This window comes from Paenarthrobacter sp. Y-19 (assembly GCF_029223985.1).
Lineage (GTDB): Bacteria > Actinomycetota > Actinomycetes > Actinomycetales > Micrococcaceae > Arthrobacter > Arthrobacter nicotinovorans.
Map to the genome: position 1 here is coordinate 2,966,733 of NZ_CP119414.1, position 230,686 is coordinate 3,197,418.

At 63.0% G+C, this 230,686-nt stretch carries 200 protein-coding genes and 1 tRNA gene (2 of these 201 only partly in view); 93 read left to right on the forward strand and 108 right to left on the reverse strand.

Annotated features, from left to right (window positions below):
* The 3 genes in view from PYR64_RS13910 to PYR64_RS13920 are tightly spaced (at most 2 nt apart) and all read left to right on the forward strand, a layout consistent with a single transcriptional unit that may run on beyond the window.
* On the forward strand, window positions 1-331 hold the final stretch of the coding sequence (locus tag PYR64_RS13910; RefSeq protein WP_275775758.1) for a Tat pathway signal protein. Its footprint begins 392 nt before the window's first position; only the last 331 of its 723 coding nucleotides appear in the window; its start codon lies off the left edge, out of view; its stop codon occupies window positions 329-331.
* A 2-nt stretch (window positions 332-333) separates the two neighbouring features.
* Entirely contained in the window at window positions 334-1,539 is a 1,206-nt protein-coding gene (locus tag PYR64_RS13915; RefSeq protein ID WP_018776755.1) for a glutathionylspermidine synthase family protein, read from the forward strand.
* Window positions 1,536-3,062, forward strand: coding sequence for an APC family permease (locus PYR64_RS13920; protein ID WP_275775760.1), 1,527 nt, complete (start codon window positions 1,536-1,538; stop codon window positions 3,060-3,062). The genes PYR64_RS13915 and PYR64_RS13920 overlap by 4 nt, the downstream gene beginning before the upstream one ends.
* A gap of 74 nt (window positions 3,063-3,136) precedes the next feature.
* On the opposite strand, the gene PYR64_RS13925 is transcribed toward PYR64_RS13920, so the two are convergent.
* Window positions 3,137-4,495, reverse strand: coding sequence for a glycosyltransferase 87 family protein (locus PYR64_RS13925; protein WP_275775762.1), 1,359 nt, complete (start codon window positions 4,493-4,495; stop codon window positions 3,137-3,139).
* Between the two features lie 132 nt (window positions 4,496-4,627).
* Here PYR64_RS13925 and PYR64_RS13930 point away from each other — a divergent pair, with 132 nt between their 5' ends.
* A complete protein-coding gene (locus PYR64_RS13930) occupies window positions 4,628-5,803 on the forward strand; it encodes an acyl-CoA dehydrogenase family protein (RefSeq protein WP_275775764.1) in 1,176 nt (391 codons plus the stop codon).
* A gap of 37 nt (window positions 5,804-5,840) precedes the next feature.
* On the opposite strand, the gene PYR64_RS13935 is transcribed toward PYR64_RS13930, so the two are convergent.
* Window positions 5,841-6,455, reverse strand: coding sequence for a TetR/AcrR family transcriptional regulator (locus PYR64_RS13935; RefSeq protein ID WP_018776759.1), 615 nt, complete (start codon window positions 6,453-6,455; stop codon window positions 5,841-5,843).
* Window positions 6,456-6,599: 144 nt separating this feature from the next.
* Here PYR64_RS13935 and PYR64_RS13940 point away from each other — a divergent pair, with 144 nt between their 5' ends.
* From PYR64_RS13940 to PYR64_RS13955, 4 genes are read left to right on the forward strand one after another with little or no spacing between them, the layout of a single operon-like run.
* Window positions 6,600-7,934, forward strand: coding sequence for an extracellular solute-binding protein (locus PYR64_RS13940; protein ID WP_275775766.1), 1,335 nt, complete (start codon window positions 6,600-6,602; stop codon window positions 7,932-7,934).
* Window positions 7,931-8,878, forward strand: a complete 948-nt coding sequence (locus PYR64_RS13945) for a sugar ABC transporter permease (RefSeq protein ID WP_275775768.1) — start codon at window positions 7,931-7,933, stop codon at window positions 8,876-8,878. The genes PYR64_RS13940 and PYR64_RS13945 overlap by 4 nt, the downstream gene beginning before the upstream one ends.
* Entirely contained in the window at window positions 8,875-9,789 is a 915-nt protein-coding gene (locus PYR64_RS13950; protein ID WP_039242474.1) for a carbohydrate ABC transporter permease, read from the forward strand. The genes PYR64_RS13945 and PYR64_RS13950 overlap by 4 nt, the downstream gene beginning before the upstream one ends.
* Window positions 9,790-12,876, forward strand: coding sequence for a glycoside hydrolase family 2 TIM barrel-domain containing protein (locus PYR64_RS13955; protein ID WP_275775771.1), 3,087 nt, complete (start codon window positions 9,790-9,792; stop codon window positions 12,874-12,876). It abuts the gene before it with no gap.
* A 75-nt stretch (window positions 12,877-12,951) separates the two neighbouring features.
* On the opposite strand, the gene PYR64_RS13960 is transcribed toward PYR64_RS13955, so the two are convergent.
* Window positions 12,952-14,322 (reverse strand): MFS transporter, encoded by a 1,371-nt coding sequence (locus tag PYR64_RS13960; protein WP_275775773.1) that lies wholly within the window; start codon window positions 14,320-14,322, stop codon window positions 12,952-12,954.
* Window positions 14,319-14,852: a helix-turn-helix domain-containing protein gene (locus PYR64_RS13965; protein WP_055971564.1), complete on the reverse strand. Its 534-nt coding sequence runs from the start codon at window positions 14,850-14,852 to the stop codon at window positions 14,319-14,321. Before PYR64_RS13965 ends, PYR64_RS13960 begins: the two co-directional genes overlap by 4 nt.
* A gap of 161 nt (window positions 14,853-15,013) precedes the next feature.
* Between PYR64_RS13965 and PYR64_RS13970 the strand changes: the two genes are divergently transcribed.
* Both PYR64_RS13970 and PYR64_RS13975 read left to right on the forward strand, forming a co-directional pair.
* The gene (locus PYR64_RS13970; RefSeq protein ID WP_275779964.1) at window positions 15,014-15,214 is read left to right on the forward strand and encodes a twin-arginine translocation signal domain-containing protein; all 201 of its coding nucleotides are present in this window, start codon (window positions 15,014-15,016) and stop codon (window positions 15,212-15,214) included.
* On the forward strand, window positions 15,135-17,132 hold the full coding sequence (locus tag PYR64_RS13975; protein WP_275775775.1) for a phospholipase C, phosphocholine-specific: 1,998 nt from the start codon (window positions 15,135-15,137) through the stop codon (window positions 17,130-17,132). Before PYR64_RS13970 ends, PYR64_RS13975 begins: the two co-directional genes overlap by 80 nt.
* 91 nt (window positions 17,133-17,223) lie before the next feature.
* On the opposite strand, the gene PYR64_RS13980 is transcribed toward PYR64_RS13975, so the two are convergent.
* Genes PYR64_RS13980 through PYR64_RS13995 form a run of 4 tightly spaced genes read right to left on the reverse strand, consistent with a single transcriptional unit; the run spans window position 17,224 to window position 21,552 of the window.
* Complete coding sequence (locus PYR64_RS13980; protein ID WP_275775777.1) at window positions 17,224-18,510, reverse strand: glycosyltransferase 87 family protein; 1,287 nt, start codon at window positions 18,508-18,510, stop codon at window positions 17,224-17,226.
* A gap of 1 nt (window position 18,511) precedes the next feature.
* Window positions 18,512-19,681 (reverse strand): cystathionine gamma-synthase, encoded by a 1,170-nt coding sequence (locus tag PYR64_RS13985; RefSeq protein ID WP_018776768.1) that lies wholly within the window; start codon window positions 19,679-19,681, stop codon window positions 18,512-18,514.
* Between the two features lie 47 nt (window positions 19,682-19,728).
* Entirely contained in the window at window positions 19,729-21,114 is a 1,386-nt protein-coding gene (locus PYR64_RS13990; protein ID WP_039242485.1) for a cystathionine beta-synthase, read from the reverse strand.
* A 45-nt stretch (window positions 21,115-21,159) separates the two neighbouring features.
* Entirely contained in the window at window positions 21,160-21,552 is a 393-nt protein-coding gene (locus tag PYR64_RS13995; RefSeq protein WP_018776770.1) for a VOC family protein, read from the reverse strand.
* A gap of 143 nt (window positions 21,553-21,695) precedes the next feature.
* On the opposite strand from PYR64_RS13995, the gene PYR64_RS14000 reads away from it, so the two are divergent.
* Entirely contained in the window at window positions 21,696-22,667 is a 972-nt protein-coding gene (locus tag PYR64_RS14000) for a hypothetical protein (RefSeq protein ID WP_055971556.1), read from the forward strand.
* Window positions 22,668-22,734: 67 nt separating this feature from the next.
* Here PYR64_RS14000 and PYR64_RS14005 read toward each other — a convergent pair whose 3' ends face one another.
* Both PYR64_RS14005 and PYR64_RS14010 read right to left on the reverse strand, forming a co-directional pair.
* Window positions 22,735-23,655, reverse strand: a complete 921-nt coding sequence (locus tag PYR64_RS14005; protein ID WP_189075283.1) for a hypothetical protein — start codon at window positions 23,653-23,655, stop codon at window positions 22,735-22,737.
* A 132-nt stretch (window positions 23,656-23,787) separates the two neighbouring features.
* Window positions 23,788-25,464: an AMP-binding protein gene (locus tag PYR64_RS14010; protein ID WP_110503800.1), complete on the reverse strand. Its 1,677-nt coding sequence runs from the start codon at window positions 25,462-25,464 to the stop codon at window positions 23,788-23,790.
* Between the two features lie 83 nt (window positions 25,465-25,547).
* Here PYR64_RS14010 and PYR64_RS14015 point away from each other — a divergent pair, with 83 nt between their 5' ends.
* Window positions 25,548-25,826 carry an antibiotic biosynthesis monooxygenase gene (locus PYR64_RS14015; protein WP_018776774.1) on the forward strand — a complete coding sequence of 93 codons (279 nt, stop codon included), beginning with the start codon at window positions 25,548-25,550 and terminating at the stop codon, window positions 25,824-25,826.
* A gap of 96 nt (window positions 25,827-25,922) precedes the next feature.
* Here the strand turns inward: PYR64_RS14015 and trxA are convergent, their stop codons facing one another.
* The gene (trxA, locus tag PYR64_RS14020; RefSeq protein WP_275775782.1) at window positions 25,923-26,300 is read right to left on the reverse strand and encodes a thioredoxin; all 378 of its coding nucleotides are present in this window, start codon (window positions 26,298-26,300) and stop codon (window positions 25,923-25,925) included.
* 141 nt (window positions 26,301-26,441) lie between these two features.
* Between trxA and PYR64_RS14025 the strand changes: the two genes are divergently transcribed.
* Genes PYR64_RS14025 through PYR64_RS14035 form a run of 3 tightly spaced genes read left to right on the forward strand, consistent with a single transcriptional unit; the run spans window position 26,442 to window position 28,901 of the window.
* Entirely contained in the window at window positions 26,442-27,119 is a 678-nt protein-coding gene (locus PYR64_RS14025; RefSeq protein ID WP_275775784.1) for a TetR/AcrR family transcriptional regulator, read from the forward strand.
* On the forward strand, window positions 27,116-28,108 hold the full coding sequence (locus tag PYR64_RS14030) for an ABC transporter ATP-binding protein (protein WP_275775786.1): 993 nt from the start codon (window positions 27,116-27,118) through the stop codon (window positions 28,106-28,108). The genes PYR64_RS14025 and PYR64_RS14030 overlap by 4 nt, the downstream gene beginning before the upstream one ends.
* Entirely contained in the window at window positions 28,101-28,901 is an 801-nt protein-coding gene (locus tag PYR64_RS14035; protein ID WP_055971544.1) for an ABC transporter permease subunit, read from the forward strand. The genes PYR64_RS14030 and PYR64_RS14035 overlap by 8 nt, the downstream gene beginning before the upstream one ends.
* Here PYR64_RS14035 and PYR64_RS14040 read toward each other — a convergent pair.
* On the reverse strand, window positions 28,898-29,443 hold the full coding sequence (locus PYR64_RS14040) for an acyl-CoA thioesterase (protein WP_275779966.1): 546 nt from the start codon (window positions 29,441-29,443) through the stop codon (window positions 28,898-28,900). The two genes, PYR64_RS14035 and PYR64_RS14040, sit on opposite strands and share 4 nt — an antisense overlap.
* 209 nt (window positions 29,444-29,652) lie before the next feature.
* Between PYR64_RS14040 and PYR64_RS14045 the strand changes: the two genes are divergently transcribed.
* Entirely contained in the window at window positions 29,653-29,871 is a 219-nt protein-coding gene (locus tag PYR64_RS14045; RefSeq protein WP_026267021.1) for a hypothetical protein, read from the forward strand.
* A 49-nt stretch (window positions 29,872-29,920) separates the two neighbouring features.
* Complete coding sequence (locus tag PYR64_RS14050) at window positions 29,921-30,679, forward strand: potassium channel family protein (RefSeq protein ID WP_026267022.1); 759 nt, start codon at window positions 29,921-29,923, stop codon at window positions 30,677-30,679.
* A 223-nt stretch (window positions 30,680-30,902) separates the two neighbouring features.
* On the opposite strand, the gene PYR64_RS14055 is transcribed toward PYR64_RS14050, so the two are convergent.
* Window positions 30,903-30,984, reverse strand: a tRNA-Tyr gene (locus tag PYR64_RS14055).
* Window positions 30,985-31,111: 127 nt separating this feature from the next.
* Entirely contained in the window at window positions 31,112-31,378 is a 267-nt protein-coding gene (locus PYR64_RS14060; RefSeq protein WP_018776782.1) for a hypothetical protein, read from the reverse strand.
* A gap of 183 nt (window positions 31,379-31,561) precedes the next feature.
* Here PYR64_RS14060 and PYR64_RS14065 point away from each other — a divergent pair, with 183 nt between their 5' ends.
* The 4 genes from PYR64_RS14065 (at window position 31,562) to efeB (ending at window position 35,769) form a co-directional block, all read left to right on the forward strand.
* On the forward strand, window positions 31,562-32,053 hold the full coding sequence (locus PYR64_RS14065) for a YajQ family cyclic di-GMP-binding protein (RefSeq protein ID WP_018776783.1): 492 nt from the start codon (window positions 31,562-31,564) through the stop codon (window positions 32,051-32,053).
* A gap of 217 nt (window positions 32,054-32,270) precedes the next feature.
* On the forward strand, window positions 32,271-33,125 hold the full coding sequence (efeU, locus tag PYR64_RS14070) for an iron uptake transporter permease EfeU (RefSeq protein WP_039242499.1): 855 nt from the start codon (window positions 32,271-32,273) through the stop codon (window positions 33,123-33,125).
* A gap of 65 nt (window positions 33,126-33,190) precedes the next feature.
* Entirely contained in the window at window positions 33,191-34,363 is a 1,173-nt protein-coding gene (efeO, locus tag PYR64_RS14075; protein ID WP_189075287.1) for an iron uptake system protein EfeO, read from the forward strand.
* Complete coding sequence (gene efeB, locus PYR64_RS14080) at window positions 34,360-35,769, forward strand: iron uptake transporter deferrochelatase/peroxidase subunit (RefSeq protein ID WP_275775794.1); 1,410 nt, start codon at window positions 34,360-34,362, stop codon at window positions 35,767-35,769. The genes efeO and efeB overlap by 4 nt, the downstream gene beginning before the upstream one ends.
* A 17-nt stretch (window positions 35,770-35,786) precedes the next feature.
* Here the strand turns inward: efeB and htpX are convergent, their stop codons facing one another.
* The gene (htpX, locus tag PYR64_RS14085) at window positions 35,787-36,656 is read right to left on the reverse strand and encodes a zinc metalloprotease HtpX (protein WP_039242510.1); all 870 of its coding nucleotides are present in this window, start codon (window positions 36,654-36,656) and stop codon (window positions 35,787-35,789) included.
* A 113-nt stretch (window positions 36,657-36,769) separates the two neighbouring features.
* Complete coding sequence (locus PYR64_RS14090) at window positions 36,770-38,041, reverse strand: MFS transporter (protein WP_275775797.1); 1,272 nt, start codon at window positions 38,039-38,041, stop codon at window positions 36,770-36,772.
* A 63-nt stretch (window positions 38,042-38,104) separates the two neighbouring features.
* Here PYR64_RS14090 and PYR64_RS14095 point away from each other — a divergent pair, with 63 nt between their 5' ends.
* The 4 genes from PYR64_RS14095 (at window position 38,105) to PYR64_RS14110 (ending at window position 41,665) form a co-directional block, all read left to right on the forward strand.
* Entirely contained in the window at window positions 38,105-38,875 is a 771-nt protein-coding gene (locus PYR64_RS14095) for a hypothetical protein (RefSeq protein ID WP_231949039.1), read from the forward strand.
* Between the two features lie 30 nt (window positions 38,876-38,905).
* Window positions 38,906-39,385 carry a Fur family transcriptional regulator gene (locus PYR64_RS14100; RefSeq protein WP_018776790.1) on the forward strand — a complete coding sequence of 160 codons (480 nt, stop codon included), beginning with the start codon at window positions 38,906-38,908 and terminating at the stop codon, window positions 39,383-39,385.
* A 14-nt stretch (window positions 39,386-39,399) separates the two neighbouring features.
* Window positions 39,400-40,881, forward strand: coding sequence for a catalase (locus tag PYR64_RS14105; RefSeq protein ID WP_018776791.1), 1,482 nt, complete (start codon window positions 39,400-39,402; stop codon window positions 40,879-40,881).
* A 148-nt stretch (window positions 40,882-41,029) separates the two neighbouring features.
* Entirely contained in the window at window positions 41,030-41,665 is a 636-nt protein-coding gene (locus PYR64_RS14110) for a DUF2461 domain-containing protein (RefSeq protein ID WP_275775801.1), read from the forward strand.
* A gap of 177 nt (window positions 41,666-41,842) precedes the next feature.
* Here the strand turns inward: PYR64_RS14110 and PYR64_RS14115 are convergent, their stop codons facing one another.
* The 6 genes from PYR64_RS14115 to PYR64_RS14140 all read right to left on the reverse strand — a co-directional run bounded on the left by PYR64_RS14115 (window position 41,843) and on the right by PYR64_RS14140 (window position 49,651).
* A complete protein-coding gene (locus PYR64_RS14115) occupies window positions 41,843-43,390 on the reverse strand; it encodes an amino acid permease (RefSeq protein WP_064721541.1) in 1,548 nt (515 codons plus the stop codon).
* A 166-nt stretch (window positions 43,391-43,556) separates the two neighbouring features.
* Window positions 43,557-43,973 carry a DUF779 domain-containing protein gene (locus tag PYR64_RS14120; RefSeq protein ID WP_026267023.1) on the reverse strand — a complete coding sequence of 139 codons (417 nt, stop codon included), beginning with the start codon at window positions 43,971-43,973 and terminating at the stop codon, window positions 43,557-43,559.
* An 11-nt stretch (window positions 43,974-43,984) separates the two neighbouring features.
* Window positions 43,985-45,007, reverse strand: coding sequence for an alcohol dehydrogenase AdhP (gene adhP / locus PYR64_RS14125; protein ID WP_179128300.1), 1,023 nt, complete (start codon window positions 45,005-45,007; stop codon window positions 43,985-43,987).
* Window positions 45,008-45,102: 95 nt separating this feature from the next.
* Window positions 45,103-46,626, reverse strand: a complete 1,524-nt coding sequence (locus PYR64_RS14130; protein WP_018776796.1) for an aldehyde dehydrogenase family protein — start codon at window positions 46,624-46,626, stop codon at window positions 45,103-45,105.
* A 96-nt stretch (window positions 46,627-46,722) separates the two neighbouring features.
* A complete protein-coding gene (locus PYR64_RS14135; RefSeq protein ID WP_275775805.1) occupies window positions 46,723-48,066 on the reverse strand; it encodes a helix-turn-helix domain-containing protein in 1,344 nt (447 codons plus the stop codon).
* A 145-nt stretch (window positions 48,067-48,211) separates the two neighbouring features.
* Window positions 48,212-49,651: an FAD-dependent oxidoreductase gene (locus tag PYR64_RS14140; RefSeq protein ID WP_275775807.1), complete on the reverse strand. Its 1,440-nt coding sequence runs from the start codon at window positions 49,649-49,651 to the stop codon at window positions 48,212-48,214.
* Between the two features lie 118 nt (window positions 49,652-49,769).
* Here PYR64_RS14140 and rarD point away from each other — a divergent pair, with 118 nt between their 5' ends.
* Window positions 49,770-50,840, forward strand: coding sequence for an EamA family transporter RarD (gene rarD, locus PYR64_RS14145; RefSeq protein ID WP_275775809.1), 1,071 nt, complete (start codon window positions 49,770-49,772; stop codon window positions 50,838-50,840).
* On the opposite strand, the gene PYR64_RS14150 is transcribed toward rarD, so the two are convergent.
* The 5 genes from PYR64_RS14150 to PYR64_RS14170 all read right to left on the reverse strand — a co-directional run bounded on the left by PYR64_RS14150 (window position 50,841) and on the right by PYR64_RS14170 (window position 57,882).
* Window positions 50,841-52,202, reverse strand: a complete 1,362-nt coding sequence (locus tag PYR64_RS14150) for an alpha-L-fucosidase (protein ID WP_275779969.1) — start codon at window positions 52,200-52,202, stop codon at window positions 50,841-50,843. It abuts the gene before it with no gap.
* Window positions 52,203-52,385: 183 nt separating this feature from the next.
* Window positions 52,386-54,149 carry a DUF2264 domain-containing protein gene (locus PYR64_RS14155; protein WP_275775811.1) on the reverse strand — a complete coding sequence of 588 codons (1,764 nt, stop codon included), beginning with the start codon at window positions 54,147-54,149 and terminating at the stop codon, window positions 52,386-52,388.
* Window positions 54,150-54,244: 95 nt separating this feature from the next.
* Window positions 54,245-55,894, reverse strand: a complete 1,650-nt coding sequence (locus tag PYR64_RS14160; RefSeq protein WP_275775813.1) for an extracellular solute-binding protein — start codon at window positions 55,892-55,894, stop codon at window positions 54,245-54,247.
* Between the two features lie 31 nt (window positions 55,895-55,925).
* Entirely contained in the window at window positions 55,926-56,855 is a 930-nt protein-coding gene (locus PYR64_RS14165; RefSeq protein WP_018776803.1) for a carbohydrate ABC transporter permease, read from the reverse strand.
* On the reverse strand, window positions 56,839-57,882 hold the full coding sequence (locus PYR64_RS14170; protein WP_018776804.1) for an ABC transporter permease subunit: 1,044 nt from the start codon (window positions 57,880-57,882) through the stop codon (window positions 56,839-56,841). Before PYR64_RS14170 ends, PYR64_RS14165 begins: the two co-directional genes overlap by 17 nt.
* A gap of 256 nt (window positions 57,883-58,138) precedes the next feature.
* On the opposite strand from PYR64_RS14170, the gene PYR64_RS14175 reads away from it, so the two are divergent.
* From PYR64_RS14175 to PYR64_RS14185, 3 genes are all read left to right on the forward strand, one after another.
* A complete protein-coding gene (locus PYR64_RS14175; protein ID WP_275775816.1) occupies window positions 58,139-59,164 on the forward strand; it encodes a hydroxyacid dehydrogenase in 1,026 nt (341 codons plus the stop codon).
* Window positions 59,164-60,258, forward strand: a complete 1,095-nt coding sequence (locus PYR64_RS14180; protein ID WP_275775818.1) for a LacI family DNA-binding transcriptional regulator — start codon at window positions 59,164-59,166, stop codon at window positions 60,256-60,258. The genes PYR64_RS14175 and PYR64_RS14180 overlap by 1 nt, the downstream gene beginning before the upstream one ends.
* 131 nt (window positions 60,259-60,389) lie before the next feature.
* Window positions 60,390-62,810, forward strand: coding sequence for a polysaccharide lyase 8 family protein (locus PYR64_RS14185; RefSeq protein WP_275775820.1), 2,421 nt, complete (start codon window positions 60,390-60,392; stop codon window positions 62,808-62,810).
* Between the two features lie 791 nt (window positions 62,811-63,601).
* Here PYR64_RS14185 and gabT read toward each other — a convergent pair.
* Window positions 63,602-64,957, reverse strand: a complete 1,356-nt coding sequence (gene gabT / locus PYR64_RS14190; protein WP_039242533.1) for a 4-aminobutyrate--2-oxoglutarate transaminase — start codon at window positions 64,955-64,957, stop codon at window positions 63,602-63,604.
* A gap of 72 nt (window positions 64,958-65,029) precedes the next feature.
* Window positions 65,030-66,460: a gamma-aminobutyraldehyde dehydrogenase gene (locus PYR64_RS14195; RefSeq protein ID WP_275775823.1), complete on the reverse strand. Its 1,431-nt coding sequence runs from the start codon at window positions 66,458-66,460 to the stop codon at window positions 65,030-65,032.
* A 143-nt stretch (window positions 66,461-66,603) separates the two neighbouring features.
* Here PYR64_RS14195 and PYR64_RS14200 point away from each other — a divergent pair, with 143 nt between their 5' ends.
* The 3 genes from PYR64_RS14200 to PYR64_RS14210 all read left to right on the forward strand — a co-directional run bounded on the left by PYR64_RS14200 (window position 66,604) and on the right by PYR64_RS14210 (window position 70,068).
* Window positions 66,604-68,046: a PucR family transcriptional regulator gene (locus PYR64_RS14200; RefSeq protein ID WP_210077102.1), complete on the forward strand. Its 1,443-nt coding sequence runs from the start codon at window positions 66,604-66,606 to the stop codon at window positions 68,044-68,046.
* Window positions 68,047-68,110: 64 nt separating this feature from the next.
* Complete coding sequence (locus PYR64_RS14205; protein WP_018776811.1) at window positions 68,111-69,391, forward strand: MFS transporter; 1,281 nt, start codon at window positions 68,111-68,113, stop codon at window positions 69,389-69,391.
* Entirely contained in the window at window positions 69,388-70,068 is a 681-nt protein-coding gene (locus PYR64_RS14210) for a FadR/GntR family transcriptional regulator (RefSeq protein ID WP_079580847.1), read from the forward strand. Before PYR64_RS14205 ends, PYR64_RS14210 begins: the two co-directional genes overlap by 4 nt.
* 8 nt (window positions 70,069-70,076) lie before the next feature.
* On the opposite strand, the gene PYR64_RS14215 is transcribed toward PYR64_RS14210, so the two are convergent.
* The 6 genes from PYR64_RS14215 to PYR64_RS14240 form a co-directional block, all read right to left on the reverse strand.
* A complete protein-coding gene (locus tag PYR64_RS14215) occupies window positions 70,077-71,456 on the reverse strand; it encodes an MBL fold metallo-hydrolase (RefSeq protein ID WP_275775827.1) in 1,380 nt (459 codons plus the stop codon).
* Between the two features lie 81 nt (window positions 71,457-71,537).
* Window positions 71,538-73,004: an FAD-dependent oxidoreductase gene (locus PYR64_RS14220; protein ID WP_018776814.1), complete on the reverse strand. Its 1,467-nt coding sequence runs from the start codon at window positions 73,002-73,004 to the stop codon at window positions 71,538-71,540.
* A 20-nt stretch (window positions 73,005-73,024) separates the two neighbouring features.
* Window positions 73,025-74,287 carry a uroporphyrinogen-III C-methyltransferase gene (gene cobA / locus PYR64_RS14225; protein WP_039242585.1) on the reverse strand — a complete coding sequence of 421 codons (1,263 nt, stop codon included), beginning with the start codon at window positions 74,285-74,287 and terminating at the stop codon, window positions 73,025-73,027.
* Window positions 74,288-74,399: 112 nt separating this feature from the next.
* Entirely contained in the window at window positions 74,400-75,311 is a 912-nt protein-coding gene (locus PYR64_RS14230) for a glutaminase (protein ID WP_275775830.1), read from the reverse strand.
* A 119-nt stretch (window positions 75,312-75,430) separates the two neighbouring features.
* A complete protein-coding gene (locus PYR64_RS14235) occupies window positions 75,431-76,474 on the reverse strand; it encodes an LLM class flavin-dependent oxidoreductase (RefSeq protein ID WP_275775832.1) in 1,044 nt (347 codons plus the stop codon).
* A 35-nt stretch (window positions 76,475-76,509) separates the two neighbouring features.
* Complete coding sequence (locus tag PYR64_RS14240; protein ID WP_275775834.1) at window positions 76,510-77,067, reverse strand: dihydrofolate reductase family protein; 558 nt, start codon at window positions 77,065-77,067, stop codon at window positions 76,510-76,512.
* Between the two features lie 187 nt (window positions 77,068-77,254).
* On the opposite strand from PYR64_RS14240, the gene PYR64_RS14245 reads away from it, so the two are divergent.
* Window positions 77,255-77,689 (forward strand): hypothetical protein, encoded by a 435-nt coding sequence (locus tag PYR64_RS14245; protein WP_275775836.1) that lies wholly within the window; start codon window positions 77,255-77,257, stop codon window positions 77,687-77,689.
* Between the two features lie 126 nt (window positions 77,690-77,815).
* Complete coding sequence (locus PYR64_RS14250; RefSeq protein WP_110503785.1) at window positions 77,816-78,448, forward strand: DUF305 domain-containing protein; 633 nt, start codon at window positions 77,816-77,818, stop codon at window positions 78,446-78,448.
* 70 nt (window positions 78,449-78,518) lie between these two features.
* Here the strand turns inward: PYR64_RS14250 and PYR64_RS14255 are convergent, their stop codons facing one another.
* The 9 genes from PYR64_RS14255 to PYR64_RS14295 form a co-directional block, all read right to left on the reverse strand.
* The gene (locus PYR64_RS14255) at window positions 78,519-79,463 is read right to left on the reverse strand and encodes an ABC transporter permease (protein WP_275775838.1); all 945 of its coding nucleotides are present in this window, start codon (window positions 79,461-79,463) and stop codon (window positions 78,519-78,521) included.
* Complete coding sequence (locus PYR64_RS14260; RefSeq protein ID WP_018776825.1) at window positions 79,453-80,184, reverse strand: ABC transporter ATP-binding protein; 732 nt, start codon at window positions 80,182-80,184, stop codon at window positions 79,453-79,455. Before PYR64_RS14260 ends, PYR64_RS14255 begins: the two co-directional genes overlap by 11 nt.
* Window positions 80,185-80,283: 99 nt before the next feature.
* Window positions 80,284-81,435, reverse strand: a complete 1,152-nt coding sequence (locus PYR64_RS14265) for an ABC transporter substrate-binding protein (RefSeq protein WP_018776826.1) — start codon at window positions 81,433-81,435, stop codon at window positions 80,284-80,286.
* A 152-nt stretch (window positions 81,436-81,587) separates the two neighbouring features.
* Window positions 81,588-82,541, reverse strand: coding sequence for a homocysteine S-methyltransferase (gene mmuM / locus PYR64_RS14270; RefSeq protein WP_275775842.1), 954 nt, complete (start codon window positions 82,539-82,541; stop codon window positions 81,588-81,590).
* Window positions 82,542-82,641: 100 nt separating this feature from the next.
* Entirely contained in the window at window positions 82,642-84,060 is a 1,419-nt protein-coding gene (locus tag PYR64_RS14275) for a GTP-binding protein (RefSeq protein WP_064721527.1), read from the reverse strand.
* A complete protein-coding gene (gene cysD, locus PYR64_RS14280; protein WP_018776829.1) occupies window positions 84,061-85,068 on the reverse strand; it encodes a sulfate adenylyltransferase subunit CysD in 1,008 nt (335 codons plus the stop codon).
* Window positions 85,065-85,799: a phosphoadenylyl-sulfate reductase gene (locus PYR64_RS14285; RefSeq protein ID WP_052247260.1), complete on the reverse strand. Its 735-nt coding sequence runs from the start codon at window positions 85,797-85,799 to the stop codon at window positions 85,065-85,067. Before PYR64_RS14285 ends, cysD begins: the two co-directional genes overlap by 4 nt.
* Complete coding sequence (locus tag PYR64_RS14290; RefSeq protein WP_039242596.1) at window positions 85,796-87,538, reverse strand: nitrite/sulfite reductase; 1,743 nt, start codon at window positions 87,536-87,538, stop codon at window positions 85,796-85,798. Before PYR64_RS14290 ends, PYR64_RS14285 begins: the two co-directional genes overlap by 4 nt.
* 153 nt (window positions 87,539-87,691) lie before the next feature.
* Complete coding sequence (locus tag PYR64_RS14295) at window positions 87,692-88,402, reverse strand: CbiX/SirB N-terminal domain-containing protein (protein WP_026267030.1); 711 nt, start codon at window positions 88,400-88,402, stop codon at window positions 87,692-87,694.
* Between the two features lie 63 nt (window positions 88,403-88,465).
* On the opposite strand from PYR64_RS14295, the gene PYR64_RS14300 reads away from it, so the two are divergent.
* From PYR64_RS14300 to PYR64_RS14310, 3 genes are all read left to right on the forward strand, one after another.
* Window positions 88,466-89,137: a TRIC cation channel family protein gene (locus tag PYR64_RS14300; RefSeq protein WP_275775845.1), complete on the forward strand. Its 672-nt coding sequence runs from the start codon at window positions 88,466-88,468 to the stop codon at window positions 89,135-89,137.
* Between the two features lie 13 nt (window positions 89,138-89,150).
* Entirely contained in the window at window positions 89,151-89,576 is a 426-nt protein-coding gene (locus PYR64_RS14305; RefSeq protein ID WP_018776834.1) for a hypothetical protein, read from the forward strand.
* Between the two features lie 391 nt (window positions 89,577-89,967).
* Window positions 89,968-90,837: a type IV toxin-antitoxin system AbiEi family antitoxin domain-containing protein gene (locus PYR64_RS14310; RefSeq protein WP_275775848.1), complete on the forward strand. Its 870-nt coding sequence runs from the start codon at window positions 89,968-89,970 to the stop codon at window positions 90,835-90,837.
* 124 nt (window positions 90,838-90,961) lie between these two features.
* Here the strand turns inward: PYR64_RS14310 and PYR64_RS14315 are convergent, their stop codons facing one another.
* The 3 genes from PYR64_RS14315 to PYR64_RS14325 are packed head-to-tail and all read right to left on the reverse strand — an operon-like array spanning window position 90,962 to window position 94,209.
* Entirely contained in the window at window positions 90,962-92,065 is a 1,104-nt protein-coding gene (locus PYR64_RS14315; protein WP_018776836.1) for a polyprenyl synthetase family protein, read from the reverse strand.
* A 9-nt stretch (window positions 92,066-92,074) separates the two neighbouring features.
* A complete protein-coding gene (locus PYR64_RS14320; protein ID WP_275775850.1) occupies window positions 92,075-93,418 on the reverse strand; it encodes a geranylgeranyl reductase family protein in 1,344 nt (447 codons plus the stop codon).
* Between the two features lie 29 nt (window positions 93,419-93,447).
* Window positions 93,448-94,209 (reverse strand): demethylmenaquinone methyltransferase, encoded by a 762-nt coding sequence (locus tag PYR64_RS14325; RefSeq protein WP_026267031.1) that lies wholly within the window; start codon window positions 94,207-94,209, stop codon window positions 93,448-93,450.
* A 91-nt stretch (window positions 94,210-94,300) separates the two neighbouring features.
* Here PYR64_RS14325 and PYR64_RS14330 point away from each other — a divergent pair, with 91 nt between their 5' ends.
* The 4 genes from PYR64_RS14330 (at window position 94,301) to PYR64_RS14345 (ending at window position 98,298) form a co-directional block, all read left to right on the forward strand.
* Complete coding sequence (locus PYR64_RS14330) at window positions 94,301-95,650, forward strand: isochorismate synthase (RefSeq protein ID WP_026267032.1); 1,350 nt, start codon at window positions 94,301-94,303, stop codon at window positions 95,648-95,650.
* Window positions 95,651-95,808: 158 nt separating this feature from the next.
* Window positions 95,809-96,606: an ABC transporter substrate-binding protein gene (locus tag PYR64_RS14335; RefSeq protein WP_018776840.1), complete on the forward strand. Its 798-nt coding sequence runs from the start codon at window positions 95,809-95,811 to the stop codon at window positions 96,604-96,606.
* A gap of 94 nt (window positions 96,607-96,700) precedes the next feature.
* Complete coding sequence (locus tag PYR64_RS14340) at window positions 96,701-97,492, forward strand: amino acid ABC transporter permease (protein ID WP_275775854.1); 792 nt, start codon at window positions 96,701-96,703, stop codon at window positions 97,490-97,492.
* A gap of 11 nt (window positions 97,493-97,503) precedes the next feature.
* A complete protein-coding gene (locus tag PYR64_RS14345; protein WP_275775856.1) occupies window positions 97,504-98,298 on the forward strand; it encodes an amino acid ABC transporter ATP-binding protein in 795 nt (264 codons plus the stop codon).
* A 100-nt stretch (window positions 98,299-98,398) separates the two neighbouring features.
* On the opposite strand, the gene PYR64_RS14350 is transcribed toward PYR64_RS14345, so the two are convergent.
* The 6 genes from PYR64_RS14350 to PYR64_RS14375 all read right to left on the reverse strand — a co-directional run bounded on the left by PYR64_RS14350 (window position 98,399) and on the right by PYR64_RS14375 (window position 105,657).
* On the reverse strand, window positions 98,399-98,602 hold the full coding sequence (locus PYR64_RS14350; RefSeq protein ID WP_275775858.1) for a hypothetical protein: 204 nt from the start codon (window positions 98,600-98,602) through the stop codon (window positions 98,399-98,401).
* Window positions 98,603-99,352, reverse strand: a complete 750-nt coding sequence (locus tag PYR64_RS14355; protein ID WP_275775860.1) for a hypothetical protein — start codon at window positions 99,350-99,352, stop codon at window positions 98,603-98,605.
* A 152-nt stretch (window positions 99,353-99,504) separates the two neighbouring features.
* Window positions 99,505-101,205: a 2-succinyl-5-enolpyruvyl-6-hydroxy-3-cyclohexene-1-carboxylic-acid synthase gene (gene menD / locus PYR64_RS14360; RefSeq protein WP_275775862.1), complete on the reverse strand. Its 1,701-nt coding sequence runs from the start codon at window positions 101,203-101,205 to the stop codon at window positions 99,505-99,507.
* A gap of 613 nt (window positions 101,206-101,818) precedes the next feature.
* Complete coding sequence (locus PYR64_RS14365) at window positions 101,819-103,909, reverse strand: PhoX family phosphatase (protein WP_275775864.1); 2,091 nt, start codon at window positions 103,907-103,909, stop codon at window positions 101,819-101,821.
* Between the two features lie 75 nt (window positions 103,910-103,984).
* The gene (locus PYR64_RS14370) at window positions 103,985-105,004 is read right to left on the reverse strand and encodes an o-succinylbenzoate synthase (protein WP_275775866.1); all 1,020 of its coding nucleotides are present in this window, start codon (window positions 105,002-105,004) and stop codon (window positions 103,985-103,987) included.
* A gap of 59 nt (window positions 105,005-105,063) precedes the next feature.
* Window positions 105,064-105,657 (reverse strand): hypothetical protein, encoded by a 594-nt coding sequence (locus PYR64_RS14375; RefSeq protein ID WP_275775868.1) that lies wholly within the window; start codon window positions 105,655-105,657, stop codon window positions 105,064-105,066.
* A 103-nt stretch (window positions 105,658-105,760) separates the two neighbouring features.
* Here PYR64_RS14375 and PYR64_RS14380 point away from each other — a divergent pair, with 103 nt between their 5' ends.
* The 3 genes from PYR64_RS14380 to PYR64_RS14390 are packed head-to-tail and all read left to right on the forward strand — an operon-like array spanning window position 105,761 to window position 107,834.
* Window positions 105,761-106,390 carry a DUF2510 domain-containing protein gene (locus tag PYR64_RS14380; RefSeq protein WP_275775870.1) on the forward strand — a complete coding sequence of 210 codons (630 nt, stop codon included), beginning with the start codon at window positions 105,761-105,763 and terminating at the stop codon, window positions 106,388-106,390.
* Window positions 106,387-106,749, forward strand: coding sequence for a DUF2510 domain-containing protein (locus PYR64_RS14385; protein WP_275775872.1), 363 nt, complete (start codon window positions 106,387-106,389; stop codon window positions 106,747-106,749). Before PYR64_RS14380 ends, PYR64_RS14385 begins: the two co-directional genes overlap by 4 nt.
* A 35-nt stretch (window positions 106,750-106,784) precedes the next feature.
* Window positions 106,785-107,834 (forward strand): LacI family DNA-binding transcriptional regulator, encoded by a 1,050-nt coding sequence (locus PYR64_RS14390; protein WP_275775874.1) that lies wholly within the window; start codon window positions 106,785-106,787, stop codon window positions 107,832-107,834.
* Between the two features lie 105 nt (window positions 107,835-107,939).
* On the opposite strand, the gene PYR64_RS14395 is transcribed toward PYR64_RS14390, so the two are convergent.
* The 4 genes from PYR64_RS14395 to PYR64_RS14410 are packed head-to-tail and all read right to left on the reverse strand — an operon-like array spanning window position 107,940 to window position 112,663.
* Window positions 107,940-109,373 carry a glycoside hydrolase family 32 protein gene (locus PYR64_RS14395; RefSeq protein ID WP_275775876.1) on the reverse strand — a complete coding sequence of 478 codons (1,434 nt, stop codon included), beginning with the start codon at window positions 109,371-109,373 and terminating at the stop codon, window positions 107,940-107,942.
* A 28-nt stretch (window positions 109,374-109,401) separates the two neighbouring features.
* The gene (locus tag PYR64_RS14400; protein WP_018776851.1) at window positions 109,402-110,274 is read right to left on the reverse strand and encodes a carbohydrate ABC transporter permease; all 873 of its coding nucleotides are present in this window, start codon (window positions 110,272-110,274) and stop codon (window positions 109,402-109,404) included.
* Window positions 110,275-110,282: 8 nt separating this feature from the next.
* Complete coding sequence (locus PYR64_RS14405; RefSeq protein ID WP_018776852.1) at window positions 110,283-111,248, reverse strand: sugar ABC transporter permease; 966 nt, start codon at window positions 111,246-111,248, stop codon at window positions 110,283-110,285.
* On the reverse strand, window positions 111,245-112,663 hold the full coding sequence (locus tag PYR64_RS14410; RefSeq protein ID WP_018776853.1) for a sugar ABC transporter substrate-binding protein: 1,419 nt from the start codon (window positions 112,661-112,663) through the stop codon (window positions 111,245-111,247). The genes PYR64_RS14405 and PYR64_RS14410 overlap by 4 nt, the downstream gene beginning before the upstream one ends.
* A 154-nt stretch (window positions 112,664-112,817) precedes the next feature.
* Between PYR64_RS14410 and PYR64_RS14415 the strand changes: the two genes are divergently transcribed.
* Window positions 112,818-113,729, forward strand: a complete 912-nt coding sequence (locus PYR64_RS14415) for a phosphatase PAP2 family protein (protein ID WP_275775879.1) — start codon at window positions 112,818-112,820, stop codon at window positions 113,727-113,729.
* 67 nt (window positions 113,730-113,796) lie between these two features.
* On the opposite strand, the gene PYR64_RS14420 is transcribed toward PYR64_RS14415, so the two are convergent.
* A complete protein-coding gene (locus PYR64_RS14420; RefSeq protein WP_018776855.1) occupies window positions 113,797-114,042 on the reverse strand; it encodes a hypothetical protein in 246 nt (81 codons plus the stop codon).
* Between the two features lie 208 nt (window positions 114,043-114,250).
* On the opposite strand from PYR64_RS14420, the gene PYR64_RS14425 reads away from it, so the two are divergent.
* On the forward strand, window positions 114,251-115,588 hold the full coding sequence (locus tag PYR64_RS14425) for an acyltransferase (RefSeq protein ID WP_275775882.1): 1,338 nt from the start codon (window positions 114,251-114,253) through the stop codon (window positions 115,586-115,588).
* Window positions 115,589-115,679: 91 nt separating this feature from the next.
* On the opposite strand, the gene PYR64_RS14430 is transcribed toward PYR64_RS14425, so the two are convergent.
* The 7 genes from PYR64_RS14430 to PYR64_RS14460 form a co-directional block, all read right to left on the reverse strand.
* Complete coding sequence (locus tag PYR64_RS14430; RefSeq protein WP_018776857.1) at window positions 115,680-116,897, reverse strand: MFS transporter; 1,218 nt, start codon at window positions 116,895-116,897, stop codon at window positions 115,680-115,682.
* 130 nt (window positions 116,898-117,027) lie between these two features.
* On the reverse strand, window positions 117,028-118,596 hold the full coding sequence (locus tag PYR64_RS14435; protein ID WP_275775884.1) for a cell wall anchor protein: 1,569 nt from the start codon (window positions 118,594-118,596) through the stop codon (window positions 117,028-117,030).
* Window positions 118,597-118,694: 98 nt separating this feature from the next.
* Window positions 118,695-119,759 (reverse strand): hypothetical protein, encoded by a 1,065-nt coding sequence (locus PYR64_RS14440; protein ID WP_275775886.1) that lies wholly within the window; start codon window positions 119,757-119,759, stop codon window positions 118,695-118,697.
* Between the two features lie 112 nt (window positions 119,760-119,871).
* Window positions 119,872-120,744 (reverse strand): MBL fold metallo-hydrolase, encoded by an 873-nt coding sequence (locus PYR64_RS14445; protein WP_227453550.1) that lies wholly within the window; start codon window positions 120,742-120,744, stop codon window positions 119,872-119,874.
* Window positions 120,745-120,845: 101 nt separating this feature from the next.
* On the reverse strand, window positions 120,846-123,017 hold the full coding sequence (locus tag PYR64_RS14450) for a S8 family serine peptidase (protein WP_275775888.1): 2,172 nt from the start codon (window positions 123,015-123,017) through the stop codon (window positions 120,846-120,848).
* 257 nt (window positions 123,018-123,274) lie between these two features.
* The gene (locus PYR64_RS14455) at window positions 123,275-124,807 is read right to left on the reverse strand and encodes a hypothetical protein (protein WP_275775890.1); all 1,533 of its coding nucleotides are present in this window, start codon (window positions 124,805-124,807) and stop codon (window positions 123,275-123,277) included.
* A gap of 339 nt (window positions 124,808-125,146) precedes the next feature.
* Entirely contained in the window at window positions 125,147-125,515 is a 369-nt protein-coding gene (locus PYR64_RS14460; protein ID WP_018776863.1) for a VOC family protein, read from the reverse strand.
* A gap of 63 nt (window positions 125,516-125,578) precedes the next feature.
* Between PYR64_RS14460 and PYR64_RS14465 the strand changes: the two genes are divergently transcribed.
* The 3 genes from PYR64_RS14465 to PYR64_RS14475 all read left to right on the forward strand — a co-directional run bounded on the left by PYR64_RS14465 (window position 125,579) and on the right by PYR64_RS14475 (window position 127,295).
* Window positions 125,579-126,046 carry a MarR family transcriptional regulator gene (locus PYR64_RS14465; RefSeq protein WP_064721510.1) on the forward strand — a complete coding sequence of 156 codons (468 nt, stop codon included), beginning with the start codon at window positions 125,579-125,581 and terminating at the stop codon, window positions 126,044-126,046.
* Window positions 126,033-126,518: a hypothetical protein gene (locus tag PYR64_RS14470; RefSeq protein WP_275775893.1), complete on the forward strand. Its 486-nt coding sequence runs from the start codon at window positions 126,033-126,035 to the stop codon at window positions 126,516-126,518. Before PYR64_RS14465 ends, PYR64_RS14470 begins: the two co-directional genes overlap by 14 nt.
* Window positions 126,519-126,611: 93 nt before the next feature.
* Window positions 126,612-127,295, forward strand: coding sequence for a hypothetical protein (locus PYR64_RS14475; RefSeq protein WP_275775895.1), 684 nt, complete (start codon window positions 126,612-126,614; stop codon window positions 127,293-127,295).
* A gap of 384 nt (window positions 127,296-127,679) precedes the next feature.
* Here the strand turns inward: PYR64_RS14475 and PYR64_RS14480 are convergent, their stop codons facing one another.
* Genes PYR64_RS14480 through pdhA form a run of 3 tightly spaced genes read right to left on the reverse strand, consistent with a single transcriptional unit; the run spans window position 127,680 to window position 131,421 of the window.
* Window positions 127,680-129,143, reverse strand: a complete 1,464-nt coding sequence (locus tag PYR64_RS14480; protein WP_275775897.1) for a dihydrolipoamide acetyltransferase family protein — start codon at window positions 129,141-129,143, stop codon at window positions 127,680-127,682.
* Between the two features lie 2 nt (window positions 129,144-129,145).
* Window positions 129,146-130,231 (reverse strand): alpha-ketoacid dehydrogenase subunit beta, encoded by a 1,086-nt coding sequence (locus tag PYR64_RS14485; protein WP_039242626.1) that lies wholly within the window; start codon window positions 130,229-130,231, stop codon window positions 129,146-129,148.
* Window positions 130,228-131,421 (reverse strand): pyruvate dehydrogenase (acetyl-transferring) E1 component subunit alpha, encoded by a 1,194-nt coding sequence (gene pdhA, locus PYR64_RS14490; RefSeq protein ID WP_275775899.1) that lies wholly within the window; start codon window positions 131,419-131,421, stop codon window positions 130,228-130,230. The genes PYR64_RS14485 and pdhA overlap by 4 nt, the downstream gene beginning before the upstream one ends.
* A 171-nt stretch (window positions 131,422-131,592) precedes the next feature.
* On the opposite strand from pdhA, the gene PYR64_RS14495 reads away from it, so the two are divergent.
* The 3 genes from PYR64_RS14495 to wecB all read left to right on the forward strand — a co-directional run bounded on the left by PYR64_RS14495 (window position 131,593) and on the right by wecB (window position 133,842).
* Window positions 131,593-132,057 carry an Lrp/AsnC family transcriptional regulator gene (locus PYR64_RS14495; RefSeq protein ID WP_018776870.1) on the forward strand — a complete coding sequence of 155 codons (465 nt, stop codon included), beginning with the start codon at window positions 131,593-131,595 and terminating at the stop codon, window positions 132,055-132,057.
* Window positions 132,054-132,602 carry a YdcF family protein gene (locus PYR64_RS14500; RefSeq protein WP_275775901.1) on the forward strand — a complete coding sequence of 183 codons (549 nt, stop codon included), beginning with the start codon at window positions 132,054-132,056 and terminating at the stop codon, window positions 132,600-132,602. The genes PYR64_RS14495 and PYR64_RS14500 overlap by 4 nt, the downstream gene beginning before the upstream one ends.
* Window positions 132,603-132,699: 97 nt before the next feature.
* The gene (gene wecB / locus PYR64_RS14505) at window positions 132,700-133,842 is read left to right on the forward strand and encodes a UDP-N-acetylglucosamine 2-epimerase (non-hydrolyzing) (protein ID WP_275775903.1); all 1,143 of its coding nucleotides are present in this window, start codon (window positions 132,700-132,702) and stop codon (window positions 133,840-133,842) included.
* Window positions 133,843-134,083: 241 nt separating this feature from the next.
* On the opposite strand, the gene PYR64_RS14510 is transcribed toward wecB, so the two are convergent.
* The 6 genes from PYR64_RS14510 to PYR64_RS14535 all read right to left on the reverse strand — a co-directional run bounded on the left by PYR64_RS14510 (window position 134,084) and on the right by PYR64_RS14535 (window position 142,689).
* The gene (locus tag PYR64_RS14510; protein WP_275775905.1) at window positions 134,084-135,499 is read right to left on the reverse strand and encodes a hypothetical protein; all 1,416 of its coding nucleotides are present in this window, start codon (window positions 135,497-135,499) and stop codon (window positions 134,084-134,086) included.
* Window positions 135,500-135,643: 144 nt separating this feature from the next.
* A complete protein-coding gene (locus PYR64_RS14515; protein WP_275775906.1) occupies window positions 135,644-137,107 on the reverse strand; it encodes a polysaccharide biosynthesis tyrosine autokinase in 1,464 nt (487 codons plus the stop codon).
* A gap of 1,370 nt (window positions 137,108-138,477) precedes the next feature.
* On the reverse strand, window positions 138,478-139,713 hold the full coding sequence (locus PYR64_RS14520; protein WP_345799334.1) for a glycosyltransferase: 1,236 nt from the start codon (window positions 139,711-139,713) through the stop codon (window positions 138,478-138,480).
* Window positions 139,641-140,309, reverse strand: coding sequence for an acetyltransferase (locus tag PYR64_RS21770; protein WP_345799335.1), 669 nt, complete (start codon window positions 140,307-140,309; stop codon window positions 139,641-139,643). The genes PYR64_RS14520 and PYR64_RS21770 overlap by 73 nt, the downstream gene beginning before the upstream one ends.
* Entirely contained in the window at window positions 140,306-141,445 is a 1,140-nt protein-coding gene (locus PYR64_RS14530; protein WP_275775910.1) for a hypothetical protein, read from the reverse strand. Before PYR64_RS14530 ends, PYR64_RS21770 begins: the two co-directional genes overlap by 4 nt.
* 152 nt (window positions 141,446-141,597) lie before the next feature.
* Entirely contained in the window at window positions 141,598-142,689 is a 1,092-nt protein-coding gene (locus PYR64_RS14535; RefSeq protein WP_275775912.1) for a polysaccharide pyruvyl transferase family protein, read from the reverse strand.
* A gap of 37 nt (window positions 142,690-142,726) precedes the next feature.
* Here PYR64_RS14535 and PYR64_RS14540 point away from each other — a divergent pair, with 37 nt between their 5' ends.
* The 9 genes from PYR64_RS14540 to PYR64_RS14580 all read left to right on the forward strand — a co-directional run bounded on the left by PYR64_RS14540 (window position 142,727) and on the right by PYR64_RS14580 (window position 154,607).
* Window positions 142,727-143,971 carry a glycosyltransferase family 4 protein gene (locus PYR64_RS14540; protein WP_275775914.1) on the forward strand — a complete coding sequence of 415 codons (1,245 nt, stop codon included), beginning with the start codon at window positions 142,727-142,729 and terminating at the stop codon, window positions 143,969-143,971.
* Window positions 143,972-144,011: 40 nt separating this feature from the next.
* Window positions 144,012-145,040, forward strand: a complete 1,029-nt coding sequence (gene gmd, locus PYR64_RS14545) for a GDP-mannose 4,6-dehydratase (RefSeq protein WP_275775916.1) — start codon at window positions 144,012-144,014, stop codon at window positions 145,038-145,040.
* Window positions 145,040-146,014, forward strand: a complete 975-nt coding sequence (locus PYR64_RS14550; RefSeq protein WP_275775918.1) for a GDP-L-fucose synthase — start codon at window positions 145,040-145,042, stop codon at window positions 146,012-146,014. Before gmd ends, PYR64_RS14550 begins: the two co-directional genes overlap by 1 nt.
* A 113-nt stretch (window positions 146,015-146,127) precedes the next feature.
* Window positions 146,128-147,516: a sugar transferase gene (locus PYR64_RS14555; protein ID WP_275775920.1), complete on the forward strand. Its 1,389-nt coding sequence runs from the start codon at window positions 146,128-146,130 to the stop codon at window positions 147,514-147,516.
* Window positions 147,517-147,929: 413 nt separating this feature from the next.
* Window positions 147,930-149,600, forward strand: a complete 1,671-nt coding sequence (locus tag PYR64_RS14560) for a DUF4012 domain-containing protein (protein WP_275775922.1) — start codon at window positions 147,930-147,932, stop codon at window positions 149,598-149,600.
* A 172-nt stretch (window positions 149,601-149,772) separates the two neighbouring features.
* The gene (locus PYR64_RS14565) at window positions 149,773-150,393 is read left to right on the forward strand and encodes an LPXTG cell wall anchor domain-containing protein (RefSeq protein ID WP_275775925.1); all 621 of its coding nucleotides are present in this window, start codon (window positions 149,773-149,775) and stop codon (window positions 150,391-150,393) included.
* 271 nt (window positions 150,394-150,664) lie between these two features.
* Complete coding sequence (locus PYR64_RS14570) at window positions 150,665-151,150, forward strand: VanZ family protein (RefSeq protein WP_275779973.1); 486 nt, start codon at window positions 150,665-150,667, stop codon at window positions 151,148-151,150.
* Window positions 151,151-152,270: 1,120 nt separating this feature from the next.
* Window positions 152,271-153,323, forward strand: coding sequence for a hypothetical protein (locus tag PYR64_RS14575; protein ID WP_275775927.1), 1,053 nt, complete (start codon window positions 152,271-152,273; stop codon window positions 153,321-153,323).
* Between the two features lie 567 nt (window positions 153,324-153,890).
* A complete protein-coding gene (locus PYR64_RS14580) occupies window positions 153,891-154,607 on the forward strand; it encodes a hypothetical protein (protein WP_275775929.1) in 717 nt (238 codons plus the stop codon).
* Between the two features lie 103 nt (window positions 154,608-154,710).
* On the opposite strand, the gene PYR64_RS14585 is transcribed toward PYR64_RS14580, so the two are convergent.
* From PYR64_RS14585 to PYR64_RS14595, 3 genes are all read right to left on the reverse strand, one after another.
* Window positions 154,711-155,532 (reverse strand): alpha/beta hydrolase, encoded by an 822-nt coding sequence (locus tag PYR64_RS14585; protein ID WP_275775931.1) that lies wholly within the window; start codon window positions 155,530-155,532, stop codon window positions 154,711-154,713.
* A 44-nt stretch (window positions 155,533-155,576) separates the two neighbouring features.
* Window positions 155,577-156,485 carry an alpha/beta hydrolase gene (locus PYR64_RS14590; protein WP_275775933.1) on the reverse strand — a complete coding sequence of 303 codons (909 nt, stop codon included), beginning with the start codon at window positions 156,483-156,485 and terminating at the stop codon, window positions 155,577-155,579.
* A 214-nt stretch (window positions 156,486-156,699) separates the two neighbouring features.
* Window positions 156,700-158,097 carry a potassium transporter TrkG gene (locus PYR64_RS14595; protein WP_275775935.1) on the reverse strand — a complete coding sequence of 466 codons (1,398 nt, stop codon included), beginning with the start codon at window positions 158,095-158,097 and terminating at the stop codon, window positions 156,700-156,702.
* Between the two features lie 338 nt (window positions 158,098-158,435).
* Between PYR64_RS14595 and kdpF the strand changes: the two genes are divergently transcribed.
* The 6 genes from kdpF to PYR64_RS14625 are packed head-to-tail and all read left to right on the forward strand — an operon-like array spanning window position 158,436 to window position 166,278.
* A complete protein-coding gene (kdpF, locus tag PYR64_RS14600) occupies window positions 158,436-158,534 on the forward strand; it encodes a K(+)-transporting ATPase subunit F (protein WP_110503754.1) in 99 nt (32 codons plus the stop codon).
* Window positions 158,535-158,540: 6 nt separating this feature from the next.
* Entirely contained in the window at window positions 158,541-160,208 is a 1,668-nt protein-coding gene (gene kdpA / locus PYR64_RS14605; RefSeq protein WP_275775938.1) for a potassium-transporting ATPase subunit KdpA, read from the forward strand.
* The gene (gene kdpB, locus PYR64_RS14610; protein WP_275775940.1) at window positions 160,205-162,340 is read left to right on the forward strand and encodes a potassium-transporting ATPase subunit KdpB; all 2,136 of its coding nucleotides are present in this window, start codon (window positions 160,205-160,207) and stop codon (window positions 162,338-162,340) included. The genes kdpA and kdpB overlap by 4 nt, the downstream gene beginning before the upstream one ends.
* A 9-nt stretch (window positions 162,341-162,349) precedes the next feature.
* Window positions 162,350-162,961: a K(+)-transporting ATPase subunit C gene (gene kdpC / locus PYR64_RS14615; RefSeq protein ID WP_275775942.1), complete on the forward strand. Its 612-nt coding sequence runs from the start codon at window positions 162,350-162,352 to the stop codon at window positions 162,959-162,961.
* Between the two features lie 33 nt (window positions 162,962-162,994).
* The gene (locus PYR64_RS14620; protein ID WP_110503750.1) at window positions 162,995-165,604 is read left to right on the forward strand and encodes an ATP-binding protein; all 2,610 of its coding nucleotides are present in this window, start codon (window positions 162,995-162,997) and stop codon (window positions 165,602-165,604) included.
* Window positions 165,604-166,278, forward strand: coding sequence for a response regulator (locus tag PYR64_RS14625; protein ID WP_018776899.1), 675 nt, complete (start codon window positions 165,604-165,606; stop codon window positions 166,276-166,278). Before PYR64_RS14620 ends, PYR64_RS14625 begins: the two co-directional genes overlap by 1 nt.
* Before the next feature lie 33 nt (window positions 166,279-166,311).
* Here PYR64_RS14625 and PYR64_RS14630 read toward each other — a convergent pair whose 3' ends face one another.
* Window positions 166,312-166,764: an SRPBCC domain-containing protein gene (locus PYR64_RS14630; RefSeq protein ID WP_210077132.1), complete on the reverse strand. Its 453-nt coding sequence runs from the start codon at window positions 166,762-166,764 to the stop codon at window positions 166,312-166,314.
* 72 nt (window positions 166,765-166,836) lie between these two features.
* Between PYR64_RS14630 and PYR64_RS14635 the strand changes: the two genes are divergently transcribed.
* Window positions 166,837-168,036, forward strand: coding sequence for a glycosyl hydrolase (locus PYR64_RS14635; RefSeq protein WP_275775946.1), 1,200 nt, complete (start codon window positions 166,837-166,839; stop codon window positions 168,034-168,036).
* Window positions 168,037-168,132: 96 nt separating this feature from the next.
* Window positions 168,133-168,870, forward strand: coding sequence for a GAF and ANTAR domain-containing protein (locus PYR64_RS14640; protein WP_018776902.1), 738 nt, complete (start codon window positions 168,133-168,135; stop codon window positions 168,868-168,870).
* A 64-nt stretch (window positions 168,871-168,934) separates the two neighbouring features.
* Here the strand turns inward: PYR64_RS14640 and PYR64_RS14645 are convergent, their stop codons facing one another.
* Window positions 168,935-169,333 carry an STAS/SEC14 domain-containing protein gene (locus PYR64_RS14645; RefSeq protein ID WP_275775949.1) on the reverse strand — a complete coding sequence of 133 codons (399 nt, stop codon included), beginning with the start codon at window positions 169,331-169,333 and terminating at the stop codon, window positions 168,935-168,937.
* Between the two features lie 204 nt (window positions 169,334-169,537).
* Here PYR64_RS14645 and PYR64_RS14650 point away from each other — a divergent pair, with 204 nt between their 5' ends.
* The 4 genes from PYR64_RS14650 (at window position 169,538) to PYR64_RS14665 (ending at window position 171,667) form a co-directional block, all read left to right on the forward strand.
* A complete protein-coding gene (locus PYR64_RS14650; RefSeq protein WP_275775952.1) occupies window positions 169,538-170,119 on the forward strand; it encodes a DUF1349 domain-containing protein in 582 nt (193 codons plus the stop codon).
* A 165-nt stretch (window positions 170,120-170,284) separates the two neighbouring features.
* The gene (locus PYR64_RS14655; RefSeq protein ID WP_275775954.1) at window positions 170,285-170,746 is read left to right on the forward strand and encodes a hypothetical protein; all 462 of its coding nucleotides are present in this window, start codon (window positions 170,285-170,287) and stop codon (window positions 170,744-170,746) included.
* A 20-nt stretch (window positions 170,747-170,766) separates the two neighbouring features.
* Window positions 170,767-171,174 (forward strand): ASCH domain-containing protein, encoded by a 408-nt coding sequence (locus PYR64_RS14660; RefSeq protein ID WP_079580906.1) that lies wholly within the window; start codon window positions 170,767-170,769, stop codon window positions 171,172-171,174.
* A gap of 85 nt (window positions 171,175-171,259) precedes the next feature.
* Window positions 171,260-171,667 (forward strand): MarR family transcriptional regulator, encoded by a 408-nt coding sequence (locus tag PYR64_RS14665; protein ID WP_018776907.1) that lies wholly within the window; start codon window positions 171,260-171,262, stop codon window positions 171,665-171,667.
* Window positions 171,668-172,053: 386 nt separating this feature from the next.
* On the opposite strand, the gene PYR64_RS14670 is transcribed toward PYR64_RS14665, so the two are convergent.
* Window positions 172,054-173,517 (reverse strand): protein adenylyltransferase SelO, encoded by a 1,464-nt coding sequence (locus PYR64_RS14670; RefSeq protein ID WP_275775957.1) that lies wholly within the window; start codon window positions 173,515-173,517, stop codon window positions 172,054-172,056.
* A gap of 95 nt (window positions 173,518-173,612) precedes the next feature.
* Between PYR64_RS14670 and PYR64_RS14675 the strand changes: the two genes are divergently transcribed.
* Complete coding sequence (locus PYR64_RS14675) at window positions 173,613-173,864, forward strand: hypothetical protein (protein ID WP_055971322.1); 252 nt, start codon at window positions 173,613-173,615, stop codon at window positions 173,862-173,864.
* A gap of 79 nt (window positions 173,865-173,943) precedes the next feature.
* Here PYR64_RS14675 and PYR64_RS14680 read toward each other — a convergent pair whose 3' ends face one another.
* Window positions 173,944-174,366, reverse strand: a complete 423-nt coding sequence (locus PYR64_RS14680) for a hypothetical protein (RefSeq protein ID WP_275775960.1) — start codon at window positions 174,364-174,366, stop codon at window positions 173,944-173,946.
* A 298-nt stretch (window positions 174,367-174,664) separates the two neighbouring features.
* On the opposite strand from PYR64_RS14680, the gene PYR64_RS14685 reads away from it, so the two are divergent.
* Window positions 174,665-176,455 (forward strand): NAD(P)/FAD-dependent oxidoreductase, encoded by a 1,791-nt coding sequence (locus PYR64_RS14685; RefSeq protein WP_275775962.1) that lies wholly within the window; start codon window positions 174,665-174,667, stop codon window positions 176,453-176,455.
* A gap of 11 nt (window positions 176,456-176,466) precedes the next feature.
* Window positions 176,467-177,522: a 2,3-butanediol dehydrogenase gene (locus tag PYR64_RS14690; RefSeq protein ID WP_018776911.1), complete on the forward strand. Its 1,056-nt coding sequence runs from the start codon at window positions 176,467-176,469 to the stop codon at window positions 177,520-177,522.
* Window positions 177,523-177,570: 48 nt separating this feature from the next.
* Here PYR64_RS14690 and PYR64_RS14695 read toward each other — a convergent pair whose 3' ends face one another.
* On the reverse strand, window positions 177,571-178,452 hold the full coding sequence (locus PYR64_RS14695; protein ID WP_275775964.1) for a helix-turn-helix transcriptional regulator: 882 nt from the start codon (window positions 178,450-178,452) through the stop codon (window positions 177,571-177,573).
* Between the two features lie 101 nt (window positions 178,453-178,553).
* Between PYR64_RS14695 and PYR64_RS14700 the strand changes: the two genes are divergently transcribed.
* Together PYR64_RS14700 and PYR64_RS14705 are read left to right on the forward strand one after the other, a co-directional pair.
* Complete coding sequence (locus PYR64_RS14700; protein WP_227453557.1) at window positions 178,554-179,441, forward strand: aldo/keto reductase; 888 nt, start codon at window positions 178,554-178,556, stop codon at window positions 179,439-179,441.
* Between the two features lie 20 nt (window positions 179,442-179,461).
* Complete coding sequence (locus tag PYR64_RS14705; RefSeq protein ID WP_275775967.1) at window positions 179,462-180,484, forward strand: aldo/keto reductase; 1,023 nt, start codon at window positions 179,462-179,464, stop codon at window positions 180,482-180,484.
* A 72-nt stretch (window positions 180,485-180,556) separates the two neighbouring features.
* On the opposite strand, the gene PYR64_RS14710 is transcribed toward PYR64_RS14705, so the two are convergent.
* Entirely contained in the window at window positions 180,557-181,861 is a 1,305-nt protein-coding gene (locus PYR64_RS14710) for a helix-turn-helix domain-containing protein (protein ID WP_275775969.1), read from the reverse strand.
* Between the two features lie 443 nt (window positions 181,862-182,304).
* Between PYR64_RS14710 and PYR64_RS14715 the strand changes: the two genes are divergently transcribed.
* The 4 genes from PYR64_RS14715 (at window position 182,305) to PYR64_RS14730 (ending at window position 190,079) form a co-directional block, all read left to right on the forward strand.
* Window positions 182,305-183,816 (forward strand): sigma-70 family RNA polymerase sigma factor, encoded by a 1,512-nt coding sequence (locus tag PYR64_RS14715; RefSeq protein ID WP_275775971.1) that lies wholly within the window; start codon window positions 182,305-182,307, stop codon window positions 183,814-183,816.
* 566 nt (window positions 183,817-184,382) lie between these two features.
* The gene (locus tag PYR64_RS14720) at window positions 184,383-187,802 is read left to right on the forward strand and encodes a hypothetical protein (protein WP_275775973.1); all 3,420 of its coding nucleotides are present in this window, start codon (window positions 184,383-184,385) and stop codon (window positions 187,800-187,802) included.
* A gap of 136 nt (window positions 187,803-187,938) precedes the next feature.
* A complete protein-coding gene (locus PYR64_RS14725) occupies window positions 187,939-188,250 on the forward strand; it encodes a hypothetical protein (RefSeq protein WP_275775975.1) in 312 nt (103 codons plus the stop codon).
* Window positions 188,251-188,519: 269 nt separating this feature from the next.
* Window positions 188,520-190,079, forward strand: coding sequence for a hypothetical protein (locus PYR64_RS14730; RefSeq protein ID WP_275775976.1), 1,560 nt, complete (start codon window positions 188,520-188,522; stop codon window positions 190,077-190,079).
* On the opposite strand, the gene PYR64_RS14735 is transcribed toward PYR64_RS14730, so the two are convergent.
* Genes PYR64_RS14735 through paaA form a run of 6 tightly spaced genes read right to left on the reverse strand, consistent with a single transcriptional unit; the run spans window position 190,076 to window position 194,998 of the window.
* The gene (locus PYR64_RS14735; RefSeq protein WP_189075365.1) at window positions 190,076-190,855 is read right to left on the reverse strand and encodes an enoyl-CoA hydratase-related protein; all 780 of its coding nucleotides are present in this window, start codon (window positions 190,853-190,855) and stop codon (window positions 190,076-190,078) included. The genes PYR64_RS14730 and PYR64_RS14735 overlap by 4 nt on opposite strands.
* 8 nt (window positions 190,856-190,863) lie before the next feature.
* Entirely contained in the window at window positions 190,864-192,069 is a 1,206-nt protein-coding gene (gene paaE / locus PYR64_RS14740) for a 1,2-phenylacetyl-CoA epoxidase subunit PaaE (RefSeq protein WP_275775980.1), read from the reverse strand.
* A 10-nt stretch (window positions 192,070-192,079) separates the two neighbouring features.
* Window positions 192,080-192,664, reverse strand: a complete 585-nt coding sequence (gene paaD / locus PYR64_RS14745; protein ID WP_275775982.1) for a 1,2-phenylacetyl-CoA epoxidase subunit PaaD — start codon at window positions 192,662-192,664, stop codon at window positions 192,080-192,082.
* Window positions 192,661-193,578 (reverse strand): 1,2-phenylacetyl-CoA epoxidase subunit PaaC, encoded by a 918-nt coding sequence (paaC, locus tag PYR64_RS14750; protein ID WP_018776923.1) that lies wholly within the window; start codon window positions 193,576-193,578, stop codon window positions 192,661-192,663. Before paaC ends, paaD begins: the two co-directional genes overlap by 4 nt.
* Window positions 193,575-194,003: a 1,2-phenylacetyl-CoA epoxidase subunit PaaB gene (paaB, locus tag PYR64_RS14755; protein ID WP_039242708.1), complete on the reverse strand. Its 429-nt coding sequence runs from the start codon at window positions 194,001-194,003 to the stop codon at window positions 193,575-193,577. The genes paaC and paaB overlap by 4 nt, the downstream gene beginning before the upstream one ends.
* Window positions 194,003-194,998 (reverse strand): 1,2-phenylacetyl-CoA epoxidase subunit PaaA, encoded by a 996-nt coding sequence (paaA, locus tag PYR64_RS14760; RefSeq protein ID WP_189075366.1) that lies wholly within the window; start codon window positions 194,996-194,998, stop codon window positions 194,003-194,005. Before paaA ends, paaB begins: the two co-directional genes overlap by 1 nt.
* A gap of 201 nt (window positions 194,999-195,199) precedes the next feature.
* Here paaA and PYR64_RS14765 point away from each other — a divergent pair, with 201 nt between their 5' ends.
* On the forward strand, window positions 195,200-195,796 hold the full coding sequence (locus tag PYR64_RS14765) for a low molecular weight phosphatase family protein (RefSeq protein WP_018776926.1): 597 nt from the start codon (window positions 195,200-195,202) through the stop codon (window positions 195,794-195,796).
* A gap of 10 nt (window positions 195,797-195,806) precedes the next feature.
* Here the strand turns inward: PYR64_RS14765 and PYR64_RS14770 are convergent, their stop codons facing one another.
* Complete coding sequence (locus PYR64_RS14770) at window positions 195,807-196,823, reverse strand: LysM domain-containing protein (RefSeq protein ID WP_275775986.1); 1,017 nt, start codon at window positions 196,821-196,823, stop codon at window positions 195,807-195,809.
* Window positions 196,824-197,184: 361 nt separating this feature from the next.
* Here PYR64_RS14770 and PYR64_RS14775 point away from each other — a divergent pair, with 361 nt between their 5' ends.
* Window positions 197,185-200,697, forward strand: a complete 3,513-nt coding sequence (locus tag PYR64_RS14775; RefSeq protein WP_275775988.1) for a response regulator — start codon at window positions 197,185-197,187, stop codon at window positions 200,695-200,697.
* Window positions 200,694-201,605 carry a diguanylate cyclase gene (locus PYR64_RS14780; protein ID WP_275775991.1) on the forward strand — a complete coding sequence of 304 codons (912 nt, stop codon included), beginning with the start codon at window positions 200,694-200,696 and terminating at the stop codon, window positions 201,603-201,605. The genes PYR64_RS14775 and PYR64_RS14780 overlap by 4 nt, the downstream gene beginning before the upstream one ends.
* A 61-nt stretch (window positions 201,606-201,666) precedes the next feature.
* Here the strand turns inward: PYR64_RS14780 and PYR64_RS14785 are convergent, their stop codons facing one another.
* The 6 genes from PYR64_RS14785 to PYR64_RS14810 form a co-directional block, all read right to left on the reverse strand.
* Window positions 201,667-202,935, reverse strand: a complete 1,269-nt coding sequence (locus tag PYR64_RS14785; protein ID WP_275775993.1) for a glycosyl hydrolase family 28-related protein — start codon at window positions 202,933-202,935, stop codon at window positions 201,667-201,669.
* 114 nt (window positions 202,936-203,049) lie between these two features.
* Window positions 203,050-203,856 (reverse strand): PIG-L family deacetylase, encoded by an 807-nt coding sequence (locus PYR64_RS14790; protein WP_193589936.1) that lies wholly within the window; start codon window positions 203,854-203,856, stop codon window positions 203,050-203,052.
* 1 nt (window position 203,857) lies between these two features.
* Window positions 203,858-204,982 (reverse strand): glycosyltransferase family 4 protein, encoded by a 1,125-nt coding sequence (locus PYR64_RS14795; RefSeq protein WP_275775998.1) that lies wholly within the window; start codon window positions 204,980-204,982, stop codon window positions 203,858-203,860.
* On the reverse strand, window positions 204,983-208,060 hold the full coding sequence (locus tag PYR64_RS14800; protein WP_275776000.1) for a glycosyltransferase family 39 protein: 3,078 nt from the start codon (window positions 208,058-208,060) through the stop codon (window positions 204,983-204,985). It abuts the gene before it with no gap.
* Window positions 208,050-209,492, reverse strand: coding sequence for a glycosyltransferase family 4 protein (locus tag PYR64_RS14805; RefSeq protein ID WP_275776002.1), 1,443 nt, complete (start codon window positions 209,490-209,492; stop codon window positions 208,050-208,052). The genes PYR64_RS14800 and PYR64_RS14805 overlap by 11 nt, the downstream gene beginning before the upstream one ends.
* Entirely contained in the window at window positions 209,489-210,211 is a 723-nt protein-coding gene (locus PYR64_RS14810) for a glycosyltransferase (RefSeq protein ID WP_064721453.1), read from the reverse strand. The genes PYR64_RS14805 and PYR64_RS14810 overlap by 4 nt, the downstream gene beginning before the upstream one ends.
* 268 nt (window positions 210,212-210,479) lie before the next feature.
* Here PYR64_RS14810 and PYR64_RS14815 point away from each other — a divergent pair, with 268 nt between their 5' ends.
* On the forward strand, window positions 210,480-212,699 hold the full coding sequence (locus tag PYR64_RS14815; RefSeq protein ID WP_275776005.1) for a S9 family peptidase: 2,220 nt from the start codon (window positions 210,480-210,482) through the stop codon (window positions 212,697-212,699).
* Here PYR64_RS14815 and PYR64_RS14820 read toward each other — a convergent pair.
* Together PYR64_RS14820 and PYR64_RS14825 are read right to left on the reverse strand one after the other, a co-directional pair.
* The gene (locus tag PYR64_RS14820; RefSeq protein WP_275776007.1) at window positions 212,692-213,501 is read right to left on the reverse strand and encodes a class I SAM-dependent methyltransferase; all 810 of its coding nucleotides are present in this window, start codon (window positions 213,499-213,501) and stop codon (window positions 212,692-212,694) included. The two genes, PYR64_RS14815 and PYR64_RS14820, sit on opposite strands and share 8 nt — an antisense overlap.
* A 19-nt stretch (window positions 213,502-213,520) precedes the next feature.
* Window positions 213,521-213,904 (reverse strand): STAS/SEC14 domain-containing protein, encoded by a 384-nt coding sequence (locus tag PYR64_RS14825; protein WP_275776009.1) that lies wholly within the window; start codon window positions 213,902-213,904, stop codon window positions 213,521-213,523.
* Between the two features lie 202 nt (window positions 213,905-214,106).
* On the opposite strand from PYR64_RS14825, the gene PYR64_RS14830 reads away from it, so the two are divergent.
* Window positions 214,107-215,747, forward strand: coding sequence for an ATP-binding protein (locus PYR64_RS14830; protein WP_275776011.1), 1,641 nt, complete (start codon window positions 214,107-214,109; stop codon window positions 215,745-215,747).
* Between the two features lie 157 nt (window positions 215,748-215,904).
* On the opposite strand, the gene PYR64_RS14835 is transcribed toward PYR64_RS14830, so the two are convergent.
* On the reverse strand, window positions 215,905-216,075 hold the full coding sequence (locus PYR64_RS14835) for a hypothetical protein (protein WP_162239598.1): 171 nt from the start codon (window positions 216,073-216,075) through the stop codon (window positions 215,905-215,907).
* Between the two features lie 106 nt (window positions 216,076-216,181).
* Here PYR64_RS14835 and PYR64_RS14840 point away from each other — a divergent pair, with 106 nt between their 5' ends.
* Window positions 216,182-217,234, forward strand: a complete 1,053-nt coding sequence (locus PYR64_RS14840; protein ID WP_275776014.1) for a hypothetical protein — start codon at window positions 216,182-216,184, stop codon at window positions 217,232-217,234.
* Between the two features lie 2 nt (window positions 217,235-217,236).
* Window positions 217,237-218,790, forward strand: coding sequence for an EAL domain-containing protein (locus tag PYR64_RS14845; RefSeq protein WP_275776016.1), 1,554 nt, complete (start codon window positions 217,237-217,239; stop codon window positions 218,788-218,790).
* Here the strand turns inward: PYR64_RS14845 and PYR64_RS14850 are convergent.
* Complete coding sequence (locus PYR64_RS14850; RefSeq protein WP_018776943.1) at window positions 218,783-219,361, reverse strand: GNAT family protein; 579 nt, start codon at window positions 219,359-219,361, stop codon at window positions 218,783-218,785. The genes PYR64_RS14845 and PYR64_RS14850 overlap by 8 nt on opposite strands.
* A gap of 108 nt (window positions 219,362-219,469) precedes the next feature.
* On the opposite strand from PYR64_RS14850, the gene PYR64_RS14855 reads away from it, so the two are divergent.
* The 3 genes from PYR64_RS14855 to PYR64_RS14865 are packed head-to-tail and all read left to right on the forward strand — an operon-like array spanning window position 219,470 to window position 221,939.
* Complete coding sequence (locus PYR64_RS14855; protein WP_018776944.1) at window positions 219,470-219,940, forward strand: hotdog fold thioesterase; 471 nt, start codon at window positions 219,470-219,472, stop codon at window positions 219,938-219,940.
* Window positions 219,941-219,949: 9 nt separating this feature from the next.
* Window positions 219,950-221,299 carry a phenylacetate--CoA ligase PaaK gene (paaK, locus tag PYR64_RS14860; RefSeq protein WP_039242731.1) on the forward strand — a complete coding sequence of 450 codons (1,350 nt, stop codon included), beginning with the start codon at window positions 219,950-219,952 and terminating at the stop codon, window positions 221,297-221,299.
* A 37-nt stretch (window positions 221,300-221,336) separates the two neighbouring features.
* Window positions 221,337-221,939: a TetR/AcrR family transcriptional regulator gene (locus PYR64_RS14865; protein ID WP_018776946.1), complete on the forward strand. Its 603-nt coding sequence runs from the start codon at window positions 221,337-221,339 to the stop codon at window positions 221,937-221,939.
* 511 nt (window positions 221,940-222,450) lie between these two features.
* Here the strand turns inward: PYR64_RS14865 and paaZ are convergent.
* The 8 genes from paaZ to PYR64_RS14905 form a co-directional block, all read right to left on the reverse strand.
* On the reverse strand, window positions 222,451-224,550 hold the full coding sequence (gene paaZ / locus PYR64_RS14870) for a phenylacetic acid degradation bifunctional protein PaaZ (RefSeq protein WP_275776020.1): 2,100 nt from the start codon (window positions 224,548-224,550) through the stop codon (window positions 222,451-222,453).
* 127 nt (window positions 224,551-224,677) lie between these two features.
* Window positions 224,678-225,406: a tyrosine-protein phosphatase gene (locus tag PYR64_RS14875; RefSeq protein ID WP_110503717.1), complete on the reverse strand. Its 729-nt coding sequence runs from the start codon at window positions 225,404-225,406 to the stop codon at window positions 224,678-224,680.
* Window positions 225,407-225,534: 128 nt separating this feature from the next.
* Window positions 225,535-226,137: a GNAT family protein gene (locus PYR64_RS14880; RefSeq protein ID WP_055971248.1), complete on the reverse strand. Its 603-nt coding sequence runs from the start codon at window positions 226,135-226,137 to the stop codon at window positions 225,535-225,537.
* A gap of 26 nt (window positions 226,138-226,163) precedes the next feature.
* Window positions 226,164-227,027, reverse strand: a complete 864-nt coding sequence (locus tag PYR64_RS14885; RefSeq protein ID WP_275776023.1) for a 3-hydroxyacyl-CoA dehydrogenase family protein — start codon at window positions 227,025-227,027, stop codon at window positions 226,164-226,166.
* Window positions 227,024-227,827 (reverse strand): enoyl-CoA hydratase/isomerase family protein, encoded by an 804-nt coding sequence (locus PYR64_RS14890; RefSeq protein WP_039242761.1) that lies wholly within the window; start codon window positions 227,825-227,827, stop codon window positions 227,024-227,026. The genes PYR64_RS14885 and PYR64_RS14890 overlap by 4 nt, the downstream gene beginning before the upstream one ends.
* A complete protein-coding gene (locus tag PYR64_RS14895; protein WP_275776026.1) occupies window positions 227,827-229,053 on the reverse strand; it encodes an acetyl-CoA C-acyltransferase in 1,227 nt (408 codons plus the stop codon). The genes PYR64_RS14890 and PYR64_RS14895 overlap by 1 nt, the downstream gene beginning before the upstream one ends.
* A 131-nt stretch (window positions 229,054-229,184) precedes the next feature.
* A complete protein-coding gene (locus PYR64_RS14900) occupies window positions 229,185-229,841 on the reverse strand; it encodes a pentapeptide repeat-containing protein (RefSeq protein ID WP_189075378.1) in 657 nt (218 codons plus the stop codon).
* A complete protein-coding gene (locus PYR64_RS14905) occupies window positions 229,841-229,975 on the reverse strand; it encodes a hypothetical protein (RefSeq protein ID WP_267912540.1) in 135 nt (44 codons plus the stop codon). Before PYR64_RS14905 ends, PYR64_RS14900 begins: the two co-directional genes overlap by 1 nt.
* A 100-nt stretch (window positions 229,976-230,075) precedes the next feature.
* Here PYR64_RS14905 and PYR64_RS14910 point away from each other — a divergent pair, with 100 nt between their 5' ends.
* Window positions 230,076-230,686, forward strand: partial view of a dienelactone hydrolase family protein gene (locus PYR64_RS14910; protein ID WP_275776030.1) — the 5' portion only. The gene runs 115 nt beyond the window's last position; 611 of the gene's 726 nt are visible here — the first part of the coding sequence; its start codon is at window positions 230,076-230,078; its stop codon lies beyond the right edge, outside the window.

Consider the following 230,686-nt stretch of genomic DNA (forward strand, 5'->3'; position numbering starts at 1 on the left):
TGGAACCATCACCGCCATCGTCGCCTCCAACGAGCAGGAAGCTGACTACGCCCAGGTCTGTTTCAACGAAGAAACCGGCGAGCGCGTCGACGATGACCAGTGCAACAACAGCAGCTCCGCAGGCCGGAGCTCCGGGGTTTATGCCTGGTACTTCTACTCGCGCGGTGCCAGTGTGCCCGCCGTCGGCCAGAACCGCAGCTCCTACCCGACCGCCACCAAGACCGTGCCCCAGGGAGCCAAGTCCTCCACGGGATACAGCACCAAGGGCGGCACGGTCAGTCGTGGTGGCTTCGGCAGCAGTTCCAAAAGCGGCGGAAGCTCGGGAGGCTAGGCGTGCGTCGACTGCACTCCGCGCCCAGGCCGGACTGGAAGCAAAAGATCGAAGAACAGGGCCTGGTTTTCTCCACCACCACCATGCCCGATGGCCGCAAGATCGAGTACTGGAACGAATCGGCCTACTACGAGTTCACCATGGACGAGGTGGAAACCCTCGAGAAGACCGCCGAGGACATGCACCTCATGTGCCTGGAGGCAGCGAAGTACCTTGCCAGCGGCGCCATGGGCGACATCGGCATCGGCCGCCAGGCGCTGGAGCTTGCCGCCGAATCGCTCCAAGCCGGGGACATGGACATCTACGGCCGCTTCGACTTCATTTATGACGGCAAAGGCGGCCCGGCGAAAATGCTGGAGTACAACGCCGACACCCCCACCGGACTGATCGAAGCGTCGGTTGCCCAGTGGTTCTGGTTGCAGGATGTCTTCCCGGAGAAGGACCAATGGAACGGCATCCACGAGGCCCTGATCCGGCAGTGGAAGAAATTGCAGTTCCGCACCGGCATGAGCACCCTGCATGTTGCCCATTCCGAAGCCGAGGAGTCCGGCGAGGACTGGATGACGGCTGCCTACATGCGCGATGTGGCCAGCCAGGGCGGCTGGACCACCATCGGCATCAACATGTCCGACATCGGCTGGGATCCCAACCTGAACCGGTTCGTGGACCTGGACAATTTCATGATCAGCACCATGTTCAAGCTGTACCCGTGGGAACTGATGATGAAGGAGCCTTTCGGGCACCGCCTTTTGCAGCGCGCCCACAACCCGCGCTGGGTGGAACCGGCATGGAAAATGCTGCTGTCCAACAAAGCCCTGCTGGCCGCCCTGTGGCACCTCTACCCGAACCATGAAAACCTCTTGCCCGCCTACCTGGGAGACCCCGGACCGCTGAAGGAATGGGTGGCCAAGCCACTTCACGGACGCGAGGGAGACAACATCCGGATCCATGCACCCGGCATCGACATCTCCCAGCCCGGCGGATATGGCAGGGAAGGCTGGTGCTACCAGCAGTACCATCCGCTCCCCGACTACGACGGAAACCACCCGGTCCTGGGCCTGTGGGTGGTGGACGGCGAGTCTGTAGGGTGCGGAATCCGCGAGTCGGACGGGCCCATCACGGACTACTTCTGCCGCTTTGTTCCCAACACCATCGACTCCCCCGCGCCTGTCGCGCCCCCTGCTACTTCCTATGGAGCTGCACTATGAGCACTGAAACCTCGACGCCGGGTGGCGGCACGGCGGGCGGCGACCGTACCGCCGTCGTACCTTCCAAAGGCCTCCACGCAGGGATCCTGGACCTGGGTGACTCCGTCATGCTGGGCCTGGCGTCCACCGCGCCTGTGTACTCGCTGGCGGCCACGCTGGGCCTCATTGTTGCTGTCAACGGGAACTACACACCGTTGATCCTGGTCCTCGGATTCATCCCCGTCCTGTTTATTGCCTATGCCTTCCGTGAACTCAACAGCGCCATGCCGGACTGTGGAACAACGTTCTTCTGGGCCCGCAAAGCGTTTGGTCCGTGGGCCGGCTGGCTGGGAGGTTGGGGCGTGGCCCTTGCCGGGATCGTGGTGCTGGCAAATCTTGCCCAGATCGCCGGGAAGTACCTCTGGCTGCTGGTGGGGGATGGTTCATTGGCGGAGAACAAGTGGCTGGTGACCGCGACCGGCGTGCTGTTCATCGTGTTCATGACCTACGTGAACCACCGCGGCATCAGGCTGGGCGAACACGTCCAGAGGACACTGACTTACATCCAGTACATCTCGCTGGGCATCTTCGCGGTCGCGATCATTTTCCGGATCGCCGGCGGCGCGCCCGAAGGGCAGGCGTTCGACTTTGAATGGTTCAACCCCGCTGGGGCGTTCGCCGATCCCGGTGCCGTGGTCCACGGCGCCTTGCTGGCGTTGTTCATTTACTGGGGTTGGGACACCTGCCTCGCCCTGAACGAAGAAACCGAGAACCCGGCCAAGACTCCCGGGCGCGGTGCCGTGATCTCTGCTTCCGTGCTGGTGGCGATCTACGTTTCCGTCGCCCTGCTGGTGATGATGTACGCGACCATTGGAACCGAGGGCATCGGACTGGGCAACGAAGCAAACCAGGACGACGTCTTCCTGGCCATGAAGGATGTCGTTCTCGGCCCCTGGGGCTGGCTGATAGTCGTCGCCGTCCTGGCGTCCGTCCTGTCCTCCACGCAGACCACCATCCTGCCGACGGCGCGCGGCACACTGTCCATGGGTGTGCACGGTGCTCTCCCTGCACGCTTCGGCAAGGTCCACGAGCGCTTCATGACGCCGGGCTTCTCCACCCAGGTGATGGGCGCGGTGGCCGTGGTCTACTACGTGGCCATGAGCTTCCTGAGCGAGAACCTGCTCTCCGACTCCATCAGCGCCATCAGCCTGTTCATCGCTTTCTACTACGCACTGTCCGGGTTCTCCTGCGTCTGGTACTTCCGCTCGACACTCCGGGACTCCGCCCGCAATCTCTGGTTCCGGGGCATCCTTCCACTCCTGGGCGCGCTGTCACTCACAGCGGCGTTCTTCATCTCCGCGGTCCAGATGTGGGACCCGGCGTACGGCGATACGCAGATCTTCGGGATCGGCGGAGCTTTCGTGAGCGGCGTGCTGCTCCTGGCACTCGGCGTGGTCCTGGCAATTGTGTGCCGTTTCGCTCCCTCCACCCGGGCTTACTTCACGGGTGAGCGGGCCGACGCCGGAGTGGTACGCGGCGAGTAGCGGGCAGCTCAACTGCGGAGTCGGGGCAGCTCAGCTGCGGAGTCGGGGCAGCTCAGCTGCGGACTTGGGGCTGCTCAGTTGCGGACTTGGGCTGCGGCCCACTCCCGCAGTCGTGTGGGAACGTCCGGCACCTCGTCAGTGCGGATAGCGTTCCGGCGCAGCGCCCCGAGCCAGCACGCAAGGATGGCGACGGCGCAGAAAACGCCGGCGCTGGAGGCCATGATCCACATACCGGGCGTCTGGACGTTCAGGTCAGCGGCGCCGAGCATTGTGCCGATGGTCTTGGGCGAGAAGAAGAACACCAGGGTGGCGAGAACGAGAACAGCTGACATCACCGTCCGCTGGGCCTTCAGGCGCACCGGGGTGTCCTTGATGGTCCAGGCAAACGCGGGCAGGACCACGGCCATCCAGACCCAGTGGTGAGACCAGGAAACCGGGCTGATGAGGAGCATGGCCAGGGCTGTCGTGGAGACGGCTACGACCCGGGCACCCTGTTGGCTCGCTGCCCTGATCAGGAAGGCCGCCAGCACCAACGTGCCCAGGCTCAGGGCGAGCCAGGGCAAGGTCACGGCATCCTGGGGTACTCCGAAGTGCAGCAGCGCACCCTTGATGGAAAGGTTGTCCACGTAGCCGGCCCCGCCGATCCGGGAGGTGTCGGGCAGGATCTCCAACCAGAACTTCAAGGACTCCGCCGGGCGCACAACCCAGCCAAGCAGGACGGTAAAGGCGAATCCCAGGGACATGTTCGCCAGGCCACGCCAGTCTTTGCGCATCAGGAAATACAGTCCGAACACCAGGGGTGTCAGCTTGATGCCTGCGGCGACACCCACCAGGAACCCGCTTGCCCGGGAACCCCTGCGCCTGGAGAGCACCAGCAAGTCCAGCACCATGAGGCCCATCAGCAGGATGTTGATCTGGCCAAAGGCCAACGTCTCGCGCCACGGTCCCAGGAAGAGGATCGCAAGGAAGAGGGCTGCAGCAATCCAACAGCCCTTCGTGGAGGAGAGCGCGCCCCGGAGGTCTGTCTTGGATGACCAGTAACGGACAATCGTGACCGCCACCCATCCGGCCACGGCCACACCGGCAACGTTGAAAAGGTTGAGGGCCACGGATTGCGGCAACCGGGCCAACAACCCAAACACCAGCGCGGCAAAGGGCGGGTAGGTGAAAGGAAGCTGCGGACCACCGGCCGTCGCCACGGTTGGCCCATAAAGGTCCGAGGGTGAGGCACCGGCCTGGTTCAGGATGCTCCCGCCGAACCAGTACACGCTGAAGTCCAGGCCCTGTTTGGCCCATTCGGCGAGCATGATCCACACCGGAAACACCACCGCCGCCACGGGCAGCAGTCGCAGCAGCACCGAAGACGTCGGCGCAGTTCTTTGTGGTCGCGAGGCGGCCGCTGTGGCCCTTGGATCGACGTCGGGCAGTGCCATACAAAATCCCCCAAAATAGCAAAGTCTCAATGGGGGAAGTGCGTCGCCCCCGCACCCATCCTACTGAAGGGCCTCCAGGCATCCGCTGAAGCGGGTGGAGCTCCGGCAGGTGCGGGCGCCTACGATGCTGGAATGAGAGATTCAACGACGAACACCTCCGACGTCCTAGCCCTGGACTCCTTGCTTTCGGATGAAGAGCTGGCCCTACGCGATAAAGTCCGCGATTACACCAGCCAGCGGATCCGCCCGAACATCTCACGCTGGTACGAAGACGCGGTCTTTCCCCGGGAGATCGCTCCTGAACTGGGCGAGCTCGGCGTCCTGGGCATGCACCTGGACGGTTACGGCTGTCCCGGCCGGACCGCCGTCGAATATGGCTTGGCAGCCATGGAGCTGGAAGCCGGCGATTCCGGCATCCGGACCTTCGTCTCGGTGCAGGGTTCACTCGCCATGACCGCCATCCACAAGTGGGGCTCGGAGGAGCAGAAGGAGCAATGGCTCCCCCGGATGGCTGCGGGCGAACTGATCGGCTGCTTCGCGCTGACCGAACCGACGGCAGGATCCGATCCGTCGTCCATGACCACCGAGGCCCGTGAGACATCCGAGGGCTGGATTCTCCACGGCGCCAAGCGCTGGATCGGCCTCGCCTCCATTGCCGATGTGATGGTGGTGTGGGCAAAGACTGATGACGGCATCCGCGGCTTCCTTGTTCCAGCCGGGACGGACGGCGTCACCGCCACGCCGATCGAGCCGAAGCTCTCCATGCGCGCGTCCGTTCAGTGCGATGTAACGTTCGACGCCGTCCGGCTGGGGCCGGCGGCAATCCTCCCGGGTGCCCTGGGACTGAGGGGCCCGTTCTCCTGCTTGAACGAGGCACGCTACGGAATCGCGTGGGGCGCCATGGGGGCGGCGCGTGATTCCTACGAGGCCGCACTTTCCTATGCCGCTGACCGTTTGCAGTTCGGGCGACCGTTGTCCGGCTATCAGCTCACCCAGGAGAAGCTGGTGAACATGCTGCTGGAGATCCAGAAGGGCACCATGCTGGCCCTTCACCTCGGCCGGTTGAAGGATGCCGGGCAGCTCCAGCCGCAGCAGATTTCCATGGGCAAGCTCAACAATGTCCGGGAAGCCATCAAGATCGCCCGCGAAGCCCGCACCATCCTGGGCGGCAACGGCGTCACACTGGACTACTCGCCCCTTCGGCACGCCAGCAACCTGGAATCGGTAAGAACGTACGAGGGCACGGACGAGGTCCACACCCTGATCCTGGGCCAACACATCACGGGCATCGGGGCGTTCCGCGGCTGACCCGCCCACGCGGCTGCCCCAACTGGCCTGCTGACCCCTAGTTGGGTTCCGGGAGGATCACCAGTTCCAGGTAGCCGCGAAGGCCCTTGGCCACGTCCACCTGGTCCGGGGCAAGGAGCCATTGGGTTTGGAGTCCGTCCCAGAGAGCCACCAAGGAGGTCGCAGCTTGGTCCGGATCCACGCCCGGGCGGAGCCTGCCAACAGCTGCGAGTTCCTCGAACCGCCGGCCGTAGCTTGCGCGCAACCGCTCGTAGCGCTCGGTGAAGTAGTCCCGGCCAGGGTGCTCATCCGTGACCGATTCGGCGCAGAGGACCGTATAAAGCTCGATCACTCCGGGAATGTCCTCGTTGTAGAGGGCCGTCCGGATGACGGAATCGGCCAAGCCCTCTTCCATGTCGTCGGGGAAAGCGCCACTGGTGATCTCGTCCCGACGTTCCAGGACGGACATCAGGAGGTCGCGCTTGGACGGGAAATAGTGCAGCAAGCTTGTCTGGCTCATCCCTGCACGGTCCGCGACGTCCTGCAGCGATCCCCCGCGGTAGCCACGGGCAGCGAACACCGCATGCGCAGCGTCCAGAATCGTCTGGCGCCGTTCCTCGGATTTCGCGTAAGGGCCGCGCTTCGCTGCGCGGGCCACGTCCTTTGTGGTCATGGCTAGCCAGTGTACGCGGATCCCGGCCCCTCTTGAAATTCGAGTGACCACTCGAATTATCTGTTACCGTGGTCACAATCGACGTGCCGGGGCCCGCCCTCCGGGTGCCGGCAGCGTCAACCTGACACAAAGAGGTGAAGGCTCATGACCCGTTTCACTCGAAGACAACTTCTGGGCGCTGGCCTGGGCACGGCAGCCATGGGGCTGCTGTCCGGCTGCGCAACTCCGGGAACCCAGTCCGTGAACAGTGCACCAACCATCCCCACCGCCAGTGGTCCTGTGCGGCTTACGTATTGGGCTTGGTTGAAGGACTTCCAGAACGTTGCCGACATCTGGAATGCAGCGAATCCAAACATCCAAGTGGACGTCGTCTGGATCCCCGGCGGCAACGCAGGCGGCTACCAGAAGCTCTACTCGGCACTGGCGGCCGGGGGCGGCCCGGATCTGGCGCAGGTTGAGCTGCGGTCGATTCCGGAGTTCATGCTGGTCAACGGGCTGGTGGACATCTCCCGCTACGGCGCCAACGACCACGCGCACCTCTACGACCCCACCTTGTGGAAACAGGTCAGCTACACCGGCGGCGTCTACGGAATACCCCAGGACTCAGGTCCGATGGCCATGTTCTACCAGCCGGCCATTCTGGACAAGGTGGGCGGCACTCCCCCTAAAACCTGGGACGAATGGGCCGGACTGGCCCGCGAGCTTCGTTCCGTGGACACGTACCTGGACTGCTTCCCGATCAGCGACGCCTCACCCTTCGCTTCTTTCGCCGGACAGGCAGGAGCCGCATGGCTGCGTCCGGAGGAGGATGGCTGGGTCATCAACATGACCGACGACGCCACGCTCAACACCGCGCGCTTCTTCGACAAAGCGATCGACGACGACCTCGTCACCACTGCGTACGGCGCCTTCTCACCGGGCTGGTTCGCTGCCGCAGGCAAGGGCGGCATTGCCTCCACCGTCACCGGCAGCTGGGGCGATGCCCTGGTCGAGGGCGTCAGCGGTTCGGAGGGAAAGTGGCGCGTCGCCCCCATGCCCACGTGGGGCGGCACCGGATTCGGCTCCAGCTACCTTGGCGGTTCCACCGCAGCCGTCCTGGCCAACAGCAAGCACCCCAAGGAAGCGGTGGAGTTCGCCGTCTGGCTGACAACCTCGAAAGAAGGCATCGACGCCGAGATCAAAAACAGCGGCATCGGGTGGTCGCCGAATCCCGATTTCATTGGCACGGACCGGCAACAACCTTCGGCTTTCTTCGGCGGCCAGAACTACAACCAGGACATCTTCGTCCCGGCAGCCCAGCAGCAAAACCCTGAATGGTCCTGGTGGCCCGTGACCCAGCAGTCCTTCAACATCCTCAGTGACGGTTTCCGGACGAAGGCCTTCGGGACCTCCCTGGTGGACTCGATTGCCGCTTCCGAGCAACAAATCATCACCGTTTTCAAGAACAAGGGCCTCACCATCCGGAAGGAAGCGGCATGACGACCACCCGTATGGCACCTACCGCAGAGCGTCACGAAGAAGCACCCCGCCGGAGCAAGCGCACCGGCGCAGCGGCGCGCGCGCCCTGGCTTCTCCTGGCCCCGTTCCTGGCGCTTTTCGCCCTCACGTTCCTGCTGCCCATTGTGGTGGCGATCCTCTCCAGCTTCACCAAGGTGACCAGGAGCGGGCTCTTCGGCGAGGCCGGCGTGACCAGTGAGTTCGCCGGGTTCGGCAACTATGCCCAGGCTTTGGCAGACGGCAGTTTCGTGGCATCGATCGGCCGCATGCTGCTGTTCGGCATCGTCCAGGTCCCCGTCATGATCGTCCTCTGCACTGTCCTGGCTTTGATGTTGGAATCGGCATCGGCCAAATGGCCCGGCTTCTTCCGCGCCGCCTACTTCATGCCCTACGGCGTTCCCGGCGTCATTGCCACCATCCTGTGGTCCTTCCTCTATGTGCCCGGCCTCAGCCCCCTGTTCGACGCGGCCAAGCTCGTCGGCCTTACCCCGGACTTCCTGGGCGCCAACAGCGTGTTGTGGTCCATCGCCAACATCGTCACCTGGAGTTACACCGGCTACAACATGCTGATCATCGTGGCGCAGCTCAAGGCCATTCCGGTGGAACTCTACGAGGCGGCAAAGGTGGACGGAGCGTCCACCTGGCGGGTTGCCCGCAGCATCCAGCTTCCCCTGATCCGTCCGGCCCTCATGCTCACCACGGTGTTTTCGATCATCGGCACCCTGCAGTTGTTCGCTGAAGCGCAGGTCCTCAAAACCGTGGCCCCTGCCATTGACAGCCAGTACACGCCCAACCTGAGCGCCTACACCACGGCCTTCGCCTACAACGACTACAACGTCGCGGCCGCCCAGTCGGTCATCATCGCCGTCGCCGCCTTCACCCTTTCGTTCGCCTTCCTCGCACTGACCAACAGGAAGTCATCATGACCGCTACAGCTACCAAGTCACCCGCGACAGCCGCTGCCAAGGCCCGGTCCGCGGGTCCGGACCGATCAGCCGGACGACGCCGGTCGTCCACCATCATTGTCACCGCCCTTTTGGTGGTGGTTGCCCTCTACTTCCTGATTCCCGTGTACTGGGTCTTCGTCGCCTCCACGAAGTCCACGTCCGACCTTTTCTCCACCAATGGCTTCTGGTTCGCTCCCACGTTCTCCCTGTGGGAAAACATCGGCCGCGTAGTCAGCTACGACAACGGAATCTTTGGCCGCTGGTTCCTGAACTCGGCCATCTACGCCGGCGTCGGCGCGCTCCTGGCCACGTACTTCGCGGCAGCAGGCGGCTACGCCCTGGCCAAGTACGAGTTCAAGGGACGCAACCTGGTGTTCGGCACCATCCTCGGCGGCGTGCTGGTTCCCGGTACAGCGACGGCGCTTCCGTTGTTCCTGCTGTTCAGCCAGATGGGCCTGGCCAACACGTACTGGAGTGTGTTGTTGCCTTCGCTGGTCTCGCCGTTCGGTCTGTTCCTGTGCAGGATCTACGCGCAGGCAACGGTGGACACTTCGCTGATCGAGGCCGCCAGGATCGATGGCGCCGGCGAACTCCGCATCTTCCATACCATCGGGCTCAAGGTGCTGACCCCTGCGCTGGTCACGGTGTTCCTGTTCCAGCTGGTCGGTATCTGGAACAACTACTTCCTGCCGCTGGTCATGCTCTCCGACTCCGAGCTCTACCCCATCACTTTGGGCCTGAACAACTGGCTCAGCCAGGTGGACCGCTTGCCCGAATTCTACGAACTGACTACCGGCGGGGTGCTGCTTTCCATCATTCCGCTCAGCATCGCCATGATTGTCCTGCAGCGCTTCTGGCGCGGTGGACTGACAGAAGGAGCCGTCAAGTAAATGACCACCTACCAAACAGCCGGCTACATCACGGATCCAGGGCCGGGCACGGGCAACCGCCTCTCGGCGCGGAGCTGGCTGCACAGCGATGCGCCCGCTCTTTCATTGAACGGCCAGTGGCGGTTCCGCCTGTTGCCCGGGGCGCCGGGTACCCCGGGCGGACGCGGCGTCCTCCCTGCGGGCGAAGCAGTGGAGGGTGTTGCCGCAGAGGACCTGGACGATTCCGGCTGGGACCGGATCCCCGTTCCCGCGCACTGGGTGTTGGAGGGAGACGGCGCCTACGGGCGGCCCATCTACACCAACGTCCAGTTTCCGTTCCCCACGGATGCACCCCATGTCCCGGACGAAAACCCCACCGGCGATTATCGCCGGACGTTCGAGCTCCCCTCGGATTGGAACACGGCAGACAGGACAGTACTGCGTTTCGACGGCGTCGAGTCCCGCTACAAGGTGTGGCTCAACGGTACCGAGATCGGAGTGGGGACAGGCAGCCGCCTGGCCCAGGAATTCGACATCACCGACACCGTCCGTGCGGGCCTGAACGTCATAGCTGTCCGCGTTCATCAGTGGTCCGCATCGAGCTACATCGAGGACCAGGACCAGTGGTGGATGCCCGGCATCTTCCGCGATGTGACACTACAAGCCCGGCCACGGAAGGGTCTCGACGACGTATGGTTGCGGACGTCCTTCACCGCCGGCGCCGGGATCATTGACCCGGAGATCACGGCAAGTGAGGCCGCCTACCCGGTTCGCCTGTCCGTCCCCGAACTGGAGATCGACGTCGTCTGGAACTCCGCCGCCGACGTCGCCCCGGTGGCGGTTCCCGCCGTCGAGCCTTGGTCCGCGGAGGTTCCGCGCCTCTACAACGCGACGGTGGCCAGCGAAGGCGAGACCGTTTCGCTGCGGTTGGGCTTCCGGACCGTGGAAATCCGGGGCGACCGGTTCCTGGTGAACGGCCGGCGCGTGGTGTTCCACGGCGTGAACAGGCATGAGACGCATCCGGACCGCGGCCGCGTGTTCGACGAGGACTTTGCCCGCGCGGACCTGGCCATGATGAAGCAGTTCAACGTCAACGCGATCCGCACCAGCCACTACCCGCCGCACCCCCGCTTGCTGGACATCGCGGACGAACTGGGTTTCTGGGTGATTCTGGAATGCGACCTGGAGACCCACGGTTTCGAACGGCACGGCTGGGTGGGCAACCCCAGCGACGACCCCGCCTGGCGTGAGGCGTACAGGGACCGCATGGAACGCACGGTGGAGCGGGACAAGAACCATCCCTCCATCGTCATGTGGTCGCTGGGCAACGAGTCCGGTACCGGCGCCAACCTCGCTGCGATGTCCGCGTGGACCCACGCCCGCGATGCCGGCCGCCCCGTCCACTACGAGGGTGACTACACGGGCGCCTATACGGACGTGTACTCGCGGATGTACTCGTCCGTACCGGAAACAGAGGCGATCGGGCGCGATGATTCAGGCTCCCTTCTGCTCGGCTGCTCCGCTGCGGAGTCGGCCCGGCAACGCACCAAGCCCTTCATCCTGTGCGAGTACGTGCACGCCATGGGCAACGGCCCGGGCGCGATCGACCAATACGAGGACCTGGTGGACCGTTACCCCCGGCTGCACGGCGGCTTCGTCTGGGAGTGGCGGGACCACGGCATCAGGACCACCACCGCCGACGGCACGGAATTCTTCGCCTACGGCGGGGACTTCGGCGAGGTAGTGCACGACGGCAACTTCGTGATGGACGGCATGGTGCTGTCCGACTCCACGCCGAGCCCGGGCCTCTTTGAGTACAAGCAGATCGTCGCACCGATCCGCTTGGGCTTCTCCACCGAAACGAACGACGGCGGCACTCGCCGCTTCGTCTCCGTCGCCAACCTGAGGCACACCGCTGATGCGTCGGATGTCGTGCTGCGCTGGCGAACCGAGGTGGACGGCGTGCTTGGCGTGTCCGGGGAGCTCGACGTTGTTGATTCCACGGGCGCGTCACTCGGCGCCGGTAGCACGGCGCGCATTGAACTTCCACCGTTGGACAGTAATGGAAGCGGCGAACACTGGCTCACGGTTGAGGCGGTGCTCCGCAAGGACACTGCCTGGGCCGAGGCCGGGCACGTGATCTCCGCGGCACAGCTGGAACTGGCGGTGACACGTCCCCGCTTGTCAGCCCCGCGACCCCTCGGATCGGCCGGACGGGCCATGGCGGCGGTGGATTCAACGCTCAACCTTGGACCTGCCCGGTTCGAAGAAGGACGCCTGGTTTCGCTGGCCGGGCTGCCGGTTGGCGGTCCCCGTCTGGAGTTGTGGCGCGCCCCTACGGATAACGACGCCGGCGCCGGACGCGGCAGCTACGACCTCGCTGATCCGTGGCTCAACAACGGCGACGGCGTTCCGGCCCCGTCCATGGAAACCGTCTGGCGCGCCGCTGGCCTGGACCGGCTCACGGGCCGGGTTGAAAAGGTCTCCGCCGACGATTCGGGGGTGGTGATCCAGACCCGCTACTCCGCAGCCGACACCGCCCGTTGGGTCTCCGTGGAGGAAAACTGGCAAGTGTCCGGGGGCGAACTGTGGCTTCGCGTGGACATCGTACCGAGCACCGGTTGGGACATCATCTGGCCACGGGTGGGCGTCCGCTTGGATCTTCCAGGTTCCGTGGATGGCGCGTCGTGGTTCGGCACGGGCCCCCGCGAGTCCTACCCCGACAGCATGCACGCGACACTGGTGGGACGGTATTCGGCAGGAATCGACGAGCTCGCAGTTCCGTACGCCAAACCCCAGGAGTCGGGTCATCGCAGTGCCGTACGGTCACTGGAACTGCAGGACTCCGGTAGTCCTTGGTTGCAGTTCAATGCGTTCCCGGACTCCCGTGGCCGCCTGCCGGGCTTCACGCTTTCCCGGTACACAGCCCAGGAGATCTCCGCAGCCGCACACCCGCATGAGCTGCCGGCGAGCCAAGGCAGCTACCTGTACCTGGACGCGGCACAGCACGGCCTAGGTTCCAGGGCATGCGGACCGGACGTCTGGCCGGATTACGCCTTGCGGCCCGAAGCCCGGTCGCTGACCTTCCGGATCACCGCAGCGGGCTAGTACCCCTTCCGTTGTGGGACCCGCTCTGCGCGACTCCAGAGGAGAATGGAGCGCAGAGCGGGCCCCGCAACATCGTCAGGCAACTGCGATGGGTTCCTTCTTCGCCGCGTCCTTGCGGATGGTGGCACTGATGACCGCAGCCACCGTGCACATGGCTGCCGCCCCCAGCCAGGCGTAGTTGTAGTGACCGGTGGCGTCGCGGATGAACCCGGCAGCCAGGGCGGCCGCAGCGGCCCCGAGCTGGTGGGCGGCAAACACCCAGCCGAACACCACAGAACCGTCTGCGCCGAACACCGAGCGGCAGATGGCTGCGGTGGGCGGCACGGTGGCTACCCAATCGAGCCCGTACACCACCACGAAGATGATCATGCTCGGTTCCACGGATGAGCCCAGCAGCAACGGCAGAACCAGCAGCCCGATCCCCCGGAACTGGTAGTACACGGCCAACAGGACTTTCGGGTTGAACCTGTCGGTCAGCCAGCCGGAAGCGATGGTCCCCACGATGTCGAAAATCCCGACGACGGCCAACAAGCCTGCCGCCGTGGTTTCGGGCATGCCGTGATCGTGTGCCGACGGAATGAAGTGCGTGCCGATCAGCCCATTGGTGGTGGCTCCACAAATCGCGAAGCCCGCGGCCAAGGCCCAGAACGTCCGCACTTTGGCGGCCCGCTTGAGCACCTGCAGGGCTCGGACGGCAGCGTTCGCGGAGTCTTTGGGAAGCGCAGGCTCAGGCTTGCCTGACGCCGCAGGGGTGGCTCCGGCGTCGGCGGCGTGAACCACCGGTTCCTCAGCCCCATAAGGCAACACCCCGACGTCGGCCGGCGAGTTCCGCAACCACCGCAGCACCAGCGGTACCACTGCGAGCGCACCCGCAGCGATAAGGAGGGAGGCTCCACGCCACCCGGGGTTCTGCGCAAGGGCGGCAATGAAGGGCAGGAACACCAGCTGGCCGGCGGCACTTCCTGCCGTGAGGATGCCGATGACCAGGCCGCGGCTCTTGGCGAACCAGGTGTTGGCGATGGTCGCCGCGAAGACGAGTGCCATGGATCCCGTTCCCAGCCCGATGAGCACTCCCCACGTAAGCAGGATCTGCCACGACTGGTTCACCAGGACCGTCAAAGCTGAACCCAGACCGATCAGGCACAGCGCCAACGCGGTTACCTTGCGGATGCCGAAGCGTTCCATGAGGGCCGCAGCGAAAGGTGCCGTCAGCCCGAAGAGAACCAGGTTGATGCTGACAGCCAAGGACAACACCGTGGTGGACCAGCCGAACTCCTGCTGCAACGGGACCATCAGCACGCCGGGTGCTGCACGGAAACCGGCAGCTCCCACCAGCGCAAGGAAGGCCACTGCCGCCACGATCCAGGCGGGGTGGAGACGGCGACGCTTGCCGGAAGGAAGCCGCGGCGGTTCGGTGGGGACCCCTGTGACGTCGGGAGCGGTCATGCGGGGATCTCCGTTTCAGAGGGAGCTGCTGTGCTTGCTTCAGATGGCGCCACGGCGAGCGGAACCGGGTGGTCCGTCCGCTTGAAGCTGTGCCAGCTCGTGTTGGCGGCGGTCAGGCGGGTGCCGCAGTGGGTGCAGGTATCGGCCGACGACGTCGCCTGTCCGCAGTCCGTGTGGATGACCCGCATGTGGGATACCTCGTTGGGTGCGTCCAAGTGTTTCTCTGCCCAGATGATGATGGCGTTCAGGACGGGCAGGGAGTCCTCGCCCTTGGCGGTGAGGACATACTCCTGCCGTGTGCGGCTCCCGTCCTGGTAGGGGCGCTGTGCCAGCAAACCGGCCTCGAGCAACCATCCCAAGCGCTTGCTGAGGACTGTATCGGCTACTTCGAGCCGTTGCTTGATGGCGTCGAAACGGCCGTTGCCGAAGAAAATTTCCCGCAGCACCAGGCTTCCCCAGGGATCTCCGAGGACATCAAGGCCACGGGCGAGGCTGCACGTGCGGGCAGACCAGTCAGAGCGAAGAGGCATGCGAACCAAGCTAGTTGACTTTCCTAAAGAAAGCTAGAGGATGACGGCGACACACCCTGCAGGTTCTGCCAGGTTCACTCACGGTTCATCTGGGGTGCCTACGCTTGCCGGGTCTACTCTGACCACGAAAGGCACCCTGAATGTCCTTGAACAACCCTGACATGGTGAAACGTTCAACCGAATCTCCCGGAATCTCCCGGCGTGGATTCCTCGGCACGGCCGCGGCAGCGACGGCGCTGGCGGCAGCCGGATCGCTGCTTCCCCCCCTCCGTGCAGGCGGCGATGGCCAGGCCAACCCCGCCGGGGAGCCTGCAATCCATCAAGCACGTGATCGTGCTGATGCAGGAGAACCGCTCCTTTGACCACTACTTCGGTTCGCTCCGCGGAGTCCGGGGTTACGGCGACCATTCCGTCACCCGGCTGCCCAACGGAAAATCCATGTTCGAACAGCCACGCGCCACCGGGGAAACCGTCCTGCCGTTCTCCCTGCGCAAGGCAGCCGAACTCGCGGGACGTCCCGGAACCGACATCCAATACCTGGGTGACCTCGACCATTCCTTCAAAGGGACCACCCGGGCGTGGAACAACGGCTGGTGCGATCAGTGGATTCCTGCCAAGAGCGCATCCACCATGACCTTCTACGAGCGCCAGGACATCCCGCTGCAATACGAGCTCGCAGACACCTTCACCATTTGCGACGCCTACCATTGCTCCGTCAACGGCTCCACCAATCCCAACCGCAACTACCTCTGGAGCGGTACCACCGGCAAGGAGCCCGGCACGAACAACCGGGCTGTGACCAATGCGGCCTACGGCTATGACCACGGCGGCTACGACTGGACCACCTACCCTGAACGGCTGGAACAGGCCGGGGTCTCATGGAGGATCTACCAGGACTGGGACAAATTCACGGACAACGCCGTGGAGTACTTCCAGACCTTCAAAGTGATCGGGCGGAAGATGCTGGCCTCGGTTGACGGCAAGCTGCGCACCACCGAGGAGTTCTACGACCAACTGGCAGGCAAGACGGCCGACGAGCAGGAGCATCTCCTGGCCCAGCTGGAGAAGGGCCGCGCCACCCTCACGGAGGCCGAAAGGTCGCTCTTCGACAAAGCCATGTGGCGTGGCCGCCCGGACACCCTCCTGGAACGGCTCAGCGCCGACATCACCTCAGGCACCCTCCCCCAGGTCAGCTGGTTGGTACCGTCGGCCGCCGACTCCGAACATCCCGGAGCCTCGACACCGGTGGGCAGCGCAAACTTCGTCTACCGCCTCCTGGACACGGTAGCGAGCAACCCCGAGACCTGGGACAGCACCGCGATCTTCCTCAACTTCGACGAAAACGATGGCTACTTCGACCACGTCCCGCCACCCGTCCAGCCGCGGCCGTCAACAGGCGAATCCGCCGACTGGACCACGGCGCTGCCCATCGGGCTGGGTCCACGGGTACCGATGTCGGTGGTCTCCCCCTGGACGGTGGGTGGCTATGTCAGCTCCGAAATCTTCGACCACACCTCAGTCCTTCGCTTCCTCGAACGCTGGACCGGGGTGCAGGAACCCAATATCTCTCCCTGGCGCCGGGAAGTCTGCGGCGACCTGACCGGCGTCTTCAATTTCAGCTCGCCAGGTAAGCCGCCGGTTCTGGACCACCCAGCATCCGTGCCCGCCAAGATCAGCCGTTGGCGGCCCACCCCACCCGCCGTCCAAGTGGCGCCGATCCAGGAAAGTGGCACGCGCCCGGCCAGGCCCCTCCCCTACCGCCCGCAGGTTTCGGCCGCTGTGCTGCCCGGCAAAATCACCCTGGCACTGGGGAACTCAGGCTCCCGGTCGACCCATTTCGCCATCTACGGTTACGCCGGCGAAGTCACGGAGCCACGGCATGTGGACGTCCTCGGGAATGCCACGGTGGAGCTCGCGCCTGCCTCAGGCGGGTTCGACGTCGTCGTCACCGGCCCCAACCGTTTCCAGTACGAACTGAAGGGAACGACGGCGGGCGCGGCGTCCGGCGTCGACGTTTCAGTCAACGGACGCCGCGGCAACAAGGCCGTGGAACTGGAAGTGCGCAACAACGGCAAGGCCACAGTGACCCTGATTCTGAAGTCGCTGCAGTACGCACAGGGCCACGAAAGTGTGAAGCTCAAAGCCGGGCACTCGAAGAAGATCGGCTGGGAAACCTTGAACGGTTGGTATGACCTGGAGGTCACCGCTGCCGAGGACGCTACGTTCCGACGCCGGCTGACCGGTCGCCAGGAAGACGGACAGGAAGGCATCTCCGGCTAGCGGACGATTGGCGCATCCTGCCCTTGTCCTGCCTCCTCACCGCAAAAGGGTGTGGCAGGCGGGCAAGGGCGGGGTGCCCTGCGTGGAGGGGTCAGCGCTGTTTCAGGCTGGTTCCACCGGGAACCAGTCCGGCCCGGGACGGGTGGTACGCCAATGCCCAATAGACCATCATCGCGATCCCGCACACCACGCCCAGGCTCGACACCATGAGTTGCCACTGGGTCTGGGGGTCTTTGCCCCATTCGGCAGCGCCCGCCCACACGGCCAGGTTCTTGGGCGTCATGTAAAAGGCAACGGTGGAGCACGCCACAATGACCCACCCCGCGAGTCGCATCCGTCCGTTGCGGGACGGCACCCGGTGCATCGCAAAGGCCATGCTGGGCAGGGCAACGGCAACCCAAACCCAGTGATGCGACCACGACACCGGACTGATCAGGAGCATCAGAACGGCTGTGGCGGATACTGCCACGAAATTCTCATCTACAGCCACCGACCACTTGATGACGAGGCCGGCGACGACCACCAGTGCCAAGGACAGCACCATCCACACCAGGTTGGTGACCGAAGAGTCCGGCATGCCGAAGTGGAGGAGCAGGCCCTTGACGGACAGATTGTCGACGTAGGCCGGCCCGCCGATCCGGCCGGTATCAGGAAGGATCTTGGTCCAGAAATCCAGCGAAGCCTGGGGCAGTACAGCCCAGGCCACCGCAATCGAACCAAAGAACCCGGCGGCCATCCACCCCAGGGCTTTGAAGTCGCGACGGACCAGGAAGTACAAACCAAAGGCCAGAGGAGTGAGCTTCACCCCGGCAGCCAGGCCGATCAGCAAACCCGCAGGCCACCGGATGGCACCCGCACGGGCTTTCCCGTACAGGGCGAAGTCAGCCAGGATCACGCCCATCAGGATGATGTTGATCTGCCCGAAGACGAACGTGTCACGCCACGGACCCAGGAACAGAATGGCACCGGTTCCCAGCAGCGCCGTGGTCCTGAAACGGTAATCGGAAAAAGCCTCCCGCCAGGTCTTCAGGCCGAAGAAGTGCCTGGCCAGCCAGGCGGCCACAATGGCGGCACCGGCAAGGGCCACCAGAATGAAAACCATACTGGCCGCGAAGAACCCCAGCGCCGCCAGCCCGGCAAAGAGCAGGGCGGCGAACGGCGGATAGGTAAACGGCAATCCATCACGGATGGCGTAGAGGTCACCGCCCTCCATGACTTTGCCACCGCCGTAGAAGTAGACCTCGAAGTCGTTCAGGGCGGGCTCGTAGTACGCGTACAGGAAGCACACTGCCACCACGAGGGCCAAGGCTGCTGCCACCGTGAGGATCCAGCCCCGTTTGGTGGAGGAAGCCACCAGCTGTGAAGGAGAAGCCGCCATGTCAGCCGTTGCTGATCTTGGCGAAAGCTTGTTCAAGATCCGCGATCAGGTCCTCGGCTTCCTCGATGCCGCAGGACAGGCGCAGGAGGTTGACGGGGACAGCCAGTTCCGTACCCTTCACGGAAGCATGCGTCATTTCCGACGGGTAGTTCATGAGGGACTCGATGCCGCCCAGCGATTCGGCAAGCGTGAACACGGACGTGTTCTCGGCAACGGTCCGCGCTGCAGCCTCTCCACCCTTGAACTGCACGGACACCATGCCGCCGAACTTCTTCATCTGCTTCGCGGCAAGCTCGTGGCCGGGGTGGTCCGGCAGGCCCGGGTACAGCACAGCTTCCACCTCCGGACGCTGCAGCAGCCACTCGGCCACGGCCTGGCCGTTGTCACTGTGGCGGTCCATGCGGACACCCAGGGTCTTCAAGCCACGGGTGGTCAGGAAGGCGTCCATGGGACCGGAAACGGCGCCCACGGCAAACTGGATGAAGCCGATCTTTTCGGCCAGTTCGGCGTCCTTGACCACAATGGCGCCGCCCACGACGTCGGAGTGCCCGCCAATGTACTTGGTGGTCGAGTGGACCACGACGTCGGCGCCCAGGGCGAGCGGGGTCTGCAGGTAGGGAGACGCAAAGGTGTTGTCGACCACCAGGAGGGCCCCGGCGTCGTGCGCCACGGCGGCGAGCGCCGCGATGTCGGTGATCTTCATCATCGGGTTGGAGGGCGTCTCAACCCACACCATGCGGGTCTTGTTCGCGGCAACCGCGGCAGCAACGGCGTCGAGGTCTGACATGTCCACCGGGGTGTTTCCGATGCCCCAGTCGCCGAGCACGCGGTTGATGAGCCGGTAGGTGCCACCGTAGGCGTCGTTGCCAAGAACGATGTGGTCACCGGGACGGGCCACAGCACGGATCAGGGAGTCTTCCGCGGCGAGTCCGGAACCGAAGGAGAATGCGGCTGAGCCACCTTCCAGGGCTGCCAGTTGTTCCTGGAGGGCATCGCGGGTGGGGTTGCCGCCGCGGCCGTACTCATAGCCCGAACGCAGGTTGCCAATCCCGTCCTGGGCGTAGGTTGAGCTGAAGTGCAGGGGCGGGACAACCGCGCCGGTGCGGGGTTCGAAGGCCTGTCCGGCGTGGACAGCGCGCGTGTTGAACCCGGCGTTGGTGTTGGCAGACATGGAAGCTCCTCTTTGTTCGTTCAACGGTATGGATGAAGCGGGGCGCTTCAGTTGCTCAGGTAGGCGAGAAGGTCGTGGCGGGTCAGGATGCCCACCGGAGCGCCGGCGAAAGTCACCATGACGGTATCGACGTCGGACAGCAGCTCGCGCGCGGCAGAAATGGTCTCCAATGAGCCGATCACCGGGAGACGCTCCCCCATGTGCTCTGCGATCTTGTCCGTGAGCTTCGCTTCACCCCGGAACAGCTTGCTGGTGAGGCTTCGCTCGTCCACCGCGCCCAGGACTTCGCCCATCACCACCGGGGGCTCCTGCGAGAGGACCGGGATGTGCGAGACGCCGAATTCGTTCATGATGTTGATGACGTCGCGGACGGACTCGTTGGGGTGGATATGGACCAGGTCCGGCATTTCTCCCGTCTTGGATTTGAGCACCTCGCCCACGGAAGCTTCTTCGCCCCCGGAAAGGAAGCCGTAGGAGCGCATCCACTGGTCGTTGAAGATCTTGGCAAGGTAGCCACGGCCAGAGTCAGGAAGGATGACCACCACCACGGCGGACTCGTCCAGGTCCTTGGCAGCCTGCAGCGCAGCCACCACCGCCATGCCCGAGGAACCGCCCACCAGGAGGCCCTCTTCCCTTGCCAGGCGGCGGGTCATGGCGAAGGAATCGGCATCCGAAACAGCAATGACGTCATCCGGGACGGCACGATCGTAATTGGCGGGCCACATGTCCTCGCCCACGCCTTCGACGAAGTAAGGACGGCCGGTACCGCCGGAGTAGACCGAACCTTCCGGGTCCGCGCCGATAATCTTGACCGGGCCGCCGTCGGACTCCGGCCGGTCAGCCGAAACCTGCTTGAGGTACCGGCCGGTGCCGGTGATGGTGCCGCCGGTGCCGGCTCCGATCACCACGTGCGTGACGCGGCCATCGGTGTCGTTCCAGATTTCAGGGCCGGTGGACTCGAAGTGGCTGCCGGGGGCGGCCGGATTGGAGAACTGGTCCGGCTTGAAGGCACCCGGGATTTCTTTGACCAGGCGGTCAGAGACACCGTAGTAACTTTGCGGGCTGTCAGGAGCCACGGCGGTGGGGGTCACCACCACGTCGGCGCCATACGCCTTCAGGACAGCACGCTTGTCCTCGCCCACCTTGTCCGGGACCACGAAAACGCACTTGTAGCCCTTCTGCTGGGCGACGAGGGCCAGCCCTACGCCCGTGTTGCCCGACGTCGGCTCCACGATGGTTCCGCCCGGCTTGAGGCGTCCGTCTTTCTCGGCCTCTTCAATCATCTTCACGGCGATCCGGTCCTTGATGGATCCGCCGGGATTGATGTATTCGAGCTTGACCAGGACCGTGGCCCTGATCCCGTCCGTAACGTGGTTGAGCTTGATGAGCGGCGTATTGCCGATGAGGTCCAACACGGACTGGGCGTACTTCATAGATACAAAGTTACCGCCTGCCCGCTTTGGGGCAGGACCGGCCGGCTAACTCCCTGCCGACGGATCGGTCTGCCACACACCCATCACGTTGCCCTCGGTGTCCTTGAAGTAGCCGTACCACCCCATGCCGGGTATCGGGTTCTTGGCCTGGACTACCGACCCTCCGGCGGACTCGACCTGCCCCAAAGCTGCGTCAATGTCGTCGACGTCGATGGTCAGGACGGGTGTCTTCAGCGCATCAGTCCTCGGGAACAGCGCACCGTTGATGGCGCCCGGTTCCTTCGGCGCGCCTGTCTGTTCATCGGAGGGAGCCGTGAGCGCGATGGTGTAATCCATCCCTTGCATGGGGCTCAGGTTCCACCCGAAAGTAGTCCGGTAGAAGTTGTTGGCCCGTTCGGTGTCTTCTGTGGGAATCTCAAAATGCACTATGGCGGCCATGGCTGGCACTCCTCGTTTTTGGGGTTCTGTTCCCTGGTTCCGGCGCGGCCCACCCACGCCACAGCACGGAGTCTAGCCCCGGGCGGCCATCGCTGAAAGAGGCTTTTGATGGGATTGTCAGCCCGGCGTGCGACCATGAAAACATGACCATCGCAGACGCCCCGCCCCTTGTGGCGGCCGCGGCAGATGCGGCCGTCAGATGGCATCCTGGAGCCCCCTTCCGTCTGGACCAAACCATGTTTCCGCTCATGCGCGGCAACGCGGATCCGTCCTTCGCCGCACACTCCAGCGGATTCTGGATGGCCTTCACGGCTGCCTCCGGCCCGGTGACGCTTCGACTGTCCGGCGGTGGTTCCGGTTCCGATTCGTTCGTCGATGCCCAGGCATGGGGTCCGGGCGCATCGGACGCAGTGGCCGGAGTGCCAAGATTGCTGGGCGCCGATGACGACTGGTCCGCTTTCGATGAACCCGCTTTCCACGCCACCCTCCCGCGCCGGGTCACAGAAGCACGACGCCGGAACCTGGCCGTTCGCCTGCCCTCCACTGGCCGGGTGGTTGACTCCCTGGTGCCCACCATTTTGGAGCAAAAGGTCACCACTTTGGAGGCAAGGCGTGGCTACCGGTACTTGATGTACCGCTATGGAACGCCTGCTCCAGGCAAAGCGCCGGCCGGTCTCCTCGTTCCTCCCACGGCCCGGCAGTGGCTGGCCATTCCGTCATGGGAGTGGCACAAAGCCGGAGTTGGCCCGCAGCGTTCGGCGACGGTCATGCGGGCGCTGCAATCCGCCGTCGCGCTTGAACGTTTGGCGGCGCTGGATTCAGTGCAGGCCGGCGCCCGGATGCAGACGATTCCGGGGATCGGAGTGTGGACCGCGGCCGAGGTTGTCCAGCGGACCCACGGTTGCCCGGATTCAATCTCCGTCGGCGACTACCATCTGGCGTCCTATGTGGGCTACGCCCTGACCGGGCAGAAGACGGACGACGCCGGCATGATCGAATTGCTGGAACCGTGGCGCGGGCAGAGGCAACGCCTGGTGCGGATGTTGTATTTGAGCGGCTTCCGCAAGCCCACTTTCGGGCCCCGGATGACCGTCCAGGATCACCGCCACCACTAAAGCAACGCGGGGTCACTTATGGCCCATATTTCCCCCTTTTATGGGCCATAAGTGACCCCGCGTTGGCTTACAGGGCGCGGAGTTTCACCGATCTGATGCGTGAGATCACTCCGGCGAACCCCTCCGCCAAGTCATCGGCGTTCACTTTGAAATACGACCACCCCGCGCTGAGGAACGCTTCATCACGCCGGTTGTCCCTTGACTGCTGTTCCCTGGAAAGGTGATGTCTGCCGTCGTACTGGATCGCGATCCGGAAGCGTCGATAGCCGAGGTCGGCCGTCGGCGACCACGGGTCCTCGAGATTCAGCGGCAATTGCAGTTCCGGTTCCGGAAGACCGGCGTCCCGCATAGCCAGGCGCAGGAACGTCTCAGGAAACGAGTCCGCGCCCACCCGCATTTCATCCAACGCCAAACGCGCCTTCTCCACCCCTTGGAGGTTGGGATGTTGCCGGATGAGCAACCTCAATCCGGAACTATGGGCGTACGGCTCAGTACGCATCTCCAGGGCCGGCCTTGGCCGACGGATAAGTTGGTCGCCCATCGCGATCACATACGGAAGCGGCAACGACTTCGCCAAATCAAGCCAAGTTCTGGGGCGGACCGATACCGGAATGCCTTGGTGATCCATGACCTCGCCCGGAAAAACACGAACTCTGTGACCAGTTACACCGGCCCGCCGAACCCGGGGTAGTTCATGCGGCTTGCTCAAGTGCACTGTTTCGCCGTTCCCCATCCACGGCGGAAGCCCCAACCCGGTCAGTTCGGCCGCGGTTTCATGCGAGACCCAGGCACCGGGGGTAGCTGCCGTAAGCACCCGAGCGCGCTCGAAGAGATCCGGATCTGTTTCCCTTGGCAGATAGATAAGCCGGCCGCCATCCTTGATGTCCTTTGCCCTAAGGCGCTTCCTGGGCACGCCCAAGGCGCGTGACTCATAGACGGTGAAAGGACGGGCGCCGAGGACCTCGGGCAAGGGACTGATGCGAACCATGCAATCCAGTGTCTCGGCAATGCGGCCATCGAATGGAGTTATCCACAGGTTGCCTCCCGACAACTGCAACGCGAGGTCACTTATGGCCCATAAATGGCGGAAACATGGGCCATAAGTGACCCCGCGTTGGCTTTAGAGGTGGAGGCGCGATACGGCTTCCTGGCGCATATCCACCTTGCGGACCTTGCCCGACACCGTCATGGGGAAGCTCTCACGGACATCGATGTAACGCGGAATCTTGTAGTGGGCCAGCTTGCCCCGGCAGTAGTCGGCCAGGTCCGCGGCCGTCAGCGGTTCCGCACCGGGTTTGAGGATGATGCAGGCCATGAGTTCCTCGCCGTACTTCTGGTCCGGCACGCCAATCACCTGCACATCCTGGATGGACGGGTGCAGGTACAGGAACTCCTCGATCTCGCGGGGGTAGATGTTCTCCCCGCCCCGGATCACCATGTCCTTGATGCGGCCCTCAATCACCAGGTACCCGTCCTCGTCCATGCGGGCCAGGTCCCCCGTGTGCATCCAGCCGTCACCGTCGATGGCTTCGGCCGTCTTGTCGGGCTGGCCCCAGTACCCCTGCATCACCGCATAGCCGCGTGTGCAGAGTTCACCGATCACACCCCGCTCCACCACTTCCCCGGAACCCGGATCCACGATCCTGCTCTCCAGGTGCGGCATGGTCCGTCCCACGGTGGAGGTCCGCTGTTCCAGGGTGTCCCCGGCGCGGGTCATGGTGGACACGGGCGAGGTCTCGGTCATGCCATAGCAAATGGCCACATCCACCATGTGCATCTCATCGATGACGCGGCGCATCACTTCGATGGGACACAGCGACCCCGCCATCACTCCGGTTCGCAGGGTTGAGAGATCGTAGGAGCCGAAGTCCTCCAGCGCGAGCTCCGCGATGAACATGGTGGGCACACCGTACAACGAGGTCCCGCCAAAATCCTGCACAGCCTCCAGCGCGGCCGAAGGGTTGAAGCCCCGGCCCGGAATGATGGTGGCCGCCCCGAAACTGAGCGCGTTGAGGTTGCCGATCACCATCCCGAAGCAGTGGTAGAACGGCACCGGAATCACCACGCGGTCATGCTCGGTGTAGCCCAGCAGCCGCCCGATCGAGTTCCCGTTGTTGAGGATGTTGTGGTGCGTCAGCGTTGCACCTTTCGGGAATCCCGTGGTGCCCGAGGTGTACTGCAGATTGATGGGATCGTGCGGGTCCAGTTGGGCCATGCGGTCGCGCACCGCTGAAGGCCCGACGCCGTCCGCCCGGGTCAGGAGCTCGCCGTACGTGAGTTCATGGCCGGCTTCCGGAACGCCCGCGCGGAGTCCCACCGCAGGATCTCCCGGCAGGAACACAATCTCCTTGAGTTCAGGGCAGGCAGCCGCTGCCTGCCTGGCCATGGCAACGTAGTCGCTGTTCCTGTCCGACGGGGCGGTCACCAGCATCCGCATCCCGTTTTGCTTCACCACGAATTCCAGTTCATGGCTCCGGTAGGCGGGATTCACGTTCACCAGCACGGCCCCGATTTTGGCGGTGGCGTACTGGAGGATGGTCCATTCGGCGCAGTTGGGACTCCAGATGCCGATCCGCTCCCCCTTGGCCACGCCGGTGGCGAGCAGCGCGCGGGCGAGGCGGTCGACGTCGTCGTTCAGTTTCTGGTAGCTCCAGCGGCGGGCGTCTTCGCCGGGCGAGGCGGCGGCCTCGATGAGGGCGTCCCGCAAAGGGAATTGGGCGGCGATGCGCTCAAAGTTGGCGCCAATGGTCTCTTCTAGCAGCGGGACGTCAGTGTCTCCGGCGGTGTAGGACAACATGACGGAACGCTACCAAGCCCGGCCGCGCAACAGAACCGTAACCACCTCCAGCGGCGCCGTGTCCTGCCGGTAGGGTTGGAGCCATGAGTGCACCCATTGACCTGCAGGCCACGTTCATCCCCAACGAGGGCGAGTTCTTCCGCGTGAAGCTCGCTTTGGAAATCGCGATCGATGAGGTCGTCAACGAGCCTGGCTGCATCCGCTACGAACTGACCGAAGCCACCGAGGAAAAGCTTGTCCTGACCGAGCGTTGGGAATCCGAGGAGCTGCTGGACAAGCACTCCAAGGGCATCGCTGTCCAGGACCTGAACGAGTCACTCAGCGCGCTGCTTGCCGAACCCGTAAAGCTGGAACGTCTCTAGAGAACGCCTAAACGCTGCAGTTACGCCTTAAAGCCCCGAGGTCGCCGTTAATTTACGGCGACCTCGGGCTTTAACGGCGATTTCGCCGGATGAAGTCTAGTTTTCCTGAGCCTCGGCACGGGACTTTGCAACGTGGGCGTGGACTTCTTCCATGTTCAGGCCCTTCACTGCATCAATGACCTGCTCAAGCTGCTGGGCGTTCAGGGCGCCGGGCTGCGAGAAGACGAGCACCTTTTCGCGGAAAGCCATCAAGGTGGGGATGGAGGTGATCCCGGCCTCGGCGGCGAGCTGCTGCTCGGCTTCCGTGTCCACTTTGGCGAAGACTACGTCGGAGTGCTTTTCCGATGCCGCTCCGTACGTGGGCGCGAACTGCCGGCAGGGGCCGCACCATGCAGCCCAGAAATCCACCAGGACAATGTCGTTGTCTTCGATGGTCGATGCGAACTGTTCACCAGTGATGTCAACTGTAGCCATGGTTCCACGGTACGCGTCCCGGTCTGTGAAGTCCCGCCGGGCGGGCCCCTGTTCGCTTCCCGCGTCACTGGGAATAAAGCGGCAACCCGCCGTTTCAGGAATCTCTTGATTCGCATTGAACAAGTGTTTAGCGTATGAAACATGCGTTCAACCGCAGACGATTTAACCACCAGGGCGCGCATCCGGGACGCCGCGATCGGACTCTTCGGCCGAGATGGCTTCTCCCGGGCCACAGTCCGGGCAGTGGCTTCCATTGCCGGCGTCAGCCCGGGGTTGGTCATCCATCATTTCGGCAGCAAAGCCGGTCTCCGAGAGGCCTGTGACCAACACGTCCTGGCCCTCACAGCCACTCAGGGCAGGGAAAAAGCAGACCCCGGTTCCACCGGCAGGCTCATCCAGGACTACTTGAACAACCCTGACCAGTACGCGGAAGAGATCGCCTACATCCGGCGCAGCCTGGGTGATGAATCCGACGCCGGAGACGCCTTCTTCGACGCTGTGGTGAACCAGTGCCAGGACATCATCCACACCGGCATCGAAGCAGGCACCATCCGGAAATTCGACGACATCCGGTCCATCGCGGTGATCATCGCCTCCAACAGCCTTTCGATCCTCATGCTGGGCCGGCACCTCTCACGGACGCTGGGCACTCCGGCCCCGGAACCCAACGGCATCGGCCCCGACCTTCTGCGCCAGCTCACCCTGCCTCTTCTTGAGATCTATACGCATGGCTTCTATTCGGACGCGCGGTTCCTGCACGCAGCCCGCGAAGCCCTGGAAGGAAACAACACCAACAACGGAAGGGAGCATGCCCCGTGACCCAGGCAATCGTCGTCAAGGGGTTACGCAAGAAGTTCGGTCAACGCGAGGTTCTGCATGGGCTGGATTTCGCGGTGGAACCCGGGACAGTCTTCGGGGTGATCGGGCCGAACGGCGCCGGAAAGACCACCACGATGCGCTGCCTGCTGGACATCATCCGGCCCAGCGGCGGTTCCATCTCCGTGCTGGGACAGGATCCGAGGCGGGGCGGCACGGCACTGCGAAGGCGGATCGGCTATCTGCCCGGGGAGCTGCATTTGGAGAACCGCACCACGGGCCGCCGCATGCTGGAGCATTTTGCTGCCATCAGCGGCCCGGTGGATGAACGGCACGTCAACGATCTCGCAGACCGCCTTCAGTTGGACTTGGACCGGCAGACCCGCAAGCTATCCAAGGGAAACAAGCAGAAGCTGGGCCTCCTGCAGGCGTTCATGCACAAGCCTGAGCTCCTGGTCCTGGACGAACCCACCAGCGGACTTGACCCCTTGGTCCAGCAGGTCTTCCATGCCATGGTCCGCGAGGCCGTGGACGGCGGCGCCACAGTGTTCCTCAGCTCGCATGTCCTGAGCGAAGTCCAGCAGGCCGCGGACGCCGTCGCCATCCTCCGCGACGGCGACATCGTCACCGTTTCCACTGTGGAGGCTTTAAGGACGGCGGCGGTCAGGCAGCTGCGGTTCAACAGCATCGGAACGGAAGCGCACGACGTCGGCGCGCTGCTGGCCCGGGTGCCGGGCGTCGCCAATATCGCGGTGCGGGAACTGCCCGCAGACGGCCATGCGAGCGGAACCGTGGAAGCCACGGCCACCTTGTCCGGCCATATCCAGCCCTTGGTCCAGGAACTGGCACGGCTGCACCTGACAGACCTGGTCCTGGAAGAGCCGGACCTGGAAGAAGCCGTCCTGACCCTCTATACGGGCGGCAAAGCGCCCTCCAGTACGGGAAATCCCCAGAGAGCCGGCCATCAACCGGAAGGAGCCCACCGTGCCTAGGCCATTGCCGCTCTTCACCAAAGCACTGACTGATTCGTGGCGCTCCACCTTGGCATGGGCGCTGGGACTCACGGGCGCGATCATGCTGTACCTGCCGTTGTATCCGTCCATCGGAGGCAGCGCCCAGATGCAGCAAATGATTGATGCCCTCCCTCAAGGCATGACCAAGGCCCTGAACTACGACCAAATAGCCACGGGACCCGGCTACACCCAGGCCACCCTTTTCGGACTCATCGGCTTCCTGCTGATGTCCATGGCCTCCATTGGTTGGGGCGCGGCGGCGGTGGGAGGTGACGAGGAGTCCGGGCTTTTGGAACTCACCCTCGCCCACAGCGTCACCCGCGTGCAGGTGGTCCTGGAGCGGGCGTTGGCCATTTTGGTCCGCATTGCGCTGCTCACCGCATTGGTCTTCGTGCTGGTGCTGGTACTGAACGGACCCGCAAAACTTGAGATCGACGTCGGGCATCTTTTCGGCGCCGTGCTGCTGTTCGCCGCCTTGGCCCTTCTGAGTGGTACAGCCGCACTGTGTGCCGGCGCCCTCACGGGACGGAAGGTGTACGGAGTCGCTGCCGGTGCTGCTGTTGCGGTCCTCGGCTACGTATTTAATGCGGTGGGGCGGCAAAGCCCCGATGTGGAGTGGCTGCTGAACCTTTCGCCGTATCACTGGGCGTACGGCAATTCACCCGTGACCAACGGGGCTGACTGGGGCGCAGTGACAGGGCTGCTGTGCATATCGGCGGCACTGATTGCGCTGGGAACTTTGGCCTTGCAGCGGCGGGACGTTGGGGTCTAGTTCCAGACGTGCGGTGCGGGACGGCGCGCTCCGGGCAGCGCGTTGTTTTCGCGCCACTCGTGGATCCATTCGGGCAGTTCAAGGTCCGCCGGTGGCGCACCGAACTCGGCCATGATCTCCTCCTGTGTCACGGGCTTGCCCTTGGCCACCAGGCGGGTGGCGATGTGGGCGCGGGCGTAGATCTCACCGCCCACCACCATGCGCTGTTCGAAGTAGATCGCTTTGGTATCGAGCCCGATGATGCGGGTTTCAATGGTGTAGCGCTGCCATAACTGCAAGGATTTGCGGAACGCAATGGTCTCCCCGGCAGCCACCGGGCTCCAACCCCGTTTGCGCATCTTGTTCCAGATCCCACTGCGCACCATGAGGTCGAACCGGCCCAGGTCCATCAGGGAAAAGTACATGCCGTTGTTGACGTGCATGGCGATGTCGATGTCCGTGGGAAGCACCCGCAGGGGCAGCGACGATTCGTCCCAAACGTTCAACGGCGTGCGCTTGGAGGACGTGAACAGCAACACGAGGGTGCGTAGAAGCAGATGCATGGCAACAATGTTACCCATGAGTAACTTCCAGCGAAAGATGCCGACCGCATTGTGGGACGCTCTGCTGGATTCAGCCAAAGGAACGAGCACGGGCTTCGCTGTTTGTTCAACTTTATGTCCAACGATTGCACTAACGTTTACCGCTGGTTCATCAAAGACGTGCACAATATCTGGAACTCGTATTGGAAGAAAACATCAGGGAGATCCCTTTGAGTACGCTGCAAACCAGCAGGCCCAGCGGCGACGTCTGGCCCGAACTCCAGCGCCACCAGACAGTGGTGCTCCAGGACGCGCGCGGGAACCGCATCGAAGGAACCCTGGACGGAATGACCGACGACCGCAGCACCCTCTGGATCCAGCTCAAGGGCGGCCTGGGCCGTCAACTGATACACCACCTGGACGGCTACTGGCTGGAAACCACCGCCTGAGCAACTCCGCAAGCCCCCGGCCGGCCCGGCCTGTGGCTAGTATTCCCGTATGACTCAAGCGCGATACCGGGACCTCGTCGAATGGCCGCTCATGGCCACGGCACTGATATTCCTCGCCGCCTACGCGTGGCAGGTCATTGGCCGGGTCGACGGGCCCTCGGCAGTCCCATTCGAGGTGATTCTGTGGATCACCTGGGGAATTTTCGCGCTGGACTATTTCATCAACCTCTGGCTTGCCGAGGACCGCATGCGCTGGTTTGTGTGGAACCTCCACGAACTCCTGATCGTGGTGCTCCCCTTCTTCCGGCCTTTGCGGTTGTTGCGCCTGGTCACCCTCCTCTCCGTGCTGCAACGCACCGTGGGCGAAACCCTCCGTGGCCGGGTGGCAACCTACGTCGCCGGGGCCGCCGCCATGCTCATCCTCATCGGTGCCCTGGCGGTGTTGGATGTTGAACAGAACGCACCCGACGCCAAGATCCTGACCTTCGGCGACGCAGCATGGTGGGCCGTCACCACCATCACCACAGTGGGCTACGGCGATCTGTACCCGGTGACGCCCATTGGCAGGGTGGTAGCCGCCGCCCTGATGATGAGCGGCATCGCTGTTCTCGGTATCGTGACGGCCTCCATCGCTTCCTGGCTTGTCCAGCGGATCGAGGAGAACGCCGAGGGGGTCGCCGCCGCAGCGGGAGAAAAGGCAGCAGCGGCCGAAGAACCAGTCCGGGCTGAAATGGCGGACCTGGTGAGCGAAATCGCGGCCTTGCGGCTGGAGATTGCGGAGCTCCGGAAAATCTCGGAGAGTCGCTGAAGGGCCACTTCTGCCCCCGGCTCAGACGCCCCACCCCGGGCCCGCCTCGCGCCGGCTGGGGACACCCACATTCACGGCGGACATCGCCCCGGACCAATGACACGTAAATTTGGGTGTCCTCCGTCCATTGCCGCAGCCCGGACGAAAGGGCAGCTCAAATCGCGAGATTCCACCAGGGCACAAAAAATCCCCGGAACCAGTGGTTCCGGGGATTTTCCTTGGGTGGCAGATGAGGGATTCGAACCCCCGTAGGCGTTGCCAGCTGATTTACAGTCAGCCCCCTTTGGCCGCTCGGGTAATCTGCCGAACTTCAAAAGAAGATCACTTCCGGAGACCATTTCTTTCGATCCGGTAACCGAAGGCAGAGACAACCTTACAGAAGTTTCAGCGAAGAATCTAATCGGACGCAGACACCCTGATTTTCCGCGTGTTTCAGGCCTGTCCGAGGATCCTGCCCGCGAGTTTGGCTTCGAACCTCTCGGCCTGTTCGGCAGTGATCTGGTTGAGCTGCACGGCCCGCAGAAGATCTGCGTGGACGCCGTCCATCCGGGCAGTGGCATCGGGAACCGGGCTCAGTACGATCGACGCAGCCACGGCCGCCGCAGCGACGGCGCTTGCAGCTGCCACGGCTGCCGTGCCAATCGAACCGGCTGCTGCCGAGGCGGACTTGCTGATGGACTGGACGGCCTTGCTGCTCATGCTGATCCTCCGACGATACGTTCTTTCAACTGGTACAACTCTCGGCCAGCTACCTCGGTTCCCACCTTGCGTGTGCTGTGAGCGAACTGTGAAAGCCCTCCACCGTCCCAAGTGCCGGCTTCCGTACTAGGCTGGATGCCAGACCCAACCCGCCCTCACAGGGCCCCCAACCTAAGGAGAGTCATGGCAGGCGAATCCACATTCGACGTCGTCAGCAAGGTAGACAAGCAAGAGGTCGCCAACGCACTGAACCAGTCCCAGAAGGAAATCGCGCAGCGATACGACTTCAAGGGCGTCGGCGCGGAGATCGACTTCAGCGGCGAAAAGATCCTCATGAAGGCCAACTCGGAGGACCGCGTCCTTGCAGTCCTGGACGTCTTCCAGTCCAAGCTCATCAAGCGCGGCATCTCCCTGAAGTCCCTCGACCAGGGCGAGCCCTACCCCTCGGGCAAGGAATTCCGCCTGGAGTGCACCATCAAAGAAGGCATCGCCCAGGACATCGCCAAGAAGATCAACAAGATCATCCGCGATGAAGCCCCCAAGTCCGTCAAGTCCCAGATCCAGGGCGACGAACTCCGCGTTACCTCCAAGTCCCGCGACGACCTTCAGGAAACCATGAACATCCTCAAGAAGTTCGAAGAGGCCGACCTCCAGTTCGTGAACTTCCGCAGCTAACCAAGCGGTCGCCCGGCATTGGCCAGGGCGCGCCAAAGCCGGGATGCACGCCCCACGGGGCAGCGCGTCCCGGCTTTTTCGTTGCCTGTAACTACAGCGACTGTCGTAATGGACGGGAAAATTAGAGCACGATTAGTTTGCGTAATAGCCGCGGCACAGTATTCTTCTTCCTTAGGCGAGCCTAAGTACGGCTCCCCTTAGCGAAAGAACACTCACCATGACCGCCAACTTCCTGATCGGACTGCGCGAAGGCCTGGAGGCCTCCCTCATCGTGGTCCTACTGATGGCTTACCTCATCAAGACCGGACGGCGGCACCTGATTCCCCGCCTCTGGATCGGCGTGGGAATCGCGATGGGCATCTCCCTCGGCTTCGGCGCACTGCTGACCTTCGGCCCCCGCGGGCTGACGTTCGAGGCCCAGGAAGCAATCGGCGGCGGGCTCTCCATCATTGCAGTGGCACTGGTGACCTGGATGGTCTTCTGGATGGCCAAGACCGCCCGCAGCCTCGGCGGCGAGCTGCGCTCCCAAGTGGACAAAGCGGCCGACGGCGCCGCATGGGGCCTCGTGCTCGTGGCGGCACTGGCCGTGGGCCGGGAAGGGCTGGAAACTGCCCTCTTCATCTGGGCTGCAGCCCAAGCCACAGGCGAAACAACCCTCCCCCTGCTCGGTGCGCTGCTCGGCCTGGTCGCGGCCGCCGGGCTGGGTTATCTGCTGCACCGGGGTGTCCTGAAGGTCAACCTGGGCCGCTTCTTCACCTGGACCGGAGTCGGCCTCATCATCATCGCCGGCGGCGTACTGGCCTACGGTGTCCACGACCTCCAGGAAGCCGGCATCCTCCCGGGACTGCACAACCTGGCCTTCGATGTCTCAGCCGCCATCCCGCCGTCGTCCTGGTACGGCACCCTGCTGAAAGGCACCCTCAACTTCTCCCCCGCCACCACGTGGCTGGAAGCGGCAGCCTGGCTGCTGTACGTGATCCCCGTGCTGTCCCTGTACATCCGGGCCAACCGTTCCTCCCGTCCCAAAGCCGCCGGCACCATCCCAGCTCCCGCAGTCGCAGCACAGCCCTAAGGCTGTCTCCCCTTACGCCTTCAGGCACACCGCCGTGCGCCCGTTCATAGACAAAGGATTCACCCATGCCCGTTTCAACGAAACTCCGCAATACCCTTGCCGTGATCGGCGCGGCCGCGGCCGTACCCCTGGTCCTCGCCGGTTGCACTGACAACACGAAGACCACAGCCGCCGCGGATGGCCCCATCCAGGTCAGCAGCACGGCCAACGAGTGCAAGGTTTCCGCTGCCACCGCACCCAGCGGCAACCTCACCTTCGCGGTGAAGAACGAAGGCACCGAGGTCACGGAGTTCTACCTGCTGGCAGAAGACGGCCTGCGCATCCTGGGCGAAGTGGAGAACATCGGACCCGGGATCACCCGCAACCTGGTGGTCACGGCCCCGGCCGGCAAGTACAACACCGCGTGCAAGCCCGGCATGCAGGGCGATGGCATCCGCGCTTCCTTCGAGGTCACCGAGTCCGGCAACAAGCCCAGCGTCGACGCCGATTTCCAGAAGCTCCTGGACACCGGCACCCAGCAGTACGCCGCCTACGTCAAGGACCAGACCGAACAGCTCGTCACCGGCACCAAGGCATTCGCCGACGCTTTTACAGCCGGTGATGCCGCGAAGGCACGCGAGCTTTACGCAGCCACCCGCATGCACTGGGAACGGATCGAGCCGGTGGCTGAATCCTTCGGCGACCTCGACCCCAAGTTGGATGCCCGCGAAGCCGACCTTGAGCCCGGACAGGAATGGACCGGATGGCACCGCGCCGAAAAGGACCTCTTCCCGCCCGCAGGCTACACGGCCATGACCGTTGCTGAGCGCACCGCCATCTCCAAGCAGTTGGTCGCCGACACCGAGGACCTCGCCACCCGCACCCGTACCGTGGAGCTCACTGCGGACAAGCTGGGCAATGGCGCCAAGGAACTCCTGGATGAAGTGGCCACCGGCAAGGTCACCGGCGAAGAAGAAATCTGGTCGCACACGGATCTCTGGGACTTCCAGGCCAATGTTGACGGCGCCCGCATCGCCTTCGAGAGCCTGAAGCCGGCCCTGGAGCAGAAAGACGCAGAGCTCTCCAAGTCCTTGGATGAAAAGTTCGCGGCGCTGCAGGCCGAACTGAAGAAGCACGCAAAGGGCGACGGCTTTGCCTACTACAACGAGCTCAGCCCGGAGCAGGTCCAGGGTTTGGCTTCGCTGGTTGACTCGCTGGGTGAGCCCCTTTCCAAGCTCACCTCAGCCGTGGTCCTGTGAGCGGCTGCCCCTTCGGGCACACCGGTGACGCCGCCGGCGTCGAGCGTTCCGGTGAGCCGAACGACGTCGTAACCTCCCGAGGGGCGTCCGACGGCGGCACAGCGGCTACCGCTGAAACCGTCACCCCCCGGATGTCCCGCCGTGGCCTGCTGTCACTGGCGGGCGTGGGCGGGGCCGGAGCCGTTGCCGGCCTGGCCGCCGGCTTCCTGGGCCACGACGCCGTGACGGCATCCGCAGCATCTGCCTCCGTTCCGGCCGCCGGAGAAGCGGTAGTTCCGTTCTTCGGAGACCATCAGGCAGGCATCACGACCCCTGCCCAGGACCGTCTCCACATGGCCGCGTTCGATGTCACCACCGAGGACCGCAAGGAACTCATCAAGCTCCTGAAGGACTGGACTGCCGCGGCGCAGGCGATGGCGGCCGGGGACCCCACCGGCAAGACCGGCGCCGTCGATGGACCTTATGACGCCCCGCCGGAGGACACCGGCGAGGCCTTGGACCTGGCGGCGTCGAAACTGACCCTGACGTTTGGTTTTGGTGCCGGACTGTTCGAAAAGGACGGCAAGGTTCGGTTCGGCCTGGACGGGCGGCGACCCGAAGCTCTGATCGACCTCCCCCACTTCCCGGGCGACGACCTCCAGCCCGGGCGCACAGGCGGAGACATAGTAGTCCAGGCCTGCGCCGATGATCCGCAGGTTGCGGTGCACGCCATCCGCAACCTGGCGAGAATCGGATTCGGAAAGGTCCGCGTCCGTTGGTCCCAGCTCGGATTCGGGCGCACCTCCTCAACGTCCCGGGCACAGGTGACTCCCCGCAACCTCTTCGGTTTCAAGGACGGCACCAACAACCTCAAGGTCGAGGACAACGCGCTGCTGGACGAGCACGTGTGGGTGGCCCCTGGCGGCCCTGCATCCGAGCAGTGGATGGCAGGCGGCAGCTATCTGGTGGCCCGCCGGATCCAGATGCACATTGAGATCTGGGACCGCACCTCACTGCGTGAACAGGAGGGGCTGATTGGGCGCACCAAGGGCGTCGGTGCTCCTTTGTCAGGCGGCGATGAGTTCAGCACACCGGACTTTGCCATGGCGGGCCGCAATGGCGAGCCGCTGATTCCCATGGACTCGCACATGCGGCTGGCCCACCCGGACCAGAACAACGGCGTGCGGATGCTCCGCCGAGGTTACAACTTCACGGACGGTTCGGATGGGCTGGGGCATCTGGATGCCGGTCTCTTCTTCATCGCTTTCGTGAAGGATCCGCGGACGCACTACGTGCCCATGCAACTGGCAATGGCCAAGGGCGACACGTTGTCCGTGGAGTACCTGAAGCACACCGGATCGGGTTTGTTTGCGGTTCCTCCCGGGGTGCAGGCCGGCGGGTTCATCGGCGAAGGACTGTTTGCGTAGCAGTCCCTGCGAGCACGTCATGCGAGCGGGCGCCCTGCCATTCCCTCCAGTCGGCTGATGCGTTCCTTCATGGGCGGGTGGGTGGAGAACATGCGCCGCATGCCGCCGCCACGGAACGGGTTGGCGATCATGAGGTGCGAGGCGTTGACCAGCCTCTGGTCCTGCGGAAGCGGCAACTGGCTCACCCCGGACTCGATCTTGCGCAGCGCCGAGGCCAGTGCCAGCGGGTCCCCGGTGAGCTGGGCGCCATCCTCGTCCGCGTCGAATTCACGGGTGCGGGAGATCGCCATCTGGATGAGCGAGGCCGCAAATGGTGCCAGCAGCGCCATGGCAATGGTCGCCAGGGGGTTCGCATTGCGCCGGTCGCCGCCTCCGAAGATCAGCAGCATCTGGCCCACGGATGTGATGACGCCGGCCACAGCCGCGGCCACGGACGACGTCAGGATGTCGCGGTTGTACACGTGCATCAGCTCATGGCCCAGCACGCCCCTGAGTTCCCGGGCGTCCAGCAGGTGCAGGATGCCTTCGGTGCAGCAGACAGCGGCGTTCTTGGGGTTCCGGCCGGTGGCGAAGGCGTTGGGTGTCATGGTGGGTGAAAGGTAGATCCGTGGCATGGGCTTGTTCGCCCGCACGGACAGCTCCCTGACGATCTGGTACAGCTGGGGAGCCTGGGCCTCAGTGACCGGGTAGGCAGCCATGGATCGAATGGCGATCTTGTCGCTGTTCCAATAGCCGTACGCTGTGGTGCCCACGCCGATCAGGGCCATGATCCAGATGGGGGCGGTGCTCCGGGTTCCTGAGGCAATGATGGCGCCCAAACCCAACAACACCGCCCACAGCACACCGAAGAGTGCCGCGGTCTTGAGTCCATTGTTGTGTTTATGCACGTTGCTCTCGTTCTCTTTCTTCAGCTCTTGCAGGGGCTTTGCTTCGTTTAACGCCGACGCCGGTCCGCCTGTTCCGGGCCCAGGCGCCGGTTCCTGGCTTGGCCCCCGCCTGCTCAGGGCACCGGATGCTTTGAATCGTAGGCGACGAAGCCGGGTTGGAGTCGGGAAGCGAGCCATGCCAGGGCAATGCACAGGACTCCACCCAGCAACAGCACCCCGCCCTCGCTGAGGAACTGTGTCACTCCACCGGCAAGCATGTCTCCCACCCGGGGTCCGCCAGCTACCACCACGATGAACACCCCTTGCAACCGCCCGCGGAGATGGTCCGGGGTAGCAGCTTGGAGAATCGTGGTCCTGAAAACGGCACTTACGGAATCCGAAATACCTGCGAGCGCACAGCAGAGCGCAGCCGGTATCAGCCACGGCGTGGTTCCATTGCGTCCGGCGTCACCTGCAAGGAGCACCACCAGCCCAAAGCCGGCAATTGAGGCGCCCCACCCCATCACGGACCACACCACGGCGCTGCCCTGGCGGCGTACCCTTCCCAACGGACCAGAGAAGAGGCCCGCAAGGAACGCTCCCACAGCCGTGGAAGCGAGCAGCACACCCACGGTGGTTTCGCCTCCACCGATCATCACGGCGCCAATGGCGGGCATCAGGGCCCGGGGTTGCGCGCAGATCATGGCGATGAGGTCGATGATGAAGGTCATGCGGACGTTGGGCCGCCCGCCCAGGAACCGGAAGCCCTCCACCACGGAGCGGAACCCGGGCCGGACGGCATCCTTGGAGGGCGGCAGCGGCGGAAGCCTGAAAAGTCCCCACAGCGCGAAGGTGAAGCTGATGACGTCAATCGTGTAGGTCCACCCGAAGCCGATGGTTGCCACGAGTACCCCGGCCAGGAGTGGTCCGGCGGTCATCGAGAGGCCAAAGGTCAGCATGCTCAAGGCGTTGGCCGCGGGCAGCAGGTCCTTGCGGACCAGGAGTGGAATGATGGCGCTCCGGGCCGGGCCGTTGATGCCTTGCGCTCCGCTTTGGATGGCTACCAACGCATAAAGAACCCAAATGTTGCCCAGACCCAGCCACGCCTGCAGTGCCAGGCCGGCCGTGGAAGCCCATAAGACGAGGGACGCAATCAAGGCCACTTTGCGTCGGTCGTAGGCATCGGAGATGGATCCACCGTAGAGGCCGGCAATGACCAGGGGAACCAACGCGAAGATACCCAGGAGCCCCACGTAGAAACTTTCCTGGGTGAGCCGGTACACCTCCAGGCTGACAGCCACGAGGGTCAGTTGGGTGCCGATGGCGGCAACGGACGCCCCCAGCCAGAGACGACGAAAAGCAGGACTCTCCTTGATCGGAGTGATGTCTGCCAGTAGTTTTGCCACCGTCCAACCCTAACCAGCGCCACGGCTTGGTAGGCTCACCCCGGGGAAGGAGTTGACATGGTCATGTCACGACGACTGTTGTACCGTTCGGGCTTTTGGGAGATCGCCCGGCCACGTCATCCCCTCACAGCCGCGCACGTAGTGGTCAGGTTGTCTGATCCGTCCACGGATTTCGCGCTCCCATCCGCAACTGACTGGCTTTTTTGCCACCATCTGGCACGCGCCGCCTTGGCGAAGGTCCTGGGCGTCGAGCACTGCGCCGTCATGTTCGCCCATCAGTGGCATCCGCTGGGAGCCGGGCTGGGTGAACCTGTGGCTGAATCGTCAACTCCGACGTTCCATCTTTTTGGACGCTGGGCTGGCGAAACCACGACGCCGGGACTTCAGCTCTCGCTGCCGGCGCACCGTCGGGTGGCCCTCCCCGAGTCCGAACTGGAGGCGACCGACGAGGCGATCCGTGAGTCACTGCGCCGCGAGCTGCCCGACGCGATCCTGGCGTCCGCAGACGCGGCCAGGGCCGCCGTCGAACCTGTTCCGGACCCCGCAGTGCTGGTACGGACGATTCCTGCGGGTGAGCGCCATACCGTCATGGAGCCCGTGAGCCGCGTAGCCTCAGTTCGGGACTTCCTGCCTGCTGACCTTTTGGCGATCGGTGCATCGCTGGGCGCGCTGCCGCTGTCCGGTGGCGTCAGCGGGTTCAGTTGCCTGGCCGTGGAGTCGCTGACCCCGGGAACGCCATTGCGGGTGCATGCGCTCGGCCGCTCGGCCGCGGAAGAACTCAACCCGGTAGTGGAATTGTTTCGTTCACCGGAAGTTAGCCTTGCCTTATTGTGAACTTATCAAAATAAGTGTTTGAATGAATGCATGACAGATCACACTGCTGAGCAGCAAGCATGGGCCGCGGCCCTGCATGCCCACGGCAGGCGTGTAACCAAACAGCGGCTGGCAGTGCTGGCCGCAGTCCAGCACCATCCGCACTCCCCGGCAGAAGGCATCCTTGCCGCTGCCCGCCAGGAACTGCCTGAACTGACGGCGCAGTCCGTTTATGTAGTGCTCAGCGACCTTACGGATTTGCAGATGCTGCGCCGCTTTGAACCCCCGCACTCCCCGGCGCTCTACGAAACCCGGGTAGGCGACAACCACCACCACGCCGTCTGCATCAGCTGCGGCAAGGTGGAGGACGTGGACTGCGCAGTGGGCCACGCACCGTGCCTCACACCGCACTGGAACGAAAATTCCAAGCCCATGACAATACAGATCGCAGACGTCCTTTACCAAGGCATCTGCCAGGATTGCCAGGCCAAACAACAGCTTCCCGTAAATACTTCAGTAACTCAGAAATAGGAAAAAGGAGAACAATGACTGCCATTTCAACGACCCAGTCAGGTGCCCCCGTTACGTCCGACGCGCACTCGAAGTCCGTCGGCGCTGACGGTGCCATCATCCTGACCGACCACTACCTGGTGGAAAAGCTCGCCCAGTTCAACCGCGAGCGGGTCCCGGAGCGCGTAGTGCACGCCAAGGGCGGCGGAGCTTTCGGTACCTTCAAGACCACCTCTGACGTTTCTGCCTACACCAAGGCTGCTTTCCTGCAGCCGGGTGTCGAGACGGACATGCTGATCCGTTTCTCCTCCGTTGCAGGCGAGAACGGTTCTCCCGACACGTGGCGCGATCCCCGCGGTTTCGCCGTGAAGTTCTACACCTCCGAGGGCAACTACGACCTCGTGGGCAACAACACCCCCGTCTTCTTCATCCGCGACGGCATCAAGTTCCCGGACTTCATCCACTCCCAGAAGCGCCTCCCGGGTACCCACCTGCGTGACGCTGACATGCAGTGGGACTTCTGGACCCTCTCCCCCGAGTCCGCACACCAGGTCACCTGGCTCATGGGCGACCGTGGCCTGCCGGCTTCCTGGCGTGAAATGCAGGGCTACGGTTCGCACACCTACCAGTGGATCAACGCCGCCGGCGAGCGTTTCTGGGTCAAGTACCACTTCAAGTCCAACCAGGGCGTCAAGACCATCACTGGTGACCAGGCTGAAGAGCTGGCCGGTTCGGATGCAGACTTCTACATCCGCGACCTCTCCGAGAACATCGAGGCCGGCAACTTCCCGTCGTGGGAACTCCACGTTCAGGTCATGCCGTACGAGGATGCCAAGACGTACCGCTTCAACCCGTTCGACCTCACAAAGGTGTGGCCGCACTCCGACTACCCGCTGATCCACGTGGGCACCATGGAGCTGAACAAGAACCCGGAGAACTACTTCGCGCAGATCGAGCAGGCCACCTTCGCGCCGTCGAACTTCGTGCCGGGCATCGCTGCTTCCCCGGACAAGATGCTGCAGGCCCGCATCTTCTCCTACGCCGATGCACACCGCTACCGCGTTGGCACCAACCACGCGCAGATCCCGGTGAACCAGCCCAAGAACCAGGTCAACAACTACAGCCAGGATGGCCAGGGACGTTACCTGTTCAACGCTCCGTCCACCCCGGTTTACGCACCGAACTCCGTTGGTGGCCCGGCTGCTGTCGAGCCGACCTCCCCCGCCGGTGGCTGGGAGAACGACGGCGAGCTCACCCTCTCCGCCCACACCCTGCACGCTGAGGATGACGACTTCGGCCAGGCCGGTACCCTGTACCGCGAGGTCTACGATGACGCCGCCAAGGCCCGCCTCCTGGACACCATCACCGGTGCTGTTGGCGGCGTGAAGAACGCCGACATCAAGGAACGCGCCATCCAGTACTGGACGAACGTTGACGCCGACCTCGGCGCCAAGCTCCGTGCCAACCTGGGCGCAGGCCAGACCGAGTCCGACGCCGAAGCAGCCAACAAGCTCTAAGCGTCTTTGCTCCAAGCACTTCCAGGAACACCCCGCCGCGGATCCACTCCGCGGCGGGGTGTTCTTTTTGTTTTCCACATAGCCCTTGTTTCCACATAGCAGCCTCCAGCTATGGCTGCGCCCTCATGCCGCTCCATAGGATCCCTGTATGAACACATTTGAAGGCATTCAGGCAGCCGCTTTCCGCTTCTACGAGGACCTTGAAGAGAACAACAACCGCGAGTGGTGGCTGGAGCATAAAGCGACATACGACGCCGAGGTCAGGGAGCCGCTGACGGCTCTCCTCGCGGAATTGGAGCCGAGGTTCGGGCCCGCAAAGATCTTCCGCCCCAACCGGGACATCAGGTTCTCCCAGGACAAGTCACCCTATAAAACGGCCCAGGGAGCCTTCGCAGCCACACGGGAGGGCGTTGGCTATTACGTGCAGATCAGCGCCGACGGTCTCCTGATCGGTGGGGGCTACCACTCCCACACGCCCGCCCAGTTGGCACGCTACCGGGCCGCAGTCGACGCGCCGGACAGTGGCCTGGCGCTGCAACAGATCACCGACGCCGTCTCCGCTGCTGGTTTTGCGATTGAAGGGGAAAAACTCAAAACCGTTCCCCGCGGCTTTGACAAGGACCATCCGCGGGCGGAGCTGCTAAAGCACAAGTCCCTGTCGGCCGGAGTGGAAGTCGGGCAGCCGGCGTGGTTGTCCACCGCAGCGGCCAAGGATGAGATTGCCTTCCGCTGGGAGACGCTGAGGCCCCTGGTGGAGTGGGTCAGTGAGTACGCGGCGCCGTGAGGGCTGGTGGCGTTGGGGCCAGCGCTGTGAGGGCTAGGGTCCCAAGGCTGGCGCCCAGTGAAGGGCCCTCTGGACGGGTGCGCTCCCGGAAACAGAAAACGCCCGGAAACCAGCGGTTCCCGGGCGTTCCCCTTGAGCTATGACAAAAGCAGCTGCCTGACAAGCAGCAGCGATGGGTCAGACCTTGGTGAAGGTGTCTTCGTCCTCGTCGCCGGTGGTCTTGCCGCCGCCTGCGACAGCGGCTTTGGCGGCTGCGAACTTATCGTTGAGCCGCGAGTGACGCTGGCCGTAGGAGAAGTAGATCACCATGCCGATCACCAGCCAGATCGCGAAGAAGATCCAGGTTTCCACGGCCAGGTTGGTCATGAGGTAGACGCACAGTACGGCGGAGACCCAGGGCAGGACCTTGCCGAACGGAACGCGGAACGCCGGCTTGAGGTCGGGGCGCTTCTTGCGGAGCACAAGGATGCCCAGGGAGACCATCACGAACGCGGACAGCGTTCCGATGTTGATCATTTCCTCCAGGAGGTCCACCTTGGTCACACCTGCCACGATCGCCACGGCGGCACCGCAGATGATCTGCAGGCGGGCCGGGGTGGAGCGCTTCTCGCTGGTCTTGGAAAGGGAGCGGGGCAGCAGACCGTCTCTGCTCATGGCAAGCACCACGCGGGACAAGCCCATGAGGAGCACCATGATGACGGTGGTGAGGCCTACCAGGGAACCGAAAGCGATGACCTTGGCGGCGTCAGTGTTGCCCACAGCTTCGAAAGCCGTGGTCAGGGTGGGGTTCTTGACTTCGGCCAGCTGCGTGTAGGAAACCATTCCCGTGAGGGCGAGGGAGACCAGGATGTAGAGCAATGTCACCAGCGCCAGGCCGCCGAAGATGCCCCGGGGCAGGGTCTTCTGCGGGTTCTTGACCTCCTCGGCGGAGGTGGCCACCACGTCGAAGCCGATGAAGGCGAAGAAGACCAAGGCAGCGCCTGCGAAGATGCCAAGCGTTCCGTACTGGGCCGGAGCAGCACCGGTCAGGAAGCCAAAGAAGGACTGCTTCATGACATCGGCCGCGCCCGTTCCGGCAGTCGGTTCGGAGGCCGGAACAAAGGGTGTGTAGTTGGAGAACTTCACGTAGCTGAAGCCCACTACGATCACGAACAGCACTACAGCGATCTTGATCATCGTGAAGACGTTGCCAACGCGGGCGGACAACTTTGTCCCCAGCACCAGCAGCACGGTGAAGATCGCGACGATGAGGAAGGCGCCCCAGTAAAGGTCAACGCCAAACACACTGATCGAGGGCGGCATCTCCACGCCCATCAAGCCAAACACCGTACTGAGGTAGATGCCCCAGTACTTGGCGATCACTGCCGCGGCGGTGAAAAGTTCGAGGATGAGGTTCCAGCCGATGATCCAGGCAAGGACTTCGCCCATGGTGGCGTACGTGAAGACGTAGGCGGAACCGGCAACGGGAATTGCGGTCGCGAACTCCGCGTAGCACATGATGGCCAACGCGCAGGTGACTGCTGCGATGGCAAAGGAAATAGTGACGGCGGGGCCGGCAAAGTTGGCGGCAGCCTTCGCGCCCACCGAGAAGATACCGGCGCCGACAGCGACGGCGACGCCCATGATCATGAGGTCCCACGTGCTCAGGCTGCGCTTGAGCTTGCGACCAGGCTCGTCGGAATCGGCGATCGACTGCTCAATCGACTTGGTCCTGAAAATGTTCATAAAAATGCCACATTCTGGATGGGGGTGGTATAGGACTCATCAAGAATAGTGTCCGACCAATGGACGGCCATATTTATCCCAGATAGTGAGACGCCTACCGAATTCGCGTGACAGGTGTGACTGGTGTGATGAGGGCCCGTAACCCTCATCACACCAGCCACCCACCCTAAATGCTTGGCACGTCCCAGTCCATGAGCGTTGATCGGATCAGGAATCGCTTCCCCTCGGGAGACTCAACGGAGAACCCACTGCCTCGGCCCGGAACCACATCCACGGTGAGGTGGGTGTGGGACCAGTAATTGAATTGCTCCTTGGACATCCAGAACTCCAGTGGTTTGGCATTTCCATCGGGCCCGAGGTCGAACCGCCCAAGGAGAACGTCGGAGTCACCTGTCAAGAACTCCCCCGCCGGGTAGCACATGGGAGCTGAGCCGTCGCAGCAGCCGCCCGATTGGTGGAACATCAAAGGGCCGTGCTGCTCCCAGAGTTTGAGGAGCAGCTCCACGGATGCTCCGGTGAGCGCCACCCGGGAGAAGTCCTCCCCGGGCAGCGTCACCGAAGCTTCCAGGATGTCCTGGGACATGTTGGCGTTCATCAGAACTTCAGAACCACTCGGCCGTCGATCTTGGCGTGCTTCATCTCGTCGAAGACTGCGTTGACTTCCGAGAGCTCCCGGGTGGACACCGTTGGCTTGATCTTCCCCTGGGCATAGAACTCCAGCGCTTCCTCGAGGTCCTGCCTGGTGCCCACGATCGATCCCCTGACCGTGAGGCCCTTGAGGACAATCTCGAAGATCGGCGCCGGGAAATCTCCGGGCGGAAGGCCGTTGAAGACGATCGTTCCACCGCGCCGGGCCATGCCAATGGCTTGTCCGAACGCCGAAGGGTGCACGGCTGTGACCAGCACGCCATGGCAGCCGCCCGTTTCACGCTGGATGACCTCCGCCGGGTCCTCATGCAGTGCATTGACCGTCAACTCGGCACCATGCTCCTTGGCGAGCGCCAGTTTGTCGTCGGCAATGTCCACCGCTGCCACCCGCAGACCCATTGCCACTGCGTACTGGACGGCGATGTGCCCCAGGCCGCCAATGCCGGAGATGGTGACCCACTGCCCCGGCCTGGCCTCGGTCATCTTCAAGCCCTTGTACACCGTGACGCCGGCGCAGAGCACGGGTGCAACCTCCACCGGATCCGAGCCTGCCGGGATGCGGGCAGCGAAGCGGGTGTCCACCAGCATGTATTCACCGAACGAGCCATCCACACTGTAGCCGCCGTTCTGTTGCGACTCGCACAGGGTTTCCCACCCCGTCCGGCAGTACTGGCAGTCTCCGCAGGCCGACCACAGCCAGGCATTGCCCACGAGGTCGCCGACCGCCACGTCCGTGACCCCTTCGCCGAGGGCTACCACTTCGCCGACACCCTCGTGCCCGGGAATAAACGGTGGTGTCGGCTTGACGGGCCAGTCGCCTTCGGCGGCGTGCAGGTCGGTATGACATACCCCCGACGTAATGAGGCGGACCAGCGCCTGGCCGGGACCCGGCGTCGGGCGTTCGACCTCCATGACCTTCAGGTCGGTTCCGAATTCAGTGACTACTGCTGCTTGCATAGTGGTGGTCATTGACGATCTCCTTTGATCTGTACGAATGATGGGAGTTTTTGTACAGCTGATGCCCCTAAGTCCGCTCCATAAGGGCATCCGCTGTACAAAAACTCTTAGAAGAAGCCGAGCTTGTTCTCGTTGTAGCTGACCAGGAGGTTCTTGGTCTGCTGGTAGTGGTCCAGCATCATGGCGTGGTTTTCACGGCCAATACCTGAGGACTTGTAGCCACCGAAAGCGGCACCTGCCGGGTAGGCGTGGTAGTTGTTGACCCACACACGGCCGGCCTGGATTTCCCGGCCCGCGCGGTAGGCGACATTTCCGTTGCGCGACCAGACGCCGGCACCAAGACCATAGAGGGTGTCGTTGGCGATGCCGATGGCGTCGTTGTAGTCGCTGAACTTGGTCACGGACACCACCGGGCCGAAGATTTCCTCCTGGAAGATCCGCATCCGGTTGTGGCCTTCGAAGATGGTGGGCTGGACGTAGTAGCCGCCGGCCAGGTCGCCTGACAGCTCTGCCCGGGCCCCGCCGGTGAGGACCTTGGCGCCCTCCTGCTTTCCGATGTCGATGTAGGAGAGGATCTTCTCCAACTGGTCGTTGGAGGCCTGGGCGCCGATCTGGGTGTCGGTGTCCAAAGGGTTGCCCTGGATGATCTTGTTGGTCCGGGCCACGACGTCGGTCATGAAGGAGTCGTAGATACCTTCCTGAACGAGTGCGCGGGACGGGCAGGTGCAGACTTCGCCCTGGTTGAAGGCGAAGAGCGTGAACCCTTCCTGCGCTTTGTCGTAGAAAGCATCGTTCTGGGCGGCGACGTCGTCGAAGAAGATGTTCGGGCTCTTGCCGCCAAGTTCCAGCGTGACCGGAATGAGGTTGTTGGACGCATACTGGCTGATCAGCCGGCCGGTGGTGGTCTCGCCGGTGAAGGCGATCTTGCGGATGCGGGGGCTGGACGCCAGCGGTTTGCCTGCTTCCACACCGAATCCATTGACCACGTTTACTACGCCGGCCGGAAGCAGGTCACCGATGAGCTCCATCAAAACCAGGATCGACGTCGGCGTCTGCTCAGCCGGCTTCAGGACCACGGCGTTGCCGGCTGCGAGCGCCGGGGCCAGCTTCCACACGGCCATGAGGATGGGGAAGTTCCACGGGATGATCTGGCCGACAACGCCCAACGGCTCCTTGAAGTGGTACGCCGTGGTGTCCTCGTCGAGCTGGGAGAGGTGGCCTTCCTGGGCGCGGACGGCGGAGGCGAAGTAGCGGAAGTGGTCCGCGGCCAGCGGGATGTCCGCGTTCAAGGTCTCGCGGACGGGCTTGCCGTTGTCCCAGGTCTCGGCAACAGCCAGGAGCTCCACGTTCTCGTCAATGCGGTCGGCGATCTTGTTCAGGATGGCTGCGCGTTCGGTGGCGGAGGTTTTCCCCCAGGACGGTGCAACCTTGTGCGCTGCGTCCAGCGCCAGTTCGATGTCCTCCGACGTCCCCCGGGCAACTTCGCAGAAGGCCTTGCCCGTCACGGGGGTGATGTTCTCAAAGTAGGCGCCCTTGACCGGGGCAACCCATTCGCCGCCGATCCAGTTCTCGTAGCGGTCCTTGAAGGTGACCTTCGAACCCTCGGCACCCGGCTGTGCATAAACAGTCATTGCTAGCTCCTTTGCTGCGAATCACGGTGGCTGTCGCCATTGATCCGAGCCTAGGAGCCAGGGGGTTGCAGCTACGTTGCAACAGTGTGAGTCAGCTCACGCTTTCAACTCGACGTCGATCCGCTCAAGATCGGCGACCACGGCCGCCCGCTTCGGTGAGCGCGGCGGCAGCAGCTTCAGCACGGCGAGGCGGAGGTCGACGTCGTACTTCGCCTCGGGCAGTTCCGCATACTTGAGGAGCGAATCGACGCTGCCGTCGCTAAGCAGCGCTTCCCGCAGCAGGTGGGACACCCGCTCCCGCAACTGCACGACGCCGGGTGCCTCCGAACGCGGCAAAAGCGCACCTTTGTAGATTTCCAGGGCAATGCGGTGGGCGCCGCGCTGCAGGCAATTGAGGACCTGCCCGGAGTCCGGAAGCAACTCGACCGGCAGCCTGTAGGGGCGGGATTCGGGAACCGCGTCCGGGCTGATCTCCTGGATGACTTTCCGGAGCCGCACCATCTCCGCCCGGAGCGTCACGGAAGAACCGTCGCCCGGGTACAGCAAGGCGCAGAGGTCATCGGCGCTCAGCCCATCCGGATGGTTGCCCAGGATGGCCAGGATCTCGCTGTGCCGTGCGGACAAGGAGACCGTCCGGCCGGCGATGCTGAGCAGGGCATGGTCACGCCCCAGCAACTGCAGGCTGTTGCGGTACAAAGCGGGGCTTGAAGCGGCGGCTGCGCTCCGGCGTCGTGGTTTGTCGCGAACGGCGGCTGCGAGCTGCAGCCGTTCAATCCGCAGCTGCGCCTGGGCTGCTGCGACCGTCGCCTCCACCAGGGACAGGGTGTGCGGCGCCACGGCCGTTTCTGTCCCGGTAATGTCCACAACGCCCAGCACTGCACCGGAATCGGGATCGTGGAAGGGAACCGCGGTACAGCTCCAGGGATGGACGGAGCGCTTGAAATGTTCGGCTCCGGAGATCTGGATGCTCCGGTCGAGGGCTAGTGCCGTGCCGGGTGCGCTGGTGCCAACGGAGGCTTCGGACCAGTCGGCGCCGGCCACGAACATCATGCCTTCGGCCCGCCGCTGCATCACCGGATCGCCGTCCACCCACAAGAGCCGCCCGACGTCGTCCCCCACGGCCACGAGAAGTCCGCTGTCATGGCTGGGCTGGACCAGCAGTTTCCTGATCACGGGCATGATGGTGGCCAAAGGGTGCTGCCGGCGGTACTCCTCCAGCTCATCGCGGTCCATCGCCAAGGGGGCTTCGGCGACGTCGGGGTTGGCCTGGAGACTCGCCGAACGCTGCCAGGATTCCCGGACCAGCCGGCGCAGCCCGACGATATCTTCCGGCACGCCAATGCGCAGGGATTCGAGGCGTTCATGGCCGGCCAGGGCACGCTTCTGCAGCAGCTCCGCGGCATCGCTGCCTGGAACCGGCGGGTGGACTGGATTCCTCATCGAACTCCCTGACATTCTGTGCGTTGGGCCGCGCGCGGTGGGCAGCACAGTACGAGAGAGTCTAATTCGCCAGATGGAGTTTTTGTACAGCTGATGACCCTAAAGCGTCCGAATAGGGGCATTAGGTGTCCAAAAACTCCAAGGGTCAGCCGCGGGAGATCCGGATCATTTCCTCACGCGGCACAACCTTGATGCGCTCACGAACCACACCGTCCGGATTCTCGTCGGATGCTGACCAGGCAGCACCAAGTGCGGCCTCGTGGGCGTCAAGCCGGTTCCAGCCCTCCCAGGTGGTGTACTCCACCCCGCGCTCTTCCAGGAGGTCGATGATGGCTTGCGGGTCCGGGTTTTCGGCCGGCGGCAGGTTGAGCCGGTCTTCCAGGAGGAAGCCGATGGTTTCCAGGGCGTCACCCTTGGTGTGGCCGATCAACCCCACGGGTCCGCGCTTGATCCAGCCGGTGGCGTAGATTCCCGGCACGGGCTTGCCGTCGGCGCCCAGGACGCGGCCGCCGTCGTTCGGGATGACGCCGCGGCGGGCGTCGTACTCAAGTTCATCCAGCGGCGAGCCGTGGTAGCCGATGGCGCGGTACACGGCCTGGACGGGGTACTCCACGAATTCCCCGGTGCCCTTGACGTTTCCTGTGCCGTCCAGTTCCATCCGTTCGAACTTGATGCCGGCCACCCTGCCGGGCGTCTCCGGCGAGTCAAGGATCTCCACGGGGCTGTGCAGGAAGTGCAGGTGCAGGCGGCGGGAGGAGGGCTGCTCGGATTCGGCGTGCTCCTCCACCAGCCAGTTGGTCATGGTGTTAACCATGATCTTGATCTGGTTGTTGCTGCGGATCGCCTCATCCGAGGCTTCGTCGAACTCGAAGTCCTCCGGGTACAGCACGATGTCCACGTCCTTGCAGTGCGAGAGCTCGCGCAACTCCAGCGGCGTGAACTTCACCTGGGCGGGGCCGCGGCGCCCGAACACATGGACATCGGTGACGGGCGAATTCTTGAGGCCTGCGAACACGTTGTCCGCGATCTCGGTGACCAACAGTTCTTCAGGGTGCTTGACCAACATCCGTGCTACATCCAGCGCAACGTTGCCGTTGCCGATCACGGCAATTTCCTTGGCATCCAGCGACCATTCCCGGGGCACGTCCGGGTGGCCGTCGTACCAGGAGACGAAGTCGGCGCCGCCGAAGGACCCTTCCAGGTCGATGCCGGGAATGTTCAGGTCCGCGTCCTTGATGGCGCCGGTGGAGAAGATCACGGCGTCGTAGAAGGAGCGGAAATCGTGCAGGGTGAGGTCGCGGCCGTACGTGACGTTGCCCAGGAAGCGGATGTCGCCACGGTCCAGCACTTTGTGGAGGGCGTTGACGATTCCTTTGATGCGGGGATGGTCCGGCGCCACACCGTAGCGGATCAGTCCGTAGGGCGCGGGATACGCCTCGAAGAGGTCGATGCTCACTTCAACATGCCCGTCCTTGACCTCGTTGGACTTGGTCAGGATATCCGCGGCGTAAACCCCTGCGGGGCCTGCACCGACAATGGCAACGCGAAGGGGACGATTGGGGATGGTTGCGGCTGAGTTGGACACCGTGAGCCCTTCCGAAGCAGTGAGCCACGCCGCTGTTGGGGGCGCGCAGACTTCAATTCTAGGTGTCGACCCTACACCCGGCCGCTTATATGGCAGGAGTCACAGAGATTCATAAAAATTGCGGAATATTGCAGCAGTACCCGGTGTTGGCGACAATGTGTCGACTCCGGAACAGATCATCTCAGGCTCCCCTTCAAACCAGCCCCCGACGGCGGCGGCCAAGGGCGGTGGAGCAGGAACCGGCGGTTCCGCCAAGCCTGTGAGGAGCGAGTCGACGGCGGGAATCCTGTTCGGCATCGGCGCTTACGGCCTGTGGGGCCTGCTTCCCCTCTACTTCTTTATCCTCATGCCTGCCGGGGCGATCGAAATCGTGGCCAACCGGATTGTCTGGTCCCTCATCTTCTGCGCCCTCCTGATCACCATCACGCGGGCCTGGCGGGTTTTCGGTGCAGCGTTGAAGGACCGCACCGTCTTCGGGCCGCTCGCGCTCGCCGCCGGCCTGATCGCCATCAACTGGCTCACCTACACGTTCGGCGTCACTACCGGACATGCTGTTGAGACCTCCCTGGGCTACTTCATCAACCCGCTGGTCTCGGTCCTCCTGGGTGTTTTCGTCCTCAAGGAGAAGCTGCGCCCCTTGCAGTGGACGGCAGTGGGCATTGGATTCGTCGCGGTGGGAGTCCTGACTTTCTCGTACGGGCAACTCCCCTGGATCGCCCTGATTCTGGCGTTCAGCTTTGGCTTGTACGGTTTCGTGAAGAAGCGCGTTGGTCCCAAGGTGGATGCCTTGACGAGCCTGAGCGTTGAGACCGTGGTGCTGGCTCCCTTTGCTGCCATCACCATGGTGGTCCTGGGTGTCACGGGGGCTGAAACCCTCACGACGATGGGCGCCGGACATTTCTGGTTGCTGGTGGCTTCAGGCGTGATCACCGCTGTTCCGCTGCTCTTCTTCGGTGCCTCTGCCCGTCGCCTCCCGATGACCACTATCGGCCTCCTCCAATACTTCGCGCCGATCCTCCAGTTTGTTGTGGCGCTGCTGGTGTTCCACGAAACAATGACGACGGCCCGCTGGATCGGCTTCTGCGTTGTCTGGCTTGCTTTGGTCCTCCTGACCATCGACATGCTGCGGACCACCAGGAAGAATTCCGTGCTGAGGAAGAAGGCCCGGCTGGCAGCGGCCGGAGCTTAGCTAGTCGAGCACGTCCGGATTGGGCTCCTTTTCGGAAGCAGGCCCGGCAAGGAGTCCAGTTTCCAGGACAAGAACGGCCGGACCAGCCTCTGAGCCAGCCCGCAGTTCCACCTCGAATACGGAATCTGCCAGCCTGTTGTACGGGTGCGCACCGGTCCCGGGTGTCCGGAGCCCCGTGAGCTCCAGGCCCGCAGGGAGCTGCAGGCGCACCCGCCCCGACGCCGGCAGGCGCGTGACCACAGCAAACACTTGTCCGCTGGAGGTGTCCCGGGTGAAGTACCCCCACCCCGGATAGTCCCAGCCCTCGGCGTAGCCACACCCGTAGATTGCTTCACCGTTGACCGCGAGCCACTCCCCCACCCTGCGGGCGATCTCCACCTCGGCAGGGGCCAAGGAGCCGTCGCCGCGGGGGCCGAAGTTCAGCAGGAAGTTGCCGCCCAAGGACGTGCAGTGGGCGATCATGTCCACCACATCCCAGGGATGCTTGAGCGTCGACTGCGCCCACGGGCCTTGGTGGTATCCCCAGCTCGCCTGCGGAATGGTCATGCAGGCTTCCCAGTCACGGGTGGCAACGCTGGTGTCCCAGGGCTCGGGAAGCCGGCGCTCGTAGCCGCTTTCGTAGTCGCCCATGAGGTGGCCGTTGGTATCCACGTGCCTGGCTCCGAAATCGTCGGCCCGCAAACGGCTGTTGACCACCACGCCGGGAAGACGTTCTTTCAACATCCGTTCGACCTCCCAGGTCCACCACCCGTTGGCCTTCACGGATTCGTCCCACGTGCCGTCGAACCAGAAGCCCTTCACGCTCGGATAGCGTTCGGCCAGTTCTTCCAACTGTTTCATCGCGAAGTCGAGGTAGCGGGCGAAAGCCAGGTTGTCGGCGTCGTTCTCCAGCGTGAAGCGCCAGTCCGGGTGCCGCCAATCCAGCACCGAGTAGTAGAAGTTGACGTCAATCCCCCGGGCTTCATAGGCGGCCACCAGCTCACCCAGGACATCGCGGCCGGAGGGCGTGTTCCCCATGTGGAAGTCCGTGTGCGCGCTCGGCCAGAGGCAGAAACCATCATGGTGTTTGGTGGTGATGGTCATGTAGCGGGCACCCATCGCCACTGCCGTGTCCGCCCACCGGTCGGCGTCGAAATCCGCCAAGGTGAAATCGTTCGCGAGCGCCTCCCAGCGTTGTTGCGGAATCTTCGCCACGCGGGGCAGGAACTCAGCGGCGAATTCCACATCCTTGCCTTCCCACCGACCGGCGGGCAAGGCATAGAGCCCCCAGTGAATGAACTGCCCCACGCGATGGCCGCGGAACCGCTGCATCGCACCATCCTCGCGGGGATTTTCCCGCGACGCGCCGTACTTGAGGTCCATCACTTACCCACCTGCCCATCCCAAGGGACAAACGTCCGCAGATCGAAAGTTTGCGAAGCACCGCCGGCCCACGACACGGACACTTCCGTACCGGAAACCACGACGGCGGCAGCCGCCTGGAGCGCTTCCGGCGAAGGAGCCGGTCCCCGGGTCAGCGTGTGGAGGGCAACGTGGACCGTTTCCTCACTGTTGCGCTCCGCGCCAAGGCTTGACTGCTGAGTGCTTGCCCATGGCGTTGGCATCCATATACCGCGTGGTCCGCGGCTCGTCCCAGCCGTGCACCGCCGTCACAGCGACGTAGACATCACCGTTGCCGGCCCACGCGGTGTTGTCCATCGTTCCAACGTCCACCGGCGTGGCGCCGGCTACAGCATGGCCACCCTCCCGGACGGAATACTCCATCGGGCCACGGACCAAATGGCAGCGAAGCTCGTGGATGCCGTGCACCACCGAAACTGTATTGACGGCCGTGCCGGGCAGGGTCTTTCCGTGCAGCTGAGGGATGTGGACGGATCCGCTGACGAGGCCGTCCGTGCGGGTGGCGCGCAGGGCACAGCGCCGGCTCGCCACGCCGTCGGACCCCAACAACGCAAGGTGACCATCCACGTTGTCCTCCCACGCTGGACCCGTACCTGGCGCTGTATGGGTGGAATAGGAGAACTTGGCGTAGTGCGGATCATCGGGGTCCGTGCCGCCGCCCACGGGCAGGCCGCAATGGTCGCTGCCGTGGTTGGTGAGACGGACCAAGCCGCCATCGCTGATCACAGTCCAACCAGCATCAGGCAACGCCCGAACAGCGGCCGGGCCATCTGTGGGCTGCGGCTCTTCCACGTCCTGCCACACCCTGTGCTCCGGCGGCAGCGCCAACCCCAGGAAGCCGATGCCTGCCAGATACGGTGAACCGAACCCGCTGTACGCCTGGCAGGAGCCCAGATGTTCGTCATACCAGCCCAGGTTCGGCGGCCCATCAACGCCAACGCCCTTCGCCGTGAAGTTCGCCAGGACCCCGGACGCCAGGCGACGCGTGGCACCCGACGTCAACGGGTTCACGCCAGAGATCTCGGCACACCACAAGGCGGCCAGAACGGCCGTGCGGTACGCCAAGGATCGCCCGACGTGCAGCACTGCCCCATCACTGGCGAACATCAGGCTCTGCGTACCCACGAATTCGCGCAGACGCTCCAGATGACGGCGCCCCTCGGGGGTATCCTCACGGCCGGTCATCTTGTACCAGGCCCACAAATAAGGGTGGATGGCCCACGCGTTGTAGTAGTCGATGGCGTGCTCCGGCCCGTCGGTGTACCACCCATCGCCCAGATACCAGGACTCCACCCGGGCCACATTCCGCGCACCCGTGCAGCCCGACACGTCCTCCCCCACCGAACGCAGGAAACCCTCCGCCATTGCCGGAAAGAGCTGCCAGTTGTTACCCCACACCTCAAGCCGGGCATGGTGCCGCAACCAGCCGGCAACCTGCTTCTTTTCATCGGCATCCAACGGTTCCCACAGCCACTCCCTGGCGATGTGGAGCGAGAAAGCGATGTTCGCCGCTTCCACGATCGAGTTGGTCACCCCCAGCAAGGGTGACTTGCACGTGACACCCAACGGCCAACGTTCTGCCCCCTCAGGATCGGTACCGGCCAGCAGCGCCTCCCGGTACCAAGCCGCCAAGTCCAAGCGGTCCCGGCCACGGGCACCGGCGATCCGCGGCGCGGCCATCAGCATGCTCCGTCCGATGGTCTCCATGCCTTCCCGGCGCTCGCCGTCACGCGTCACCGGGCCCGGAAGGCGTGGGCTGGCCTTGAGCGGGCTGGAGTAGGCACGGATGTGTCCGAGCCAATGGTCGGCTGTGGCTTCCCAATGGCCGCGGGTCCAGCCCGTGAGCGGGGACAGGACGGGATCAGGATGGGGAAGCCAGGGCTGGGTTACTGGCGGGAGCTGTGTCACAGGGTTCCTTGGGTTGTGCAGGCCGGGTTGTGCAGACCGGGTTGTGCAGGCCGGGTTGTGCTGGCCGGTCCGGCGGACCGTGGTGGGCGGATCGGCTACTTGGCCAGCGCCGATTCGTATTCGCCGCGGATGGTGTCGCCACCATTCTTCTTCCAGTCCGCCACGGCAGTCTTGAGTGCGTCCATGGTGCCACGTCCGGCAATGACTGCTGTTGCGGCGTCGGAGACGGGCTGGCCCAGCTTGGCGCCCTTGCTGGCATTGGTGGGGCTAAACAGCGTGCCACAGGGATCTTCGACACCCAACGGGATGAGCTTCGAGTAAGCATTATGCATGACGTCCACAATGTCCTTGTCGCTGGGGTCGTACACCACTTGCTGCGGTGCGGCCAGGTACTTCCACGGCACGGCGTTGTCCAGCAGGGCGCGATCGGTCACTACGGGATTACCGCTGGCGTCTAAGGTGTAGTCGGCCCCTTCTGCGCCGTAGTTGAGCAGCAGGTACTCCTCGCTGCCGAACGGAGCCGCCAGGAAGTTGGCCACGGCCAGGACTTCCTTGAGCTTGGTTTCGTCGGCTTTCTTCAGCATCACGGTGCCGAACGTGATGTTGTCCAGCCAGGTCTGCGCCTTGCCGCCGTCGTGGCCCACCGGAATGAACGGCACGGCTTTGTTGGCCTTGTTCGCCGCGGGAATGCTGCGGCCGTAACCGGTGGGTCCGATGTAGGCCGGGAGTCCGTCGTAGATCATGGCCACTTTGCCGGAGATGAAGGAGTTCACCATCTGCGACTTCGTCCAGCCCTCGGAGCCGGGAACGTACAAACCGTCCTTGTACAGCTTGGCTGCGAACTCGATCGCGGCCATGTATTCGTCCGTCTCGAACGCCCTGGTGAGTTTGCCGCCGTCGTTCTTCCAGACGTTCGGTGTGCGGAACATGTGGTGCAGCATTGTGAGCCCAAACTTGGTGCTGCCCAACGCCCACTGGTTCTTGGAGGGGTTGGTGAGTTCCTTGGCCACCCTGTAGAAGTCGTCCTTGTCCTTGATGTCCTCGGTGGACTTGATGCCGACGTTCTCCAACAGCGTCTGGTTCACGAAGCCGGACCCACCGGTGAGGTTGCGCGGAATAGGCAGCGAATACAGCTTGCCTGCCTGGACGGTCTGCTTCCAGAACACCTCCGGGATGGCGGCCAGGTTGGGATAGTCCTTGATCTTGTCGCCACCCAGCAACGGTGTCAGGTCCGCACATTTGGCCTGCAGGAACTCCACGATGTTGGGCACGGCGGCGCCGTCGTTGAGCATGAGGTCCGGAAGCTCGCCGCCCGCGATGATGGTGTTGAACTTGGTGGCGTAGTCGTCCGAGGAGACCGAGGTGATGTCCACCTGCCCGCCCAGACGGGCTTCGATGGCCTGCCACGCAGGGTTGTCCGCCCGCGCGTTCGGGGCCGTGCCGAACAAGTTGGTGATAGCTGTGATTTTGCCTCCCTTCAGCGGTGCTGTCTGCACGCTGCGGAACGGCGCGGGGTACTTGTAGAACGCCGACGGCACACCCTGCGCAGTACCGGGGATGTCGGCAGCGGCTGCCTGGAGGGGCATGTGCGTGGGCAACAATGCTTCGCTGGCGTTCGAGGCGACACTGGTGGTGCGCTGCCCGCAGCCGGCCAGGACCCCGCCGCTGAAGAGAGCCAGCGCACCGATGCCTGCTACGGAGAGGAAGTTCCGGCGGCTGGGGCCGGCAGAGGGTACTGCGTTCATGGGTCTTCCCTTTCAAGAATGGAGAGTTGGACTAGCCTTTGATGGCGCCGGTGAGGACGCCCTTGGTGAAGTACCGCTGGAGGAACGGGAACACGATCACTATCGGGATCAGGGAAATCACGACGACGGCCATCTGGATCGCTTGCGACGGCACCGCGATCTCGGCCACTGCGGAGTCGCCCATGGGCTGGCCGAGCAACACGTATTGCCGCAGGATCATGGATAGCGGCCACTTGTCGTCGTTCAGGTAGAGCATGGCGTTGAAGAACGCGTTCCAGTAGCCCACCGCGTAGAAAAGCCCGACGACGGCCAGCACGCCTCGCGAGAGCGGCAGCACCATCTGGACCAGGATGCGGAAGTCTCCCGCGCCGTCGATCTTCGCGGCCTCGAACAGTTCCTGCGGGAGGTTCATGAAGAAGGACCGGACCACCACGAGGTTGAAGGCACTCATCAAGGTGGGCAGGACCAGCGCCGCGTAGCTGTCCAGCAGTCCGAGTTCCTTGACCATGAGGAAGCTGGGGATGATGCCGGGGCTGAAAAGCATGGTGAACAGGGCGGTCATGAGGAAGAAGCGCCCGCCGACCAGGTCCCGGCGCGTGAGGCCGTAGGCCATGGCCACCGTAACCACCAGGGAGAGGGCCGTGCCCACGGTGGTGATCAGCAGTGAACGGATCAACGCATCAGTCACCACTCCCCCGGCAAAGATGGTCTGGTAGGCAGCGAACGTGGGCTCTTTGGGGAAGAGGACCAAGCCGTTGTTGTTGGCGATCTCGCTTTGGCTGGAGAGGCTCGTAGCCAAGACGGCCAGCAGCGGGTACAGGGCCAGGAAGCAGATGATGACCAATGCGATGGTCTTGGCAACTTGGACGGCGGGCTTGGGTTTCTCCATCCAGATCGGGCGTGTGTCCTTGGGCTTCAGCCGGCCCAGGCCGGCCACCAGGGTGCTACTTGGATTTGCCATTGGAATAGACACCTTCCTGTCCAAAGAGATGGGCGAGTTTGTTGGCACCGAGCACCAGGATCAGGCCCACAATGCCCTTCACCAGGCCCACGGCTGCCGCCGGACCCCACTGCCCGTCCTGGATGCCGTGGAAGTACACATAGGTATCCAGGACTTCTCCGGCACCGGGACCCACGTTGTCGCGCTGGAGAACGATCTGTTCGAAACCGACGGACAGGATGCTGCCCAGGTTGAGGATGAGGAGCAGGATGATCACCGGCATGATTCCGGGGAGGGTGATGTGCCACAGCCGGTGCCGTGCGTTCGCTCCATCCACTGCGGCGGCCTCGTACAGTTCCTGGTCCACGTTCATGAGGGCTGCCAGGAAGATGATGGTGCCCCATCCGGCGTCCTTCCAGATGGATTGGATGGTGACCAGGAACGGGAAGAACTCGGGAGTGGTCATGGCGTCGAAGCGCGGAAGGCCCAGGCTCTCCAGCAGGTGCGGGACAGCGCCGGTGGCACCGAGGACTTCGGAGAAGACTGCCACGATGATCACCCAGCCAATGAAGTGCGGCAGGTAGACCACGCTCTGGACGAACTTCCTGATCCTGTCGGACACGATGCTGTTCAACAGCAAGGCCAGGCAGATGGGAACCGGGAAGAACAGGGCCAGCTGGAGGCCCGTGATCACCAGGGTGTTGCGCAGGGCTTCCCAGAAGGCACCGTCCTGGAACATGGCCGCGAAGTTGTCCAGGCCCACCCAGACACTGTCCACGAATCCGAGGTAAGGCTTGTAGTCCAGGAAAGCGATGATGTTGCCGGCCAGCGGGACATAGTGGAACACCACGAAGTACAGGAAGCCCGGCGCGATCAGCAGCAACATCACTTTGTCGCGGCGGATCCGGGCCATGAGGCTCTTCTTGCGGCCGCGGCCTGCGGCAGGTCCCCCCGGTGGGCGACCCCGACGGCGGCCTTCCGCCACCGGCGCCGGCCCGCCGACGTCGGGCGTCGCCTGGGGCGTGAGTGTCTGGCTGTTGCTGCTCATGTATTTCCTCTGTCTGCGCCGAAGCCGGCGGATGTGGAGTGGCCCGGCGCCCGGAAGCGCTCGACGGCTAGAAATAGTAAGCGTTTACTATGGGGAACAAGCTACCCAGAAGAATTGTGTGATGTCAATAACACAGAAGAATCCATATATTGATTGGAATCTGGGATTGACAGCCATTCTTCGACGCACCTACGCTGACATGCAAATAGCAAGCGCTTTCTATGCTTTCATCACCACGACCGGACGGAAACCTGCAGTGACCACCAACCTCCAGCACGCCGGCACCATCAAGGCTGCGTTCGTGATGGGCCGCAGTAATCTGCCCACCCTGTTCAGCACCGAGGACCTTGCCCGGCTTCGTGGAATCGTCACACTGCTGGATCCCGAGCCCGTCTCCGATTTCACCCTCCCGGGCACCCTTGAGCGCCTCGGAGACGCCGAACTGCTCATCACCGGGTGGGGCGCTCCTCTCATTGATGCCTTCGTGCTGGACCACTTGCCCCGGTTGCGCTGCATCGTCCACGCGGCAGGCACCGTGAAAACCTTTCTGTCCCCTGAGGTGTACACCCGGGGAATCCAGGTGTCGTCGTCGGCCGCGGCCAATGCCGTGCCGGTGGCCGAGTTCACGTTCGCCGCTATCGTCATGGGCCTGAAGAGGGCCCGGAGGTTCAGTGAGCAACTGCGCATGACAGGCGCCTCCCGCAACGCCGCAGGGTTTCCCACCATCGGAACCAACGGCGTCACGATCGGCTTGGTGGGCGCCTCCCGCGTCGGGCGCCAAGTGATCGGACTGCTCAAGAACCTCGACGCGCGGGTACTGGTCTACGACCCCTACCTCACCGCCGTCGAGGCCGCCGAACTGGGTGTTGAAACTGTTGGCCTGGACCAGCTCTGCGCCCTCTCCGATGTGGTGAGCATCCACGCTCCAGACATCGCTGAAACGCGCGGCATCATCGGTGCGCAGCAACTTGCCCTCATGAAGGACGGGACACTGGTCATCAACACCGCACGCGGCGCGCTGATCGATGCAGCAGCCCTGACGGCGGAACTCGCGTCGGGCCGGCTGGACGCGTATCTGGATGTCACGGATCCGGAACCGCTTCCTGCCGACTCGGTCCTGCACACCCTGCCCAATGTGGTGCTGACGCCTCATATCGCGGGGGCAATGGGCAACGAGATCCACCGTCTGGGCAGCCACGCCGTCACGGAAGTCCGGCGATTGAGCGAGGGCTTGCCCTTGGCTTATCCGGTATTGGCGGCGGATCTTGCGAGAATCGCCTAGTGACTGACAAAAGCTCCCCCACAGATCCGATCCATGCCCGCGGCGGCAGCGGCGCCACCATTGCCGACGTCGCACAGGCGGCAGGCGTGTCCGTGGCCACCGTTTCCAGGGCCCTGAGTGGCAACTACCCGGTGGCCAAAGCCACGCGTGAGCGGATCTTCCGCTCCGTGTCGGACCTCGGCTACGTGGCCAACGCGCATGCCCGTGCCCTGGCCGGTGCCACTACCCGCACGGTCGGAATCATCATCAACGACGTCGCCGACCCTTTCTTCGCTTACATTGCCCGGGGCGTGGAGCGGCAGGCGAGCGCCGAGGGCCGCCTGTGCCTGATCACCGCCACCCATGGCGACAAGGAACGGGAGCTCGCGCTGGTGGACCTCATGCGCGAGCAGCGGACTGATGCGGTGATCGTGGTGGGCGGAGCGTCGGACGACCCCCGTTACCGGAAGCAGATGGCCGACCGTGCCCGGGCGCTTGCTGCGGCAGGGTCCGCGTTGGTCCTCTGTGGCAGGCCGTCCCTGGGCCCTGGTGTTCCCACCAAGATGGTCACCTACGACAACGAAGGAGGCGCCTTCGCCATTACCGACTACCTGATCTCGCAGGGACACCGGAGGATCCTTTACGTCGGTGGCCCCCGTGATTTTTCGACGACGGCGTCCCGGCTGGCCGGTTTCTACCGCGCCCTGGATGCCCGCGGTATTGAACGCGATCCTGCCCTGGTCCACGAAGGGGCCTTTGGCCGCGGCTTCGGCTACAGCCGGATGCGCGAATTGCTGGAGCAGGACCTCGGGTTCACCGCCGTCTTTGGTGCCAACGACCTCGTCGCCGCCGGAATCCTGGAGGCTCTCGAAGAACGCGGAATCAGGGTCCCGGAGGACATTTCGGTTGTTGGCTACGACGACGTTCCCGTGGCCAGCGAGCTGCGTCCCCGCCTGACAACTGTGCGGGTGCCGCTCGAGGAACTGGGACGCGAAGCCGTGCGGCTGGCGCTGGCCCAGTCTCCGCACGACGCCGGCGCCTCCTCCGACAACACCCTCACCGTAGGCACTCACATAGTCATCCGGGACTCGGTGTCACCTCCCAAACACTCGTGAACTCTCCGTTCACTGCTGTTGAGGGGCCCGGGAACCGGACATCAAGCTGCGGAGAGCTTCACCGCAGCCGCATTCCAATCACCCCCGAAACAGTTTTGAACGGAGCAGTTTTGAACTTCACTGGACCCACCATGAGCCGCCGAAATCTCTTCCGCACCACGGGGGCTGCCGCCCTCGCCGGGGCACTGCTGTCCCAGACAACGCCGTCCATGGCAGCCGGCGACGCCGGCTTGCAGGAACTCATAGATCGTCGACGCCTGGTCCTTACCGGGAGCCGGAGCGCCGCGGATGTCCCCGAACTCGCAGGGCAGCTCGAAGGGATGGGCAGCACCGCCGGTACGTGGTGGACCTCCATGGACAAGGCGCCGGTCCGGACCTCTCTGTGGAGCGACATCCCCTTGACGGGCATAGGACAGTCCACCGCGGCCACCAGCAACATGGGCCTGCACTTCAACCGCCTCTACGACATGGCGTTGGGCTACGCGGTCCCCGGCAATCCCTACGCCGGGAACCCGGAACTGGCCGCTGACATTGTTGCCGGACTGAAGCTCCTCAATGACACCGCGTACAAGCCCGGGATGCGCGCTGCCGGAAACTGGTGGTTCTGGGAAATCGGTGTTCCCCGCAAGTCAGTGGATATCCTGACACTGCTTCATACCGAGGTCCCCGAAGCCCTGCGGACGTCCCTGCTGGCAGCTGTCCGCTGGTTCGCACCGAACCCGAATTGGCGCGGCCGTGCTACATCTTTCGCCGAGACAGGCGCCAACCGCGTGGACAAGGCGCTGGCCTGCTGCATGCGCGGCATCCTGGACAACAATCCGGATGAAATCGCGTTGGGACGTGATGCCCTGAGCGACACCGTCCGCGGTGGAGTCAACAGCGTCTTCACCTACGTGACCAGCGGCGACGGCTTCTATACCGACGGCTCCTTCGTGCAACACACGTACCTGCCTTATGCCGGGACCTACGGCGTGGTGGCGTTAGCCGGTATCGCAGAGATCATTGCCATGCTTGGCGGGAGCTTGTGGGCCGTCAGCGACCCGAAAAGAACCGTACTCCTTGAGGCAGTGGAACAGACCTATGCCCCGTTCGTGTGGGACGGCCGGATCATGGACACCGTCCGCGGCCGTGCCGTGTCGCGGCAACGGGAACCCGACTACGTCAGCGGCTTCGGCCTGATCTCCGCGGTGCTGCTGTTGGCGCCGGGCTGCGAGGAGCCGTACCGTTCCCGGTTCCTGGCCTTGGCCAAGGGCTGGCTGGAACGCTGCGCAGACCAGAAACTCGTAGGGCACCCAACGCAGAGCCTGGCAAAGTCCCTGTTGTCCCTGGACGTCCTCTCCAATACCGCCGTGGTCTCCGCGCCGGCACCGGTGTACAGCCGCATGTTCGCCGATCAGGACCGACTGGTCCACCACCGCCCCCAGTGGGGTTGCACGGTGAACCTGTCCTCCAAGCGCATCGGCAGGTACGAGTGGGGCAACAGCGAGAACAACCTTGGCTGGTACCAGGGCGACGGCATGACGTTCGTTTACACCCGCCAGGACCCCTCGCAGTTCAGCTCCGATTTCTGGCCGACGGTGGATCCCTACGCCCTTCCCGGCACCACGGTCAATGACCAAGCACGGGCCAGCGGCGCGGGAGGCGCCGGGACCGGAATTCCGCGCGCTTTCCAGGCTTTTGCCGGTGGGCTCACCGTGGATGCCCGGTGGGGTGTCATCGGCATGGACCATCTCAACCACAACAAGACCTTGTCCGGCAGGAAGTCCTGGTTCTTCCTTGATGACGCGGTGGTCTGCCTGGGGGCGGGCATCACCGGCACGGGTGGGGCTGCCGTCCAGACCACGGTGGAGAACAGGGCGTTCGCGACAGGAACCGTGCCTGCATTGCGGACCGATTCCCGGAACCGTCGCATGGCGCCCGGCGATGCAGCGGTACAGCTCAAGAGGTCCGTGCACATCGAGGGGCACGGCGGCTACGTGTTCCTCGATGCGCCGGGAGTGTCCGGGGTGCCTGAAGTGGCCGTGGTCCGCCGAACGGGGAGCTGGTTCGACGTGAACTCCGGAGCAGACACCGGCGGGTCAACCGATCCTGTTACCCGGGACTATGTGACCGTCACGCACCGCCACGGTGTGGATCCATCCGGGTCGGGCTATGCCTACATGGTGTTGCCCGCGGCAAGCCATTCCACTACGTTCTCCCAGTCGGCCAACCCCGATGTCAACGTCCTGGCCAATTCGTCGGAGGTCCAGATGGTTGAGCTGGTCAAGGACCAACTCGTCCTGGCCAACTTCTTCGCAGCAGGCACTGCAGGCGGCTATGCCGTCTCCGGCTCCTGCACCCTGGCAGCCCACCAGGCCGGGAACCAGCTCACACTGTCCGTGGCCGACCCATCCCGGACCCAAGCCAGCGTCCGGATCACGCTGCCTGGTTCTCAGTGGCGCACCGTTGTACAGGCCGACGACGGCGTGGCCCTGGTCAGTGTCAGGCCTGTGGTCATCGAGGTCCAGCTGGACGGACATGGCCACCAGAAGAACCTGACGCTGGGCGCCTAGGGCGTTTCGGCGTCGAGATCGCGGGAGCCATGCAGGACCGCTGTCTAGCTACAGCGATCTCGACGAGGAACGGCGATCTCGGCGCACTCCGGCGATCTCGGCACGGTACGACGATCGCGGCGTGGGCCTGGTCAGTGTCGGGCCCGTGGTCATCGAGGTCCAGCTGGACGAACACGGCCACCAGAAGAACCTGACGCTGGGCACCTAGGGCGTTCCGGCGTCGAGATCGCGGGACCCATGCAGGATCGCTGGATAGCTACAGCGATCTCGACGAGGAACGGCGAACTCGGCGCGCTCCGGCGAACTCGGGCCACTGCGGCGACGGCGTGGCCCTGGTCAGCGCCGAGCCCGTGGTCATCGAGGTCCAGCTGGACGGACATGGCCACCAGCAGAACCTGACGCTGGGCGCCTAGGGCGTTCCGGCGTCGAAATCGCGGGAGCCATGCAGGATCGCTGGATAGGAACGGCGATCTCGGCGCGGAACGGCGATCTCGGCCCACTCCAGCGATCCCGGCCTGGGCCTGGTCAGTGCCGGGCCCATGGTCGTCGAGGTCCAGCTGGACGGACATGGCCACCAGAAGAACCTGAGGCTTGGCGCCTAGGGCGTTCCGGCGTCGAGATCGCCGGAGCCATGCAGGATCGCTGGATAGCAACGGCGATCTCGGCACGCTCCGGCGATCTCGGCCCGTTCCGGCGATCTCGGCACACTCCAGCGAACCCAGCGAACCCGGCGCACACACAGAAGGAGGGCCGGGAAACCCCGGCCCTCCTTCTGTGTACAGCGGTGAAAGTTACGCGTTGGCCTTGATGGCTGCGGCGAGGACCTCGAGGCCGTCGAGGAGCAGTTGGTCGCTGATGACCAGCGGCGGGAGCAGACGGATCACGTTGCCGTAGGTGCCACAGGTGAGGATGATGACACCTTCCTTGAGGCAAGCAGCGGCAACGGCCTTGGTGAGCTCGGCGTTGGGTTCCTTGGATCCGGGCTGGACGAGCTCGATGGCCAGCATGGCGCCACGGCCACGGATGTCGCCGACCACGGAAACTTCTTCAGCCAGTTCGCGCAGCTTGCCCAGGGCGAGCTCTTCGATGTGGCGGGCGCGGCCGTTGAGGTCGTGCTGTTCCATGGTGTCGATCGCGGCGAGTGCTGCTGCGCAGGCAACCGGGTTGCCACCGTAGGTGCCGCCGAGGCCGCCCGGGTGGACGGCGTCGAGCAGGTCGGCGCGGCCGGTGATCGCGGACAGCGGGAGGCCGCCGGCGATGCCCTTGGCCATGGTGATGATGTCCGGGACAACACCTTCGTGGTCAACGGCGAACCATTCGCCCGTGCGGCAGAAGCCGGACTGGACTTCGTCGGCGATGAAGACGATGCCCTTTTCCTTGGCCCATGCGGACAGTGCCGGCAGGAAGCCTTCGGCCGGAACGATGAAGCCGCCCTCGCCCTGGATGGGCTCAATGATGATCGCGGCAACCTGGTCGCCACCGATCTGCTTCTCGATCATGGTGATGGCTCGCTTGGCTGCCTCGGCACCCGTGATCTCCGGGTTCTCTTCACGGAACGGGTAGCTCATGGGCATGCGGTAGACCTCGGGCGCGAACGGGCCGAAATTGGTCTTGTACGGCATGGCCTTGGCGGTCAGTGCCATGGTCAGGTTGGTGCGGCCGTGGTAGGCGTGGTCGAAAGCAACCACGGCGTCGCGGCCGGTGGCCAGGCGTGCAACCTTGACGGCGTTCTCCACGGCTTCAGCGCCGGAGTTGAACAGCACGGTGCGCTTGGCGTGGTCGCCCGGGGTGAGGCGGTTGAGCTGCTCGGCAACTGCAACGTAGCCCTCGTAGGGGGTAACCATGAAGCAGGTGTGCGTGAAGTGCGCTGCAGCTTCCTGGACAGCGGCGACGACGGCGGGATCGGACGCGCCGACGCTGGTCACGGCGATGCCGGAGCCGAGGTCGATGAAGGAGTTGCCGTCGACGTCGCGGATGATGCCGCCGTCGGCGTCTTCAACGTAGACGGGGACGCCCGAGGCGACGCCGGCAGCAACGACGGCGGAGCGACGCTCGGCCAGTGCCTGCGACTTGGGTCCGGGGAAAGCGCCGTTGATGTTGCGCTTCTGCTCGATGCGGTACGACAGTTCGTTCGCGGTGGTGGTCATGGGGTGGTTGCCTTTCTGGGAAATTCGTACGGGTTACGCGGACGCGTTACGCAACTGCGTTATGCAATTGCGTTATGCATCCAATGCACTCATCACGTGCTTGATCCGCGTGTAGTCCTCGACGCCGTACATGGAGAGGTCCTTGCCGTAGCCGGACTGCTTGAAACCGCCGTGCGGCATCTCTGCCGTCAGGAGGATGTGGGTGTTGATCCAGACCGCACCGAAGTCCAGGTCGCGGCTCATGCGCATGGCCGTCCCGTGGTCGGTGGTCCAGACGCTGGACGCCAGGGCGTATTCGACGTCGTTGGCCAGCTCGAGTGCTTCTTCTTCCGTGCTGAACTTCTGCACGGTGATGACCGGACCGAAGGTTTCCTTCTGCACGATGTCGTCGCTCTGCTTGGCGCCGGTGATGATGGTGGGCTCGAAGAAGAAGCCCTTCTCGCCTGCGCGGTGGCCACCGGTTTCGATCTTGCAGTTCGCCGGGAGGTGCTCCACGACGGAGGTCACGGCGTTGAAGTGGTTCACGTTGTTGAGCGGGCCGAAGTAGTTGTCTTCGTCGTTCTGCGAACCCGTGTGCAGGGTCTTGGTGTGCTCCACCATGGCTGCCACGACGTCATCGTGGACGGAGTCCTCAATGAGCACGCGGGTGATGGCCGTGCAGTCCTGGCCGGCGTTGAAGAAAGCGAACTCGGCGATGGCCGCTGCGCTCTTCTTGATGTCGGCATCCTTGAAGACGATGGCCGGAGCCTTGCCGCCAAGTTCCAGGTGCGCACGCTTGAGGCCCTTGGCTGCGCCGCTGGCAACTGCGATGCCTGCGCGGACGGAGCCCGTGATGGACACCAGTCCGGGAACCTTGTGGTCAACCATCATGGCGCCGGTTTCGCCGGTGCCCAGGACAACGTTGAGGACGCCGGCCGGGAAGATCTCGCCGGCAAGGCGTGCCAGTACCAGGGTGGACTCCGGGGTGGTGTCCGAGGGCTTCAGGACCACGGTGTTGCCCGCGGCCAAGGCGGGGCCGATCTTCCAGATGGCCATGAGGAACGGGTAGTTCCACGGCGCAACCTGGGCTACGACGCCGATCGGTTCGCGGCGCACGTAGGAGGTGTGGCCCTCGAAGTACTCGCCTGCGGACTTGCCTTCCATGATGCGGGCGGCACCGGCGAAGAAGCGGAGCTGGTCGGCGCCGGCCGCAACTTCCTCGGATGCGATCAGGGAGCGGACCTGGCCGGTGTTGCGGTGCTGGGCTTCCACCAGTTCGTCGCTGTTGGCTTCCACGGCATCGGCGAGCTTGAGCAGCATGAGCTGGCGCTGGCCGGGGGTTGCCTTCTTCCAGGTCTTGAAGGCCTCGTTGGCGGCGTTCATGGCTGCGTCCACGTCGGCTTGCACCGAAATGGGCGACTTGGCAACGATTTCCCCGGTGGCAGGGTTAACGATGTCCAGGAGACCCGTACCTGCCGGCGTGACGAATTCGCCATTGATGAAGTTCTGCAAGGTTTGAACCACGGCGTGCAACCCTCTTTCGGTGTCTGGGCATGGATTTAGCTGATCAGAGCCTATGCCAGGGAGGGGGTGCAAGGAATAGTCAGCTGCACACACAAGCACACCCCGCTTAGTGCGCTTGCCCAGCGCCGGGTTACGCTTTAAACATGGCTCTGTCCCTCGCTTCGCTCGTCGCTGTCCCCTCCCTGAAACTCCGTCAGTCCGGCCTCGCCGAGACCACGTGGAACCAGGACATCAGCTGGGTCGCGGTGACCGAATTGGAAGACCCGCAACGCTTCCTCAGTGGCGGCGAGCTGGTCCTCACCACGGGCCTTCGCCTCAAAAGCGCGGCTGATCAGCGGCGCTTCGTCCGCCAGGTCCAACGCGCGGGTGCTGTGGGGATCGGCTTCGGTATAGGCCTCACCCATGAATCGGTTCCCGAAGCCCTGATCGCAGAGGCCAACCGCTGGGGATTGCCCTTGGTGGAGGTGCCCTACGAAATCCCGTTCATCGCCATCGGCAAACTCGTGGCAGAGTCCCACTCCGCCGACCATTATTCCAACCTCGAACGCCTCCTGGCCGGGCACCAGATCCTGGCCCGCTCGCTCCTGACCGGCGGCGGCCTCAATGAACTCCTCAAGCAACTTGGCAGCATGCTGCGAACTGACGTCGTGCTCACCCAGTTCAGCGCGCAGCTCTATAACAGCGTGGCGGGGAAACCGGCCCCGACGGCGGACGGTTGGGCTTCGTATCCGATTCCCACTGGCCGCAGGGACGCCTGCACGCTCTGGTTGCGGCAGCCTTTCATCGACTCGGGAATCGTCAGCTACGCGCAGAACCTCATCAGCGTGGAGCTCAACAACATGGTCAAGCAGCGGCAGTCCCAGCGTGCCATGGCCGGGCAGGTGCTGGACGACGTCATCCACGGCACCCTGGAAACCATCGAGGCAGCCCGCCGCTTGGCAGGTGTCGGGATCAACAGCACAAGGAAAAACGTAGTGCTGGTTGCCGAGTCCACGGCACACCACAAACAGCTGGTCAGTATTTCCCTGCCCCAGGCGCTGGAAGGCGGCGTCAGCGCCGTCGTCGGCAAGGATTTGGTGACGGTAGTCAGCGACGACGGCAGTTCCGCCACCGCCCTGGCCAAGAGCCTTAGCGATCACCTGCAAGAGGCCGGCATCCACGCCGTGATCGGCATCGGCGGGGCCTACACCAAGCCGAACGGCCTGCGGTGGAGCTACTTCGAAGCGCGCGACGCCGCGGCGCACGGCTTGCCGGTGAACGAGCCCGAACGGCTGAGCCTGACGTCACTGCTGCTGGCCAGCGAGGACGTTCCGTTGGCGGACATGGCCAGCGAGTCCCTCACCCCGCTCCGCAAGTTTGATGCCGCCCATGGCGCAGAGTTGGTGGCCACCCTGGAGAGCTACCTGAACCACAACGGCTCCGTGGCCGCGGTTGCCGAGGCGCTTACCCTCCACAGGAACACCGTGCGATACCGTCTGGCCCAGATCACGGAACTGACCGGCTACGACCCCTCGCAAACCCAGGACCGGGTGCAGCTATGGCTCGCCTTGGCGGTCCAACGGCTCGGCTCCCGCAACCCCAGATAGCCGCTCCCGGAGAGCTTCGCCACAAAACTGTAGACATTAGACGTCAAACGTCTAACCTTTAAATATGGCGACGACCCCTCTGACACCCACGACAGGAAACATCCCGACGATTGCTGCTACCCAGGCTTCTTCCGCTTCGGCCAGCCAGGCAGTCCCCAGGACGCGCGTCGTCGCCGTCGTCGGCATTATTGCCGTAGTGCTCATCGGCCTGAACCTGCGTGCCGGGATTACCAGTGCCGCGGCCCTGTTCCACGAACTGCAGCAGGTCCTGGGCTACGGGGCCCTGGTGGCATCGGTCCTGCCATCCATCCCTCTGCTGTGCTTCGCAGTGGCTGGCATGGGAACCTCGTGGTTGACCCGCCGCGTAGGTGTCGAAAAAGCCATTGCCATCGCCTTGGCCCTCCTGGCTGCGGGCTTGCTGGTCCGTGGCGTGCCGGTGACTGGCGCCCTGCTGGGCGGCACGGTCCTGGCCATGTCAGGACTGGCAGTGTGCAACGTGGCCATGCCGTCGTTCATCCGCGAGCACTATGCGGACCGCACGTCCATGATGACCGGCCTCTACACGTTCACCATGTCCGGCGGCGCAACCTTCGCCGCAGCGGTCAGCGTTCCCTTGGCACAGCAGCTCGGCTCGCCGTCCATGGGGCTGGCGGCCTGGGGCCTGCTGGGTGTCGCGGCGCTCCTCGGCTTCCTGCCGGTAGTCCTGCACACGCACCGGAACACCACCAAGACCGACCGACCGCGCGTCTCCATGTGGCCACTGCTCCGCACGCGCCTCGGCATCCTGATCACCGCCATCTTCACCTTCCAGGCCTTCCTCGCATATGCCGTGATGAGCTGGTTCGCCTATATCCTCACCTCCCAAGGGCTGAGTGCCTCCGAAAGCGGCCTCCAGTTCGGCGTCATGCAGTTGGTTTCGGTGGCCGCCGGAATGATCCTCCTCGCTTTCGGCTCACGGCCCGGCATGCTCCGCCCCGCGCTCTACCTCGCAAGCAGCTCCACGCTGGTGGCCATCGCCGCCATGCTGTGGCTGCCGACGTCGATGGCCGTGGTGCCGGCTGTGCTGTTCGGCTTCGGCTTGGGCATCTTCCCGCTGGTTTTGGTGATCATCAGCCGAAGCGGAGGTTCGACGGCGGAAACCACCGCACTCTCCACCATCGCCCAATCGCTGGGATACTTGATTGCGGCAATCGGCCCCTTCGGGATGGGGCTGCTCCACAGCGCCACCGGCGGCTGGGTGTTGCCCATGAGCCTGCTGTCCATCGTGGCTGTGGCGCTCATGGTCACTTGCCACCTGCTCACCAGCAAGCGCACTGCCACCAAGACCGCACCGAGGACCGTATGACCCTGACGCCTTCCCACCGCCCGGCCCTGGCCGAGGAAATCACCGCGAAGCTGCGGGACATGATCAAGTCCGGCGAGTGGCCATTGCAGGAACGCATCCCGGCTGAGCCCGAGCTCATGTCCACGTTGGGGGTTTCCCGAGGCACCCTCCGCGAGGCGATCAAAGCACTGGCGCACTCAGGCATGCTGGAAGTCCGCCGCGGTGACGGCACGTATGTGCGTGCAAACAGCGAGATGTCCGGGGCAGCCCAGCGCATGTACCTCGAGCACACTCAGGAACACATCGTGGAAGTCCGGCTCGGCCTGGACACCCAGGCTGCCCGCCTGGCCACTAAGCACGCCACCACGGAGGATCTGGCAGAGATGCGCCGGCTCCTTGCCGCCCGCCACGATGCATGGCTTGCGGAGGATTACCCTGCGTGGGCCAGCGCCGATTGGGAGTTCCACGAACGCGTCGCCCTGGCATCAGGCAATCCGCTGTTGCACCAGCTCTATGTTTCCTTTGGCGGCGTGTTCCACAACGATCTCTTGCGGCAGCAACGCAAGGGCGGCTTCAACGGCATTCCCCGTGAGGGCCACGACGAACTGGTGGACGCCCTGGAAGCGCGGGATCCCGACGCCGCTGTCCGCAGCGTCTACCGGAATCTCGACTATTGCTCGGACCAAAACCCGCGCTAGCCCATCAATTACGGCGTGGTCTCGATCCCTGCTCCGGCCGCGTCCCTGAACCTTGCGTTGATCAGCACCACGTCACGGCCGGCCCGATCCAGCAGGCTGGCAGCAACACTGGCGCGGTATCCCGTGGCACAGTGCACCCAGATCCTGGCGTCCGGCAGCTCGGTGATCCTGCCGAGGAGCTCGTAGACAGGAACGTTCAGGGCGCCTTTGATGTGGGACGCCTCGAATTCCTCCGGGCGGCGCACATCCAACACCGTGTCCTCCGGTGCCCTGCCCTTGAGGAGTGCAGCCCAGTCACCGTGCGGGTAGCTCGCCTGTGGAGACTCCGGCGCCAAGGCACCTATGTCCACGGCTCCGCCGTCAGGCCCGACGGCGGCATCCGGCCTTTCGATGCCGATCCTCGCCAGGTCCCGGATCGCTTTCTCCACCTCGTCCCGCGGTCCCAACAACGTGAGCGGTTGGTTCCACGGGATCACCCAGCCGAGGTAGCTGGTGAAGTTGTCCCCCTTCCCGTACTCGAAGCTCACGCTGCCGTGCAGATGGCTGTCCGCGAAAGCCACGCGGTTGCGCAGATCCACTACCCACTCCCCCGCCTTGAGACGCCTGTCCAGTTCCGTGGCATCCACGGAGTCCGGCACCCCCAGCTCCGCCGGACCAACACCGGCCGCGTTGAGGGGACTCATGTGGGCGTAGTACGCAGGGTAGGCCGTAATGTTCGCCAGTAACTCTGAGACGAAGTGGTCTTCATGGGGATCCGTCAAGGCGTGGTTGGACCGGACTTGCTCGCCGATCGTCGATGAATCCTGGTAGCTCGCGGGTCCGCTGGAACAAAACGAGCCGAATCCGTGGGTTGGGTAGAGTGCCGCGTCCGGGGGTGCCGCGTCCACCAGCCGACGGACCGAAGAATACTGTTTGTGGGCCAGCTTGGCGGTGTCGTGGGGTGACACCAGGTCCGTCCGCCCAACGGAACCGTAGAGCAAGCTGCCGCCTGAAAACACAGCCTCCGGACCGCCGTCGGGCGCGTCATCGCGGACCACGTATGAGAGGTGAGTGTGGGTGTGCCCGGGAGTGGCAACCACTTTCACCAACAGCCGGCCGACGCGGAGAACCTGGCCGTCGGAGACGGGGACGCGCGCAAATGACACCTCGTCCGCAGCGTTCACCCAGTACTCGGCTCCGTGCGCTTCAGCCAGGACGAGGCCGCCAGTGACGTAGTCGTTGTGAAGGTGGGTCTCGGCCACATGGGTGATCCGGACCCCGGCGTCGGCGGCTGCCGCTTCCACCCGGTCGATGTCCCGTTGCGGGTCGATCACCAGGGCGACGGCACCGTCGTGGACAAGGTAGCTCCGGTCCCCCAGCTGGGGCGTTTCAATGACGACGACGTCCATACCCCCACCTTAAAACAACGCGGGGTCACTTAGGGCCCATCCGGAAGCTCCGAATGGGCCCTAAGTGACCCCGCGTTGGTCTTAGACCTGTGCTGAGACTCCATCGCGGGAGATGTCGACCATGTCCTCACGCGGCACAACCTTGATGCGCTCACGCTTGACTTCGACGCCGTGGGAGCCGCCGGCTTCGGTGGCTGCTGCGCCGAGGGCGAGCTCGTGGGCATCCAGTGCCAGCCAGCCTTCCCAGCTGGTGAACTTCACGCCGCGGGCATCCAGCAGATCCACGACGGCGTCTGCCGCGGGGACCTCAGCCAGCGGCAGGTTTTCGCGGTCCTCCAGCAGGTAGGTGACGGTTTCCAGGGCATCGCCCTTGGTGTGGCCGATGAGGCCGACGGGACCACGCTTGATCCAGCCGGTCGCGTAGAGGCCCGGAACGTGCTGGCCGTCGGCGTCCAGGACGCGGCCGCCGTCGTTGGTCACGACGCCCTTCTTGTGGTCGAACTCTACGTCCGGCAGCGCCGAACCGAAGTAGCCGATGGCGCGGTACACGGCCTGGACCGGGTAGTCGATGAACTCGCCGGTGCCGCGGGCGTTGCCCGTGCCGTCCAGCTCGGTGCGCTCGAACTTGATGCCGGCAACCTTGCCCGGAGTCTCCGCGGAGTCAACGATCTCCACCGGGCTGTGCAGGAAGTGCAGGTGCAGGCGGCGGGAAGCCTTCAGCTCGGACAGGTCCTCGGGCTGCTCGGCGATCCAGTTGGTGAGCGTGCCGACCATGGTTTTGGTCTGGTTGTTCGTCTGGATCTGGCGGTCGGACTCTTCGTCGAACTCGAAGTCCTCGGCGTAGAGGATGATGTCGACGTCCTTGGAGTGCGAAAGCTCGCGGAGTTCCAGCGGGGTGAACTTGACCTGGGCCGGGCCACGGCGGCCGAAGACGTGGACGTCCGTGACGGGGGAATTCTTCAGGCCGGCGTAGACGTTGTCCGGGATCTCGGTGACCAGGAGGTCATCAGCGTGCTTGGACAGGACACGTGCCACGTCCAGGGCCACGTTGCCGTTGCCCAGGACGGCGATTTCCTTGGCGTCCAGGGGCCATTCGCGGGAAACGTCCGGGTGGCCGTCGTACCAGGACACGAAGTCCGCGCCGCCGAAGGAACCCTCAAGCTCGATGCCCGGGATGTTCAGGTCGGCATCCTTGATGGCACCGGTGGCGAAGATGATGGCGTCGTAGTGCTTGCGGAGGTCCTCGATGGAGATGTCCGTGCCGTAATCGACGTTGCCGAAGAAGCGGATGTCGCCGCGGTCCAGCACTTTGTGCAGGGCGTTGACAATGCCCTTGATACGGGGGTGGTCCGGAGCAACGCCGTAACGGATCAGGCCGTAGGGGGCCGGGTAGCGGTCGAAGAGGTCGATGCTGACGTTGAGTTCGCCGCTCTTGACGGCCTCGCTCTTGGTCAGGATGTCAGCTGCGTACACGCCGGCGGGGCCGGAGCCGATGACGGCGACGCGGAGCGGACGGTCCGCAGAACCTACGGGGGTGCTAATTGACACGGCTGTGTTCCTTCTTCTTCTCAGTTACTGCGGACGCGGGGACGGTTGGGGGTGATGGTGCTGTAGTCGGCGGTCTTGAAATGCTGGGGTGCAAAGGGGCTGACCCGGACGACGTCGCCGATCACGATGACCGCTGGATTGGCCACACCCACGGCTTCCGCCTGGTCCGCAATGCTTCCCAAAGTGCCGATGGTGACGCGCTGGTCCGGCAAATACCCGTTCTCTACGATACCCACTGGAGTGTCCAAAGGCAGACCCGAGCCTGCCAGGGCAGCCGCGGAATCGCGCAATTGCGCCACTCCCATGAGCAACACCACAGTGTGATCGGGCCGTGCGGGAACTTCGGACAGCTCCTCGTGGCCGGTGACCACGCTGAAGCCCTTCGCCAGGCCGCGGTGGGTCACCGGGATGCCGGCGGCTGCCGGAACCGAGATCGCGGACGTCACGCCGGACACCACTTCAACCTCGACGCCGTTCTGCCGGCAAAATTCTGCTTCCTCGCCACCGCGCCCCAGGACGTAGGGGTCGCCGCCTTTCAGGCGGACCACACGATTGCCCTTCAGGGCTTCGTCCACGAGGATGCGGTTGATCTCGAGCTGCGGCACGGGATGGTGGCCTGGCGTCTTGCCGACCTCGATCACGCGGACGTCCGGCGCGAGCTCTTTGAGCAGCTCGCGGGGACCAAGACGGTCGGCAACAACGACGTCGGCCTGGCCCAGCAGGCGCCTGCCGCGGACGGTGATGAGTCCCGAGTCGCCCGGACCGCCACCGACCAGAGCCACAGAGCCGCCTGCTCCCGGCTTGCGGTGCCTGCGAAGCGGGAGGTCACCTGTTTCAAGCGCTGTGGCCACGGCGTTGCGCAGTGCCATGGCGCGGCGTGGGTCTCCTCCGGCGTTGATGGCAATCTTGACGTCGTCCACCACGGCCACGGCAGGCGTCCACGCGGCTGAAGCTTCGTGGTCGGAGGCGTTGACGCACCAGATGCGCTGCGCCTCGGCGTCGGCTGCCACCTGGGTGTCCACGGCGGAAGTGCCGGTCGCCGTCTGGACGAACCAGACGCCGTCGAGGTCTGACGTGCGGTATTCGCGCGCTTCCCAGGAGAGGAGCCCCGAAGCGTCGAGGCCTTGAAGTGTTTCAGTGGCAATGGGAGCGACCACGGTGACTTTCGCACCGGCGTCGAGCAGCCCCTTGGCGCGGCGTTCCGCGACGGGGCCGCCGCCCACGACCAGCACCGGGCGGCCGAGCAGCCTCAGCGCGGTGGGGTAAATGTCCTGTATTGCCATGAAAAAACTGTAGGGCGGCGCCGTAATATGCTTCAAAGGCTCGGAAACAACCGGTAACGCTGGGTAATCCAACGTCACAAAAAGTCTGCAAAGGGCCCCGGGATCCGGCGGGCTAGAAGACGGACCACCCGGTGCGCGTGGTGAACTCGTCCAACGCGGCCACACCTGCCACGGAATTGCCGGAACGCCCCAGCCCAGGGCTCCACACGCTGATGGCGCACTTGTTCGGAACCACGGCCACGATTCCGCCACCAACCCCGCTCTTCCCCGGCAGGCCCACCCGGTACGCGAACTCCCCGGCGGCGTCGTACGTCCCGCAGGTGAGCATAACGGCGTTGATTCTCTTGGTTTGCGCCGGTGACAGCACCAGGGTTCCGTCGGCTCCCAGACCGTTCGAAGCGAGGAACCGGGTCGCCAGCGCCAGGTCTTCGCAGGTCATGGCCAAGGCGCACTGTTTGGCGTAGGAGTCCAGGACATCATCCACCGGGTTCTCCAAGTTGCCGCAGCTGGCCAGGAAGTGGGCCAATGAAGCATTCCGGTGGCTGTTGGCCAGCTCGGACGACGCCACGACCTCATCCGTATCGACACCCGTATTTCCGGTTTCCTGGCGCACCAAATCCCGGACAGCGTGCGCAGCGTCGCCTGTCAGGCTCAGGAGCCGGTCCGTCACGACGATCGCACCGGCATTGATGAACGGATTCCGGGGAATGCCTTCCTCGCTTTCCAACTGGACCAGCGAGTTGAAGGGGTTGCCCGAGGGTTCGCGGAAGACGCGCTTCCAGATACGGTCGCCGTCGGAAGCCAGAACCAAGGCGAGGGCGAAGACTTTGGAGATGCTTTGAATGGAGAACTCCACATGGGCATCCCCGGCCGAGAACACCTCACCTTCCCGGGTAACCACCGAGATCCCGAACTGGTCCGGGTCTACGGATCCCAGCTGTGGAATGTAGTCGGCCACCTTCCCTTGGCCAACGTGCGGTTGGACTGCGCCGACGATGTCTTCGAGGAGATTCTGAATGTCCATGGGAAACCTCTAATGTCTGGGTGCGTCCCGTCGTCGTTGACGTGGCGCACAAGTGCTCCTGGGGTGCACGGCAACCGCGCACAGCGAGCAACACTACCGGCCTTTAGGGGCCGTCCGGTTCACACTACGTGGTTGGCCTGCCATCCGAACGCTGGCGCTATGTGTTTGGCCACATTCCCCAGCAGCTTGGCGTTGTATTCCACTCCCAGCTGGTTGGGTACCGTCAGCAGGACGGTGTCCGCAGCCTGGACAGCTGCGTCATTGGCCAGTTCGTCCGCAAGGGCGTCCGGCTCCCCGATGTAGCTCTTGCCGAACCTGGACAAGGCTCCGTCGAGGATCCCAACCTGGTCCTGGCTGTCCGCCTGGGCGCGGAGGCCAAAGTAGCGGTTGTCCTCAGCATCGACGATCGGGATAACACTGCGGCTCACCGAGACCCTGGGCTCAAAATCATGACCTGCAGCGGCCCAGGCTTCGCGGAACATCCGGATCTGTTCTGCCTGCAACTCATCGAAGGGCACGCCGGTGTCTTCAGTGAGGAGTGTTGAACTCATCAGGTTCATGCCCTGCTCGGCAGCCCACACAGCTGTCTTGCGGGTGCCGGCTCCCCACCAGATCCGATGCGGAAGGCCCGGCGACTGGGGCTGGATGGGAAGCAAACCCGTCGCACCTCCGGAGTAGTGCGGATCGGCTTCGGCCACGCCGTGACCGGCGATTGCTTTGCGGAACAATGCTGTGTGACGCCGGGCCATGTCGCCGCCGTCTTCACCATCGGCGGGGACATAGCCAAAGTTCGCGGCACCGTTCCGGGCAGGCTCGGGTGAACCACGGCTCACGCCGAGCTGCAGCCTGCCGTCGCTGATGAGGTCCGTGGCGGCAGCTTCTTCGGCCATGTAGAGCGGGTTTTCGTAGCGCATGTCGATCACGCCGGTGCCCATCTCGATACGGCTGGTCCGAGCTGCGATGGCTGCAAGAAGGGGGAACGGCGAGGCCTGCTGGCGCGCAAAGTGGTGCACACGGAAGAACGCACCGTCGATGCCCGCTTCCTCCGCGGCGACGGCCAGTTCGATCGCTTGCTTCAGGGCCTCGCCGGCAGTGGGAACCAAGGAGCCGGGGACGCGGGCCCAATGGCCAAAGGACAGGAAACCGATCCGTTTGTTGTGCATGTCCGGAACAACGCTGGCCGACGCGTGCTCATTCCTCAATCAGCACGGCGGTAATGCATGGCGACCGTGCCGTTACTCAAAGGCTCCGCCGAGACCAGCTCCAGGCGCCGGGTGGCGGGCAGTCCCTCGTGATACAAAGTGGGGCCATGGCCGGCGATGAAGGGATGGAGCAGGAACTTGTACTCGTCGATCAGGTTCAGCCGGTCCAACTCGGTGGCGAGCTTTCCGCTGCCGACCAGCACCCCCGCAGGAGTCCTGTCCTTGAGCTCCTGGACCGCCGCTCGGAGGTCGCCCGTGACGTGGTGGCTGTTGGTCCACGGGAAATCACTTCGGGTAGCCGACACGACATACTTCGGCTTGGTTTCCAATGTCAGGGCCCACTCGCGCAGCGCCGGCGGGGCATCGATTTCCCCGCTGGCTACCAGCGGCCAGTAGCTTTCCATCATCTCGTACGTGGTGCGGCCCCAGAGCATCGCGCCGCTCCGGTCCAGGAGCCGGGTGAAAAGGGCGTGCGTTTCGTCATCGGCGATGCCCTCCCGATGGTCGACGCAACCGTCCAAGGTGACGTTGATGCTGAACGTTAGAAGGCCCATTCGCCGATTCTAGGGCTACCGGCGGATCGACGCAGCAGGGTCGAGGTGTTCCTTTTCGGGATTGCCTGATTCGCCGGGTCAGGCAGTGTTCCGGTTGAGGCGCTGCACACTGTGAACGACTCGACGCATATACCCTCCAGGGGTATACTGGCCGTGTCCGGAGCAAAGGGAAGGAGCACAGGTAAACGTGTCCAATCGCCTGTCCTACCGGACTTTTGCGGCTTTTCGACGGCGGGCCTCACTCCTGCTGCTGGTGGCCGCGGTCATCGCCGGCATCTTCGGGATGCACGTGGTCAACGGGTCCCATAGCACGCACGCATCCACCGCAGCCGCAACGCTGCCGGCGGCCGCTGCGGCCCACCACACTCATGGCTCTGCGCAGCACCTTTCGCAGACTCCGCTTGCCGAAGCAGACAAATGCACGTCGGGAAGCTGCGCCTGCTCCCAGGCCGCCGGCGCCACTTGCACCCCTTCCCTGAAGACGGGTTCCCTCGCTGCATCGGCTCCCGGCGACGCCGTCGCCGCCGATTCCCCTGACCGGGGACATGACGAGCCCCAGCCATCCTGGTCCTATCAACCTGCAGGCCCCACCCCGGGGCAACTCAGCATCAGCAGGACGTAAGCACTGGACAGGGTCGCCGACTGGCAACCCTGCCGTACCCCCGACGCCCCAAAGCCTCGGGGCACTCATCTGCTTACCCTTGGCGGCATCAATGAGCCGCCTGAATTGGCAAAGGACCATTCACTGATGAATAAAACACGCTTTACTGTCACGGGGACTGCCCTTGCGGCCCTGATCGCGCTGGCCGGCTGCGCATCGACCCCCGGCTCCGATTCGATGCCCGGCATGGATCACGGGATGTCGGGACCCTCGGCCAGCCCTTCACCAGGCAACGGCTCCGCGGGCAGCTCTGATACAGCCCACAACGCGGCGGATGTCATGTTCGCCCAGATGATGATTCCGCACCACGCACAGGCCGTGGAAATGTCGGACGCGATCCTGGCCAAGAAGGATATTCCTGCGTCGGTGACGCAGTTGGCCGTTCAGATCAAGGCGGCCCAGGCACCCGAAATCCAGAAGATGACGGCCTGGCTGGAGGGCTGGAACATGCCCGTCATGGCGTCCTCCGGGCACGCCGGACACGGTATGGACGGCATGCTGAGCGAGGCCGAACTCCAGAAGCTCAAGGACGCCCAAGGTACGGAAGCGGCCAAGCTCTACCTGACCCAGATGATCACTCATCATGAAGGTGCGGTGGCCATGGCCAAGACCGAGATCGCTCAGGGCAAATATCCGGAGGCAATCCAGCTGGGACGCGACATCGTGACGTCGCAGGAGCGGGAGATCCAGGACATGAAGGGGCTGCTGGCCGGTCTCTAACGCGCGGTAACGTCAACGCCCGACGGCGGGAGGCCGCCGTCGGGCGTTCCGAACAACAACGCTCTCGGAGTTAACGCGAGCTGCCTGCCAGCAGACCCCTGCGCTGCAGGAGGCGCTTCTCGATCGGCCCGAACACCAGGAGCTCGATCAGGATGCCCACGAACAGGATCAACAGGATCGCGGCCATGACGATAGCCATATCGGACAACGCGCGGCCCTGGTCAAGGAGCGAGCCCAGGCCGAAGCCGATGGTGCCACCCACAGCAATGATTTCAGCGGCCATCAGTGAGCGCCAGGAGAAGGCCCACCCTTGCTTCAAGCCACCGATGTACCCGGGAAGGGCCGCGGGAAGGACGATCTGCAGCGCCATCTGGAGCCGGTTCGCACCAAGGACGGTTCCAACGCTGCGGTACTGCGGCGGGATCTGGTCGACGCCGGAGATGAGCCCGTTGATGATGGACGGGATGGCGCCCATGAGGACCACAAAGTACACGGTTGCGTCCGTCAAACCGAACCAGATGATGGCGGCGGGAACCCAGGCCACTGACGGCAACACCTGAAGACCGGAAATCAACGGACCGAAGGCACGCCGCAGAGGCGCAACCTGGGCAAGCAGCAAGCCCACGGGCGTGGCGACGACGACCGAGATCAGGAAGCCAACCAAGCCGCGCTGCAACGAAGTCCACACGGATTCCTGGACCTTGCCCTCACTCCACAGGACCACAAGCTGGTTGAGCACATCAAGAGGACCGGGAACCTGGTCTCGGCGCTTGAGGCCCAGCGACACGTAGAACTGCCAGGCGAGGATGAGGACCACCAGCGCCACGACGGGAAGGAGGACACGCTTCCAGTCGATGCCTCGCTTGCCCCCGACGTCTGACTGGAGGTTGTCCAAACCTGCTTCGAGGTCGCGGAGATCCGAGGCATTGCCCTTCAGCGACGGCGACGTGATGTGTTCTTTGGATTCGCTCACGGGAAGGGTCCGCTCTTCGGTGGTGATGGGGTTACTTGGCATGGCGGCGGATCTCCTCGCGAAGGCGTCGGGTAATGACACCGGTTAACTCCCCGGCACGGCCGGCGTCGGTCCGGTGTTCCTCGGTGACTTCCCATTCGGCCACCACACGACCCGGACGCGACGAAAGCAACAGCACGCGCTGGCCCAGGCGAACGGCTTCACGGACGTTGTGGGTCACGAACACGATGGTCCGGCCGGTTTCCTTCCAGATGCGCTCAAGCTCATCGTGGAGGAGGTCCCGGGTGATGGCGTCCAAGGCGGCAAAAGGCTCGTCCATCAGCAGCAGTTGCCGGTCCTGTGCCAGTGAACGCGCCAAGGCCACGCGCTGCCGCATGCCGCCGGAGAGCTCGTGGGGACGCTTGTCCCCCGCGCCGCCCAAGTGCACGAGTTCCAGCAGTTCGTTGGCGCGTTCCCGACGTCCCGCCTTGGTGCTGGACTTGTCGGCCAACTGCAGCGCAAGCTCGATGTTTCCCCGCGCGGTCAACCACGGGAACAAGGACGCGTCCTGGAACATGAAGGCGGCACCGTCGCTGGGTACTTCAAGAGCGCCCGACGTCGGCTTCTCCAGTCCCGCCATGATGTTCAGCAGGGTGGACTTGCCGCAGCCGGACGCGCCGAGGAGGGCGACAAACTCGCCCTGCGCGATGGTGGCGTTGACGTCGTCCAGCACCGGGGCGCCGTCGCCGAAGCGTTTGCCCAGGTTCTCGAGTACGACTGGCATGGTCCCGTCCTTCGTGTTGATTGGTAGAGCTGATGTGCCTAAGGGCCGGTCCGCTCCCCCATGAGAATCACAAGGGGAAGCGGACCGGCCCGTTACTGCTTAGTCCTGGCCAAGACCTGCGGCGGAGGTCTTCTTGCCTTCAACCTCGTTTAAGGTGCGGAGGTCGAAGATGCCGTTGATATCGGCGGTCTTGGTGGTACCCGCGTCCACGCCGTCCTGGAGCAGCTTCTTGTACGTCCCGGCGAGCGGGTCAGTGGTGAACTTGATGTTCTGCAAAGCACGCTCAATGACATTCGCCGGAAGTGGCTTGCCTGCCGTGTCCTTGAGGACTGCGTTGATGGTGGTGGCCTTCTCTTCAGCCGAGGCCGAGTTGAGCCAGTTCACGGATTCCACGTGGCCCTTGAGGAGTGCCTTGACGGTTTCCGGGTGTTCGGCGGCGAACTTCTTGTTCACGATCAGGATGGTGGTGGTGAAGTCACCGTTCTCCCAGAGGTCCTTCTCGTCAACCAGGACCTTCGCTCCGGCTTCGAGGACCAAACGGGAGGCCCACGGCTCAGGCAACCACGCGCCGTCGAGCTTTCCGTCCTGGAAGAGCTTCAGCGATTGGGCGTTTTCGGTCGGGTTGATGTTGACGTCGCCGCTGCCGTCCGTGTTGGTCTTGAATCCCTGGTGACCCAACCAGGCGCGTAGTGCAACGTCCTGGGTACCGCCGAGCTGGGGCGTGCTGAGGACCTTGCCCTTGAGGTCCGCTGCGGAGTTGATCTCCGGCTTGACCACGAGCTGGGCACCGCCGGATGCTGCGCCGGCGATGATGCTGATGGACTCGCCGTTGCTCTTGACGAAGGAGTTGATGGCCGGGTTCGGGCCGATGTAGGTGGCGTCGATGGCTCCGGCGTTCAGGGCTTCGATGGCGGCGGGACCGGCGTTGAAGATCTGGGTGGTGAGCTTGGTGTCGCCGAGGTTCTTGGCGAAGATGCCCTTGCTGGTACCGACCAGGGCCGGACCGTGCGTGACGTTGCTGAAGTAGCCGAGCTTGAGCTCCGCCGCCGGTGTGGTGGCGGGGGCCGGCGCAGCCTGGTTGCTGTTGGAAACTGCGGAGGCCACTGCCGCGCCTGCACCGATCAGCAGCACGAGGCCGACGGCCAGGGCGATCTCGATGGTGCGGCGGCGCTTGGGCTTGGGTGCGGTCTCACCGGCGACGATGCGGGTGGTACCGGAATCGGGTTTCTGTGACTCGGGTGTGTTTGCCATGGGGGGTCCTTATGAGAAGTGGGATGCGAAAGGGGCGAAGATCAGGCCCCGTGACATCGCCCGTGTTGGGCAAGGAAGGACCATTCCGGAGAGGTCATGCCTTCACAGTAGGGACTGTCATATTTCCGCTTCAATCCCGCAGAAACCAAGGTTCACGAAGGTTCACGTGGCGTCATATTCGCGGCAAGCTCTTCAATGTCGCGCGGAGTTGTGCGGCAGCAGCCACCTATGAGATGGGCTCCACGATCCCGCCAGTCCGCAGCGTTGCCCGCCAGCGTGCCGCCGCCCTGGACACCCTGGGACGGTCCCCACGTTTTCGTCACGGCATCGTAGCTCTCACCCGAATTCGGGTACGCCACGAGTGGTTTGCCGGAGGCCTGCTGAAGGTTGCCCAGCGCATCCGACACCAGTTCCAGCGGCACGCAGTTAATGCCGACGGCGGCGACGCGCGGTTCCGCGCTGAGCAGCGCAGCCACCTGCTCCAGCGGCGTTCCGTCACTGATGTGGCCGCTGTCCCGCAGCGTAAACGTAAACCAGGCTTCGACGTCGAACTCCGCCACGAGCGCCAACAGCGCCTCTGCTTCGGCGTACGACGGCAGCGTCTCACACGCCAGGAAATCCGCGCCGGCCTCTACCAGCGCCGCGATCCGTGGCCGGTGGAAATCCTGGAATTCCGCGGCGGAAAGCGTGTAATCGCCCCGGTACTCGGAGCCGTCGGCAAGGTAGGCGCCGTACGGTCCAACGGATCCGGCTACCAGCATTGGCCCATTCGCAGAACCCTCCGCCAAGGCTTCCTGTCGCGCCTCATCGGCCAAGCGGACGCTCAATGCCACCAGTTCCAAGGACTCCGGAACGGAAAGCCCGCGCCGTGCGAAGCCCTGTGGGGTCGCCTGGTAGCTGGCTGTGATGGCTACGGAGGCACCGGCGTCGAAGTAGTCGCGGTGGACCTGTTTGATCAGGTGCGGCTGTTCCAGCAGGACCTTGGCAGACCACAGGGCATCTTCCAGATCGCAGCCGTGGGCTTCCAGTTCGGTGGCCAGCGCTCCGTCCAGGACCAGGTCTGTGCCGGCCTCCAGGAGGGTGCTGAGCGTGGTGTTCTGTGGCATGGGTCCTTCCCCGGTAAAAGAAAACCGCAGCTTTGTTCGTCGGTCACGCCTTACAACGTGGGGGTCGCGAACAAGCTGCGGTTTGTGACTACGTATGACCCTAAATGACGTAACGTTCGTCTTCGTGGTCGCCCGGGTGGTCCTTGACCAGACCGGCGGCCAGCGTGTTGCCGTCGATTGGGTCGATCACCAGGAACGCGCCGGTGCGGCGGTGGTGCAGGTAATTTTCCAACGGCAAAGCAGCGGCGAGCCGGAGTTGGGCATGCCCGATGTCGTTCAGTTCCAAGGTGCTGGTGGGCTCTACGGTGAAGGTAGCCAGGTCCAGCTTGCCGGTGACGTTGCGGACCAAGGCCTGGACCGTGCGCGTACCGTGCTTCACCAGGACCTTCTGGCCTTCGCGCAGCGGCTTCGGTGACAGCCAGGCCAACGATGCGTAGAGGTCGGCGGAGCTTTCGCGGACAGTCCCGGCAGCGGCGATGGTGTCACCACGGGCAATGTCGATCTCGTCAGCCAAACGGACGGCCACGGACTGCGGTGCCGCAGCTTCCTCCAGCGACTGGCCGGCGAAGTCGATGCCGACCACCGTGGTGACGCGCGGTTCGTGGCCGGGGCTGATGACGGACACTTCGTCGCCTACCTTCACGGAGCCTTCCGTGATCTGCCCTGCGTAGGCCCGGTAATCGCGGTAGGCCTCTACGTCGAGCCCGCCAGCCACAGCATCAGGAGCCAAGGCCCCCTGCGGACGGATGACCAGTTGTACCGGGAAGCGGAAGCTCTCCAGTTCGGCTTCGAGCTCATCGGCGGCCGGAAGGGTTTCGAGGACCTCCAGCAGCGCAGGGCCGGTGTACCAAGGGGTACGGTCCGAGCGGTCCACTACGTTGTCGCCATCCAAGGCGGACACCGGAACCACGAAAAGATCCGTCACCCCGCCCGCATTTGAATCGTCACGGCCAAGGCCAAGCTCACGGCCGACCTTCTGCACATCAGCCTCGATGTCGCGGAACACCTGCTCGCTGAAGTCCACCAGGTCGATCTTGTTGACCGCCACAATGACGTGGGCAACGCGCAGCAACTGCAGCACGGAGAGGTGCCGACGGGTCTGCTCCAGCACACCCTTGCGGGCGTCAATGAGTACGACGACAGCATCCGCAGTGGACGCACCGGTCACCGTGTTCTTGGTGTACTGAACGTGGCCAGGGCAGTCGGCAAGGATAAAGCTGCGGCGGTCCGTTGCGAAGTACCGGTAGGCCACATCGATGGTGATGCCCTGCTCACGCTCGGCGCGCAGGCCGTCTGTCAGGAGGGCGAGGTCGATTCCGCCCTTCTCACCACCGAAGCCGCGGTCGGCAGAGGTGCGGGCGACGGCGTCGAGCGTGTCGGCAAGGATCGCCTTGGAATCGTGAAGGAGGCGGCCCACCAGAGTGGACTTGCCGTCGTCGACCGATCCGGCAGTGGCGAAACGGAACAGGGTTGTGGGCAGGGCTGTTTCCAGCCCGGCAGCCAATGTTTCGGTGCTCATTTAGAAGTAGCCGTCCTTCTTGCGGTCTTCCATGGCGGCCTCGGAGATGCGGTCATCTGCCCGGGTGGCGCCACGTTCTGTCAGGGTGGAGGCAGCGACTTCAACTACGACGTCGGCCACGGTGCGTGCGTCGGACTCGACCGCACCTGTGCAGGACATGTCGCCCACGGTCCGGTAGCGGACCAGTTTGGTGATGACGTCCTCGTGGGGCAGCGGCTGGGAAACTTCGCCCACTGCACGCCACATGCCGTCGCGGGCGAAGACTTCACGCTCGTGGGCGTAGTACAGGCTGGGAAGTTCGATGTTCTCGCGCTCGATGTAGCGCCAGATGTCCAGCTCGGTCCAGTTGCTGATGGGGAACGCACGGACGTGCTGGCCCACCGTGTGGCGGCCGTTGTACAGGTTCCAGAGTTCGGGACGCTGGTTGCGCGGATCCCACTGGCCGAATTCGTCACGGAGGCTCAGGATGCGCTCCTTGGCGCGGGCCTTGTCCTCGTCGCGACGGCCACCACCGAAAACGGCGTCGAACTTGTTGCGCTGGATCGCGTCCAGCAGCGGGACGGTCTGCAGCGGGTTGCGGGTGCCGTCGGCACGCTCAGCCAGTTCGCCGCGGTCGATGAACTCCTGCACCGAACCGACAACCAGCTTCAAACCGAGGCGCTCAACGGTGCGGTCGCGGAAGTCGATGACCTCCGGAAAGTTGTGGCCGGTATCGACGTGCAGCACCGGGAAAGGGACCTTGCCGGGCCAGAATGCCTTGGTGGCCAGGTGCAGCATAACCACGGAGTCCTTGCCGCCGGAGAACAGCAGCGCAGGCTTCTCGAATTCGGCAACTACCTCACGGATGATGTGAATTGCTTCGGACTCGAGGGTGTCCAGTGAGCTCAGGCGCTCAGCTGAAGGGCCGCCGTGCCCGCTTCGCGATGCCCGCCACGCCGCGGCGGCCCCTTCAGCTTCGCTCTGCAACTGGTTCAACTCGAGGTCCTCGCTGGTTGTTTGAGTGCTCATGTGTGTAGTCCGCATTCTGTCTTGTCGGAACCTGCCCAGCGGCCGGCTCGGGGGTCTTCGCCCGGGGCCACTTTGCGGGTGCAGGGCTGGCAGCCGATGGACGGGTAGCCCTGGCTCAGGAGGGGGTTGACGGGGAGGATGTTGTCCTCGGAGTACTCCAGCAACTGATCGAAGGACCAGTCCACCATCGGGTTCACCTTGACCAGGCCGAAACCTTCATCCCAGGTGACCACCGGTGTGTTGGTGCGGGTGGGGGCTTCATCGCGGCGGACGCCGGTGAACCACACCTCATAGCCGGACAGCGAGCGGCGCAGCGGCTGGACCTTGCGCAGCGCGCAGCACTGTGCGGCGTCCCGGGCGAACAGATCCTTGCCCAGCAGGCGGTCCTGCTGTTCCACGGTGTTCTCCGGCAGGACGTCCACGACGTTGACGCGCAGGTTGGCAGCTACTTCGTCGCGGGTCTCGTAGGTTTCCTTGAAGTGGTAGCCGGTTTCGAGGAACAAAACGTCGACGCCGGGAAGCTGGTCCGCGACCATGGCCGGCAGGACGGCGTCGGCCATGGAGCACGCCACGGTGATGGCGGGCAGTTCGAAGTTCCGTGCCACCCAGGCGATGGCCTCCTGGGCCGTGGCGTTCCAGCCAAGCTCCGCGGCACCGGCTTCGGCCAGTGCCTTGAGCTCTTCCGGAGACCGCAGGGTACGCACGGCCGGAAGCGTTTGTGGATCTGTCATTGGAGGTCTCCTTCATCTGCGGAGTGTGCCCACTCGGCGAAGGTCTGGCCCTCGGCGCCGACGGCGACGAACTTGCGGACCACGCGCTCCACGTAATCGGGCAGGTCTTCCACCGTGACCTTGAGGCCGCGGACGGTGCGTCCCAAACCGGCTTCCTCGCGCTCGTTGTTGGCCAGCCCGCCACCGAGGTGGACCTGGAAACCCGGGGTGGGGTCGCCGTCGGGCGTTGGCAGCATCATGCCCTTCAGGCCGATGTCGGCCGTCTGGATACGTGCGCAGGAGTTCGGGCAGCCGTTGATGTGGAGGGACAGTGCCGAGGGCAGCTGCTTGGTCTCCACGAGGTCGGCCAAGCGGCGTTCCAGCTCGGCGATAGCGGTAGCTGCCGTGACCTTGGTTTCGACGATGGCCAGCTTGCAGAACTCAATGCCCGTGCAGGCAATGGTGCCGCGGCGGAACACGGACGGGCGGGCGGACAGGCCCAGTGTGTCCAGTTCAGCGATGAGCGGCTCCACCTGCTCCTTGGCCACGTCCAGGATGACGAGCTTCTGGTGGGGAGTTGTGCGCAGGCGGTAGGAACCGTGCTTTTCCAGGGTGTCGGCCAGCGTCACCAGTGCCTCGCCGGACGTGCGTCCCACGGTGGGGGTCACGCCGATGAAGAACTTGCCGTCCTTCTGCTCGTGCACGCCGATGTGGTCACCCGGGGCGTTGGGCTTGGGCGCGGCAGGGCCGTCCGGAAGCTTGAAGCCAAGGTATTCGTCTTCGAGGATCTGGCGGAACTTGGCCGGGCCCCAGTCGTTCATGAGGAACTTCAGGCGGGCCTTGGTGCGCATGCGGCGGTAGCCGTAGTCACGGAAGATGCTGGTGACGCCCAGCCACACTTCAGCGGCGACGTCGGCGGAAACGAACACACCCAGGCGTTCGGCCAGGCGGGGGTTGGTGGACAGGCCGCCGCCAACCCAGAGGTCGTAGCCGGCGCCAAGCTCAGGGTGGACGACGCCCACCAGGGCGAAGTCGTTGATCTCGTGCACGACGTCCTGGGACGGGTGGCCCGTGATGGCGGTCTTGTATTTACGCGGCAGGTTGGCGAGCTCGGGGTCGCCGATGAAGCGCTCCGCGAGTTCGTGGATGAGCGGCGTGGGATCGATGATCTCGTCCTTGGCGATTCCCGCAACCGGGGAGCCGAGGATGACGCGCGGGACGTCGCCGCAGGCTTCCGTAGTGGACAGGCCGATGCCCTCCAGGCGGCGCCAGATTTCCGGCACATCCTCCACGCGGATCCAGTGCAGCTGGATGTTCTGGCGGTCCGTGAGGTCGGCGGAGCCTCGGGCGAAGTCCACGGAGATCTGGCCGATAACGCGCAACTGCTCGGTGGTGAGCGCACCGCCATCGATGCGGACGCGCAGCATGAAGTACTTGTCTTCGAGCTCGTGCGGCTCCAGGGTGGCGGTCTTGCCGCCGTCGATCCCGGGCTTGCGCTGTGTGTAGAGGCCCCACCAGCGGAAACGGCCATGCAGGTCGGTTCCGTCGATCGAATCGAAGCCTTCCTTGGAGTAGACAGACTCAATCCGCTCACGGACGTTCAGGCCGTTGTCTTCCTGCTTCCAGGTCTCGTTGGCGTTGAGCGGCGCGGTGCCGTCAACCTTCCACTGGCCATGGGGCTTGGCCGCCGGGCGGGTGCGTGCTGGGCGCGAAGGGACTGCGGCGTCAGCGGACGCACCGGCTACAGCTGTATCTGTCATACATCGACTGTAGGTCTGGCCAGATTTCGCCAGCAAAGGTCCGGAAATGTTGAGTCACCTAGGGAAACATTTCGTCACGAACACGCCAGCGGCCTTGTTCCGGACAGCCTGATATGCAGGTCCCCGAAGGGCGGTTTTCCTTGCAAACAAAGGTTAGGAGAGGCTTTCCAACACTGCGTCGTAGCGTTCCAGGGCAATCTCGGCCAGAACCTTCGACGGCAGCAGCGGAGCCGCAACAACGTCGGCACCGGCCTTCGCCAATTGGTCATGGAAGTAGCCGGTGGCCAGCAGGTAGGAGGCAATGAAGACCCTGCCGTGGGAGCCGCTCGGATCGTTGGCGAGTTCGGCACGCAAGGAGGCGACGCCGTCGGGCACATTGGGCTGGGCGCTGGCACCATAGGCGACCCGCACCTTGTTCGGCAGCAGCTCCCCCAGCAGGCGAGCCTGCTCCTCCGAGTCCACCGATCCGTCCGGCAGCGACGAGCCCGCGGCAGCCAGCAGGACGCCGTCGTTCTCTTCCAGTCCCGAGGCGCGCAGATGAGTGGCCAGCAGTTCGGCAAGCCGGGGATCCGGGCCCAGCGGCCTGGCGGCCACGACTTCGGGCCGGCTCTTGATCGCCTTGGGCACGTCGACCTTGATGTGGAAGCCGGTGGACAGCAGGAGTGGCACGACGACGGCGGCAGTCCCCTCGGGCAGGCCCTCCACCACGCCGGACAACTCGGGTTCCTGGACATCGACGTAGGCCTCCAGGACCTGGAGTCCGGGACGGAGTTCCTCGATCTCGGCCATAACCCGGCGAATGGCCGCCTGGCCCTCAGCGTTGCGGGTTCCGTGGGCGCAAGCGATCAAAACGGGGCTGTTCATGGGAGCTAGCGTAACGTTGAGCCAGCACCTGTTGTGAAGCACGTTAAGAAAGAACCAGTCCACTTGATTTCCATTGACATTGTTCTTCTCTGGCTTGACCTCATCGGCGTGTTCTTTTTCGCGGTTTCCGGGTCGCTGTTGGCCGCCCGGAAGCAGTTCGACTTCGTTGGCTCCATACTGCTTGCCTCCATCGCTGCCTTGGGCGGCGGCGCGATCCGCGACATCGTCATCAATGCCGGGCCTCCCATCGCCTTCACGAATCCCGCCTATCTGGCGCCGCCGCTGCTCGCAGCCATGCTGGTCTACTACCTGTTTTCCTCCGTCCAGCGCTTCACCTCGCTTTTGACGTTGTTCGACGCCGGTGGACTCGCCTTGTTCTGCATTACCGGAACGCTCAAAGCCATCAGTGCCGGCATGAACCCCGTGGCTGCGATCTTGCTGGGTGTGACCACGGGCGTTGGCGGTGGCTTGCTTCGCGACATCACCGCCAACGAAATCCCCACCCTGTTCAACAACCGCGACATCTATGCACTGCCTGCCTTCGTAGGTGCTGGCTTGACCACGTTGATGTGGCATCTGGGGCTCTTCAGCGGGCTCACTGCTTGTGTCATTGCCGGTGTTGTTTTCGCGTTCCGGGTGACGGCCTGGCGACGCAGCTGGTACGTGCCGTTGGCTGTCCGGGGATGGCACCGTGCCGGTACTGGTGGGGGCGCAATTTCGGGTCCCCGGGATTAGCTAGGATAAGAGCATGACTGACATGTTCCTCGAGAAGTTCCGCGCGCTGGTCCCAAAGTATCTCGAGGATGAATGGCAGGAAGAAGACGGCCTCACGCCCGACGAACTGGACGACGCCCTCGCTGAACACTCCTTCACCATCCCGCTGGTCCTTCGCGAGTTCTACCTTGCCATCGGCGGTTGCGAGGACCTCATGGAGGCCTACCACTACTTCTGGGACCCCGAGGAACTTGAAGTCGATGACGAAGGCTTCCTCATGTTCCTTGAGGACGAGGACGAACAGTTCACCTGGGGCTTCCGCACCGCCGACCTCAGCATCCCGGACCCCATCGTCTGGCGCCGCAACAACGCCCGCGGCCAATGGAAGAGCGAGGAAGGCACGTTCTCCGAGTTCGTCTTCGACATGTTCGAGTGGGCCTTCAACGACGACGAGGACTAGGTCCTTTTTCAGGGCGCCCCCGTGGCTTCCTGACCTTGTTTGAACGACGCGCAGCCCCTATGCAACCTTGATTGATTGCATAGGGGCTGTTTTGCGTTGAACGAAGGTCACAAAGCCACGGATTTCCGGGCTTAAACGGAATGGCCCCGGCTCGCTGCAACGTTACGAGTCATACGCTGCACCGAACCGGGACCACAATCTCCGTTCGCATCAGACCCACCGGAGGCATTTAGTGGATCCGTGAATAGCTTATGACAATCCTGTCACAAGCGCAACTCTTAGCGTCAACGTAAATTCAAAGATGCCGTTGCATTTTTACGGCCCGGTGTAGTTATCCACATAGGCCGAAAAGCAGGCTCTGGGGAGTCTCCAACGCCGCAACCATAGCCTGATGGACCTCACCCAATTCCTCCGATCCAGACTCGGCGCGGCCAGAACCGCAGACTTGAAGCGGGCCGGGTTCCCTGAACGAACACTGGCATCGGCGTTGAGCAACGGGGTGATCACCCGATTGCAGCGAGGCGTCTACGTCACCAAAGGAGCAGACCCCGACGTCGTAGCCGCCTTTCGCGCGAATGGCCGCCTGACCTGTATCTCGGCAGCGAGGTTCTACGGCCTTTGGGTACTTCGCGAACCAGAAACTTTGCACTTAAGCTGCGGCAACGGTCTGCCCAACCCGCGGGTTGTTGACCACGCCGGCGTGACCCATCCCCCGCATCCCTATCTACCTGTTGCAGGCGTGGCTGACGTTCTCATTCACGCCCTTCGTTGCCGGCCGGAGCTGGAGTCGCTGGTCATGGTCCAGAGTGCTGTGAGCCAGGCGCTGCTCAGCCCGGATTACCTAAGGTCCAAACTGGCGGGTCCCCGCAATGGCCGGGCGCGGGCTGCTGTGGGGTTGGTCCTTCCCAGGGCAGATTCTTTGCTGGAAGTCCTGGCACATGTCCACTTCACCAGGGCAGGACTCAGGGTGAAGATGCACGTGCAGCTACCCGGAGTTGGTGAAGTCGACTGCCTGATCAACGATTGCCTGGTGATCGAGCTGGACGGAGGTACCCACTTGGAAGGCAGGCAGGTTAAGAAGGACCAGTACCGGAACAACGCCAGCATGCGTGGCGGGCTGCTGGTTCTCCGCTATTACTACTCCGACGTCGTCCACCATCCAGGGAAGATGGTGGCTGAAGTGCTCATCGTGCTGGGTAACAGGGAAGCCGGGCACTTCGGACCGTCCAGGTGGACGCCAAAGTGGGTGCCGGCGTCGTGATTCGACCGTCCGCCGTGGCGACCCGAGCTACTTTGGAACGAAAACGGCCGCTTTGCAACCCGAAAAGGGTGCAAAGCGGCCGTCAAGCGCCTAAAGCGGGTCAGGAAGCCACGCCCAGGAAGACTTAGCTGCTGCGGTCCACCACTGCGTGGGCGAAGTTGGTCAGTGAATCCTTCACCACACCCTCCGGCAGCGGAGCCAGGGCAGCAACGGCCTCGGCGGACCACTGGCGGGCGATCTTCCAGGACTCGTTGGTCACGGGGTGCTCGCGCAGGCCGGCCACGGCCTCAGCCAACGCCGAATCGGAGGAGAGGTCGCCGTCGATCAGTTCAAGGAGTTCGGCAGCAGAGGTATCCCCTGCGGCAGCATCGCGTCGCAGCAACAGGACGGGCAGAGTGGGAACGCCTTCGCGGAGGTCGGTGCCCGGGGACTTTCCGGACTTGACCTTCACCCCGGTGACATCGATGACGTCGTCAGCCAGCTGGAAGGCGACGCCCACCTTTTCGCCGTACTCCACCAACAAGTCTTCAAATGCCTCATCAGCGCCGGCAAAGATCGCACCCAGCTGGCCGGACGCCGCTACGAGTGAACCGGTCTTGTCGGCGATGACGGACAGGTAGTGCTCTACGGGATCTTCGTCCTCGCGGGGCCCCACGGTTTCGTGCAGCTGGCCAAGGCAGAGGCGTTCGAAGGTGCGCGCCTGGATGCCGAGTGCACGGGAGCCGAGCTCGGAAACCAGGATGGAGGCGCGGGCGAAGATGAGGTCACCGGTAAGGATGGCCACGGAGTTGCCCCAGACCTCGTGGGCGGTGGGAGCTCCACGGCGGAACGGGGCGGAGTCCATCACGTCATCGTGGTAGAGCGTCGCGAGGTGCGTGAGCTCAACAACCACGGCTGCCTGGACAACCTCGGGCCGGGAAGCATCGCCCAGGTGTGCGCACAGCAGGGTGAGCAGCGGACGGATGCGCTTGCCACCGGCTTCCACCAGGTGCCGCGACGTCGCGTCAGCCAGGGGGTCCGAGTTGGAGATGGCTTCGCGAAGCTTCTTCTCCACCCGGGCAAGGTTGTTGGTGATGGCAGGGCCAAGCTCGGCGTCGCCTGCAATGGCAGCAAAACCTGCGGGCAGCTGGAGGCCCGTCGCAATTGCCGTGGTGTTCAAGGAAGGCTCGGTGGAGTCCGGCAAGCCGTGCCCGGCATGCGTCCAGCTGTGTTCGGCAGAGTTCGTCACGGGTTAACCCTAACTAGTTGTTGCGGAAACCGCGGTGTCGGAGCCTGCCGGCGTCACAGCGCGGGCAGAGGAACTGTTGGACGTTGCCGGAACCAGCATCTCGAGGACCCGGATCACGCGGTCTTCGAAGCCCTTCGCGGACGGGTCGGTCAGGTTCGCGAGCATGCGCACTACAAAACGCATCAGCACGGGAATCGGCATACCGGTGCGCAGTGCGAGCTTCATCACCGCGGGCTTGCCAATCAAGGAAGCAAAGAGCCTTCCCAGCGTGAAGTGCGATCCCCAATGGTCCCGCACATAGTCCGCGTACCGGGAAAGGTGTGCGTCGGCGTCGTCGACGGTCCACCCGGCTGAAGCCGAACGGGAGGAGGCGTCGATGATGAACTCAGCGGCAAACCGGGCCGACTCCATTGCGTAGGAAATGCCTTCGCCGTTGAACGGGGACACCATGCCGCCGGCGTCGCCCAGCAGAAGCAGCCCGGGCGAGTAGTGCGGCGTGCGGTTGAAGCCCATCGGCAGCGCCGCGCCGCGGATTTCCCCCACCTGGTTTTCAGGGGTGAAACCCCACTCCGAGGGCATACCGGCGGTCCATTCGCGCAGGACCTGCTTGTAGTCGAGCTTGCCGAATTCCTTGGACGAATTCAGGATGCCCAGGCCGACGTTGGACGTGCCGTCGCCGACGCCGAACACCCAACCGTAGCCGGGCAGTGGCTTGCCGGACTTGCCGGGGAGTTCCAGCCAGCCTTCCATCCAGTCGTCTTCATGGCGGGGGGACGTGAAGTAAGTGCGCACGGCGACGCCCAGCGGGCGGTCGTCACGCTTGTGCATACCCAGCGACACGGCGGTTCGCGTCGAGTTTCCGTCGGCGGCGAGAACGACGTCGGCGTGGAAGTCGCGCGTTTCGCCCGTCTTGCGTCCGGACTCGTCCAGGATTGAAGCGCGGACTCCGATGACACGTCCGTCATCTGCGGTCAGTGCGGACGTGACGCTGTGGCGTTCCAGCACCACCGCACCGGCCGACTCTGCGTGGCGCGCAAGGTCCTCGTCGAAGCCAAGGCGGGTGCGGATCAGTCCGTAGGTGGGGAAATCCGCAACTTCGGGCCAGGGCAACTCGATGGTGCGACCACCGGCAATGAGGCGAAGGCCCTTGTTGCGGCGCCACCCTTCCTCAACAGCGTGGGGCAGGCCGAGCTTCTGGATCTCGCGAACAGCCCGCGGGGTGAGGCCATCTCCGCAGACCTTCTCGCGGGGGAACGACGTCTTTTCCAGCACCGTGACGTCGATGCCCGCTTGGGCGAGGTAATACGCGGCAGTGGACCCGGCCGGGCCCGCGCCAACAATCAGTACTTTCACGTCGTCCTAAGTCAGCAGGCAGTACGGAGCTAGCCGGCCTGGTGGCGCGGCTTGATTTGGCGTCGCAGCTTGGCAACGGGAACACTCTCGCGGTGCTCTGCGGGCTTCTGCGCACGGTGCACGGCAACAATGCCACCGCTGAGGTTGCGGTAGGTGATGTCGGTCCAGCCGGCATCGGCGAGCCACTGGGCCAGGTGGTCCTGGTCCGGCCAGGCGCGGATGGACTCAGCGAGGTAGACGTAGGCATCCGGGTTTGACGACACCTTGGTGGCGATGGCCGGCAGGGCGCGCATCAGGTATTCGGTGTAGAGGTTGCGCCACAGTGGAACCACGGGGTGCGAGAACTCGGCAATGACCAGGCGGCCGCCGGGCTTGGTGACGCGCAGCATTTCCTCCAGGGCCTTGCGGGGTTCTACGACATTGCGCAGGCCGAAGGAAATGGTGGACGCGTCAAAGCTGTTGTCCGCGAAGGGCAGGTTGGTGGCGTCACCGGCGATGAAGTCGATGTCCGGGCGGCGGCGCTTGCCCACTTTGAGCATGCCCAGGGAGAAGTCGCAGGCCACCACGTCCACGCCGGCGTCGGCGTAGGGTTCGCTGGAAGTGCCCGTTCCGGCGGCGAGGTCAAGGACCTTCTGACCCGCTTTCACATCCATGGCGTCCACCACGATCCGGCGCCAGCGCCGGGTCTGTCCCATGGACAGGACGTCATTGACGACGTCGTATTTTGGGGCGACATCATCAAACATCGTCGCAACTTCGTCCGGACGCTTTTCCAAGGATGCTCGGTTCACCCAGTAATTGTCTCAGACATTCAGCAGACTTTGCTTCGCTGTAGAAGTCGGCTCAGGTTCTGGTTGCGCGCGGGAGTACTGTTGTTCCATCATGACGAGCACGCTCCGCACCTTGACAGTCCCCCTCGATGTTGAATCATCCCCAGGGGGGCTGCCGTCGTTTCTGGTGCGGGACGACGTCCTTTGCTGGTCCCGGCGCGAGGCCGGCCTGGTGGGCTACGGCGAGCTGACCCGTTTCAACGCCACCGGCCCGGAGCGCTTCCTTGAGGCTGATATCTGGTGGCGGCACCTGATTCTTGAGGCAGAGATCACGGACCACGTTGAGCTCCCGGGCACGGGTCCCGTGGCTTTCGGCTCGTTTGCCTTCTCCAAAACATCCCCGCACGTGTCCCGCCTGATCCTCCCGGAATTGGTGGTCGGTATCCGCGACGGCCGCGGCTGGGCCACTCAATTGACGTTCGACGACGGCCCCCTCACCGAGGCCGGCGTGCTCGCCGCCGTGGAACGCTGGCTGACCGAACCCAACGGCGACGGCTCAGCGACAGGAGGGTCCGACGTCGAACTCCCACCTGAGGCTGTTGCCGCCAACGGTTCGGCTGGTTACCTTAGCCATGGTTCCCTCAGCGAGGCGAACTGGATGAAGGCGGTTGCCGACGGCGTCGAGGAGATCCGCGCCGGCAAGCTGGAGAAGCTGGTTTTGGCGCGCGACGTCGTTGCCACCCTTCCCGCGGGCGTCAACGCTGCGGAGGTACTTCGCCAACTTGCCGCAAGGTACCGCGAATGCTGGACGTACGGTGTTGATGGCCTGGTGGGCGCGACCCCCGAGATGCTCATCCAGGTGGAGGGCCGCACTGCGCAAGCGCGGGTCCTGGCCGGGACGCTGGATCGCCGGGATGCGGACGGCATGGACGGCTCCCCCATGGAATATGCGGAGCGGGTCCTGGCCGGTTCGGAAAAGCAGCGCCACGAACACGAGATCGCCATTGATTCGCTGACCCGACAGCTGGCACCGTTCTCCGAGGCGATGAACTCCCATAGCGAACCGTTCATCCTTGAGCTGCCCAACGTGTGGCACCTGGCGTCGGATGTGAAGGCGGAACTGGCCGATATCGAAGGTCACGTGCCGACCTGCCTGGCCTTGATCAACGCGTTGCACCCAACCGCTGCGGTGTGCGGAACCCCCACCCTGGTGGCCGGTGCGTTGATCCGGAAACTCGAACATCTGGACCGCGGCCCCTATGCCGGACCGGTCGGATGGCTGGACGCTGCAGGCAACGGCGAGTGGGGAATTGCGTTGCGCGGAGCCGTGATCGAGGACGCCAACACCGTGCGGCTTTATGCCGGGTGCGGCATCGTGGAGGGTTCGCAGCCGGAGGCTGAACTGGCCGAGACGTGGGCAAAGTTCCGGCCGATGCTTGAGGCATTGGGAATCAAGCGCTGAATCTGGGATTCCAGACAGGACCTCGGTTCCGGTGGTTGATAAGTGCGTAAACTAGTTATCTAATAGTGAAACTTCGTTTCCTGTGATGCACATCTCATGTTCGGCGCTACACTAAAACCGACTCAGTTCAGCATCCACCGCAACAAAAGGTAAACAACATGCAGATCTCCCGTTCGGTTCTGTCCGGCACCAAGATTGCCGCCGTGCTCGCAGCCGGCGCACTGGCCCTCACCGCCTGCGGTGGTTCCTCCACTCCCGCAGCCTCGGATGGCTCGGGCTTGAAACTCATCAATGCCGGCAAGCTGACTGTCTGCTCGGATGTGCCCTACGAGCCCTTCGAATTCCAGAAGGACGGCAAGATTGTCGGCTTCGACATGGACATCGCTGCCGAGATCGCCAAGGACATCAAGGCAGAACTCAACGTGGTGGACAGCTCCTTCGAAGCCATCGAGACCGGCACTGCACTGACTGGGTGCGACGTCTCCATCTCCTCGATCTCCATCACTGACGTCCGCAAGAACGTCATGGACTTCTCCAACCCCTACCTCGATGACGACCTGACCCTGGTGGCCACCTCGTCCTCGGGCATCAACAACATTGACGGCGCCAAGGGCAAGAAGGTGGGTGTCCAGCAGGCAACCACCGGCGCCCAGTACGCCAAGGACAAGGGCATCGACGCGCAGCAGTTCGAGGACTCCGGCCTCCTGGTCCAGGCCCTCAAGGCCGGCACCATCGACGCAGCCATCGGCAACCAGTCCGTGCTGGGCTACGCCATCAAGGACGATTCCAACCTCAAGCGCGTCGAGGACTACGCGACGGGCGAGAAGCTGGGCATCGCCATCAAGAAGGGCAACACCGCCATGGCTGACGCCGTGAACGGCACCCTGAAGCGCATCACTGATGACGGCTCCCTGAAGAAGTTCCAGACCACCTGGTTCGGCGAAGCCACCAAGTAGTCCGAGCCCCGGCTCTCCCGAGATCCACGCAGGCGGGCCCCGAAACGATACGTTGTTTCGGGGCCCGGCTGCGCAACATGAATGTGAGAACACCATGGCAATGACTGCACGTCAACGAGCCAAAGTCAGTTTGTACGTCCAGGCTGGGATATTCGTTGTGGTCCTGGCCGCAGTAATCCTTGCTGTGGACTGGAAGACGATCGGCACCAGCGTCTTCAACTTCGCCAAAATCGGGCCGATGTTCCCGGATATCTTCCTGGTTGGCCTCAAGAACACCCTTATCTACACGGCGCTGGCCTTCGTGGTGGGCCTGTCGGGCGGCCTCCTGCTGGCCCTCATGAAGCTCTCTTCCTTCCCCCTGTACCGCTGGATCGCCACCGGGTACATCGAGTTCTTCCGCGGCGTCCCTGCCCTGCTGGTCTTCATCGCTTTCGGCTACGGTGTTCCCCTGGCTTTCGGTGTGCAGTGGGACGTCAACACCGTGGTCATGGTTTCCCTGGGCATGGTGGCGTCTGCGTACATCGCTGAAACCCTTCGCGCCGGTCTTCAGGCCGTACCCAAGGGCCAGATGGAAGCAGCGCGTTCACTGGGTATGCCGCACTGGCGTGCGATGGTCTCGATCGTCATTCCCCAGGCCTTCAAGATCGTCCTCCCCCCGCTGACCAACGAGATCATCCTGCTCACCAAGGACTCCTCGCTGATCTACGTCCTGGGCCTCACGGCGTCCCAGTACGAGCTCACCAAGTTCGGCCGCGACGGCATCTCCAGCCTCGGCGCGGGCCTCACCCCCCTGCTCGTGGCAGGTGCTTTCTACTTGGTCATCACCATCCCCTTGAGCCTCCTTGCCAGGAAGTTCGAAAGCCGCTCCGCGCGGACCAAGCGATAGGCAGGACAGTCATGAATAACTCCACTGGGAGCACGGCCACCGTTCGCGCCGCCGGCGTCAACATCAAAGACCTGCGCAAGTCCTACGGCAGCAACGAGGTCCTCAAGGGCATCTCACTGACCGTGGAACCCGGCCAGGTTGTATGCCTGATCGGACCATCAGGTTCGGGCAAGTCCACCCTTCTTCGCTGCGTCAACCTGCTGGAACACCCCAACGCCGGCACCATCAACGTGGGCGAGTTCGAACCGACCGACCCCGACGTGGACCTCAACAAGATGCGCCAAAGCGTAGGCATGGTCTTCCAGCACTTCAACCTGTTCCCGCACCTCAGCGTGCTGGAGAACTGCACAATCTCGCAGATGAAAGTGCTCAAGCGCTCCAAGTCCGAAGCGGCCGACGTTGCGCGCCACAACCTTGAGCGCGTTGGCCTGGGACACTTGGCCGACCGTTTCCCGGACCAGCTCTCCGGTGGCCAGCAGCAGCGCGTGGCCATCGCACGCGCTTTGTCCATGGATCCGAAGCTCATGCTCTTTGATGAGCCGACCTCTGCACTGGACCCTGAAACCGTGGGCGACGTCCTTGCGGTCATGCGGAAGCTGGCCCAGGAAGGCATGACCATGCTGGTGGTCACCCACGAGATGGGCTTTGCCCGCGAAGTGGCCGACCGCGTGGTCTTCATGGACGCCGGCGTTGTCGTGGAGGAAGGGCCGGCGGAGCACGTCATCAGCGCCCCCACTCAGCCGCGTACCAAGGAATTCCTGCGCCGCGTCCTTGACCCGACGCACATCGGCGTCGAGGAAGCGTAGCTTTTCGCCGGCGCCGCTGACGCCGCGCATATTGATTGGCGCCACAGAAACGGGAGGGCGACACCCACATTTGGGTGTCGCCCTCCCGTTTCCGGTTCGCCTACGAATTTGGGTGGCCTGCAGAAGCACGACGACGGCGGGGAACCCCGGCTGACTCAAGCACGCGTTCCAGCTTGCTCACCGTCAGGTCGCTCCACACCAGCCGGAACACTCTTCGGCCGGCGGCTCGTATGGCGTCTTCGCGGGCCTTCTCTTCGATCACTATCTGGGAAGGCGTACGTCCCTGCAAGTACTCCGGCTTCATTTACTTTTCGCGGCCGTCGAATTCTCCAACCAACACAAGCCCCTCCCAGTAGTAGTCCGTGTACACCGTTCCCCTTGAGGTGTTCACCGCATACTGCAGCAAAGGAGTCTCGAATCCGAGGACGTGCATCAAGCCGCGGGCATAGGATTCGCCGGGTGAACCGGAGTTTCCGGCACCAAACTTTACCGCCGCTGTGATTCGCCTGACCGCTGCTTTGGAGTAAGTCCCGCTGATGCCGTCCAAGAGTTGCTCCTTGGTCACAGGCTGGGCGTTTCGCTTTCTGTTCAGCAGGAAATCCACCGGGACAACGGCCTCGGCAAACGGAACCGACGCGGCGATGTCCAGTACGGTCCGAATCCTGTCTGTGACCAGGAAGCCGTTGACTTCCTGGGCCCGCTCGCTTCCTGCGGCTACCAAGTGGCGTCTCACCCCCGCACGCGAACGGCCTCCTCCGGTGTAAGTCGTCAGGGCATGAACAGGCTGGTGGCGCAGGATAGTGGGGATTCCGTGAATCGACGCCGCCGAGTGGTGCGAGAAGATGGTCGGAGCCGCTAAGCACTCGGCTGCCGCTTCTACGTTCAGGGTGTAACGTTCCCAGCTCTCCAACTGCTGCCATTGAGGGGCATCGACGTAGACACCGTGCCTGATGCGGACGAGCTTTCCGGCCTTCGCATCCATGGACAATGACCTGGAATTGCCTCCGAGGATGGACAAATCCTTGGCGAGAATGAGTTTGGGTAGCCTTCGCATTCCAACAGTCTTCGTGGGACGCTCCTGCGGTACGAGGGCAGAGTTTGCCTATGTGGACAACCCACCGCTCGCCACGCAAACTGCTGAGTGCCCGGAAAACGGACTGACGACACCCAAATTTGGGTGGCCCCCGTCAGTGTCTGTGGCCTGCCTCAGTTTCCGTGGCCCACGGCGGCGTTGATGGCTTCCTTGATCCGGGCATGGAGTCCGCGCAGACCCGCCCTGTCCACGCGTACCTCCACGATGGTGCGACCCTTCAAGGGCGACTTGAGTGCGTCGGCGAGTTCCGCCGTCGTACTTACTGCTTGGTGCCCGACGCCGTATGCCGCCGCGAGTGCCGCGATGTCCACTGAGTGCGGGGTACCGAAGAGGCGTTCGACGGCGGTGCCGTAGGCGCCTGAGTCTTCCACGGCGCCGTGTTCGAGGAGTGCGAAGATGGCGCCACCTGAGTCGTTGAGCACCACGATGCGGAGGTCCGGCACCGGCTCACCGTGGCCCAGGAGCAGGCCCCCGGCGTCGTGCAGGAAGGTGACATCGCCCAAGAGGACGGTGGTTTCGCGTCCACTGCCAAGTGCGATTCCGGTAGCTGTGGCGATGGTGCCGTCGATGCCGGCGAGGCCACGGTTGGCGTACACGGTGGCGATCGGGCCCTGATGCGGATGGCCGGCGAGGTCCACGTCGCGGATGCCGTTGGAGGAGCCGAGGACAAGTTGGCCGCGGGAGTGTTCCCAAACGGCGGCTCCTACTGACGGGCCGTTGGCAAGGCTCTCCGCCGCGAGCACGCCATCCAGCGCATGTTGGGCCGAGGCGCCGGCGAGAAGCCAGGTATCGAGCCATTCAGTCGGGCCGCGGCCGGCGAAAGCGGCCAGTTCCGGCAGGGTTTCGATGGGCGTTTCGCGGCGTCGGCCGGCGTCGTACCAAGCGACCGGGACAGGCTGGTAGATCGCTGATGCCACCGATTCGCGGGCCAGGAGTGCTGCAACGGGGCGGGACAGGGTGGCCCGGCCGAAAAGGACAACGCGCTCGATGGGAGCGGGTGAACCGGGACCAAAGTGCTCCAGCAGCACACGATACGGACCAACGGCATTGGGGCCGAAGCGGGCGTTCGAAGACGGCTCTGCCAGCAAAGGAAGGCCGTGCGCGCGGGCGAAGGCCTCCGCCACCGGTCCGGCGTCATGGCCAGCGAGGACCACGGTCCGTCGCTCGGCAAGTTCGCTGGACGCTGCCGGAAGCTCCAAAGCCTGCGGTCCGGCGTCGTAATGGAACACGCCGTGTCCCTGCGTATCCGGCAGGGCATCCCCGGTTTCGGGCGTCAGCGGATCGCGGAAGGCGATGTTCACCTGGACCGGACCTGGCGGCGTGTCCTCCAGCGCACCGGTGGCTGCATACAGCGCAGTGGCAACTGCCTTCTGCGGGTTGTCCCCCGCGGCGACGTCGACGGCGAAGCGCACGTGATCGCCGAAAAGGTCCAGTTGGATGGTGGTTTGGTTCGCCCCGGTACCGTGCAGTTCCTCGGGACGGTCGGCGGAAATGACCACCACGGGAACGGCCGAGTGGTTGGCCTCCATCACAGCGGGAAGGAGGTTCCCCACGGCTGTGCCCGAGGTAGTCAGGACCGCGACCGGGGCTTCCGTGGAGAGCGCCAGGCCCAGGGCGGTGAAGCCGGCGTCCCGCTCGTCGATCCGGACATGAAGTCGGACCCGCCCCGCGGCTTCTGCCTCGGCGAGGGCGTAGGCCATGGGCGCCGACCGCGAACCGGGGGCCACCACCGCGTGCCGCACGCCGCCGTCGAGCAATGCAGTAACGGCGATCCGGGCGGCGGCGATGGAAGTCAGAGAGTCCTGTGAAGTCACCGCTCCAGTCTATTGGGGGCTGCAGTCCCCCATCGCTCGCTCACATCCCGGCTGCTTCCCCCACCCCCCACTCACAACCCGGCCCCTTCACCCAAACGCTTGCTCACGCCCCGCGCCCTTCACCCACACCCTCACTCACATTCCAGGTGCTTCCCACCAAACGCTTGCTCACAACCCGGCCCCTTCCCCCACACCCTCACTCACAACCCGGCCCCTTCACCCACACCCTCACTCACGCCACGCGCCCTTCCCACCAGCCCTCACTCGCATTCCAGGTGCTTCCCACCAAACGCTTGCTCACGCCCCGGGTGTTTGGCGGGACCCTCGTTGACGTCCCAATGGGACTGTCGGAATAGCGGTGGATCCGTGGTTATCGGGAACCATGAGCAAGCGTCGGGATCAAACCCGCGGGATGTGAACAAGCGTCCGAACCAAACCCGAGGGATGGGAGCAAGCGTCGGGATCAAACCCGAGGGATGTGAGCAAGCGTTGGGATCAAACCCGAGGGATGTGAGCAAGCGTTGGGATCAAACACGCGGAACGTGAGCAAGCGTTTGGGGGTGCAGAAACGCTCCCCTACCTCCAGGAGGTAAGGGAGCGTTTCGGGTTTCAGTTACTTGCGGAACACCTGCACGATCGAAGGGCGGGGTGCCCGAACCGCGCCGGCAGCCGGGGTGGCTCCGGCCGGAACGTAGTCCGGGAAGTATGAGTGGGGCGCGTCGAACGTGCCTTCCTCACCCGGGTGCTGGACCGCGACAAACACGGTGCGCTCTTCGTCGTGGACGATCGGGCCACACGTTTCGGCGTCGCGGGGAACGGCCAGGAACTGCTCTACCTTGCCGCGCTCCGGGCCTTCCAAAGTGACCTTGAACAAACCATCGTTGTAGCCGATGGTGGACGGGGCGCCGTCGGTGGAAATCCAAAGGTTACCGACGGAGTCGAACGCTACGTTATCCGGGCAGGAAATCGGCGACACCTTGTTGGCCGGGAATCCGGAGAAGTACGTGGAGTTGTTCTTGGCGGGATCACCGGCCACCAGCAGCAGGGTCCAGTTGAACTTGGTACCGGTCTGTTCCTTGCCCTCGGTGATCTCGACGATGTGGCCATCCCGGTTGAGGGTGCGCGGGTTGACCTCGGTCGCCCCTTCCTTGCCTGCCTTGCCGCGGTCCGAGTTGTTGGTGCAGGCCACGTAGACCTTGCCGGTGCGCAGGTTGGGCTGAACGTCTTCGCAACGGTCCATTTTGGTGGGGCCGACTTTGTCAGCCGCCAGTCGCGTGTACACCAAAACTTCTGCCACGGACATGCCGGGAACTGCTGAGGCGCCGCCGACAACCAAGGGCAACCATTCGCCCGAACCATCGAAGGCTCCGTCGGCGGGGACCTTGCCGGTGCCATCAATCTCGGCCGCAGGCGAGTCGCCCGTGAAGCGGGCGACATACAGGTCGCCTTCGGAGAGCAGGCTCATGTTGTTCTTGCGTGCTGCCTTGGAGTCACCCGCTTGGTACTTTCCCTTGGAGACAAACTTGTAGAGGTAATCGAAGCGCTCGTCGTCGCCCATGTAGGCAACAACGCGGCCGTCCGGAGCAAGAATGACGTTGGCGCCCTCGTGCTTGAAGCGGCCCATGGCGGAGTGCTTCCTCGGCGTGGAGGTGGGGTCGAACGGATCAACTTCCACGATCCAGCCGAAGCGGTTGCTTTCGTTGGCGTAGCCGGAGTTGCGGGTGTCGAAACGCGGCTCGTCGAGCTCCCACTGGCGGGTGGTTGGCTTCGAGGACAGGCCGTAGCGCTTGTCTGCGTCGCTGGTTCCAGGTGTCGCAAAGTAGCCGTTGAAGTTTTCCTCGCCGGAGAGGATGGTGCCCCACGGCGTGGTGCCGCCGGAGCAGTTGCCCAGGGTGCCCTTGATCCAGCGGCCCGCGGGATCATCAATGGTCTTGACGAGGTTGGTACCGGCGGCGGGACCGGTCAGTTCGTACACAGTGTCGGTGAGGAAGCGCCGGTTCAGGGCAGCACCCTGGACGTAGCTCCACGGCTTGTTCTTGTTCTTGCGCTCGAGCTCCACGACGGCCAGGCCGTGGGCGGCCCGGCCGATGGCACGGGCTTCTGCTGCGTCGAAGCCGACCGGCAGCATGATGTTCTCGTTCGTGTACTCGTGGTTGGTGAAGAGAACGGCACGGCGGTCCTTGGAACCCGGGATCGGCAGGATGTCCGTGTAGTCGTTGTTGTAACCAAACTGACGGGCCTGGGCGGCAGCTGTCTGTTTGGTGATATCGAAAGCCGGTGAGTCGGCGAACAGCGGGTCTCCCCATCGGATGATGGGGTTCCAGCCGAAGCCCTCGGGAACGGTGAAAGCGTCGACGGCGGCGTCGACCGGCTTGATGGCCGTGAACTGAAGCTTGGACTTCTCGAAGCCCTTCTTGGCCGCGTTGGACAGTCCGTTGCCCGAATCGGCGACTGCAGAGTCAGCACCGGTTACGGCACCACCAAGAACGACGGCGAGCGCACCTGCCGCGCCGAGGCCCAGGGCAGCACGGCGGGACATAGCCGTGGAGGCGATGTCGCGGAAGTAGCCGTTGGCGCTGGTGTTGCAGACATCGCCGGCACAGGCGTTGTCACACTTGAGTGCGCAGGTTACGGCGCTGCGCTTGCCTTTGGTGTGGCCGAGCATGGGGAGCAGCGGAAACGTGCGTCCGGTGGTTTCAGACATGGGGGACCTTCCAGAGTGTGTACGAGGTTCCCGCTGAGCCTTTCAGCGGAATCCAAAGCTGAGAGGTCCCTCCGGTTAAGACCCGGTGAACAAACGGTGCTGGTTCCCGGCAAGGACGGAGTGGACGCGTCGCAGACGGTCCAGCCACCAGTCCCGGCGCTCCGCCGAAGCTGCGTACTGCTCAAGCAGCCCGGTATCCGCGGCCGTGTCCCGCAAGCGGATGGCGCCGTCGTCGGCCACCAGGGGATCCACGGTGATGTCCGACGCGAACAGCGAAACGGTGCCCAAACCGCAGGCGTACGGCAGCGACGGAAGGGCAGCCGCGAGGGCGAGGCCCGCCCGGATACCTACGGAGGTGTCGAGTGCGGAACTGACGACGGCGGGCAGCCCGGCTTGCTGGACAATGTCCAAGGCGCGGCGTACTCCTCCGAGCGGGGCAACCTTGACCACGATGAGGTCGGCGGCGCCGGCCCGTGCCACGCGCAGGGGATCATCTTCCTTGCGAACACTCTCGTCCGCGGCGATGAGGACCGGTGTTCCCGCCGAAGAGAGCCTGCGGCGGACTTCCGCCAGGCCGTCAATGGTCGGCACGGGTTGTTCTGCATACTCCAAGCCGACAGCTGATAGCTTCCCCAGCGCGTCCACTGCCTGGTCCACGTCCCAGCCCCCGTTGGCGTCCACCCGGATGGCGGCATCGGGAAGGGCCTCGCGCACGGCAACTACCCGCGCCAGGTCATCGGCGAGTTGCTGTCCTTTTTCAGCGACTTTGATCTTGACTGCATCTACGCGACCGAACCGGGCGAGTACCTCCGGGACGCGGTCAGCCGAAACCGCGGGGACCGTCGCGTTCACCGGTATTACGTCCCGCGACGCTTCCGGGAACCCAAGCCAGCCCGCTTCCAAGGCGGCCGCCAACCAGCGGGAGGATTCGTCGTCGTCGTATTCCGGGAAAGGGCAGAACTCTCCCCAGCCGAGCGGTCCGCGCAACAGGAGGGTCTCGCGCTCCATGATGCCGCGGAACTTCACGCGCATGGGCAACGAGACGACGTAGGCGGAATCGAGAAGTTCTTGGAGATCAGGAAGGCGAACAGGCATAGTGCCACTGTACCGGCGGCCTTTTCACCCAGGACAAGCGGAACGGGCTATGTGGAAAACTACTCCGACCAGTACCCGCGCACTTCTTCCCGTGCCGTTGCCAAACGTTTACCGGGAACTGTCAAGGTGCTTTCGGCCAACCCTTGGTTATCCCACTTTGCAACGATTTTCAGCTCCCCCTCTGCAGGCAGCGGACACAGCCAATACCGTGCAGAGCCTTCTGCCTGCTGATCCCCGGCACTGCCGCCGGCACCTCCCCATTCCACGAGAACCGGCCCCGTAACCTCTTCGGAGCCTTCGAACATGGATGGCCTTGTTGCCCCGGCAAACGCCTTGCGCCCGTCCGGGAGCCCTGCCCCGATCATGATTCCCGGCAGCCCGGGCCGCTGGAAGCTCCGTTCCATGACGTCCCGCCACTCCTGGTCGGATTCGTTTGAGCGCCGAACACACCATACGAGGTCCAAGAGGCATCCCGTAGAGAAGACTTCCACCATTTTCAGCGCCACCACCGCGTTGGCACCGCGGAGTACAAAGCCGCCGGGGGACACTACACCGGGCAGTTCGCCCGACGGCGGCCCCGACCATTCCGGCTGAGCCGGCTGTGTCAGGGGTTGCCGGACAGGGGGCTCGGGGAGGTCGTCAAAGAAGCTCATTATTCATGCTTACACCGCCACATAACCTCTGGGGAAGGTCGCCTGATAACCGAGAGACGGCAACCGCGATATTCTCGAAGTCACAACACAACGTGGGGGAAACATGACTCAATCAATGCCCGGTTCCACAACTCCTGCCGGCTGGTACCCCGACCCTTCGGACCCGAGGTTCGTGCGCTGGTGGGACGGCACTGCGTGGACTGCCCAGCAGGCCCCGCGCACCATGCAGTACCAGGCGCCGGTTCCTCAACCACGTCCGCAGATAAGTCCGCAAACTCCTGTGTACAACCCTTTCATTTGGGTCATCACGTTCCTGCCGCTTGTCTCGATCATTTTCATGCTGACCTGGCAGCCGGAATTCAGGATGATCACCACCCGGCAGGGCGTCACTACCGTTGATCCCTTCTCCATTTACACCCCGGCGTACTTCCTGCTCCTGGGGTCGGGCTTCGTCTCCTACGGACTGTCGGTGTTCTTCGCGTACCTGGACCGTCAGCGCCTGCTGAAGTCCGGCGTCGAGCGTCCTTTCCATTGGGCTTGGGCGTTCCTCAATTCCGTTGTTTACGTGATTGGACGTTCGGTCATCGTCAATAAGGTCGCCCCCAAGAGAGGCTTGTGGCCGATCTGGGCAACCATTGCCGTGTTTGTGATCAGCTTGGTGGTATCGGGCATCTGGATGTCCAACTTCATGCAGTCGATGTACAACCAGTTCGGATACTCGGTCACCACGTGACGGCAGCGCCGGGATGGTATCCCGACCCGGCTGATCCCCGCTGTTTGCGCTGGTGGAACGGCACCGGTTGGACGGACCGCGTGGGACCGCCCGCATTCCAACCGACGCCCGCCCAACGCCCGTTGCTTGGCAAGGACCAGGGCGTTGAGAACCCTTTCATCTGGCTCATCGCCTGCCTGCCTTTCGGCGTGGGCGCCATGATGCTGACGTGGAGTGTGGAGGTCCGTCCGTACATTAACAGCAGCGGCTATGCCTCCATCGATCCCGGCTACGTCTTCTCAAATCGCTCTCTTTCATGCAGGCTGTGTTCTCAGAACTGGGCTACCCGACCTGACAGACCGCACCCTCACACGCGTTAGGTAGACTGCTGAGTAACCGGCAGGAGAGGAAGCCCATGAACCGCAAGGCCACCGCACTGGACGTCGCCAAGAGGGCGGGGGTTTCCAGGAGCGCGGTCTCGCTGGTGCTCAACGGGCGCGGTGACGGGAACGTGGCCAAGGAGAGCCAGGACCGCATTCGACAGGCCGCCAAGGAGCTGAACTACTCCCCCAACGCCATCGCGCTGAGCCTCCGGAACCAGCGGTCCAGGGTTATCGGCATCCTGTCCGACGAAGTAGTGGTGAGCCCGTTCGACGGCAACATCATCGGCGGGGCGGACGACATCGCCCGCAGCCGTGGTTTCGTAACTCTCGTCATGGACACCGAGCGCGATACTGCCCGGGATGCGAGCGCAATCGAGACGCTTCTGGACCGGCAGGTGGACGGCCTCATGTACGTCACTGTCGGCCTGAAACCGATCGAGATCCCGCAGGGGATGCTCCGCATACCGTCCGTGCTGGCCAATTGCTATGACGAACATCCGGAACCGCAGCTCCACCACGTCATTCCCGACGAGATCACCGGCGGCAGGGAGGCCACGGAGCATCTGCTGCAATGGGGGCACCGGGACATCGCGCTGCTCGCCGGATCCGAGGATTCTCCCGCAGCACCGCTCCGTGTCCAGGGATACCGGGATGCCCACGCCCTGGCCGGCGTTCCGTTCCGCGACGAGCGGGTCTTCATGGCGGGATGGGACATTGATGCCGGTTACCACGGCGCCATGAAGCTGCTCGACGGCGTGTCCCCGGCTGATCGCCCGACGGCCATCATGTGCGCAAATGACCGCTTGGCTGTCGGCGTCGCCCTGGCTGCAGCCCGTTTGGGCCTAAGTGTCCCCCGGGACTTGTCCATCATGGGCTACGACGACGAAGCCCGCATCGCGGACACCATGGTCCCGGCCCTCACCACCATGGCCCTGCCGTTGCGTGAAATCGGCCGCGCGGCCATGACCACCCTGCTGGACACCATCGAGGGCGGTGAAGGCACGACGGCGGCACGCACCATGGAGACGATGGTCCCCTGCCGCTTGGTGGTGCGTGAGTCGACCGGCCCGGCACCACACTGAGCTGAACAATGAGGCCCGTGCATTGCGCGGCCCAACAATGCGGGGCCCAATCTGCGCCCCAAAAGACAGGGATAAACCGCAGACCGGGCCCCGCAATGTGAAGGATTACTCGGCGGGCAGCGCCAACTCCCAGACGTCGGCAGTCGCGCCGTCGGGGAGGTTGAGGGTCCAGCCTTCCCCTGGAGCCGGGTAGGCCCGGAGGGTGGTGGCAACGGTCCCGGACTGGTACACCTCCACCAGGGATGCATCGATGAAGATCCGCAGCTCCCTGACCAAGGGACCTGAGTAGACCACCTGTGCGTTATCCCCTGAACCAAGGACCAACTGCACGGCCTCCAAAGACCCGGCCCCGGCCCCCGAAGACCCGGCCACCGAAGACCCAGACCCGGCCACAGCACCCCGGACCAGCACCTCGGCGAACCCCGGAAGCGCCACGGATCCGTCAGCACCGGAAGCCACGGCAGTGCCCCGGTAAGCCTCAACCTCGGGCGCAGGAGTGATTGCCAGCGCGCCGTCAACCACCGACACGACGCGAGGATGCGTCAGGACACCCGACCACCCGGCGTCGTCGATTTCTTCCTGGGTGCGGCCACGCCGGCCGTCGCGTCCGGGGCCTTCGTTGGCCCATCCCCACAAGAGAGCCGCAGGCGCAGAATCAGCGGAACCGTACTGGAGCTGCATGATCTGCGGAGCGTAGAAGTCCCGGCCGAGATCGGACTTGCCGCCGGACACGGGTGCGAAAACGGGCAAACCGGTGTCGGGATCCGAGGTCATGGAACCGATCAGGTGGCCCACGCCGTTCGCGTGCTCGTGGTCGTCCCCGGAGAGCCACAGCGAGAACATCATGACCCATGCGGAGCCACCCGAAGATGCGGGTACCTGCACCAACTGCGGGCATTCCCAGATCTCAGCCGGTGTGTGGACAGCCGCTACGGGGTCAGCCGTGGTCAGCCAAATCCCCTGGTACTTCCAGTCGTCCAAGGACTCCACCGTGTAGAGCAACAAGGCGGCGCGACCGTCGGCAAGTCCGGCTCCCTGCATGGCGTAGCGGGCACCGTTGAAGTGGAAGATAAACGGGTCGCGGACGGCGGTAACCAGCGGGTCGGAAGGCATGGACACGGCAACGTGCCCGTCCTGCTTCCACGTGACCAGATCCGAGGAGCCGCGCGCGATCACAACCTGCGAATGCCCTCCGTGGTCCTGAACGCCCGAGTAGGCTGCGGTGGGCACTCCGTCGTCGGAAGTCACCACGCCGGTCCAGCACCCGGCGGAGTCCGGTCCACCGGCCTGGGGAACGAGTGCAACCGGGTGCTCTTCCCAGCGGACCAAGTCCGGGGAGCTGACATGTCCCCACTGGATCTGCTGGTGCCGGGCAGAGTCCGGGTTGTACTGGAAGAACACGTGGTAGCGGCCGTTGATGTAGCTGACGCCGTTGGGGTCGTTGATCCAGCCCTGCGCCGGCCGCGGGTGGAAGCGCGGGAACGCCGCATCCGGATGTGTCGTAGCTGAGGAGAGAGAGTCAAGGGCAAGGTCCGTCAACGGAACACCTTTCAGAGTGAGTGGGAAACTACTTGCCCGTGCCTGCGGTGAGCCCGTCCTGCAGCGCGCGCTGGCCGAACATGAACACCACCAGCGCGGGAATCATGGAGAGGACAACACCGGCAAGGACCACCGAAATGCTTCCGGTGCCGAGGTTGCCTTGGAGCGACACCAGTCCTAGCGGCAGGGTGAAGTTCTGCTCGGAGATGGTCATGATGAGGGGCCGGAAGAACTCGTTCCAGTGGAAGTTGAACGCCAGGATGCCCACGATCGCCAGGCCGGGCATGGCCAGCGGCGCGTAGACAGAGCGGAAGGTCCGCCATGGCGAGGCTCCGTCGATGGCAGCCGCTTCAGCGAGCTCACCCGGCAACCCCATGAAGTATTGGCGCATCAGGAAGGTGCCGAACGCCGTCGGGATGGCCGGAATAATCAGCGCCAGCAAGGTGTCGGAGAGACCTACTCCACGGATCAGCATGAAGACCGGCACGATCGTCACCTGCGCGGGCACCATCATGGTTGCCAGCACGATGGAGAAGAGCGCGCCGCGTCCCCGGAATTTCAGGTGTGCGAACGCGTAGCCTGCCAGGGCGGCTGTGATCATCTGCCCGACGGCGATCAGCCCGGTCACCAGGGCACTGTTCACCACCAGGGCCACGATGTTGAGCTGTTTGAACACTTGCTCGTAGGAGGTCAGGTCCGGGTTCAGCGGCAGGAATGCGGGCGGCAGCTTGAAGGACTCCGACGGCGGCCGCAGCGAGGTGGACAGCGTCCACAGCACGGGGCCCAGGACAAAGACGGACGCGATCAGCAAGACGACGACGCGGACGGCCACTGACCAATCGCGCTTCTTCCGCGTGACGACAGGCTCCGTGGTGGTGACACGTTCTTGAATGGTTGTCATGGCGGGCCTTACTGGTAGAAGACGAATCGTTTGCTGAGCCGGAACTGCGCGGCGGTGATGGCCATGATGATGAGCGTGAGGATCACGCCGATCGCCGAAGCCTGGCCGAACTCGAGGCGTTGGAACGCGGACTCGAAGATCACCATCACGGCTGTGCGCGTTGAGTCGCCGGGCCCGCCGCGGGTGAGGACGTAGGGCTGGTCGAACACTTGGAGTGCGTTGATGATGGCCATGACCGAGGCCACCAGGGTGGTGGGGCTCAGCAGCGGCAGGGTGACGAACCAGTGCTTGCGCCAGCCCGTCGCGCCGTCAATGGAGGCGGCCTCGTACGTCTCCACGGGAATGGAAGCCAGCCCGCCGATGAACAGCAGGAACGAGAACCCGAAGTTCTGCCACACGTACACAAGGATCACGACGGCGGCCGACCCGCCTGGCGTCGTCAGCCAAGGCACCGCGGGGATGCCGACGATGGACAGCAACCAGTTCACGACGCCGAACTGCTCGTTGAAGAGGTAGCGCATGAAGATCGACACCGAGGCCGCGGACAGGATCAGCGGGAAGAAGAATGCAGAGCGGAAGAAGACCCGCAGCCAGGCCGGGAGCTTCTCCTGCACCATGATCGCCAGGCCGAGCGCCAGTCCCAGCTGGAGCGCCACCGCCACCACCACGAACACGATGGTGTTCAGGAACGAGACCCGGACGGTGGGGTCCTGGACTACCTCGGCGAAGTTGTCGAAGCCAACGAACGTCGGCGCGGAGATGATGTCCCAGCGGAAGAAGGCCAGCGCGATCGAAGCGACGATCGGGAGCAGGGTGAAGATGCCCATGCCCGCGATGGTCGGGGCCAGGAATGCCCACGGCAGCCAGCGCTGCTGCACGCGGCCGCGCTTGGTCTCCTGTGCGTTCTTACGGGCCGCTTGCCGGCGGCCCGGCTCACTTCCCGTCCCCGTGGAGGTACTGGTTGCGGTACTCATGGCTGCCTCCTCAGGGCCAGTTCAAGGTCGCGCTGCATGGAGTTGAGAGCGTCCTTGAGTTGGCGCTCGTCGCCGCTGACAGCCAGGCTTACGTTTTTCATCAGGGCGGTCTCGACGGCGGCCTGCTGGGGTGGCGCCGGAATGGGACCTGTGGTGGGGAACTTGTCCAAGGTGTCGTAGAAGACCTTCCAGTTCCGTGGACCGGTTCCTGCATAGAGCTGCTCATTGACCATGGAGCGGCGGGCGGGGGTGGTGTTCGGTGTGGGGAACACGATCCGCATGGCCTCCAGGCTGGAGCTGAACTTCACCCATTCCCAGGCTGCGTCCTTGTCCTTGGCGGTCTTCATGATCGCGTAGCCTGCCGTGCCGAACTGGTGCCGCTGTGTCCGCCATTTCGGGAAGAACTGGACATCGAATTCGTCCTCTGTCATCCCCGCTTCATGGAGGCCTTGGACCCAATAGCCGCCTGCCGGCGTCGTACCTATCCTGTTGGAGGCGAAGAGGCCGATCAGTGCGCTTCCGCCGCCTTCCTCGGGCCGGACGCCAAGGCCGTCCTTGACCAGTCCACGGAGGTAGTCGAAGGATTCGAAGACCCGGGGATCGTCGGCGTTGGGTTCCAGCCATTGGTAGCCGCCGGAGCGGAGGCCGCGTGAGGGGTCGTTGGCGTAGAAGCCGTCCCACAGCCATTCGCCGCCCGCGGATTTGGTTTCCTTGAGGAAGCTGGTGTCGTTGGCGTAGAGCCACGGGACCACGCCGCCGAACAGGCGGTTGGTCCAGTAGTACGGTGTGAAGTCCTTGGGGTTGGCCTTCTTCATGGCCGCGAGGGTGGCCCGGAAGTCGGTGTGGGTCCAGTCGTCGGCCGGCCTGTCCAGCCCGGCCTGCCGGAGCGCGGTGGTGTTGTAGTACATGTTGGCGGCGTTCCAGTCGATGGGAAGCTGGAACAGGCTGCCTTTGTACATGAACGCTTCCACCAGGCTGGGGTGGACGTCCGCGAAGTACTCCTTCATGTGGTCGGCGTCCCGGCGAAGGTACTCGTCAAGCGGGTGTGCCAACTTCTCGGCGAACAGCTGGGCGCCTTCGGTTGCGACGTAGACGACGTCCGGCGGAGTGCCTGCTGCCACCATGGTGAGGATCTTGGTGAAGAAGTCCTTCCAGTCCACTGCCTGGATGGCCTGGACCTTGACCTTGATTTCCGGGTGGACCTTCGCGAAGGCGTCGATGACCTTCTGGCGGGCTGCGGCGTCTGCGGCGGTGCCCATGATGGCGATGCTGAGGCTGTTGTCGCCCCGGCCTGGGATATCGGCCCCGGTCAGGCGCGGCCACGATGCCGCAGTGACTCCAACGATCCCGGCGCCGAGGGCTGTGAGGGCACTTCTACGTGTGAATTCGCGCAAAGCCCCATTGGTTCCCGACATGTAGATTTCCTTCCCTAACACGTGTTAGGAAGCGTATGACGAGCGCCTAACACGTGTCAAGTGTCACAGGAATGTTGCTTGTGTCTCACTAACCCCGCAACGCGCGGGAGGAGCTCACATGAGGCGCCCAGCGAATTGTGGCAGTCTAGTCAGAATGAGTTCCCAGCAATTCCGCACCAGCGGGAGGTCGAGCAAACGGCCGCTTCCAGCACGCGACGCAGGCGCAGGCACAGGCTTCCTCTTCTGCCTGGCCACGGCCGCAAGCATCGTGGGCCTCGTCGCGACGTACTACTTCTTTGTGCGCACCACGCCTGGACAGTTCATCGACGAGTCGGCACTGGTCGAAGCGACAGCCCTCAGCGGAACCGCCGGCCGTGCCTCCACGGAATTCCTGGACATGCTCCCCATGCTCTCGCTGGCAATAGCCACCATCATGGTGCTCTTCGTAACGGTGGCGCGCCGCCGCTGGAAGGCCGCGGGGATCGCCGTGGCTGCATGCGTCGCCGCCAACCTGGCCACCCAAATCCTCAAATTCTTCATCCCCGACCGGCCCGACCGCGGCGTGCAGACACTGGAACTGAACTCGCTCCCGTCAGGGCACACCACCCTGGCCGCCTCCGCCGCGGCAGCCGTCTTCCTCATGGTGTCCCCACGCTGGCGTCCACTGGCTGGTTTCCTCGGAAGCACCTTCGCGGTGGCTACCGGAGTCTCCACCCTCATCAATCAATGGCACCGCCCCGCCGACGTCATCGCCGCGTTCCTGGTGGTGGGCGCAGTAATGCTGCCGGCGGGATGGCTGGTCCTGCGGACAGGAAGCACATGGAACGTGTGGAAGGGCTACGGGGAGCATTGGGCCGCCTCCCGGATCTGGGTCTGGCTCACCGTCGCCGCATTGCTGGCCGCCGTGATGGTGGCCGCCTATTCATTGCTGCAGGTGATGCCCGGACTCAGCACCGACAGCACCATCGACTACTTCTGGGCGGGCACGGCCTTCATTGTGATCGCCGGATATCTTTCAGCGCTCGGCGGTACATGGCTGTTCGGCTTGGCGGCCCGCAAGGCCTGACCCCCTTAAGGCCTAAAGCCCCCCGTAAGGCTTAAAACCCACCGATGGCGCCCGCCCACCGAACGGCTCAGCCCTCGACAGCTTCGCTGCGGGTCCGGTGGGCCTGTTCCCGGATGAAGGCGCGGTCCTCATCCGTAAGCACCGTGCCCCCGTGTCCGTCTACGGCACCGTCCTCACCCGTCTGCCCCTTGATGATTGCCGTGACTGTCCGCGGCACGATGACACTGCCGGGATTGTTGATGAGCCATTGCTGCGTTTCGGAAGAAAGCTGATTCCAAAATTCCCTGATGTGCATAGTGATCAGCGCTGCCATTCTTGATTGGTGGGATGTGGCGGGACCCTCAATGCACTGCCTCAAACTCGGGAAATTGGCCGGGCCCTCTCATCAAGGCTACGCCCGGCAGCGGCAATCCTGACCCGGCAAGACGGAACGTTTCCGCGAATGACGTCGACGGATGTGATCGCATGCGCTAGAGTTACTCCATTCGATGGACAAACAGCGGTTAACTCCAGGAGCTCCCATGTCTTCCACTCTTAAGCACGGCCCTCGCGGTCTCAATCCGGCCGCCCCTGCCTCACGCGACCTGGTGGTCGACTTCATCCGGGTTGCCTGCATGTTCGCCGTGGTGGCCGTGCACCTGCTCATGATGGGCATCAGCGTGGACGAATCCGGCATCGGCGTCGGCAATCCGCTGACTTCCCTGAGCTGGTTTGCTCAAGGCACATGGTTCGGCCAGGTCATGCCGCTCTTCTTCATCGTCGGCGGTTTCGCCTCCTTGACCTCGTGGCGGAGCCTGCGCCGCAAGGGAGGCGATGCCGGCGACTACCTAAGGAACCGTGTGCTGCGCCTGGTTCGTCCTACGGTTGCGTTGTACGCGTTCCTCGCCATTGCGCTCTGGATTGCGACGGCGGCCGGCGTCCCGGGCGATCTGCTCACCGTGATCGCCGCAGGAGCAGGAGTACAGCTGTGGTTCCTTGCCGCCTACCTGATCTGCCAGGCCATGGTCCCCACCATGGCCAAGCTCCACGAAGCCGCGCCCTACCGGACCATCGCCGCGTTGGCCGCGGGCGCCGTCGTCGTCGATGTCCTCCGCCTGGGCCTGGAGCACAATCCCTGGGGTTTCGACTCCAACCCGATCGGGCTGCTGAACATGGTGTTCGTTTGGGGACTGCTGCAACAGCTTGGCTTCTTCTACGCCGACGGGTTCTTCGACCGCTTTGCGCGCTGGCAGCTGGTTCTGGCTGCGGTCGGTTGCTACGCGGCGATGGTTCTGCTCACTCACTCGGGCCCGTATCCCGTGGACATGCTGACCAACCAGAACCCGCCGATGTTTCCGCTGATCCTTGTTGGCCTGGCGCATGTGCTGCTGGTCAAGGCTGCGTACCCGGCCCTGCAGCGCTGCGTGCATCGTGGCTGGGTGCAGAAAGTGATGTTCGTTGTGGGCAGCCGGGCCATGACCATCTACCTGTGGCACCTGCCGTTGATCATTGCCATGTTCGGGATCGCATTGCTGCTGCGGCTTCCGTTCCCTGAGCCTGCGGGCTTGGATTGGTGGCTCAGCCGTCCTCTCTTCTATGTGGCAGCGTGGGCCCTGGTGCTGCTGGCCTCCATGCCGCTGGTCCGGCTGGAACTTGCAAGCACTGCCCTGGCCCCGGGTGCGTCGAGGCCGGCGGTGTGGCGGATCATCACTGCCACTGTTCTGGCTGTCATTCCGCCCTTTGTGGTGATGCGGACGGCCCTCGACACAGCGAACGCGACGTGGGGGCTGGTGCTGCTGGTGATCGCTGTGGCATTGGTGACGGGCAAGGTTCCGGACCGGGCGTGGAAGCGTCCGCTTGCGGGACGCGTGGCTTCCTGACCTACTTTGGGGCGGGATCGGCGCCGAAACAACCTAATGGGGTTGTTTTGAGGCGAGGATGCGATAAAAGTTGGTAGCGAAGGCTCGCGCCTCAGTAGTTGCGGCGGTGCTTCAGCCGCGGAATTGCGACGGCGAACACCGCTGCCGCTGCGAAACCCAGTATTCCTGTGGCCCAGATGCCGGCCGAGAGCGAGACCGCAGCAGTCAGCCCCGATAACAGCACGGGTCCCCCGGTGGCGCCGGAGTCCGCGATGAAACGCCAGATTCCCAGGAAATGGCTCCGCCCGTTGTCCGGCGAGAAGTCTGCGCCCAGCGTCATGATCAATCCGGAACTGATGCCATTGCCGAAGCCGATCAGCAGTGCGACCAGGAGCAACGGGACAAAACCAGCCGTGAACGGGATCAGGATCAGTGCCGACCCCATGATCACCGTGGACGGTATCGCTACCCATTGCCGGCCCTTCCTGTCCATGAGCTTCCCCGCCGGGTAGAAGACCAGCATGTCGATCGCTCCGGACAAGCCGAACAGCAGTGAAGCATGGGTGGCGTCGAGGCCCAGATGGTCGGCCCACAGTGGGATGACTACCTGGCGCGAAGCCCGCAGTGCGCTCAGCAGCAGGATGCCGAAACCCACGCTCAGGAACACCCCCGCGTGCGACACCGCTACGCTCCGCAGCGTCGACGCCGGAGGGCGCGGACCGCCGTCGGATGTGTCGGGGGCGACCAAATCCGGGATGGTGAGCGACAAGGCAGCCGCCGCCATCATTCCCGCGAACCCAACCCAGTACGCACCACTGATGCCCGCGAACTGCATCACGCCGGCACCAATGAACGGTCCAATGAAGATGCCGATCCTGGTGACACCGCCCAGAGTGGACAGCGCCCGGGCCCGGAAGATGACCGGCACGGCCTCGGTGAGGTACTTCTGCCGGGCAAGGTTGAAGACGCTCGCGGACATGCCCACCAACGTCATGGACGCCGCGAGCAACCAGAGTCCGTGCTCCACCTGCGGGGCAAAAGCCGCAGCGCCCAAGGCCATGGCTCCCAAGGCACCGGCGCCAACGATGGACCATCGTTCACCAAACTTCTCGGTGATGATCGACGCCGGAATGTTGAAGATCCACGAGCCGAGCCCAATGAGCGTCACGATCAACGCCGACACAGCCACCGAAGCGCCCAGCTCCCGGGCCGAGAGCGCAATGACCGGCAGGACCGCCCCCTCGCCTATACAGAACAGCAGAGCGGGCCCGAAGGCCGGAAGCGCAATGCTGCGAAGGCTGAAGTTCTTGTCTGCTTGGGTGGTGGTCATCCCTTTCATCCTAGAACTCGTCAAGAGCCTCACTGACCGCGCACCCTGCCTTGGGTGCGGCGCGCAGTTGTTGCGGCTCCGAAGACCGGAGCCGCAACAACTACATGCGAAGCGGAATTACCACTCGGCCCTAGCTGCGGATGGCTGCTGCCTTCCGACGACCAAGGGCGGTCAGGACCAGGCCCATCACGAGCAACGCTCCTGCCCAGAGTGCGAAGCTGCCGTCCAGTCCCGTAGCGGCCAGGGTTTTGGCATTTCCGACGGCGGTGGAAGCTGCCGCGGTCACCGAGCCTTTGGTGCCAACAGCCGAGTGGACGCTGCCTGCGGTCACGATACTTCCGCCAGTGACGCTTCCGGTCACGGCGCCGGCAACGGGCTCGTCAACGCCAGGTTCTCCGCCCGTCGAGGGGCTTCCGGTGATCGGGGACTCGGCCGGCGGGGTAACGACCGGCGGGGTGACGACCGGCGGGGTGACGACCGGCGGGGTGACGACCGGCGGGGTGACAATCGGAGGTGTTACGTTACCGGCAGAACCGCCACCGATGCCTACCGAAGTCGAGCCAATGGTTACGGGAGCGGTGATTGGAACGATCACCTGCGTACCTGCAAGGATTCCGTCGGATCCTGAGGTGCTGGCACCCGGCGTGGTGCCGGTCGTGCTGCCGGTGGAGCCGTTGGACGTGGCTGACGAATCACCCAGCACACCAGCAGAGGTTGAACCAACGCTCACCGGAACCGTAATCGGAGCAACAACCTGAGTCCCCGAACCAACGCCCTCGGACCCCGACGTCGAAGCACCCGAAGCGGCAGGAGCCGAACCACCCGTGGAGCCGTTGGAACCGGACGTGGCCGAGGAATCACCCAACAGCCCGGCCGAGGTAGCACCGAGGCTGATCGGAGCCGTAATCGGAGCAACAACCTGCGTCCCCGAACCAATACCCTCGGACCCGGACGTCGAAGCACCCGAACCGGTGCCGGCATGAGAAGCAGCTGAACCTCCACCGCTGGACGTAGCCGCAGAATCCCCAGCCACACCCACGGCAGTGGCTCCGATGTTAACAGGGACCGAAATCGGAGCCACTACCTGAGCGCCGGACGCGATACCCTCTCCCCCCGACGTTGTTGCCTGCGCGGGCGCTTGGGCCTGTGCAGGAGCTGCTGATCCTGAAGTTGCTGCCGAGTCACCGAGTACGCCGGCCGACGTCGACCCCACCGTGATGGGAACCGTCACCGGTGCGACAACCTGGGTTCCCGAGGCGATACCGTCGGCGCCGCCGGTGGTTGCTGCCGGCGTCGAACTTGTTGCCCCGGCCGGGGCGGCAGGTGTGGCTGAGCTCGCCGCAGTGGAGCCCCCCAGCAGACCCACTGACGACGAGCCCAGGTTTACGGGCACCGTTACCGGGGCTACGACTTGCGTCCCGGATCCGATGCCGTTGGAACCGTTGGTGGTGGCTGCGGGTGCTGAACCCGAAGTTGCAGCAGGTGTGGCAGAACTGGTTGCTGCCGAGTCCCCCACCAGGCCCAAAGAGGTTGCGCCGAGGTTGATGGGCGCGGTTACTGGCGCCACCACTTGCGTGCCGGACAGAAGTCCGTCTTTGCCGCTGGTGGTATCCGCGGCGTTGGCTGCGGTGGCGCTGAGGACAATCATGCCCCCGGCAAAGCAGGTGCCGACCAGGCACTTGCGAATGGTCGTGTTCATGGTCTTTTTCTCCTGAAGGTCTTGTTCCCGGAGACGTCCGATGACGGATCGTCTGTAGTGCCGTCTGCCGCGAAAGTCGGTGCAGCAAGGCTGGGGACCTAGTCAGGAGAGGAGCCGGGATCGAATGAAACCGGCTTGGGATGTTGTTTGTCGCTGGCCGTTGCGAGGCCAGGAAGTGTGTCGGCAGGGATGATCAGGGCGGCGGCGAGGAACGCTGCCGCCGGGTTTGGCGGACCGTTGGAAGACCCGGCGGAACCGCCGCCGGCGAGGCCTGATGGGACCGTGTCGCGGTCACCCGGCAGACCGGGTTGCGTTGCCGGATCAGCGGACGACGACGAGGCGCCAAGCACCGCGGTGATTCCCGTGGGGCCGAAGCTACGGGTGGACATCACCCATGGAGATGCATCGAGTGCGGTCCCCGCAGCCGCGGACGGTTCCGAAAGTTGGCTTTGTTCAGCCGGGGCACTTGTGGCCGGGTCAGCTGGAATTACGACGTCGGTCCCCGGCGAGGTGCCGGCGTCCAGTCCGGCCGGAGGTATTGACCCACTGGTAACGGGTGCAGCCGGGACCTCCTCCGCAGGGACGGCAACCGGAGGCACAACTACGGGTGGAAGGGTCACCGGTGGAACCACGGAATCGAGGGGTGGCAGAACTGCATCGACCACGCCCACCACCGGCTGCACCACGGGGTTGAGCACATCGGTCACAGGTTCCAGGCGCACGGGTTCCAGGGCTGAGTTCACCGGCGGGACAACGACGTCAACCGTGCGGTCCACGGTATCTGTAGCCGGAACGAGCACTGTGTTCACGACTGTTCCCGCGGCGTCCCCTGGGAGGACCTGGTTGACCACCGGCACGGCGCTTATTGCCTGATCCACTGTGCCGCCCGCGTGCTGCATCACGGGCGTGACGGCAGGTACGGGGACGTTGAGGTGATCGGCCGGCAGCAAGCCCTTGACGGCGGCCGGCAGGGCTACGTCGGGAAGCGGAATGCTGATGGAGCTCGATGAGGTCGTGCTCTCCAAGAGGTTCTTTTCGGCAGGACCCGCGTCCGCATTTGCAGCGGTGGCTGAGAGCGCCATCCAGATTGCGGTACCGGCACCCGCGACCATGACGGAGCGGAGAATGCTGGCAGCACGCGGAAAAACGCGCGAACCCCTCATCTCGACACCCCCAGGTAGTCGCGAACCATTGGTCGCCTTCATCCTAGGAAGGACTATTGGAATAGTCCATAGTCAGGAGTAAAGAAGATGAGAAATTTGTAAGGAACCTTGTTTATGACGGGTAGGAGCCTGTTTTCCCGGGACCAAAGTCTGCCGTGCCCAGCGAGGTGCGTCCTTGGGCGTTGGTTTCCTGCAGCCGCTTGATGAACCAGCGCGATTGTTCCGGGCCGTAAGGCAGCACTGGAATGGCCTTCGTGGCGTCTGAGGGCATGTCGCGGATGGACTGGGTTGCCTGGCGCACCGCCGTGCCCATGGTGTCTGCCATTGTCTTGACGAACTCGTCACTGACATGTTTTCCGTGGCCCGGGACCAGGAATTCGTAACGGTGCCTCAGCGCCGAGATGTGCCGCAGCGCATCCGCCCACTCTTCGGGATAGGAGTCCTCGAACGACGGGTGCGCGCCCTGTTCCACCAGGTCACCCACGTACAGGGTGGAGCTGGTTCCTACCAGCAGGTCGCCGTCCGTGTGGGCCCGGCCCAGGTAAAACAGCGTGGCGGTGATCCCGCCGAGGTCCACCAGCACAGGCTGGTCGTGGACCAGCGCGTTCGGGACAACAATTTCGACGGCGTCGCCCTCCCCCGCTGCCATCTCGGGTTCGTTGGTGGCCACGAAGCGTCGCTGGTTGTCGGCGTCGCGTTCGATGGTGGCCGCACAGTTGGCGTGCGCCCAAAACTCGGTAACGCCGTCGTCAGCGAAAACGGCGTTACCGAAGAAGTGGTCGTAGTGCGCATGGGTGTTCACCACCACCAGCGGCAGCTGGGTCTTTTCACGAACCGCAGCAAGGATCTCCCGGCCTTGGCGCGGGCCGCAGCCGGTGTCGATGACCATGGCGAGCTCAGAGCCCACCACCAGCCCGGTGTTGAGTAACGATCCCTCGGTTTCCAAGACGTAGTTGTCCGGTCCAAGTTCCAGCCAAGCTGACAATGCGTTCTCCGTATCCACTGCAATCCGGCGATGTTCAGGCCTCTACTCTACCCACGGAAAGCTGGGAGGGAGCGGAATGAACCGGCCGCCGGTGCGGGGATTTAGAGAATGGCGGTCATGACGTTCCAGCCGGCGCCGACCTGGCCGAAGCGCAGCCACCATCCGGAGCCATCGCCGGTGTAGAGCAGCAGATCTCCGGCTGTGTTGCGCCCAAGGACGTCCACCTTGCCGTCGCCGTCGAAATCACCGGGCGCCTCAATGGCGTTGAAGATGTTCCAGCCGGAGCCGATTTGACTGGTGGCCAGCCACCCGCCCGTGCCGTTCCCCGGGTAGAGCAGGAGTGCTCCGGACCCGTTGCGGGCAATGATGTCTGCTTTGCCGTCGCCGTTGAAGTCACCTACGCCGTCGATGGCCGTCATGATGTTCCAGCCGGCGCCGATCTGGCGAGGCTGCAGCCAGCCGCCGGTGCCGTTGCCCGGGTAAAGCCAGAGCACGCCGTTGCCGTCGCGGGCAATGATGTCAGCAGTTGCGTCGCCGTTGAAGTCACCTGATGCCTTGATGGAGGTCATCACGTTCCAGCCGGCACCGATCTGACGGGCGCCCAGCAGGCCGCCCCAACCGTTGCCCGGGTAAAGCCACAGCACGCCGTTGCCGTCGCGGGCAATGACATCTGCGTAGCCGTCGCCGTTGAAGTCGCCCGGTGCCTCGATGGAGGTCATGCCGTTCCAGCCCACACCGATCTGGGTGCGGCCGCCCTTCCAGCCCCCGTAGCCGTTGCCCCGGTAAAGCCACAGGGCACCGCTGCCGTCGCGGGCAATGACGTCGCTGGTGCCGTCTCCGTTGAAGTCGGTGAGCTTCTTGTTCAGTGCTGCAGCGGGGGCGGTGCCACCGAACTTCTTCAATGCCGCGGTGGCATCCACCAGGCCCGCGCCGCATCCGGCCGAGCAGCCACCCGGCAGCGGCCTGGCCGACTCTTTGAGCTGCTGCTCCACCTGTGCAGGAGTGACGGTGCTGCCCTCGGCGGACATAAGAAGAGCTGCAACGCCCGCCACGTGGGGAGCGGCCATGGACGTTCCCTCCATCCAGGCGAAAGCGGGCTCGCCGGGCGTGGTGGTTCCGTAGTTCAGGGTGGACAAAATCCCGCGGCTCACGTCAACCGACATGTCGCCACCGGGTGCCGTGACGTCCACGGTGGGACCGTAGTTGGAGTACACGGCCCGGGCTCCGGCTTTGTCGCTGGCAGCTACGGCGATGACGTTCTGGCAGTTGGCAGGGCTGGCATCAGCCGCAGGGCGGTTGGAGTTACCTGCCGAGGCAACAACCACGGCTCCGGCGTTGTACGCAAAGTTGATGGCATTCTGGTACGTGGTGGAGCACTCTTTGATGCCGCCCAGGCTGAGGTTAATGACCTTGGCCGGGTTGGGGTTCACGGGAGCATCAGCCACTACGCCACCTGCAGCCCAAATGATCGAATCGGCGATATCGGAGCTGTAGCCGCCACAGACGCCAAGCGCCCGGACGGGGAGAATCCTGGCACCCGGCGCAACGCCGGAGATACCGATGCTGTTGTTTCCAAGGGCCGCCACGATTCCGGCCACATGGGTTCCGTGCCATGAGGAGTTCTCGGCGGGGCTGCCGGATTCACACTCTTCCGCCGGCACCCAGTCGCCCTGGTCCGTGGGGTCGGGATCGCGGCCGTTGCCATCCCGCGCATCGGCAGCGCTGGAAATCATGTCGTAACCGGGCAACACATTGGCGTTGAGTTCAGGGTGGTTGGTGATGCCAGTGTCCACCACGGCAACAACTACGCCTTCGCCGTGGTTGTAGTCCCAGGCACCCGGGGTGCGGACGCCGGACAGGTTGTCCCACAGGTTCCACTGCTCCAAGTAGCCGTAGTCCTGTGAGTGCGAGGTGGGACGCATGATGTCGTCAGCCTCTGCGTAGGCCACATTGGGATCCGCGCGAAGGGTTTCCACGAAAGCCTGGGCTTCCGTTGCCGAAAGTGCCTCATCGAGCTTGATGACGTGACCCCCGGTGGCATTTTCGCGGGAGCTCTTGGCCTGCACCCCCAGCTTGGTGGCTGCTTTGTCCGCCGCGTTCTCGGCCTTCACCGCAGCAGCCTGGGCCGCGCTGTCGCGAATACCCACGATGAACTGGTCAGTGGGGGTCTCTGCAGCGGCCTTGAGGACCTTGGGGGTGCTCGGAATGATGTTGATCTGGTCAGCAGCGGCTGGCTGGACGGCCAGTCCTCCGGTGATCAGAAGCGTGGTCATGGCTAAGCCAATGGTTCTTAGAGAACGGAGTCGGGGATTATTCACTGGGCATCCTAGGGAAATCGCGGCAGCCTTGAACGGCTGATCGCGGGCAACTGGAGACCACCAGCTGACCCCCAGGAAATTGTAAGCTGACTCTCGACTCTCCGTGCACACCGTCACATTTGTGACGGGAACGGTGCCGGATAAAGCAGGACCAGCCCACTACAGCATCCGACGGGATGCCGTAATGGGCTGGTGCCTACCGCTAGTGACGATTAGCTGTGACGGGAAGCTGCCTTCCTGCGGGTGACCAACATCAGGACCAGCCCGAAGAGGACAAGAACCGCAGCGATCGCTACGTAGGGAGTCGCCTGGGCACCAGTGGAGGCCAGGTTCTCATCCGAGCCCTCGTTCACGGACCTGTCCGCGCAAACACCCGAATTCGAGGTTCCATTACCTGCGACGCCCGGGATTTCCTCGCAGCTGTCCTCACTCGGTGCCACGGCCGGAGTCGTCTCCGAGGGAGTTGACGACGGCGGGGTCGTCGCCGAGGGGGTCGACGTCGCCGGAGGCGTCTCAACCGGCTTCGTCTCCGAAGGCGACGGGGTCGGCGTCTCAACCGGCTTCGTCTCCGAAGGCGACGGGGTCGGCGTCGGCGTCTCAACCGGCTTCGTCTCCGAAGGCGTCGGGGTCGGCGTCGGCGTCTCAACCGGCTTCGTCTCCGAAGGCGACGGGGTCGGCGTCGGCGTCTCAACCGGCTTCGTCTCCGAAGGCGACGGAGTCGGGGTCGGCGTCTCAACCGGCTTCGTCTCCGAAGGCGACGGAGTCGGGGTCGGCGTCTCAACCGGCTTCGTCTCCGAAGGCGACGGAGTCGGAGTCGGCGTCGGCGTTACCGGGATCTCGTCCACAGTGACGGTGGCCGATGCGTTGATGACCTTGGAGTCAACGTGGTTGAAGACCGCGAAAACCTGGCAGTCAGTGTCGCCGTTGTGGAACCAGTTGAGGCTGTCATCGGTAGCCGGAACCACGGAGGCGGACAGCTTCAGGGTGCCGGGCTGGTCAACCGTGACACAGAGATCGACGTCAACGGAATCGCCAACGACGGGCTGTGTGTCCACAGTCAGGAGGTTGCCTCGCAGCGTGGCGTCTGTTTCATCCGGGCACAGGGTTACGTTTCCCGTGGAGGCCGAGAGGTTGATGGGAGTACCTGCAACGTTGGTTTTCAGCGTTACTTTTGCCTGGTCCCCAACCGAAAGCGGACCTTGGGTTGCCGGCGAAATGCTCAGCTCGGGAACGTACGGCACAGCCAGGAAGTCGAGTGTCTTCTCGATATCGTTCGGGCCCAATTTGCTCTCGTCGCAGATGGACTGAGCGTATTCCCGCAAGTTGTTGTAATCCGCGACGCACCAGGCCAGCTGCTGAACCCGGTAGCGCGACTCGGAGTCCGTATCAGAGGTGACGAATACGCTTTCGGTTCCGCTGGTGTACTGGAACCCGTTCTGAACAATGTAGGCGAAGGCGCGACGTTGGAAGTCGGTCATGCCAGAATTCTTGTCAACGTCGTCATGAAGCGGACGGCCATCGATGCACGAATGCAGTTCCGGGTCCGTGCAGTACATCCAGGCGCTCACTGGACCGCCGTTTGCGGGTCCACCTTCAGCTTCGGTTGCGTACCGCACGCCGCACAGAGGAACAGTGGCATCGCCGCCGCTAGGAGCGACACCGTTGGCGGTGTACAGGGGAACGACGAGCCCGCGGTTGTAGTTGGCGAGGCTGACTCCCTCGACGGTGGTGGACGGGTCGGTCACATGTGCGGTGGTACCCGGGCAAGGTGGAGCCTCAAAGGAGGTGCTTGCAGTTGGGGGTGCCACTGCGGTTGCGGGAGTTGGCATGCCTAACTGCGCAGCAAATACCCCCGCAACCAACAGAGTTGACGCGGCCAAACCCGCGGCGAGACGTTTCAGCATTATTTCCTTCAACTTGAACTAAACGAGAACAAAGGACGGCGGCCCGCGCATTCAGCGCAGGGGGTCCCTCAGCAAGTTCGTGTTTTCAGGCCGTGTTTTGTGATGTCGAGATGCGGAAGAGTGATCAACGTCTCTTATTTGCGGGTGAGCGAACCACCACAGCTCACCCGCATTCTTTGCCTAGGTCCGGTCGTGAAGCGTGACGTGGTATCCGTCGGGGTCGGCAAAGGTGACGGTGCGACCGAACGGTCCGTCGATCGGAGCCGTGACGATTGGGTGGCCGTCACGTGCCAGGGCGTCGTGGATTTCCTGGACATCGGTGGCGTGCAACCAGATAGCGGCGCCGATGCCGGGTTGGTCGACGGATTCCAAATCAGTGCCCGGGACGATGCTCCTCAGCGCGAAGGCTATGGGCCTGGTTTCGAAGACGACGGCGTGGGGCGGGCCGGCCTGCGAGCGGATGAGGCCGAGGTAGTTCTCATAGAACGCCCGCGAGGCGTCGAGATCACGGACTTGGAGGGAGATGAAGTCGGGGCCGGTGACAGGCATGGTGGAACTCCTTAGTTCTATGTCAGTTATCTGACACGCATCAATGTATGTCAGAATACTGACATGAGTCAACGCGGGATCGACCTCACCACGTCACTGGGCTATCTGCTGAAGGAAGCCTCGAGCGCCCTCCGCGTCGCCATGGAGGCAGCACTTAGGCCGCTCGGGATGACCGTGACCCACTACTCGTGCCTGGAGCTTCTTGCGCAGCGCCCCGGTTTGTCGAACTCCGAACTGGCCCGTGGGGCGTTCGTGACACGGCAATCCATGAATGTCCTACTCCAAGCACTGGAGCGGGACGGTCACGTAACGCGACCGGCCGAAGCCCGGGTTGGAAAAGTCCTGCCTACGCAGCTCACCCCCCTCGGCCGGCGAAAGCTGGAGAAGGCGACCACGGCGGTCAGGGAGGTTGAGCTCAGGATGCTCGCCGGCATGACACAAGAGGACCAATCAACAGCGCTCAGGATCCTGCGAAGCATGGTCCACTCCCTGCGCGACGATGACCAGGAAACAAACGATGCGGATCATTAGCACCCTCCGCAAAGGTGCCGCAGCCGCCGTCGTTGGTGTTCTGCTGAGCGGTTGCACCACACCCGCCGCACCGTCGCGCCCAATGGCGGCAGCTGAAGCAGCCGTGTCGGAAATCCCCGGCGCGACGTTCCAAGCGGACCGTGCGCGGAACGGTACGACGGCCTACGTCAACGCGACGCTGTCCGTAACGGACGCCTTCGCCGGCGATCCGGCCGCGCTTCTTGACTACTCGCTGGGACAACTGGCCTCCCAGGACGAGGTGGATCGGGGACAGTTTGTGCGCCTGAACTTTGATGGGCCGGGGCAGACGCCGGAGAAAACAAAGACACTACTGGTGTCCTTGAGGATCAATTCGGAGCAATACGGTGGCGGATCCTCGCTGGAGCTCGCCAACCAGGACCTTGACGAGCGATACGGCACCTGGCCCGCGTCCCCGCCGTCGCTTCCGCCGTCGCTCCGCTCAGCGCGCTGACGACACGCATGGGCTGGGGTGCCCATCGCAGCATCGGCCCGGTCCGCCTAGGGTGGAAGGTGCCCGGGAACCTTGGGCACTTTGGGGGAAGACATGCGCAATACAAATTCACGACGGCGGCATCGCCGTCTGCTTTCGGCTACGGCAATCGTTGTGCTCACCGCAGTTACGGCCGGCGGGCTGGCAGGATGCAGGGTTGAAAAGCGGCCGGCGCCGCCGTACCCGACCGTCGAATGGCAGGGGGCTGCTCCCACAGGACCGTTGGAGTCCGACCCGTGGGTACAGGCCACAAGGGACTTCCTCGAAGCAGAGGCCGTGGCCCGCAACATCAACGATTTCTCGATACCTGAGCTCGTCCGAACGGCCGGCAGGGATATGCGGAGCCGTGCAGCGAGACCGGCATTCGACGACGTGAAACAGAGACGGCGCCCGGACATCCTTCCCGGGCCAACGCCGTTCTTGCCCCTCTCTGTGACGCCCGACTTCCGGGGCGACCCGAACCGGGCAGCTGTCAGGGGGTGCAGAGCAACTGCGTGGTCTTCGGAAAAGGGAGAAGTGCCTTCCGAGCTGAAGGGCCACGGCGTCGAGTACCGGATGGAACGGCTGGCTGACGGCACCATGCGGGTGGAATCCTCAGCGAGCGTCCCGGCTTTGGACTGCGCCGATGCCATGCTTCCCGTGTCATTGTTCGCCCCAGCGCCGGAGCCCTCAGACGTCACCGATGTTAAGGACATCGTGATCGCCGAGCGCGCCGACATTGATCCGCCCGGCAAATGAGGGGTCAACACCCAGGAGCGGGCATGGCCGTCATGTTGCTCTGCGCAGCGTTGCTCGCCGGATGCACAGTGCCCGGCGATGGGGGCCGATCTCGTGGTGCGATACGGCGAGTGGCCGGGTTCGGCGCCTACGGTAAATCAAGAGATTCTCCAACGTCCCATAGCCCTTGGACAGTGAGCAAGCGTCCCGCCCAAGGGCGCGGGACGTGAGCGAGCGTCCGGCCCAAGGGCGCGGGACGTGAGCAAGCGTCCGGCCCAAGGGCGCGGGACGTGAGCAAGCGTCCGGCCCAAGGGCGCGGGACGTGAACAAGCGTCCGGCCCAAGGGCGCGAAACGTGAACAAGCGTCCGGCCCAAGGGCGCGGGACGTGAGCGAGCGTCGAGGGGTTACATGTCTGCGAGCGCGCCGCCTGGGTTCTCGATCGCGTCGGCCACGTAGCGCAGGAAGCCTGCGGCGGTTTCGCCGTCGCACACGCGGTGGTCGAAGGCCAGGGTCAGTTCGGTGACCTTGCGGACGGCCAGCTCTCCGTTGACCACCCAGGGCTTGTCGATGATGCGGCCGACGCCGAGCATCGCAACTTCCGGATAGTTGATGATCGCGGCCGAGCCGTCCACGCCGAACACACCGTAGTTGTTCAGTGTGAAGGTGCCGGAGCCCAGTTCCGTAGGGGTCGCCTTTCCGTCGCGTGCGACGGCGGTGAGTCGCCGGATCTCTGCGTCGAGTTCGCGGGCGCTCATCCCGTGGGCGTTGCGCACCGACGGGACCACGAGTCCGCGGTCGGTCTGGGCGGCGAAACCGAGGTTGATTCCATCGAAGCCCACGATTTCCTGGGAGCCGTCGGCTGCGGTTTCAAAGCGCGTGTTCAGGGCCGGGTATTTTTTTAACCCAGCCGTGACAAAACGAGCGATGAAGGCCAACAGGCCAGGAGTGTCGTGCGGAGCGCGCTTCTTGAGCTCGGCCCGCATCTCCAGGAGCGCTGTTGCGTCCACATCCACCCATACCGTGGCTTCGGGGATCTCCGAGCGGCTCTTCGTCATGTTCGCAGCCACTGCCTTGCGGACTCCACGGACAGGCGTCCGGGCAGACACAGCCAAACCAGTGCGGCCATCAACGGCCCCCGCAGCAGCAGAAGCAACAGCAGGAGCCTCAGCAATAGGCGCAGCAGCAACCGGAGCCTCCGGCGCAGAAATCGCAGCTTCAACGTCCCTGCGCATGATCAGCCCGCTCGCGCCCGAACCCTCAATCGCGTCAAGCGAAACACCGTGATCCCGCGCCATCTTCCGTACCAGCGGAGAGATGACGGCACTGAGTTTGCCCGGGATGCGCGTCCCGGCCACAGCCGGCTCAAGAACCGGTTCAGCTACTGCAGCCGGCTCAGCCACACGCTCGGCTGCCCGGTCGACGACGGCGACACTCGCCTTGCGCGGGCGCGTCCGGCCGCCGGTCGCTCCCCCGGGCGTGCCGTAGCCGATCAGTACATTCCCGGAGCCGGCCTTTTCCTCGGTCCGGTACGTCTCAGCTGCGGCATCCACGGCGGGCGACGCCTCGATCCCGGAGGACAGGGCAGCAGGAGCCGCGGCAGCGGGCGAACCCGACCCCGCACCAGCACGGGCGATCGAGATCAGCGGCTTGCCGACGTCGAGCGTTTGGCCGGCTTCCCCGTGCAGCTCGGCGACGGTACCGGCGTAGGGCGAGGGCACCTCAACCATGGACTTGGCGGTTTCAACCTCGGCGATGGGCTGGTCGACCACGATCTCGTCACCGACGGCGACGAGCCAGTTCACCAGTTCGGCTTCGGTGAGTCCTTCGCCGAGGTCGGGCAGTTTGAAGACCTGCATATCTGAACTCATGGTTAGTCCTCCCACTGAAGGTCGTCGACGGCGTCGAGGATGCGGTCGACGCTTGGCAGGTAGTAGTGCTCCAGCTTGGGAGACGGGAACGGGACATCGAAACCGGTCACGCGGAGGATCGGCGCGGCCAGGTAATGGAACGCGCGTTCCTGGACGCGGGCCACGATCTCGGAGGACACGGAGGCGAAGCCGTGGGCTTCGGCGATGACGACGGCGCGTCCCGTCTTGCGTACGGACGCACAGACGGTCTCGTCGTCGAAGGGGACGAGGGTGCGGACGTCGATCACCTCGAGCGAGCGGCCCTCTTCGGCTGCTGCTGCGGCTGCGGCGAGTGCGGTGGGAACGGACGGTCCATAAGCGATGAGCGTGGCGTCCGTGCCGGGACGGGCGACAGCCGCGCGGCCCTCAGTGGAGGTCCCGGCGTCGTGCTCTGCGCGTAGGGCACCCAGGTCCACCTGGTCCTTGGACCAGTAGAGCTTCTTGGGTTCCATGAACATGACGGGGTCATCGGAGTCGATGGCTTCGCGGAGCATGCGGTAGCCGTCGGCGACGGTGGCCGGGGTGTAGACCTTCAGGCCTGCGGTGTGGGCGTAGTAGGACTCGGAGGAGTCGCAGTGGTGCTCCACTCCCCCAATACCGCCGGCGTAGGGAACACGGATGACCATGGGCATTTTGAGCTTGCCCTTGGTGCGGTTGTGCATCTTGGCGACGTGGCTGACGATCTGTTCGAAGGCCGGGTAGGCGAAGGCGTCGAACTGCATCTCGATGACCGGGCGCATGCCGTTGATGGCCATGCCCACAGCCATGCCGACGATGCCTGATTCTGCGAGCGGGGTGTCGAAGCAGCGCTGCTCGCCGAATTCGGCCATGAGGCCGTCGGTGATGCGGAAGACGCCACCGAGCATGCCGACGTCCTCGCCGAAGACCAGCACGGAGGAGTCGGCACGCATGGCGTCGGCCATGGCGGTGTTGAGAGCCTTGGCCATGGTGAGGCTCTGCGGACCGGTTGCCTCGGCGGTGGCCGCTGCGGAAGCGGCGGCGCTGGCGGTAGCTGCGCTGACGTTGGCGGTGGCGGTGGTGACGGTCATTTTGCGCTCTCCTCGCGGGCAAGTTCACTGGCGAGCATGTCTGACTGCTCCTTCAACTGCGGCGTGGGCTTGGCGAAGACGTACTTGAAGAGGTCCAGCGGCTGCACCGGGACGTCCTCGCCCAGGCCTTCGCGGAGCTGGGTGGCGACGGCTTCCGCGTGCTCGGCGATGCGGTTGCTGGCGTCGTCGTCCAACAGGCCCTTGTCCGTCAGGTAGGACTTCATGCGGGTCAGCGGGTCCTTTGCCTGCCATTCGGCCACTTCGCTGTCGGGACGGTAGCGGGTGGCGTCGTCGGCGTTGGTGTGGGCCTGCATGCGGTACGTGTGGGCCTCGATCAGCAGCGGGCCGGAACCTTCGCGGGCCAGCTTCACCGCCCGGTCCATCACGGCGAGCAGCGCGACGAGGTCGTTGCCGTCAACGCGCTCACCTGCCATGCCGTAGCCGACAGCCTTGTGGGCCAGCGACGGCGCCACGGACTGGTGGCTGAGCGGTACGGAGATGGCGTACTTGTTGTTCTGCACGAAGAAGATGACGGGCAGGTGGAAGACGGCGGCGAAGTTCAGTGCCTCGTGGAAGTCACCTTCGCTGGTGGCGCCGTCACCGCACATGGCCATCACTACCGTGTTTTCACCGCGCAGCTTGGCGGCATGGGCAACGCCCACGGCGTGCAGCAACTGGGTGGTCAGCGGGGTGCACTGGATGCCGACGTTGTGCTCTTTGGGGTCGTATCCACCGTGCCAGTCGCCGCGGAAGATGGTCATCACCTCAACAGGGTCTACCCCGCGGGTCATGACGGCGACGGCGTCGCGGTAGGTGGGGAACAGCCAGTCACCTTCGCTGAGGCACATGGCAGCTGCCACCTGGCAGGCTTCCTGGCCGTGGCTTGAGGGGTAGACGGCCATGCGGCCCTGCCGGACGAGCGCCGAGTTCTGGTCGTTGACGCGGCGTCCGACGACGAGCTGCTCGTAGGCGGCCATCAGTTCAGAGTCGCCGGGCGTGGGGTACTCGTGGCCGGGTTCGGTGCCTTGTTCGTCATGGGGGCGGAGGGTGCCGTCCGGGTTCACCATTTGGATCTGGTGCCGGGCGGGAAGCATGTAGTCCTCAACGCTGATGCCGAATTTTGTCCGAACGTCAGCAGCCTGGTCCTCTACAACCGTTTCCGGCGCAGAGTGGTCTGCGTGGATCGTCATTGGTCCGTCCTTCTCTAGCCACTATGTGCTTCCAGTATGTTCCCCGCTGAAGTTTCGTATCCAGCTTTCCGCTGAATCATGGAAGACCTTGCCTAAACTGGGTATTCTGAAAGACGAATTGCAATTATGAGCTGGGTTACGCGCCTGTGCTGTAGACGAATTGGAGAGCCCATGAGCGAGGCCGAGGCGGAGCAGACCGCCGTACCGCTGGACAGTGTGGACCGCGACATCATCCGCGAGCTCACCACGGACGGGCGCATGTCCATCACGCAGGTAGCCGAGAACGTGCACATCAGCCGCGCCCACGCGTATTCCCGCATTGCGCGGCTCACTGGCGAGGGCGTGCTGACCAAGTTCACGGCCCTGGTGGATCCAATCAAAGCCGGCCTACGATCGTCCGCGTATGTGACGTTGAAGGTGCAGCAGCATTCCTGGCGGGAGTTGAAGGAACAGCTGCGGGCCATCCCGGAGATCCACCACATTGCCTTGGTGGGCGGCGACTTCGACGTCATCCTTCTGGTCCGCGCCACCGACAACATCCACCTCCGCCGTGTGATCTTCGATCAGCTGCAGTCCATGGAGGGCATCCTGGATACCCAGACTTTCCTGGTGTTCGAAGACGTCGATACCCGGTGACGTTCCAGCGAAAAGTCATCTGGACGGTTGTTGCTGCCATGCTCGCAGGGCTGTTGTGGCTGATGGCCGCCTACCAGCTCTTCCACAACCCGCCCCACGCCACTCCCCAGCGCACCGACGCGATTGTGGTGTTGGGCGGCATGAGCAGCGAACGCCTCCCGGAGGGCTTGGCTTTGCGGGAGCAGTTGGGCATTCCGGACCTGGTGGTGGTCACCACGGGATTGCCCGCGAACGCCGGTTCGGATCAGTTTTGTGAAGCGCACGACGGCGACGCTCACCTTGATTGTTTCCGCCCGGATCCGCTGAACACCAGGGGTGAAGCCGCCCATCTGCGGGACCTTGCCGCGGAGCGCGGCTGGAAGTCGGTGACTGTGGTGACGTCCGACTATCACCTGCTCCGGGCAGGCTCCTTGATGAAGCAATGCATAGCCGCTGACGTGCACATGGTGGGCACCAAACCGCAGCTCTCCCCCGCCGGTTGGCTGTGGCGCTTCGTGGTGGAAACAGGTGGACTGTTCGATGTCTGGCTACGCCCCGAATGCTAAGGGTTCTGGTGAATTCTGTTTGCTTATGAACGGCTAGGATTGCACTAGTTTCGGGCGCCTTCGGGCCGGTCTTTTGGGGGAAAACGTGCACACCATCATGCCTATCTTTGGGACCCGGCCGGAAGCCATCAAGATGGCTCCAATTGTCCGTGCACTGATGGAGTCGGAGCTCTTCGAGTGCGTAGTGACGGTCACGGGTCAGCACCGGGAAATGCTGGATCAGGTCAACGAGCTTTTTGGGATCACCCCGGACCACGACCTCAACATTCTTCAGCCGGGCCAATCCCTGACGGACATCATGACCCGCACCATGAGTGGGCTCGACTCCCTGTTTGCTGCTGGAAAGCCGGATGCGGTGATCGTCCAGGGTGACACCACTACCTCCACCGCCGGCGCCATCGCCGCTTTCTATCACGGCATTCCCGTGGTCCACGTGGAGGCCGGCCTCCGCAGCGGGAACCTGCTCTCCCCTTTCCCGGAAGAAGCCAACCGGAAGATCACCAGCCAGATCGCTTCCCTACACCTGGCTCCCACCACTACCAGTCGGGCCAACCTGCTGGCCGAGGGTGTTGCTGCTGCAGACATCGTGGTCACCGGAAATTCAGTGATCGACGCATTGCTGACCACCGTGGACAAGCAAGTGCCGTTCTCTGACCCTGCGTTGGAGTCGCTTGCTGTGAGTGGCCGCCGCATGTTGTTGGTGACGACGCACCGACGCGAGAACCAGGGGGATGCCATGCGCGGAGTTAGCCGGGCGCTGGCCCGCATTGCCGACGCCGAGCCCGAGCTGACGATCGTTCTGCCGGCCCACAAGAACCCCGTGGTCCGCGAGGCTGTGTTACCTGCATTGGAAGGGAAGCCGAACGTTCTGGTTACCGAGCCCTTGGCCTACGGCGAGTTTACCCGCATGCTCTCCCTGGCCCACGTTGTCCTGACCGACTCAGGCGGAGTCCAGGAGGAAGCACCGAGCCTCGGCAAGCCTGTACTGGTGATGCGCGACAACACAGAGCGCCCCGAGGCCGTTGAAGCCGGGACTGTTGCGTTGATCGGCACGGACGAAGAACGGATCGTGGCCGAGGTGAGCCGACTGCTGAACGATGAGTCGCACTTCGAGGCCATGGCGAATGCAGTTAATCCGTATGGGGATGGGTTGGCCTCGGAGCGGACGATTGCTGCGATTGCTGAGCTGCTGGGTGTGGGCAGCCGCGTGGAAGAGTTCGGGATGGAGCGGGTGGATTGAAAGCCCGATTCATTTTTAGATCCTTGGCTACCTAGATCCGCAGAAACACTCAACGTCCCAGCCTGAGCCGATGCCGCAGACAATGGGCACAGACATGACCGGGCAACGAGACCTGCTCCATTTCCATACGATGCGCACCCGAGAAACTCAAGGTTAGATTCGACGAAAGTCAAAGTGCAGTCCTAGCATGTTTCCCTAGCAGAACCACCACGCCATGACGACATCATACGAGCATCCGCACCTAGCGCATATGCGCCGATCCTAGGCTATGTGTAGGGCCGGAACTCTTGACCCGGCGCTCCATCACGAATAGAGCGCAGACCATAATCACGGCGAAATAAGCCATGGCCGCGAGCAGTGAGCCCCGAAGAATAATCAGGAGGTAAAACGGGATAATACAGCCAAGGAGGGGTGGTGCAGAAGATACCGAAAGGATACTCTCCGCTTTCCGATCTAAAACTCTGAACACATAACCCAAGAAGAACATGACGAAAACCAGCAAGATCCACCCTCCATTGATGAAGAGCTCAGCCCAGATGGGAGCCGAAAGATTATCAAAGTGATAACCCTTGTAGTTTGCTAGCAGCGTCCCGGTATCGATCGGCTTGTCTTGCCACAAAGATCGAGGAACCCAAAAAAGGACAACCCCCAGCAGCTGCCTTCCCCAGGTAATGCCCTCGCTCTGCACGTATTCAAACGTATTAATGAGCTGAGCGAAAGCATCGAAGTCGCCACTGGTCATGGACTTTAGAGGATCCTCAGTCTGCACTTCCCCAGTGGTCGAGTATCGAAATGCATCCATGGCAGGAAAAAGAACCACCAGCCCAAAAAGGGCTGAAGCAGTCACTAATCGAAAACGGCCAACGGTCGCAAATACTCCAAGGGAAGCCAAAACGGCCAGGGCCACTGTACCGAAAACATACCTTGGGCTACTAAGCGGATTGACCGTATATAGCAGAGTGACGAGCAACACGAAAGGCAGGAGTCGCGGCCCGGGCAGGCCTTGGGATTGCCGAGCCGCGCGGAGTTGCATCTGAGCCAGAAAGGCCACCAACAACGTCATACTCGAAGCGGCAAGCACGATCGCATTCACCGTCTCTTCCGGCCAAACACCCGCGCGCACGCGCGCAAAGGCAACTCGGCTCTCCAGGAAAGTGGAAAGCCCCATGCGGCTGACATAGAACATCGAAAACAATAATGCGACGCCGGCGAGGATGTTCGATCGTAGCGGTGAAATTGAAATACTGCTGGGAAGATAGGAGATAGCTCGCTTTCCCGCCAACCAACTACCAGCGATAACAAACAGGCAACCAATAATGGTCGCAGTTATCGCAGGCTCCAAGAACGAAAGATTTATTCCTGGCGTTGTTCCGGGCCAAAAATCTGCCCTGGACTGCACAAAGGGTGCGACACCCATAAAAACGTAGGTAAATAACCAAAAAATCATTTCATACAAGTGCCGATATGATGAACTCAGTATCCAAGATATCCTGACGCCCGCCAGCACCATTATCAATATAAAGCCGAAGCCATCCGCTTGGTTCGTATTTGAAATAGTCAGGGCAAATAGGAGGACCGGCGACATTAGGCACAGACCTAGCAGGCCGTAGGTGAAAAGGACAGGCTCACCGATGCTTGGCTTATTATCGGCGCGCATGTAACTCCTCGGAAAGTTCTAGCAACAAGGCTAATCTTGGGATTGTGGCTTGCGATTCAGTTTAGAAGCCTCGGCGATGGCATTCCCGCGCATCCAATGCGCACTCTGGCCATGAGGCCCGCCCGTACCGCCACCTCCGCGAAGTTACCTTGACCGCGGCAGCACTCGCGCGGGCCGATACGCGTTCTCAGCGGGCGTGTTTCCAGATGAACTATTCTGGCGTGCAGCACTCTCTTCACGGGGAGGAGCCGACTGCGATTCAGCGTTGTTGTAGTAGCTATAGGCGTACGCGTCCGGCCCCTTTACCGGCAAGCGGTTCAGAATGACACCGAGAAGGTTCGCCTGAACAAGCTCCAAAGCGTTTAGCGATTTCTGGAGATCTTGCGACCTCGTTTGTTGTGCCGCAACGACCATCACCACTCCCCCAACGTGTTGCGACAGGACCGCAGCATCGGTTACAGGCAGCAGAGGAGGCGCGTCAATTACAACGGTGTCAAAAGCGCTTTCAAGGCGGAGAATCAGCGTCTTCATCTCATCCGAACCTAAAAGTTCGCTTGGATTCGGAGGTATCTGGCCGGATGTGAGGACAAAGAGGTTCTCTTCACCCCAAGGTTGCAGGACGTCGTTAACGTCGGTCTGGCCCACTAGACAGGTCGTAAGCCCAGCATTTCGATCCAACCCTAGATATTCGCTGACCATTGGGCGCCTTAGGTCAGCGTCAATGAGGCACACGGCTTGTCCAGCCTGCGCCAGTGCGATAGCGAGGTTCGTTGCAGTCGTGCTTTTGCCCTCGGACGGAAGGGAAGATGAGATCAGAACTGTCTTGGCGTGGCCCGCAACATTGGCGAACTGCAGATTTGTTCTGAGCTGGCGGAAAGACTCAGCCCGCGGACTTTGCGCGGGGGTTTGGGTAAGTAGAGGCTTCCGGGTAGCATCCGCGTCGAATGCAATGCCCCCGAGGAGAGGCGAGTCCGTCACTCGACGGAGATCCGCCTCACCACGAATTCGACTGTCGAGCTTGCCTCGGAGCACAGCTGCCCCTATTCCGAGTGCGAGGCCAATCACTAGGCCCAGAATTATGTTTACCCTGGTGTTGGGAGCGGAAGGTGCGGTGGGCGCCTGTGCTGGAGTAATGATTGACAGGCTCACCGGAGACGTGCCTCCGGCCTTGGGCCGCTCCAAGGTATCTACGGCTTGAACCAAACTGTTTGCAATCGCCTGTGCAATAGCCGCCGCTTGAACGGGCGACCTGTCACTCGCGGACACGTTAATGATGACCGTATTCAGCTCCGTACTGGCTTTGACGCGACGCGATAAATCATCGACGTTCTCATCAAGCCCCAACGAATCGATGGCGGGCTGAAGGACGATGGGACTGGTCACGGTCTTTACGTATGACTGAACTCGCGCCTGACTAAACGTGTTTCCCTGCTGAAGCTCCGAAACGCTTCCCGAGCCTTGAATAGCCACAAACAACTTGGCTTCCGCAGTATACGTAGGCTGAGCCAATAGTGCCGATGCGCCACCTACCAACAAACCAACCATCGTCAGGGCGACGATAACCAGCCAGTTTCGACGAAGTACCCGGCCGTAGTCGCGTAAATCCAACGTAAATCCCCCTGCGTCAATCCTAGGCCGGCTTGCGAACTAGACGCCCGAATGGCGGTATTTCCAAACTTGTCATAGTCATCATACCGGCTGTCACGGGCGCCTGAGAGTTCATGTCTCGCAGCCGCGCTCTCCAGCCGGTCACGTTCCGAGTCCCCAGCTGCAAACCACTTTTGGTGACCCTGACGCTCGCGCTCCTGCAGACCTGCGAAGACAGAACGGCCCTTCGCGCCTCGACGCTCCGTCTCTGTTGAGTAGACGGAGCGTGGACTCGGACGATAACCAACGGCGATAGAAGTGATCGCACCAGTGCTGCATCCATCTTCGAAACCGACGGATCAGTCGACGAGCAATGGAGTCTAGCCGCGGATGCGCTCAAGAGCAGAATATATTCGACCGGCGCTCTCCAGGCCCTTTACGCATGTCGGAACCCAGCTACACAAAGGGTTATATTGAGGAAGAACCGCGGCTTTAGTCGACTGTTGACGACCTCAAAGATGCATCAATAACTTCTAGCACAGAGGAACTTGAATCAAGTTTACGTAGGAAAAAAGCACCGCTCAACTTGGCTGCGTAGAAATCATCTTCCGTGGCTAGGCCTTCCAGAGCGGGTCTCAAGTAGTGGAAGTTCGGAAGACTAGATATGTCCTCGCCAGGAAGTGTTTCAGGTCCACCTGAACTAACACTAGATGCCCACTTCGAGTTGTAAACAAATGTCTGAATTGCCATTTCATCCGGAGCGAATGCATTGCGGAATACGGCGTACTCCCTTGTCTCCAGGGCGGATAGGGCGTCGCGTACACAGTCAGCGGTCAACGCCATCCACTGAGAGCCAGCAACCACTTTCAAGTTCGTCCGCCGCGGCGGCGGCCAGATCGTGAGTTTTTTCATCGTATACCGAGTGAGGCGCTTTACGATTTTTCGCGTCCTTCGCGGGAAGGGCAGGTCAAACCAATGCCGACGAGCGTAGCGATCCACGTGCCATGACGAAGTTTGCGAATCGAGCCTGTACACCCGCACGAACTGCTGCCCAGCGCTCTTGGAAAGGAGCTCCTCCAATTCAATAACTGGACGTATCGGATAGCAGCGTCCGCTGAGAAACACAACGTAATCAACAGGCTCCGCATGCTGAATGGCGGCACTGGCACATGATTTCATCGCCTGCACGACCGAGAAACCGCCCCAATTGACGCTGTACCTCCGCGAAACGAACACCACGTTACTTGGCATCGGCCCGTTGGCGGACGCAAGATATCTACCCATGGGGACCGATTTGTCCAAATGGACCCAAACAGAAAATGGTTGAAGTTTCAAGCAAAGCCGTCGTAGCATTTCAGCGTCATCGTGTGCCAGAACCGCAAAGCGAACAGTCACGACTCAGCACCAATCATAAAACGACGCGTTCCGCTTGAAGATTTAGCGATATTCATATAAACCAAATGAAGTTGTTTGGCAACAGCTGCAATCGAGAAGTGCTCAGACGCTGCACGACGGGCATTCTCCCCCATACGCTCGCGCATTTCGGCGTCTTGCATCAACATCCTAAGCGGTGCCGCAAGCGCACCCTCGTTCACATCAATGACGATGCCGGCCGCATGACGTTCAACAAAGGGTGCCAGTCCATTCGATTTAGTTATGACCACAGGAAGGCCAACCGACATTGCTTCGAGGACTGACATTGGAAACGGCTCGTCCACTGACGGAAGGACGTAGATAGCGGCCGATTCCATGCGAGCAAGTGTCTCGTCAGGACCTAGAGGCCCTTCAAGTACCACTGGCGGAGAATCCGGCAAGGTTGCGATGAAAGCTTTGACGCTAGTGCCTTCGCCTTCATCTGGCCCTACCAACGAGAACCGCGCGGTAGTTTCCGAAATGCCCGGACCAATCTCTTTAGCTGCTTTGAGAAACTCCATGGGCCTCTTACGCGCTTGAAGCCGCGCCAGATACAAAACGTCTAGGACCTCAGATTTTGTGCCGCGACACTGAGTTAGGGGGACGCCGTTTGGAAGCGGGGTTAACATAGCCGACGACAAACCGAATAGCGATGCTAATGAGTCCTTTTCTAGCTCGGTAAGATACAGGACCGCCTTTGCTCGGCCCACAACGGCTCTGGTGATAAAAAAGTCCAGAACCTTCGCCAACCGACGATCTGAAGCATCTATCATTCCGTGAGTCTGCAAAACGTAGGCTCTCCGCCAAAGTAAAGCGAGGGCTGCGGCTGGGAGAGTCACAAGGTCACGCGCCAGATGAACGTGAACGACATCATAGGTCCTCATGTTGCGGACCAGGTAGCGAAGCATCCTCCAAGAAAGGAGTCCGGCGAAGCCCGTGCCTGGCACCAAATTTGCGACCGGAAAGAGGCGAATCTCCACCCCATCGACGGTCTCCGGAATTCGGTGGAATCCAGACACGCCGGCCACCAGGTCGACTTCGTGACCCTGAGCTCGCAGCTCACGGACCTGATTTACAGCTACTCTGAGGGGGCCACCATAGGCGTTGTCAGGTGTCAGCAAAGTTACTACGTGTAGGATTCTCAAGACAGTCCCATTTCCTTCAGGGTCACCGGAAACCGGGTCCCGTGCTCTGCTAGTGGATTCCCGGACCAAATTGTGTTAGGCGGGATTTCACCTTTCACCACAGAATTTGGACCTATTACGGCTGAAGTACCGATGCGAGTTCCCCCCAGCACAACACAACGCGAAGTCACCCAAACCCCATCTTCGATGACAATAGGGCTCGTTATGAGTGCCATGTCTCTCCTAAGCGCATGACTTCCAGTGGTAAGGAATGTGTCCTGAGAAATAACCGCATTTGCGCCAATGGTCAGGTGATTCTGGTTATGAATCCACACACCTTCACCTATCCACGAGTTCGCTCCAATGACCAGCTTCCATGGAAACGCAACTCTGGTGCGAGGTCGAAAGATAACTCCCTCCCCAATGTCAGCACCAAAAAGACGAAGGATTGCGTTACGCAACTTTGAGCTAGGCTGCCACGAATTTGTGACGAATAGGCGTTCCGCCACCGCCCACAGGTACATTACTGAAGAAGACCTGTTCCATGCCTCCCGCTCCCCTGGAGCCTCGGAAAGAGGAATTACCTTCGTAGTAGGCTCATGCCTGTCAGCATCTTTGCTACCTGGCTGTCCCGTCAAGGCCATGGAATTAGACATCGTCCTCGACCTGCTTCGTCCTATTTTCATCTTATTGACTCCCGTGAAGATCTCTTGAAGGCGATCGTATTGCAAGAAATTACGACTATGTGGCCGCAGCAGAGGGCAGCGAACACACCGTGCATCCCGAGAATGAGGCTCATAGGTACAACAAGGAGCAGTCCAATTACTGAACCAATGAGTCCATTGTGAAAAAGCTGTCTTGTCATATCCAGTGAGACCAGGACGACTTGTCCTAAAACCATGGAAAATATCGACAGGGCGAACGTTAGTCCGAACAGAAGGGCGGCCCACCCATCTGGATGTACCTGTCCTGCACTCAGCATGTTGACGAGCGACGAACCCCACAGAGCAAGGACCCCCCCGGCTGCGGCGGAAGCAAGCAGGGAGCCAAGCAGAGCGGCACGAGCTCGACTGCGTCTGACAACGCCGTCACGGTGCGGCACCCAACCCCTTAGGGCATCTACAAGGGGGGATGCTGCGGTGAACATCTGCTTAGAAAGTCGATCCATAACGGCATAGGGGCCGACCGAGGAAGGCGAGGTGTAACCCAACATCAGAAGCGGACCGCTACTGTATATTGCGGAAACAATGGCCGCGGCCATGCCGAACCGATGCTCGAGTAAGTTTTCCCGAAGTCTGTTTACAGGCCGATGCGGGAGGTCAGAGTAGGGGCGAATATAGCGGCGAATCCATAGCGAACACACGAGGACACCTGCAAGGATCCCCGCGATCTGTCCCAAGAGAGCAAAAGACATGTCTCGGAAGACGAACATCAGATAGAGACCGAGAGCTATTCCCAGCAAGCGGGGTATCGCCTCGGCAATGAGCATAACAAAGGGCTTGCTCTTACCAATCAAGAACCAATTCAATCTGAGGCCTAGTAGCCCTGTTGAGACGATACCCAAAAGAGCAAATCTATTAGCACCGTTAGGGACTAGGAAGTAACAAAACAGTCCTGCTATGGCGAGAGTCGGCAATAGGAGAAAGAGTCTCGTTCTTCTAGACTCAGTCAGCACAGTAGAATAGTCGCCGGGAAAGGCTCTCGCTACTATCGCAGGTCCCGAGAGAGCCCAGCCGTAGCCAACAACAATCGTCACGATAATGCCAATCGACTGTCCCACGGCCGCAGCAGCCCAAGAAGAAACACCTCCAATCGAGACCATCAGCGGAATCGCAATGATAGTGCTTATGCCCGTCGCTGCAACATTTAGGCCATAACCCAATACGACCAACGGCCCACGCCGCATTCGCCGGCGGCGTCTCGGTCGTAGCTGCGGCGTCGTAAGTAAAGCCTCTTCAGCCACGCGCCCTCCGATCACGGAAGCAAATATCGCTGTTCGGAAATTAGTATCTCGACGGCCTTTTCGGCGGCTTCATCCAACGAACCAACCATATGAATATTTTCGAAGTTACCCATATAGTCACTAAAAATTGCAGAAACTTTACCGTTGGCATTATCCATGGCAATAGTTGGGATACCCAGAAGGGCGCCGAGGAACATACCGTGGAGTCGGTCTGTAACTACCACACGACCCCGAGAAAGCGTATTAGCGCTAGCCTCAAGGTTCAGCCTCGCCGCCCGCAGATATGTCCACGCAATAACGCTCTGCAGGGGGTAACGGAAAGGACTCAGGACCCTCGCAACATTCTCTGGGAGCCGGTAAGCTAACCACAGTAGCTGGCTGATTCCACTCAATCTCCAGTCGGTTACTTCATGCACAACCTGGGCAAATGAATCAAGGTTGCGTCGAGTTATCGACTCCGAGTCATTTCGCAACAATAACAACACGTCACAGCTCGCCTGTCGTGGGCGATCAATTTGACCAAGCCCGAGTGCAAGGTCTGGGCAATAAACATGACGCGAGTTGGGAAACCATTTGGCTGCGCGCTCCATGTCAGCGGTCTGACGGAACATCAACGTCAGGTTTTCGTGAGCATTCAGAACCCTTTGGGCACGCTCAAGCCCTCGTTTTGACTCGAAATCAAGACTTTGGGGTAGCTGAATAATCTGACGGTCAGGAAACTCACTGACGACAAGCTCTCGAAAGGCTTGGTGCTCAGTCCAACGATCACCAAAGTTTCCACCCCCAGTTATTAGAATCGGTCCTTTTGGGAGCCGCTTTCTAAGGTCGGAGGGATCAAAGCAGAAGACATCCGCCACATAGTCAACTCTCACACCAAGCTGTTTAAAGTAGGCCAACGCACCAAGCCAAATGAACGAATCACCCGCGTTCTGGTGCCTTGGAAAATCCAGGAGAGCGACGCGAGTGCCCGCGGGCAGAATGGATGTTAGTACGCTGCGAGCTTCGTCCTGCAGGCAGTTCAGTGGGTTCATTGTAGATATTTTAGTAGGCGCCGGCTGGTGACCTGAATCGCCTATCACCTTGCCTGGTTTGTTGAAGCCCATTCAGATCCCCCTTGTTTCGCAGGCTAGCATTGGCCCTGTGAATCACTCATCACTTCGCATCACGATACTTGGTCTCCACTACGCACCGGAGCCAACGGGCAACGCACCCTACACTACAAGCTTGGCAGAGGGACTCGCTTCCGCAGGACACCAGGTTACGGTCCTCACCGGCTACCCGCACTACCCCGAATGGAAGCGAAACCCAGAATTTACAGGCTGGAAGTCAACTTCCGTAATGAATGGTGTAGTTGTAAAGCGACTCCGTCATTACATCCCTCGGAAGCCCTCACTTCTTCATCGGATCCATATGGAATTGAGCTTCGGGCTTCGGCTTCTGTTTTCACGATGGGGGAGGCCTGACGTAGTGCTTGCGGTAAGTCCTGCTCTTTTTTCAAGTGGCATGGCTATTGCAAGGGCCAGGCTCAGTCACCGTCGACCGGCGGTCGCTCTTTGGGTTCAGGACATCTACAGCCAGGGCATCGTGGAAACGAAGTCCGGCGGTAGTCTCATGGGCGCCGGCATGAGGCGCGTCGAGTCGAAAGTTCTAAGGGCTGCAGATGGTGTTGCAGCGATTCATGATCGATTCCGCCACTTCATGGTGGACTCATTGTCGGTTGCACCCGATCGTGTCCGAGTCATCCGCAATTGGACGCACCTGCCCGCCGCGCCCACGGGTGGGCAAAGGGAGATGCGGGACAGATTTCAATGGCAGCCAGACGAGGTCGTTGTCCTTCACGCGGGAAACATGGGCATGAAGCAGGGCCTTGAAAACGTTGTAAATGCTGCCCGTATTGCCGAAGAGCGCAATAGCCCACTTCGATTCGTATTGATGGGTGACGGAAACCAGAGGCGGAGGCTTGAAGAATTGGCAGCCGGGCTGACCAAGATAGATTTTGTTGATCCGCTCCCGGACGAAGACTTCCAGGTCGCACTCTCTGCGGCAGATTTTCTGCTCGTCAACGAACTTCCGGATGTCAAGGATATGGCCGTCCCAAGTAAACTGACATCCTACTTTAATGCTGGGGTTCCTGTCGTGGCAGCTACCGATCGCGAGAGTGTCACCGCAGCTGAGATTTCCGCGTCCGGCGGCGGCGTTCGCGTTGACGCAGCTAATCCTTTGCTCCTGGTTGAGACGATTGAGAACCTGAGCCGGGATCCTGACATGACCCGCCGTCTAGCTGCTAACGGTCTGAGGTTCAGAAGTGTCACATTGTCTGAAGACACAGCGATCGCCCACTATGATGAGTTCCTGTCGACCATCGTCTCGGCTCGAAGCCAATAGGTCTGCCACACATCACTAAAATCTTAAAACGGGGGCATGCATGGTTAAGCGCGCGCTAATTACAGGTATCACGGGACAAGATGGTTCCTACTTGGCTGAACTTCTGCTCAAGAAGGGCTATGAGGTCCACGGGCTAATTCGCCGGGCTTCAACGTTCAATACCGCTCGAATCGATCACCTCTATGTCGATCCTCATGACGCTGAAGCCAAGCTCTTTCTACATTACGGCGACTTGAGCGATGGCGCACGACTGGTCACCCTGCTCGCCGAGATCAAGCCCGACGAAGTCTATAACTTGGCCGCTCAGTCGCACGTTCGGGTATCCTTCGACGAGCCAGAACACACAGGAAACACGACTGGTGTTGGTTCCATCCGTCTTCTTGAAGCGGTTCGAATGTCTGGAATAGACACGAAGTTCTATCAAGCCTCGTCCTCGGAGATGTTCGGCGCCACCCCTCCCCCGCAGAACGAGGAAACACCCTTCTACCCGCGATCGCCGTATGGCGCAGCAAAGGTATACAGCTACTGGGTTACCAAAAACTACCGCGAGGCTTACGGCATGTTTGCGGTCAATGGCATTCTCTTCAACCACGAGTCACCGCGGCGCGGTGAAACATTCGTCACACGTAAGATAACCAGAGCGGTGGCGGCGATAAAAGCAGGGAAACAGGACCTCCTCTACATGGGCAATCTCGACGCAGTTCGTGACTGGGGCTACGCTGCGGAATACGTAGAGGGTATGTGGCGGATGCTCCAGGTGGACGAACCTGACGACTTTGTTCTTGCCACGGGCGGTGATTACACTGTCCGCGACTTCCTTCAGATTGCTTTCGATCACGCTGGCTTGGACTGGGAACAGCACGTTCGATTCGATGAGCGCTACCTTCGTCCGACGGAGGTAGACGCTCTCGTTGGGGATGCTTCTAAGGCCCACGAGAAGTTGGGTTGGAAGGCCACCGTCGCTACGCCCGAGCTCGCTCGCATAATGGTTGACGCGGACATCGAAGCGCTGAAGCACGCTGGTAACCACTGGATCGATGCCGTTGACTTGGAAAGCTGGAAAAACTAGTGACGACTTCCACTGGCTTCCAACCACGACCGCTAGACCGCGACGCGCAGTTCTACGTAGCTGGGCATAGAGGCCTCGTGGGGTCAGCAATCTGGCGCAAACTTCAATCCGAGGGCTTCAGCCGATTGGTTGGTCAAACGTCGTCTGAGCTGGACCTTAAGAACCGGGAAGATGTATTCGCTTATTTTGCCAAGACAAAACCACGTTATGTGGTTCTTGCAGCGGCAAAAGTGGGTGGGATCTTGGCGAATAATTCGTACCCCGTGGACTTCTTAAGCGATAATCTGCGGATTCAGGTCAATGTCTTGGATGCCGCGCTCGAGTATGGGACCGAGCGTTTGCTATTCCTCGGTTCCTCCTGCATCTATCCAAAGTTTGCAGATCAGCCCATTCGCGAAGACTCCTTGCTTACAGGTCACCTCGAACCAACAAACGACGCGTATGCAATAGCCAAGATCGCAGGGATAATGCACGTACAGGCTATGAGGCGCCAATATGGCTTGTCCTGGATTTCGGCCATGCCGACAAATCTTTACGGGCCCGGTGACAACTTCTCGCCTACAGGTTCACACGTACTCCCGGCTCTAATACGCCGCTACGATGAGGCAGCAGTCTCGGGTGCGGCCACGGTAACTAACTGGGGGTCCGGGACTCCGCGTCGGGAATTCCTTCATGTCGATGACATGGCGGCAGCTTGTTTGCACCTCTTGGAGAATTACGATGGCCCTGAGCAGGTGAACGTCGGCACTGGCGAGGACGTCACGATTCAGGAGCTCGCCGAGATAGTGGCTGATGCTGTGGGTTACCGAGGGGACATCCAATGGGATACTTCGAAGCCTGACGGCACACCTAGAAAGCTGTTGGATGTTTCTAAACTCTCAGGTTCGGGTTGGAATGCCTCCATTGATCTACGCTCGGGGATACGCTCGACCGTGGCCTGGTACAGAAAAAACGTCGGACAGATCCGACACTAGAAATCTGCAACTGAATGGGGGGAAGCGTGTCCAGATCTGGAACTTCGTCAGTCGAACATACGGCGGTGCGACTGCCGCAGTGGCGTGGAAAGTACGCGAGGCGCCTCAGGTTTGTGGACGCAGCGGTGATCGCATGGGCTGTCATTGGAGCCTTTGGCGTACGCTTCGGTTTCAGTGACATCAGCACTCAAGACATCCGCGACGCAGACTATATAGTTCTCTCCGCAGTACTCGCAGTGGCCTGGTGGCTAATGCTGGAGGTCTGGGGAAGCCGAGAGGCGAAAATTCTTGGCTCTGGCAGCGAGGAGTACAAACGTGTAATTGCGGCCTCGGCTTGGCTGTTCGGCTTCGTTGCTGTCTTCTCCTATGCACTCAAGATCGATACTGCTCGAGGATATGTTGGTTTGGCGTTCCCAGCGGGAGCATTGATTCTCTTGGCCGCAAGATGGCTAGTTCGGCAGCACCTCAGCCTAGACAGGCAACGCGGACAAAGCATGTCTCGCGTGCTAATAATTGGGGGTCCGTCGTCTGCCCAGCATCTGGTTCAGTCCCTGCTCCGCGCTCCCCAAGCCGGTTATCTGCCGGTGGCCGCACATGTTCCGGGGGCGCCCCACGACAGGGCGAACTCGGGCCCTTTTAGTGTTCCTCTGGCTGGTGTCGGCAGTGACTTCGATTCCATTTTGACCTCCATTCTTGACACCGAAGTCGATGCCGTGGCGATCTCAGCCGGAGTTAACATTCACCCCCAGGACCTACGCCGCTTGGGGTGGGAACTCTCCGCTCGGGACATCGGGATGATTTTGGCACCAGCGCTAACCGATGTCGCTGGCCCGCGTATTCACACTCAGCCCGTCGCCGGGCTCCCCCTCATACACGTTTCAACCCCCAAACTCACAGGGGGGAAGCGTGTAGCAAAGCGATCTTTCGACATCATGATTGCGGGACTTCTCATTCTGGCGCTCTCTCCCCTGCTCATGATTATTGCCCTCTTGGTACGACTCAGCGGACCAGGCCCTATCCTCTACCGGCAGGAACGCATCGGTCTTCGGGGGACTACATTTGATATGTACAAGTTCCGCTCGATGAAGGTTAACGCTGATGCGGAGCTGCATACTCTCTTGGAAGCCCAGGGCACCGCGGGCAAGCCCCTTTTCAAGGTGGAGAATGATCCACGTATCACCAGTATTGGCCGAAGCTTGCGTAAGTACTCTCTCGACGAGTTGCCACAACTGTTTAACGTTCTCGGGGGAAGCATGAGCTTGGTCGGCCCACGCCCCCAGCGGCATGGAGAAGTCGCCCTGTACGACGACGCGGCGCACAGGCGCTTGTACGTAAGCCCAGGCATGAGCGGGCTCTGGCAAGTAAGCGGACGCTCAAATTTGACTTGGGAAGAAAGCATCCGGCTCGATCTCTATTACGTCGAAAACTGGTCGTTGATGGGTGACGTCATAATTCTCTTCAAAACCTTCAAGGCTGTGTTTACAAGCAGCGGAGCAGTTTAGCGAGTGTGTGACGGCCACGCCTCTGATATCGAACCCGCATGTCGGAAGCCTGTGCGTATTCAGCAGTCAAATGTTGGCCCCGTCCCATGCTTTTCAATGGTTCACGCACACGGTTCAAGTAGAGTGCCTTCAGCTGGACCTGCAGCAAGGATAGACATGAACGAATTGAACGCCGCCAAACTACGGGCTGCAAAGAGGGACTAGGACGGCAACACCAAATGGTCAAGAAAAACTCGAACTCGTCCGTGACGCAAAGCAGGCGACCTGACCGTCCCAGCAGTTCCCGCGGTTCCCGCCGTCGCCGACGGGTGGCTTGGCTACTCTGTACAGCTGGGCTAGCTGTAATCCTGATAGGCGCGGTCACCTGGGTCGCATTCAAAGCTGCGACAGTCAAGACAGAGCTACAGTCCGCCATGTCCTTGTTGCCCGACCTCAAACATCAAATTGCTGCCAATGATGCCGACGGTGCAGCAGACACCGTGGGTAGACTCACCCGACATACTGGCCTTGCACGAGACGCCGTGAATGACCCACTGTGGAAGGCAGCGTCTCTAGTTCCTTGGATGGGTCCTAACTTGCAGGCCGGCAGTGAGATGGCAACATCTGCGGACGACGTTGCTCGACTCGGAGCAACTCCTCTAGTTAATGCTTTCCAATCCCTAAACTGGGAGACGCTCTCTCCTGGCCCGGGCACCATGAATCTGGCGTCCATTCAAGCCGCAGCACCTAGCGTCAAAGCCGCATCCCACGCCGTTAAGGAATCGTCTCGGCGTCTGCAAGCAATTGATTCCGGGCAGTTACTGCCGCAGGTCTCGGGCCCCTTGAGAGAAGCCATCGGCAAACTGTCGGATCTAAACGGTGATCTTGAGACCGCCGCCGATGCGGCCACTCTTGCTCCATCAATGTTGGGCGTGGATACCCCGCGACGTTATCTGCTGCTCATGCAAAACAATGCAGAGTCTCGGGCCACAGGGGGCATCCCCGGCGCCTTGGCCGTTCTGAGCGTGGACAAGGGTAATCTCACACTTGAGTCGCAGACGAGCGCAACTTCCCTCGGGGCGTTCATGCCCCCTATGCCAATGGATGCTGAGCAAAAGTCGATCTACACGGCACGCGTAGGCAAGTTCATGCAGGACGTCAACCTGACTCCAGATTTCGCAACGACGGCCAAAACGGCCAATGCGATGTGGGAGAAATCCAAGGGTGAAAGGCTGGACGGCGTCATCTCGGTCGATGCAGTCGCACTGAGCTTCATACTGGAAGCAACTGGCCCTGTAGAGATCAAAGACCCCACGATCCAGCAGATCGGCAGCAAATTGCCCGCCCAGTTAACGGAAAAAAACGTCGTCCAGACTCTGCTGTCAGATACGTACGCAAAAATCACCGAACCTAAACTTCAGGACATTTACTTCGCCGGGGCCGCGAAAGAAATATTCGGCGCAGTGGCGTCAGGAAATACAGATTCCAAAAAACTCATAGCAGCACTCTCCCGAGGCGTCGAGGAGCGTCGCATCCTCCTGTGGTCCGGTTCTTCTGCCGAGCAGTCAGTCATTGGCACCTACCCCATCGGCGGAATGATCTCAGGCACTGCTATATCACCTGCGCAGTTCGGCGTGTACTTCAACGATGGCACGGGCGCCAAGATGGATTACTGGATCAAACGCAGCGTGCAAATCGTGAAGGATTGCACACGAGATGGCTACCGCGAAGTCAGTGTCCGGGTCACCAGCACAAACACAGCTCCCTCGGACGCTGCCGTAAGTCTGCCTCGATACGTGACGGGTGACGGAGAGTTCGGCATCCCTCCCGGCTCTGTTCAGACAAACATAGTTGCGTATGGCCCCGTTCAGTCGAATATTGACACAGTTGTCAAGGATGGGGGAAAAATACCCTTCGCAGCGCAGCGACACAGCCAGCGCGCCGTAGGCACGTCCACCATCCAGCTCGCCCCAGGGGAGAGTACTGTATTGGACTTCAACTTCGGTCACATCGTTCAACATGCAGATCCGAAGCTGGTTGTCACACCAACAACCCAAGCCGTCAAGGATGTGCTGCAGACCTCAAGCTCCTCCCCCTGTGAATAAGGTGAGACGCCGACGTTAATCCTTTGTAACGGGTTTGGATTTTCTTTGCTGCTTGCAGGTATTAAATGGTAAGTTCTATGTGGGCAGCACATGAGATTTCACTTACGGTCTCGTAGGGTCTCGGAAATCTCCAAACACCACGTCGTACCAAAAGGTCTCAGGGGGGACACACATGAGGAAATCTCTTGCAGCACTCACGCTCGCAGGTTCCATTGCACTTCTCGGCGCAGTACCGGCTGTAGCAGGCAACGCCAACTACCCAGCGCCGAACACCAGCGTTGCCGTCTCCGACGCTTCCGTGGCGCCGGGTGAAGCTTTTGTCTTCAGCGGCACGGGCTTCACACCGGGCGAAGGTATCACCATCACGGTTACACCCACGGGGACGCCGGCCGCCAGTGGCGGTAGTGTTTCCGCTGGAAGCCTCTCGGTGGCAGCACGCATTCCACTGGCCCCGTCCACATTGTCTGCAGTCGCAGATGGAAACGGTGCATTCTCGACCTCGATCGTAATCAACGAGCCCGGCGCTTATGCCGTCACCGCCACCGGGAACACCTCCGGCGTCACTGTCGGCCCTGTCACGGTAGTTGTCGGAGGCGCCGCTCTCTCCAATACGGGCAGCACTACGGGTACTGGTACGGGCTTGGCAAACACGGGGGGAGTGCCTCTGGCAAACACCGGCGCTGACTCTAGCCTCATCCTGTGGTCCCTGGTGGGCGCAGGCGCACTGGCAGCCGGCACGGCATCCGTCGTGGTAGCTCGCCGTCGTGCGAAGAGCACCGAGGTTTCTGCCTGATAGGTTTGAACCACTGAGGGTGGTTTGTCGGCAAGATTTTCTTGTTGGCAAACCACCCTTCTTTTTTCGGTTTCGTTTCCTCAAGCAAGTTCACTGTGGTATCCATAGGGACTATGGGGCGACATTGGAGAAGACGTAGGTGGCTTACCGAGCTTCGCTTCCCAATCCTGGGACCGGCTTCAGTACCACAAGGATTCCCGAAGTATGTCCTACTAGGGCTTCTTGCGGCGGCATCGATAGGCGTCAGCGCTTGGGCCTTGATTCGAACTTAGTGAAGGCGTGCTTGAAGAACCCTCTACCTTGGCGACGAGTCCTCACTGTCTACATCGCGGTCCTGGCAATAGTTGGCTTTTGGCCAACGCCTGTAGACAAACCACTTCATGGATTCTTGGAGGCAGCGCTCAAATATCTCCATAGTCATGGCGTGCCCGGCTGGTTTAATTACCACCTCATCGAGGCTTCCGCAAATGTCGCAATGTTCATTCCATTCGGAATTCTGATTGCCATGGCGCTGCCCGCCAAAGCATGGTGGCAGCTGGCTAGCTTAGGCTTGATGACCTCTACTTGCATGGAACTGGGACAGCTTCTGTTCATAGCTGCCCGTTTTGCTAGCCTCACGGATGTTGTCACAAATACGCTAGGAACTGTCATCGGAAGCTGTATTGTGCGTCTGCTAACCGCTTCATATTCAAATGAACATGCGCGGTGGATGTGTCTAGGTTCAGCCAAGGGAGATGGTGGGTCTAGCCAACAATGAAGCAACTCTTCTAGCGGATACGCGCGAGTCATAACGAGTCAGGCAGCTGACACGTCAGCGGTTTTGTAGCTCCTGCCTGCCATCTACTCCGTAGACGCCTAGGCCCATGCCCTCAGAGATTGCGAACGTCCGCAGCACCTTGGTCACCTGCGATTACCCAGCGCGTCCGGATTCGACATTTTCCAGGACATGGAAACAGCCGGATTGAGGACGTAGCGTTCGGTGAAGGCCAATTTGGATGCGGCCTCCTCGGCAATGGCTATCCCTACCACCCACTTCCAAGTGTCTACTCAGGATCGGGCGCTATATCGAAGTGGTCTTCCAACGGCATATTCACTTCGATCTACAATTATCTGGGCGGCGCTGATGCCTGCATTGACCGCCTCTTCGTCCATGGACTGAACTGCCGGGCATCCATAGTCAGCAGCATCACTTCGCAGATTGCTGTAGTGGCCGGGGAGCACAAGCATGCCTCCAGCCCGGCCGTCGGAAAGCCCCCTTTGCTCCTAGCGATGAACAAAGCAAAAGAATTCGCAGATGATAGGTGGTTATATCCAGACCATTACTTGAGTCTTTGTAAGTTGCCTTAGTATAAGACGCAGGCTGTCCGCGTCACGTTCTTGCCCAAACGTGATGTGGGCAGCTCCCTACTGTGCACATGCGGTCCGGCGGCGAATCTGGAAAGTCTGAGTCGGACTTACAGGATGTCCGTATTATTACGGACATCCTGTGCGCGCGTTTGCGGGTAGGGCACCCCACACGGTTGCCAGCGACGGCCTCGGACTTCAAAGCGATCGTGGTCCGCTGGCGCACTGAAGATATGGTCGGGTTGGCAGATCAAAGCCGCCACCAAACGCGAATAGGCATTCCGGACGAGGACAAATCACTGCCGCCTGTCCTTTTCAGGTGAAGGCCCGGGGTCTTCCCGTCAGTGTCTCGGACGCCATTTTGCGAGAACCATAACCGGCGTACTTTCTCCTATACTTGCATAGGAAATGCCAATCTGATCCTTGGGGAAATTGTGACTGTTAGTACTATCCGCGCGCTCACTGTCGAGCCGCTGTCGCCTACCGACGAGTTGTCTGTGGCGGCCCTAATTCACGGGTTAGGGGACGACCCAGTGCGAATCGACGTTTCGGCCAACGTTCCCCTCAAAGTGAGTGGCGGAGCGTGGCTTCCTGCCGCTCTCCCGATGGCGATGAAATACGGTGCTGGTCTCCGGCTTGACGGGTGCCACGACTCTGTTGCCCTTACTAACGCGGTGGGCGTCCAGCAGATGCTTGCTTCATGGTACGACGATCTGTCTCTTGTGAACGTCGACGCCGGCGGTCATGCTTCTTCGCAGACCCGCACACGGTCTAGAGGGGTGGGGAGCTTCTTTAGCGGCGGAGCCGACTCCTTTTTTTCTGCTATTGAGAAATCTGACGACATAACACACCTCATATTCGTAACTGGTTTTGATATTGACGTTGAGGATGAAGCCTTGGCGTCGCAGGCGGTGGCTGGAGCGCGAGCCGCGGCCGCGTCGCTCGGCAAGGAACTCATTGAAGTGCGGACTAATATCCGCCAAATGTCGGAAGGTATTCTCGACTGGGGCACCCACTACCACGGCGCAGCAATGGCTACCGTAGGACTCCTGCTGGGCGATGTGCTTGAGCGGGTGATTGTCCCGGCTAGCTACCACGTCGACGACCTTTTCCCTTGGGGGTCACACCCGGATCTTGATGCGCTTTGGAGTTCATCAGTGGTTACTTTCGAGCATCATGGGGAGTTCGCTACGCGCCCGGAAAAGGTCGCGAGAATAGCTGACAACGATGCAGCAATGGACCATCTGCGCATCTGTTGGAAGAACCCGGGTGGTGCTTTCAATTGTGGAACGTGCGAGAAGTGCATCCGCACGATGGTGAACCTCCGTGTTGTGGATGCCCTGGGAAGGTGCCGTACGCTTCCTGACGAAATCGACGTTAAGCGCCTCCGATCATTTCGAGCTGAACACGGTTCGGCCGTTTTCGCTAAGCAAAACCTTGAAGCAATGAAAGCAAACGGCATCAACGACAAGGAACTTATAGGGGCGCTAAAGTGGACCGTTCGTACTGCGCCTTTGTGGGACGCTGCCCGAGCATTGAGAACCTACACGCGCCGTCTACGCGGCTTGGTGTATCCAACCACATAGGTCGGTTGCCCCCAACCGAGAACAGCAGCAGCGGCAGCTTCTTCGGGAAGCTGGTTCCAGGGCGCCCTAGAGGTTGGAGCCTATATGCTCCAATCTCGTTGGGGTACGTGGGCGACATCGAGTTCCGGTTGGTGAGCATCTGCATTTGATCATTTGCCTAGTCCGAGTGGGCGGGATTGTTGTCGTCCGCGAATCCGATAGCTGTGAGCACCCGGAGCAGGCCAAGGTTCTTCGCCGCTGACATCAGGCCCGTGGGGAACTGCGTATCGGTGCCCGGTTGCCCGGGAACGGAGGTGTCGATGCCACAAATGCACTCACCTCCTCCGGGTAGCTCTTTTAGAGCACAACGTTGCCGGCATAGCGGGTCCAAACTGCACGATGCGATGGATGGCCGGAAGTCCCGTTGGCGGCAAGCGCGTAGGGCACGCTCAGGGGGGCCGTAACGAATTCGTCAATTCGCGCTACACATTGGTCGTGTAGCTCACAATGTATTGGGCGGCAGGGTGCCGCGCGCGCCATGGTCACCTTTCGAGTTTTCGGAACCTGGCGATCGAGCCAGGGACATCTATGAGCAACGACTACCATTTATCCGATGGATCGCCGCGCTACGGGAACCGGGAGGAAGCTTCTGGAGAGCTTTCCCTATCAGGTGCAGCAATCCGAGTCGAAGAAGCCGCCGAGGGCGCAGCGCGCTTGAGCTTGGATGATATGACTGCTGCAATCGACCGCCGGTTGGAGAGCGCCTGGTCGGAGGTTCCAGATCCTTCGGTAACGGCGCTCAGGAAAGAGTATCCAGAGGAGCTAGCTGCTGCACGTGCCCTTGTGAACGTGCATCTGGGGACTCAACGTCAATGGCGGTTGAAAGCGCAAGGCATCCGCGATAAGCGCTTGGCAGCTACAACGGGTCGCAGACGTGCTTCTGGCCTTGCACAAAAGATCCTTCTGTTGCGCATTGGACTCATCATTGCCTTGATCGCTCCGCCGGCATACGTCGTGAGCACGAACCAAAACGATCTCGTCAAACTTGTGGTCACGGGTGCCTTCTGTTTGGTCGCTGCTTTCGTCGGGGGGCATTACCTCACTGTGATGGCACGAGTGCCAGTAATGCCGACTATCCGCGGCCCTTGGCTGACCGAAATTCGCGAAGACATAGTCAATGCGACACTGGTGGCCATTTTGCTCAACAAGGGCATCTTTGTCCGAGGCACCACCGTGGCGGCTGCCAGACGGGGATGGCAGAGCGTGCAGGTCGCGGCCAAGGCCGCGACTGGGATTCACGCGTAAGACAGGGGCTTGGGCGCCGCTCCCGCATGCGTGTGGTGAAGGTAGTGCTCGCCGGGTAGGGGCAGCACCACGGTATCGCGCTACGTCGAGACGATCGGCGAACTTACGGGCGTTTGGACAGCCCTCCGAGGAAGCTCCTCAAATCCTCGGCGACTCTCGCCGGACACTCCCAAAGCACCAGATGACCGGTCCCCTCGTAGATATGCACTCGTGCGCCCTTAATACGGCCAACCAGGGTTTCCTGATGCTGTCTCGGCACAAGGTGATCGTGGGCGCCCCAAAGCATCAGCGTCGGGACGGAAATCTCGCCGGTCTCCGTCGGAGGAACGGCCTCGCAGAATCCCCGCAGTGAAGTCTTCCAAACCGAGGCTGGCATGGCCAGACCGTCCTGTACCCGGTCCTCGATGTATGCGGCCGGCACAGTGTGCAACATTCTGTACCAGGCCAAAGACTCACGAACCCAGTTCTCTGGGATCGGATCCGTCAGTTGCTCCACCTCGGCCGCAAAGGGCGGCCTTCCGTGGAGAGTCAGCGGCGCGCCTACCAACGTCAAGGATGCAACAAGCTCCGGATGAGAGACAGCGAGTTGCTGGGCGACGTAACCACCACTGGATGACCCCAGGACATGTGCCTGTTTGGCTCCGAATGCCTTAAACACGGCAACGACGTCCTCAACAACTTCACAAAGCGAGTAGCCGTCTGCCGGTTTGTCGGCCGCACCATGACCTCGCAGATCAGGCGCGAGAATCACAAATTCAGGAAGCGAAGCAATGAGGCGATCAAAACTCCGCCAGGACTCGCCCCAAGCGTGCAGAAGCAGAAGTGGGGCGCCGCCGTCGTCGGCTGCTTGTTCCAGGTTCCCTTGCACGAAACAAGGCACACTGATCCCGGTGTTCAGAGATACGGTCCTGACTTCGGACTCCATGGCCTCAGCGTACGCTCGCCCCGCTGCTGGCAGGAAGGCATACGCTACCGCCGCCCCACCTCCCACTTCCTAACCCCATCCGCGATCTCCCCCGCGTGCGTGTGGTGGAGGTAGTGTTCGCCCGGTAGGGGCACTACCGTCCCGTCAGTGACGCTGGCAGCCTGGCCCCGATGCAGGTCAAGCCACTCCGGGGTCTGTTTGTTCTCCGCAACAACAAACAGCAGCAGCGGCAGATCTTTCGGGAATGCCGTGCCCAGGGCGTTCTTGAAGTTCGAGGAAATGTGGGCCATCTCGTTCAGGTACGTGGGAGACATCGAATTCCGGTTGGTGAGCATCTGCATCTGCTCACGCGCGTATTCGGTATAAACGGGGTTGTCGTCGGAGCTGGTCACAGCTGTGATCAGCCGGAGCAGGCCAAGGTTTTTCGCGACAGACATCATGCCTGTAGGGAACTCTGTATCCATGCCTGGTTGCCCCGGGACGGAGGTGTCAATGCCGACAAAGGCGCTGACTTCCTCCGGGTAACGGTTGGCGTAGTCGATGCCGTAGAGACCGGCGATGGAGTGTCCCATCAGGATGTAGCGATTGACGTTGAGAGCCTGAAGGGCCCCATGAACTTCCTGCACGATGTTTTCGGTAGTCCGGTCCCGGTCAGTGCCATCACTCAATCCGTAGCCCAAGGGCTCCACCACAATCACCCGATGGTCCTTGGAAAGATCGCGGACCAGAGGTGCGAAGTCCAGCACAGGCGATGACGTTCCAAAGCCCGGTAACAGGACGACGTCCTTGATGCCGCTGCCGGTCACCAGGACGTTGATCTTCCTGCCGTCCACCTCCACCCGCTGACCATAGGATTCAATCCTGCTGCTCTCGGAGTTGCTCGCCACTACGTTCACCACGCTGGTGGTCGCCAACCCCAGCGCCACCACGGCCCCAATCGCAGAGACTGTCACGAGTAATTTCTTTACTGCCCTCTTCAAACATGCCTTCCCAGTGCGCGCCGTGCGCCCTGTATCCAGCCTCGCTTGTCCCGGCGGCGAGCGCGTCACCCCAGGGTGCTCACTTGGGTAGTCCGTTCGGGGTACGAGGACTTCCTCCTTGGGATGACACCCGCCGAAGACCCCACGCAAAAGCCGGCGGCAGCAACGCCGTCGTAATTCCCGGTGCCTAACCGATGATCGGCCGTTCCTCGGGGAGCATGAACAACCTCGGACGGGAAGCCAGCGCGATGGCTGAGGCAACGGTGACGGAGCCGATGCGGCCGGTGAACATCAAGGCCATCAGCACCCATTCTGCGGTGGGCGGCAGGTGGTAGGTGATTCCTGTACTTAGGCCTACCGTGCCGAACGCGGAGATGGTTTCGAAGAGCACCTTCTCCAGGCTGTAGTCGGTAACCATGAGGAGCAGCAGTGTCCCCAGGACAACGGCCCCTACACCCAGCAAGGCCACAGTGAGCGCCTGTCGTTGGGTGGATGAGCTGATGGAGCGGTGCGCGATGGTGACCTGCTCGCGTCCGCGAACCTCGTTCCAGATGGCGAAGCCCAGGACCAGGAACGTGGTGATCTTGATGCCGCCGGCCGTTCCTGCGCTCCCGCCGCCGATGAACATCAGAATGTTGGTGACCATCAGCGTTTCCGGGGTGGCTACGCCGTAGTCAATGCTGTTGAAACCGGCCGTCCTGGGAAACACGCCACCTGCCAGGGAACCCAACAATTTGCCGGTGAAACTTAGCGGCCCCAGCGTCTCCGGGCGGTTCCATTCGAAGGCCGCGAACAGCACTATGCCCGCGCCCAGCAGCAACAAAGAACCGTAGACGGTCAGCCGGAGATGAACGGTCCAGTTCTTGAACTTGAGACCGGTCCTGAACAGCTGGATGATCACCGGGAAACCCAGTCCTCCAGCAACGATGGCGGCACAGATGGGGACGATGATCCAGGGGTCTTCAGCGAATCCGATGAGGTTGTCGCTGTACAGGGCGAAGCCGGCGTTGTTAAAGGCGGAAACCGCGTGGAAGACCCCATGCCAGAGAGCCGTGCCGGGGTTGTCGTCATAAGCGATCCAGAAACGTGCTGTCAGGACGAGCGCCGTGCACGCCTCGAAAACAGCCATGATCTTGAGGACCTTGAAAAGGACGGACTTCACGTCGCCGAAGTTCAGGGTGTGGGTCTCGGACTGGGCCACCAGCTGGCCACGCAGGCCAATGGTCTTCCGCACAAACAAAGCCAGCAAGGTTGCCAGGGACATGATTCCGAAGCCACCCACCTGAATCAGTGCCAGGATCACCCCATGCCCGAAAGGCGTCCAGTACGTGGCAGTGTCAACGGTGATAAGACCGGTGACGCACACAGACGACACCGCGGTGAAGAAAGCTGTGGTGACGATATCGCCGGTATCGCCTGTCCTCGATATCGGCAGCATCAGCATGCCCGCGCCGACGATGATCACCGCCAGGAAAGCCAGAGGCACCAGACGGACCGGATGCAGCAGCCCCGACACCAAGCGCTGCCCTTGGTCAGCAACAGCCAACTGCAGCGGGCTGCGGCGGATGAGGGAGCGTTCAGTCATGCCCGATCTTCCTAGTGGGTAGGCTTCCGTGCCGAAGCTAGCACCGATCAGCTATGGATCGGCGGGAAGCGGGCAGATCTTGACGAATCCTTAACGCCCCCGCGTTAAGAGCGCATCAAGATTTCCCACGTCCGCATTAAGGAACCGTAAGGAACGTCTTTTCAGCACTTTTGCGGGAGTTGACTGTCATCAGCCCCGCAATCGGGGCACTGATGAAAGGACGTTCCAGTGGCCGACGTGGCTGTTGTGGTGATTCTTGTGGTGAGCATGGGAATCGTGATGTGGGTGGCCCACCTGTTGGGCAAGATGGTGGACGGCGAAGGCCCGGTGAGTGGGCGATGAACGCGGACGCGATCATGTGGGTCAGTCTGTTCATCCTTGGCCTGGCCCTTGCAGGGTACCTGCTGGCTGTGCTCCTCAACCCGGAAAAGTGGTGACCCCGGGTGGTCTTCAGTACTGCATCCTTCATCACCCAGATAGCCGTCCTGGTTCTGGTACTGCTTCTCCTTCACAAGCCTTTGGGTGTGTACATGGCCCGGGTCTTCACAGGTACCAAACACTCAAAGCCTGAAAAGGTCCTCTACCGCCTGGCCGGAGTGGACGCCGGGACTGAACAGAGCTGGTCTGTATATCTGCGCAGCGTTCTGCTCTTCTCGTTGATCTCCATTCTTGTGATCTTCGCGTTGCAGCGTCTCCAAGGCGTGCTGCCGGGCAGCAATTCCCTGCCGGGCGTGGACCCTTGGGTTGCCATGAACACGGCGATCTCGTTCGTCACCAACACCAACTGGCAAACATACGTTCCCGAGGCCACCGTGGGCATCTTCGTCCAGATGTGCCTGCTCGCCGTACAGAACTTCCTCTCTGCCGCGGTGGGAATCGTGGTGGTCGTGGCCCTGATCCGCGGCATCGTCAGGACCACAACAGACCGGTTGGGCAACTTCTGGGTGGACCTCGCCCGCGCTTCGTTCCGCATCCTGTTGCCCATCGCGACCGTAGCGGCCATCGCCTTGGTGATTGGCGGCGTCGTGCAGAACTTCTGGTCCACCGACGTCACGAACGCCGCCACCGGCGCCGCGCAGACCATTCCCGGCGGTCCCGTGGCCTCACAGGAAGCCATCAAAGTCCTGGGCACCAACGGAGGCGGCTACTTCAACGCCAACTCAGCCCACCCCTTCGAAAACCCGAGCGTCTTCACCAGCCTGTTCCAGGTTTTCCTCATCCTCCTCATCCCTTCCGCACTGCCGTACATGTACGGGCGGATGGTGGGAGACCAGCGCCAGGGCTACACCGTCGCCGCTGTGATGGGCGCACTCTGGTTGACCTCGACGTGCCTGATGGCTTGGGCCGTCTCCTCCGCACAAGGAACGGCGACGGCGGCGGCCGGCGGCCTGGGTGAAGGCTTCGAACAGCGCCTGGGTCCGGCGGCCAGTTCCATCTTCGCCGCGTCCACAACCCTGACCTCCACCGGAGCGGTGAACGTCGCCCACGACTCGCTGCCCCCCTTGGCCGGCGGCGTCGCGATGCTGAACATGATGCTCGGCGAAGTGGCACCCGGCGGAACAGGATCCGGCCTATACGGCATGCTGGTCCTGGCCATCATCGCCGTCTTCATCGCAGGGCTGATGGTGGGGCGGACCCCGGAATTCCTGGGCAAGAAGATCAGCCCCCGCGAAATGAAAATCGCAGCCCTCTACATCCTGGTAACCCCCACCCTGGTGCTGGTACTCGCCGCTGTCTCGGCACTCCTACCGGAGGTGATGGCCAATGCCCCGGCATCAGGACCGCACCAGTTCAGCGAACTGCTCTACGCCTTCACCTCCGGTGCCAACAACAACGGCTCAGCCTTCGGCGGCATCACCAGCTCCGGCCCCTACCTCTCCACCCTGTTGGGGCTCGCCATGCTGCTGGGCCGGTTCCTTCCCATCGCCTTGGTCCTTGCGCTCGCAGGTTCCCTGGCACGGCAAAGGAAAATCCCGGTCTCCTCCGGCACGGTACCAACCCACGGCCCGCTGTTCGGCTCACTCCTGCTGGCCGTGACCGTGATCCTCACCGCGCTCAGCTACTTCCCCGCCCTGGCTCTGGGCCCCCTCGCAGAAGGACTTACCAAATGACCAACTCCAGCACGGCCCCGGCCGCGGAGTCCGAAAAACCCGGCCACCCCGTTGACGCTCCGCCCGTTCCACCGGAACACAAGCACCACACCAAGGCACCGGCCAAGCTCAATGCCGCCTCGCTGCGGGCAGCCCTCCCGGTTGCCTTCAAGAAGCTCGATCCCCGGCAAATGGTCCACTCCCCCGTCATGTTCGTCGTGCTGGTGGGAGCAGCGGCCTGCACCGTGATCAGCGCCGTGAAGCCGGACATTTTCGGCATCGCAGTCACCGCATGGCTGTGGCTGACGGTGCTGTTCGGAACACTCTCCGAAGCCATCGCCGAAGGCCGCGGAAAGGCCCAGGCGGACAGCCTCCGGGCAAGCCGCCAGGGTGTCACGGCACGGCTGCGCCAGGACGATGGAACCACCAAAGTGGTGGCCGGCACTGACCTGAAGCTCAACGACGTCGTCATCTGCGAAGCCGGGGACGTCATCCCCTCCGACGGCGAAATCATCGAAGGCCTGGCCAGCGTGGACGAGTCCACCATCACCGGCGAATCAGCACCGGTCATCAGGGAGTCCGGCGGCGACAGGTCTTCGGTGACCGGCGGAACCAAGGTCCTCTCCGACAGGATCGTCGTGCGCATCACCGCCGAGCCCGGAGAGACGTTCATCGACAGGATGATCAAGCTGGTTGAGGGCGCCGTCCGGCAAAAGACCCCCAACGAGATCGCCCTTCACGTCCTGCTCGTCTCACTGACCATCGTGTTCCTGGTAGTGACCATGTCACTGGCGCCCTTCGCGTCACTGGCGAACGCCACTCCGTCTCCCATCGTGCTGGTTGCGCTGCTGGTCTGCCTCATCCCCACCACCATTGGCGCGCTGGTTCCGGCCATCGGCATCGCGGGAATGGACCGGCTGGTGCAGCACAACGTGCTGGCAACATCCGGCCGGGCAGTGGAAACAGCCGGCGATATCACCACGCTGCTGCTCGACAAGACCGGAACCATCACCTACGGGAACCGACGTGCCGTGAACTTCTTCCCGGCCAATGACGTCGGGCTCGATGAACTCACCGCCGCCGCCCGGCTCTCCAGCCTGGCCGACGAAACACCGGAAGGCCGCTCCATCGTGGAGCTCGCCGATGCCCGCGGTATCGGCGGTCCCGACCTCGCCGGACTGCGCACCGCCTACTCGGACATCACGGTTGTGGAGTTCACCGCCAGCACCCGGATGAGCGGGCTGGACCTGGACGGCCGCCTCATCCGCAAAGGCGCCGCGTCCGCCGTCGGGCATTTTGTCACCGACGCCGGCGGTCGCCTCCCGGCTGAAGTCCAGCGCCGCGTGCAGGAGATTTCCGCCCAAGGCGGCACCCCGCTGCTGGTAGCCGAAAGCGCGCACGACGGCGACGCACGGGTTCTGGGAACAGTTCACCTTTCCGATGTGGTCAAGCCGGGCATGAAAGCCCGCTTCGCCGAGCTGCGCGCCATGGGAATCCGAACGGTCATGATCACCGGCGACAACCCGGTGACGGCCAAAGCGATCGCGGCGGAGGCCGGCGTCGACGACTTCGTTGCCGAAGCCACGCCCGAGGACAAACTCGACGTCATCCGCCGGGAGCAAAGTGAAGGACGCCTGGTGGCCATGACCGGAGACGGCACCAACGATGCTCCGGCCCTGGCGGCAGCCGACGTGGGAGTGGCCATGAACTCCGGCACGCCGGCGGCCAAAGAAGCAGCCAACATGGTGGACCTCGACTCGGACCCCACCAAACTGATCAACATTGTGGGGATCGGCAAGCAGCTGCTCATTACCCGGGGAGCCTTGACCACGTTCTCTGTGGCCAATGATGTTGCCAAGTACTTCGCCATTGTCCCGGCGCTGTTCACAGCAGCCTTCCCCGGGCTTGGACTGCTGAACATCATGGGGCTGGCCAGTCCGGCGTCGGCGATTCTGTCAGCCGTGATCTTCAACGCCCTCATCATCATTGTCCTGGTCCCCTTGGCACTGCGGGGCGTGAAGTACCGGGCAGTGTCAGCCAACCAGGCCCTGGGCCGGAATCTGCTGCTCTACGGACTGGGCGGCCTGGTTGCCCCGTTCCTCGGAATCAAACTCATTGACCTGGTCTTGTCCCTCATCCCAGGCATCGGCTAGGAGCCACCCATGAACACCATTTCCGGATACCTTCGCCAAGCAGGCACCGCAGTCAGGTTCCTGCTGCTGGCAACCATCGTGCTGGGTTTGCTCTACCCCCTGGTGGTCTTCGGCGCAGGGCAGCTGGTTGCGCCGTTCCAGGCCAACGGATCCATCGTGAAGGACTCCGCCGGGCGGCCGGCAGCATCAGCGCTCATAGCCCAGACCATGGCGGACGAATCAGGAACTCAGAGCCCACAGTGGTTCCACGCCCGGCCGTCCGCCGTCATGTGGGACCCGGCGTCGTCCTCAGCCAGCAACCTAGGACCCAACGATCCCAAACTCCTGGACGCCGTGAACAGCAACCGTGCAGCTATCGCGGCAGCGGAGGGCGCCAACCCAGCCGACATTCCGGCTGATGCCCTCACGGCCAGCGGATCAGGGCTGGACCCGCACATTTCAAAGGACTACGCGGATCTCCAGGTCCAGCGGGTTGCCAAAGCCCACGGACTCGAAGCCGGCGACGTTCAGACCTTGGTGGACCAGCAGACCAGCAGCGGGCTCGAGGCCTTCCTCAGCCAGCCATCGGTCAACGTGACCCTGCTGAATCTGGACGTCGCCCGGCTGGCCGCGAACCCGTGAGTAGCTTCGGTTCCCGAGTGGAAGAATGAGGACATGGCGCGGGCAACACTGAGGATTTTTCTGGGGGCAGCACCGGGCGTCGGCAAAACTTACGCAATGCTCGAAGAAGCCCACAGACTGCTGGGCCGCGGCGAGGACGTGGTGGTGGCCTTCGCCATGCACCACGGACGCGCCGATACCCAAGCGCTCACCCAGGGGCTGGAGATCGTGCCGACCCGGTCCATCGAGTACCGGGGAAGCACCTTCGAAGAGATGGACCTGGACGCGGTCCTGGCCCGGCGCCCACACACCGCGGTCGTGGACGAGTATGCCCACACCAACATTCCCGGGAGCCGGAACCAGAAGCGCTGGCAGGACATTGAGGAATTGCTGGACGCCGGCATCAATGTCCTGTCCACGGTGAACGTGCAACACCTGGCCTCCCTGGGCGATGTTGTCAGCGCCATCACCGACGTCAAGCAGGCCGAAACCGTCCCGGACGACGTCGTGCGCCGCGCTGACCAGATCCATCTGGTGGACATTTCGCCCGAGCTGCTCCGGCAGCGCCTGGGCGATGGCAAGATCTACGATGCCGACAAGATCGACGCTGCCCTGTCCAATTACTTCCGGGTGGGCAACCTGACAGCACTGCGGGAATTGGCGCTGCTCTGGCTCGCTGACCGCGTGGACGAAGGATTGGCGCGCTACCGGGCAGAGAACCAGATCGAGGAAAGCTGGCCTGCCCGCGAGCGCATCGTCATCGGGCTGACCGGGGGCGCCGAAGGCGAAGTACTGATCCGGCGAGCCGCCCGGATCCTCAAGAGGGTCAACGGCGGTGACCTCCTGGCCGTCCACGTCCGGGCCGCTGACGGTGTGGCCGCCGAGTCCCCCCAGGACCTGGAAGCCCAACGCACGCTGATCAAGGACCTCGGTGGCAGCTACCACACCGTCTCCGGAGAAGACCCTGCCAAGGCACTGCTGGACTTCGCCCGGAGTGTGAACGCCACCCAGATCGTGGTGGGAGTATCACGCCGCAAATTCCCCGCGAACCTGCTCAGCGGTGGCGTGGGAAGCCGCGTCGTCAGAGGATCCGGCGACATCGACGTCCACATGGTCTCCCACCCCCTGGGAGGCCGCGGCCTGGAGCGCACCCGCAAACGCGACCTCGGGCGTGTGCGTGTAGCCGTCGGTTTTGCCATGGCCGTGATCGTTCCGGTGCTGCTGCAGCTGGTGCTTGCGGCGGCCCCAACCCACAACATTGCCACGGCAGTGCTGATCCAGCTCAGCGGCTCGGTAGCCGTTGCCCTGGTGGGTGGCTTGTGGCCCGCCCTTCTGGGTGCGCTCTGGAGCAGCGTCCTGGTGAACTACTTCTCCATTCCGCCGATGGGGACACTGACCATCAGTGACCCACAGAACCTCCTGGCCCTCCTGGTGTTCGCCGGAGTTTCTTCCGCGGTGGCTGTGGTGGTGGACCTCTCCGCTCGGCGCTCGAAGGAGGCAGCACGCGCACGCTCTGAAGCAGCCACCCTGGCAGACCTCACCCGCGGGGCAACAACCGCAGAAGACCCCGTGCAGGATCTCCTGGAACAAGCACTGGAAGTCTTCCAGGTCCACGGCGCGGCACTGTACGTTTCCTCCGCCGCGGACAACCGGCAGCTCCGGCCGTCCCCAGCAGAGCCGGAATGGCGCCGCGTCGCTGCCGCGGGCAGCACCCAAGGTGACCAGGACGACGTCGACAACATTGAACAGGTGGACAGCACCACCAGGCTGGTCCTCAGCGGCCGGATACTGCCCGCCAGCGACCGTCGGCTCCTCGGAGCCTTCGGCGCGCATCTGTCCGCTTTGCTCGAACGTGGCCAGCTCGCCGCCACCCGCCGGGAAGTTACGCGGCTGGCCGAAAGCAACACCATGCGGACCTCCATCCTCAGGGCCGTCTCGCATGACCTCCGCACACCTCTGGCGGGCATCAAGCTCGCTGTTGGAGGGCTGCGCCAGCCTGGCGTGCAGTACACCGAGGACGAAGAGCAGGAACTGCTGGCAACCATCGACGAATGCTCGGACCGGCTGGACGGGTTGGTCGGCAATCTGCTGGACATGTCCCGCATCACTTCAGACTCCGTCAACGCCCTCATCAAGCCCCTGCGCTGGTACGACGTGATCCCCGCCGCCCTACACGGCATCGCGCCTGGACGGGTCAGGGTGGACCTGCCACCCAACATGCCCGAAGTGGACGCCGACGCCGGCATGCTGGAACGGGTCATCGCGAACATCGTGGAAAATGCCGTGAAATACGCCCCTGACTCCGAGGTGGTCATCGCCGGCGCCGCGGGAGGGTTCAGCACCACAACCCTGGACGGCAGGCCCGCCGGCGAACTGCGCATCATTGACCACGGCCAAGGCGTCCCGGCCAGCAACGTCCTGAAAATGTTCCAGCCCTTCCAACGGCTGGACGATGTTCCCGCGACCACAGGAGTGGGCCTGGGCCTTGCCGTAGCCCAAGGATTCACAGAGGCCATGGGTGGCACACTCACCGCCGAAGAAACACCCGGAGGCGGACTCACCATGCTCATCAGGCTCCCCCTCTCCACAGGTCCCGCCCCGGACCTGCCGCAACGCCCCGCGGCTCCCTCTGTTACCGCACTGCCTGCCCCGAAAGGCCCCTAGTGAACATTCTGGTCGTGGACGACGACCCCCACATTGTCAGGGCGCTCGCCATCACCTTGAAAGGCCAGGGATACACGGTGGTGACCGCCACCGATGGAGAGTCCGCTCTTCGCGCCGCCGCCCAACGGCCCATCGCGGTGATGATCCTGGACCTCGGCCTGCCCGACATGGACGGGAACGCCGTCATCGCTGCAGTTCGTGAATGGAGTGCTGTACCGATTCTGGTGCTCTCCGCCCGGCACGGCTCCAACGACAAAGTGGAAGCCCTGGACGCAGGCGCCGACGACTACATCACCAAGCCCTTCGGGTTGGAGGAACTCCTGGCAAGGCTGCGGGCGTTGTTGCGCCGAAGCACCGAACCCAGCGAAGAGATCACCAGGGTTGAGACCAGCTCCTTCACAGTGGACCTGGGCAAGAGGCAAATCACCAAGGCGGGCCAGGACGTCCGGATGACACCCACGGAATGGAACATCCTGGACATCCTGATCAGGAACCCGGACAAGCTCATCACCCAGCAGCAACTCCTCACGGAAGTCTGGGGACCGGCCTATGCCAAGGAAGCCAACTACCTCCGCGTCTACATGGCCCAGCTCCGCCGAAAACTCGAAAAAGAACCGGGCAGCCCCCGGCACCTGATCACCGAGCCAGGGATGGGCTACAGGTTTGTCCCCTGAGTCCGGCAGGTGCCCGCACCGCCGTCGTCATTCTCAAGCTTTTTCGGCAGCCGCTTTCAGGTCTGCGGCGAACCGGGTGAAACTGGCGTCGAAGGACGGAATCTTATTGGCGAAGAGCGGGAAGACGGGCCCGCCTATCTTCTCCGCCATCTCGAAGCGGGACCGGCCGTCGTTGGTCTCGGTGATGGTGTAAGTCCGGGTTCCCAGAGCGTCACCCCAGGCGAGCTTGGCAGGCGCTTGGAATTCCTTGACTTTGAGTTTGAACGTGCGGCTGGGGTCCAACGTGGACACCAAGGCGATCTTCGATCCCGGGGCAATCTCACCGTCCACTGACACCACCGTGGAATTCCACGTGGGGTAATTCCCGGCGTCGGTCAACAGCCCCCACACCGTGGAGGGAGGCGCGTCGATGAGAGTGGCTACCCGCGTCTCACGACTGAATGTCTTGCTGGTAGTGGTGGCAGTTCCATCGGATATCTCAGACATGGCTTCCGGCTCCTCTACGCGGGAATGCGGTGATGATGATGATGCTACAGGTGCGCTGCTACATTGAAAGCCATGATTTGGGGAGCCCGTAAATTCTTTGCTGCTGTCACTGGCGCGGCCCTGCTGGGGAGTTCCCTGAGCGCTTGCGTTGGACCACAGCCAGGCTCCAACACTTCGCCGCTCCCCACGTGCCGGGCCGCCTTTCCTTCGGCACCACCTGAAGGCATTCTGGCCGGCGTGAATCTGGACTGGGAGCACGAAACCCTTGAGCAATACGCGGCGAACCTTGGGCAACGGCCCGCTGTCACGGTGACGTTCACCGACTTTCCCATGTCGGGGACAGATAGAGGGAACGTTGAAGCCGCGTTCGAGCAGATCCGTGCCAACGGCGGGACGATGCTGCTCACCCTCGAGCCCAAGCAAGGGTTGACTTCCGTCACACCGGAGGTTGCCGTCGAGTTATCAACCATGCTGGCCCGATTCAACAACGCAGGCGTTCCCGTGATCGTCCGGTTCGCCCACGAGATGAATGGGTCCTGGTATGCCTGGGGCCAGCAACCCACGGCCTACGTGGCCGCCTATCAGCGCGTGGCCACAGCAGTTCATGCAAAGGCCGCAGGAAGCGCCATGATGTGGGCGCCGAACTATGGCGGCGGATACCCCTTTAGCGGCGGTAAGTATCAAGCCGTAGCCGGAACACCGGAGTTCGCTGCGTTGGACACCAACAAAGATGGCGAAGTCACCGGCGTTGACGATCCCTACGCCCCCTACTACCCCGGGGATGATGCAGTGGATTGGGTGGGCATGTCCCTCTACCACTGGGGCAATACCTACCCTTGGGGTGCCAACGTCATTCCCGAACAGGGCAAATTCCTTCAGCAACTGACCGGCAACTACAACGGTGCCGGCGGCGACGATCTCGCCGTCCCGGACTTCTATACCGAGTACGGGACCGCCCGGAACAAACCCGTGGCCATTCCTGAGACTGCGGCCCTCACGGTCGCATCAGGCGAGGGTGCCGACGCTTTGGCCATTAAAGAGGCCTGGTGGGGTCAGCTCTTCGATCCGGCCATCCCCACGGACTACCCCGCCCTGAAAATGATCAACTGGTTCGAATGGGACAAGAACGAGGTTGAGGTGAAGGCCACCGTGGACTGGACGGCAACCAAAAATCCCCAGGTGCGCGAGGCGTACACGGCGGCCCTCCCGGACTGGTTCACCTTCGCCGACGCTCCCGCAGCATGTTTGCCCGCCGGAGACGCACCATCCTGAGCCTCTGCGCGCACAACAGCATTAGGGGGCCAGAGCAGGGAGATAGGGGGCTGCGGCAGGGAGCAGGCGCGGCTGGAGTGGCCTACCATTAGGCGCATGGAGACCTTTGACCCTACCGAGCACATCCGCGGGCTCCACGAGCTGGTGGCTGGCTCCGCGGACATCAAGGCAATCCTCGATGGCCTGACCCGGTTCGCATCAACTGCCATCAGCCAAGCCAGCGGAGCCCGTATCGATTGTGCTGTGACACTTCGCCGGCGCAAACGCACAGCCACCGTTGCGGGCAGCAGTGAGAAGGCTGTGCACCTGGACCATATTGAACAAACCCTCAAGGAGGGTCCCTGCCTGGAAGCCCTGGACAAGGGGCGCCCGGTGCTGCTGGCCGACGTCGAAACTGACATCGACTGGCCCGAGTACAGCCGGCTCCTTGCAGCAGAAGGCGTCCACAGCGCCCTCGGGGTGCCTATGATGCTGGGCGAAACCTCGGAGGCAGTTCTGAACTTCTTCGCGCCGGCGCCGGGACTGTTCACCGAGGACGTCATCAGGGAGGCAACCGATTTCGCGGACGTTGCCGGAAGCACGTTGCGCCTTGCTATCCGGATCGAAGCCACAGAGCAGCTGAACACGGACCTGAAGGCTGCCATGGCCAGCAGAACAGTGATTGACCTTGCCTGCGGCGTGATCATGGCCCAGAACCGCTGTGGACACGACGAGGCGTTCCAGCTGTTGACCACCGCCTCCAGCCACCGAAACCAGAAACTCCGCGTCGTAGCCGAAGAGATTGTTGAAAGGGTAACCGGGAGCAGCGACGGAAAGCTCAACTTCGAGGACTGATAGGCACCACCGGATACCGGGGAGTGACATGCTGCGCGAGACCTATGCGGCACCTGGCCGAGGCTCAGACAGCGGCAGAAACAGACGTACCCTCAGCAGTGGAAGCTTCAGCCAGCCACCCCAACGCCTCCAGTCGCGACGTGAAAAACATGGTGGGGCACGGAACCTTGCTGGTGTGAAGCTGGTACTGGACCACGGTGCGGTCCACCGGGCTCTCTCCCAGTAACGCGATCCTGGACGCGGCGCACGGCTCCTCGAAGACCTCCCGCGCCCGACGGCTCAGGAACCCAGTGGCAGCCATGTCCACCAGCAGCGGGAGTTTCCGACCGTTCGCAAGTCTATTGACGGCATCCACGGCCGCACGGGCGTTCCCCGCTTCGATGCGCACGCCGTGGTTCCACACCAGATGCAGGACACCCTTTTCCAGACGGAGGACGCTGTCGTCCAACTCAATCTGTTCCATCCTGCACCTCCTACGTAACGGTCTCCGCCCCTGCGGTGATCCGCTGGACTTAGTAAAGAACAATTATCTGCCCTGCGCCCGAGTAATCGGTACTTGCCTTTTGCCTCCGTCGACACTAGGAGCTACCTACCCGTACCCGCGCAATTGGCACTGTCGTGCCATGTGTCAGAGTGGAGTCACTGATCGCGGGAAACAAGGAGCACTGTGAGTACGGAACTAGCGTGGAGCCGCGGCGAGTGGACCAACCAGCCGGCCGCCGTCGTCGAGCATGGAACTGACCTGCTGGTCACCGCAGCCGAAGGCAGCGACGCCTGGCGCGTCACCTCCTACGGTTTCGTGCACGACACCGAACACGCGCTGCTTGCCCCGTTTCCGCTGGACAGCGCCATGGAGGTTGAGTTCACCGCCGCGTTCTCGCAGCAGTTCGACCAGGCGGGGATTTTCGTCCGCGTCAGCGCCGGGCATTGGGTCAAGGCGGGCGTCGAATTCGCCGACGGCGCCGCTCAACTGGGCGCAGTGGTCACCGACCCTTTCTCGGACTGGTCTTTGGCGCCGGTCCCGGAATGGAACGGCGGCCGGGTACGTGTGCGCATCAGCCGCTCGGGCGACGCACTGACCATCCGGGCCGCGGCGGGGACCGGCCCGCTGCAACTGGTGCGCGTGGTCCCTTTCGCCCCGGAGCTGGCCGCCTTCGCCGGCCCATTCACCTGCGCCCCCACCCGCGCCGGACTCACCGTTCCGTTCCACTCCTGGCGGGTTACTCCCCCTGACAGCCAGCTCCACTGACGATTGGCTTGCGGGGTGGTCACTTCATGAGATTATGGAGACTTCCGCAGCTTGCCATCGACGGCGGCTGCAACACAGTCGGCTCCGTAACAGTCCTATGGGGGGCACATCACGGTGGAAGATACTGCAAGTCTTTGGCGTACTGACCCTTCGACATTCCGCGACGTGGTGATCGACCGCGCCGCACTGGAAGCTGCACTGGCCGGCGATTGTCCGCCCATGGAGCGCGTAAGGTACCTGGGCTTGCTCCGCCGGGACACCGAAGCCCTGGACGAAGGCTTCAAGCTTCTACCCGACTCCCCCGACCGCCGCGAGTTGCTGCTGATTCTCGCCCGGGTCTACCAACGGCAATACCGCTGGCACGATGCCGCAGTTCTTCACGAAAAGGCGCTCCGGACCGTGCGGACACCCGACGAGGAAGCCTACGTCCGCCACCACATTGGCCGCCGCCTGTTCGACGAAGCCCGTTTCCGTGCCGCTGCAGACGAGTTCCAGTGGGCCGCGGACCTCTACCGGGTGGCCGGCAACCTCGAAGCGGTGGAAGAGAACCGCCAGGCCATGCGCCGGGCCTTGCAAGTGCACAGCGACGAGCGCAGCGGCGGACGGCCGGCGTTCGAGCTCTCCTGACTTAGTGATTAGCTGTTCGTATGCATGAACAGCTCCCCATCGTTGAATTCGCCTTCCCCGGGCCACTTCGCGATCGCTTGGTCAGTGCGATCCTGGCTGGCCGCAAGACTGCTACGACTTCCCTTCTCCACGAATACGAGGTCGGCAACGAACCGCTGCCCGTTGTCGGGAACAGGGGTGCGGTCATCGATTCGGATGGACAGAGGGTGGCGGTGATTCACACTACCGCGGTCCGGATCGTCCCACTCCGCGATGTTCCGTTGGATCACGTGCTGGCCGAAGGAGAGGGGTACGTTACGGTCACAGATTGGCTGGTCGGCCACACCGAATTCTGGTCATCAGAGCCAATGAAGGCGGAGCTTGGCGAGGATTTCACCATCACCGACTCATCGCTTGTTGTACTTGAACAATTCAGGGTCGCCGGTTGACCACCGCCCTTACGTCCAACGGCTGATGTAGCATAGTAAGCAAGCTGACTATTTGCGATAGGCCGGGGGTGCCTGAATGCCTGATATGGACCGTTGGCCAACCAGCCGGTTGCTGTCTACGGCAGCGAGACTGGTGGAGCTGGCATGGAACGAAAAACTGCGCCCACTTGGCCTCACCTATCCGGCAGTGCTCACCCTCGATGCCGTGGCAACCGGTGGGCCCATCACCCCTGGAAAACTGGCCCAGAACGTCCGCGTGCAGGCGCAGACCATGGGCCCGCTCCTCAACAGGCTCGAAGCCCGCGGATACATCCTCAAAGAACCCAACCGCTTTGACCGACGCAGCCAACTGGTGTCGATCACCCCATTGGGCCTTGACCTGTTGGAACAGTCCCACGGCCAGGAAAACTCGGTGCTCTCCACCATCAATCTGGACTCCGAGGGACTCCGCGACGAACTCATGGCAATCGTGCGGGACACCCCCTTCCACTAGCTCTCAGGGGCCTGCGTAGACGGAACCCTCCGCGGCAAGGCAGTATGGAGTTAACGCTGATGAAGTCCGGCGCTAGAAAAGTTGTATCTCCACACCCCGGGCCAGCGTGACGTACTGCGATGCCCGGACCAAGCAAAAGGGCATCATGAGTGAACTTCGAATAGGCGACAGCCTCCCCGTAGACCTTCTTAGCTTCAGGGCAGCAGAATGCCTTGTATCAACAGGCGCGCCTGAATCAGAGGATGTCTGTGTTCTGGATGCAGGGCACACCGGCAACCACCTGGCTGCCGGTGCAGACATGGTAGTCAGGGCCGTCTGGAGCTAAAGGCAAAGGACAATGCCAAGGGGAAGCGACCCAGCCGGGTCGCTTCCCCTTGGCATTTAACCTACGTGCCGCAGAAAGTCCGGTACGGGCCGAAACTCTCAGGCGCCGGAGCCGCGAACTTCTCCAGTCCAGGGCGTTCCGAATAAGGCGAGCTGAGCGCCTCCAGCAGTTCCGCCGTCGGGCCCGTGTCCCCGTTCGTCGCAGCCGCGAGAGCTTCCTCCACAAGGTGGTTCCGCGGAATATAGACCGGGTTGACCCGGTCCATGGCATCAGCGTCGGGCTTCTGGGCCCGCCACCGCTCCAGCCAGTCGTCAAACGCCGGGAGATCGAGAAGCACGCCGCGGACGGGCTCGGCATCCCCGCGGGCCGCCTTGCCGAGGTTGCGGAAGAACGAGGTGTAATCGGCGCGCGCCTCCTGGACCAGCTTCAGCAGGTCATCCACCAAAGGCGAGGCAACGGCGTCGTCGATTCCCTCCGGAAGCCCCAGCTTGGCTTGCATGCCACTGAACCAGGCAGCGCTGTACTGCTGCCGGAAACCGCCGAGCGCTTCGACGGCGAGCGCCACCGCCTGCTCCTCGTCATCATGGATCAAAGGCACCAGCGATTCCGCGAACCGGGCCAGGTTCCACTCGGCCACCACCGGCTGGTTGCGGTAGGCGTACCGGCCCTGCTCATCGATGGAGCTGTACACCGCACCGGGATCGAACCCGTCCATGAAGGCGCATGGACCGTAATCGATGGTTTCGCCGGACACCGTCATGTTGTCCGTGTTCATGACGCCGTGGACGAAACCCACCAGCATCCACTGGGCTACAAGCCGCGCCTGGACCGCTATGACGCCCTTGAGCAGGGCGAGGTACGGATTGTCTTCAGTGCTCGACGACGGGTGGTGGCGTTCGATTGCATGGTCGGCCAGGCGGCGCAACAGTTCGATGTCGTTGCCGGCCCTCGCGTACTGAAAGCTGCCCACCCGGATGTGGCTGCTCGCCACGCGGGTGAGGACCGCGCCCGGGAGGACCGTGTCGCGCTGGACCGATAGGCCCGTGGCGACGACCGCCAAGGACCTGGTGGTCGGAATATTCAGGGCGTGCATCGCTTCACTGACGATGTACTCGCGCAGCATGGGTCCGACGACGGCCCGGCCATCGCCGTTCCGCGCGAATGGCGTCCGGCCGGAACCCTTCAAATGGACGTCGCGTAGCTTCCCGTCAGCGTCGGCGACCTCACCCAAAAGCAGTGCGCGCCCGTCCCCCAACCTGGGCGAATAAAAACCGAACTGGTGCCCGGAATACCCCTGTGCCACCGGGGTTGCATCCTCGGGGAGGGCGTTGCCGATCAGCAGCCGCACGCCCTCCGGGCTCCGCAGGAAACCAGGGGCAAAGCCAAGTTCGACGGCGAGTGGTTCATTGACCAGCAGAAGCTGCGGATCCGGGGCCTCCTCCGCCCGCCACGGAACAGCCAGCTCGGGGAAGTCGCGGGCGAAGTGGCCCTCGAAGGCAATGGTCGATTCGGCGGAGTGGCTCATCAATTAAGGATAGGGCGGTTTCGGGTGGGGGTGGTAAGGATGCTGAGCGACGCGGACTGCAAGACTCAGGGTGCACGCGGGTTATCCTTCAAACCGTGACTACTACAACCGACACCACCGAGACCGAGATTCAACGAAGGCTCGGCCAGTCTTATAAGAAGACCTCAATCATCCTGGGCGTCATCGGCATGTTCATCCTGGGAATTCCCTTGGGCATCGCGGCCTTTATCTTTGCCCGCAAAGCCGAGACCCAAGGCGTCAAGGCCACTGCTGGGATCGTGCTGGCTGTCCTTGATATCGTCCTGGCGATCGTGGTCATGGTAGTGCTCAAGCCGTTCAACATTTAGGCGGGGCGCATTCCCCTCCCTTCCGTCCTCTACGGCTGAAAGAGCGGGCCAACAGCGATTAACACCCGACAGCTCCGGCTCAAGGAATGGTGACTTGCTCGTCGACCCGCTCCGTGAACGGGAGCCTGTCCGGACAGGCCACGGATGCCATCACCGGCCCTCCGGGTTTTGCTGTGTATCGCACACACGCGCTGACAGTTCGCTGTTCAGCCCACCAACCCCCACTGGTGGTTAGGTGTTCGCGGAAGTACCGGTCGGCATGGAAGTTGCCGTCGGCCTCCCAACCGAACGAGTAAGTGACGCTGTTTCCCTGTAACTTTGAGCGCACGGCGTCCCTATCGGACGTATCCGTGGCCGCGGTAAACCCGATGAACCAGTCCATACCCTCTGCAGCGCGGTCCCGGATGGCGCTTCGTCCCAGTTCCTCGATGCCGGGCCGGGCACATGAGGACAAGGCCACCAGGATGACCATTGCGCAGCAAAGCGTCCAGCCACGTCTCATTCATTCCCCCAAAACTTATGAAACCCCAGCCTAACCCTGGGCGGGCACCAGCGGACGGTGACGCATCCGCCGTCGTACATTGCCGCCATCGATCGCTCCCCCGCGAGTCCCCTGGAACGTCGAGCGCCTGACCACGAAGCTGAAGAGCGAGTACTCCATTGTTGGAGGGTCGCTTTCACCCCCAACGTCCCGTGTAACCCTCTTGTAACCCCCTCCGCCCTTTACTTGTGACGTGGGCCACTTTCCAGCGAATGATGTGCCGGATGGTGTCCACTCGCAAGCAACGGAAAGAGGAATCATGCCTGACACACCCAACGGTGCTATGGAAACCTGGCTGGCGCAGTTCGACGCAGCCCTGCGCAGCCGGGACATCGAAGCAGCACTGGCGCTGTTTGATGACGAATCGTACTGGCGCGACTTCGTCTCCTTCACCTGGAACCTCAAGACCCTTGAGGGCAAGGCCGGGATCAAGGACATGCTGGAGGCCGTGCTCGGCGATGTCCAGCCATCCAACTGGGCCTTGGCCGAGGACGCCGCGGGCGACGCCATGAACCCCGAAGCCTGGGTCAATTTCGAGACCCTGCAAGGAAAGGGCTACGCACACCTGCGGCTCCGCAACGGAAAGTGCTGGACACTGCTGACAACCATGCAGGAGCTCAAAGGATACGAAGAAAAGAAGGGCCCCTACCGCGAACAAGGGGTGGCCCACAGTATCGAAAAAGGCAGGAAGTCCTGGCTGGAACGCAAAGAGGAAGAAGCTGCCAGGCTCGGCTATGAGGACCAGCCCTACGCCCTGGTCATTGGCGGCGGGCAGGGCGGCATCGGCCTCGGTGCACGGCTCCGGAGACTGGGCGTGCCCACCATTATTGTGGACAAGAACGCCCGTCCCGGCGACGCCTGGCGAAACCGGTACAAGTCCCTCCACCTGCACGACCCCGTCTGGTACGACCACCTGCCGTATCTGAACTTCCCCGACGACTGGCCGGTCTTCGCAGCCAAGGACAAGATCGGCGACTGGCTTGAGCACTACACCAGCATCATGGAGCTCAACTACTGGTCCAATACCGAATGCACCAAAGCCCGGTGGGATGAGGAAAGCGGTACGTGGGAGGTCACCGTCATCCGCGACGGCGAACGGGTCACCTTGCGTCCCCGGCAGCTTGTCTTCGCACTGGGCGTTTCCGGCTACCCCAACATCCCGGTCTTCGACGGCGCCGACTCCTTCCTTGGGGAGCAATACCACTCCTCCAAGCACCCCGGCGGTGGAGACTGGACCGGCAAGAAAGCTGTAGTGATCGGCTCCAACAATTCCGCCCACGATATCTGCGCGGACCTCTGGGAGCACGGAGCGGACGTGACCATGGTCCAACGTTCATCCACCCACATCGCCCGGAGCGAATCCCTGATGGACCTGGCCCTCGGCGATCTCTATTCCGAAAAAGCACTGGCCAGCGGAGTGACCACCGAGAAGGCCGACCTCCTCTTCGCTTCCCTGCCCTACCGCATCCTTCCGGAGGCCCAGGTGCCGGTGTACCAGGAAATGGCAAAGCGCGACGCCGGGTTCTACTCCCAGCTCGAAGCCGCCGGATTTGAGCTGGACTTCGGAGTGGACGGTTCCGGCCTGTTCCTCAAGTACCTGAGGCGCGGCTCCGGCTACTACATCGACGTCGGCGCATCGCAGCTGATCATCGACGGCCGCGTGAAGCTCGCCAACGGCCAGGTCAGCAAAATTACCGGCAACGCCGTGATCATGGACAACGGCGACGAACTCGAAGCCGACGTGATCATCTACGCAACCGGTTACGGCTCCATGAACGGCTGGCTCGCCGACCTCGTCTCACCCGAAGTGGCAGACCAAGTGGGCAAGTGCTGGGGGTACGGCTCCGACACCCCCAAAGACCCCGGGCCCTGGGAAGGAGAACTGCGCAATATGTGGAAACCCACCAACGTGGAGAACCTCTGGATCCACGGCGGAAACCTGCACCAAAGCCGGCACTACTCCAAGTACCTCGCCCTGCAGCTGAAAGCCCGGATGGAAGGGCTCCCCACCCCCGTGTACAGCCTGCAACCATCCCACCACACCCGCTGAAGGAGCCGATTATGAAAGCAGCAAGATTCCACGGCCGCAACGACATCAGGATCGACGACGTCCCGGAGCCGGAGGTGCGGCCCGGCACCGTCAAGATCCAAGTGGCCTGGTGCGGCATCTGCGGAACCGATCTCCACGAGTACTTGGAAGGGCCCATCTTTGTCCCTGCTCCCGGACACCCTCATCCCCTCTCGGGGGAAGAAGCCCCGGTGACCATGGGCCACGAATTCTCCGGAACAATCGTGGACGTTGGCGAGGGTGTCCAGGCGCTCTCGGTGGGCGACAACGTAGTCGTCGAACCCTATTTCGTGTGCGACGAGTGTCCGCCCTGCAAGGCGGGGAACTATCACCTCTGCACCAAAATGGGCTTCATCGGGCTCTCCGGCGGAGGTGGAGGCCTGGGCGGCATGGTGGTTGTGGACACCAGATGGGTCCACAAAGTCGGCAACATCCCGCTGGATCAAGCCGCCTTGATCGAGCCCCTGTCCGTGGCCCACCATGCGGTCGCCCGCAGCGGTGCCAAGCCCGGAGACGTTGCCTTGGTGGGTGGCTCAGGACCCATCGGGCTGCTGACGGCCGCTGTATTGAAAAGCCAGGGGGTCACCACGGTGATCAGCGAACTCAGTGCGGCCCGGAAAGACAAAGCCATCTCCAGCGGGGTGGCCGACTATGTCATCGACCCCGGCCAGGAGGATCTGCAGGCACGGCTGTTGGAGCTGACAGACGGCGTGGGCGCGGACGTGGCTTTCGAGTGCGCCGGAGTCAACGCGGTGCTGGATACGCTCCTGACGGCGGTGAAACCCGCAGGTGTGGTGGTGAACGTTTCCATTTGGGGCCGGCCGGCGACAGTGGACATGCAGAAGATCGTGCTGAAGGAGATCGATCTGCGCGGCACCATAGCCTACGTCCGGGACCATGCCGAGGCCATCAAGCTGGTCCAGGAGGGAAAGGTAAATCTGGAGCCCTTCATCACGGCGAGGATTGCGTTGGAAGACCTGGTGGAGCAAGGCTTCAATACGCTCATCCACCACAATGACACCGCGGTGAAGATCCTCGTCCATCCCTAGGTAGGTCCACCCCTGGGCATATCCGCCGGCGCCAGGAGCGCCGGCGGATTACTGCTCCTCGTTGACAGCCGCCTTGGTCGTTTCACGCTGGGTGGCGACCCAGCTGGCAAGTACTTTCAGGGCATCGGCGGAGGGCGTGTCTTCCTCGGCGGTGTAGACATTGATCCGCAGCCCTGGATCTGCCGCCAGTTCCAGGGCCTCGTAGCTGAGGTCCAGATCGCCCACGATGGGATGGTGGAGACGCTTGCGTCCGGTCCGGTGGTACTTCACATCGTGCCGGGCCCACCGCGTGCCGAACTCCTCACTGCGGGTCGAAAGCTCTCCGACGAGATCGCTGAGGTCTCTGTCGTAGGGGTTCCTGCCCGCGGCCGAGCGCAGTGCCGCGACGATGTCGTCAGCACTGCGCTCCCAATCGATGAAGAACTCACGGGCCTTCGGATTGAGGAACGTAAACCGGGCACTGTTCGGCGGACCGGGACGCTCAGCCATCATGTCCATGTAGAGAGCGCGGCCCAGTTCGTTGGACGCAAGGACATCACCGCGATCATTGCGGACCCAAGCCGGTGCCGAACTGATGGCATCAATGACGCGCTGCACGCTGGGACGCACCGTCCGGGGACTGCTCTTGCGGCGAACCCGCGGCGACGCCGCGGTGGAGCGGGCCAGGTCAAAAAGGTGGGCCGTCTCGGCGTCGTCAAGCTTCAAGGCCCGGGCGAGCGCCTCCAGGACGTTGTCCGAGGCGCCCGAGAGATTACCGCGCTCAAGCCTGATGTAGTAGTCAACGCTCATGCCGGCGAGCATCGCCACCTCTTCGCGGCGCAGTCCGGTCACCCGGCGCTTGCCTCCGTATGCGGGCAGGCCGGCCTCTTCCGGCGTGATCCGTGCACGGCGGGAGGTCAGGAATTTGCGAACGTCGTCGCTGAGTGTCATGGCTCTACGCTACGCGGGGCCAGCCCGGGGTGGGAGGCACTGACATTACCCTGAACAAGAGTTACTCCCGGAGTGCTTGGAAGTGCTGTTCCATGGGAAACATGAATACCGAACTTACTCTCAACAACGGCGTCACGATGCCCGCCCTGGGCCTGGGTGTCTTCCAAAGTCCCCCTGAGCAGACAACAGCGGCGGTGGAAGCTGCACTTGCCACCGGCTACCGGCACATCGACACGGCCGCTGCCTACGGCAACGAGCGGGAAGTCGGCGAAGGCATCCGCAACAGCGGCCTGGACCGGTCCGAGGTGTTCATCGAAACCAAGGTCTGGGTCAGCGACTACGGCTACGAGCAGACACGGCACGCCTGGGAGAAGGCCGCGGCCAAACTGGGCGTTGATTACCTCGACCTGCTGATCCTGCATCAGCCCGCTCCGGACCGCTTCGACAAGGTCATCGCCGCCTACAAAGCACTGGAGAGCCTGCTCGCCGAAGGAAAGGTGCGTGCCATCGGCGTCAGCAACTTCATGCCCCACCACCTGAAGCAGCTCCTGGCCGCAACGGACATCGTCCCCGCACTCAACCAGGTGGAGCTGCACCCGTACTTCATCCAAAGGGACGTCCAGGAAGCGGACGCGGAGCACGGCATACTCACCCAGGCCTGGTCACCGATCGGTGGCATCACGTTCTACCCCGGTTGGGGCGAAGCCCGCCGGAACGTCATGGAAGACCCCACCATTGCCGATGTTGCCCGCAAGCATGGCAAGAGTCCTGCCCAGGTCATGCTTCGCTGGCACCTGCAGCAGGGCCGGTCAGCCATTCCGAAATCGACCAACCCTGCACGCATCGCCGAGAACTTCGACGTCTTCGACTTCGAACTCAGCGCGGAAGAACTTGCCGCCATCGATGCCCTGGACACGGGCGTCCGCAATGGACCGGACCCTGACGTAGCCCGCGAAGAGCGCTTCGCCATGGTCATCCCCGAAGCCTAGAACCGAGCAAAGGAACCGCTATGGAATACCGTCTTCTGGGACGAACCGGCGTGAAGGTCAGCCCCCTGTGCCTGGGTGCCATGATGTTCGGCTCCTGGGGCAACAACGACCACGCCGACGCCATCCGCATCATTCACCGGGCCTTGGACGCCGGCATCAACTTCATCGACACCGCTGACGTCTATTCCGGTGGCACCTCTGAAGAAATCGTAGGGAAGGCAATCGAGGGCAGGCGGGACGACGTCTTTCTCGCCACCAAGTTCTTCATGCCCATGAACCCTGACGATCCCAACCAGAGTGGCGGTTCCCGCCGGTGGATCATCCGCGAGGTGGAGAACTCCCTGCGCCGCCTCAACACCGATTACATCGACCTGTACCAGGTCCATCGCCCCAGTCCCGACACCGATGTGGAGGAAACGCTGGGTGCCCTCACGGACCTGGTCCGGCAGGGCAAGGTCCGTTACATCGGCTCCTCGTCCTACTCAGGATCCCAAATCGTGGAGGCACAATGGGCGGCGCGGGAACGGAACCTGGAGCGCTTCGTCACCGAGCAACCGCCTTACTCGATTCTTGCGCGCGGGATAGAAGAAGACGTCCTTCCCACCGTCCAGCGCCATGGGATGGGCACTCTCAGCTACAGTCCCCTTGCCGGAGGTTGGCTTTCGGGTCGATGGCGGAAAGATTCAGCATCTTCGCCCACATCAAGTGCGCGTCCGAGCGCCAGGTTCGACATGACGAGGTTCGCGAACCAGCGCAAACTCGATCTCGTTGAAGACCTGGCGCAACTGGCCGAAGAGTCCGGGCTTAGCCTCATAGAGCTCGCCATTGCCTTTGTCATCAACCATCCCGGCATCACCTCCGCGATTGTTGGCCCGCGGACCATGGCACAGCTGGAGTCCTATCTTCCGGCGGCCTCAGTCGCCCTCACCGCAGACGTCCTGGACCGCATCGATGAGATCGTGGAACCCGGCGTCACGGTCAACCCGGACGACAACAGCTACGGCGCGCACGAACTCACACCCCGGGCGCGCAGGCGCCGCTGACAGGAACACGTCGACGACGGCGCTGCCCGCCTCACGCGGCGGGCGGCGTCGTCGTGCATTTTCCGGGTCCCGCTACGCCCGGAATTCGCGGTCGCGCCTGGCCATCCTCGCCTGCAGCATTCCGAGGCGGGGATCATTGCCGGCCGCTGCCTGCGCGGCAGCCAACGCTTCGAAATCGTCGGCCCCCATGTCGCTGGAGCCCCATTGCAGGATGAGGTCCTGGTCGCCGGTGGCGCGCACCGATGCGCTGATCGCTGCGTTGAGTTCGTCGCGGAGGAGCTCGATGGCAAGGTTTCCTGAGCGGGCAAGGAGCGGAGCCCTGTAAGCCTGGAGAGCTTCGGCGATGCGGGCCTTCCGCAGGTGTTCGGTCACGGTGGAGACGTCGGTTATCACCGTCAGTCCGGCCGCAAAGCGATAGGGGTTAGCCTCCAGGACATTCCCCAGGACGGCGCGGATCCGGTGCATCTCGGTGCGGACGGAAGCTGCGGCACCATCCTCGCCATGCACCTGGTAGGCCAACTCGTCAGCGCTCCAACCACCCGAACGTGAGGCAAGCAAAGCCAGGATTTCAGCACGCCGGAGCGTCAGCGGCAGCCGCACACCGCCGTCGACCTCTGCTGTCGGGGCGTCCCCCAACAAGTTCAGTTTCAGCGTTGCGGGTGTTCTTTTGTCTGCACGGGTGGGAGCCGCATGAGGTGTGCGCGGACCGGCGGTACGCAAAAGCTCCTCGGCCAGCCGGACGGCGCAACGCACCATGCGCAGGCTGTCCGGAGTTACCGAGTCGATGGGCCCGGATACATCCAGGATTCCGAGGATCCGGTTGCTGTGCGGGTCACGGATGGGAGACGCGGTGCAGGCCCACTCGTGATGGGAACGCACGAGGTGCTCGGCTGAAAGGAGCTGGGCCGGTGCCCCCGTAATCAGGGCCTCACTGATGGCATTGGTGCCGATCCCGGACTCTGACCAGTCCGCCCCTTCAACGAACTCCAATGAATCGGCCTGTCGAAGCGCATGGCTGCTGCCCACCCGCCACAGCACCTCACCCAGCTGGTCCGTGACGATCAGGAGGTGCCGGCCGTCAGCGGATTCGTCCGCAAGAAGTTGCGTGAGCGCCGGCATGACAGGGGCCAAGGGATGGCCGGCGCCGAGCTTGCGGGCATCCTCCACCTCGTGGCGACGCAGAGGACTGTGCCGCTCAGGATTGATCCCCAACGCCAAGGAGCGCTGCCAGGACTCCAGGAGGGACTGCGGGATGCGGGGATCAGGACGCCCGGAAATCGTGGCTTCGTGGGCTTTGCGAAGGATGCGGGCGTACTCCGACGGCGCGGAAAGCCTCAGACCATCCATGCGCGCTGCAGCGGCAGTGACACTTGGCATGCAGTTTCCTCCAATTCACCATCGAATTGCCCGGACCACGTTCCAGGAGCGTGCGCCGCCTTCCCAGTGTAGACCGGGTAAGCCCCGGATGTGGTGCGGGTCACCAAGCCGACCGCCCGGACACCACCATGACTCCGGAGTCCGGTCCGTTGCGTAATTCGGCCCAATTTCGCATTCATGCTTCTCGTATAGGATGCAGGAAGAACGGCTACGCGTCAGCGGGCAGAAGAGCCTGGAGGGGTCCAAACGGCTCGCCAATATCCATGCCAGGAATCCCATTGATGGGAAACGCGCTGTCGTGTCCGGAAACAGGCGCAATTGCCGTTTCCGCTAAAGCCGGTTTTGAAAACGCTATGGGGGCGATACAGAACGATGAAGTACACACGCAAGCACCTTTTATTGCCTTCGGGCAGGCCCAGCCAGGCTTTCACCGGTAAAAAGCCGTGACCGGGCATACCGGGAAAACTCCGGAGAACCCATCGGACGAAGAACTGATCTCTTCCGTCCAGGGCCAGGACGCCGCGGCCATCGAAGAGCTTTACCGGCGCCATGCCGCTGCCGGGCTTTCCTACGCCAAGAAGCTATTGGGCAACGGCTTCGACGCCGATGACGTCAGCTCCGAGGCCTTCCTCAAGGTCATTCATGCCATCCAGCGGGGAAACGGACCGGATGGCCCCTTCCGTCCCTATCTCCTGCGGGCCATCAAGACCTCAGCTGCGGATCATTGGACAGCACGCTCACGCCACGAACTCGTGGAGGAGCCGATGGAGTTGCCCCACGACGAGGACGGCTACGAGGACATCCTGCACGAGAAGGACCGGGAACTGGCCGGCGCTGCTTTCGCGTCCTTGCCGGCCCGTTGGCAGACCGTGTTGTGGCATGTGGACGTCGAAGGCGAACGGCCCCGCCAGGTAGGGCCGCTGCTGGGCCTCGAACCCAACGCCGTTTCAGCCATTGCAGCCCGGGCCCGAAAGGGACTCCGGTTGGCTTATCTGGAGGCCTACGTGGATTCCTCCCTCGATGAGACGTGCAAGCCGTATGTGCCGCTGCTGGCCAAGTCGGTAGTCGACGGATTGTCTCCGTTTGAAGACGTGCGGCTGCAGAAGCACCTCGCAAAATGCCTCGCCTGCACCTCAGCTGCCACGGCCCTGATGGATGTTCGGTCCACGATGCGGCGGGCCGTCGCGCCCTGGCTGGTGGGACCGGCCGCCGTGCCCGTGATGATTGGTTCCGGAGCCGTAGCCTTGCCCGCCACGACAGGCACACAACTTCCCGGAGCCCAAGCCACCACCGGTTCCGCAGCGCACTCCGCTGGAATGGGAATCGGGGCGTGGGCCGCCGCCATCGCCGTGGTTGCCTGCGTGGCAACCGGCGCTATCGCCGTCGCGACAGGCGTGGGTTCAACCCCGTCAGCTACGGATGCGGCGAATTCTCCAGCCGAAGCGGGACCCCTTGGCGCGCCTCCGGCAGGAGGCACCCCAGCGGACGGCGGCCCTGGGCCGGGCAGCGCCGGGGTGCCGCCGGCAGGTGTCAGTCCGGATTACGCGGTGATCTCACTGGACCAGCCACGTGCCGAAGCACTCCAAGTCCCGCTGCCTGTATCCATCCGCCCGATTCCAACGGACTCCCCCGCCGGTTCGACGCCGGAGACCACCCGCAGGGAGGAACCCAGGTACCCACAACAAGGCACCACGGCAGCGCCGACCATCGCCGGTCCCACGCCGGGCTTCTCCCCGACATCCCTGCCGACGAGCACACCCCTGCCTACAAACGCCACTCCTGCGCCGAGCCCCAGCGAAACGCACCAGCCAAGCCCCACGGCAACGCCAACGCAAACACCCACTGTGGCACCAACCCCCACGCCGACCAGCACAAGTGTGCCAACACCCACGCCCACTCCTACCGTCACACCAGGGGAACCCTGCCCCTGGTGGTGGTGGTTCTGCACTCCGTAGCTTCCACTCCGAAACTGCCCGTGGTCCCCGGACAAGGACTGAATAAAAAAACTTTCGAATTCCCGCGTCACGTTTTTAAGTGACAGCCGTATACATCTTGAAGGGCTTGTGCCCTGACTCCGTTTCATCGGCGAACCGTTCATCGTAACGGCGCTGACTCCTGTGTGCCTGCCGGTTAGCCGGACGCATCACAGTTGTGCCGAAACGGCATCAAAGAGGCTTTGGGAGGCAAACCAGACCGAATTGTTGATGGCGCGCGCCCAGACGCGGGCTACGGAAGTAGAAGTTTACGGCCCGGTGATGCCCATCGCCGGGTCATGGGGGGTGGCTCTTGCGTGCAGGATCTAACGGCTACGGAGCGCCCGAATCTCTGGGAGCGGAAGGCTCTGCTCCCACCGGACACCTTAAAAGGGGTGCAGTAATTGGCTGACGGCACTAACCGACTCAGCGGCGGGACGACAGGTCCCGCCGTCGGTGCAGATCAACGACATATACACAGGCCAGCCGGGCTTCCCGCCCGTCGCCGGCCACGGACCGGTAAAGGCAGGCGCGGCGGCAGGCAGGCTTTGGCACTCCTGGCGAGCAGCGCCGTCGTCGCCGGTTTGTTTACCGGAGGTGCGCTGACATTGTCGGCAGGCCCGGCCACAGCGGCAGATGCTTTGAGCTGTGGGGCCGTGTACTCGGTCCAGGGCAGCGGCAACCGCAACTTGTGGCTCGTCAACACCGCGACAGGGACGCAGACCAGCGTCGGGAACTTCACCATTGCCGGGTCCAACCAAAACCTCAATGGTCTGGGCATCGCAGCCGATGGCAGTGCTGCCATCGGCGTCCTGCCCAACAGCAACGACACAGGCCGGACCATCTACCGCCACGACCGGGCGTCCAACACCACCTCGGTACTGGGCGCGGGCGAAGCAGGAACTCCCGTCACCCACGGCGCCATCAATCCTGAAAACGGCTTCTACTACTACGGCGGATTCACCGGAAATACGATCCGCGTTTACGGGTTCGACACCGTCAACAATGTCTCAATCGGCCTGGTGGCCAGCGGTGACATCCCCAACGCCGGAGCCAACGGCGACTGGGCTTTCGACAAACAGGGCCGCTTGTACGTAATGGGCGGTGGGTCAACCCACAGCATCCTCTCTGTCATCCAGCAGGAGATACCCACGGCCGCCGGCGCACCCGTTGCCGTGACGGCCAACCAGCTGGTCTCCATCGCCACCCCGCAGCCCATCAACGGCATCGCGTTTGGTGGTGACGGCCTGGTCTACCTGGGCAGCTCGGACACGCTCCGCCAAGTGGACCCCATCTCCGGCGAAGTCCTGAGTTCCAAGCCCTTCTCCCAGGCCGGTTCCGTGGACCTGGGCTCCTGTGCAACCCCCAACACCATCACGGTCAAGAAGGACTTCCCGCACGGCCGCGTCACCCCTGCCGACCAGGCCACGCTCACCCTGAGGGGTGACGGTCTACCGGTAACCGGCGTTCAAGCCACCACCGCTGGCACTGAGAACGGACTTCAGGACCAGCCCGGCGAGGTAGTAGGCCCGGTCTTCGGCCGCACAGGCACCACGTATGCCCTTTCCGAGTCCGGCAGCACGGGCGTGGGATACGCCTCGAGCTGGTCGTGCATCAATGAAAACAACGGTGCTCCTATCTCCAGCGGCACAGGAACCAGCGGCAGCTTCACCATGCCGGCAGCTGGATCCGATGGAATTGCTGTGCTCTGCACGTTCACGAACGCCGCAAGAATCACGGATCTGGTCCTCGACAAGAAGGCCGGTGCCCCCAGCGGGAACACAGCCGGCTCAACTGTCCCTTACACCTTTGACGTCACCAACACCGGAACCGTCCCGCTGGAAACAGTCAGCGTAAACGATCCCCTGGTGGGAGCAGTCACATGCCCTCCCGGCCCCCTGGCCGTCGGAGCGACCGTCACCTGCACGGCTCCGCCCTACAAACTCACTCAGGACGATGTCACTGCGGGCCAAGTGATCAACAAGGCCACAGCCACCGGGACAGTAGCCGGATTGCCTGACGCTACGGACGACGATTCCACCACGACGCCGATTGCGTCCTCACCGGCGCTAACCCTGAAGAAGAGCGCCGGAACGCCGGTTGATGTCAACAATTCGGGTCTGACCGACGCCGGGGACACCATCGCGTACACGTTCCTGGTGACCAACAGCGGCAACTTGCCCGTCTCCGGCGTCGTCATCAATGACAAGCTGCTGAGCGGCCAGAACCCGGCAATCGCAGTAAGCTGCGAGGCCACATCACTTGCCCCTGGCGCCTCCACGAACTGCAAAGCTGATCAGCCCTACACCATCACCGAAGCAGACGAGACGGCCGGCAAGGTGCTCAATACTGCCACGGCCCAGGGCACCGATCCCCGCAACCAGCCTGTAGTTTCCAACGAAGACAGCACCGAAACCCCGGTCAGCGCTCCCGCGCCGTCGCTGTCCATCGAGAAGACTGCCGGCACGCCGGTGGACAAGAACAACTCGGGTATCACGGACGCCGGAGACACCATTGCCTACACCTTCGTGGTCACCAACACCGGCAATATCCCGTTGCATGACGTCAAGGTCAACGATCCAAAAATCGGTTCCGTCACCTGCGAAAAGAACGCTCTTTCACCTGGCGAGAGCATCAGCTGCACGGGCGATGCCCCGTACGTTGTAACCGACATGGATGAGCTTCACGGTTCGGTGGACAACACCGCCACGTCTACCGGCACGGATCCCGACGGCGACCCCGTCACATCCCCTCCGGACACCACCACCACCAAGGTCACGGTTCCCGCCCCGTCCCTGTCCTTGGAGAAGTTCGCCGCCGCTCCGGTGGATGTGAACAATTCCGGGATCACTGACGCCGGAGACACCATCGCGTACACGTTCACGGTCACCAACACCGGCAACGTCCCGGTAACCGCCGTTAAAGTGGTGGATCCGCTTGCGGGCGCCGTCACGTGCAAAGTCACGGAGCTTGCTCCCGGCGCAACAACCAACTGTGCCGCCGATGCACCGTACGTTGTGACGTCAGCCGATGAAGCAGCACACGTAGTGCGTAACACCGCCCACGCCGAGGGCATGGACCCCGACACTGAAAAGGTTGTCTCCGACCCGGATACCACCAACACTCCAGTCACCGAGCAGGCCCCGGCCCTGACCCTTGAGAAATCAGCAGGGGCCATCAAGGACGCCAACGCCTCGGGCATCATCGACGCCGGAGACACCATCGACTACACCTTCGTGGTCACCAACGATGGCAATGTGCCGGTCCGCCGGATCACGGTCAACGATCCCCTGGCCGGTGCGGTGACCTGCGAAGCCGCCGATCTCGCTGTGGGTGCATCCACTCACTGCAAGGCAACTGCGCCCTATGTGCTCACCCAGGCTGATGTGGATGCGGGCAAGGTCCACAACGTGGCCACGGCCACCGGAACCGACCCCGACAACCAGCCCACCACCTCGAATCAAGACTCGACCACCACCAACGTGCCGCACGCTGCTGCACTGGTGATCGACAAGTCTGCTGCACTGGTTGATGCCGACGGCGACAACCTCGCCGACGCCGGGGAAACGGTCAACTACACGTTCGCGGTGACCAACACCGGGACCGTGACGCTGAACGACGTCGTGGTTGATGATCCGATGCTTGGCAACGCCGGCGTCACCATCGAATGCCCGACGACGAGCCTCGCCCCGGGAGAAACGGTAACCTGCACCGCTGCCTACAAGGTGCAGACCAAGGATGTGGAGTCCGGTCAGCCGATCCGGAACGTGGCCGGGGCCAAAGCAGCCAGCCCCGATGGCGACGTTTCCTCACCCACGGACTCGGCTGAAACCCCGGTTGGTCCCAAGGCCCAGCCGGCACCGCTGGCCGTCACCGGAGGAGTTCCGTTCCTGGTGGCCGGCATCGGCGCAGTACTTCTGGCCGCAGGCGTCGGGCTGGCTTTGATGACCCGCCGGCGTCGTGCATGACAGAAAGCTGATGCTCGCTCAATGAGCTGAAGCCGAACACTTCCCGGGTGCCCGCCGGGAACACGAAGCGACGGCCGGATCACGTCCCCCGACTCCCGGCCGTCGCTTTTGTGCATCAACTTCGAACGAGGAAAAGATGGCCATCACCACCCATACACCTGCCTCGCTTGCCGCGTGGGAGTCCGCGTTGGCTGCCCGGACCGAGCTTTGCCTCTCCGTGGCGGGGATCCACCGGGGAAAGCTGACCCTTTACGCAGGCCCCCATCACACCGGCCGCAGCCCTATGGCCATCCTGGATCTGCCCGGCACCGGCACCTATATCAGCCGCCCGGCCAACGGCGGAATAGAGCACTGGATTGCAGGCATTCTCGAAGCTGCCCAATCCGTTACGAATAGGACCCCGGAATCACGACACGTTCCGGCAGTTCTTCCCACTCAATTGATGTGAGGCTGTCCAATGGGGGACGAGAGACAGCCGTAGTCGGAGGGCAACGCCCTTGCTGACCAATCACCGAGCACCGACTGGCCTTTGGACGACGAAGCCGGCGGCGCCTTTGGCTGCTTTCCCCCTTCCCCGGCAGCAGCCAGTGTGGCCGGCCTGACTATTAACGCCCTCAGGTCCGGCCACACAACCTTTGCCATGGGATGTTGACTTGACTCCGGTGGCTGTATTCTCTATTTGAGCCACGTCTGGATGGCCTTTTTTCTGGGGGAATTTTGACTCATTCTCGACCCGCGATGCTGCGCGCCCACCTCACGTCCTGGGGGCTCGGTGCGCTGGCACTCGGGACCGCCGTCCTGCTTTCGGCGTGCACCATGCTCCCGCTGCCACGTTCGGCCGAACCCTCGCCGAGCAAATCTCCCGCGTCAGCGGAGGCACCCCCGCGCAACAAGGAAACCGCGACGGCGGCCTGGGAAGTTGCGCTCGATCCCATCGGTCAGCCGGTGGTCGCCGACGGGGTAGCACTGGTCTACACCCGGGGCAGTGCCGGTGTGGAAGCCCACGCCCTTTCCGTGGCTACGGGCAAGGAGTTGTGGAAGCAGCCGGTTCATCCGGGATACGACGCTCCGGGGAACCCGTTGAAGCCTGCGCTGACAAGGACTGCTTCGGGGAAAAGCGCCGCAATCTTCCTGCAGGCCGCTGCCGCTCCGGCGGGCATCGACAGTGACGTCGTCTGGTGGACTTCGCCTGTCGCCTTTGATCTGGGCACAGGCAAAGAGCTCTACCGGGGAAGGCCTGAACTGGTCAGTACGCGCCCCTTCGCCTGTGACGAACTCTTCGACATGTGCTTTATCGCCTTTGACGACTCAGCGCAGTCAGTTGAACACTGGGTGGACTTGGAAACCGGAGATGAGTCCGGAGGCGCCGACATCAACGAGCTCAGCGGATTCTTCCAGCCGGTGGGCAAAGAACTGTATGCGGTGGAAAAAGACGGTGTCGAAAAACTGGCTCACGTCTCCTACGGCGAGGTTAAGTGGCAGATCGAAGTAGAGAAGGTTTTTGGAAAAGGTGCTTCCACCGATTTGGGGTGGCATTTCACTTACTCTGAGAAGCTTGACCTCTATGTGGGCTCGGTCGGAATCAATCCGACGGGTGTCGACCCCGAGAAATTCCCGGAAAAATCCTTATCGCTGAATCTTCGCGAAAGCACTAAGACCGTCGGTTTCCGAGCCTCGAGCGGGCGGGTTTTATGGACAGCGGATGCCTCCACACTCGAATGCTCAAAGACAATGAGTGCCGGTGACACCAAGATGGGCACTGGAACCGCATTGCCCATACGGTGCGAATACGTGGACGGCTACATCGAGTTTCCCGCGGGCAAATACCGGGGCGCCCGATCCAAAGTAGTGGGCTACGATCCCCTGACCGGCGAAGCATCCTGGGAAAGCGAACCTGTCTATGTGTACAGCTGGGACGAGTACGGCCTCATCCCTTCAGCAAGCCACGGTGAGTTCCTGATTGCAGGCACGTTCTGGGACTCAAACCTGGTAGACACCCACACCGGAAAGCCCCGCGGAGCAAGTTTCGACGACGGCTTCATCTGTTGGAAGCAGGCAACATATACCGCTCCACCGAACGGTCCCTACAAGGACCGGCCGGGAGGCGACATAGGTGCCGGCACTCAAACGGCGTTCCCGTGCCTGAAGGGGGGCTCGGCCACCCTGGCCTTTACCTACGGCGCCCTGACAGATGTAACCACCACGGATCAGGACATGGCCGTCATCTCCCTGGAAGGGAAAGTGGCCGGCTACAAGCTCCTCAAGGAGTTCGTCTAGCCCTTGAAAACGGGCGCCCGCTTCTCCTGGAAAGCCCGGAAACCCTCGGCGTAGTCGTCGGTCTTGCACAGGCGTGCCTGCTCTGCGTTCTCCTCCACCATGGAATCCCACAGGCCCAGGCGCTGGTCGCGGATGTGTGCCACGAGCTCCTTGGACGCAACAAACGCCTGGGTCGCGCCCGCGGCGACCCGCGCAACAATCGCCCGGGTCTCATCGAGCAGGACATCAGCAGGCATTGCCCGGCTGAACATCCCCTGGGCCACGGCTTCGGCCCCGGAGATCAGATCAGCGGTGTAGATCAGGTCCAGGGTGCGGTGCATGCCCAGGCGTTCGGTGAAGTACCAGTGCCCACCGGAGTCCAGGGTCGCCCCGAGCTTGGCAAAGGGCGATCCGAACTTGGCGTTCTCCGCCACGTACACCACGTCGGTGGCCAGGAGCAGCCCCAGCCCGACTCCCAGGCAAGCACCATGCGCGGAGGCAAACGTGGGCGCCGGGAACGCAGCCATCTTCTTCAACAGCGGCTCCACGAGTCCGCCGAGATACGCCTGTGCATCATCGGTTTCAGGGGTCACGGCCGCGATGTCGCGGCCGGCGCAGAAGGCACGGCCCTCGCCGCGAAGCAGCAGCGCCCGCACTTCGCCGCGCGAGGCGGCGGCAGCAGCGTCGTCGTACGCCTTATCCAGTTCCGCCAGGGCGTCCTCGTTGAGGGAGTTCAGCTTTTCGGGGGCATTGAGGACAATTTCGGCAATGCCGTTGGCAATGGAGAGCTCGATCATGGGACTCCTTAGACGTCGAAGTCGACGGTAACTTCTTCGCTGGTGGGGTGGGACTGGCAGGTGAGGACGTAGCCCTTGTCCAGCTCGTCCTGTTCAAGGGCGTAGTTCTCATCCATGGTCACGGTACCGGTGATCAGTTTGGCGCGGCAGGTGCCGCACACGCCGCCGGCACACGCGAACGGAACGTCAGGACGGACGCGCAGCGCTGCGTTGAGGATGGATTCGCGGGCATGCGTCGGGCTGGCGACGTCGCCGGTGAGGCCGTCCAGCGTGAACGTGATCTTGTAGGTGTTCTGCGACTCGTCCTCCACAACAGGACGGCCGGCGTTGCCTTCAGGGCGGTCCGGTCGCCCGGTGGTGAACAGCTCAAAACGGATGTGTTCCGGCTCCACGCCGCGGGCGGCGAGGGTGTCCCGGCACAACTGGACCAGCTCGAACGGCCCGCACAGGAACCATTCATCAACGTCCTCGGCGTGAATCGCCGAAGACAACAGGGCCTGCAGCTTCTCCGAGTCGATGCGGCCGGTCATCAGCGGCGCGATCCGCTGCTCCCGGGACAGCACATGGTGCAGGGCCAGGCGGGTGGGGTACTTGTCTTTCAGGTCCGCCAGTTCCTCCAGGAACATGACATCCATGGCGGCCTTGTTGGCGTACACGAGGTCGAAGGTGGTTTCCGGGTTGGCCGCCAGCAGCGTGCGTGCAATCGCGATGACCGGCGTGATGCCCGAACCCGCGGCGATCGCCACGAAGTTGCCCGGCTCCCCCGCCAGTTCCTCCGGGTGGTTCATGGAGTTCATGACGTTGTGCTGGACCGGTGAACCGTCCTTGCCGTGCCGCGAAATGAACGCACCCTGCGGGCTCATCACATCCAGTACGTCCCCGGCCTTCAGTTCGGCATTAGCCCACGTGGAGAACAGGCCGCCCAGGTCCTTCTTGATGGCCACCCGAATCTCGCTGCTGCCGTCCTCGAAGCTGCGCGGCTCTGCGCAAATCGAGTAACTGCGCCGGACCTCGTGCGGCTCACCGTTCTCGTCCGGAAGCGTCGTGCGCAGGGCGACGTACTGGCCCGGGAGGTAGTCATACTGGCCGGCAAGTTCCGCCGGGACACCGAACGTGACCTCAATGGCATCGTCCGTGAGGCGCCGGACTTCCGCGACGGTCAGGTTGTGGAAAGACGCACGACGGCGGCTGGCCGTCTGTGTTTCGGTGGTCATGGCTGCTTCCTTAGAGGACTTTGAAGTAGTCGAACGGTTCCTTGCAGTCCTGGCAGACAAACAGCGCCTTGCAGGAGGTGGAACCAAAGCGGGTGAGTTCCTTGGTATTGAGCGAGGAACACTGGGGGCATTTCACGGCCAGGCTCAGGCGGACGGGACCCGAATGGCCGCCGGCGGCAGCCCTGCCGCTGGGCGGAGCAATCCCGTACTCCTCCAGCTTGGCCTTGCCGGATTCGGTCATCCAGTCAGTGGTCCACGCCGGCGACAACACCAGGTTGATGTGGACGCCCGCGTAGCCTTCCTTCTCAAAAGCCTTGCGGAGATCGTCGCCAATGGCGTCCATCGCGGGGCAACCCGAGTACGTGGGCGTGATGGTGACCTCGACGGCGGTACTTGCCGGGCCGCCGTCGGGAGCGCCCTCATGGTGGGGTGCCTCCGTAACGCGGACGCCGCGCAGGATCCCCAGGTCCTCGATGGTGAGGACCGGGATCTCCGGATCGCAGACCGTGGACGCGATGTCCCAGGCCTGCTGCTCAGCCTTGCTGAGCGGCTGCGTTTGCGTTTGCGCCTGCGAGGGGGTTGCCACGCTGGTCACCAGCTCGCGCCGGGGTGCTCGCGGGCCAGGACCTGCATTTCGGCAAGGATATAGCCCATGAACTCGGAGTGCTTTCCGCGCCGTCCTCCGCCGGGTGCCTGCGGGACACCTGGAATGTCCAGTTCAGCCTCCGTCATGATCTGCCCCGTGAGGCGATCGAATTCGGCACGGAGGGAGGAAGGCTGGACTGTCACACCGGCTTCGGACAGGCGGGTGGTGAGTTCATCGTCCTCGAAGAGTTCGTCAACGTACGGCCACACGAGCTTGAAGCCCTGGATGATGCGGGCGCGGGACTCATCCGTGCCGCCGGCAAGACGCAGCACCCACTGGGCACTGTGGTCGCGGTGGTAATCCACTTCCTTGACAGCCTTGGCAGAGATGGCGGCGATCGTGGCGTCCGTGGACTCCATCAGCCGGCTGTACAGCCCGTACTGGTAGAAGCTCACGATGAACTGACGGGCGATGGTGACAGCGAAGTCACCGTTGGGCTGCTCAAACAGGTGCGCCGAACGGAACTCGTGCTCGCGGCGGAAGTAGGCGAGGTCGTCCTCCGACTTGCCCCATGCGGCTCCGGCGTAGGTCAGGAAAGAGCGTGCGTGGCCCAACTGGTCCAAGGCGATGTTGCCCAGGGCGATGTCTTCCTCGAGCTCCGGGGCACGGGAAATCCAATGGCCCAGTCGCTGGGCGAGGATCAGGCCGTCGTCGCCCAGGCGAAGGGCAAACTCAGCCACGTCCTCGTCGGGCTTGACCTGGCCGCGGCTGATTTCCAGCGCGATGTCCTCAGGACGCAGGGCGTTGCCCGGCGTGATACGCGTTGCGCTGGCCGAACCGTCACCGGAAGCTCCGGCTCCGTGAACGCCGACGGAGATATCGCCGTGGCCTTCGATTGCGAAGTCAGTGTCTTTGGTGGTCACAGGTGCTTCACGCCTTCGCTCTTGGTGTAGTAGGTGGCGTGGCGGTAATCCTTGCCCTGCGGGGACTCGAAGAAGGCACCCTTGGCATCGGGATCACTGGAGGAAATCGCCTCGGCCGGGACAACCCAAATGGAGACGCCCTCGTTCCGGCGGGTGTAGAGGTCGCGGGCGTTCCGGAGGGCCATCGCCGCATCCGGAGCGTGCAGGGAACCTGCGTGCACGTGGGACAGGCCGCGGCTTGAACGCACGAAGACCTCCCACAAGGACCACGGGTGCTCTTCTTTGGCGCCGCCGGGGGTGCCGGCCGGGCGCGCGGCGGGGGCCGTCGTCGTGCTTTCCGCGTTCGTAGCCGCCACCTTGGGGGCTTCGCGCTTGATCTCGCTGGCGGCGCTTGCCGGTTCTTCCGGGTTACCGTGGGGAGCCATTATGCTGCGTTCACTTTCTCTGCTTGCTTGCGGGCGTACGCCACTGCTGCTTCCCGAACCCAGGCACCATTTTCGTGTGCCTCGCGGCGGCGCTCGATGCGCTGCGAGTTGCAGGGACCGCGGCCGGCCAGGACTTCCTTGAACTCGTTCCAGTCCAGGGGTCCGTGCTCCCACTTCCTGGTTTCTTCGTTGAAACGGATGTCTTTGTCCGGGAGGGTCAGGCCCAGGACCTTGACCTGCTCCACCATCATGCCGACGAAGCGGCTGCGAAGCTCGTCGTTGCTGAAGCGCTTGATGTTCCATGCCATGGACTGCTTGGAGTTCGGTGAATCGTCATCCGGCGGGCCGAACATCATCAGCGACGGCGCGTACCAGCGGTTCACGGCGTCCTGGGCCATCTGCTTCTGCGCAGGCGTGCCGTTGGAGAGCTCAAGCAGGATCTCAAAACCCTGGCGCTGGTGGAATGACTCTTCCTTGCAGATGCGCACCATTGCGCGTCCGTAAGGACCGTACGAAGCCCGGCACAGGGGCACCTGGTTGCAGATGGCGGCGCCATCGACGAGCCATCCGATGGCCCCCATGTCCGCCCAGGAAACCGTGGGGTAGTTGAAGATGGAGGAGTACCGGGCCTTGCCGGCAATCAGGTCTTCCATCATCTGGTCCCTGCTCTGCCCCAGCGTCTCTGCTGCGGAGTACAGGTACAGGCCGTGGCCTGCCTCATCCTGGACCTTGGCCATGAGGATGGACTTGCGCTTCAGGCTGGGCGCGCGCGTGATCCAGTTGGCTTCCGGCTGCATGCCGATGATTTCCGAGTGTGCGTGCTGCGAGATCTGGCGCAGCAAAGTCTTGCGGTAAGCCGCCGGCATCCAGTCGCGCGGTTCGATGCGCGAGTCCTCCGAAATGATGCGCTCAAAATACGCCTGTCCGGCTGCCTCCCGCTCCTGCTCTTCCGGGGACAGCTCAGCGGGCACTGACTGCAGATTCTGCGATGCCATGGTTGCTCCTAATAAATTACCGACCGTTCGTTCAGAATATGCGGAGCGGATGATGTCAGTCAAGCGTTCACCGGAAGGCCGCGTCAGCGGTTTATGACTGTTCCCGTGGCCTGGCGTTGTTGACAAGGCTCCTGAGATTCCCCGTGTTAACTTGGGGTGGGGCCTCAACCGCCCCATGCCAACGCAAGAAAAGAGCCCTACGTGCAATCGCCCCAGCCCTTCCGAATCCTCACCGTCTGCACCGGAAACATCTGCCGCTCCCCCGTGGCCGAGAGGTTGCTCCAGGCTGGGCTCAACCAGGTAAGTCCCGGATCATTCGAGGTCCGCAGCGCCGGCACCCGGGCCATGGTGGGCGAACCCATCCAGCCCCTTTCGGCACAGATCATCAGCACCTTCCGCGGAACTCCGGACGATTTTGCGGCCCGGCAGCTCACCCAAAAGATCCTCCGGGAAACGGATCTGGTGCTGGCCATGACGTCCAAACACCGGGGCGAAGTACTCCAGTTGGACGCATCGCTGCTGAAACGCACGTTTACCGTCCGCGAATTTGCGCGCATGTTGTCCGTCCTGGAGACCCGCGACGGCGCTCCCGCCACCGGGAATATCGTGGACTTCTGGCGCGACCTCCCCGCCCGCGCAGCATCTGTCCGGCACCTCGCGCTCCCATCCGATCCTGCCGACAACGACGTGGTAGACCCCTACCGACGAGCGGAAGAGGTCTACCACCAGATGGAGGATCAGTTGGCCCCGGCCATCCTGGGTATCCTCCGGTTCGCGCGCCTTACGGCGCCGGCCTAGTTATCAGCTGCTAGTTCAGGGCGATCACCAGCATCTGGTTGGTTCCGGGGATGCAGGTCTGCAGGACCACCGCTGGGAATCCGCCGAACACTGCTGCCACATCATTGGTGGTGCCGGGGTTGGGCACTTGGCCCCTGCCCGTGGCCGTGAAGGTCCCGTACCCCGGAATGGAAACCGTCTCACCAACACCGATCCCCGAGAACCGGGCCCATCCTCCGCAGAAGTCGTGCTCGGTGATGAACACGGCGTAGGCGTTGGTTGGCGTGTAGTTGATCGGGCCGATGCACGCATCCACCAGTGATTGTCCACCGGCACCGGCCACGTAGATGGTACGCACAGCGGGGGCAGGAGCAGGTGCCGGTGCCGGCGCTGCCACGACGGCAGGGGCGGCTGCGGCCTGGGCCTGCGCAACCGGGGCCTGCACTGCCGCCGGCGGGGCGACGGGCGCAACAGGCGGTCCAGTGAGCTTCAGGACCTGGCCCGGCACGATTACCGAATAAGCACCCAGGCCGTTCGCAGCCAGCATGGCGTTGACGTCCACACCGAACCTTGAGGCAATGGAGCCCACCGTGTCACCGGATGCCACCGTGTAGAGGTTGGGGTCACCGGCCGGAGGGGCGGGTGCAGCTTCGGCGGCCGGCGCGGGCTCGGCAACTACCGCGGGGACGGCGGCCGGTGCGGCCTCTGCGGGAGGTGCCGCAGCCGGTACCTCTGCGGCCGGTGCCGCCGCTGGTGCCGCCGCTGCGGGAGCTGCCTGGGCGGCCTGTGCGGCGTCCGCGGATGGTGTCGAAGCTGCGTCGGACGACGGCGACGCCTCCGGCGCCGCCGCTTGTTCATTCGACACTGATTGTTCGACACTGGCCGGTTGCGTGGCCCAATTGACCACCCCGAAAAGCAGCGGGATCAATGCCAGTAATGCAAGAACGGCGCCGGCAATCATGAGCTTGGATTTACTGAACGGCGTATGCCGGACAACGCCATTGTTCTTACTAAGGGAAGTTTGAAGATCTACATCATTCATGTTCATGGGAACTCCGGGACTCCATGGCTTGGACCGCGCGTGGGAGCCGTTGTGGCCCAGGTGCAGAAAGCGCAGCTATGTATAGGGAGGAGCACCGCCGCACTACGGCGGGGTGCGGTCCACCGCTGAGCCGGAGGAACGGAATTGCAATAAACCCCTGCGAATTCAAATATAGGAATTGGGCATTGCCGGCTGCACGAGTAGGAGATACTCGACTTTCCCTGCAAGGGAAGCGCGGCGCTGTCAGGTATTACGCAGTTTCCGGGAACGGACTACTTGGCAGTACTCAGGTCCCGGTTGATGGGACGTTGGCGGGGAGAGCTGCAGCCTTGCGCGCTTCACAGGACATTTATTGTGCCCTGAACGGGTGTTTTCAGCGTATGCTCTCCTCAGCGCAGCTAAGACGGCGTCGTTCGCTTTTGGTGGGGCCACTTTTGAAGGCAGGGGTTCAGTGGCGGGAGTGAAGCACGAGGTTCTTTCGAAGCGCTCGTGGTCGGGACGCGGAATGCCGTTCTTCCTGATTGCGGTTGCCTTCTGCGCAGTACTGCTGGCCGTTGGCCTGGCAAGCGGAACCGGCACCAATACAGCCCAGCTCGCAGGTGACCTGGCGATCCTCACAGCCGTCCTGACGGCACTGACGACCCATACACGCGCAGCCCTCAAACAGCCGGTCAACGCTACGGGCCGCTGGTTCGTTGTGGCGGGACTGGCGCTCTGGTCTGTCGGCCAAGGCATCTGGACGTTCAACGGCATCACCCTCGACCACGACTACCCTTTTCCGTCGTTCGCCGACGTCGGTTTTGTTTGGTACGCGGTACCGGCCTCCATTGGCTTGGTCCTGCTTTTGCGCGGACAGGGTTTGCGGCTGCCTTTGCGCCGGGCCATCCTCGACACGGGGGTAGTGGCAAGCTCCACGTTCTTCATCGCGTGGAGTTCGGTCCTGGGTCCGCTGGCCAGTGCCAAGGACAGTGACGCCTTTGCCCGGATAACACAGATGGCCTACCCCATCGCAGACGTCCTCATGGTCTCCGTGGTCATCGTCCTCACCATGCGTGCGGCCCGGGGGCGCAGACTGCCGTGGCTAAGTCTTGGCATCGGTTTCTGGATCCTTGCCCTCACGGACCTCGCCTACATGCGGCTCACCCTGGAAGGCATTTCAGGTGTCACAGGATCGCCCTTGGCGCTGGGGTGGGTAGTAGCCTTCCTGCTGGTGGGCATAAGCCCGCTGGTGCCGGAAACCGGCAGCAATCGCACGGACGGCCGCGGTTATGCCGCCGCCCTTGAGCTGCTCCCCTACCTCCCCGTTTTCAGTGCCGTGTTCTTCTCCCGGACCGGCCCCATCGGCGCCGACCCCGTCCTGCTGGTCACCGGCCTGGTGGTCCTGGGGTTCGTCATCGTGCGCCAGGTGCTGATCGTCGTCGAAAATGTGACGCTCACACGCGACCTCGAGTCGAAAGTGGCCGAACGCACGGCCGAACTTGAGGGGCTGGGGGCGATCGTCAATTCCTCCGGCGACGCCATCGTCGGCGAAAGCCTGGACGGTGTCATCACCAGTTGGAACCCCGGGGCCGAAAAAATCTTCGGGTATCCGGCCTCGGAGGTGATCGGCAGGAAGGGCGACTTCTTCATTCCGGCAGCTGCGCAGGAGGAAGAGCGCCGGGCAATGGACGTCACAGCCCGGACCGGGGACGTGCAGAACTACGAAACGCAACGCGTTCGCGGTGATGGAACCACCATCCCTGTTTCCGTCACTCTCTCCCCTGTCCGGAACGCGTCCGGGATACGCGGAGTGGCCTTCATTTCGCGTGATATCACTGAACGCAAAGCCGCCGAATCCGAACTTATGGCCGCGCGGGAAGCCGCGTTGGAAGCAAGCAGACTCAAATCCGAATTCCTGGCCACCATGAGCCACGAGATCCGGACACCACTGAACGCCGTGATCGGGCTGACCTCATTGATGATGGACACGCCCCTCAGCGAAGGCCAACGGCAGTACGCCCAAGGTGTGAAGGGAGCCGGCGAAGTCCTCCTCACGCTGATCAACGACATCCTGGATTTCTCCAAACTCGAAGCCGGGAAAGTGGATCTGGAAGTCACCGCCTTCGACCCCCGGGCACTCGTGGAAGAAGTCGCAGGACTTGTGGCCGAGGCCGCACAAGGCAAAAACCTGGAACTCATTTCCTACTGCCATCCCGATGTTCCGGGACGGCTCATGGGCGACTCCGGCCGCATCAGGCAGATCCTGGTGAACCTCTCCTCCAATGCCGTGAAATTCACCCCGTCCGGAGAAGTCGAAATCAAAGTCTCCGTGCTGGGGACAGATGCCGGTAACGCCTCGCTGCGCTTTGAAGTCCGTGACACGGGAATCGGCATCAGCGCCACCGACCACCACCGCCTGTTCGATTCCTTCGCCCAGGCAGATGCTTCAACTACGCGCCGCTACGGTGGAACCGGGTTGGGGCTGGCCATATCCCGGCGGCTCACGGAGGCCATGGGCGGCCGCATCGGTGTGGACAGTGAGCTGGGCAACGGCAGCAAATTCTGGTTCGAACTGGAACTGCCCATCGGACCGCCGGCCTCGGAAACTCTCACCCTGCCTGCTTCCCTGGCGGGCAAGAGGGTGCTGGTGGTGGACGACAACGCCACCAACCGCCTCGTGCTGGAGACCCAGCTGGACAGCTGGGGCATGACGCCGGTGGCTGTGGCCGATGCGTCCTCCGCGATGACCGAATACCGCAACGCCGTCCTGGAAGGCCACCCCTACGACATCGCCGTGGTGGACATGTGCATGCCGGACACCGACGGCCTGGAGCTGGCACGCCTCATCAACCATGAAAGCACCAACCCCGGGACACCCGGGATCATCCTGCTGACCTCCACCATGTTGGTGGACAAAGTCGATCTTGCAGCAGCCGGGATCCGCGAGTACCTCACCAAACCCGTCCGCAGTTCCGAGTTCTACAACCGGCTCCTTCGCCTCATGGCCACCAGAACCATGCGTGCCCCCGCAGCACCGGCACCCTCAGCGGCCGCTCCGTCCGCCGAGCCGGTAGCACGGCTGGGAAAACTGCTCGTGGCAGAGGACAACGAGGTCAACCAGCTGGTGGCACGCGGCATGGCGAACCGCCTCGGTTACGGCGTGGACATCGTCGAAGACGGCGCACAAGCCGTGACGGCGGCCCTCACCGGGAACTACGCGGCGGTACTCATGGACTGCCACATGCCGGTCATGGACGGCTTCGATGCCACCCGCGCCATACGCGCCCGCAACGGGCATTCGGCCCGGATCCCCATCATCGCCATGACGGCCGGAGCCCTCAACGAGGACCGCGAGCGCTGCTTCGCTGCCGGCATGGACGACTACATCAGCAAACCCGTCGACCTCGCTACTCTGGGAACCGTACTGGCGCGTTGGGTGCCGCAGTTGGAAGAAGCGACGACGGCGGAAGCCGCCGCTGCTCCCACACCGCCCGCCGCCGGGGTGCCGCAGCCGGCGGAAGCACCGCCGTCGGACGCGGTTGTTCTCGACACCGGGCGGCTCCAGATCCTCCGCGAACTGGGACCCGACGACGGCGTGGGCCTGCTCCCGGCGGCCATCGAGGCCTTCCGGCAAGATGCCGGCGGCACGGTGGAGACACTGCGGTCAGCCATCGACGCCGGGCAACCGTCCGCCGTCGAAGCGGCCGCACACAAACTTGCAGGCGCAGCAGCCAACATCGGAGCCGTGGGCGCCGCAGCCTTGTGCCGGGAACTGGAAACCCTTGGCCGGGAGAGCAGGCCGGAGCTGGTCGCTGATGGAACGCGGCTGCTGGAGCGGCTGACCGCAGAACTGGCAAGGGTTGACCATGCCCTTGAGCGCATCTTATTGGGAGCCCTATGAAGATCCTTATAGCGGACGACGACCAGATCTCCCGCATGATCACCAAAGCGGCCGTGGAACAATCCGGGCATGACTGCATCGTGGCCGTGGACGGCGACTCGGCCTGGCAACTCTTCCAGGAGCACAGACCGGAAGCCGTGGTGACGGACCTGATGATGCCCGGGCTCAACGGGCTGGACCTCTGCCGTGCCATCCGGGCAGCGGAGAAGGACCGGTACACCTACGTCATCCTGGTGACCTCCCATGGCTCGCGGAAGGACGTCCTTGCGGGAATGGAAGCAGGAGCCGACGACTACGTCACCAAACCCCTGGACCCGTTCAGCCTGCACATTCGGCTCCTGGCCGCCCAGCGTATTACGTCGCTGCACGCGGACCTCGCCCGGTACCGTTCGGCACTGACCGAGCAGGCACGCACGGACCCCCTCACCAAGGTGCACAACCGGCTCAAACTTTCCGAGGATCTGGGAGACCTGCACGACGGAAGCCACGGCTACTGCCTGGCCATGGTGGATGTTGACAACTTCAAAAGCTACAACGACATCTACGGCCACCAAGCCGGGGATGCCGCGCTGGTGGCCATCGCCGCCACCCTTTCCGGCGAAATCCGGGCCACGGACGCCGTGTATCGGTTCGGTGGGGAAGAGTTCCTGTTGCTGCTCCGGGAACAGACGGCCACTACCGCGGAAACGGTCATGGAACGCGTGCGCTCAGCCGTGCACGATCTGCGGATCGAACACTCCGGCGACCCCGACGGCGTACTGACCATCAGCGCGGGAATCGCCGCTTCCTCGGGGGGCCACCCCGCCGAAACCGAACAGCTCCTGCGGGAGGCCGACCTCGCCCTGTACGCAGCCAAAGCTGCAGGCAGGAACAGGGTGGCCCTTGCCCATAACTTCTATGCGGAATGATCTGTGCGTGACTGCAGCTGCCGGCTAAATCCGCCGGCCAGGATCCGGTCCTGGCGCAGGGTCAGCATGTTCCTGTTTGTATGGTGTTGTTTCGTTTGATGTTGCTGGTGCCGGGTGCCAAGTGTATATCCCCTGCTGCACACGCCCTGTTGTCGGTGGCGACCACGTTGGTGATCGGGCCTTGAGCGCCGAAGTCGCCTATGTGAATGGCGTCGTAGCTGCCTTCGGGGAGCACGTGGCCGAATTCCAAATCGTGGATGTAGTTGCCGCTCAGGATCACCCCAGTGACTGCCCCTGTGCGGTTGTCATAATAGCCGGTACGGATACCGTACGGCGCCCCATAGAACTCGTTATCGGCGACTTTCAGGTTATAGATCGAGTGGTTGCCGACCGCTAGTTGCATGCTGCTGCCCCGGTGTCCGCCCCGGACTGTGTTCCCGATGTAGTTGATGTCGTGAGTGGTTCCATCGATGGTGTGGGCTACCAGGCCGTCGTCACCGTCGGTTCCAACGCGCTGGTCGATGGCATTGCTGATGACATCGCCGAAGGATGAGTCCAGTACGTGAATGCCGTCAAGCTGGTCATATTTGCCGCTCGTGACCACAACGGTGCTGCTGTTCTTGACACAGAACTTCGTGGTCCCGGCGGCGGCGATGGAGTATGTGAACGGGTTCTTTACATGCACCCCATCCACGAGGTTGTTGGAGCCGCCCCGGATGTCCACAACGTACTCGCTCAAGCGCCCGTCCAAACTGTTACTGGCTGGGAGGGTGTTGCCTGAATGGTCCGCCGTGAGGTTCGTGATCGTGGTATTCGTGGCGTAGTTGGTGGTGACAATGGGGTAACCACCGTACGGTCCTTTTGTCGACAGGAAATCCGGGCCTGCTTTGAGGATCGTGGCCGGGCCTGCGCCCTCCAGTTTCACATTGTTCGCCATTCTGAGCTTGCCGTTGATGATGTAGGTGCCTGCTACAAGTTTGACGACGCCGCCCCCGGCTGCTCCTGCGGCGTTGATGCGGTTTTGGATGGCGCTTGTGTCGTCCCCGGCATCGTTGACGGTAGTAGTGACTGTGTAGGCCCTGGTGGCGGTGCTGCCTGTCGCACCGCTCTTGGTGCATGCCGCATCCGCAGTTGTGGCCGTGGGAGCTGCTGACAGCGAAAATGCCCGACCGGCTGTTGCTGTCGCCGTCGCCGTCGCCGTAGCAACAGGCGCCCCGGCCATGGCGAGTGAGGCAACTGTGGCCGCTACCGCCAAAGCGGTCCACCGCCGTCGTGGTTGCGCCCCGGTACGGCGCATCGGCAGTCCCAATTCAATGTCAGCAGTTCCCACTGCGATCCCCCAAAGTGTCAAGACGCTCCGTCGGCGCCGTTCGCCGGACTCTGCGTATGGACACACTCGCCGGGCAAAACGATGAACCTCGTCCCGTGGATAACGTCAGTGAAGTCACCATCCGGCATCGGCCCCGGGAACAAAGTAGCTTTCCGGTTTCCGTGGAATCCCGCCGTCGGGAAAGAGCGCCTCTACCTGGGAGGCGTACTGCCTGATCCGACGCTGTTTCCCGGCAAGCCCGTCGTCCCAGGACCAGGGCTCGTATCCCAGCTGGTTCATGAACCGTGAATCGTGTCCGGCCTGGAGGTCGTAGGGGAAATCCGAGTACATCACCAGCCTGTCCCGGTGGTCCGTCCCCAGTTGGCGGGTAATCAGATGGTCCACGTGTTTCCCCACGCCGGCCGGGCAGAAGAGCAGCTCCGCCTGAGTCTCCGCCAGCAGCGTGGCGACGGTGGCTGCGAGCGAGCGGATGAGCCCCTTGTCCCCACGCGAAATCCTGCCCTGGGCGATGTCGAAGCGGTAGGTGGGGTAACGGTGGGTGAACTCCGGAAGGAGCCGGTCCCATGCGCTGCTCCCCCACCGCGCCGGCCGCCGTCGACGCCGGAAGAGGGCATCGACGGCCCCGAGGTGAAGGGACTGAACGCCCATGTCCGTCAGGACCTCCCGGTCCTCACTTTGCCGGGCCCTGTAAAGGCCACCGGCGTCCCCCACCACGCATTGGCGCAGGAACGACCCCGCAGCCCTGGTGTGCGGGCCGGGATCTGCGTCGGAGAACAGCGTGGCCACCACTATTTGGCGGCCACGGGCCTGGGCTTCCATCAGCGCTCCGCAGGACAACACGGCATCGTCGAGGTGAGGGGAAAGGACCAGCCAGGGCGCATCCCCGGCCATGGACCGTTCGATCCTGTTAAGGAGTTGCACGTCAAGCCCCTTCCCCGGATGCGGTCGGTTTCAGGGTTGCCACCGCGTCCTTGTACGCTGCAGCCTGGCGCTCGGCCAACACGTCCCAGTCATACGCAGCGGCGAAACGGCGTCCCTCTGCTGCCACCCCGACAAGCGCCGGCTCCGTGTATCGGAGGGCGATCTCATCAGCCAGCTTGGCGACGTTCAGCGCTTCGACCAGCCAGCCGACACCCGTCGGGACGATCTCACGGAGGCAGGGGATGTCGAACGCAACCACGGGGGTCCCCACCGCCAAGGCGTCGATGGCAACCAATCCGAAGGTTTCGTGCCGGGACGGCACCACCACTAGCCGCGCATCGCTCAGCGCCTGGAACTTTTCGTCACCTGACAACCATCCGAGCATCCGCACGCGTCCACACAGTCCCGTCTCCCGGATGCCTTCGCGGAACCTGGCTTCATCCGGACCCGTGCCGGCCACCAGCAGGTCGCCATCCACCCGGTCACAGCATTGCGCCCAGGCTTCCAGGAGGAGGTCCAGGCCTTTGTGGCCGTACTCCAGGCGGCCAATGAACATGACGTCCTTCCCCCGATGTGGAATGGGTTTCCACGCGGCCGGGTCCACGCCATTTCCGATCACGTCCACGTGGAGGCGCGGATTCAGCTGCGTCAACCGCTCCGCGATTCCCTGCGAAACAGAGATGAGCCTCCGGTGCGATTGCACCCCCAGCCGCTCGAGCCAGTGCAAGGGGAGTTTGTACTGCCGCGCTTTCTCCCTGGCATGGAGCCACTGGACAACCCCGATGGTGGGGCGCCGGGTCCAGAGCGGTGCGGCCATCGTTGAGAAGGGGGCAAAAAAGTCCTCCACCACCAGGTCTGTTTGCCCGTGCCTCCTGAGGGTTTCAAACGGCAAACACAGAACATACGCCAGGAGCCTGGACAGCCGGTTGCGGCCTTCCCCGAGGCCAATGGGGACGTAGTGGACCCCGTCCTGGACACGCTCTTCCCATCCTGGATACCGGGTGGTGAGGACCGTTACGTCGAAACCCCTCGCCGCCAGCCGTTGGTTTATCTCGTAGGTCCTCACGGATCCTCCGCCGGCTCCTGGCATGCGTGGATCTTCGAAGCCCAGATGCAGTACTCTCATCTATTTTTCCGTTCCGTAGTTTTTGGAGGGCTCACCGATGTTGGTCATCGCCGCCTGTTCGAGATCAGCCGGTTCGACAAACCAGATGGTCGTTTCGCCGTTGGTCGGGCCCGGCGTCGAGACCATGGGCCTTGCATGCTCCTTCAACCAGGCGAGCATGGTGGGATTGGCATAGCCGTAGCCTTGGCTGGTGGGTTTGGATTGGGTCAGGATGTAGCTGGCCCCGTTCTGCTTCATCAGGGGCGCCGAAGGCCAGATACCAAACCGCGGGTCATCCAGATAGGCGAAGTGGCCTGTGCTGTTGGTGACGCTGATCCGTGCGTCCGCTGGCAGGTTCGCCTGCACCCAGTCGTTGGACCGGACGAAGCCGTTGTCCACCGTCAATTCAGTCCGAAGACCCAGCACCACGGTCAACGCCACGAAACAGACGCTGACGACGCCAAGGGTTCTGCGTGCGCGGTGGTATCTCTCTTTGAGCTCCACCACCACAATGACCGAACACAGCGCGCCGGCCACCATGACGCCGTACCCGTACTGTTCCTCAAAGGTGCCAAACGCTGCGCTGTAGACGCCGGCCGCTCCCAGGGCCAAGCCGCCCAGCCCGACCAGTCGCCTCCCGGCATGATGGCTGAAGCACAGGATGAGTCCCACCAGCGGGCACAGGCCCAGCAGAAGATAGCTCGTGCCGAAATGCCCGCTTTGCTCAATAAGGCGCGACACCAAGCTCGGTGATCCCTCAGAAGTGAAGCCGGTGGTCTTCTCCACACCGGACATGCGCACCAGCCCGTGGGTCTTTGCCCACACCCAATCGGAAAAATGACCGCCGGCGGCAACCACCAGCAAGTAGCTTGCATAAGGCAGTACGCCGAAGACTGTCAGCACCAGCGCTTCCCGCCACGGAAGGGTCTTCTTCCACACAACGGCGGCCAGCACGGGAGCCAGCGTGCAAATGAAGAAGAAGTCCTTGCACAGGATGGAGTACCCGAACAACAATCCGGCAGCCATCAATCTGAGGAACCATCGCGCCCTGCTCCCAGGCTCGCGGGCGCCCACAAGCAACAACATCCCGGCCAGCGCGGGAACCATGGCAGATGTCTCAAGGAAGGCGTGGCTGTTGTTGCGCAGGATGAACGGTTCAAAGGCCAGGAGCACGGCGGTAAGCCAGGCAGCGGTCTTCGTGGCCAGATGGCCGACCAACAAGAATCCGAGCCCCACGGTGACAGCCCCCAGAACGCCGTTGAGCCACCGTAGCTGCAGCGTCACATCGATGATGTCCCCGAAAATGCCTAACACCTTGATGACTCCCGCTTCAAGCAGGAAATATCCGGGCGGATGCAGGAAGAACGGCCCGTCCGGCAGCGTGGGAAACATGCCGTTGCTGACCGACTCCCCCAGCCGCACATACAACATTTCATCCACCCACAACTCGAAGCCGCGCTCCAGCCCCAGCGCCCGGACACCGAACGCTGCGACAACAACCCAGCCGACTGCCAGTGATTTATTGGACGCTCCTCTTCTGATCCAGGCCGGCAGGCGCCCCGCGCGCCGGGATCCCGTGTGGTTGGACCGACGGCCGGAACTCCTTCTACGGGCACCCTGAGTGCGGCGGCGGAAAAACTTGAAGTCGTTCCTGTGGGGCAGCAAACCGCGCTGGTGTGCCAACACAGCGACCCCGCTGATCATGGCGGGCAGAAGCCAAAGCAGTGGCTGCAGGTGGGCGGCCACGCCGAGGACCACGATCAGGGCGACCGCCAGGATGGCAAAACGGCCTGCTCCCTTTCCGGGGTTGGCGTTGGCCAGCACAGGGCGGGCCAGAACAGCCATGACCAAGGCCGCCGACACTGCCCCGGCCGCGGCACCTGCCGCCATGCCCGGTACCCTGTTCAACTCCCATCCAACCCAAAGCCCGCCAACCAGCAAGAGGCATGCACATGCGAGGCCCAGTTGGCATCGGCGATAGGCGCGCACAGCCAGAAGGATCGTGGAAAGCACCATCAGGACGGCATAACCGAGACCTGATGCGGCCAGCCACGGGAGGAGGTCAATGGAACCGTGGTACTTCCGGGGAATCACCAGGCCGGCCAGCAGAGGCGGTGCCGTGGCAATGATGGCAAAGGCCACCACGGCCAACTGCCCGAACGAGGAAAAGGCTCCGGCAAGAATCCGGCCAACATCAGCGCCAGGGCTCCGCAACAAGGGGAATGCCACCAGCGCGGTTCCGGCCGCCACATAGACGGGCCCCTTGGCCAAAGTGGAGAGGGCCTGGAACCCAGCCGCTGCCACCGATCCCTGGTCCAGGAAACCAACCACCACCACGTCCATGCCCACCAGCACAGACACGACGCAGAGAACTGAGGCGATGTCGCTGGTTTCCGCCCAACGCCATTTCTCACGCAGCACCCTGGGACGCCAGCGCAGGTCACGGTAGAAAGCCGGCGGTACCACCAAACCCGCCAAGGCCCCCACCGCGAAGCCCGTCACCGCGCCCCCGGCACCCCAAGCCAGCACGGCCACCACCAGGCTGACAAGCAGCCTGACCACAACCTCGGCCACGGTTCCCACGGCGTACCACGTAAAGCGCAATTCGCCCTGGAGCCATCCGGCAGGCACCGCCACCACAAAAATCGTGAAGGAGGCCAAGCCGACAGCAAGAGCCATGGAGGGAGTACCAATGACGAGAGTGAGGCAGCCTGTCACGATGGCTGCCACCAGCCCTGCCAGACACGACACAAAGACCGAGAACGACAAACCATCCCGCCGCCCCTCCGAGCCCTCCGCGTGAACAGCCACGGTGTGGGAAAGAGGAAGGGGAACCAACGCAGCGGCGACGATGCCCACAATGCCTACCAGCATCGCGGCCGCTGCGAACAGGCTGTAATCAGTGGTTGGAAGCAGGGCCGCCATCAGCAACGTGCAGGCGTAGCTGACCACCCCGACTACACCGGCCGAGACCGCAAGAAGGCCACTGTTCTGCGATACATTCGTGCCTTGGTCCGGCGTTCGGTTGGCGCGGCCGCCTGTGTCCGCCTCCCGGGAAGGGAAAGGTGCGGTGTCCGCGTCCACGGAGCTATTGGCCATCGATTACATCAGCCGGAGCAAACCGGCTTTCGGGTCCGGCAAGAAGCGTGTAGCGGCCCGCCTGGCGAAGTTCCGGATTGGCAACGCCAATGCTCTGTGCTGCAGCGAAAGCCTCGAATTCGTCGCGTCCCTTCATCAGGATCGCCACGCGCCCGTCACTGCTCAGGGCTACTTCATCGGTAGGCCGCAGAATCGACTTGAGGGATGCTCCGTGCGGCAGTTCGAAACGAACCAGGGTGGAGAGATCCGAGTGACAGGCCCGGGGATCTCCACCGTCCCGCCGCAACTTCTCCTCTTCCAGCAGCACCCCCGTGAGCAACCTGGTGCTGCGCTCCCAAGTGAAACAACGGGCCCACTCACGGCACTCATCCGCAATGTCCGTGAAACTGCCCGGCTGGGACAACGTGGCCATGACTTGAACCATGGTGCGGCCAATATCTGCAGGGTTGTCCACCAGCCAGCCTGTCCTGCCATCAACCACCGAGTCCCGTATTCCGGGCACGCGAAGCGCCAGGCAGGGAACTCCCCAGGCCGCGGCCTCAACCACCGAACAACCCCAGCCTTCGGAGGCCGAGGTGGAAGCTGTCAGCCAGGCCCTGCCCAGCAGTTCGTCGCGGACGCCGTCGGGCTGATAACCATGGAATGTCACTGCATGATCCAGGCCAAGATCCATCGCGATCTGCTGCAAACGTGCCCGTTCCGGCCCGTCCCCAACGATGTCCATCCTCAGGTTCGGAACGCTTCGTGCGGCAACGGCGAACTGGCCCAGCAGCAGATCCAGCCGCTTATGCGGCACCAAACGGCTGACGACGGCGACGGTTGGCTCAGTTGCCCGTGTGGCCACTGCCTTGGGGATGTCGATCGTGCCGTTCGGAACCACGTGGATGGGGCTTCCAAAGCCAAGCTTCCGCAATTCCAGCCGCGTTGACGGTGACACCGCAACCATCGAGCGCCGCCCGTAGACCCTCTTGGCTCCTGCACTCTCCAGGAACCTGCCCACGGCAGCCAACGGTGGCGAGAACCTGCTGCGGAACTGCTCCTGATGGACGTGGTGCACCAGCTGGATGATCGGAACATCCTTGGGCAGGAACAGCGGGGAAAAGAACGGAATCCCGTTCTGGCAATCCACCACGGCGTCAAACTGTCCGGCGCTGCGCAGGAGCCTCGCTGCGGTCTTTCCGTAGATGGACAGCGGTCCGCCGGCACGGAGTATCCGGATGCCGTCGATTGCATCCTCCGGCAACTGGCCGGCGTCGCGCGCTGTGAACCAGGTGACCTTTACGCCGCTGTCCACCCACCTCTTGGATATCTGGTGCATGTATTGCTCGGCACCGCCGGCAAGGGAGTGCCGGATATCGCGCCAGTTGAGCACCAGCACCCGCTTTCCAGCAAGCCTCGCGGGAGAGTTCATGTCGGGCAGGGCAAAGGTCATGATGTTGCTTTCTGAAGTTGGATCACTGATGCGAAGCTGGCAACGCCATCGTGGAAGGGACGGAAAGTGGACTCAGCACCATCCGTCCAGGCCACGGGGAGTTCGATGATCCTCGCGCCGTTGTTCTGTAGCCGCAGGAGGAGTTCGACATCGAAGGCGAAGCCCGTGCTCCGGCACTGCACCATGGCCGCGGTGAGCGCGTCGCGTTCGAAGAACTTGAAACCGCACTGGGTGTCCTGGATCCCCTTGACCTTGGAGCGCGTCAATACCCGGAAGGCTGTGCCTCCCACCCTGCGTCCCAAATGCTGGGGCCGCACAAAGGTGGAACCGGGCGAATGGCGCGAGGCAATCACTGCGGCCGCACCGCGCGAGAGATGGGCCATGGTCTTGCTGAGTGTTTCCAGCGGAGTGGCGAGATCGGCATCGAAGAAGCCGGTGAATTTCGATGTTCCGCTCAGCAGGCCACGGCGGACTGCCGCCCCCTTGCCCCGGCGGGCGCAGCCCACCACGGACACCGGCACGATGCCGCGCTGTTCACGGGAGATCCGGCGCACCACGGCAGCTGTCTCATCCACACTTCCGTTGTCCACCACCACGATGCGCGACGACCATGCCTGGCCGGCCAGGAAGTCGATGGTTTGGTGCAGGGTGTGGGGAATCCTGGCGGCCTCGTTGTAGGCAGGAATGATGACCTCAAGGTCCACGACGGACCGGCGCATGGATTCGGAGGGCCACCGGGGATGAGGATTCCCTCTCTTGCCGGGGTGAAAACTTTGCGGGTAAAGCGTGAACATCCGAACCTCCAACTTTCCGGGCACCGTACGAAATCGTGCTCGCCTATAAGCAGTGGGGGTGCTGCGCGAGTCATGACGCAGATCCGCGAGGATCTCCCGGGAGATGGGGTCGCTCCCGGCTTCCCCGGGACGTGCCCGGCGCTCTGAGCGAAATTGCTGGTTCAGTGTCGGAGCGCGTCTATAGAGTGGCCCCATGAGCCACATTTCTTCTGCATCCCCGGTAACCCGCGAAACTGTTCCGGAGCCGCCCGTTGCCAAGCGGGTTCCCACCCGGCGGGAACATCACGGCGATGTTTTCGTGGACCAGTACGAGTGGCTCCGGGACAAGGAATCACCGGAAGTCGTGGAGCACCTGAAAGCGGAGAACGCCTACCAGGAGGCCGTGACTGCGCACCAGGAGCCATTGCGCGAAGCGATGTTCCAGGAGATCAAGGGCCGCACCCAGGAAACGGATCTTTCGGTCCCCAGCCGCAAGGATGGCTGGTGGTACTACAGCCGCTCGGTGGAGGGCAAGGAGTACAGCATCCAGTGCCGCGTCCTGGCCCGGAACACGGGCGATCCCGTGGCGGACTGGACTCCCCCGGCCGTGGAGGCCGGCGTGGAACTGCCCGGCGAGGAAGTGCTCCTTGACGGCAACATCGAAGCCGAGGGCCAGCCGTTCTTCAGCGTCGGCGGCGCTGCCGTGACCGTGGACGGCAACCTCTACGCCTACGCAGTGGACAACTCCGGGGACGAACGATTCACTCTGCGGATCAAGGACCTGCGCACAGGCGAACTCCTTCCGGATGTCATTGAGGACATTTTCTACGGGGTTGCCTTCTCCCCGGACGGCACCAGGCTTTTCTACACAGTGGTGGACGAGTCGTGGCGGCCCTACCAGGTGAAGGCCCACGTCCTGGGCACGCCCGTCACCGAGGATGAGGTTCTCTACCAGGAGGACGACGTCGCCATGTGGCTGGGCTTCGACCTCGCCTCCGACCGTCGCCACCTCGTGCTCAGCATCGGCTGCTCGGAGTTCAGCGAAACCCGCCTGCTTCGTTTCGACGACTACGAATCCGGCCTCAGCACCGTCATTCCACGTGAAGAGCACATTCTCTACGAGGCCGAGCCCTTCCTCCTGGGCGGCCGGGAGACCCTGCTCCTGACCCACAACAAGGACGCCATCAACTCGATGGTCAGCCTGGTGGACCCGGCGGAGCTCACCAAGCCCATCGCCGCGCAGAACTGGCGTACCGTCGTCGCGCATTCGGACGACGTCAGGGTCAACGGCGCAGGCGTGACCTCCACCCATCTGGTTCTTTCCATCCGCAAGGACACCATCGAAAGGGTGCAGGTGCTGCCGTTGGCAGGGCTGGGCACCCCGGCGCAGGGCGCACCCGTGGAGCCGGCCTTCGACGAAGAGCTCTACACGGCAGGCGTTTCGGGATCGGATTATGAAGCCCCCGTGATCCGAATGGGCTACACCTCCTACTTCACACCGTCACGCGTGTACGACTTCGTCCTCCCCACTCCCGGGCTGCCCGATGGCCAGCTTCTGCTCCGCAAGGAAAGCCCCGTCCTGGGCGGCTACTCCTCTTCCGACTACGTGGCGACGCGCGAATGGGCAACGGCCGACGACGGCACCCGGGTCCCGTTGTCGGTACTGCGTCACGCTTCGGTACAGCCGGACGGCACTGCGGCGGGTCTCGTCTACGGATATGGCTCGTACGAGGTCAGCATGGACCCCGGATTCGGCGTAGCGCGGTTGTCACTCCTGGACCGCGGCATCGTCATGGTCATCGCCCACATCCGGGGCGGCGGCGAACTGGGACGCCACTGGTACGAGGACGGGAAGAAGCTCAACAAGAAGAACACCTTCACGGACTTCATTGCCGCAACGGACTGGCTGGCATCCTCGGGATTGGTCGACCCCTCGCGTATTGCCGCGATGGGCGGCTCCGCAGGCGGACTGCTGATGGGCGCCGTCGCCAACATGGCCCCCGAAAAGTACGCTGCGGTGGTGGCGCAGGTCCCGTTCGTGGACGCCCTGACCACCATCCTGGACCCCGAGCTGCCTTTGTCCGCCCTCGAATGGGAGGAATGGGGAAACCCGATTACCGATCCCCAGGCGTATGCGTACATGAAGTCCTACACTCCCTACGAGAATGTGGGAGCCACGGCCTATCCAAAGATCGCCGCTGTGACGTCCTTCAATGACACCCGCGTGCTTTACGTTGAACCGGCCAAGTGGGTCCAGGCTCTGCGCGCCACCTCCACTGGGACGGAGCCGATCATCATGAAGATCGAGATGGACGGCGGCCACGGTGGCGCGTCGGGCCGCTACGTGCAGTGGCGCGAGCGTGCCTGGGACTACGCCTTCGTGGCCGACTCCCTGGGCGCCACGAAACTGCTTCCGGGAGCCGGCCTCAAGTAGCCCTTGAGCGGAGGATGGCGTAATACCCCGGGATCACATCCGGAACCGATGGGTTGCTCAACGGGCGGGTTTCGATGTTCGTCGCGCCGTCCTCCACAAGGTTCCAGTCCGCCGTCGGAAAGGCCTTGGCGCGCTGCGCCGCGCCGAAGCGGCCCGGCATTGGCAATCCGCGGATGGCCCATTCAAGCGGTGCAGGGATCGACTTGCGGGTAGCGCCGAGGTGGCTGACGTAGTCCACGGGGGTGCCGGGAAAGTTGGTCTCTGCCAGGAACACGCCGCCACGGCGTCCGACGACGGGCAGCAGGTTTGCCGCCAAGGCTGCACGTCCTTTGCGGTCCAGCACGTGCAGCACGCCTCGGATGAAGACGTTGGCGTCGCCGGTCCAGCCCGCCTTTTCCAGCGCCGTTGCGACAGTCTGCGCAGCGTCCGGTGCCGTCATGTCACACACGGCGAATGCCGCCGTCGTGATGCCGGCTGACTCCTGCCGGGCGCGGTCGATGGCGTTGGCGGAGTAGTCGAGCCCCAGGGCCAGGGGGAAGTGCCCTGAGAGGAGCCGGGTGAAACTGCCGTTGCCGCATCCAACGTCCACCACAGGGAGGGCCGGGTCAAGTTTCGCCAGCTTGGGAAGGTAGCCGTTCAGTTCATGGTCGCTTCCCGAGTCCCAGAGGACATCGCCGCTGGCTCCCGTCGATCGCACGTTGCCCCAGTATTGGTCCCAGGCGGTCAGCGGATCCTTGGGCGCCGAAGAGGAGAGCCTGATGAGGCGTGGGATCAGCAGGTACTTCCTCAGCGCAGAGAGCATGCTCCAAATATAGGGTGCCTTATCCCTGCACCAGCCACTCCAGCGCTTCTGTTTCGGAGGTGAAGAATTTGGTGGGACACGGCGGCTTCATGATGCCCAGGAAGAAATTGGCAATGACCCGGTCCACCGGCGACGAACCCCAAAGGGCGATCCTGTTGGCCTGGCATGGTTTGGCGAAGACGGAGCGGGCGCCGCGCGTGACGTCGTCCGTGGTTGCCATGTCCACAATCATGGGGTGGCGTTCCTGGCCGCACAGCTCGTTGACCCGGTCCATGGCCCGCTGTGCGTCCCCTTCCTTGATCCTGACGCCGCGAGGCCAGGTAAGACGCAGAATTCCGGACTCTTCAAGCTCCAGCTCAAACATCACCTGCTGGTGTTCCGGCGGTGTGGCGGGTTGGTCCACGATGCTCCTCATCCGATTCTGTGCCACAGGCAGTGGGCTTCGGTGCTTCTTCAAGGCTGTCGAATCCGGAGGACAATGTAAAGGCGTGACCCACGACTCATCCAGCCCGTTTGCTGCGTGGCGTCCGTACGCCCCCACGCCGCTGATAGGGTGTTGCCACATCCGGAATTTACGTGGTTAAGCGTTGAAGGGAAGGGGCTCAGTGGGCCAGGACAATGCCGAAGTACAGCATTCCCTTTCCGCCGTGGTCGCAGATTCCGATGCGGACCGCCTGGCCGTGGCATCGGCGGCCCTCGCCGCCGCGGGCTTCCGCGTTCTTCCTGCCAAGGATGCCGGCGAAATCGCTTCGCTGCTCCAGCACGAGCGCCCCGCGGTAGTGGTAGCGGAAAGCACGCTCGGGCAGTCCCTCCGCAATCCCGGGGTCCCGGTCCTGCTCCTCCTCGGTGAAGACGAATCGCTGGATGTGGAAGCCGTGGAGTCATGGCGAGTTGCCGACTACGTCATGAGCCCGGCCCGCGGGGGCGAAATTGTCCATCGGGTGCAGACCCTGATCGGCCGCGCCAGGGAACGCGCGCGCTCACGGGGCGAGGTCGAGGCCTTGCGCGAGAGCCTGCGGGGAGTTTCGTCAGCGATCCGGGAAACGAACGACCCCCAGCTGATCGCAGACCACGTCGTCCAGGGTTTCGGCGACGCCCTGGGTGTGGACCACGTCTGGTTCGCGACGTTCCAGGATGAACGGGTCCCCAGCATCCGCGCCCAATGGAGCCGCCCGGGACGCCAGATGCTTCCGGCAAGGCTGGGCGGCAGTGAGGGCGCCATCACGGAGGTGGCCAACAAACTATGGGCTGCCGCAGATGTGCTGGCCATTACCGACCACCGTGAGGACCCCGACTCGGCCATCGCCCAGGCCCTGAAAACCTGGTCCAACGAACTCAACCCCGTCTCTACAGTGCTGCTGCCTGTGGGCGAAGGCGCATCGGCCATGGGCATCATCCTGCTCTCCACAGTGGAGGACCGGCACGAATGGACCCGGCCCGAAATCGCACTCCTGCAGCACGTGGCCGGAAACGTTGCGCACGGACTCATCCAGGGAAACCTCATCAGCGCACAGCAGCGTGTCCTGCACCAGCTACGGCAACTGGACAAGGCCAAGACTGACTTCCTGGCCACCGTGAACCACGAGCTTCGCACCCCGTTGACCTCCATCACGGCCTACCTGGACATGATCCAGGACGGTTCAGGTGGCCCGGTTCCCGAGGGCATCAACAGGATGCTGGACGTCATAGCCCGGAACTCCAGCCGCCTGCGGAAGCTCATTGAGGACCTGCTGACGGTTTCGATGCAGGACGGCAGCAACCTCGACCTCAAACCGGTGGACATTGCCAAGCTCCTCCAGGTTGTCGTGGCGACGCTGAGGCCACTGGCAGAGTCCCGCCACGTGTCGGTGTCTGTCACGGAGGGCCCCGAGGACATCGAAGTCACCGCGGATGAGGCAAAGCTGGAACAGGTCTTCACGAACATCGTGGCCAACGCCATCAAGTTCACCCCCGAGGGCGGCCGGGTGGGCATCAGCAGCGCCGTGTCCTCTTCCAAGGATGGTGGGCGGGCAGCGTTGGTCAAGATCGCAGACAACGGCCTTGGTATCCCGGAACACGATCTCCCCCATATCCTGACCCGTTTCTACCGCGCTTCCAATGCCACCTCGGCAGCAGTTCCCGGCAGCGGCCTGGGCCTGGCAATCGCACATGACATCATCAGCCGCCACATGGGACGCATGGTGTTTGACTCCACCCTCGGCTCCGGGACCACGGTGTCCGTGGAGCTGCCCGTCGGCGGACCTTAGGTTTCGAGGCCCTGTGACAGCCCTGTCAATGGCTCAGCCGAACCACACCCGGGCCGTCACTAATGCGCGACATAATTTGAAACAAAAATTGATGCCCCAGGCAGCGGCCCGGGGCATCAATTTTATGTCAAGTGGCCTTGAGAGGCTCCCCCAATGTTTAGTTCGGCCACCACCCGATGCTGGTGGTGTTCGTCTTGGTTGTGGTGGTGCTGTTCGGCCACCAGCCGATTGCCGTGCTGTCCTGCGAAGGCTCGGCATTAGCCGGAGCAGCGAATCCCGTTACTGCCAGAACTGCCGCCATGAGCAGGGTTGCCGCAAATTTTTTCATCCGCTATGCCCTTTCGTACTGATGCGAATTGTTGACTGTGACTTGAATAAAGTCACGGGGCAAACTATACGAGCTTTTCTCCGGCAATGACATGGATAATGGGCACATGAATAGTCCCCACCTCGCCTCGCACCTCGTGGCCGGTCTCACGGCCCGTGCCAAATGGAAGGAACGGGATTTCGACGAGGCCTTCAGGCTTGCGGGTGAAGCCGCGGAGCTGGCCTCGGACGCCGGGGACGACCATTCCTGGTGGGACATGCGCTATTTGCAGGCCGAATGCCTCCGTGACCAGGGACGGATCGAGGAATACCTTCAACTGGCCACAGAGCTGAAGGACCACAGCTTCACAGCCACTTCCCCCGAGCTCGGCGCGAAAGCGGGAACCATGGTGGCCGTGGCATACCAAGGACTGGGCCGGCTCGCGGAGGCTGCCACCACCGCAGCCGATGCCGCGAAACTCGCGTCCTTGGACTCCGATTTGCTGTACGTGCAGATCCTGGCCCAGCGTGCGCTTATTGCAGCCCTGGCAGAAAGCCGGCTCCTGGATGACGCCTGGCGCGAATGCCTTGTCCTGGAAACGTTGATCACCGACGACATTGACGAAGACACCGCGGGCAAAGGCTATTGGGTCATCGGAAACGTAGCGTTCCTGGCCGACCGGGTGGCCGATGGCGGCCGATATCACGACCTTGCCGCGGAACGGCTTTCGCCGTCGAAAGACGTCGATCTGTGGGCACGCTTCAACCGCGCCTCGGCGGAAATGCGGCTCCAGGCCAAGCTCGACGACGCCGCCACCTTGCGCTGCATCGAACGGGCCGAGCTCGCCACGGATATTGTGGGCGGCTCAGAGCGGGACCACCTGGAAATGTCACTGGTCCGCGCCCACTGGAATTTCCTCAACGGCCAAATGAAGGAGGCCCTGGCCATCCTTGAGCCGTTGAGTGCCCGCTCCTCCATCTTGGCCACCCAAACCGCGGCCGAAGCGCACTTCCTCCTGGCCCGGGCCCTGTTGGACTCCGGCCGGACGGACGACGGCCTGGCAGCATGCGAAGTCGCAGCAAAGCTTTTTGACCAAGCAGCACTGCCCGAGCGCAGTGCGGCGGTTCGCGCCTACTTGCAGAAAACTGTTGAACTGCAGGACGGGCCACGCAAGGTTTAGTTGTGGCCGAGGCAAGCATGTATTCCGGGAACGATCCCCGCTTGGAGCTGCTCCTCGAAGGCATCGTCCGGCTCGCTGCAGGAGACCTGAGCACCCGGGTGAAGGTCTCCGAAGCGCGCGATGAGATCGACGCCGTCATCATGGGCACGAACCTCCTTGCCGAAGACCTGCAGATTGTTTACGAGGAGCTGGAACAGCGGGTGCAGGCCCGTACCCAGCAGCTCAACGAAGCCCACCTCGCAATGCGCCGCATGGCCATGACCGATCCCTTGACGGGCCTTCACAACCGTTCGGCCTTTGCTGCCGCGCTCAACGAAGCACAGGCCGGGGAGGCAGACGGCAAGAAGAGGGCGGCCATCCTGCTGCTGGACATGGACGGTTTCAAAGCCATCAACGACTCCCTGGGCCACACCATCGGCGACAAAGTCCTGGAAACCGTAGCCGGGAGGATCAGCGGGGCGGTCCGGGAACAGGACATGGTGGCACGGATGGGTGGTGACGAATTCGCGGTTCTGATCCCTGGGGTAAGCCCCAGCGAAGCCGCCGCCATCGGCAACCGCATCCTCGCCGCCGTCGTAGAGGTCATGGAGATCGAAGGCCAGCACCTACGGTGCGGTGCCAGCATGGGCCTGCGCATGGCCGACCCCGGCCAGCGCGCGGAGGAACTCATGATGGAGGCGGACATCGCCATGTACGAGTCCAAATCCGACGGCCGTGGACGGCTGAAGATCTTCGAACCGGCCATGTTGCACGCGCGGCAGATGCGCAACCAACTGATCGGCGAACTCAAGGAGGCAATCGCCGGTTCCCAGCTGGTGCTCCACTACCAGCCCATCGTCACGCTGGACACCCGGGAAATCGAAGGCGTGGAGGCCCTGGTCCGTTGGAACCACCCCACCCGTGGACTCATCATGCCCGATGAGTTCATCCCCATCGCCGAAGAAACGGGAATGATCTCCGATCTGGGCGGCTGGGTGCTCCGCACCGCCGTCGAACAATTGAAGCAATGGCGAACCGACCCCCTGACCCGACGCCACCGCTTCAGCATGCGCATCAACGTTTCGGCGGCGGATCTGCAGCGGCTGGAGTTCGTGGAAGACGTGCGGGAGGCGCTCTCCGAGGCAGACCTGGACCCCTCGCTCCTGGTGCTGGAGCTGACCGAAAGCGCCGTCATCCAGGGAAACGACCTGGATCGATACACCCTCAACAGCCTGCGCCGTCTGGGGGTGGGGCTGGAGATCGATGACTTCGGCACGGGCTATTCGTCCATCAGCTACCTGCGGCAGTTGCCCGTCGACACCGTGAAAGTGGACCGCACACTCCTGTCAGCACTGGGCAGCGACCCTTCCCAGCCTGCCCTCCTGGCAGCGGTATTGCAGCTGATCCGGGCATGCGGGCTGAATGCCGTCTGGGAAGGCATCGAAACCGCGGAGCAGGCCGAGTACTTGTTGGGCATTGGCTGCACCAGCGGACAGGGCTACTACTTCAGCAGGCCGTTGGCCGAGGCACAGCTGACCGAGCAGCTGAAGCACCACAACGCGTGGCCGGTCAGCTGACGCTGCGGGTCCACGGGCGGTGCCGGTTGCGCCACTCCGAGTCCAGGATTGCGTAGATGTTCTCCGTAGCCCACTGGCCCTTGTAGTGCCAGTTGTCCACCAAGGTTGCCTCCAAACGCATCCCGAGCCTCTGGCAGATCCCCGCTGAGCCTTCGTTGAGGGCATCGAGCTTGGCGTCCACGCGGTGGAAGGACAACTGCTCGAACGCCAGGCGCAGGACGGCTTCGGCTGCTTCCGTGGCGTATCCGTGGCCACGGGCATCCGGGTGCAGGATCCAGCCAAGCTCGCCCTGCCCGGTGCCTTCCAGCCATTTCAGCACGACCTCGCCTACCAGGCCCGGCTGGTCCTGGCGCTCAATGGCCAGGCACACCCAATCCCCTTCTTGGTTGAACTCGAAGTTGGCGTAGCGGCCCAGGACCTCCATGGACTTGGTCTTGGTGAGTTCGTGGCGGAACAGGAAGCGGGCTGTTTCGGGGAGGGCCTGGTATTCGTGGAAGCGTTCAAGGTCTTCCACACCGAAACGGCGCAGGATCAGGCGGTCGGTGACAATCGGGAGCTCAATTTCGGGCATGCACATGAGGCTACTAGGCCGGGACGAATAGTGGCCCAGTCTTGACACGTGGCGCGATCTGGGATTACCTAATGAACATTCGGTAAATAAAGCTGGAGGCAATGACGCATGGTTGAAACAACCCTCTCCGGTGCATCGCACCACATCCTGACGAACGACTACGCGTCCGAATGGATGGGTATCGAGGTCCTCAAGCTCGACGACGGCCACGCCACAATCCGCATGCACCTCCGGCAGGAGATGCTCAACGGATTCGGCATGGCCCACGGCGGAATGATCTTTGCCTTCGGCGACACCGCCTTCGCACTGGCCTGCAACCCGGCCAACCCGACACCCGAGGAGGCGGCCTCCATCACGGTGGCCTCCGGCGTCGACATCAACTTCATCAAGCCGGCCTACCAGGGCCAGGTGATTACCGCCGTCGCAAACCGCCGCGCAAGCACGGGACGCAGCGGACTGTACGACATCCAGATCTTCGCGGCCTCCCCCGATGCTGCCCCGGACACCGCATCCGACGCAGAGACCGGCGAACTCATTGCTGAGTTCCGTGGCCGCAGCCGTACCATCTCCAAGAAGTAGGAAACCCCCATGACGCAGAACACCGTGGCCGCACCCACCGCCAACATGTCCGAAGCCGGTTCTCCCGTGCTGGACCGTGAAGAGACCATCTCCCGCGACGAACTCGAGGCACTCCAGCTCACCCGCCTCCAGCACACGGTGGCCTACGCCTACGACCGCGTTCCCCTGTACAAGCGCAAGTTCGATGAAGCCGGCGTGCACCCGTCGGACCTCCGCGAACTGAGCGACCTTGGCAAGTTCCCGTACACCACCAAGGAAGACCTCCGCCTGGAGTACCCGTTCGGCATGTTCGCCGTCCCGCAGGACCAGGTGGCACGCATCCACGCCAGCTCCGGCACCACCGGACGGCCTACTGTGGTCGGCTACACCAAGAACGACCTCGCCAACTGGGCAACACTGGTGGCCCGGTCCTTCCGCGCCTCCGGCGTCCGCCCCGGCATGAAAGTCCACAACGCCTACGGCTACGGCCTCTTCACCGGCGGCCTGGGCGCGCACGCCGGCGCCGAAGCGCTCGGCTGCACCGTCATCCCCATGTCAGGCGGCCAGACAGAACGCCAGATCCAGCTCATCCAGGACTTCAAGCCGGACGCCATCCTGGCCACACCCACCTACCTGCTCACCATCGCCGACGCCATGGCGCACATGGGAATCGATCCCACGTCCACCTCCCTCAAATACGCAGTGCTCGGCGCAGAGCCGTGGACAGAGGAAATGCGGCACGAACTCGAAGTCACCATGAACATCAAAGCCTCGGACATTTACGGGCTCTCCGAAGTCATGGGTCCGGGAGTTGCGGGTGAAGCGGTTGAAACGCAGGACGGCTGCCACATCTGGGAAGACCACTTCCGCCCCGAAATCATCGACCCGTTCGATCACTCCACGGTCCTGGGCGACGGCGAACCGGGCGAACTCGTTTTCACCTCGTTGACCAAGGAAGCGCTGCCGATCATCCGGTACCGCACCAAGGACCTCACCCGCCTGCTGCCCGGCACCGCACGTCCCGCGCACCGCCGCATGGGCCGCATCACCGGCCGCAGCGACGACATGATCATCCTCCGTGGCGTGAACCTCTTCCCGTCGCAGATCGAAGAAATCGCACTCCGCATCCCCGAGCTCAGCCCCCACTTCCAGCTTGAAATCACGCGCCCAGAGGGCAAGCGCATGGACTCGCTGACCGTGAAGATTGAGCGGCGCGAAAACGTCACCGTTGATGCCGGCACGACGGCGGCCCACACCTTGCGGGAGCAGATCAAGATTCACGTCGGATCATCTTGCGTAGTCGACGTTGTGGAGCCGGGCTCGCTTGAGCGGTCCAACGGCAAGCTCCGCCGGATCTACGACATGCGGCCCAAGGGCTGAGCGCCTTCCCCGGTTGAGATCGTGAGAAAATGCCAGCATGCCTACTGAGACCACCACCAAGCGCGGACGGCCCGGTTATGACCAGCAGTCGGTGCTCCGCATCGCCGTCGACGTCTTCAACCGCCACGGGTACGACGCCACGTCCATGGGCATCCTGGCCGAGAACCTCGGGATCTCCAAGTCAGCCATCTACCACCACGTGCCGTCCAAGGGCGATCTGCTGAAGCTCGCCCTGGACCACGCACTGGGTGGTCTTGAGGCCATCCTGGAGGAGCCCTCAGCAACGTCCGGACCTGCTGATGCGCGGCTCGAGTTCGTGCTGCGGCAGACCATCGCGGTGCTGGTGGACCGCTTGCCGTTTGTGACCCTGCTGCTGCGTTTGCGCGGAAACACGGAGATCGAACGGGACGCACTGGAACGCCGGCGCGCATTCGACCACAAGGTGGCTGAGTTGATTTCTGCCGCCCGCGAGGACGGCTCCCTGCGCCAGGACATCGATCCCCGGACGGTCACACGGCTCCTGTTCGGCACCATCAACTCGATCGTGGAGTGGTACAAGCCCGGCGGTTCCCTGTCCCCTGAGAAGCTCGCGGACGACGTCATCACCATGGCCTTCGACGGACTCCACACCGCAGCCTGACCCTCACGCACATCCTGCGTGCTTGATGCCGACGCTCCATCACACCCCCCGTGCTTGATGCCGACGCTCCATCACACCCCCCGTGCTTGAGGCCAACACTCCATCACACCCCCCGTGCTTGAGGCCAACGCTCCATCACACCCCCCGTGCTTGAGGCCAACGCTCCATCACACCCCCCGTGCTTGATGCCAACGCTCCATCACACCCCGCGCCTTCCAGGCTGCCACCTTCCCCAAAGGTGGACGCGGCATGCGCGCCAGGTCCCGTCGTCGTGCAATGCCCATAGACGCGCAGGCACAAAACGAAACGCCATCCCACGACGTGAGAAGGCGTTTCGTTCGTGAGCAAGCGACACCACCAAACCCAAGGAACGTGAGGAAGGGTTACCAACAAACCCTAGGAACGTGAGCAAGCGTCACGACCAAACCCAAGGAACGTGAGCAAGCGACACCACCAAACACGCGGGATGTGAGCAAGCGACACCACCAAACCCAAGGAAGGTGAGGAAGGGTTACTTCTCCACGAGGGTCAGGACGTCGTAGGTGGCCACGATCTCGTCGTTCTGGTTGGTCAGGACGGCGTCCCACGCCACCTCGCCGTATTCGTCGGTCTCACGCGGGGTGATCTTCTTGGCCGTCAGTGTGACGCGGATGGAGTCGCCGGCTGCGACCGGGGTGATGAAGCGCAGGTTCTCCAGACCGTAGTTGGCCAGCACGGGACCCGGCGCGGGCTCCACGAACAGCCCCGCGGCCCAGCTCAGCAGCAAGTAGCCGTGGGCCACGATGCCCGGGAAGAAGGGGTTGGCTTCGGCGGCTTCCTGGTTGGTGTGCGCGTAGAAGGTGTCGCCCGTGGAGTTCGCGAAGGCGGTGATGTCTTCAAGCCTGACCTCGCGCAGTTCCGAACGGACGGCGTCACCAATGCGAAGGGTCGAAAGGTGCTTCCGGAACGGGTGCTCGCCTTCTGTTTCCACAGTGAAGTTGCGGTCGGCGCCGGTGTGCCACTGGCCGGTGACCGCGGTGAGCATGTTCGGCGAACCTTGGATGGCCGTGCGCTGCATGTGGTGCAGGACGGAACGGATGCCACCCAGTTCCTCGCCACCGCCGGCGCGGCCCGGACCGCCGTGGACCAGGTGGGGCACCGGCGAGCCGTGTCCGGTGGAGGAGCGTGCGTCTTCGCGGTTGAGCATGTGCACGCGGCCGTGGTGGGCTGCGATTCCTGTCACCAGTTCGCGGGCGACAGCGGGATCGTTGGTGCACACGGAAGCCACCAGCGAGCCTGAGCCGCGGGCTGCCAAGCGGATGGCGTCGGCAAGGTCGGAGTACCCGAGCACGGAAGAAACCGGCCCGAAGGCTTCCAGGGAGTGGACTTCTTCGGCTTCGGCGTCTGCCCAGCTGAGGAGCACGGGCGACATGAACGCGCCGTCCTCCACAACTCCTACGGTGCCTCCAACGGAGGTGACCGACGGCGAATCGAGGGATCCGTACGCAAGTTCACCTCCGGCGTCGAGCATCGACTGCACGGCCGCGCGGACGTCGGCGAGCTGTTCGAGGGAAGCCAGGGCGCCCATGGTGACGCCCTCGGCGCGCGGGTCGCCGAGTACGACGCGTTCGTTGATGCGGGCTCCGACGGCGGCCGCGACGTCAGCGGTCAACTCCTGGGGAACGATGACGCGGCGGATGGCAGTGCACTTCTGGCCGGCCTTGACGGTCATCTCGGTGACGACGGCTTTGATGAAGGCATCGAATTCAGGGGTCCCGGGAACGGCGTCGGGGCCAAGGATTGCTGCGTTGAGCGAGTCGGTCTCGGAGGTGAAGCGGACACCGCCCTGCACCACGTTCCGATGGGATTTGAGGGAGTTGGCGGTGGATGCCGAGCCCGTGAAGGAAACGAGGTCGCGGTAGTCGAGTTCGTCCAGGATGGTCCGGGCAGACCCGGAGATCAGCTGCAGGGAACCGGCCGGGAGGATGCCGGACTCGACGATTGCCTTGACGGCGTCAGCGGCCACATAGCCGGTGGGCGTGGCGGGCTTCACGATGGTGGGAACGCCGGCCAGGAACGCTGGGGCGAACTTTTCCAGCATGCCCCAGACGGGGAAGTTGAAGGCGTTGATCTGAACAGCGACGCCCGGAATGCGGGTGTAGATGTGCTCACCGGCGAACGAGCCGTCCTTGGAGAGCACCTCCATGGGGCCGTCGACAATGACCTGCGAGTTAGGGAGTTCGCGGCGGCCCTTGGAACCGAAGGTGAAGAGGACACCGATGCCGCCGTCGATGTCGATCATGTTGTCGATCTTGGTGGCGCCGCTCTGCGAGGACGACGCGTACAGCTCCTCACGGCGCCCGTTGAGGTACATGGCAAGCTCTTTGAGCTTGAGCGCGCGCTGGTGGAACGTCAGCTTCCCGAGTTCAGCCTGGCCGGTGGTCCGCGCGAAATGCACGGCGGCGGCCAGGTCCAGGCCGTCGGTGCTCACGTTCGCCAGGACTTCTCCGGTGCTGGCGTCGCGAACAGGAACCTTCTTGGCATCGGGGGCCGGGGTCCACCAGGCATCCTGGACGTAGCTGGGGACGGTGGCAACGGCTGTGGTTTCCGGGGCGACTGCGGTAGTGGTCATCGTCGACGGGTCCTTCCAAGGCACAGGAAATCGGCACGGTCAGATGACTGAAGCCAACATTACTGACCGGCCGTTCGGTAATATATACAGGGTACATGAATCCCCCGGCGAGTACAGCAGTTGTTTTTCAAGCGGAGAAGCCCGCCCCGGCTCCCACCTTGGCCCGGACCGTGCCCAGCTCCTCCGGAGAAAGCCCGTTGTCCGTGAGGAATCCGGCAACATCAAGCGAAGCCAGGAAGCTCCGCAAAGCCGCCAGGCGTTCAGCCAACATGGCCTCGAGCTGCTCGTCGGGAAGATACGGATCATGTGCGTGGGGCGCCCCATGGGTCCGGTGCCGCTCATTGATCCCGCGGGCAGCAAGCTCATACCCGGCAAGGATTTCCTGATCGTCCATCCCCGCGAGCCGCTGCAGCATCAGGGCGATCATTCCGCTCCGGTCCCTCCCGGCAGAACAGTGCACCACCACTTTGCCCGGTGAGGCAGCGATGGCTTTGAAGACGGCGGCGATCTTCTCCCCGAACAGCTGCAGATAGTCGCCGTACTGGGCTGGATCCCTCAGGTACGGGCCGAACAGCTCACTGAATTGGCTGTGGTCCGGGTCTTCCGTGGGGCAATGGACGACGTCGATGCGCGCCTTCACATCGTCCGGCACCTCAGGATCCGTGTCGCGTTGCCGCCGCTCGCGCGAGGCGCGGAGGTCGATCACGGTGCGGACGCCGTCGTCGTACATTTGCTGCCAACCGTCCCCGGTGACCCATTCGTGGCGACCCATCCGGTACACGTCGCCGGCGATCTTCCAGGCGTTGACAGCGCCATCCCAGTGGACACTTTGGTGCGTTGAAGAAGTCCCGTCCATAGCAGCCAGCTAAGCACATCGACGGGCCGGAAGGGACCGCCTGCGCGCCGAGGAGTGAGCTCTCGGGACCAACCCCGCGCCGAGGGGTGAGCTCTCGGGACCAACCGCGGGCGCTTACCGCCGAAAGCTCACCCCTCGGCGCCGTACTTGGCCAGCCGGTACTCGAGACCGTTACGCACAGCCGGCCACTCGTGCTCAAGGATGGAGAACACCACCGTGTCGCGAAGCACGCCGTCCTTGGTGCGGGAGTGGTTCCGGAGAACCCCGTCCTGCTTGGCGCCGAGCCGGGCAATGGCTTCACGGGACTGGTGGTTCAGCCAGTGCGTGCGGAATTCCACGGCCGGGCAGCCCAGGGCTTCAAAGGCGTGCCGCAGCAGCAGCAGCTTGGAATCCGGGTTGGTTCCTGTACCGTGCGCCGACGCCGCGTTCCAGGTGGAACCGATCTCCACGCGAGGGGTCGCGGCGTCGATGTTCATGTACGTGGTCATGCCGATCAGTTTGCCCGTGGCTTTGGACCGCGTGGCGAACGGCAGCATGGAGCCGGCCTCCTGCAAGGAAAGGCGACGCTCGATGTCCGCAGCCATGCCCTCCGGCGTCGGAACGGAGGTGTACCAGAGCTTCCACAGATCTCCGTCGCGGGCCGCGTCCACCAGGCCATCGTGGTGTTCCTGGCTCAACGGCTCGAGGGTCACGAACTTGCCGGTCAGGGTAATGGGTTCAATGAAAGTCACCCGGATAGCCTAACCGGACCCAGCGCTTAGTCGTTCCAGTCGAAGAAGCCCTTGCCCGTTTTGCGGCCCAGCTCTCCCCGCGCCACTTTGTCCCGCAGGATCTGTGGCGGAGCAAAACGATCGCCCAGCGTGGACTGCAGGTACTCGGCAATGCCAAGCCGCACGTCCAACCCGACAATGTCCGTAGTCTTCAGCGGGCCCGTGGGGTGCTTGTAGCCGAGAACCATCGCGGCATCGATGTCCTCCGCGGACGCCACGCCCTCTTCCACCATGCGCATCGCTTCCAGGGCTATGGCCACCCCCAGCCGTGAGGATGCAAAGCCCGGGGCGTCATTGACGACGACGGCGGTCTTGCCGAGTGCCTCCGTCCAGTTTTTTGCCGCTTCAGCGAGTTCGGGAGACGTCTCCTTGGCCAGCACCACCTCGATGAGGGTGGATGCGGGAACAGGGTTGAAGAAGTGCAGCCCGACGAAGTTTGCAGGCCGGCGAAGTTCGTTGGCGAGTCCTGTGACAGACAGCGACGACGTGTTGGAGGCCAGGAAAGCATCGGCAGACAGGTGGTCCTCCACGGCCTTGAGCGCCGTGACCTTGAGGTCGTAGTCCTCTGGGACGGCTTCAACCACCAGGCCGCAGTGGACGAAGGATTCGTAGTCCGTGGAGGTACTGAAGCGCGACATTGCCTCGTCGGTTGTTTCAGTGAGGGTGCCACGCGCTGCGGATTTGGCCACGGCGTCGGCTACCCGGGAGTGCGCACCGGCTGCAGCCTCATGGTCGCGTTCCACCACAATGACCGTGGCACCTTTGGTGAGGAAGGCGTGCGCGATGCCGGCGCCCATCCGGCCTCCGCCGAGGACACCTACGACGTGCGGGATTGCGGATACTGTGGTCATTTCTGCGTCCTGTCCTGCGTGGAAGCGTCGGAGTCTTGCGAAGCTTTGGCCGACTTCTTGTCGAGGAATGCCTGCATGCGGTCGAACTTCGCCTGGGACTCAAAGAGGATCCCCTGGGCGAGGGTGTCGATCACGGGATGGGCCTCCGCCGGCGCGTGGAACACCGACTTGGTGATGCGCACGGCCATCGGATCCTGGCGGGCGATCCGGTCTGCCAGGGCATGGGCCGCATCCATCAGCTCGGGAGCTTCGTAGATCCCGGTAATGAGGTTGATCCGCAGCGCCTCTTCAGCCCGCAGTACCGCCCCGGCCAGGAGGATCTCCTTGGCTTTCGGTTCCCCGACGAGTTCCTTGAGACGCCAGGTGGCGCCGGCAGCGGCCATGATGCCCAATCCGGTTTCCGGGTTGCCGATGCGCACGCTCGGGGTGCCGATCCGGAAATCGGCAGCGTAAGCCAACTCAGCGCCGCCGCCCAGGCAGTAACCATCCAACGCCGCGATGACGGGCATGGGCAGCTTGGCGATGCGGACAAAGATCGTGGAGTTGATGCCCTGCAAAGCGTCGTCCCTGCGCCGCTCACGCAACTGGCCGATATCGGCACCGGAGGCGAACACACCGTCGGTACCGGCAATGATCAGTATTCTGGGGTTCCGCTCCAGCTCGGCACACACCGCATGAAGCTCGTCCACCATTTTCTGGTCGATCGCGTTGCGGACCTCAGGGCGGTTCAGCAGAACGGTCAGGCGGTCGTCGCGTTCTTCGAGAAGGAGCGTAGTGAAGTCTTCAGGATTCAGTGCCATTACACGCCTTCCAGCAGCATTGCCGTGCCTTGGCCCACGCCGATGCACATGGTGGCCAGGCCGAGCTTCGGTCCCGTCGCCGAGGCCAATTCGCGTTCCATCCGGCCCAGCAGTGTGATGGCGATCCTTGAGCCGCTGGAACCGAGGGGGTGTCCCAAACTGATGGCACCGCCGTCGTTGTTGACGATTTCGGGGTCAAGTCCAAGGCGACGCATGCTGGCGAGGGACTGGGTGGCGAAAGCCTCGTTGAGTTCCACGGCACCGAGCTGGTCGACGCTGAGCCCGGTGCGGGCCAGCACCTTTTGGGTGGCCGGGACGGGACCGATGCCCATGATCTCGGGCTCGCAGCCGGCTGAGGCGCCGTCGACGATGCGGGCGCGTGGTGTGAGGCCGAACTTCTTGATGGCGGCTTCGGAGGCGACGATGATGGCCGAAGCGCCGTCGTTGAGGGTGGAGGAGTTCCCGGCGGTGACCACGGATCCGCCGGGAACCACGGGGCGCAATCCGGCAAGGACATCCATGGTGGTTCCTTCCCGGGGGCCTTCGTCCGTATCCACCACGGTCTCGGACTTCCGCGTTTTCACGGTGACGGGAACGATCTCATCTTTGAACCGTCCGCCGGCGATGGCTGCCAGCGCACGCTCGTGCGACCGAACGGCAAACGCGTCGGCGTCTTCGCGGGAGATATTGCCCACACGGCCGACTTCCTCGGCAGTTTCCGGCATTGAGTAGGTCATCTTGCCGTCGCGCGACAGCTCGCCCTTGGTGAAGAGCGGGTTGGCGAAGCGCCAGCCGATGGAGGTATCAAAAATCTGGCCAGGCTTGGCGAAGGCCGTGGTCGGCTTCTCCTGGACCCACGGCGCACGGCTCATGGACTCGACGCCGCCGGCAACCACGATGTCCGCGGCACCGGATTTGATCATCTGACTGGCCATGATGATGGCGCTCAATCCGGAAGCGCAGAGCCGGTTGACCGTAATGCCCGGGATGTGGAGGGGCAGCCCGGCAAGGAGGGTTGCCATTCGGGCAACATTGCGGTTTTCCTCCCCGGCGCCGTTGGCGTTGCCGAGGATCACCTCATCAATCGAGTCAGGGTCGACGCCGGCACGCGCCACAGCTTCCCGGACCACCAATGCGGCGAGATCATCGGGGCGGACTGAGGACAGCGCCCCACCATAGCGACCCACAGGCGTCCGTGCGCCGCCAACAAGAAAAGCCTCGACCATGAGAACATCCTTCGCGAAAGTGAAAGGGACCGGCCTCGAATAATATACCGACCGTTCGTTCTATAAAGATTACACGGCCCAGCGGGAGGGTCAACAGATGAAGCTGCCCGCCGGACCGCCTCCCACCCCGCTCAGACCACCCGGATTCCGAGATGACCGGCCAACAACGGCGCCATCAAGCTCAACTGGTAATCGTCGATAACCGCCCCCGCCAGCCCGGCCAAACCATTGATTCCCCGAAACTCCGATGTCCGCAGATCCACGTCCTTGAGCTTGGCGCCCGTCACATCAAGGGTTCCGATGGTGCAGTTCTTCAACGCCACCCGCGTTCCCGTGCATCCCCCGAGATCGAGTTCGTTGATGATGCAATCGGAGATCTGGACATCCATGAGCTTGGAACCACGGAGATTCACGTAGTCCAGCTTGCCGCCGTCGATACGGACCGAGCGCCAGTTGCCCTCATAAAGTTCGGCCGAACCCCATCGGGGATTGGTGATCTCGACATCCTGCCAGGACGTACGCGCAGCCATGAACACGGGCGCGTACGGCTCAGCCAGGATGCACTCACGGAACGTCGCTCCCCGCAGTTGTGCCTCGTTGAAGGACACACCGTTGAATTCACACTCAATGAAATCCGCGCCGCTCAGTTCCTCCCCGTCCGCCGAGACCCGGGTGAGCCGGACGCCGTCGTACCGTTCGCCGCGCTGGAACTCCGGGGCGTCGTCGTCGCGCAGTTCATCCAACCGCACCGGGGAGATCTTGGGGGCCGCCACCTTCGCAGCCGCCATCAGAGCGCCTCCGCTTTTCTTGCAATCGCCGCTGGAGCGGTGGTCCCGGTGTCCGGCGGAAGATCCGGCAAGCCGGCCCGGGCCCGCTCCGGTCCGGCGTTGATATGCTGCGTCAAAGTGGTGGCTGGTTCCATGCTTCGAGCCTATCCCCGGGCGCCGACAAAACCGTCCCCGGGGGTCAGCAACCCTGCCAAACCACCGCCGGCGCTGGAAACCACACCGAAAGGCCACCCCATGGTCACCATCGATTTGAGCGGACAGAGCAAAGCAGCGGGAGGCTCAGTGTCCCTCAAGGGATACCTGGCCGAGCCCCCGGGCGAGGGTCCGTTTCCCGGGGTGGTGATGATCCACGAAGCCTTTGGATTGGATGATGTGATGCGTCGCCAGGCTGACCGGCTGGCGACGGCGGGCTACCTGACGCTCGCGGTGGATCTGTACAGCGACGGCGGTGCAAGGCGCTGCCTCGTCGCCACCATGCGCTCTATGCTCTCGGGCGAGGGCCGGGCTTTCACCGATGTGGCCACCGCCAAAGAGTGGTTGCGCAACGATGACAGGTGCACCGGCAAGGTGGGCGTCATCGGCTTCTGCATGGGCGGCGCTTTCGCGTTACTCGCCGCAAACGATGGTTTTGACGCCGCGGCCGTGAACTACGGCCAACTCCCGCGGGACCTGCATAACGCCCTCCAAGGCGCGTGTCCGGTGGTTGCCAATTACGGCGGCAAGGACCGCACCCTGCCCGGAGCTGCCGCCAAGCTGGATCAGGCCCTCAACAGCCTCGGCATTGAGCATGACGTCAAGGAATTTCCGACGGCGGGCCACGCCTTCATGAACGACGCCCCGGTAGG

Coding starts and splice junctions, on each gene's coding strand:
- PYR64_RS13920 (WP_275775760.1), top strand. CDS start 1,536: ATGAGCACTGAAACCTCGACGCCGGGTGGCGGCACGGCGGGCGGCGAC.
- PYR64_RS13925 (WP_275775762.1), bottom strand. CDS start 4,495: ATGGCACTGCCCGACGTCGATCCAAGGGCCACAGCGGCCGCCTCGCGA.
- PYR64_RS13930 (WP_275775764.1), top strand. CDS start 4,628: ATGAGAGATTCAACGACGAACACCTCCGACGTCCTAGCCCTGGACTCC.
- PYR64_RS13935 (WP_018776759.1), bottom strand. CDS start 6,455: ATGACCACAAAGGACGTGGCCCGCGCAGCGAAGCGCGGCCCTTACGCG.
- PYR64_RS13940 (WP_275775766.1), top strand. CDS start 6,600: ATGACCCGTTTCACTCGAAGACAACTTCTGGGCGCTGGCCTGGGCACG.
- PYR64_RS13945 (WP_275775768.1), top strand. CDS start 7,931: ATGACGACCACCCGTATGGCACCTACCGCAGAGCGTCACGAAGAAGCA.
- PYR64_RS13950 (WP_039242474.1), top strand. CDS start 8,875: ATGACCGCTACAGCTACCAAGTCACCCGCGACAGCCGCTGCCAAGGCC.
- PYR64_RS13955 (WP_275775771.1), top strand. CDS start 9,790: ATGACCACCTACCAAACAGCCGGCTACATCACGGATCCAGGGCCGGGC.
- PYR64_RS13960 (WP_275775773.1), bottom strand. CDS start 14,322: ATGACCGCTCCCGACGTCACAGGGGTCCCCACCGAACCGCCGCGGCTT.
- PYR64_RS13965 (WP_055971564.1), bottom strand. CDS start 14,852: ATGCCTCTTCGCTCTGACTGGTCTGCCCGCACGTGCAGCCTCGCCCGT.
- PYR64_RS13970 (WP_275779964.1), top strand. CDS start 15,014: ATGGTGAAACGTTCAACCGAATCTCCCGGAATCTCCCGGCGTGGATTC.
- PYR64_RS13975 (WP_275775775.1), top strand. CDS start 15,135: ATGGCCAGGCCAACCCCGCCGGGGAGCCTGCAATCCATCAAGCACGTG.
- PYR64_RS13980 (WP_275775777.1), bottom strand. CDS start 18,510: ATGGCGGCTTCTCCTTCACAGCTGGTGGCTTCCTCCACCAAACGGGGC.
- PYR64_RS13985 (WP_018776768.1), bottom strand. CDS start 19,681: ATGTCTGCCAACACCAACGCCGGGTTCAACACGCGCGCTGTCCACGCC.
- PYR64_RS13990 (WP_039242485.1), bottom strand. CDS start 21,114: ATGAAGTACGCCCAGTCCGTGTTGGACCTCATCGGCAATACGCCGCTC.
- PYR64_RS13995 (WP_018776770.1), bottom strand. CDS start 21,552: ATGGCCGCCATAGTGCATTTTGAGATTCCCACAGAAGACACCGAACGG.
- PYR64_RS14000 (WP_055971556.1), top strand. CDS start 21,696: ATGACCATCGCAGACGCCCCGCCCCTTGTGGCGGCCGCGGCAGATGCG.
- PYR64_RS14005 (WP_189075283.1), bottom strand. CDS start 23,655: ATGGTTCGCATCAGTCCCTTGCCCGAGGTCCTCGGCGCCCGTCCTTTC.
- PYR64_RS14010 (WP_110503800.1), bottom strand. CDS start 25,464: ATGTTGTCCTACACCGCCGGAGACACTGACGTCCCGCTGCTAGAAGAG.
- PYR64_RS14015 (WP_018776774.1), top strand. CDS start 25,548: ATGAGTGCACCCATTGACCTGCAGGCCACGTTCATCCCCAACGAGGGC.
- trxA (WP_275775782.1), bottom strand. CDS start 26,300: ATGGCTACAGTTGACATCACTGGTGAACAGTTCGCATCGACCATCGAA.
- PYR64_RS14025 (WP_275775784.1), top strand. CDS start 26,442: ATGCGTTCAACCGCAGACGATTTAACCACCAGGGCGCGCATCCGGGAC.
- PYR64_RS14040 (WP_275779966.1), bottom strand. CDS start 29,443: ATGCATCTGCTTCTACGCACCCTCGTGTTGCTGTTCACGTCCTCCAAG.
- PYR64_RS14050 (WP_026267022.1), top strand. CDS start 29,921: ATGACTCAAGCGCGATACCGGGACCTCGTCGAATGGCCGCTCATGGCC.
- PYR64_RS14060 (WP_018776782.1), bottom strand. CDS start 31,378: ATGAGCAGCAAGGCCGTCCAGTCCATCAGCAAGTCCGCCTCGGCAGCA.
- PYR64_RS14065 (WP_018776783.1), top strand. CDS start 31,562: ATGGCAGGCGAATCCACATTCGACGTCGTCAGCAAGGTAGACAAGCAA.
- efeU (WP_039242499.1), top strand. CDS start 32,271: ATGACCGCCAACTTCCTGATCGGACTGCGCGAAGGCCTGGAGGCCTCC.
- efeO (WP_189075287.1), top strand. CDS start 33,191: ATGCCCGTTTCAACGAAACTCCGCAATACCCTTGCCGTGATCGGCGCG.
- PYR64_RS14095 (WP_231949039.1), top strand. CDS start 38,105: ATGTCACGACGACTGTTGTACCGTTCGGGCTTTTGGGAGATCGCCCGG.
- PYR64_RS14100 (WP_018776790.1), top strand. CDS start 38,906: ATGACAGATCACACTGCTGAGCAGCAAGCATGGGCCGCGGCCCTGCAT.
- PYR64_RS14105 (WP_018776791.1), top strand. CDS start 39,400: ATGACTGCCATTTCAACGACCCAGTCAGGTGCCCCCGTTACGTCCGAC.
- PYR64_RS14110 (WP_275775801.1), top strand. CDS start 41,030: ATGAACACATTTGAAGGCATTCAGGCAGCCGCTTTCCGCTTCTACGAG.
- PYR64_RS14115 (WP_064721541.1), bottom strand. CDS start 43,390: ATGAACATTTTCAGGACCAAGTCGATTGAGCAGTCGATCGCCGATTCC.
- PYR64_RS14120 (WP_026267023.1), bottom strand. CDS start 43,973: ATGTCCCAGGACATCCTGGAAGCTTCGGTGACGCTGCCCGGGGAGGAC.
- adhP (WP_179128300.1), bottom strand. CDS start 45,007: ATGACCACCACTATGCAAGCAGCAGTAGTCACTGAATTCGGAACCGAC.
- PYR64_RS14130 (WP_018776796.1), bottom strand. CDS start 46,626: ATGACTGTTTATGCACAGCCGGGTGCCGAGGGTTCGAAGGTCACCTTC.
- PYR64_RS14135 (WP_275775805.1), bottom strand. CDS start 48,066: ATGAGGAATCCAGTCCACCCGCCGGTTCCAGGCAGCGATGCCGCGGAG.
- PYR64_RS14150 (WP_275779969.1), bottom strand. CDS start 52,202: ATGGACCTCAAGTACGGCGCGTCGCGGGAAAATCCCCGCGAGGATGGT.
- PYR64_RS14160 (WP_275775813.1), bottom strand. CDS start 55,894: ATGAACGCAGTACCCTCTGCCGGCCCCAGCCGCCGGAACTTCCTCTCC.
- PYR64_RS14165 (WP_018776803.1), bottom strand. CDS start 56,855: ATGGCAAATCCAAGTAGCACCCTGGTGGCCGGCCTGGGCCGGCTGAAG.
- PYR64_RS14170 (WP_018776804.1), bottom strand. CDS start 57,882: ATGAGCAGCAACAGCCAGACACTCACGCCCCAGGCGACGCCCGACGTC.
- PYR64_RS14185 (WP_275775820.1), top strand. CDS start 60,390: ATGAGCCGCCGAAATCTCTTCCGCACCACGGGGGCTGCCGCCCTCGCC.
- gabT (WP_039242533.1), bottom strand. CDS start 64,957: ATGACCACCACCGCGAACGAACTGTCGTACCGCATCGAGCAGAAGCGC.
- PYR64_RS14200 (WP_210077102.1), top strand. CDS start 66,604: ATGGCTCTGTCCCTCGCTTCGCTCGTCGCTGTCCCCTCCCTGAAACTC.
- PYR64_RS14205 (WP_018776811.1), top strand. CDS start 68,111: ATGGCGACGACCCCTCTGACACCCACGACAGGAAACATCCCGACGATT.
- PYR64_RS14210 (WP_079580847.1), top strand. CDS start 69,388: ATGACCCTGACGCCTTCCCACCGCCCGGCCCTGGCCGAGGAAATCACC.
- PYR64_RS14215 (WP_275775827.1), bottom strand. CDS start 71,456: ATGGACGTCGTCGTCATTGAAACGCCCCAGCTGGGGGACCGGAGCTAC.
- cobA (WP_039242585.1), bottom strand. CDS start 74,287: ATGGCAATACAGGACATTTACCCCACCGCGCTGAGGCTGCTCGGCCGC.
- PYR64_RS14230 (WP_275775830.1), bottom strand. CDS start 75,311: ATGGACATTCAGAATCTCCTCGAAGACATCGTCGGCGCAGTCCAACCG.
- PYR64_RS14235 (WP_275775832.1), bottom strand. CDS start 76,474: ATGCACAACAAACGGATCGGTTTCCTGTCCTTTGGCCATTGGGCCCGC.
- PYR64_RS14240 (WP_275775834.1), bottom strand. CDS start 77,067: ATGGGCCTTCTAACGTTCAGCATCAACGTCACCTTGGACGGTTGCGTC.
- PYR64_RS14250 (WP_110503785.1), top strand. CDS start 77,816: ATGAATAAAACACGCTTTACTGTCACGGGGACTGCCCTTGCGGCCCTG.
- PYR64_RS14255 (WP_275775838.1), bottom strand. CDS start 79,463: ATGCCAAGTAACCCCATCACCACCGAAGAGCGGACCCTTCCCGTGAGC.
- PYR64_RS14260 (WP_018776825.1), bottom strand. CDS start 80,184: ATGCCAGTCGTACTCGAGAACCTGGGCAAACGCTTCGGCGACGGCGCC.
- PYR64_RS14265 (WP_018776826.1), bottom strand. CDS start 81,435: ATGGCAAACACACCCGAGTCACAGAAACCCGATTCCGGTACCACCCGC.
- mmuM (WP_275775842.1), bottom strand. CDS start 82,541: ATGCCACAGAACACCACGCTCAGCACCCTCCTGGAGGCCGGCACAGAC.
- PYR64_RS14275 (WP_064721527.1), bottom strand. CDS start 84,060: ATGAGCACCGAAACATTGGCTGCCGGGCTGGAAACAGCCCTGCCCACA.
- cysD (WP_018776829.1), bottom strand. CDS start 85,068: ATGAGCACTCAAACAACCAGCGAGGACCTCGAGTTGAACCAGTTGCAG.
- PYR64_RS14285 (WP_052247260.1), bottom strand. CDS start 85,799: ATGACAGATCCACAAACGCTTCCGGCCGTGCGTACCCTGCGGTCTCCG.
- PYR64_RS14290 (WP_039242596.1), bottom strand. CDS start 87,538: ATGACAGATACAGCTGTAGCCGGTGCGTCCGCTGACGCCGCAGTCCCT.
- PYR64_RS14295 (WP_026267030.1), bottom strand. CDS start 88,402: ATGAACAGCCCCGTTTTGATCGCTTGCGCCCACGGAACCCGCAACGCT.
- PYR64_RS14305 (WP_018776834.1), top strand. CDS start 89,151: ATGACTGACATGTTCCTCGAGAAGTTCCGCGCGCTGGTCCCAAAGTAT.
- PYR64_RS14310 (WP_275775848.1), top strand. CDS start 89,968: ATGGACCTCACCCAATTCCTCCGATCCAGACTCGGCGCGGCCAGAACC.
- PYR64_RS14330 (WP_026267032.1), top strand. CDS start 94,301: ATGACGAGCACGCTCCGCACCTTGACAGTCCCCCTCGATGTTGAATCA.
- PYR64_RS14335 (WP_018776840.1), top strand. CDS start 95,809: ATGCAGATCTCCCGTTCGGTTCTGTCCGGCACCAAGATTGCCGCCGTG.
- PYR64_RS14340 (WP_275775854.1), top strand. CDS start 96,701: ATGGCAATGACTGCACGTCAACGAGCCAAAGTCAGTTTGTACGTCCAG.
- PYR64_RS14345 (WP_275775856.1), top strand. CDS start 97,504: ATGAATAACTCCACTGGGAGCACGGCCACCGTTCGCGCCGCCGGCGTC.
- PYR64_RS14350 (WP_275775858.1), bottom strand. CDS start 98,602: ATGAAGCCGGAGTACTTGCAGGGACGTACGCCTTCCCAGATAGTGATC.
- PYR64_RS14355 (WP_275775860.1), bottom strand. CDS start 99,352: ATGCGAAGGCTACCCAAACTCATTCTCGCCAAGGATTTGTCCATCCTC.
- PYR64_RS14365 (WP_275775864.1), bottom strand. CDS start 103,909: ATGTCTGAAACCACCGGACGCACGTTTCCGCTGCTCCCCATGCTCGGC.
- PYR64_RS14370 (WP_275775866.1), bottom strand. CDS start 105,004: ATGCCTGTTCGCCTTCCTGATCTCCAAGAACTTCTCGATTCCGCCTAC.
- PYR64_RS14375 (WP_275775868.1), bottom strand. CDS start 105,657: ATGAGCTTCTTTGACGACCTCCCCGAGCCCCCTGTCCGGCAACCCCTG.
- PYR64_RS14380 (WP_275775870.1), top strand. CDS start 105,761: ATGACTCAATCAATGCCCGGTTCCACAACTCCTGCCGGCTGGTACCCC.
- PYR64_RS14390 (WP_275775874.1), top strand. CDS start 106,785: ATGAACCGCAAGGCCACCGCACTGGACGTCGCCAAGAGGGCGGGGGTT.
- PYR64_RS14400 (WP_018776851.1), bottom strand. CDS start 110,274: ATGACAACCATTCAAGAACGTGTCACCACCACGGAGCCTGTCGTCACG.
- PYR64_RS14405 (WP_018776852.1), bottom strand. CDS start 111,248: ATGAGTACCGCAACCAGTACCTCCACGGGGACGGGAAGTGAGCCGGGC.
- PYR64_RS14410 (WP_018776853.1), bottom strand. CDS start 112,663: ATGTCGGGAACCAATGGGGCTTTGCGCGAATTCACACGTAGAAGTGCC.
- PYR64_RS14415 (WP_275775879.1), top strand. CDS start 112,818: ATGAGTTCCCAGCAATTCCGCACCAGCGGGAGGTCGAGCAAACGGCCG.
- PYR64_RS14420 (WP_018776855.1), bottom strand. CDS start 114,042: ATGGCAGCGCTGATCACTATGCACATCAGGGAATTTTGGAATCAGCTT.
- PYR64_RS14425 (WP_275775882.1), top strand. CDS start 114,251: ATGTCTTCCACTCTTAAGCACGGCCCTCGCGGTCTCAATCCGGCCGCC.
- PYR64_RS14430 (WP_018776857.1), bottom strand. CDS start 116,897: ATGACCACCACCCAAGCAGACAAGAACTTCAGCCTTCGCAGCATTGCG.
- PYR64_RS14435 (WP_275775884.1), bottom strand. CDS start 118,596: ATGAACACGACCATTCGCAAGTGCCTGGTCGGCACCTGCTTTGCCGGG.
- PYR64_RS14440 (WP_275775886.1), bottom strand. CDS start 119,759: ATGAGGGGTTCGCGCGTTTTTCCGCGTGCTGCCAGCATTCTCCGCTCC.
- PYR64_RS14450 (WP_275775888.1), bottom strand. CDS start 123,017: ATGACCACGCTTCTGATCACCGGAGGACTGGCCGTCCAGCCAGCCGCT.
- PYR64_RS14460 (WP_018776863.1), bottom strand. CDS start 125,515: ATGCCTGTCACCGGCCCCGACTTCATCTCCCTCCAAGTCCGTGATCTC.
- PYR64_RS14465 (WP_064721510.1), top strand. CDS start 125,579: ATGAGTCAACGCGGGATCGACCTCACCACGTCACTGGGCTATCTGCTG.
- PYR64_RS14470 (WP_275775893.1), top strand. CDS start 126,033: ATGCGGATCATTAGCACCCTCCGCAAAGGTGCCGCAGCCGCCGTCGTT.
- PYR64_RS14475 (WP_275775895.1), top strand. CDS start 126,612: ATGCGCAATACAAATTCACGACGGCGGCATCGCCGTCTGCTTTCGGCT.
- PYR64_RS14480 (WP_275775897.1), bottom strand. CDS start 129,143: ATGAGTTCAGATATGCAGGTCTTCAAACTGCCCGACCTCGGCGAAGGA.
- PYR64_RS14485 (WP_039242626.1), bottom strand. CDS start 130,231: ATGACCGTCACCACCGCCACCGCCAACGTCAGCGCAGCTACCGCCAGC.
- pdhA (WP_275775899.1), bottom strand. CDS start 131,421: ATGACGATCCACGCAGACCACTCTGCGCCGGAAACGGTTGTAGAGGAC.
- PYR64_RS14495 (WP_018776870.1), top strand. CDS start 131,593: ATGAGCGAGGCCGAGGCGGAGCAGACCGCCGTACCGCTGGACAGTGTG.
- wecB (WP_275775903.1), top strand. CDS start 132,700: ATGCCTATCTTTGGGACCCGGCCGGAAGCCATCAAGATGGCTCCAATT.
- PYR64_RS14510 (WP_275775905.1), bottom strand. CDS start 135,499: ATGCGCGCCGATAATAAGCCAAGCATCGGTGAGCCTGTCCTTTTCACC.
- PYR64_RS21770 (WP_345799335.1), bottom strand. CDS start 140,309: ATGAAAATAGGACGAAGCAGGTCGAGGACGATGTCTAATTCCATGGCC.
- PYR64_RS14530 (WP_275775910.1), bottom strand. CDS start 141,445: ATGGTCTCGATTGGAGGTGTTTCTTCTTGGGCTGCTGCGGCCGTGGGA.
- PYR64_RS14535 (WP_275775912.1), bottom strand. CDS start 142,689: ATGGGCTTCAACAAACCAGGCAAGGTGATAGGCGATTCAGGTCACCAG.
- gmd (WP_275775916.1), top strand. CDS start 144,012: ATGGTTAAGCGCGCGCTAATTACAGGTATCACGGGACAAGATGGTTCC.
- PYR64_RS14560 (WP_275775922.1), top strand. CDS start 147,930: ATGTCCTTGTTGCCCGACCTCAAACATCAAATTGCTGCCAATGATGCC.
- PYR64_RS14565 (WP_275775925.1), top strand. CDS start 149,773: ATGAGGAAATCTCTTGCAGCACTCACGCTCGCAGGTTCCATTGCACTT.
- PYR64_RS14580 (WP_275775929.1), top strand. CDS start 153,891: ATGAGCAACGACTACCATTTATCCGATGGATCGCCGCGCTACGGGAAC.
- PYR64_RS14585 (WP_275775931.1), bottom strand. CDS start 155,532: ATGGAGTCCGAAGTCAGGACCGTATCTCTGAACACCGGGATCAGTGTG.
- PYR64_RS14595 (WP_275775935.1), bottom strand. CDS start 158,097: ATGACTGAACGCTCCCTCATCCGCCGCAGCCCGCTGCAGTTGGCTGTT.
- kdpF (WP_110503754.1), top strand. CDS start 158,436: ATGAACGCGGACGCGATCATGTGGGTCAGTCTGTTCATCCTTGGCCTG.
- kdpB (WP_275775940.1), top strand. CDS start 160,205: ATGACCAACTCCAGCACGGCCCCGGCCGCGGAGTCCGAAAAACCCGGC.
- kdpC (WP_275775942.1), top strand. CDS start 162,350: ATGAACACCATTTCCGGATACCTTCGCCAAGCAGGCACCGCAGTCAGG.
- PYR64_RS14620 (WP_110503750.1), top strand. CDS start 162,995: ATGGCGCGGGCAACACTGAGGATTTTTCTGGGGGCAGCACCGGGCGTC.
- PYR64_RS14630 (WP_210077132.1), bottom strand. CDS start 166,764: ATGTCTGAGATATCCGATGGAACTGCCACCACTACCAGCAAGACATTC.
- PYR64_RS14635 (WP_275775946.1), top strand. CDS start 166,837: ATGATTTGGGGAGCCCGTAAATTCTTTGCTGCTGTCACTGGCGCGGCC.
- PYR64_RS14640 (WP_018776902.1), top strand. CDS start 168,133: ATGGAGACCTTTGACCCTACCGAGCACATCCGCGGGCTCCACGAGCTG.
- PYR64_RS14645 (WP_275775949.1), bottom strand. CDS start 169,333: ATGGAACAGATTGAGTTGGACGACAGCGTCCTCCGTCTGGAAAAGGGT.
- PYR64_RS14660 (WP_079580906.1), top strand. CDS start 170,767: ATGCATGAACAGCTCCCCATCGTTGAATTCGCCTTCCCCGGGCCACTT.
- PYR64_RS14665 (WP_018776907.1), top strand. CDS start 171,260: ATGGACCGTTGGCCAACCAGCCGGTTGCTGTCTACGGCAGCGAGACTG.
- PYR64_RS14670 (WP_275775957.1), bottom strand. CDS start 173,517: ATGAGCCACTCCGCCGAATCGACCATTGCCTTCGAGGGCCACTTCGCC.
- PYR64_RS14680 (WP_275775960.1), bottom strand. CDS start 174,366: ATGAGACGTGGCTGGACGCTTTGCTGCGCAATGGTCATCCTGGTGGCC.
- PYR64_RS14685 (WP_275775962.1), top strand. CDS start 174,665: ATGCCTGACACACCCAACGGTGCTATGGAAACCTGGCTGGCGCAGTTC.
- PYR64_RS14690 (WP_018776911.1), top strand. CDS start 176,467: ATGAAAGCAGCAAGATTCCACGGCCGCAACGACATCAGGATCGACGAC.
- PYR64_RS14695 (WP_275775964.1), bottom strand. CDS start 178,452: ATGACACTCAGCGACGACGTTCGCAAATTCCTGACCTCCCGCCGTGCA.
- PYR64_RS14700 (WP_227453557.1), top strand. CDS start 178,554: ATGAATACCGAACTTACTCTCAACAACGGCGTCACGATGCCCGCCCTG.
- PYR64_RS14705 (WP_275775967.1), top strand. CDS start 179,462: ATGGAATACCGTCTTCTGGGACGAACCGGCGTGAAGGTCAGCCCCCTG.
- PYR64_RS14710 (WP_275775969.1), bottom strand. CDS start 181,861: ATGCCAAGTGTCACTGCCGCTGCAGCGCGCATGGATGGTCTGAGGCTT.
- PYR64_RS14725 (WP_275775975.1), top strand. CDS start 187,939: ATGGCCATCACCACCCATACACCTGCCTCGCTTGCCGCGTGGGAGTCC.
- PYR64_RS14735 (WP_189075365.1), bottom strand. CDS start 190,855: ATGATCGAGCTCTCCATTGCCAACGGCATTGCCGAAATTGTCCTCAAT.
- paaE (WP_275775980.1), bottom strand. CDS start 192,069: ATGACCACCGAAACACAGACGGCCAGCCGCCGTCGTGCGTCTTTCCAC.
- paaB (WP_039242708.1), bottom strand. CDS start 194,003: ATGGCTCCCCACGGTAACCCGGAAGAACCGGCAAGCGCCGCCAGCGAG.
- paaA (WP_189075366.1), bottom strand. CDS start 194,998: ATGGCATCGCAGAATCTGCAGTCAGTGCCCGCTGAGCTGTCCCCGGAA.
- PYR64_RS14770 (WP_275775986.1), bottom strand. CDS start 196,823: ATGAACATGAATGATGTAGATCTTCAAACTTCCCTTAGTAAGAACAAT.
- PYR64_RS14780 (WP_275775991.1), top strand. CDS start 200,694: ATGAAGATCCTTATAGCGGACGACGACCAGATCTCCCGCATGATCACC.
- PYR64_RS14795 (WP_275775998.1), bottom strand. CDS start 204,982: ATGAGAGTACTGCATCTGGGCTTCGAAGATCCACGCATGCCAGGAGCC.
- PYR64_RS14800 (WP_275776000.1), bottom strand. CDS start 208,060: ATGGCCAATAGCTCCGTGGACGCGGACACCGCACCTTTCCCTTCCCGG.
- PYR64_RS14805 (WP_275776002.1), bottom strand. CDS start 209,492: ATGACCTTTGCCCTGCCCGACATGAACTCTCCCGCGAGGCTTGCTGGA.
- PYR64_RS14810 (WP_064721453.1), bottom strand. CDS start 210,211: ATGCGCCGGTCCGTCGTGGACCTTGAGGTCATCATTCCTGCCTACAAC.
- PYR64_RS14815 (WP_275776005.1), top strand. CDS start 210,480: ATGAGCCACATTTCTTCTGCATCCCCGGTAACCCGCGAAACTGTTCCG.
- PYR64_RS14820 (WP_275776007.1), bottom strand. CDS start 213,501: ATGCTCTCTGCGCTGAGGAAGTACCTGCTGATCCCACGCCTCATCAGG.
- PYR64_RS14835 (WP_162239598.1), bottom strand. CDS start 216,075: ATGAAAAAATTTGCGGCAACCCTGCTCATGGCGGCAGTTCTGGCAGTA.
- PYR64_RS14840 (WP_275776014.1), top strand. CDS start 216,182: ATGAATAGTCCCCACCTCGCCTCGCACCTCGTGGCCGGTCTCACGGCC.
- PYR64_RS14850 (WP_018776943.1), bottom strand. CDS start 219,361: ATGCCCGAAATTGAGCTCCCGATTGTCACCGACCGCCTGATCCTGCGC.
- PYR64_RS14855 (WP_018776944.1), top strand. CDS start 219,470: ATGGTTGAAACAACCCTCTCCGGTGCATCGCACCACATCCTGACGAAC.
- paaK (WP_039242731.1), top strand. CDS start 219,950: ATGACGCAGAACACCGTGGCCGCACCCACCGCCAACATGTCCGAAGCC.
- PYR64_RS14865 (WP_018776946.1), top strand. CDS start 221,337: ATGCCTACTGAGACCACCACCAAGCGCGGACGGCCCGGTTATGACCAG.
- paaZ (WP_275776020.1), bottom strand. CDS start 224,550: ATGACCACTACCGCAGTCGCCCCGGAAACCACAGCCGTTGCCACCGTC.
- PYR64_RS14875 (WP_110503717.1), bottom strand. CDS start 225,406: ATGGACGGGACTTCTTCAACGCACCAAAGTGTCCACTGGGATGGCGCT.
- PYR64_RS14885 (WP_275776023.1), bottom strand. CDS start 227,027: ATGACCACAGTATCCGCAATCCCGCACGTCGTAGGTGTCCTCGGCGGA.
- PYR64_RS14890 (WP_039242761.1), bottom strand. CDS start 227,827: ATGGCACTGAATCCTGAAGACTTCACTACGCTCCTTCTCGAAGAACGC.
- PYR64_RS14895 (WP_275776026.1), bottom strand. CDS start 229,053: ATGGTCGAGGCTTTTCTTGTTGGCGGCGCACGGACGCCTGTGGGTCGC.
- PYR64_RS14900 (WP_189075378.1), bottom strand. CDS start 229,841: ATGGCGGCTGCGAAGGTGGCGGCCCCCAAGATCTCCCCGGTGCGGTTG.
- PYR64_RS14905 (WP_267912540.1), bottom strand. CDS start 229,975: ATGGAACCAGCCACCACTTTGACGCAGCATATCAACGCCGGACCGGAG.